We start from the raw sequence: 230,686 nt of genomic DNA on the forward strand, positions 1-230,686 counted from the left end.
GGAAGAAGAGGAAGAAACAGAAGAAGAGGAAGAGGAGGAAGAAGATACTACTGGTGATTGGGAAGAGGAAGAAGAAGGAGAAACAAACGGTGACTGGGAAGAAGAGGAAGAGGAAGGCACTTTTGAAGAAGATGAACAAGAGGAAGAAGGTGGAACTTTTGAAGAAGATGAGACTACTGAAGAAGGTGGAACTACAGGAGAAAATACTGAAGACGACGATACTTTAGGGGTTCTAGAACAAAACCTAGAGACAGATATCAATAGTATTACTGTCTTTTATAGCTCGCAACAACATATCATTACAATTACAAAAAGCGAGCTTAACAATGTAAATAATGCTACTCTATTCTCTATGCTAGGACAAGTAATAAAGCAATGGAAACCTATAACAGGAACTAATACATTAGAATTACCAGTCCCTAATATGAGTAAAGGTCCATATATACTCCGTCTTGAAACGGATAAAGGATTATTTACAAAAAAATTAATTATTCACTAACCGTTTAGTTAGCATAAATTGATAAAAAGCTTTTTTTATCTCTTGTATTTACTAAAACTAAAAAAGCGTTTAGAATTAACTCTAAACGCTTTTTTAATACTTATGGGATATATTTAAATCTTAAAGAGATTTAAATAAAGATTCCATTTTTTCTTGTTCTTCAGTTGCAAGTACGCTATCTACTAGAATACGACCACTATGTTCATCAGTAATGATTTTTTTGCGGCCAGCAATTTCAACTTGTACTTGTGGTGGAATTGTGAAAAAAGATCCTCCAGAAGCTCCACGTTCAATTGCTACAACAGCTAAACCATTTCTTACATTAGTTCGTATGCGTTTGTATGCCTTTACTAAGCGTTCATCAATTTCTTTTTCAAAATCATCACTCTTCTTGATTAGAGCCTTTTCTTCTTTTTCTGTTTCAGATAGGATGGCATCTAATTCACTTTTCTTGTGCTTAAGATGTTTCTCACGTTCTCCTAAACGTACTTTAGTAGTAGAAATAACTTCGTTCTTTTGCTCTATTTGAGCTTTAAATTCACGAATATTCTTTTCTGCAAGTTGAATTTCTAACTCTTGAAACTCAACTTCCTTGCTCAACGCATTAAACTCACGATTATTACGCACATTTTTTTGTTGTTCAGAATATTTTTTGATAGAAGCTTTTGAATCTTCTATTTGAATTTTTTTAGCTTTAATCTGATCTTCTATAAGCGATAGCTCATTATCCAGTTTCTCAATACGCTTATTGAGACCAGCAACCTCGTCTTCTAGATCTTCTACTTCTAAGGGTAATTCTCCTCTTACGTTGCGTATTTGATCTATTCTAGAATCTATAAGTTGTAAATCATACAATGCTCTTAGCTTCTCTTCGACAGTTGACTCCTTTTTCTTTGCCATACTTTATAAATAGTTGATGGGATTGGTATTTTCTTCCGATAAAATGACTGCAAAATTACGAATTTTTTCTGTAAGATAGTCAGCTATTATGTTTTTTGTAAAGCGTTCACTTTCAAAGTGACCAATATCTGCTAATAAAATTCGTTTTTCGGCTTTATAATAGTCGTGATATTTAAGATCTGCTGTTACATATGCATCTGCTCCTCTTCGTATTGCTTGTGATATTCCAAAGGCGCCACTTCCTCCTAAAACAGCTACTTTTTTAATGGGTTTATTAAGTATTTCAGAGTGTCTTACTCCACCAGTTTGAAAAGTATTTTTTATAAGATGTAGAAAATCAATTTGATCTAAAGGATCTTCAAGACTACCTATCATCCCCATCCCTATGTTTTTATGTGCATTTTGGAGAGCTGTAACCTCGTATGCAACTTCTTCATAGGGGTGATTTGCGAACAATGCTTTTAAGATACGCTGTTCTAAATGTTTCTCAAAAGTAACATGTATCTGTGTTTCTGGTTCTTGATGTTGTACATTTATTTTGCCTATAACTGGGGTTGCATTTTTGCTTGCGCGAAAAGTTCCTTCGCCTGAAGTGCTAAAACTACATTCATCATAATTTCCTATTGTCCCTGCTCCAGCTTTAAAAAGAGCTGTTTTAAGAGTATTTGCAGAGGCATGTGGAACATATGTTATTAGTTTGTAGATGTAATCTTGTTTGGGTATAAGTATTTCAGTATTTATAAGATTTATAGCTCTTGCCATCCCAAAATTCACTCCATAAGAGACATTGTCTAGTGCTGTGTGTATTGCATAAATTGCAATGTCATTTTTAATTGCTTTTAGGATTGACCTCTCAACATAATTAGATCCTGTTATTTTCTTTAATCCTGAAAATAGAATAGGATGGAAGCATACAATTAAATTACAATCTTTTTCAATAGCTTCTTGAACTACGTTTTCTAAAGCATCATGAGCGACTAGAATATTTGTGATTTTTGTTGATGAGTTGCCTACAAGTAATCCTACATTGTCAAAGTCTTCTGCATAAGATAAAGGAGCCCATTTTTCAAGTATATCGGAAATATCACGTATCGTCATAGTGTGTGTCTTAAAAAAGTAAAGATAAAAATTATACCTTCGCTCTTTATGAAACATCTACGTAAAATTTTATTTCCTTTTGCAGGGCTTTATTATATAATAACTTTATTAAGAAATAAGGCATACGATTGGAATATAAATACTCATAAGGAATATGAAATTCCTATTATTTGTGTGGGTAATCTAAATACAGGTGGGACAGGGAAAAGTCCAATGACTGAGTATCTAGTGCGATTGGTAAAAGGACGGTGTAAGACTGCAACGTTAAGTCGTGGGTATGGACGAAAAACAAAAGGATACCTCAATGTCACTGCAGATAGCCTAGCTGAAGAGGTAGGAGACGAGCCGTTACAATTTGCTAGAAAATTTGACGATATTAAAGTGGCTGTATGTGAAGACAGACAACGTGGTATTTCTACTCTTTTAAAATCAGAATTTTCTCCTGAACTTATAATTTTAGATGATGCTTATCAACATAGAAAAGTGAAAGCTGGCTTTCAGATAGTTTTAACAGCTTATGGCGATCTTTATGTAGATGATTATATATTGCCTGTAGGTAACCTTAGAGAAGCCCGAAAAGGTATTGCTAGAGCGCAAGTAATTGTAGTAACCAAGTGTCCTGATGGGTTTTCTAAAATAGAGAGAGAAACTATTATAGAGAGAATAAATCCTTTGCCGCATCAAGCCGTTTACTTTACAACGATTACCTATGGTGACGTGCTTATTAATGATGATACAGCATTAAGCTTCCCTGAGTTAAAAAATAAAGAAATTACACTTGTTACTGGAATAGCAAACCCTAAACCGTTAGTTAGTTATCTTAAAAATAATGGATTAGAGTTTGACCATAAAGTGTATGGAGATCATCATAATTTCGCTTTAAGCGAAATAAAAACTTTAGAGTCTTGCGGGTTAATTATAACTACAGAAAAGGATTACGTAAGGTTGCGCCCTTTATTGTCAAATAACACACTGTTTTACCTTCCTATTGAAGCAAAATTTATAGATAAAGAAGAGGTTTTTAATAAACAACTGTTAGAGTTTATTAATGACTTTTAATTAAACACTTTAGATTGTTTTAAGCCATTGTGTATTTTTTGAAAAAATTCTTCCACTTTGTATGGTTTCGGAATAATGTCATTAAATCCAGCTTCATGAAACTCATCGATGTTTTCATCAATGGTTACAGCGGTTAATGCTAGTATAGGAATCTCTTTGTCAAATAAACGTATTTGTTCGGTTGCTTCAATACCACTTATACCTGGCATATGAATATCCATTAAAATTAGATCAAAACTTTGATTTCGCGCTTTCTCTACAGCAATTTCGCCATTGTCGGCTACATCACATACCATTTTATTTTTTTCTAAGATTTTACGCGTAATCATTTGATTAATCTTATTGTCTTCGACCACTAATATTTTGCGATTTTCTAGAGCGACATAATCAATGTCATAAATTATATTATGAGGATTTGATTCTTCTCCAGCTTGCTTAACAAGATTGTATTTGATGTCAAAAGAAAAAGTAGATCCCTTACCTAATGTGCTTTCTAAAGTTACTTTACTTCCAAGAAGATCAAGCAAGTTTTTTACAATAGATAAACCTAAACCTGTCCCTCCAAATTTCCTATTTATAGCAACAGATCCTTGGGTGAAATTTTGGAAAATATTTTTTTGTTTCTTTTTTGAAATTCCTTCTCCAGTATCTTCTACTTCAAAGTGAAGATAAGCTTCTGTTTCGGTTTGTTTTATTTTTTGAACACGAACATCTACATCTCCATCACGCGTAAATTTTACTGCGTTCCCTACAAGATTAATTAAGATTTGAGAAATCATTAGTGGATCACCTAATACTTCTTCAGGGATGTCTTCATCAAATTCAAAATTGAGACTGTTTCCTTTGTCTTTTGCAGATTTCCCTAATGCAAATAAAACATCTTCAATACGTTTCTTTAAATTAAAAGCAGTTTGTTCTACCTCTACTTTATTTGCTTCTAATTTGTTGAGATCAAGTATATTGTTAATTAATGAAAGTAAATATTCTCCAGAAAATTTAAGAGAATCTAAATGTTTTTTCTGTTCAGGGGTAGGGTTCTCACTTAGTAATAAATGTGTTAGTCCTGTAACAGCGTACATTGGAGTACGCAATTCATGAGTTATAGTAGATAGGAATTGTGCTTTTACCATGGAGGCTTTTTCAGCATTATCTTTTGCTACAATAAGCTCTGTGTTTTTAGCTTGTAATAACTCATTTGCCTTTGCTCTAAGGTTGTTGTTTTTGTATAGAGATAGGATAAGTAAAGAGAGTATTGTAATCATGGCAATAAGTAGAACGGTTGTTACTTTATTTGCCATTAAAGAACGTTCTCTTTCTGTCTCTATATCCTTTTTTAATTGAGCGCTAAGCACGTGATCGTCTTGTAATTGATCTATGCTAAAATTAGATTCTGTTTTTTTGTTTCTGTTTTTTTCTAGATAGTCTTTATAAAGACTCATGTGTTCATATGCCTTGGAAATGTTATTTTGTTCTTTTGCAATATGACTACTTATTTTATATGACTCTGATAGTAATGTTGGGTAGTTTTCGGAAGTGCTTATTTGTTGCGCAATTTCTATAGCAATTTCAGCTTCATCGTATTTTTTTTGAATAGCTAGGGCTTCAGCTTTTTGTATATTACTTTTAGCAAGTACGAATTTATTCTCAGCATCATTAGCCTGAATAATTGCTAGATTAAATAGTTCTTCAGCGTTTTGAGTGTTGTTTTTTGTCAAAGCAATAGCTCCTTGATTACTATATACTTGAGCTAATAATTCAGGTCTTCTCCCATTTTTAAGAATTTCCTTTGCCTGTTCTAAATATTCAGAAGCTTCTGAATATCTTTTTTCTTGTTGAGCAATTTTTGCAGCTGTAATATAACTTTGACCACGATTTTCTTCGTTGTCATTATCTTGTTGCATTTTAATAGCACGCTCGTTTTCTTCCTTAGCTTTTTTTAGATTGCCAGTGAGTAAATAAAGACGAGAAAGAGCACTTGAGGCTAAACCTATTCGATTATTATTATTTGTTTGTTCAGCTAAAATCCTTGCTCTTGTCATAAGTAGCGCAGAGTTAGTATAGTCGTTATTTTCAATGGCAGTAGCTGCTACAGTTAATAAAGAGTCAATTTTCTGACTAGTAGCCTTTTGAGTAGCAGTATCTATTTCTTGTGCCACAGTGATTGTGGGAAGAGTAAATAGCATTGCGAGCATAAAACGAATGAAGAACGCGCTCATATATTAGGGTACATTAAACAGGTACGAATATATATTATTTCCTGTTAATGAATGATATTAATTCGATAATTCGACTAGAATATCCAATTTCATTGTCATACCAACCTATTATTTTTACCATTTTACCTATAACAGAGGTCATTTGTGAATCAAAGATGCAAGAATGTGTATTGCCTATTATATCTACTGAGACTAACGGTAGTTCTGTATATTCTAAAATACCTTTTAGATTAGTTTCAGAGGCTTCTTTTAAGGCATTGTTTATTTCTTCTATAGTCGTACTTTTTTTTACATTAAAAGTAATATCAGTAAGAGAGCCATTTGCAATAGGAACTCTGATTCCGCATCCTCCTATAACATCTGCTAGGTGTGGAAAAACTCTTGTTAGTGCTTTTGCAGCTCCTGTCGTTGTAGGAACAATGCTTTGACCTGCTGCTCTTGCCCTTCTAAGATCACGATGGGGTTGATCGTGTAAACTTTGGTCGGTAGTGTATGAATGAATGGTTGTTATATAGGCTTGCTCTACGCCGCAAATTTGATCAATAGTGCTAATCATAGGTGCTGCATTATTTGTAGTGCATGAAGCGTTTGAAATAATGGTTTCACTACCATCTAGGATGTGTTCATTTACTCCGAGAACTACCATCTTGATTTGATCATCTTGGGGTGGGACAGCCAAAATAACTTTTTGTGCCCCGTTAGAAATGTGATGCTCTAGTTCTGTCTTGATTTTATATTTCCCTGTACTTTCAACAACGATGTCTGGTTGTACAAGACTCCAAGGTATGTTTTCAATAGATGAAGAATTAAACAATGGAATTTCTACGTCATCTACAATGATATATGAGGAGGGTCCGCTTTCGCGAAAGCGAACATCTGCATCAAATATGCCGTGGATACTGTCAAATTTTAATAAATGACTTAATGTGTGAGCATCTGCCAAGTCATTTATGGCAACCACATCGATTTCAGGATGAGTATGAAGTAATTTAAAAAGATTACGCCCTATACGTCCAAAGCCATTTATTGCAACTTTGATATGACTCATAAATTGTTATGTAAGATGTTTTTGTGCTTTATATGAAGAACGTACAAGGGCTCCGCTTTCTACATGTCTAAAGCCCATTTTGAGGCCTATTTCTTCATATTTTTTAAATTGATCAGGAGTGATAAATTGCTTTACAGGAAGGTGTTTTTTGGAAGGTTGTAAATATTGACCTATTGTCACAATATCTAAGTTGACAGATCTTAAATCTTCCAGTGTTTGTATTACTTCACTTTCGGTTTCTCCAAGACCTAGCATTATACCTGATTTTGTACGGTTAATACCGTTTTCTTTAAGATACTTTAAAACCCCTAAACTGCGCTCATACTTTGCTTGTATGCGAACTTCGCGAGTAAGGCGCTTTACCGTTTCCATATTGTGAGATACTACCTCTGGATGTACGGCTATAATACGATCAAGTAAATCTTCTCGACCTTGAAAATCGGGAATTAATGTTTCAAGTGTTGTTTCTGGATTCATGCGTCTTATCGCTTTTACAGTTTCTCCCCATACGATAGTTCCCATATCTTTGAGATCATCTCTATCTACAGAAGTTATCACTGCATGTTTTATAGCCATAATTTTTATAGATCGAGCTACTTTTTCAGGTTCTTCCCAATCTACAGTTTCTGGACGTCCAGTCTTTACGCCACAAAAACCACAGGAACGTGTACAAATATTTCCTAATATCATAAATGTAGCAGTACCTTCGCTCCAGCATTCTCCCATATTAGGGCAACTTCCAGATGTACATATTGTATGTAGGTCATATTTATCTACTAGACCTCTTAATTCGGTATATTTTTTTCCAGTAGGAAGTTTAACTCGTAACCATTTAGGTTTAGGTTGACGCACAGGTGATGCTATTTTTTCTTCTTGCATAGCTTGTTTTCAAGGATAACAAAGATACGAATAAAAGAATCTTAAGTATGCAAAGTCGGAGGTGATAATATTGATTAGAAAAGTAATTCTAATTCTTTTAAATCATATTCATTTATGATATTATCTTCTTCTAATAAAATGAGTTTGCCTTGGTCAGTAACTCCTTGTATGATGCCAACAAATTGTTCTTGATTTGACCTTAAAAAAGTTGATGGTTTGTCTTTTCTAAAAAGATGCTCCTCGTAGTTTTTTTTAATAGCTTCGAGATTTCCGTCAAGAAGCATTTTGACATAATAATGAAATTGCTCAAGAAGCATATTTAGAATTTCTTGAAGGTCAAAATGTATCCCTGTTTGCGATTTTATAGAAGTAACTCTGGTGAGATCTTTCCATTCAGTTTGATTTACATTAAGTCCAACTCCAATAACCATGGCATTTAATTCTCCTTTTTTTATGACATTTTCGATAAGGATGCCACATATCTTTTGTTTGTCTGACAATATGTCGTTAGGCCATTTTACCCGTACATCTTTTATTAAAAGTTTCTTAAGTACATCTTTTACGGCAAGGGATGCTGCCATTAAGGGATAAAATTGTTGATTTATGGTAACTTGTTGAATTTTCCTAAAGACACTGAATGTGAGGTTTTTATTAGGTTCTGTAGACCATTTTGTGCCCATTTGTCCTCGCCCATTAGTTTGTTCTAGAGCCCAGACAACGGTGTCCTCTTCTAGACTTTCTTCTTTGGCTAATGACTTAAGATAGTCATTTGTCGAATCGGTGGTATAAAGTTTGACTATACGCATATACGTGATTATGTTATTTAAACTTATGTTAAGAAGGCTGATAAACGTAAATTTGTAATAACTTTGTGTAAATAAAAGGATTTAATGGCAAAAAAAGAAACGAGTGCAGATCAATTAATTGCAAAAATTATAGAAGGAATTGAAGAAGTTAAAGGGCAAGGTATTGATATTCTTGATTTAAGAGATATTGAAAACACAGTTTGTGATTATTTCATTATTTGTAATGGTACTTCAAATACGCAAGTAGCTGCAATAGTAAATTCTATTCAAAAAATTGCCAGTAAAGAATTAAAAGAAAAACCTTGGCATGTCGAAGGTTTAGATAATTCTGAATGGGTATTAATGGATTATGTCAATGTAGTAGTCCATGTGTTCCAAAAGCATATAAGGGAGTTTTATGATATAGAAAGCCTTTGGGGCGACGCAAAAATTACTTCAATAGCAACCAGTTATTAAAAAAGAGAGTTAATGTCTAAAGAAACAAAAAATAACCCTACGCCTAATAAGCCTAAATTTAGTAACTATTGGATCTACGGATTGATAGTGGTTATATTTATTGCTATTAGTATGTTTAGTGGGAATAGCGGCTTTAATGAACCAAAGAAAACATCATTATATAAATTTAATGAATACCTTAGAAATGGAGATATAGAGCGTATTGAAATTGTAAATAAAAATGTAGCAAAGGTATATCTTACCAAAGAAGCCGAAGCAAAAGACACACATAGTAATAGAGGTAGTTCTTTTCTAAAACCAGCACCTAGTGCTGCTGATTATAAATTTCAGTTTGGAGATTTACAGAATTTTGAAAATGAAATTAATACGGCTATAGCTGCCAATAATTTAAAGACAGAAGTTGGGTATGAAACCGAAGGTAACATTTGGGAGATGCTTATTAATTTCTTTCCTATCATTTTAATTATTGGGATATGGATATTTATTATGAGACGTATGTCTGCAGGTTCTGGAGGAGGGCCTGGAGGACAGATATTTAATATAGGGAAGTCAAAAGCAAAACTCTTTGATGAAAAATCAGATGTAAAAACATCATTTAAAGATGTAGCGGGTCTGGAAGGAGCAAAAGAAGAGGTACAAGAAATAGTAGACTTTCTTAAAAACCCTGAAAAATATACAAGCCTTGGGGGTAAAATACCAAAAGGAGCTTTATTGGTAGGTCAACCAGGAACAGGTAAAACATTACTAGCAAAGGCTGTTGCTGGAGAGGCTCAAGTTCCGTTCTTTTCTTTATCTGGATCTGATTTTGTTGAGATGTTTGTAGGAGTAGGAGCTTCACGTGTACGTGATTTGTTTAAACAAGCAAAAGAGAAATCTCCTGCAATTATTTTTATAGATGAGATAGATGCCATAGGAAGAGCACGTGGTAAAAATAATTTTTCAGGTTCTAATGATGAGCGCGAAAATACGCTTAATCAGTTATTAACTGAAATGGATGGTTTTGGAACCAATACAAATGTAATTGTACTTGCTGCAACAAACCGAGCAGATGTTCTTGATAAAGCATTAATGCGTGCAGGAAGATTTGATAGACAAATTTATGTTGATCTTCCAGATGTTAGAGAGCGTAAAGAGATTTTTGAAGTACACTTACGTCCATTAAAGAAAATAGATGAAGAATTAGATATTGACTTTTTGGCTAAGCAAACACCTGGTTTCTCAGGAGCAGATATTGCAAATGTTTGTAACGAGGCAGCTTTAATAGCGGCACGTAAAGGTCATAAAGCAGTTGGTAAACAAGATTTCTTAGATGCAGTAGATAGAATTGTAGGAGGTCTTGAAAAGAAAAATAAAATTATTACTCCGGATGAGAAAAAAGCAATTGCATATCACGAAGCTGGTCATGCAACTGTAAGTTGGATGTTAGAACATGCTGCACCTCTTGTAAAGGTGACAATTGTTCCTAGAGGACAATCTTTAGGAGCTGCTTGGTATCTTCCAGAAGAACGCCTTATTGTTCGTCCAGAACAAATGCTAGATGAGATGTGTGCTGCTTTAGGAGGTAGAGCTGCAGAAAAAGTTATTTTTGATAAGATATCTACAGGAGCACTTAGTGATTTGGAAAAAGTAACAAAGCAAGCTCGTATGATGGTTACTGTATATGGATTAAATGATAAAGTAGGTAATCTTACATATTATGATTCATCAGGGCAGTCTGAATATAACTTTAGTAAGCCGTATAGTGAAAAAACAGCTGAGTTAATAGATAAAGAAATATCTTCTATTATAGAAGAGCAATATCAGAGGGCTATTGATTTATTGGAAGCAAATAAGGATAAGTTAAGCCAGCTAGCAGATTTACTTTTAGATAAAGAAGTTATATTTAAAGATAACCTTTTAGAGATATTTGGGGATAGACCTTTTGGGAAAAAGGAAGATATTGCAACAACAGTTTAAGATATTTTAATTATTCTTTAGAATTAAAACTTGATTTAACTTATCGTTAAATCAAGTTTTTTTATATTTGAACAACTTGTACGCTCGAATCTAAATCTCATTATGAGTCTATTTAGAAAATTATTTAAAAAAGAATCTAAATCAGACAGCCCTCGCTCAGATAGAAATCAAGACGAGCGCAGTAAGTACATGCCTGATGTACATACCCCTGCTGACGAACGTTTCACGAAAAATTTCATACTAAATGGTGGAAAGTTTCTGTATGCAATTAATTTAGAAGAGCTTAAAGAAAATTTTGATGATATCCTTTTAGAGAATGATTGGTATGAACAACAAGTGTTTTGCTTTGATAAACATTTAGAAGATACATTTAAGGGGTTTAATCTTACATTTGGTCAAAAAGGGGAGTCTCCTTTTTTTCTAACTACCTGTGAAAGTCTTATTGCAGATAATGGTTCTATATTAGTGAGTTCTCATCAACTTAAAGAATTAAAATTACAGGAATTTCCTCAATGTATGATTGTATTTGCAACAACAAGCCAAATTGTAAATAGTATTGGAGAAGGGCTTCGCCTTATTAAAAATAAAAATAAAGGTAATATACCAAGTAATATTACAACCATTAAACATTTTGAAACAAACGAAGAGGAAAAAGACTTTATGTCTTATGGAAGCAGTACAAAAAATCTATATTTACTACTGTTAGAAGATTTGTAATATGCGAGAAGTTATTATTAGGGCACTTTCTGGGTTATTGTATGTCGCATTTTTGCTACTTGCAATATTCTCTCTTGAGAATATATATCTAATATTAATATTGATATTTGGAATCTTGTGTCTATATGAATTTTTGCGTCTTATAAATGTAAAATCTATAGTACCCTATTTCTTACTTGTTTTAGCAACTCTTGTTTTTTGTTATTTTAAATGGTACAATCAGGTGACTCTTGTTTTCTTGTCACTTACTATAATGACAAACCTATATCTTATTAAGAATCTTATACGCCCTTCAGAAAAATATATTACGATAGCTCAAAAATATATATACTTGCTATTTTATATTATTGGAGGTTTTGTCTTTACTATATTGTTACCATCATATCAAGGAGAGTACACCTCTTATCTAGTCGCCAGTGTGTTTGCGTTAATATGGATTAACGATACTTTTGCATTTATTGTAGGTAAAAGTATAGGTAAGCATAAATTACTTGAACGTATTTCTCCTAAGAAAACTGTAGAAGGTTTTATAGGTGGGCTTGTTTTTTCTTGTATTGCTAGTGTTTTTATTTATAAATTTACAGAACTTTTAAGTATCCAATTGTGGATCACTGTGGCTATTGTAACTTCTGTTTTTGGAACCCTAGGAGATTTAATACAATCACAGTTGAAAAGACAAGCAGGAGTTAAAGATAGTGGCCAATTAATGCCAGGTCACGGTGGGATATATGATAGATTAGATAGTATCATCTTTGCAAGTCCATTTATTTATTTATTTTTAATAGTGCTAGATTATGTTTCATAAAGAAGGGAGTAAGATTATTACAATTGCATTGGGTCTATTTACTATTGGATTACTCACTGCAAATAGGTTTTTAGAAAAAGATTGGCTGTTTTATTTAATAGTAACTACACTCGTAGTTCTTTTAATACTTATTCTTCAGTTTTTTAGAAACCCTAGCCGTATAGCTCCCAATAATGATGTTTCGATTGTATCTCCGGTAGATGGTAAAGTTGTTGTTATAGAAGAAGTATTTGAGAAAGAATACTTTAAAGATAAACGCTTGCAAGTATCTGTGTTTATGTCTCCGCTTAATGTTCATGTAACGCGATACCCAGGAGCGGGTAACGTTGTTTTTAGCAAGTATCATCCTGGTAAATATCTTGTAGCGTGGCATCCTAAGGCAAGTGAAGAAAACGAACGAACAACGGTTGTTGTAAAAACAGAGAAATTTGGAGAAGTAATGCATAGACAAATTGCAGGAGCACTTGCAAAACGTATAGTAAACTATGCAGAAGAAGGAGACGTAGTGTCTCAAGGAGGAGAAAGCGGTTTTATTAAATTTGGATCTCGTGTAGATATTTATCTTCCAATAGGAACTAATATTGCTGTAGCATTGAATCAAAAAGTAAAAGGAGCATCATCGATAATAGCAACAGCATAATGGAAAAAGAGGCGCTCAATACCGCTTTTTTGGACGCTTTTAAAAGGGTGAGTGAGGCAACACAAGAGTTTCCTCCAGATGTTTTATTGCAATTTTATGCACTTTATAAACAAGCAACTCAGGAAAATACATTTAGTCATCAAGAAGGAGAACATGAGCTTGTAAGTGCGTTTAAAATTAATGCACTATTACAAGTAAAAAGCATGTCAAGTGATGATGCAAAAAGAGAGTATATAGAAACAGCAAATAAATACGTAGAAAGATAAATACGTTTTGAAAATAAAATTAAAAAGCGCTTACTAACCAGTAAGCGCTTTTTAATTTTATAATATATCTATTTAGAATTAAGTAAGACTATTCAGTCTTTTTTCTAAAGCTTCTATCTTAGCTTTAGCATCAGTTTGTTTTTGTTTTTCCATAGCAACTACTTTTTCTGGTGCATTATTTACAAAACGCTCGTTACTTAGTTTTTTAGAAACTGATATTAAAAACCCTTTAGTATATTTTAGTTCTTCTTCTATTTTGATAATCTCAGCTTCAACATCAATTTCTTCTTCAAACGGAATAAAATATTCATTTGATTTTACTCTAAAAGAAAGTGCCCCTTCTATAAGTGTATCAGTAACTGTATAATTTGTTATGTTTCCTAAATTAAGAATGAGTGTATCTAGGTAACTAGGAACTTCTTCATTACTTATAGTGTGTAATTCTATAGATTCATGATTTGGAATGTTCTTGCTTTTTCGAGCTCTTCTAATGCCAGAAATAACTTGAGATACATATTCAAAATCCGTGATGATTTGTTCATTAAAAGGTAGCTGATTTGGCCAATTGTTTACAATAAGTGCTTCCTCTGGAGTTCGCTCTGATAATGTTTGCCATATCTCTTCTGATGCAAAAGGAATAAAAGGATGCAGGATGCGTAAATTATTTTCTAAAGCTTCAATAACGGCATTGTACGTCTTGGGATCTATAGGTTGTTTATAGGCTGGTTTTGCAATTTCTAATAACCATCCACAAAAATCATCTTTAACTAATTTGTAGGTAGCCATTAATGCATCACTAATACGGTACTTTGAAAAATGATCTTCTATCTCAACAAGTGTTTGGTTAAAACGAGCTGTATACCATTCTAATCCTTTCTTACTTGATTCGGGTTGATCTATAGTATCACTAATCTCCCATCCTTGTATAAGTCGAAAAGCATTCCATATCTTATTAACAAACCCTTTACCTTGGTTGCAAAGTTCTTCATCAAACATCAAATCATTACCAGCAGCACTACTTAGTAAAAGCCCTACACGTACCCCATCTGCTCCATAATCATCTATAAGCTTAAGAGCATCAGGAGAGTTTCCTAATGATTTAGACATTTTTCGACCTTGTTTGTCACGTACGAGCCCCGTTAAATAAACATTCTGAAAAGGACGCTGGTCCGTATATTCATACCCAGCAATGATCATACGTGCTACCCAGAAAAACAAAATATCTGGACCAGTTACAAGATCATTAGTAGGGTAGTAGTATTTAAATTCTTCATTATCTGGATTTCGTATTCCGTCAAAAACACTCATAGGCCATAGCCAAGAAGAGAACCAAGTATCCATAGCATCTTCATCTTGACGTAAATCAGAAATTTGTAGATTATCATTCTGAGTACGCTTTCGCGAAAGCGTTAACGCCTCCTCTATAGTTTCGGCTACAACAAAATCTTCTTTCCCATCTCCGTAGAAATAAGCAGGAATTTGCTGCCCCCACCATAATTGACGAGAGATATTCCAATCACGAATATTTTCCATCCAGTGACGGTAAGTGTTGTCAAACCTCTTATTAGGAAATAGTTTTACGTCACCCGTTTCTAATACTGCCTTAATAGCAGGCTTTACGAGATCTTCCATTTTAAGAAACCACTGATCAGAAAGACGAGGTTCTATAACAGCTTTTGTACGTTCTGAAGTTCCTACTTTGTTAATGTAGTTCTCCGTTTTTACAAGATGCCCTTTTTCTTCAAGTTCTTGCTTAATAGCTTTGCGTACCTTAAAACGATCTTGACCTTCATAATGTAATCCAAAACTATTAAGAGAGGCATCTTCATGAAAGATGTCAATAACTTCTAATTTGTGTTTGTCACCAAGAACTTTATCATTTTCGTCATGAGCAGGAGTCACTTTTAAGCAACCTGTTCCAAACTCTATATCTACATACTCATCTTCTATAATAGGAATAACACGACCACATATAGGAACAATCGCTTTTTTGCCTTTTAAGTGAGTAAAACGTTCGTCATTTGGATTTATACAAATAGCTGTATCGCCAAAAATAGTCTCTGGACGCGTTGTTGCAATTGTTAAGAAGTCTTCAGAACCTTCAATCTGATAGTTGAGATAATATAAGAGTCCTTGCTTTTCTATATGGATAACTTCTTCATCAGAAAGTGTTGTTTTTGCTTCAGGGTCCCAATTTACCATACGATACCCTCTATAAATTCTTCCTTTATTATAAAGATCTACAAAAGTTTTAATCACCGCTTCAGACATGTCGGGGTCCATGGTAAATTTAGTGCGTTCCCAATCACAAGAAGCACCTAGTTTTTTAAGTTGCTCTAGAATAACGCCCCCATACTCTTCCTTCCATTCCCATGCGTGTTTTAAAAACTCCTCACGAGTAAGGTCAGATTTCTTAATGCCTTGCTCTGCAAGTTTTGCAACTACCTTAGCTTCAGTAGCAATAGAGGCATGATCTGTCCCTGGTACCCAGCATGCATTAAGTCCTGTTAAACGAGCACGTCTTATTAAAACATCTTGTATTGTGTTATTAAGCATATGTCCCATATGTAATACTCCCGTGACATTAGGAGGAGGAATAACAATGGTGTATGGTTTCTTCTCATTGGGTGTAGAATGGAAATAATTATGTTCCATCCAGTACGTATACCACTTGTCTTCTACCTGTGAAGCGTCATATTTTGAAGCAATGCTCATAGTTTGGTCTGATTATTGAATAATAATGAGCAAAAGTACTGATAACGGTATGATTAATAAATATAGTCAGTAGAAATTTTTAATGATAAAAATTTGTTCAGTGTTATCATTGAATTGTTGATATCATTATTTGGTAGAGGGCTTATTTCTGACTATTTTTAACGTCCTCAAATATTGGAAATTATGAAAAAACTAATGTTATTGTTGTTTACTGGTCTTATGATGATGAGTGTAACAGCCCAAGAGAAAAAAGCAGCTATTACTTTTGAAAGTGATGTTGTAGATTATGGAGAGGTAGATTATGGAGCAGATGGAGTACGTGAATTTAATTTTACAAATACTGGTACAGACGTGCTTATTGTAGCTCGTGTATATTCAACGTGTGGATGTACAGTTCCTGAAAAACCGGAAGGTCCTATTAAACCAGGAGAAAGCGGTGTCATAAAGGTAAAATACGATACAAAACGTCCAGGCCCTATTAGAAAAACAATTACAGTGTATTCTAATGCATCTGAAGTCCCATACACCCTTAAGATTAAAGGGAGTGTTAAGCCAGAAGCTGGAAAGTAATACTCTTTAAAAATTATTTTTTAAAAGCCACTCATTGAGTGGCTTTTTTATTTAGTATAGATGCTGCTTTTTTTTGAGAACGAATCTATAAATACCAATATAAATTTGCATTTTTGTAAAGCAAAAAAAGAAAACAATTATGCCAGTAATTTCTAATAAGGGGCAAATTATGCCTCAATCTCCTATTCGTAAATTAGTGCCTTTTGCAGAAGCAGCAAAAGAAAGAGGAATACAAATACATCACCTTAATATAGGGCAACCAGATATAAAAACACCACAAGTAGCACTTGATGCTGTAAAGAATAATGCAATAGAAGTTTTGGCTTACTCGCATAGTGCAGGTTTTGCATCTTATAGAGATAAACTAGCGAGTTATTATAAAAAAAATGGAATTGATGTATCTTCTGAAGATGTTATTGTTACTACAGGAGGTTCTGAAGCATTGCTTTTTGCCATGGGTAGTATAACAGATCCAGGTGATCAAGTAATTATTCCTGAGCCTTTTTATGCAAACTATAATGGATTTGCTACAGCTAGTGGAGTGTCTGTGGTTCCTGTAATATCAAATCTTGATTCAGGTTTTGCATTACCTCCTATTGCAGATTTTGAAAAACTAATTACTTCAAAAACGAAAGCTATTGTTATATGTAATCCAGGAAACCCAACAGGATACCTGTATAGTGAAGATGAAATTAAACAACTAGCTGTGCTCGTAAAAAAGCATGACCTTTTCTTAATTGCAGATGAAGTATACAGAGAATTTGCGTATGATGGCTTAAAACATCATTCTGTGATGACACAACGTGATATAGATGCGCATACTATTATGATAGATTCTGTGTCAAAACGATATTCAATGTGTGGTGCACGTATAGGTTGTATCGTAAGTAGAAATAAAGAATTAATAAGTACAGCCATGAAGTTTGCTCAAGCTCGCTTGAGTCCACCTACATTTGCACAAGTGGCAAGTGAAGCTGCTTTGGAAACACCAGAATCATACTTTACAGATGTTATTGAAGATTATGTATCAAGGCGTAATACACTTATTGCGGGACTCGAAACTATTCCTGGTGTAAAAGTTGCAAAACCGAAAGGTGCTTTTTATTGTATTGCAGAACTTCCTGTAGAAAATGCAGATGCTTTTGCACAGTGGTTATTAGAATCTTTCCAACTAGATGGTAAAACGATTATGGTTGCACCAGCAGCAGGATTTTATTCTAGTAAAGGAGTTGGACTTAATCAAGTGAGAATTGCATATGTTTTAGAAGAAAACTTACTTAAAGAAGCTGTAGAAATTTTACGTGCAGCGTTAAAAGAGTATAAAGAGTAATATATGACATCTAGGAAAGCTTCTTTAAAAAAATACAATACGTTTGGCATCGATGTACACGCCCTTGAAATTTTATCTGTGACATCTGTATCAGATTTACAGCGTATTATAAAAGAAAAGCATCCTTCAGAACTATTTATTATTGGAGGTGGCAGTAATATGTTATTGACTAAGGATATTGATAAATATGTAGTTCATATTAATAATAAAGGCTATCATGTCCTTGATATGCCTTCTGACGAAAATGAAGTACTACTTAAGGTAGCTGGAGGTGAAAACTGGCATGATTTTGTTCTATATTGTATAGATCATAATTATGGGGGAGTTGAGAATTTGTCTCTTATTCCAGGTAATGTAGGTACAGCTCCTATTCAAAACATAGGAGCCTATGGAGTTGAGCTTAAAGATGTTTTTTATGAATGTGAAGCTGTCTCTAGAAAAGATGGGACTATAAAAATATTTTCACGTGATGAATGTAATTTTGGATATCGAGATTCTGTTTTTAAAACGGAATTAAAAGATCAATACGTAATTACATCTGTTACATTTAGATTGACATCAAAGAAACATACTATTACTACAGATTATGGAGCTATTTATGATACACTTATCGCAAAAGGCATTACAAAGCCAAACATAAAAGACGTGTCAGACGTAGTTGTAGAAATACGTCAATCTAAACTCCCAGATCCAGCAAAGATTGGGAATAGTGGAAGTTTTTTTAAAAACCCAGTAATATCTCAAGCTGTTTTTTCAGAATTACGTAAGAAGTTTCCGGAGATCCCCTATTACCCTATAGGATCAGATCAAATCAAAGTGCCAGCAGGATGGCTTATAGAGCAAGCAGGTTTTAAAGGGAAACGTTATGGGGATGCAGGTGTTCATGAAAAACAAGCATTAGTACTTGTTAATTATGATAAAGCAACAGGAACCGAAATATGGGAATTGGCTCTACGAATTCAAGAGGAAGTAAAAGCTAGATTTGGACTTACAATCACTCCAGAAGTTAACGTGTTTTAATGCTGAATGAATATATAAAAAATAGCCTTATTCTTTGAACAAGGCTATTTTTATACAAAAATAACGGCTATAATTATTTAGGTAATACAACGCTGTCTATTACATGAATGACTCCATTAGATGCTTTTAAATCTGTGGCAGTTATTATTGAAGTGCCTCCATTTGCATCTGTAAGAATCACTTGTTTTCCCTTAAGAGAAGCAATTAAAGTACCGCCATTTACAGTTTTAATAGCAAACTTTCCACCTCCTTTTTTGATAGCTGTAATCACATCTGCAGCTTTAAAGTTTCCAGCAATAACATGGTATGTCAAAATTGCAGCTAATTTACTTTTTGATTCAGGCTTTAGAAGTGATTCTAATGTCCCTTTAGGTAATGCATCAAATGCAGCGTTTGTAGGTGCAAAAATAGTAAATGGTCCCTCTCCTTTAAGTGTGTTTACTAAGTCTGCGGCTTTTACGGCAGCAACTAGACTAGTATGATCTTTTGAGGATAAAGCTACATCTACAACATCAGATTGGGCTATAGATAAAGTTGAGAAACAGAATGTTAACATGGCGAAGATTAAAATCGTCTTTTTCATAATAAAAATTGATTTGTTGAGTTAATAATTAAAAGTTGTTTTCATTTGTAATAGATACGCCGTAACTTTAAAGAGCAGATTTCTATGCATTCACAAACTTTTGTTAAATCAAAAACCAACCATTTTTGAAACCATTTATAGAACAACATATCGTTGAGCTACTAAAAGCTCAAGATGAACGTGCTATAGGATTATTATACGATCACTATGCAGATGCATTATTTGGTGTTGCTATAAAAGTGACCAAAGATGAAGTACTTGCACAAGATGTCTTGCAAGAATCTTTTGTAAAAATCTGGAAAAATGCAAGTCGTTATGACGCAAGTAAAGCACGGTTGTTTACGTGGCTATTCCGAGTTGTGCAAAATACAGCCATAGATGCTGTAAGAAGTAGACAACGCAAGACCGTAAAAGAAATCCAAATACAAGATTCTAACGTATATCATATACCAACGACAAAGTTTGCTATAGAACACCTTGATATAGCAGCTCATGCAAGTGGACTTGAAGATAAATATAGAGTCGTTATAGACGCTCTTTTTTTTCAAGGAATGACCCAACAAGAAGCAAGCGATGAGTTAGATATTCCTTTAGGGACTGTGAAATCAAGGTTGAAAATAGGATTAAGAGAATTGCGCAAGCTATTTGGTATAGTCATTGTATTTTTGTCATTATGAATGAGAGAGTAAAGATATTTTTAGAAGGCGATTTGCTAGAGCGCTACTTGATGGACACCACATCTCCTATGGAGTCTAAGGAAGTAGAGCATTATATAGAAAAGTATCCTGAAGTGAAGAAAACGTACATAGAGCTTCAAGAGAATTTAGAAGAATACGCAACATCTTATGCTGTAACTGCACCATCAGATCTTAAGGATAAGATTTTAAAACAAGTCACGACTCGTTCTAAACCAGCAATCCCGTTACTAGCTATTACGGCATGTGTTGCAACAATTCTTTTTGGAATTATGACATTTATGATCTGGCGCCAAAACCAAGAACTACTAGAAGATAGAAGACTTACAACACAACTTATAGGGAATCTTAATGATGATATTGTTTCTAACCGAGAAACACTTCAATCGGTAGAAGAGCAATTTATGATTCTTAATAACTCTGCTACAGAAAAGTATGTCTTAAGAGGTAATAGGCATGCCCGTAAACTAGAAACAGTAGCATATGTGAATATGCTTGAAAAAAAATCATACGTACATGTAGTAGCTCTTCCAGAATTACCAGATGAGCAGGTGTATCAAATGTGGGCAGATGTAGATGGACATATGGTACCATTGGATATTTTAAAAATAACCAAAGAAAACCTTGTAGAGATTCCATACGAAGAACGTATGGCAAGTCTTAATATTACCATAGAACCCAAAGGAGGCAGTAAAGAAGCTACGGTAGATAATCTTGTAGCCAATATTTCCTTCTAACTATTTTATGGGTTTTTGAGTAAGTGATTTTTTGAATTCTTCGTATATTTGCACAAAATATATACTATGAAATTACTCCTTCTTACACTAGCGCTTTTAGGTCTTGCCGTTGCAGGAATTGCAATAAAGTTATGGGCAAAAAAGGATGGTAAATTTGCAGGTACTTGTGCAAGCCAAAGCCCATTTCTTAATAAGGATGGAGAAGCTTGTGGTATGTGTGGTAAATTACCTTCGGAGATGGGAGACTGTAATAACGATCAGTAAGTACTGACGATATTGAAGATTCTACTCACTTACGTATTATATACTTTTATAGGAGTAGCAGCCATTAATAGCTGTTATTATCTTTTTTTCTTTGTATTCGCTTTCGCGAAAGCGAAACAAAAAACGTCCCCTTACTTACCTCCTGTATCCCTTATTATCTGCTCTAAGAATGAAGCCGAAAATTTACGAGAAAACATCCCTAAATGGTTGAAACAAAAGTACCAAGAATTTGAACTTGTACTTATAAATGATGCCTCCATAGATGAGACAAAAGATGTTATAGAAGAATTTGCCTCATTGCATACCAATATTGTTCAAGTACATGTAGAAAATAATGAAGCATTTTGGGGAAGTAAGAAATACGCACTTACATTAGGAATTAAAAAAGCAACCCATAAACATTTACTATTTACAGATGCCGATTGTCATCCTGAATCCCCTTATTGGATACAGGGCATGGCAAATCACTTTATAGGCAAAAAAGAACTCGTATTAGGATATGGAGCCTATGAAAAGATAAAAGGCTCATGGCTTAATAAATTAATTCGTTTTGAGACAGTACTTACTGCTATGCAATATTATAGTTATGCTATTGCTGGGAAACCCTATATGGGAGTAGGTCGTAACCTTGCCTACACGACACATCTATTTTATGAACAGCGAGGGTTTATAGATCATATGCAAGTGCAAAGTGGCGATGATGATCTTTTTGTAAATCAAGCGGGAACCAAAGAAAATGTTGCAGTAAATTACCAATCAAATAGTTTTACAATTTCAAAACCTAAGAAGACATTTTCCGATTGGTTTACTCAGAAGCGTAGGCATGTAAATGTAGCATCACATTATCGTTTTGCAGATAAGTTTTTTTTAGGACTATTTTATACAAGTCAATTACTGTTTTTTGCACTAGCATCCTTACTACTTACACTTTTGTTTCAATGGGAAATAGTGGTAATTGGTGTTGTTGCACGATATCTTATCTCATGGTTATCAATAGGAATGAGTGCTTATAAGCTCAAAGAAAAAGATGTGATATACTTATATCCTATTAATGAATTATTTTTATTATTTTTCCAATTGAGTATCTTTATCACAAATTTGATCTCAAAACCTAATCGTTGGAAATAAATCCCACTACCGTTTTTTCTGAAATCCAAAATGCAAAAGAAGGCAAACAAAGCGCCTATAATTTTTTGCTTAATACTTTTTGGAATGAAGTGTATAATTTTCAATTAAAACGTACTAAAAATGAATATGAAGCCGAAGAGATTACAATTCAAACATTCTCGAAAGCTTTTGATAAAATAAGCACTTATAAAGAAGAGTATAAGTTTAATACGTGGCTTATTACAATTTCTAAGAATATTCATATCGATATTTTAAGAAAACACGAATCGTCTATACGTTCTAAAATTACCAGAAAAGAAGAAGACGGTGTTTATAAAATTCCAGATGAAAACCCTACACCAGAAGATGCATTAATCAAGGAACAAAATCTTGCGCAACTCTTACGATATATTAAAATGTTAAAACCTCATTATCAAGAGATGATTAACTTGAGATATTTCCAAGAAATGAGTTATAAGGAGATGGAAAAAACATTAAATGAACCTATGAATAATGTAAAGGTTAAATTACTTAGAGCTAGAAGACTCTTGGCAGATATCATTCAAAAAGCAGAGAGATGAGCAGTATCTCTCTTAAGAAACTAGGTCCAGGTCTTCTATTTGCAGGAGCAGCTATTGGAGTATCTCACTTAGTACAAAGTACACGTGCTGGAGCCGATTTTGGTTTTGGTTTATTGTGGGCTTTAATTCTTATTAATATTATTAAGTACCCTTCATTTCAATTTGGACCACGATATGCAGCAGCGACAGAAAAAAGTTTACTAGAAGGATATTTAGGTTTAGGTAGAGGAGTTTTGATTACCTATTTTGTGCTTTCGCTGCTTACTATGTTTACGATACAAACTGCAGTAACCATTGTGACAGCTGGTCTGGCAGTACAACTTTTTGGGATATCAGAAAGTGTAGCAGTGTGGAGTGTTGTCATTACATTAGGTTGCTCACTTATTCTTGCCGTAGGACGCTATAAACTACTAGACAGTCTAATGAAGGCAATCATTATTATACTAACATTAAGTACGATGGTTGCGGTTCTTTTTGCTTTTCGCGAAAGCATACAAACAGATGGAATAGGATCATCGCAAGGACTCGTGCAATTATTACCTACTGATGCAGCTGGTCTGGCTTTTTTAATCGCTTTTATGGGATGGATGCCAGCACCATTAGATATTTCTATATTTCATTCTTTATGGACACTTGAGAAAGGTAAAACTCAGAAGAATGATGTCAAAACATCCTTATTTGATTTTAATATAGGATATTTTGGAACTGTAGTATTGGGAATTTGTTTTGTAACGTTGGGAGCGCTTATTATGTTTGGATCTGGTGAGACTTTTTCTAGTAAAGGAGGAGTGTTTGCAGGACAGTTGATTAATATGTATACGACAAGCTTAGGAGGTTGGGCAACTGTCTTGATAGGAGTTGCAGCTTTTACAACGATGTTTAGTACTACATTAACAACGCTGGATGCATCGCCAAGAGCTATGTCTACCGCTACAAATTTATTGGGTGCTAAAGGGATATTTAAAACATACTTATTCTGGCTAGTTGTCCTTATTCTAGGTACAAGTATTATTCTTTTTTTCTTTGTAAGTGAGATGGGAGTGTTAGTGAAAGCAGCAACGATTCTATCATTTCTGACAGCACCGTTTTATGCCATTTGTAATTTTCTGGTTTTTAGAGATCCAACGATACCTAAAAAAGAACGATTAAGTATGCCTATGAAGATTTATAGTATTGTGAGTATCTTGTTTTTGATTGTTTTTAGTCTCTGGTTTATAAGTACATTGCTTTAACTAGATTTTATCAAAAGCCCTATAGCACATCGTATTTATAAAAACTATCTTTGCGCCCTATGCAATTTGACCTTCTTACAACAGATCCTGCAAGTAAAGCAAGAGCAGGAAAGCTTACAACAGATCACGGAGTGATCGAGACTCCTATTTTTATGCCTGTTGGAACAGTGGCTTCTGTAAAAGGAGTACACCAACGTGAGTTGCGAGAAGATATCGATCCTGATATTATTTTAGGAAATACCTATCATTTGTATTTACGCCCAGGAACAGAGATTTTGCAAAAAGCAGGAGGTCTACATAAGTTTATGAGTTGGGATCGTCCTATTCTTACTGATAGTGGTGGTTTTCAAGTGTATTCTTTGTCTAATAGACGTAAGATTAAAGAAGAAGGAGTAAAGTTTAAATCTCATGTAGATGGATCTATGCATTTGTTTACGCCAGAAAATGTCATGGAGATCCAACGTAAGATTGGAGCAGATATCATTATGGCTTTTGATGAGTGTACGCCATATCCTTGTGATTATAGATATGCAAAGCGATCTATGCATATGACACACCGTTGGTTAGATAGATGTATTACACATTTTGAAAAAACACCTGCTCTATATGGATATGAGCAAGCGCTATTTCCTATTATACAAGGAAGTACATATAAAGATTTAAGAACACAATCTGCCGAGTATATTGCAAATTCTAATGCTTTTGGAAATGCGATAGGAGGATTATCTGTAGGAGAACCCGCCGAAGAGATGTATGCTATGACAGAAGTGGTGACGGCTGTATTACCAGAAGAGAAACCTAGATATTTAATGGGAGTAGGGACTCCAATTAATATTTTAGAAAACATAGCATTAGGTATCGATATGTTTGACTGTGTGATGCCTACTCGTAATGCTCGTAATGGGATGTTGTTTACTGCACATGGTACCATTAATATTAAGAACTTAAAATGGGAAGATGATTTTTCGCCTATAGACGAAATGGGAATTACTTGGGTAGATACAGAATATAGTAAAGCATATTTGCGCCATTTATTTAAATGCCATGAGTTATTAGGAATGCAAATAGCTACCATTCATAATTTAGGATTTTATATGTGGCTTGTACGAGAAGCTCGTAAACAAATTCTTGCAGGTACATTTGTTACTTGGAAAGAGATGATGGTAAAACAAATGGATAAGCGTCTGTAAGATGAAAATTTTAGATTGGTACATAGTAAAACGTTATCTCGGGACATTTCTCACGATGCTTCTGCTATTTATACCCATTGGGATTACAGTAAACTTAGCAGAGAAGATAGATAAAATTCTAGCAAATGATGTCCCTTTTGTTGAAGTTGCATTGTATTACTTGAACTTTACAATTTACTTTGCAAACTTACTTTTTCCATTATTTCTTTTCCTATCAGTTATTTGGTTTACTTCAAAACTAGCAAACAATACAGAAGTTATTGCATTTTTAAGTAGTGGGGTTTCTTTTTGGAGATTCTTGCGTCCATATATGATTGGAGCAACAATAGTCTGTCTAGGAGCATTTGTATTAGGGACATATCTAGCACCGAGAGCAAATAAAGGCTATAATGAGTTTATTTATGAGTATCTCAAAAGGCATAAGAAGGATAAAGAAACAAAAGATATTTATCGTCAGATAGCAGATAATGATTATATCTATGTAAGTAACTTTAGTACTAAATCAAAAACTGGACGTGATTTTACTTGGGAACATTTTGACGGAAACCAAATGACCTATAAAATCTCAGCAGCTCGACTTAAATTTAATCCAAAAGACACTACGTATACATTATTTAATTATAAGAAACGTACTATTGGAATAGATGGAGATATCCTAGAAGGGAAGCAAAAATTAGATACTATTTTGCCATTTGACTTAGATGACTTAACACCTGTAAAATATATAGCAGAGACTTTTACAACCTCTGAGCTTCGAAAATTTATCAAAAAAGAAAGAGCACGTGGATCTTCTTATATAAGTCGTTATGAGGTAACACTTCAAAAACGTTTCAGTTTACCAGTTGCTGCTTATATTCTTACCATTATTGCGGTTGCAGTATCTGCAATGAAGCGTAGAGGAGGTATGGGATCTAATCTTGCGTTTGGAATTATGCTAGCTTTTATATTTATCTTTTTTGATAAGATATTTGGAACATTAGCAGAACAGTCTGATTTTCCACCACTAGTTGCTGTGTGGCTTCCTAATATTCTGTTTGCTATTTTAGCAGTATATCTATTGCAAAATGCAAAACGCTAAACTACGTAGTTATCTACATTTTCATCTCATTGTATTTATATGGGGATTTACGGCTGTATTAGGCGCACTCATTAGTATAGATTCAGTGCCACTAGTTTGGTTTCGGATGGGGATGGCTTCTGTTTTTATTCTCTTGTATATTAAATGGAAAAAGATAGATATTTCGCTTTCGCCAAAAGCGCTTTTGTCCTTTTCTATAGCAGGTGTCATTATTGCATTACACTGGTTGACGTTTTTTGGTGCTATTAAAGTATCCAATGTTTCTATAACATTGGCTATGATGAGTACAGGTGCTTTTTTTACAGCATTGTTAGAACCTATCTTTTATAAACGTAAATTAATTTGGTATGAACTTTTATTTGGACTGATTGTCATAGGGGCACTTTATTTAATTTTTGAAGTACAACCAGAATATAGACTGGGTATAGGACTTGCACTGCTTTCTGCATTATTGGCTGCTATTTTTACATTAGTAAATGGCAAATTTGTACATAAACACAATCCCACGAAGATTTCGTTTTATGAATTATTAATAGGATCCTTTTTTATTACGCTGTATTTAGCTTTCGCGAAAGCGGATACCTTCTTTTCAATAAACTTTTTTGCATTGCCATATACAGATTGGATATATCTTTTGGTTCTTGCTACAATCTGTACAGCCTATGCTTTTATAGCTTCTGTAAAGGTGATGAAGCATTTGAGCCCTTATACACTTATGCTTACCATAAACCTTGAACCAGTATATGGTATTTTACTTGCATTTATGGTCCTTGGAGATAAAGAACAAATGAGTCCAGAGTTTTATTACGGAGCCATTGTGATACTTGTAGTGGTCATAGCAAATGGGATTCTAAAAAATAGAAATCTTTTACGTGCAAAAAAAGCAACAGGAGTAGATTAGAAACTAGTATATTTGTAAGATAAACCTAACAACCCCCTTTCGAGAAATCGAGAAAGGTAATAAACTGAAAATGGAATATTTAGATTTCGAATTACCCATTAAAGAGCTAGAAGAACAACTAGAAAAATGCGTTATTATAGGTGCAGAAAGCGATGTAGATGTAAGCCAAACCTGTAAACAAATTGAAAAAAAACTAGCGCAAACTAAAAAAGACATTTATAAAAACTTGACAGCATGGCAACGTGTACAATTGTCAAGACACCCTAATCGTCCTTATACATTGGACTATATAAATGCTATTTGTGGAAATACATTTTTAGAACTTCACGGAGATCGTAATGTTAAGGATGACAAAGCAATGATCGGTGGTCTTGGAAAGATCGGAGATCAAAGCTATATGTTTATTGGACAACAAAAAGGGTATAATACAAAGACACGACAATATCGCAATTTTGGGATGGCAAATCCTGAAGGGTATCGTAAAGCACTTAGACTAATGAAAAGTGCAGAGAAGTTTAATGTACCAGTTATTACCATTATAGATACACCAGGTGCATATCCAGGATTAGAAGCAGAAGAGCGAGGACAAGGAGAGGCAATTGCACGTAATATTCTTGAGATGACACGCCTTAAAGTACCTATCATTGTGTTAATTATAGGGGAAGGAGCTAGTGGAGGAGCCTTAGGTATAGGTGTAGGTAATAAAGTACTTATGCTTGAAAATGCTTGGTATTCTGTAATATCTCCAGAAAATTGTTCTTCTATACTATGGAGAAGCTGGGAGCAAAAAGAAATTGCAGCAGAGGCTTTAAAACTAACAGCAAAGGATAGTCTTAAACTTAAAGTAATCGATGAGATTATTAAAGAACCTCTAGGAGGAGCACACGCAAATAGAGCTCAAACATTTGAAACTGTAAAAGAGGCAATTGTTGCTTCTTTTGAAGAATTAAAAAACTTATCACCAGAAGAATTGGTAGATAATAGAATGAATAAATATTCAGAAATGGGAGTATTTAAAGGTTAAGACCCATTTTTTCACTTAACACCAAATCCGAGACCTTTTGAGTTTCGGATTTTTTTGTGACTATTAACAATAAAGTAAACTTATTAACAGTTCAATTGTTAATGAGGTGTTGACATTGAGCTTTTGCAAAAGAACCAACCCCTTTAACAATTTGTTTACATTCGTAACCATGGAAAAAATCAAGCCCACTCCAGCATATAATATCTCATCAGGACAAGTAATTTCATTAGAAAAAGGTAAAATACCACCACAAGCAGTTGATTTAGAGGTTGTTGTGATTGGCGCATTGATGATTGATAAAAAAGGAGTCGATGAAGTTATTGATATTCTTTCTCCAGATGTTTTTTATAAAGATCAACATAAACACATTTTTGAAGCTATTAGAATCCTCTTTGAAGAAGGGCAGCCAGTTGACTTATTAACTGTTTCTGAGCAGCTTAAGAAAATGGCAAAATTAGAGGCTGCAGGTGGTGATTTTTATTTGATTCAGTTAACCCAAAAAGTAGCATCATCTGCACATATAGAGTATCATGCACGTATCATATTACAGAAATTTATCCAACGATCTTTAATTAAGATTTCAAACGAAATCATCGAAGAAGCGTATGATGATACCACCGATGTTTTTGATTTACTAGATACTGCAGAGAGTAAACTATATGAAGTAACTCAAGGAAATGTAAAACGTAGTAGTGAGTCTGCTCAAAACTTAGTAATTCAAGCTAAGAAGAAGATTGAGGAAATGTCTAATAAAGAGGGAATGTCTGGAATTCCTACTGGATTTACAAAAGTAGATGCATTGACCTCGGGATGGCAACCTAGTGATTTAATTATTGTAGCTGCACGTCCAGGTATGGGTAAAACCGCGATGACCCTTACGATGGCACGTAATATGGCGGTAGATCAAAATATACCAGTTGCATTCTTCTCTCTGGAGATGTCATCAGTACAGTTGATTACACGTTTGATTTCATCAGAGACGGGACTTTCTTCTGAGAAATTACGTACCGGTAAATTAGAAAAACATGAATGGGAGCAACTTAACGTTAAAGTAAAAAGTTTAGAAAAAGCACCGCTTTTTATAGATGATACTCCATCACTTTCTATTTTTGATTTGAGGGCAAAAGCACGTCGTTTGGCATCTCAATTTGGAATAAAGATTATCATGATAGATTACCTTCAATTAATGACAGGTGGATCTGCACAAAAAGGAGGCGGAAATCGTGAGCAAGAAATCTCGATGATTTCTCGTAACCTAAAAGCATTGGCAAAAGAACTCTCTATACCAGTAATTGCCTTATCACAGTTATCTCGTGCTGTAGAGACACGTGGGGGAAGCAAACGACCTTTACTATCCGATCTTCGTGAATCTGGAGCGATTGAGCAAGATGCAGATATTGTATCTTTTATCTATCGTCCGGAATACTACAAGATTGAAGAATGGGATGATGAAGAGCGTAGCCCGACAGAAGGCCAAGGAGAATTTATTGTTGCAAAACACCGTAATGGAGGTTTAGATAACATCCGATTGAAGTTTATAGGCCACTTAGGTAAGTTTGATAACCTAGATGACTTTAGTACACCTTATGAATTCCACAGTAGTATGAATGCTGCTGCAAATGATGACACCTTTAAACCAGATAGTCTCCCATCACCAGATCAAGCTTTTGGAGGCGAAGATGATGGAGTGCCTTTTTAAGAAGACATTACCGTGTTGTGCCTACTTAAAATAACTGTTTTACAATAGTCAAAATGGATCGGACTTGTCAGAGATGTAATTTTAATAAATTAGATTCTGAATATATAGTTTGTCCCAAGTGTAAAGCACTAAATTTTAATTGGAATATTAAAAATACTGAGTGACTATTTGAAATTTTTCCTTCTTAGATAAAGTTGGTTTTTATATATTTTTTCTTGTCTCTTGATTCTTTAAGTGAAGCAATCTAGATTCTATTAATCATCGACTGTATAACTTCATACTGTTAACTAGATACTAATCCCTCACTCTGGCACCACTTTTGTCATAAGAAAACCGTATTTTTAAACGTTACAGACTATACCAGTTGATAGTCTGTGTTATTGCTTATGAAAAATTTTTTAATAGTATTTGTTTTTATCATGTTTGGTCAGTTTGCACAAGCATCTTATATACTTTTGCCCATGGACTTAGAAGGGCAGAAGGAACACCTTAAAGCTTACGGAATTACCTATTGGACCCTTGATCAGCAAATCAAAGTAAAGTGGTTACTTAATTATAGAGGCGGTTCTTTTTTATTGCCAGATACAGAAGAGATCAGAAGAGAGTGCACCATACGTGGGGTTTCTTACGAGGTATTATCTGATAGTAAAACCGAAGAATTACTTACTATGATAGGAAGCCCTTCTCAGAATATGGAAGCGGTTGTTCTTGAAAAAGCACCTAAAATTGCGGTATATACTCCAGATAGTAAAGTGCCTTGGGATGATGCCGTAACGATGGTGTTAACCTATGCAGAGATTCCTTATGAGACGATTTATGATGAGGAAGTGTTAAGTGATCAATTAATATTGTATGATTGGTTGCATTTACATCATGAAGATTTTACAGGACAGTTTGGTAAGTTTTATGGAGCCTACCGTTCAGCACCTTGGTATATAGAAGAAAAGAAAACAGCTGAGAACTTAGCTGCAAAACTGGGTTATGATAAAGTGTCTGAAGAGAAAAGAGATGTCTCTTTAAAAATAAGAGACTATGTTGTAGGTGGAGGTTTTATGTTTGCTATGTGTAGTGCTACCGATAGTTTTGATATTGCACTTGCCGCTGAAGGAGTAGATATTTGTGAACCCATGTTTGACGGTGATGCCTCAGAAGCAGGATATCAATCTAAAATAGACTTTGGGAAAACATTTGCGTTTAAAGACTTTACCTTAGAGCGTTCTCCTACAACGTATGAATTTTCTACCATAGATATGACGCGTAAACGTCGTATCCCTTTTGAAACAGATTATTTTACCCTTAAAGATTATAGCGCAAAATGGGATCCTATTCCTACAATGTTATGTCAAAATCATACAGCTTTAGTAAAAGGATTTATGGGGCAAACAACCTCATATGATGCAAATACTATAAAATCAAATGTCCTTGTTATGGGAGAAAACCTAACAAATGGGGAAGCGAGATACATACACGGAATCAAAGGAAAAGGCTTTTTTACATTTTATGGTGGTCATGACCCAGAAGATTATCGTCATAGAGTAGGAGATCCTAAAACAGAGTTGGAACTACACCCTAATTCTCCAGGATATCGTTTGATATTAAATAATGTTCTTTTTCCAGCAGCTCGCAAAAAGAAACAAAAGACCTGATATATGAATCGAAATAAAGTACTTGGGATTATTGGTTTGATCGTATTATGTTCATTTATGGTAGCTCCAGAACGTATTGCTTGGAAATCTGATGTAACATTGTCTTGGTCCGATTTTAAAGGAAAATCTAAAAGAGGGGATAAGTTTGTAGCTAGTACAAGTAGTGGCATGAGTCAATCATATGTAATAGATGCAAATGGAATCCTAGATAAGTCGGAGACGTATGTAACAGCTCATTTTTACCCTGAGTATTCTTGGTATAAGGCAAAAGATACAACAAGAGCTTTGTTAAAACATGAACAAACTCATTTTGATATTACAGAAGTACATGCGCGTATGCTCAATGCACGTATTAGATCCTATTCTTTTACTTCAAATTCTAAAGCAGAAGTAAAGGCACTTTATGATAGAATAGAAAATGAGCGACGTGAGATGCAAAAGAAATTTGACGAAGAAACAAATCATTCAATTAATAGGGAGGCTGAAAAAAAATGGGAAGCAAAAATTGCAAAGTTGCTTTTGCCTCAATAGATATTCTTTTCTTCAAAGAATAATTATTATAAATTATAAGAACTACGCAAAATCATTTCGTTGTTTGAATTTACTATTGCTATCTCAAATAATAGTAATTAAAACTGATGAATGATTTATACGATAGAAAAAGCAAATTTAATCACAGTACAATTACGGAAATTTACGACAGGATATTCACATCATGTAGTTGGGCAATTTGCCAATATTGACTTTTGGCTACAAGAAGTAATCGATGCTCAAAAAGTAATCGATGCCTACAGATATCGATTTACCAGTATGTGTGATACTCAAAAAGAATGGGTAGAAAAACATGATGTAAGGGTCTCTGATTATTGTCAAATTTGTAGAGGAAAATGTGAATTAAGTGATGGAAATCCACCACCACCATCACCACCTATGCGTATGCCAAGTTCAGAATTAGATACGACACGAAAAGAATTGGTAAATGCGATGTATTATTTCTTAGCACGTTGTTATAGAATAGGCCTTCTTAATGATGCAACATTGAAGCAAAAATGTGATATAATAGGGACTAGTATTGATCCAAGTGATTTGAATACATAAAAAAAGTCCTCCCATTGGGAGGACTTTTTTTATGTATTATATAGTATTTCTTAGTTGTAAAAAGGTACTTCAACACGTGTAGTTCCCCATCCCATAACAAGGTGATATCCTGCGTCTACTCCTTTAAATGCAATAGAGAAAGACTCCACTTCTTTTCCGCTAGCTACAGGAACTGTAATACGAGCAACATCGTTTGCTTCTTTATATGCATATGCACCCCAATCATCAAGATCTGAATTTAGAATGATTGTCCATTCTTTTTCTCCAGGTATTGTAAATAAAGAATATGTTCCAGCTTTTACTGTTTTACCTCCAAATTTATAATCTTTTGTCAGTTTGATCTCAGTAGCTTCATCTGCACCAGTACGCCATACTTTTCCGTAAGGAACTAATTTTCCAAAAAGTTCACGACCTTTTTTCTGTGGACGACTATAAACTACTTTCATTGTTGGCTTTGCGCGACGATCTGTTTTTGCATAAGAAATGTCTGTTGGGCTTTTTTGAAGACCAGCAAATTCATCTTGAGCATTAGCTGTAGGAGCAGCTATAAAAGCTATTACTACTAGAGCAATTGTAAATAATTTTTTCATTTTGAGTTTAATTTTGGTTAAAGATACAGTGGGTATCTATTATAGATTGTTAAATAAAACCTAAGATTTTTTCAGAATGTTCAGTCGTAATTTGTTGTAAAAACTTTCAAAATCTTGCGAGGTATGCTTTCGCGAAAGCAAAATTCTTTTGAATAATCATTATAAATCTATTTTTTGTTTCAATATGTAATTAATACTTGATTTATAGTTTTATTAATGAAAGTATAATTGCATTTTTGGCTTATCAATTTAAAATAAGATCATTATGTGCGGAATAGTATGCGCCTTTGAATTAAAGCAAGATGTGATGACATTACGTCCTCAGATATTAGAAATGTCTAAGAAAATTAGACACAGAGGTCCGGATTGGAATGGTGTATATCATGCAGAAAAAGCAATCTTAGCTCACGAACGTCTAGCTATTGTAGACCCAGCTTCTGGAAAACAACCATTATTTAATAAGGAAGCTACCTTAGTGCTTGCAGCCAATGGAGAAATTTATAACCATGAAGAGCTCAAAAAAAACCTTACAACAGACTACGAATTTCAAACGGCTTCAGATTGTGAGATCATCCTTGCACTATATGAAGAGAAAGGGGAGGATTTTGTAGATGATCTTAATGGAATTTTTGGTTTTGCTTTATATGATACCAAAACAGATACGTACTTTATTGCCCGTGATCATATGGGGATTATTCCTTTGTATATGGGATGGGATTTGCACGGAACATTTTATGTAGCTTCAGAACTAAAAGCATTAGAAGGCGTTTGTTCAAAAATTGAGCTATTCCCTCCAGGGCATTATATGTCTAGTAAAGATGGTAAACTAGTACAATGGTACAAGAGAGATTGGATGGAGTATGATGCTGTAAAAGATAACGAGACAAGTATTGATGATTTGCACGATGCATTGGCCGCTTCTGTAAAGAGGCAATTAATGAGTGATGTTCCTTATGGAGTGTTGCTTTCTGGAGGATTAGATTCTTCTATTACTAGTGCTGTAGCAAAGTTGTACTCAGAAAAACGTATTGAGTCTGGAGATAAACAAGGAGCTTGGTGGCCACAACTACATTCTTTTAGTATTGGACTAGAAGGTTCGCCAGATCTTGCTGCGGCTCAAATAGTGGCAGATCATATAGGGACTGTACATCACGAAATTAAATTTACAATTCAAGAAGGTCTAGATGCTATCCGAGATGTGATTTATCATTTAGAAACCTATGACATTACAACAATACGAGCGAGTACGCCTATGTATTTAATGGCACGAGTTATTAAATCTATGGGAGTAAAAATGGTCCTTTCTGGAGAAGGAGCCGATGAGATTTTTGGAGGATATTTATATTTTCATAAGGCTCCAACAGCAAAAGATTTTCATGAAGAGACTGTTCGTAAACTGGATAAATTACATATGTATGATTGTCTTCGTGCAAATAAATCACTAGCTGCTTGGGGAATTGAAGGGCGTGTTCCTTTTCTGGATAAAGAATTTATGGATGTTGCTATGCGTCTTAATCCAAAGGACAAAATGATTACAAAAGAACGTCGAGGAATGGAGAAATGGGTATTGCGTAAAGCTTTTGAAAAATACTTACCAGATAGTGTTGCTTGGAGGCAAAAAGAACAGTTTTCTGATGGGGTAGGCTATAGTTGGATAGATACACTTAAACAGGTGGTAGATAAGGCAGTGAGCGATGTGCAAATGGAGAATGCGCATCACCGTTTCCCAATCCATACACCGCAAAATAAAGAAGAACTTTATTATCGTACTATTTTTGAAGAGCATTTTCCAAGTGATGCTGCTGCGTTATGTGTTCCTTCTGTTCCTTCTGTAGCGTGTAGTACGCCTATTGCTTTAGAGTGGGATGAAGCTTTTAAAAATATGAATGATCCATCTGGAAGAGCCGTAGCCATGGTACATGAAGATGCTTATTGAAAACATGGATTATAATAGGTAAAAACGCTGGCTATATGCTAGCGTTTTTTGTTTGATAATATGTCATTCATAAATAAATTTGATTTTGTGAGGGTACGCTTTCGCGAAAGCGCATAAATACTATATCTCCCGAGTATTTTGTTTTTCACAAATTGTTGATAACTTCAAGGCTTTTGATGCTGTTTTTGACCTGTAGAAGATACCCTTTTTCTATATTTGTTAACCTTTGATTTTTAAGACAATTTAAGAAGACTACATATGAGCGAAGACGCTAACAAAAATCAGTATTCAGCAGATAGTATTCAGGCCCTTGAAGGGATGGAACATGTACGTATGCGACCATCGATGTATATCGGTGATGTAGGCGTAAGAGGATTACACCATTTGGTATATGAAGTTGTTGATAACTCCATCGATGAAGCGATGGCTGGACACTGTGATACGATCAATGTTACTATTAATGAAAATAACTCTATTACAACACGTGATAACGGTCGTGGTATTCCTGTAGGAATACACAAAAAAGAAGGAGTATCTGCTCTTGAGGTTGTTATGACTAAGATCGGAGCTGGAGGTAAATTTGACAAAGATTCATATAAAGTTTCTGGAGGACTTCACGGAGTTGGAGTTTCTTGTGTAAATGCACTTTCTGATCATCTAAGAGCAACGGTATATAAAGAAGGTAAAGTTTGGGAGCAAGAATATGAAAGAGGAAAGGCAATGTACCCTGTTAAGGCCATTGGGGAAACTGATTTTACAGGTACAGAAGTTACTTTTTTACCAGATACAAGCATCTTTACACAAACGGTAGAGTATAACTATGATACGCTTGCTTCTCGTTTAAGAGAACTGTCATATTTAAATAAAGGATTAACAATTACTCTTGAAGATAAACGTCAACCAAAAGAAGATGGAACATTTGAGGGAGAAACTTTTTATAGTGAGATTGGTCTTGCCGAGTTTGTACGTTTCTTAGATGGAACACGTCATGCCATCATAGGAGATGTAATCTCTATGGAAGGAGAAAAAAATGGTATTCCTGTAGAAGTAGCTATGATTTATAATGATAGTTATTCAGAAAATTTACACTCGTATGTAAATAATATTAATACCCACGAAGGAGGAACACATTTAGCTGGTTTCCGTCGTGGTCTTACAGGTTCTTTAAAGAAGTTTGCAGATAATTCTGGAATGCTAGATAAGCTTAAGTTTGATATTGCGGGAGATGATTTCCGTGAAGGATTAACAGCGATCATATCTGTAAAAGTAGGAGAGCCTCAGTTTGAAGGGCAAACCAAAACAAAATTAGGAAACCGTGAAGTAACATCGGCCGTTTCGCAAGCAGTTGCAGAAATGATCGAAATTTACATGGAAGAAAATCCTAACGATGCAAAGGTAATCGTACAAAAGGTAATTCTTGCGGCGCAAGCACGTCATGCGGCTAAAAAAGCACGTGAGATGGTGCAACGTAAGACCGTGATGAGTATCGGAGGTCTTCCTGGAAAATTATCTGATTGTTCTGAAACCGATCCAACATTATGTGAAGTATTTCTTGTAGAGGGAGATTCGGCAGGAGGAACGGCAAAACAAGGCCGTGATCGTGAGTTTCAAGCTATTTTGCCATTACGTGGTAAAATCTTGAATGTAGAAAAAGCGATGCAACATAAAGTTTTTGAAAACGAAGAAATCAGAAATATCTTTACTGCTCTTGGAGTTACCATAGGAACCGAAGAAGATAGTAAAGCTTTGAATCTTTCAAAATTACGTTATCATAAAGTAGTGATTATGTGTGATGCCGATGTCGATGGTAGTCATATATCAACACTGATATTAACGTTCTTCTTCCGTTATATGAAAGAACTTGTAGAAAACGGTTATGTATATATTGCAACACCGCCATTATATCTTGTAAAAAAAGGACAGAAAAAGCAATATGCTTGGGATGATGAACAACGTGATCAAATCGCAGAATCATATGGAGGTCAAGGCGTGTCTATACAACGTTATAAAGGTCTTGGAGAGATGAATGCTGAACAACTATGGGATACAACCATGAATCCTGAATTTAGAACATTAAGACAAGTAGCGATAGATAATGGAACCGAAGCAGATCGTATTTTCTCAATGCTTATGGGAGATGAGGTTCCACCTCGTCGTGAGTTTATAGAGAAAAACGCTGTGTATGCAAATATTGATGCTTAGTATAAAACGATATACAGTTTTGGATATTAAAAATTAATATATAAAATTACATTCTTAATTTAAAAAGCTGAACAACAATATGGTTGTTCAGCTTTTTATGTTTTTAATATTTGATAAAAGAATTACTCTAATTTTTTTAGAAGCTCTTTTGCCTCGTTATGTTTATAATAGGCTGAGTTATTAGAAATGATTTCTAGAGTTTGTATTGCCTTTTCCTTGTTTCCTTGTTTTAAGAAAGTTAGCACTTTGTACCAATGTCCTTTATGAGCATCTATAGAGTTACTCTGTAAAAGGGAATCAAATATCTTTAATGCCTTTTCATATTGATGTAACTCTAGATGAGAAACTCCTACAAATAGTATTGCTTGTTGGTCAAACTCATAAACTGAAGCATCTAAGGTATTGGCCTGTGTGATAACATTTTGATATTCTTTGGCATGAAAAAGTAACTCTAGTTCTTTATAGATATCACTATTACTATCTCCTTTTGAAACATAAGAAGGAAGTTCATCCCAATTATGATACTGCTCAAATAATGATGCTGGATCATAGTCTTTAGGGTAAAATATAAAAATGGCAATAATGATAACAGCAGCAACTGTACTAAGCAACTGTATATTAAATATCTTTTTCTTTTGTTTAGGATTTGTTGTGTTACGAAATTTTTTGAGACGTTCTGAAAATTCTAATGTTTCTTGTGATCTAAACAATGAGGCTTCTTTTTTTACGACGTCAGAATCTCCATTAAACTCAAACCAATCATCATTTTCAGGTATACTATATAGTGCTTTATATAGTGCAATTTGTTCTTTTAAATTAGGGTTTTCTTTTATGTTTTTTTCAAAAAGAGTCTGTTCTCCAGGCGTCATTTCCTTTCGGAGATAACGTTCTATAATGTCATGTTCTAACTCGTTCTCATTCATAATTTAAGGTTTAAGTCGTAGGTATCTAGAATCCTTTTTAATGAGCTTTGTTAAACGTGATTTGCATTTAAAAACACGTTGTCTTGCTACAGTTTCAGAGGCATAATTAAAGAACGTTACAATATCTTTATAGGCAATTTTTTTTAAACTCATCGTCAGTAGTTTTCTACAATTTTCAGATAACTCTTTAAATTTCTCTTGATATAATTCCCATTGTTTTTGCTCAATAGAGAATTTAGCTAAATCTACACTTTCATCAATAAGAGGAGTATTAGGGAGGTTTGTTACCCTATTTTGAGAGCATTCTCTTCGCCATAAGTTTTTACAGATTGTAAATAGATAGCTATTAAAAGATTTAATCTGCAATTCATCATTTTTTAATTTCACAAAAAGAGTAACCAATGCATTCTGAAAAATGTCTTCTGCAGCTTGCTTAGAGCCACTTCTGTTTACTATGTAGCGTTGTACTGCGGGAAAAGATTCGGTGTAAATCTTATTAAATGTATCTGGTTCTCCATTAAGAAAACCTACAATAAAAGGATCTGTTTTATTCATAGAACGAAATACATTGAAATGGCTCGATTAAATTACTTGAAAAATGTCGGCTAACAAAATATTTATAACAGCTCATACTATTGCTGGTTTTTTAAAGTCAGTGCCCGAGAAACTTGTAATAGGATAAGAAAGAAACTAATACAATTATGAAGGGAAATAACAATAGCTATTTTTATGAGCATTCAAGGTTACTTGCGTAAACGTTTTTTGAATAGTAAAAAGAGTATAATAAGTAGGATACTTAAAGAAAATATCCATAAATAAATAGTAGATGTTACTCCTAAGTCTATTGTGCTATCATGTCCTGTTAATGTAATGCCGCTCCAATAATAAGGAGATGTTTCGCTCGTATTAGCATGTTTTTTGAGATAGGAAAGTTTAGCATTTCTAAGGGCTTGCGATTTTTTCTTTCCAGATGCTATTTCTTTATAGAAACCCGTAATGATTTCCATATTGGCTTTTTCATTAACATCCCATAAGGTAGATATGACGCTTCTTGCACCAGCTTTAAAAAAACCTCTTTTAATGCTAAAAACTCCTTCCCCTTTTTTAATGTCACCTACATCAGTTTTACAAGCGCTTAAAACAACAAGTTCTTTTCTGTTTTTTGGAGAATAAAGTTCTTCTAGTCGAAGTTTGCTATCATAAAAAGCGAGCCAAGGCCCATCACTATCGGTTCCTCCGTGTGTAGAGATATGAATGATGGCATTATTGTCAAATTCAGTTAAAAATAATTCTTTAGAAGCCATTTCATGTGTATAGGTGTGATCTTGATAATAATTGCTTATTCCTTTTGCTTCTTTAGTGCTAAAAGGTAATGTTGTTAAATAACTATTTATAAAATCGGTAGGTAAGAAACTTATTGAGTTATTATTTGCAGGTCGTAATTGTGCTATGTGTTCGTCTAATGAATGAGAATATTTATAGGTAATTGTATAGGAAGAAATAAAGTATGTTTTTGGTATGTGTAATTCTTCAGATATTGTGAGTGCTTCAAAAGGGACTTTCTGAATCATCCCATCAGGAATAATGATTAAAGCTGTTTGTGGTCCGCTTTCGCGAAAGCGTTTAAAAGGAAGTAATACTTGAGATAAGTTTGTTGCTGCTTTTTTATAGTTTGCTATTTCTTGAGTATTCGTAAGAGGTTGGATTAAGGTGTTTTGAAATTCATCAATTTGTTGCCGAAGATCTGATAACGACGTTGGAATTTGTTTAAATTGAATGTCGTTTTTTGTAATCAACATCACGTATCCTAAACTGTCTCCAAGAGCATAGTCTATGACTTGCTCGTCTGCCTTTAGTGTTTTCTGAATATCTTTTAAAGAAGAAATGTTTAATTGTTTTTTAGTATTGACATATACGGGATATAAAACTTCAATAGAATCTATAAACTTTCGATACTTATTTTTTAAAGAAAACAAATCTTTTTTTACAATTTCTGTAGCTTCTGATTGCATTTCTGTAGACGAAATGTCTGTAAGTGAGTTTAGATGCTTCCTGATGTCAGATAAAATAACTTCTTCTTTTTCTAATATATATTGGGGGATATTAGCTCTTTGTTTTGCGAGTATTTCTGTAGTGTTTTCTAGTAAGAGAAGCCCTTTCTTTTTTTCCATATAGTATAAGGCAACTTCTGGTTTGTTGAGAAGGTAAGCAGTTTTGATAGCATCCATATATACATGAGATGCTTTTTTACGCCAATCTAGTTTTGATAATTCTTCTTGACTTTCGAGAAAAAGTTCATCTATAGTAGCATCTGCATATTTTAAAACCTTAAGTGCTTCTAGTAAGTATTCTTCTTTTTGATCTTTTTCATAATAGATTATCCATGCTTTTGATAAGTCATATAAATAACTAAAAAGCTGCTTTTTATCTGGTGAAATACTAATTTCTGTTTGGATAGGTAGCTGTCTTCTAGGTGATAGCGTGTCTCCTTTGCTTATTAAAGAAATTGCATCGTAATAATGTTCTAATGCTCTTTCATAATTTCCCATTTCGAGATCAAGACTCCCTAAATTATTTGAAATATTACTTAGTGGAACTTTTTTGTCTTCAGTATACGTATATGCTTGATTAAAATAATCTCTTGCTTTATTAAAATTATTTTTTTTAGTTTCAATAACTCCTAATAAAATTATAGAATTAAATATATTATTTGGGATACCTAAGCTTTTATAACTTTCAAAAGATTTGAGAGCATTTTTTTCTGCATCTTCTAGTAAACCTGCAACCAGATACATGGCGGCAGTATTATATATAATTTTAGCCTTGGTTGAACTAGAAATATCTGATTTGTTATAAGTTTCTATCTTTTTTTTAATTTGAATAAAATCATTTAAATACGTAGCGTCATTTAATTCTACATACATTGCTAAAATGTTATTGAGGACTTTGACCGCCTGATTATAGTATTTTTTCTCCCTAAGAATCTGTTCTGATAATAAAAAATGTTCAAGTGCGTTTTGAAAATCTCCCCATTTATCATAAACAAGACCTAACTCTCCATAGGCTCTGCCTAGTCTTACCTCATGATCTTTAGAAATGGATACCAAAGTATCATAATAGGCTTTTGATTTCCATGGTTTTGGGTTATCTGAATTATAATAAAAGTAACCAAGATTATATAAATTTCGTTTTGTTTTATCTGCTGTAGAGTCATGTTTTTTTAATCGTAAAACACGTTCCATTCTACCATATAACTGCCCTTTTTCATGATCTCCATTATAAAGGAAACACCATTTTGAATATTCATAATAGGCATCTTCTAAATAAGGAGTGTCCTCGGGTAGTGACGAGAAATAACGTTCTATTTGAAGTTCTTTTTGGTCATTGGTTATTTGTAGTGCTGTAATAGAATCGATATAGGTAGTTGGAGAATCTTGAGGCCAAATAGGAAGTGTAAACAAACATAAAAATGATATTAAAGGTATTTCTCTTACTCCTCTCATAAATAATGTTTTATAACGTAAATATATACTATTTTAGGGAAGGAGTTTTACCTCCTTCCCTAGTGGTCTAAACAATATAGTGTCTACCTAAACCTAATTATTCAAACCTGATTAGTAGTGTAAATATGAGTGATATTTGATTCTTTCTAAGTTGTTATTTACTGTACATACAGAAAGTATGTTTTGGATATGTTGTGATGGAGCTATATCAGGGACGTATAGTTGGCCAGCAACAGCAGATGTATATGCTGCCGAATAAGAAGTGCCCGAAAGCAAAATGTATTCATTCTGATCTAAGTAAAAAGGGATGTCTTCTCCAGGTGCTGCAATATCAACAGATTGTATTCCATAATTTGAAAACTTTGATAGATGTGGGTTATATATGTTTCCGTTCCATGAGGCTATAGAAAGTATATTATCGGTTTCATAAGAAGACGGGTAATGAGGAGTAATATCATTGTCATTTTTATAATTACCAGCAGAAGTTATAATAAGGACATCATCTTGCGTTTCTGTAATAAACTGTCTTAAGAGTCCGTAATCTATATTATACCAGCCAAAACTCATATTGATGATTTTTACATCACTATTATTAGTAGCATATTTAAAACCACAAAGGATATCAAAATAACGAGCATCACCATTCTCATCAAATACTTTTATAGGAAGTATCTGAAAATTAATATTTTGAGATGTTAGCCTTTCAAACATCATATAGATAGCTTCAGTTGCATGTCCATGATCATCAAAAGGGTCATAGTCACTATTTACAAAATCCCACCCAAAGTAATCGGTCATTCCATTTTCTGAACAGGTATTGGTATTTAATTGAGTATTGTATAGAAAAGGGGAGTCAAAACCAAAGTAGTTATAATCAATACCTGTATCTAAAACAGCGATTGTTACTCCATCATTAGAAGAAGTTAATAAATTAGTTGCGTTATTTATATCTTCAGGCCCAAAAGAGCTGTTTAATTTAGCACTTCTATGTTTTATAATCTCATTCATTTGAGATTCTTCTACTCCAAGTGTTTCTCTGGTACCATTAACAACGGTTTCTAAATCCAGACCACTCGAAGTTGTACCGTTATCGTCTATATCAAAAATCCATAATTCAAGAGTAGGGTCTGCACAAGTACAATTTTTATAATTTGTGACTTGGTATTGGTTTCTTATGACCTGTTTTTCTGCTTCATTAATGCCATCTTTATATTTGATTATAATCTCTCCTAAAGAGGATTGAGTATTTGCTACGTTATAGTCAGAAGTTATGTTTTCTGTATCTAGTTGTAAAGAATCATTTATACTGTCGTCTTTTTCGCACCCAGTGATCATACATAGAATGCATAGTGTTGTTAAAAAAAATAATTTTTTCATAATTTTTGAATTTAAATTAGGCTTAGGATTTTGCAATGCAATAAACAGTGTTTTTTAATTTGATTATCTGTTTATTAATGTATAATAAACATCCCAGACATATGGTATCGGGGTGTCTGTATAAAGTATAGAGTAAAGTATATCATTTTGTTACCCATAGTATATATTTTTAAATAGAAAAATGTACCACGATAAAACTCTCTTTTAACCCTTCCTTATGGATTAAATGTTAAAGAAGCCGTATTTTTGCGACTACATACTAAATAATTATAAATTCAAAAAAATAATTTTATGAAAGTTACCGTAGTAGGTGCAGGAGCTGTAGGAGCAAGTTGTGCCGAATATATCGCTATTAAAAATTTTGCAAGCGAAGTTGTATTATTAGATATTAAAGAAGGATATGCTGAAGGTAAAGCAATGGACTTAATGCAAACAGCATCCCTTAATGGCTTTGATACAAAGATTACTGGATCTACAAGTGATTATAGTAAAACAGCGGGAAGTGATATCGCGGTAATTACTTCTGGAATTCCTCGTAAACCAGGAATGACTCGTGAAGAACTTATAGGAATTAATGCAGGAATTGTAAAAACAGTATCAACAAATCTTGTTGAGCATTCTCCAAATGTGATTCTAATAGTTGTATCTAATCCTATGGATACAATGACCTATCTAACTCATAAAGTAACAGGACTTCCTAAAAACCGTATTATTGGTATGGGAGGAGCTTTAGATAGTGCTCGTTTTAAATACCGTCTTGCAGAAGCTCTAGGAGCTCCTATTTCAGATGTAGATGGTATGGTGATTGGTGGACATTCTGATAAAGGAATGGTTCCATTAACAAGACTTGCGACACGTAACAGTGTACCAGTATCAGAATATATAAGTGAAGAACGTTTACAACAAGTATTAGAAGATACTAAGGTTGGAGGTGCGACACTTACAAAACTTTTGGGAACTTCTGCTTGGTATGCACCAGGAGCAGCAGTATCAGGACTTGTTCAAGCAATCGCTTGTGATCAAAAGAAAATATTCCCTTGTTCTACATTACTAGAAGGAGAATACGGACTTTCAGATCTATGTATTGGAGTACCTGTAGTATTAGGTCGTAATGGAATTGAAAAAGTAGTAGAAATCAATTTAAGTGATGCAGAAAGAGCGCACTTAGAAGAAAGTGCTGCTGGAGTTAAGAAGACAAATGCGCTTTTAGACGCATAAGTAGTATAGTGTTTACGCTTTCGCGAAAGCGTACTCATAGTCATATAAGAAAGAGATCGTTGAAAAATGATCTCTTTCTTGTTTTACGACAATTTTTAGAAAACAATTTTACGAGTGTAAAAAATATTGGATACTCCTAATTGAAATCCTATATTTGTGCGTTTTGTAAAAATGATCGATTCATTTATACGATATAATTACAATCTTTGTTTTTTATATTTGACGCATGAAAAATAAGTGGTACATAAGTGCTTTAATTTTTGCCCTAGCTATTATTGGTATTAGCTTGGATAAAGCTTCTGTGCCTAATCAGGAAATTGTACTTCAATTTACTGATGTCGAAGTGACACCTACAGAAACTCAAGATGCAATAGCGCTTGTTAAGAGTCAATTACAAGCCGTATCTGTTGATAATATTAAAATACAAGAATCTGGAAACGGAATACTAAAGATCACCTATTATAGTGATGTTGATGTTGCCGAAATAAAAAAAATATTTTCAAAAGAAAGAAGTGTAACACTTGATCACGCTTCTTATGATTTTAATAAAGACAATACCGACTTTCCTTTTGAGAAGGATTTAAAAAAGTATCAACTAGAGGTATATGAAATTCAAGACATTCAAGATCTAGTAGGTTCTAGTGGAAATGTCCTGGAATTAAAATCAGAAGTTATTCGCTTTTTTACTCCAGATAGTTATGCTATCCTAAATAAGGTACAAAGCGAAGAAAAAAACAAAACTGAAAAATTAGCATACGTAGTACAAAGAAATATTGCAATTGCAATAGATAACTCTTCTTATAATATTCCTGAAGTTAGGGCTGGACCTATAGCTTAAAGGGATTTTCAAATACTTTTGGTTGTAATTAAATTATAGCACTTTAGATGGTGCCTTTTTACAATTTAAAAGTGGCTTTCTTCAAAATGTAAAGCCTAAAATTAAATTATCATTATTAAAATTAATTATCAAATGACACTAGAGGTTATCTAGGGTGCGCATTTGATTACAAAAAACACAAAAATGCAAAATAAAGGACTCATTAGATTATTTGCAATTGTTTTTGGTTTGGTATGTATATATCAATTATCATTTACATATTTAACAAATAAAACAGAGACAGTGGCAAAAGAATTTGCCATAAGTAAAGCAGGAGATGATGTAGATCAAAGAGATATTTTTGAAAAAGTATATCTAGACAGTGTAGGTAAGACACCAATTTATGCAGGAATTACCTATGATGAAGCAAAGGAAAAGGAACTTAATAAAGGACTTGACCTTAAAGGAGGAATTAATGTAATTCTTCAGATTTCTGTAAGAGATATCTTAGGAGGTCTAGCAAACGGGAAGAGAGACCCAGCGTTTATTACAGCCTTAGATGCGGCAGATGAAATACAAAAGAATAGTCAAAACACATATTTAGAAGATTTTTTAAGTGCGTTTGATACTCAGGAAGCTGTAAAACTTGCTTCACCAGATATATTTTCTAATGTAATTCTTGGAGACAAAATTGATCCAAAAATGAGCAATAACGATGTTGCTGCTGTTCTTACAAAAGAAGTTAAAGAAACCTTAGAATCTGCTTTTAAAACACTTCGTAATCGTATTGATAAATTTGGAGTGACACAACCTAATATCCAAAGTCTTGGAGATAACGGTCGTATTCTTGTAGAACTTCCAGGAGCAAAGGATATCCAACGTGCTGTACGATTTGTAACGGCAAAAGCACAATTAGAGTTTTATGAAACTCATTATGCTGGAGATGCCTTAAATTATTTAGGACTTGTAGATCAAACACTCGCAGCCGAAGTAAAGAATGAAGAGAAGAAAGAAGCTGTACAAGAAGAAGATACTACAGCTGTAGCAAATGCAGATAGCGCAGTAGATGAATTATTAAAGGATGCAGAAGAGAGTGCAGAAGAAGAAGAAGAAGTTACTCAGGTAAATCCATTATTTGAACTTCTATCGCCTAACCCAAGAGCTTTACAACTTGCAGAAACACCAACTATTGGATATGCTGCTGCAAAGGATACTGCTCAAATTAATGTATACTTAAGAACTCCATCTATTGTTCGTTTACGTCCAGCAAACTTACGTTTTGCAAAATTTACTTGGGGAGAAGTTGAGACATTAGGAGAAGGAGATACTGCTGTAGAAAGAATTGCTTTATATGCTTTAGAATCTAATCGTTCTGGAGAACCTTATATGAGTGGAGACGTTGTAAATGGTGCACGTCAACAATATACACAAACACAACTGCCTGCTGTAGGACTTGATTTTGAAGGACAAGGTGTAAATCAATGGGCAAAATTAACAGCTACTGTAGCTCAAAAAAGAAATGCAATTGCTATCGTTCTTGATAATACAGTACAATCTGCTGCAACAGCTAGACAAGAAATTAAAAATGGAAGTACAGAAATTTCTGGAAACTTTACAGTACAGTCTGCACAAGATCTTGCTACAGTATTAAACGCTGGTAAACTTCCTGCATCTGCAGATGTTATTGAAGCAGAAGAGATTGGAGCAACTTTAGGGAAAGAAGCTATTAATAGTGGTGTTATCTCATTTATAATTGCACTTGCATTAGTACTTGTATGGATGGTATTCTATTACGGGAAAGCTGGTCTGTTTGCAGATATTGCTTTGATTGTAAACATCTTATTTATCTTTGGAATACTTGCTAGTTTAGGAGCTGTATTAACACTTCCTGGTATTGCCGGTATTGTACTGACCATAGGTATGTCTGTGGATGCAAACGTACTTATCTTTGAACGAATTAAAGAAGAATTACGAAAAGGGAAATCTCAAAAAGATGCTATTAAAGATGGATTTAATAATGCATTATCATCAATCCTTGATGCAAACATTACTACATTCTTAACAGCATTAATCTTATTCTTATTTGGAACAGGACCTGTACAAGGATTTGCTACTACCTTAATGATCGGTATTGCAACATCTTTATTCTCTGCAATATTTATCACACGTCTTTTTATTGATAATTATGGGAAGAACGGAAAGTCATTAGCATTTGCTACAGAAATGACAAAGAACTTATTTGTAAATACTAAAATAGACTTCTTAGGAAAACGTAAAATGGCTTACGCAATCTCAGGAGTATTAGTAGCGGCGGGTATTTTCTCTTTAGTATCTGGAGGCTTAGATGCAGGGGTAGACTTTGTAGGAGGTCGTTCATATACTGTACGTTTTGAAAAAGCAATGAATTCTTCAGAAGTAGGAGAGCTTCTTGCTGGAGAAGATGTATTTGGAAGTGCTATTGTAAAAACATATGGAGCAGATAATCAATTAAAGATTACTACAAAATATAGAATTCAAGAGAGTGGATTAGAAGTAGATGAGGCAGTAGAACAAAAATTATTTACAGCACTTAAAAACTACTTACCAGCTAACTTAAACTTTGAAGATTTTAGTAGATCGTATGATGGCAAGGAGATTGGTAAGATGAGTTATAATAAAGTAGGGCCTACGATTGCAGATGATATTAAAAGAGGCGCTTTACTAGCCGTTATCGGATCACTTATCGTAGTATTCTTATACATCTTATTACGTTTCCGTAGATGGCAGTTCTCATTAGGAGCTGTAGCGGCAGTATTCCATGATGTATTAATCGTACTTGGAATCTTTGCTATCTTCAAAAACATTATGCCATTTGATATGGAGGTAGATCAAAACTTTATTGCAGCGATCCTGACAGTAATTGGGTACTCTCTGAATGATACCGTGGTTGTATTTGACCGTATTCGTGAGTATATCAAGGAGCATGGATCAACACGAGGATTTGGTAAACTAATCAATCAAGCATTAAATAGTACATTAAGCCGTACATTAAATACCTCTGTAACAACATTAATCGTGTTACTAGCGATCTTCTTCTTAGGAGCAGATTCTATTAGAGGATTAATGTTTGCATTAATTGTAGGGGTGATCGTAGGAACGTACTCGTCACTATTTATTGCAACACCAGTAATGTTTGATACAGTACAGAAAAAAGCATTAAAAGAAGAGAAAAAAGAAGAAGAGTCTGAAGAAGCTTAATCTCTTTTCTTAATTATATACAAAAACCCGTTATAGATATTATAACGGGTTTTGTTTTTATAAGTCAAAATAACCGTTTTTTAAGATAATTACGCTTTCGCGAAAGCATACACACCTGACATAATTGCATTCTCAGGAAAAGGCACTATTTTTGACATTCCAACGATGACATTCCACTAAAAAAGAAACATGAGTTTTTTCAAAAAAATATTTTCCAAAGAGAAAAAAGAAACCCTAGATAAAGGCCTTGAAAAATCAAAGACGAGCTTCTTTGAAAAAATGAGTAAAGCTGTTGCTGGAAAATCTAAGGTAGATGACGATGTTTTGGATAATCTAGAAGAAGTGTTGGTTACCAGTGATGTAGGTGTAAAAACAACATTAAAAGTGATCACACGAATAGAAGAACGTGTAGCCAAAGATAAATACTTAGGAACCGATGAACTTAATAAAATCTTACGAGAAGAAATTGCAGGATTGTTAAGTGAAACAAATGCTGGTAATGCTACAGAGTTTGATATTCCTGAAGGGACAAAACCTCATGTCATCATGGTGGTAGGTGTTAATGGAGTAGGGAAGACAACGACTATTGGGAAACTAGCTTATCAATTTAAGAAGCAAGGTAAGAAAGTTGTGTTAGGTGCTGGAGATACTTTTAGAGCAGCGGCAATTGATCAATTACAAGTTTGGGCAGATAGAGTAGATGTTCCTATTGTAAAACAACAAATGGGAAGTGATCCTGCATCTGTTGCCTTTGATGCTTTAGAGAGCGGTGTAAACCAAAATGCCGATGTTATTATTATAGATACCGCTGGACGTTTACATAATAAAGTAAACTTGATGAATGAGCTTACTAAAGTAAAACGAGTAATGCAAAAAGTAGTAGGAGATGCACCACACGATGTATTATTAGTCCTTGATGGATCTACAGGTCAAAATGCATTTGAACAAGCAAAACAGTTTACAGCTGCAACAGAGGTAACTTCACTAGCTGTTACAAAACTAGATGGAACTGCCAAAGGTGGTGTTGTGATAGGTATCTCTGATCAATTTCAAATTCCTGTAAAATATATTGGAGTAGGAGAAGGTATCGAAGACTTACAAGTCTTTAATAAAATAGAATTTGTAGATTCTTTCTTTAAATAAAGAGAATATATTATAATAAAAAGGGCTTTACGGTTTAACGTAAAGCCCTTTTTTTATACCTTGAATGCAAAAAAAAAACAATAAAGGCTTCCTTGTAGAAGCTTAAAGAGAAAAGCTATGAAAAAACATTTTTTAATTTGCCTGATTTTTATTTTAGGTTGTATTTCTTGTAAGCAAGAACACAAAGATGCAGCCGTTGTAAAAAATGATCCTATCGTTTGGCAATCCTATGATGAGACAGCAGATCTTGCCAGGACTCAAGAGTTACAAAATACCAGAATGCACTTAAAGTTAGTGAATTCTAAAGTGCGCGATAAAAATGATATCTGGAAGCCAATAGCTGGAGAATTAAATACGTTTTCTATACGTAGATATAAAGAATTGCTATCTCAAATCTTAGAAAAAGATATTCCAACATTACAGCAAAGTATAAAAGATGGAGCTTTTACCTATGAAGAACTTACCTTGTTTTATTTATATCGTATTGCAAATATAGAAAGCAATAATGAACGAGCGCTTAATGGAGTTATTTCCTTAAGTCCAGATGCTGTGTCTAGAGCACGTGAGTTGGATAAGAAAGATAAGAACAAGATCAATAATTACTCTGTGTTTGGAATGCCTATTCTGCTGAAAGATAATATAGGTGCTTCTGGAATGAAAACGACTGCAGGAGCAATCGCTTTACAAGATAACCATACTGGAGATGCATTTATAACACAACGACTAGAATCAGAAAATGCTATTATTTTAGGAAAGGCAAACCTCAGTGAATGGGCTTATTTTTTATGTACAGGATGTCCAGTAGGATATAGTGCTGTAGGCGGACAGACGATTAACCCATATGGAAGATTACAATTTGAATCTGGAGGATCAAGTTCTGGAAGTGGTGTCTCTGTAGCTGCAAATTATGCTGTAGGTGCTATAGGCACAGAAACAGCGGGATCTATTTTATCCCCTTCGAGTCAGAACTCAGTGGTGGGTCTTAAACCTACTATAGGCGCTTTGAGTAGAACAGGGATTGTTCCTATTTCTAGCACGCTAGATACACCTGGTCCTATGACCAAAAATAGTATTGATAATGCCATTCTTTTTAATGCATTGACAGGTAAAGATCTTGCCGATACAAAATCGGTTATGGTACCATTATTTGACCCAGAAATGATCACTAAGGGCACTGTAAAAGAAAAACGTTTTGGCGTAATAACATCTTTTCTAACAGATACACTCTATGCAAAAGCAATAGAAAAAATAAAAACAAATGGAGGAACTATTGTTGAGATAGAACCTGATCAAATAGGTCTTCCAGGGTTTCTAACGGTATTAAATATAGATATGAAAAATGACCTTCCTGATTATATTGAGAAGCATGCGGGGACGTCTGTTACTATTAAAAATATAGAAGATGCCGTTGCATTTAATAAGCTCGATACTTTGGTGCGTATTCCGTATGGACAACAACTTTTTGAAGGCATTGTTGCCGATGCAACTACAGAAGTAGCCCTTGAAGAAATTAAAAATAATCTGGAAACGATCTCTAGAGCTTATTTTGATGCGATGCTAGATGAGCACCAATTAGATGCTTTTCTATCGATCAATAATTATCATGCAGCTTATGCAGCCATGGCAAAATATCCAGCACTTACAATTCCTATGGGGTATACTACTTCTGGAGAACCAGAAGGATTAACATTTATAGGAAAACCATTTACAGAAACAACTCTTTTAGGATTGGGATATGGATATGAGCAAATTTCGAAAGAACGTAAATTGCCAGAAGGATATGAGGAATAGTAGTATAAAACCTATAAAAGTGACAAATCTGTCACTTTTATAGGTTTTATACATGTATGTTATAATTTATTTTTTTATAAACTTCCGTACTTGTTTTCCTTCTTTAGAAACAATACTTATAAAATAGATGCCGTTTTTTAATGTACTGATATCAAGTGTTAAGTTGGTTGTAGCATTTATAGACTTTTCTTGAATAATTTGTCCACTTAGTGAAATGATTTGTATCTCACCAGATGGAACATTTGTAGGAAAAGAAATTGTTATTTGATTACTTGCCGGATTAGGAAATATTGCAAGGCTATTTAATGTATTATTCTCTGTAGATAATACAACAACAGTGTTAACTTCAGCGTCAAGAAAGTCTGGAATACCATTATTGTTAATATCATCATCTATAGGAGTTCCATTTCCATTATGATCTTCATCTATAGAATTTGCAGCATCTCCATCGTCATCGTTATCAAGATAATTTTCTAGTCCATCATCATCAGTATCTATAAAAGTATACGTACTATCTGTAAAACCTGCACCTATACCGGTAACTTCATCTTGAGTATTTACTTGGTCATTATCATCATCAGGATCTAAATAGTTTGGAATACCATCATTATCAGTATCATCATTACTAAGAATACCATCATTATTTAAATCTTCATCTACGGTATCTACGCCATCGTTATCATTATCTATACAAGTAACTAATTGTAACGTTACATCAGAAACTGCAAATAGCCCATTTGTATCTTCAGCTCTAGCATAAATAACCTCTGGGTTTTGGGTATTTGTATATAAATTTGAAGAAAAGGGATTCAGATTGTCATTAGCATCAAGAAAAGTTGAGTGATAAGTTACCGCAACATTTGTTTGGTTTCCTATAACACTTGGTGTTGCAAAATTTAAGTCAAAGGTCTCTGTTTGGTCTCCGTCTTCATCACACATATCCAAACTTGTATTGTACGCTTCTGGAACAGTTCCTTGAAAAGCACTAAAACGCCATGCTTCATTAAAAGCTTCCCAACCCTCAAGATTTAGATCTCTATTGGGAGCTGCTACACCCATATCTCCTGTTTGATTAATAACCCCAATAACAGCTAAGCCATTATTCCAAGGAGAACATCTGAACCTTTCTCGTATATAAACTTCAATGATATTTGTAGTCTCGTACAAAACAATTTGAGAAGTAGAAATTAAATCATTACAACTAAACTGCGGGTTTTCATAAAAGTTTACTACAAATCGCCTATTAGGGGCAGTACCAAACTGTCCAAAATTAATAAATGCAACTTCAGGATCATCTGCAACTGAAACATCAACGTCGTGATAGGGACCAAAAATAGCATTAACTATAGGGAAATCAGTACTAGGAAAAGAGTCTGGATCCGTGTTCCAATTACAAAAACCGTTTGCATTACTACTATCAAAATTGATTACTACATTAGATCCTATCACTAATTGATCGTGATCTTCTCCATAAAAGTTAAATGTAAACCCTATGTCAATAACATCAGAATAAACATCATCCAAATTTACTAAAGAACTTTCCTGATTATAGGAATGTGGTGGATTATATCCAATTGATTCAACTCCGTAGTCCTGAGAATGAACAACTATATGAGTTAAAAAAAGAAAGAGAAAAGTAATGATTGGTTTCATAAGCAATATGTATAATATATTAAGCTTTCAAAGTACAAATAAATTTAGGATAGTCCGTTATTTGGCGTTTAAAATCAATGATTTACTGCTCTGTAGAATGACTCAGTTAATAAGGATAGTGGTATATTTTCTAAAATAAATTAGATAATAATACTATACGCTTTCGCGAAAGCGTATAAATCATTTTTAATCCTAAACTACTCTATAAGATCATTGATTTTTCCCCAAAGCTCATTATCAAACCCAGAAGGACCTAATGAACCCATTCCTGCGTCACTACCCATTCGTATGATAACGAGCCCTTTGCTAGGAATGATATAGAGTTTTTGATCATTTGCTCCTAGTCCTGCGATAAGATCATCGGGAGCGTTTACAATCAGACTGCCAGGAAATACAGTTGTTGTTCCAGGTAAGATATAATTGCTCTTACCATTGAGCCACCAAAGATATCCATAAGCAGGATTCAGACTTTGAGAAGTTGTAGTCATTTCATTAAAATAAGTTTCAGAAATAAGTTGATCTCCATTCCAATTACCTCGATTGAGATTAAGTAATCCAAAACGAGCCATACTTCGCGCAGTACTAAAATACGTACGATTAAACCCAAGGTTTATCCATGCCCCATTCATGCCGATTGTGTTTTTGAGTTTGGAATTAAAATAAGAATCAAACCCTTGTGGAATTGCATTCTCAAGTACAGGCTGTGTAAGGGTGTAAAAGGCATTATGGTAATACCAAGAAGTGTTTGGGGTATCTAAAAATAAAAGACATTCTGGGTCGGTACAAAAGGTGTCGGCAACCGTATAATCACCCCCAGAAGTCATCGTGAGTTGATTCTTAATGGTAATAGCTTGCTCTTGTTCTGGAGTCATAACTGTCCATTCTTCGCCTAAATAGGTAGAGGTAGGGTCGTTTATAGATAGAAAACTATCGTCTTGTGCCATCCCTACAGTAAAACTAGTAAGTGTTTTTCCAGCAGAAAACCATGGATTATTGTCACTCATCATGGCGCCATTATAATACTCTTCGATAGCTATTTTTCCATCTTTTAGAATGATAAAGGCTTTTGTGTTACTATCTATTAAGAACGTACGAAGTACCTCTAGAGCTGTTGTATCCCAACCTACTACCTCTGGTGATGTAGTTTCCCAAGAGTCATTATTAATGGGAGGGAAGTATAGCGTAGTGTTTGAGGTGTCCTCATCAGTTGGGATAGGTTCTTCCATCGTGATCTCTTGGGATGAGGTGTCGGCGTTATCATCAGGTGAAGAACAACTTATACCTATTAAAAAGACAATAAAACAGATGGATTTCATGGCTTGTGGTGTTTGGTTATTCCTTTGACCTTTAAAATGAAAGATCGTTTAATTAGGTATTAAAAAACGATAAGTAGAGTATAGAGTATTTGCTATGTTGTTTTTCTGCTTTCTTTATCACTCCTATTTTTTTAAACGTATCTTTGCACCCCGAATAAAATATAGGTATGAGAACGAAAACCCTCAAAAAGAATAAGATTAATGTAGTCACTCTTGGATGTTCTAAGAACGTGTATGACAGTGAAGTATTGATGGGGCAACTTAAGGCCAATGGCAAAGAGGTAGCCCATGAGGAAGAAGGAAATATTGTTGTAATTAATACCTGTGGCTTTATAGATAACGCAAAAGAAGAATCTGTAAATACGATTCTTGACTATGTAAAGCAAAAGGAAGAAGGAGATGTAGATAAAGTCTTTGTGACGGGGTGTTTATCTGAACGCTATAAGCCAGATTTACAGAAAGAAATCCCTGATGTCGATCAATACTTTGGAACAACAGAATTACCCGGTTTATTAAAAGCATTAGGAGCAGATTATAAGCATGAGTTAATAGGAGAACGTATTACAACGACGCCAAAAAATTATGCGTATCTTAAAATTGCAGAAGGCTGTGACCGTCCTTGCTCATTTTGTGCTATCCCATTAATGCGCGGGAAACATAAATCAAAACCCATTGAACACCTTGTTACTGAAGCACAAAAGCTAGCTGCAAATGGTGTTTCTGAACTTATTCTAATCGCACAAGATCTTACCTATTACGGACTTGATTTATATAAGAAACGTAATCTTGCTGAGTTGCTGGAAGCGCTTGTAAAAGTAGAAGGTATCGAGTGGATTCGTTTGCATTATGCATTTCCTACAGGATTTCCGATGGAAGTTCTAGAGGTAATGAATCGCGAACCTAAAGTGTGTAACTATATAGATATTCCTTTACAACATATTTCTGATCCTATTTTAAAGTCAATGAGACGAGGAACGACGATGGCAAAAACGAATGCATTGTTAGACCGCTTTCGCGAAAGCGTACCCAACATGACTATCCGTACGACCTTAATCGTTGGATATCCAGGAGAGACAGAAGAAGATTTCCAAATGCTGAAACAATGGGTGAAAGATCAGCGTTTTGAACGTTTAGGATGCTTTACCTATTCTCATGAAGAAAACACACACGCTTTCAAACTAGAAGATGATGTACCTGAGGAAGTAAAAATGGACCGAGCTAATCAAATCATGGAAATTCAATCTCAAATTTCTTGGGAACTCAATCAGCAAAAAATCGGACAAGAATTTAAAATTGTAGTTGACCGCAAAGAAGGAAATCACTTTGTAGGTCGAACAGAATTTGATAGCCCAGATGTAGATAATGAAGTGCTCATAGACGCCACAAAATATTACCTTAAAACTGGGGGTTACACAACTGTAAAAGTAATTGAAGCAGAAGATTTTGACCTATATGCAGAACCTCTAGAGATACTAGAAAGACCGAAACCTATGCATGCAAAATCTAAGGCTACTAAATAGTATATAGATCATGAGATACGTTATTCTTTTACTTGTCTGTTTTACTTTTTCGTGTAAACAAAAAGAAGAATCTCTTAAGGTAGAAGAAACACAAGAGATTTTATCAGAATCGCTATTTGAAAAAATAGAATCTCCAAGCAAAGGGAAAGCGCATTTACCAAAATTGGTTGCTCAAAATGGAACATTGCATATGAGTTGGGTGGAAGAAGAGGATTCTCTAGCAATTCTTAAATATGCGACCTATAAAAATGATGTTTGGACGAGTCCAAAAACAATCACATCAGGAACAGATTGGTTTGTAAACTGGGCAGATTTTCCAGCACTTGCTATCAATGGAGAAACAGTACTTACAAATATTCTTCAGAAGTCAGATCAAGGAATATATGATTATGATATAAAGTTAAATCTCTTATCAGGAGATGAAGTTGTAAAATCAAATTTCCTTTTAAATACAGACGGTGTTGCCGCTGAGCATGGATTTGTGTCTATGCGACCTTATGATGATGGGTTTTATGTGACGTGGCTTGATGGGCGTGACACAAAAAATGAAAAGAAAGAAGACAATCAGATGGCCTTACGAGCAGCTATTGTAGGTTTAGATGGGACAATTAGAGAAGATTCAGAAATAGATGCTAGAGTATGTGATTGTTGCAATACAGCCATTGCAATTACGTATAATGGGCCAGTGGTGGTATATCGCGATCGATCTGATACAGAGGAAGAAATACGAGATACATATATCGTACGATGGGTAGATGGTGCTTGGACAACTCCTAAAGCTGTATATAATGATCATTGGAAACTTAATGGATGCCCTGTAAATGGACCAGCAATAGATACACAAGAGGAGAATCTAGTGGTTACTTGGTTTACAGCGTCTGGAGATGATGCTAGAGTTCTTGTTATATTTTCTCAAGATAATGGAGCTACTTTTGGAATTCCTGTTCGTGTAGATGCTGGTAAAGCGATAGGTCGTGTAGATACTACTTTTTTACAAGATGGAAGCGCATTAGTAAGTTGGTTAGAACCAAGAGGAGAAGAAATTGTCTTGCAGGCTATGCGTGTATATAAAGATGGACATAGTGATGATCCTATAACGATAACAACTACGTCTGCACAACGTGCTAGTGGTTTTCCTCAATTAGAAGTGATTGGTTCTAAGGTATATGCAGCTTGGACAGATCTTCAAGGTGATCAATCTACCATAGAGGTTGTTTCTTTTGAGATATAATGTCTCTTGTTTATCCTTTAGTTATTACAGCGTTAGCCAGTCAAGTGTATTTCCTTTATATCCTACTTGGTTACTTTCTAATGTTTTTGTAGTGTAACGCTTTCGCGAAAGCGTATATAATATAGATTGCTTATATAATAGAGAACTTCTTTCTATAGACTATAATCACAATTAATACGGCAACAACAAGACCAATACCTATTTTAAATAACAATGAGTTATTAGATATTTTAAGCGGTCTATCATCTCCAGTTAGTGTGATAGATGCCCAAAAATAAGGAGACGTTTGCTCTAATTGATGTGTCTTTAAGTATCGTTTTTTTGCAGTATGTAATGCTGTAGATTTTGTTTTTCCTGCTTTAAGTTCTTTATAAAAAGTGTGTGTTATTTCATTGGTAGCGACTTCGTTTACATTCCAATGAGAGGCGATGACACTTTGTGTGCCACTATAAAAAAAACCTCTTGACAAGCTCATTATACCTTCTCCCATTTCTTGCGTTCCTTGTGCACTTTTACAAGCATCTAGTATGACTAGTTCGGTATTGTTTTCTATATCATACAGTTCATTAAGTGTTATTTTATCATCATATAACTCTAGCCAAGGAGTATTATCTTTTGTGTATCCTGCATGAGAATTTATATGAACAATGCTTGTGTTTTTTAAACTTAAAAGACATGCCTTTTTTGAAGCTTTCTCTCTTACATATAGAGACATAGGTAGAAAAGAAGTGTATGACTTCATTTCTTCTTCACTTCTTTCTAGATCGATTAATTGCTTGTTTTTAAAAAATGTAGGAGCAAAGCCAACAATCTCAGTAGTATTTTTTCTTGTTGTTTTGTGGATTTGTTGAAACACAGAAGCAGAATGTAGATAGACTGTTTCTGTATAATTTAATAAGTAATCAAGCTTAAATCCAGTATCAACGTCACTAACTGCAAGCGCAGAAAATGGAAGATTATGAAGCTCATAGTCAGGAACAATAGTTAGTTTTTTAAAACGAATTTCGTTTGCTTTTTCTATAAATGGAAATAATTTTTCATACACAGAAAATGATACACTTCTGTATTTTTGAAAAGCCTCTTTAGTAGTAAAAGGGGCACTTAATTCTTGCTTAAGGAATTGTATTTGCTGTAATAACTCTGGTACCTTTGGAATTTTAAAAAGTATTTTCCTGTCTTCAGTACAAAATATCCCATATCCAGCACCTTTATTTATAATGTACTCTATAAAGTAGGCATCTTTTGATACATGTTTTTCTATGCTTTCTTTAAGAGGTAAAATTGTTGGTTCATTCTTTTTGGTATAATAGGCTGGAAACTTCCCTTTAATAGAGTCTAGGAACATAGTATATTCATGATCTACTTTTACAAACTCTTTCTGAAGTTCAATGTTATTTTTAACTTCCAGTAAACTTCGTCTAAGTGCTATTCTTTTTTCAAGAAGTCCCTTTTCTTGTTTTAATATAATATCTGGAATGTCAAGTTTTTGTTGTTTGTATCGTTTATCTAAGTTTTCGAGCAAAAGCAAGGCTTTATTCTTTTCCATAAAATAAAAAGCCTCATCTGGCTCTTGTAATAGATAACATACTTCTACAGCAAGCATATAAGAATCTACACCACTGTTAATCCAAAAAAGTTTAGATTGATCAAGTTCACTATCCAACCGTATTAATGATACCAGTTTATCTACTAGATACAGTGTTTCTTTAGCATATAATAAATAGTCTTTGTTGTTTTCTTGATAATATGCTTCAATCCAAGCGTTTGCCTTATTGGTAAGATACTCTAATACATCAGGTTTGTATGTAAAGTTTTTAAAGGAATGTATAGTAGGTAATTGATGATTGTCACTACTGTTATATGTTTGATCTAATGCTGTATAAATTGCTTTTTGATAGAATTTAATCTTTTCCTTAGGATCATCTGTTTGGAGATAAAAACCAAGATTATAATAAACATCGGCTTTCTTTATGGAACTTTCATTTATTTCTAAGGCTTTTGCATAATAGGTTTTTGCGATTTCATACTCCTTTTTTTTAGAATGAATAACCCCTAGATTATTATAAAGTGTACCAATATTGTTAGAATCTTCGGCTTCAATATATAAAGAGAGTGCTTTGTTGTAATGTATAATAGCGTCCTCTTTTTTATTTGTTTTTTCAAAAACGGTGCCTAAGTTTGTATGCATATCGGCAACCTCTTTTGTTAAAATATAATCTTCTAGGGATTCTATCTGTTCTTTATGTAGATATACATTGTCTACATATTTATGAGGAGTACTCATTTTGCTATAAGCTTCGAGACAAGATAAGTGTCCTAACGCAAGTATTCTTTGATCTTTATATATATCAGACGATAATATTACAGGTTCCAAGTATTGAAGAGCTTTAAAATAATCTCCTTCTCGCATGCTTAATATAGCGAGCTCTATGAGTACTTTAAAATTAAATCTATCTGTTCCTTTGTTCTTAAGTACTTGTTCCAAAAAAAATTTACCTTTTTGAATCTTACCTAATGCTTTATGATAGATATATGTATTGTATAAACTATTGTTTAGATCTTTTGTGTTTATATCCTTTAGTATATTCCTTATCCGTATTGCTTTGAGTGTTTCTTGTATTGCTTTTTTGTAATTTTTATTTCGATTGTAGAGTAGTCCTAATTTGTGATAAACATATCCTAACTCGTAGGTGTTAAGTAATGTGTCTGTGTTTTTTAATAATAGATGAATACTATCCTCTTTTTGTTCAAAAGATAAAGAGGCATTATTATAATAAGAATCAAATTCTGTTTTTAATGCTTCTTGTGAGTGTACTTGAAAAGATAATGTGACCACTGCATAAAGAATACAATAATAGGCTGATCTATACATATATAATGGTTAGGAGAACTTAAAAATAGGTATAAAAAAAATCTTCGGTAATTTACTGAAGATTTTTTGTGCCTTTACTAGTTAAATGCCCCTTAATATAAGGGGGGAATGAACTTGTCATATTTTGTTTCCTTACTAAAGTTTACATGAATACCGTCCATATCTATTGCATTAATAATTTCCAATGGTGTATATGTCATCCCCGAATTATATAATATTCTTGCTGCAACTGCAGTAACGTGCGGAGCAGAAAAAGAAGTGCCAGAAACATATACAGGATCTCCTGCGCTATTGATAAATGGAATATTGGTTCCTATAGATAAGAAATCTACACTATAGATTCCATAATTTGTAAAATAAGATGTGTCTGTGTTTTCATGATTTGTAGCGCCTACACCAATGACATTGGATGTTGATGAAGAAAAGTTAGACGGGTAATGAGCAATATTTCCGTCATTGTTATTGTCACTATTTCCTGCCGATGTAACAACTAAGACATCTTCATATTCGTGTAGTAAATCTAAAAATATACTACTCGTATATGGGTTTGCTCCATTTGCATCATACCATCCTAGGCTTACTTGAAGAATATCTGCTTTAGGTAGTGAAAATAACATGCCGCATAGCATATCAAATATACTTACAATCCCATCTTCATTGGCCACTTTTACAGGGAGCAATTGAAACGGAATTTCTTCTTCATTAAGAGAATTATATATAAATGCACCTACGGTGGTTCCATGTACTTCATTATAATCATCATAACAATCGTGATTTTCATTTACATAATCCCATCCAGAAATTACATCAGGATTGCCATCATTTGTAGCATTATATAAAAATGGTCTAGCATCAAATGTCGGATAATTAACGTCTATGCCAGAATCTAAAACGGCAATGGTAACCCCTTCATTTTGCTCAACAATTTTTGATGCATAATTATGATTTCCTGATCCTCCAGTCATAGAAAAATAATCTGTTTCGGATTTAAAATCAAATTCTATCATAACATTTTGAATACTCTCGGCACCTCCACTACCTGAACTAACAGAGCCTAACTTGTTTTCTAAATCAATGCCAGGTCCAAAATCCCATTTTTCTATAACCTTATCACAATGAGTACAGATTTCATAATCTACTACCTGATATAGTTGTCGTAAAGCTGCTTTTTTTGAATTCCTTACATTGTCTTTAAACTGGACAATAATTTCTCTCTTAGAAAAATTGAGAGCATTATTTGATGATACCTGCGCTGTATAATTTGTTTCAATACGTATGTTTTCTTCTGTAATATCATCACTGTCAGAACATGATGTAATTAATAAACTTATGACTATTAAAAAACAACCAATTATTTTCTTCATCTTTATGGTTTTAAAAATTAATAAAAGAAGTTACTCTTACTTTATAGTATCAATCATTACGATTCATTACCCAATTAAGTTATTTTTGAATAGATATTTTAAAATCCTATCAAAATTATATGGAAGAAACTCAGAAGTATATGAATGGATTGTTGAATAATGACCGTGTTATAGTAGCATCAATTTATGATTCATTTTTTCCTAAAGTAAAATCCTTTATCCTAGATAATAAGGGAGAAGAAGAAGATGTGAAGGATGTTTTTCATGATGGACTTATGTATCTTATTGTAAAACACCAGGAAAGCCCTTTGCAGATTCGTTCTTTTGAAGCTTATTTTTTTACAATTTGTAAAAATATTTGGAGAAGAACCCTTAAAAATAAAAAAACAAGGGTAATGAATGATAATACATTGCACTATATAGATGAAGACACTGATCTTGGATTATTTATTCTAGAACAAAAAAGATTAGAGATATATCAAGAAAAGTTTCATTTGCTATCCCCAAATTGTAAAGAGGTTTTAGGTAGCTACTTTAATGGTATGTCTTATGAAGAGATCCTTAAAGAATTAGACTATACATCTATAAATACAGTGAGGCAACGTGTTTTTAAATGTAGAGCAAAGATTATTCAATTAATTAAAGAAGATCGTAGGTATCGTAAATTAAACAAATGAGTCAAACTTTCGAAAATAAGAGACAACAAGAGATCGATGCATATCTAGAAGGGAAGATGTCGCAAGACGAAGTGATTGCTTTTGAAGAAAAACTTGCAAAAGATTCAGTACTCAAAGAAGATGTTTTGTTACAGAGATCGTTACATCAATCTTTTAATGAAGATGATTGGAGTACAATTCCTAATGAAGCAGATAATGAAGAATTACAATCGATAAAATCTGCCTTGAGAAATGAAGATAATACAGCGATATCATCTACGATACGAAGTGTTGAGACTCATTATCTTGAGGTTAATACACCTTCAAAAAAGAAAGGAAATACTCGTTTTTACATGCGTGTAGCAATTGCAGCGATCGTACTTGCATTACTTACACTGCCATTCTTAATGCAAGTAAATACAACGAGTCATTATGTACAATACGCAAACTGGGAAGATTTACCATCATTGCGTACAAAAGGAGATACACAGGCTAAAATTATAGAAGGAGAGTCCTTATATCTTTCTCAAAAGTATAAAGAGACAATACAGTATCTTGAACATAATATAGCTGTTAATGACCCGTACTATTCATATGCCCTCATTTATACGGGAGCATCCTATTTCCAAACAGATAACTTAGAAAAAGCGCATGAGACCTATGATCTCTTGATCAATTCAAATACACTCCAGAGTTCATACGGTTATTGGTATAAGTTGTTATTATACCTTAAGATTGATGATACTCAAAAAGCAAAAGAAATATTGGAACTTATCTTGAGTAATCAGGATCATTATAACTATTCAGAAGCAAAAAAGTTGCAAAAAGAATTGGAAAAAGAATAAGTACGCTTTCGCGAAAGCGTATAAAAGCAATTGTATAACAAGCAATATGTATACTAGAAAAAGAGAGAGTTTAGTTCAGAAATATATTAGTTTTAAACCAAAAATTCTCTATAATTTGTAAAGAAAAAATTACAAATTATAGAGAACAGAGATTCGTTTATTCAAGAATGTAAATCGTTCTTACAGTCTAAACTTATTATTGTTTGTAAAGAAAAGAGCATTTGCAAAAAAAACAGCTATTCGTGTAAACGGAAAGTTCTTTAAAACTTGTAAAGAAAAAATTACAAATTTTAAAGAACAACCACCCACATTTTAGTAATGTTAGTATTTTATAATCTAAACTTATTATTGTTTGTAAAGAAAAGAGCATTTGCAAAAAACAGTTTCCCATTTTCCCAAAAAGCACGGAATAGGGGATCATCTACAAGATAGATAATACTACCACTTCCCATACGCTCTTCTCCGAAGACTAGTGATTTTCCCAGTTTTGACTTTGCAGCATCTCCTGCAAAACCAGCAACATTGGTCACATCATCAGTAATGTAAGCAACATTAAACCCTCTATCTAAATGCTTATAAGAACTACTTCCTAGTTTTAAACTATAATAGGTATCTCCATACCCAAATGCCATAGGGTGTGTAGGATCTACTTTAGTCTTAAAAATACTACCAGTGATAAAGTTTGTTACACTTTCTTCTTCACGATCAGCATATGGAGTTAAGTTCTCTTTTTTGTCTTTCTTCTTGTCATCGCTGTTTGATGTATTTCGTTTTAAGCTAAACCCACTTTTTCCAGCAAAGGTATTTACAGCACTACTGATGGCAATTATTTTACCACCACCTCGTACAAAGTTTTTTACTTTTTCTAGAGCACTATCATTAAGAGCACTTCTGTACCTACCACTTGGCATTATAATAATGTCAAAATTATTTAAGTTAATACTTCCAATACGACTTGCTTCTATAGATGTTGCAGGGTATCCTAACGTTTTTTCAAAATAATACCAAGTCGCTCCATAACTTAAAGAAGATGTGCCGTCCCCTTTCAGTAATGCTATTTTTGGAGGATTGATGAGCTTTACTTCTGGAGAACCAAAATCAGGTCCCGAACTAGAAAAACTAGAAGTAGATGGAGTTAACTGTCTTCCGTGGTCTGCAGCAATTTTATAAATGGTATTTATAAAATCTTTATTGTTTTTATTATCACTTTTTGTGATGATAAGAGATCCACGGTCAAATTTCTGACCACTGTTTACAAAAGGCTTCTCTGTAAAACGAGTCTTAATACCCGCTTTTAATAAACCAGCAAGAAACTGAGCATCCTTCATGCTATTCCAAGTAGCAATATATCCAGGGGCATCTATGCGTTGTGCATTTACTACTTGCGTAAAAGGATTTCCACTATTTGTAGCAACTTTGGTTGTACTAGCGATTGCATCTAGTCCGTATGCGTGTGGCAAACTCCAAGCTGTAATATCATAAGTAAGAGGTGTCGATAGTTTTGCATCAGGTTCAAGAAGTACTTTGACCATTTTTCCTTTAGGTTGATCTGTATTTACAACCATAGCAAGATCATAATTCATACTTCCTTGCCCATTTTTTGTATAGCTAAACCCAGTCGCTTTCCCATTGATTGCAAAACCATATGTAATCTCATGACGATCTAGTAATTCAGCAAGTGCCGCTAGGTGATCTTTGTTTCCAGAAAGCACATAGCTTTTGTATTTTAAATCACTGTTATTAAAAAACTTTGCAAACTCATCATTGATTTTTGAAACATTTTGTGATGAGATTTCTACAGTAGAAAGCCCTGTTGTTTTATGATGAGCAACACGATCAAAGAGTGTAAGTTCAAACCCTTCATCATTATGAATACCTAATCCTGCACGACCGTGACCTGCTTGTTCATAGGTCATTCCAATGGCTCCCATATACGTAGGATACGTATCTCCATAACTAGGATATAATAAATCAAAACGCTCACGAGTAAAGAATAACCATCCTTCTTGATCAAAGTAACGTGCATGATTTTGACCTATTTGTGTTTGGAAATCACGTTGCCAATCTGAGATAATCTCATGAAAAGGTTCTGCAGCAGGTGCAAAATAATAAGGCTCATTAATTCCTTGCTCATGAAAATCTACGTGTACGTGAGGTAACCATTTATTGTATACTTTTAAACGAGACTGACTCTCTACCTGAGTAGCCCATGCCCAATCGCGATTAAGGTCAAATAAGTAATGATTAGGACGACCTCCAGGCCATGGTTCGTTATGCTCTGATGCAACTTGTGTTGGATCATAAGGAGTAGAAGCTACTTGATTAAACCAGTTTGCATATCGATCACGTCCATCTGGATTGATACAAGGATCAATAATAACAACCGTATTTTCTAGCCAATTCTTTTTTGTAGTAATAAGCTCATATAAAGTTACCATCGATGCTTCTGTACTAGATGCCTCATTTCCGTGTACATTATAAGAAAGCCATACAATAGCTTTATCTCCAGAAGCTTGACTAGAAGAACCAATACCAGCCTGAGCAAGGTTTGCCGTTCTAATAGATTCTAAGTTAGTATGATTTCCTTTTGAAGTAATAATAGCATAGGTAAGCGGGCGACGCTCATTGGTGCGACCGTATTCTTGATAGGTAACCAGATCACTGTTTTGTGCTACATGCTCAAAGTAACGTACAACGTCCGAGTGACGTGAAAATTGAGACCCAATCTCATATCCTAAAAATTCTGAAGGAGATTGAACTTGAGCTTGAAGTATTCCTGTTAATAATAGTAGGAATAGAGAAAAATGACGCATAAAATTTTCTTTAAGATAAAGCCTTAAATATACTTAATATGCTAGGAAATATAATTGTTTTTAGACAATTTTATGCTTTGTAGGATGTCTCTTGAATTGCAATTTTATATTCCCCTGTTTTGTATATAAATTTCAACCCCTTTTTGGTGTCGTATAAAGAGTCATTTTAGATCAAAAAATCTGTTTTATAAGCAAACGTTAAAAGAGGTTATTTTTCATAATGTTAATTGTAATTTTACCCGATACATTCAGACAGACCATATTATGTAATCATCGCCAAAAGACCTATTTTTGGAAGGAAATCGTTATACTAAAATGCAGAAAGACACTCTTACGTATTCTGAAACAGGATATTTTTCAAAACTCATTTGTGATTATTTAGATCAAGATAAAAACGTACACCCTTTTTATCATAGATTTCCTTCATTAGAAAACTTTGGAGCACAGATAGAAGAAAAGAAGGCGAGTTTTACAGAAGCATCTAGAAAAGTACTTGTTGCATCTTTGCAAGCACAGTATCAACATATCACTATTTCCGAAACGACTCAGGATAATATAGAAAAGTTAGGAGATTCGACGAGTTTTACAATCACAACAGGACACCAACTTAATCTCTTTACAGGACCCCTATATTTCTTGTATAAGATTATACATACAATTACGCTTTCGCGAAAGCTAAAACAACAACACCCCACCTATGATTTTGTGCCTGTATATTGGATGGCAACAGAAGACCATGATTTTGACGAGATTAATTACTTCCGATTCAAAGGACAAAAAGTACAATGGAATCGAGAAGATGGAGGTGCTGTAGGAGAACTTTCAACAGAAGGGCTTGATGTTGTATTAGATTTGTTTAAAACACAATTAGGAAGCTCAAAAAATGCCATACAACTTGTTACTCTTTTTGAAGAGGCATATAACAAACATGACAACCTTGCAGATGCTACTCGCTATCTTGCAAATGAACTTTTTGCACCCTACGGACTTGTCATTGTAGATGGAAACGATAAAGATTTAAAAACAATGTTTGCACCTTATGTGCAACGCGAACTCTTTGAAGAGGTAGCTCATAAAGAAGTCACTGCTCAAACGGTAGGGTTAACGCAACTAGGATATCCAGAACAAGTACATCCTAGGGAGATTAATCTATTTTATATCATAAAAGGGATTCGTGAACGTATCATAAGAGACGGAGATGATTTTATCGTAAACGATACGGAGATCAGATTTAGTGAAGAAGAAATACAATCTGAACTTGCATCGCATCCAGAACGATTCTCACCTAATGCATTATTACGTCCATTATATCAAGAAGTCATTTTGCCGAATCTAACCTATATAGGAGGAGGAGGAGAATTGGCCTATTGGTTTCAATTAAAGACATGTTTTGAGGCAATGGAAGTGCCTTTCCCTATGTTATTGCTACGTAACTCTGCAATGATTAGAACAGAGAAACAAAAGGCAAAAGCAGGAGCCTTAGATGTATCTGACAAGCAACTTTTCTTAAAACAAAACGAATTGGTTAATCTAAAGATACGAGCCATTTCAAATATAGATATTGACTTTTCAGAACAGCGTACCTACCTTAAAGAACATTTTGAAGCGATGCATGCCATTGCTGCAGAGACAGACGCTTCTTTTATAGGAGCAGTAAGAGCACAGGAAAAAAAGCAGCTCAAAGGATTAGATAATTTAGAAAATAGATTATTGCGAGCTCAAAAACGTAAGTTGAAGGATCAAGTACAACGTCTCGTCGATTTACAGAATGCAGTTTTTCCATTACAAAGTTTGCAAGAACGTAATACTAATTTTGCAGAGTTTTATCTAGAGTTTGGAGAAGGTTTAATTCCAGCTTTGATGGATGGTCTAGATCCATTGAGCGGAGAGTTTACAATTGTTACTTTGTAGTATTGCTTACTTCGTCCAGATTTTAAATTCATTACGAATAATCTCAAGGAGTTCACAAACATATTTTGGTTCATCAATTTCTGGATAGAGTTCTCTGTATCTTTCTGGACTTCCGAATTCAAATTCGTTACTCTTATATGAATTTTTAACTTGAAAAGAATAACTCGTCCCATCAAGGGGCATTACATGTTTACTTAACATTTCATATTCTTTGGTTTTTTTGCCGCGTTTCATTCGTTCTACTTTCTTTATTACACCTCTTTTACCTAGTTTCCATTGTATGTCGTTTTGACTGGGTAAATCAAAAATGTAACTTCTAGATAGATTGAAATAAACATATTCGATGTCACTCTTTGAAGTCAAAATACTTTTTTTAGTTTCCAGTGTAGCAACACCATCAATTTTTGACCAATGCTCATAAAATTCAGCAGTCCAATTGCCAGCATTATCCTCATACATTCTGAAGAGAGAACTGTAGTTTGTTATTCCTCTGTCTTTATATATTCTAATTTCGGTAGGGTAGGTAAGTGTATCAACTATTTTTAAGTCCTTATTAATTACGCTCCAATTTTGGGCAGATATTCCAATAGAGTATAGTAGTATTAATAAAGTTAATTGATGTTTCATGTGTTGGTTGTTTTACCAAATGTAACATCAGAATTTCTGGAATAAAATTCAAAATGAGTGACTGAGGCTTTTAGTTTAGGGAAATCGTTTTTGAAAATAACATAACTCTATTATTCACTGGATTCTCATAATTTTAAGTTTAATTGTCTAATTCCTTCATACGCTACAATCCCGACTGCATTTGCAAGATTTAAACTCCTGATGTGTTCGCTAAACAATGGGATTTTATATAGTTGTTCAGGATACCTCTCAGTAACTTCGATAGGTAATCCTTTAGACTCTTTTCCAAAAACTAAGAATAATTCTTCTTCAAAAGGAATCTCATAATGTGACTTTGTACCGTGACTGGAGAGAAAGGCAAATTTCGCCCTTCGACCATGCTCAGGATGAACTCCAGCGTGTTGTTCAAAAAATTGGTCAATATTCTCGTAATATTGCACATCTAGATGTTTCCAATAATCCAATCCCGCCCGTTTAAGACGTGTGTCATCTATTTCAAAACCAAAAGGTTTTACAAGATGTAAACGGCATCCAGAACCAAGACATAATCTTCCTATGTTTCCTGTATTATTAGGTATTTCTGGGTGGATAAGAACAATATTAAGCATGTTTTTTTTGTTAGTCTGAGTTTGTAGAAGTTATTTTTATTGTATCAAATATAGTGAAGATTTTCACCCTTCGATAGGCTTAAAATGACAGTGAGATATGATTAATGCCATCCAAATAAAGTTCCCATAACGGCCTTAAATACTTCTTTGGGTGGAATATCTAATTCCTTAATTTTTATAGAAGTATTGATGGTTATAATTGTGTCGTTGTCTTTTAATAATTTAAAAGCAGTTTTGTTATTAAGCTCATAATCTTTTTGACTATGAATGATTTTGAGGCTATTCCCAAAATATGCTATTTCTGCCCTCTCCTTGATTTGACTCACGTCGATCTGAGAGTTAATATGTAATGTTTCTATTTGACTTACATTTACTTCAATTGCTTCTTTGAAAGTCTGTCTAAGTATCAGAAGAAGAATAGAGATTAATAGCATGGCTCCACCTGCAAACAAAAAAATAACAAAAACAGCTTCCATGATCTCGTTATTTGTAAACCAAAACGAAATAAGAGAGATAAGCATGAACAGACAGAAAATCAATAATGAAATGTTTAGAAACCTTGTTGTTTTTTTAAAATTATTGGTAACAATATTAATTTTCATAGTATTTGCGTCAAATGCAATTTAGGTTGGAGAAAAACTTTCTTCAATTGTGAATTAACTAGAACAATGTATAATGCCACGCATTAAGTAAGAAGATTTCCATGTTCATCCCAAGTAGCGAGGTCGCCACGCGTGTTTTGATCGATGCATTTTGCAATCCATTCTGGATCGTAAGCAACTCCATGTTGATCTAGTACATCTTGAGGGACGCCATCCCATACATTAGGTTGATTCCCTTTATATCCTAGATCTTTGATTCCCCATTCGGAAGTATAATAACCAGTCATAGTAAGATTACGCATCAAACTAAACCATTGAATCTCAAAAGGACGTTTGTTAGACGGAATTTCATGATCATAAAAAGCGATAGAGTCGAGAATTTGTTTTTGTTGTGCTAAGGCAAGCGATTTAAATGGAGTGTTAAATAACTCTAGAGATTGATTGTCTAACCAAAGTAAACCACCTAAGAGCGTGTTTTGCATTCTAGGCATATCCTTGCCAATAAACTCTATAAATTCAGGGACACCCGCTTCAAGAGGTCCACCTACTTCAGGTTTTGGAGGGAGTATAACTTCACTTAAAATAGCAATGGTTTCTAGTTCGTGCTCAGTAAAGAGTTGCTCTGCATTGAGCTTTTCAATTCGCTCTAGTTCTTCAGGAGTCCTTCCAAAAAAACCATCGGCACTCTCTACAATTTGTTGGTCAAGTTCTGGTGCTCCTTCTTCTACGCAACTGTGAAGTCCTAGACTGATAGCACCGGCACCTAGTAGCATGGTTTGTATACTTTTTCTTCTATCCATCACGCTATATGTTTTGTTGTTTTAATTGCTCGATAATATAATCTGACGCTCTCCAAGAAAGTGCCAGTATTGTCCACGTACAATTCTTATCTGCTTGTGAGACAAACGGGCCTGCATCTACGATAAAGACATTATCTACATCGTGTAGCTGATTAAATTTATTGGTTACAGACGTTTTTGGATCATTACCCATACGTGTCGTTCCTACTTCATGTATAATTTCTCCAGGTTTATTGAGCCCGTAGTCTAGATCTTTACCGGGTTTATCCCCTAGCGGTTCTCCTCCCATATTATGAAGTATTTCCTCAAAGGTATCTTGCATATGTTTGGCTTGTCTCTTTTCAAGATCACTCCATTTGTAGTTGAATTTTAATACAGGAATTCCAAATTGATCTACAGTAGTCTCATCGATCTCACAATAGTTATCTATGCGAGCAATACCCTCGCCACGACCCCCAAATCCTACAACCGATCCATAGTATTTTTTTACATCATCACGTAACACATCGCCATATCCGCCTACCTTAGTTCCAAAAAATTTATTGAATTCATTTGCATTAAAACCAAAACCATAATTAGGCATACCCATACCTCCCCAGACTTCTATGTGATATCCACGGGGGAAATCTAATTTTGAGTTATCTCCCCACCAAGGTGAGTATACGTGCATTCCACCTACGCCATCTTCATTATAAGAGGTTTTACGATTCATTAGTCCAGGAATAAAACCTGCACGACTTGCTCCGGTAGAATCATGGAGATATTTACCTACTAGATTGCTGCTATTTCCTAGTCCGTTAGGGTGTTGTTTACTTTTACTATTAAGAAGGATACGTGCAGAACTACATGCCGATGCTGCTAAGATGACAACTTTTGCTTTAAGTTTATATTCTCTACGATCATCTTTACTGATGTAAGAGACTCCAGTAGCTTTCCCTTCTTCGTTAGTGGTCACTTCACGTACCACACAGTTTACATAGAGTCTTACTTTACCACCGCTTTTTTGTGCTGGAAAAATCAAACAACTACCTGAAGAGAAATCTGCATAAGCAGAGCAGGAACGTGCGCACTGTCCGCAATAGAAACAGACACCACGATCATTATTGATTTTTTTTGTAAGCATAGAGAGTCGTCCTGGAATTACAGGGATTCCCGATTTTTTGGCGCCATTAATATAAAAAAGCTCGTGTAATCTTGGTTTTGGAGGTGGTAAGAAAAAACCATCAGGATCATTTACTAGACCTTCGTTGGTTCCAAAAACACCTATTAATTTATCAACCTTGTCATAGTATGGCTTTACATCTTCATAACCTATAGGCCAATCTTCTCCATGTCCATCACGGGTTTTTCCTTTAAAGTCCTTGGGTCCAAAACGTAACGAGATACGTCCCCAGTGATTGGTACGTCCTCCTAGCATATGCGATCTAAACCAGCGAAATTCGGTTCCAAGTTCATGAGTATAAGGCTCTCCTTCTATTTCCCAACCACCATAGGCCATATCAAATTCCCCAAATGCACGATCTGTTCCTGCACCACGACGAGGAGATTCATGTGGCCATTTCATCTGAGTCATTGTTTTGGGATCTGCTGGATCGAAAAAAGGACCCGCTTCTACAACTGCTACATTAAAACCTGCATCTGCAAGTTGTTTGGTCGCCATACCGCCACCAGCACCAGAGCCTACAATAATAACATCGTATACTTCTGAAGATTCTTTGATTTGCATATTATATCGATTGATAGACACACAAGGTAAAAAAAGTTATGGTATTTACACTATAGATATATATTGTAAAAAGGATACTAGTTTAATTAGAGATACTAAAATGTTTTTGCACTCAGAAAAAGTGCTATGCAAAGAACCAATAATCAGTGACTGGATGTTTACCCCATTGTCGTAATTCTTCTATAATTTCTCTTTTGCCATCAGGTGAAGAAACCACAATGAGTATTTGTGGATTATCTATGGTTGGAATCGCATCAAAAGACTGCATCCGTACATCATAAATATCTTTGCCTATCTGTTTTTGATTATTTGATACCCAATGGAAGGTGTCTTTATATGATTGTAAAATTTTTGCCATATCCTTTCCATTACGCCCAGCTCCCCAAAGTACAAGAGGTCTGTCATAATCTCTATCGATCTCATAAAAGAAACGCATTTTTAAATCAAAATAACGGTTGTCTTTATACTCGTCCCAAGTACGAGAAATCCTATTGGAACGATCACGCCAATGATGTAAAATAGAATCAATACCTATAATTTTTAATCCATGACGGTACATTCTAAAACATAGATCATAATCTTCAGGGTAAATGATAGGATCAAAAGCACCTACAGCATCAAGATCTTCTTTATGAATAAGCCAGCAATGTGATGGAATGACACATTCTTTATAAATCTGTTCATAATGTGTACTTGTTTTTGCGACTTCATTAAGCCATCGCTCATACCTTAAAAAACCATCTCCTACTTCTCCTTCGTCTACAAAATGTTCTGTGCCTCCTGCAATGACATGACCTTTGCCATACTTGAGCCATTCATCTACGAGTACTTGGATTTTATAGTCAGGCATTTTGTCATCAGAATCCATTCTGTTAATCAATGTTCCTTTGACTTCTCGATATCCCCTTTGTAGTGTAGGAATTAATTTAGGAACATCGCTATGGAATATACGTATTCTTGAATCTGCTTTCGCGAAAGCGTTTAAAATATCAGGCGTCTCATCTGTAGAGTGATCATTAACAGCAATTAATTCCCAATTTTGATACGTTTGTGCAATGATAGAGTTTATACAGTCATGTAGGTATGGTGCTGTATCTTTTACAGCCATAATAATGGTCACAAGTGGTTGGGTATTCATAGCTGTTATATTCTTTTTACAAAATGGTAATATAACAACAAAAGTCTACTTGCTAAAAAAACAAGAAGACTTTTGTGTCTCAATCAATCAATTAAGTTGGGGTGTTATTTTTTGATAAAGGTTTTGTACGTGGGAGTTGCGTTATGTATGTATTGTAATTTAAGAATATACATTCCTTTTGGTAGGTTATCAATAGGAATGCTATTATTGTTTAATAAACTGTTTTGAATATGTCTACCATCTATGGTGAATAGAGACGCCATTTTTACCTTTTGGTGTGGGGACAGGATAAAATGAAGCGTCTCTTTGGCAGGATTTGGGTACATAAGTAGGCCATCAAATCCTGTAGATTCTGTGATAGATAATAGGGTGTCACAGTTATTTATAAGTGCTTGTATGCTATTATTTACATTAAGTCTTCCTCCAGTAGTTGTAATACTTTCTAATGATGGATTGGGATCTACATAGTCTAGAATAAGGTCTCTTACAATTTGTGCAGCACGTTGCGGGTCTTGTATCGCTAGATCTGCAAGAGTTTGGCAGGGAACACTGTAAAGTAAGGATATGGCTCCTGTAACATGTGGTGTTGCTGCAGAAGTACCACCAAAGTGTCCATATCCTTCTGATTTTGTGGTATAAGTTTCTGTTCCTGGAGCACCTAGATCTATAGTCTCCAGTCCATACCCGGCTTCGGTTTCTTTTATATCATCTCTGGTTGTATTTGTAATAGAGAGTAGATATTCACTAGAACAACCCGTAGGGACATCTCCAATAATGTCTACATTGTAATCGCCATTAATGGTAGCACCACAACTTAAGATGCCATGTGCTCCTAAAGTGTCATACATAGCACACCATAAAGGGGAATCTTCTGGTTGTCCAAAATCAATCCCAAAAGAGGCGTTTGTGGCAACGACAAATGCGCCGCTTTCTCCTTGGGTTGCATTATAGAGCATTCTACTTTCTAGTATATATGAATAGGATTCTAATACATTTCCTTCTGCACTACTGCTACCACTTACAGTCATCACTTTAATATTCCAATTAACTCCAGAAACGCCAGTGCCATTATTTCCCTTTGCGCCTATAATACCAAACACAGATGAGCCGTGGTTAGATGGAACTATAATACCATTATTTGTATAGGCATTCCAACCGTTTGTGTCATCTATATAGCCATTTTGGTCATCATCTATATTGTTATTTGGTATCTCTTGTGTATTAACATATAGATTAGGTTGTAGGTCTGGATGCTGTATATTATAGCCAGTATCAACAGCTGCGGCGACAATGACATCTCCATTAATTGTCGTTCCTCCAGTGGTAATACTCCAAGCATCATTAGCATCGATATCCTGATCATTTTCTTGAAAGTATTGCCATTGTTGGTCAAAGAAATTATCGTCAGGATTTACAGATCTTATGGTTGTATAATGATTGAGTTGTGCAATAAGTACTTGTGAGTTTCGATACAGGAATGTTATAATTTCTTGTTCAGTTTCCTCCGTAATATCTACTGTAAGTTGATAGATGTTCAATGGTCTAGAGATTAGTTTTGAAGACAGTATGGTAACATCATTACGTTCTTGAATTACTTCTGAGATCGTATGATTTTTTTTAAGTTGTATAAGAATCTCGCCACTAACATAATTGGATTCTTGAGCAGTTAATAGTACTGTTATAAATACTATAACAATTGTCATTGTCTTCTTCATGTTCACGCACTTTTTTACAAGAAACCAAGGGGCTTGTAATTAAAAAGAGAAGATTTATTGCGTTATATAATCAATAATAGATTTGGGTAACTGATTCCTATTTAGATATCATCTATTTTTCTAAAAGTAGTTATAGATAATATCTACGGTAAAACCGTAAAACACTATTAATCAGTTATTTAAATATAATAAAAAAATAATTAAGATCAAAATAGATTGCAGTTGTTTCTGTTCTATCTTTAAAAAAGAGGTTGTGTTATTTCCAAGATGTGGGTAAATTTTTTGTAATCTCTATAGATTCAAAAACAGCACTTTCTCTAGCGCCGTGAATCTTAACCCATGTTACCATTTTTTGAATACCTTGAGAGAGTGATGTTTCAGAAACAGGATTAAAAAAAGTAGTGAATTTAGAATGATCAGAATAGGCATGCACAACTTCTTCTCGTTGTTCTAGATAGTCTATCTGAATATCAAATTTCATGACGTTTCCAATTTCTAGGGCTAGTTGGTGTACAGTAGTAGGGATGTCACTACCTATATTAAAGATTTGATTATACGCTTTCGCGAAAGCGGGAGCATTTGCAATATATGGCGCAACATCATCTATATAAGTAAAAGCGCGACTTTGGTTTCCGTCTCCAAAAATGGTTAACGGCGCTTTTTGTAAGATTTGATTCATAAAAATGCCGACCACATTCCTGTATTTATCGCCTATATTTTGATAGGGACCATATACATTATGAGGTCTAAAGATGATATAGTTAAGTCCAAATAGTTTATGAGCATTCTCCAAGTCAAGTTCTACTGCATATTTTGCAATTCCATATGGATCTTCTGGTTGTGGTTTTTGACTTTCTTTTAGAGGGAGCTCTTGATCTCCATATACCGCAATCGAAGAGGTGAAAACAAAGCATTTGATGTTATGGTTTACAGCAGCATTAATAAGGTTGATACTTCCTATAAGGTTATTTTGATAATTAAATCGTCTAATAAAATGACTAAGCCCTTCTGCTGCATAAGCGGCTAGGTGGTATATATAATCAAATTGAAATTCGTCAAAGATGGTATTTACAAAATCAGTGTCTGTAATAGATCCTTGTTTAAAAATAGCTTTGGGATGGATGTTCTCTATAAAACCGCCAGACAAATCATCTATTACTACGACAGTATGATTTTTTTCTATAAGATGTGTAACGACATGAGCTCCTATAAAACCTGCACCACCTGTAACTAGAGAAATATATTGCATAACGCAAAATTACGAATAAGTGGTGTAGTGCAAGCGTGGCATTTTGACAAAAAAAGAAGAATGATTTACGAGGCTATTTGATATGGAATAAATAATCTTTATCTTTATAATAATTTAAAAACCAATCAATTATGAAAAAATTACAATCAATTAAAGGAGCTTCAGTTTTAACGAATAAGCAACAAAAAGATATTGTCGGAGGAATAGGCGGAGGCTTAGGCGGAGGCAATGTTGACTTATCCTTATGTGGGTGTGACTGTGCTGGAAGTGTTACAGGGCCGTTTTATTGCGGATTTTATATTGCCTGTCCACACGTATACACGTGTAGCCATGATTCTTAAAAAGATGTAAAGACACATCATAAAAAAACCTGTAAAGAATTCTTTACAGGTTTTTTTATGATGTGTCTTTAGAGAACTACTTATTTTTTTCTTGAGTTCTAGCTTGTTTAAAATATTTTATAGGTGGAAATAGCATGCCAAAAGATTCTCCGTCTTCTTTACCTAAGTGTTTATGATGCATTTTATGTGCACGTCTTAGCGCTTTTCCATACCATCCATTTGCGTTTCTAAATAACTTAAAACGCTGGTGTATAAAAATGTCGTGTACTGTAAAATATGCAACGCCGTATGCAAAAATACCTAGTCCTATAGGAAAACCAGCCCAGAAATCTTTGTATTCCCATAATAAGAAACAACCTATGCTTACTAGTGCATAAAAAATAAAAAATAGATCATTGCGTTCCCACCAAGAACTATGGTCTTTGTGATGATGATCTTTGTGGACTGACCACATAAAGCCATGCATGACATATTTATGAGTAAACCATGCCATAAATTCCATGATACAAAAAGTGAGAAGAAAAATAAATATCCAAAGTAGGGTTTGCATTATAATAACTTAAATAAGGTTGAGACGATATTTGACATAACTACGAGCGAGTAAACTCACTTTTACGTGATCTGGGACACGTATTCTGCTATTTTTTATTTCAGATGATGGGATGCGTTTTAGTTTTGAGAGTAATTTTTTATAATATCTATAAGCGGCATACACCCCAAATTTTGCTTCGATGGGCAATTTATGAATCCCTGCAAGACCTTTTTCAAAATCTTCCTCTATATCTGCAATAATACGTTGCTTTGATGCTTCATCCAAGTCCTGAAGGTTTGTATTGGGAAAATAAGTTCTACTTAGCCCTTCATAATCTGCTTTGAGATCTCGTAAGAAATTTACTTTTTGAAATGCAGAACCTAGACTCATCGCACTTTCTTTAAGAATCTCATAATGTTCTCTATCTCCTTTTACAAAAACAGTAAGACACATAAGTCCTACAACGTCTGCAGAGCCATAGATGTATTCTTTATACTCTTCATCAGTAAGATAGTCAGACTTAGTAAGGTCAAGTCGCATACTTTTCATAAAAGAATCGATAAGGTGTCTTTCTATATTGTACTTATGAACAGTCTCTTGAAAAGCATTGAGAATAGGGTTTAAACTTATTTTGTCAAGAAGTGCGTTTTCCAAATCTTGTTCAAACCTCTTAAAAAGTACCGCTTTATCATAGTCGTGAAAAGAATCTACAATTTCATCTGCAAAGCGCACAAAACCATAGATGTTATAAATATCTTGTCTTATAATAGGTGATAGCATTTTTGTAGCACTAGAAAAAGAAGTACTGTACGACTTAGTAACTGTCTGAGCACACTTCCTGGATACAATGTCAAATAGTGATTTCATAGTTCTTAATTGTTTTTGGCTATTAATTGTGCCGTAAGTTTACCCGATATTAATGAGGGAGGTACGCCAGGTCCAGGAACAGTTAGCTGTCCTGTAAAATACAAATTTTCCACCTTTTTACTTTTAAGTTTTGGTCTTAAAAATGCAGTTTGTAATAGCGTATTTGCCATTCCGTATGCATTTCCTTTATAGGAATTGTAATCTTTTACAAAATCATTTACGCAAAAAGAGGACTTAAAGTTTACATGTGGTATCACTTTTTGATCGGTCACCGTTTCAAAACGATTCATAATAATATCAAAATACTGTTCTCTTAATTCTGGTGTGTCTTTAAGACCGGGGGCAAGCGGGATTAAAAATATACCCGCTTCTTTTCCTTCTGGGGCAGCGCTTTCATCGGTCATCGAAGGGAAGCTTGCATAGAATAATGGTTTTTCAGGCCATTTAGGGGTATCATAAATAGCTTCGGCATGTTGTGCAAAATCAACATCAAAGAAAAGCGTATGATGATCTACGTTTTTTAATTTTTTATCAAATCCTACATAAAATAGTAGGGATGAGGGCGCAAAAGTTTTGCGTTCCCAATACTTTTCAGAATACTGTCGTAAGTGCTGAGGTAATAAGGTTTCTGTATGATGGTAATCGGCTCCAGATAAGACTAAGTCCGCTTTCGCGAAAGCGTTATTAACTTCAATACCCGTAACCGTATTGTTTTCGGTTTGTATGGCCGTGACATCACTGTCTGTATGAATAATCACACCGAGCTCTTTTGCTAGTGCTGTCATCCCTTCTATGACAGAATACATACCATTTTTAGGATGGAATGTTCCGATACCAAAATCGGCATAGTTCATAAAACTATAGAAAGCTGGTGTATTACTGGGTTTTGCTCCTAAAAATAATACGGGAAATTCTAGAATAGCAACCAGTCTAGGGTTTTTAAATTCTTTGCGAACTTGCTTTGCAATCGTGCTAAAGAATTTACCAATGCGTGTCATCGTTTGTGGTGTGACCAATTCAAGTGGCGATACACCAGGACGATAGACAAGGTCTTTTATGGCAATGTTATAGTTATTTTGAGCATCATCCATAAATTTTTGAAGCTTTATAGCACTTCCTGGCTCTTCGGCTTCAAATACATTTTTTATTTTTTCTAACGTATCTCCGATGGTCAAGTAATCTTGTTTGCCAAAATACACACGATAGGCAGGACCTAATTTTATAAGCTTGTAATAATCTTCTGGTGTTTTTCCAAAATCAGAAAAAAAGCGTTCAAAGACATCAGGCATCCAGTACCAAGTAGGTCCTATGTCAAAAGTAAACCCTTCGTTTTTGTACTGTCTAGCACGACCTCCGACGGTTTTATTTTTTTCAAAAATTTCTACTTGATATCCATCCTTTGCTAAGTAACATGCAGCTGCAAGAGATGAAAATCCAGAACCTATAATGGCAATGTGTTTAGGCATATATTGGGGTGTGTTTAGCAATTAGATTTACAAATTCTCTCATACTCAGCATCACACGAACATTTGAAGGAATCTTAGACTCATCTATATCACCTGTCATATTTCCTAATACATACAGATGTAAATCTTGTTCTCCAAACATGTCATTAAAATCATTAAAGTAGCTTGGGATATCTTCTCTGGCAGGTTGTACCGTAAAATAGGACACAAACGAAAGATTAGGGTGATTTATAGAGAGGTATTTTAGGTTTTCTAGCATAATGCTTTGCCCTAAATAAATGGCTTTATACCCACGAGAAACAATCTCGTAGTTTAAAAACAAAAGCCCCAATTCATGAATCTCATTTTCTGGTAAATACAAAGCAAAAGTTCTGTCACTTTCTTGTGTTACTGTTTGTTGTTTCTTCTCTATATTGAGTAAGATCTTTTGTTTGATAAGGTTAAAAATAAAATGCTCGTGAGATGGATTAATGGTGTCTGTTTGCCATAGGAGCCCAATCTCATGTAATAAAGGGATAAAAGATTCGTAAAATACTTCTTCAAAAGATTTTACCTCAAGCAGTACATTATATGTTTTATGAAAAAGATGTTGATCAAAATTCATCATCGCAATTTTAAAGGAATTAATGGCATGATTTTGATTACTGATACTTTTTTCTGAAACAATTTGGGCTACAATAGCAGCAATTTCTTCGGAGGAGTATTGTCCTATCTTTGAAATTTTGTATTTGTTTTCTGTTAGAAAAACAACATTGAGCAATTTTTGGAGATCACTTAATGCGTATGTCCTTATATTGGTATGTGTGCGTTCAGGCTCTAAAAGATTATATCTTTTCTCCCAAATACGAATAGTGTGTGCCTTGATACCACTAAGACTCTCAAGGTCTTTAATACTGAATTTTGTTTTTACTACGTTATTCATAAGCAATTCTTAACATCTCAAATGTAATCAATAATTTTATATTTTGTTTAAGAAAATGTATTAAAATTTAAACAAAATGTAATTTAACGCTTTCCTAGATTAAAAAGAATATTTTAATAAACCCTTGGAGTCGTTACCTTTGTTTTGATACAAACCAATAATCAGATGAGTGTTTATCTGGTTAGAATTGCACGGTACTTGGAAGGAATACATTATAACATAACGAGTTTAATAGATATTTTAGGTCTTGTACAAGGTCTTTTCTTAGGCGCTATTCTTATTCTTGAAAGTAAAAAACAACGTCCTACCTTATTTCTTGGGCTCTTTTTACTAGCCTATAGCTTTGAATTACTGAATACTGTTTTGGAAGACCTCAATATTCTAAACCTTCGTCCCGGCTTCCTTTTTCTTCCGATAGATTTTTTATACGTAACCATGCCACTTTTCTATTTATATGTGAAGAGTATTACAAACAGTGTTATTACGCGTAAGAATGTGGTGTTGATCTTATTGCCAGGAATAATCGAATTTCTATTTTTTAGTGTCATATTCTTTTTGCCTGCGAGTCTAAAACTTGAAATATCAGAAACGTCAAATGCGCTAGGAATTATAGCACTTCTTATATTGGTTTTATCACTGCCGTATTCTCTATATTATGTGATTCGTATTATAAAGCATATTAATTCTCATAGAAAGAAAATAGAAAATTATTATTCTAATCTTGATGGTAAGTTATTAAACTGGGCAAAAGGGGTTGTTTTGTTTATGTTAATTTTCCACTTGTTTTGGATGATAGAAATTTTTCAAGAAGATCTTTTTTTTGAGACATATACCTATCCTATTTTATCTGCCATCAATGTTATTTTTATTTTTTGGATTGGAATTTCTGGACTCCGTCAATCTAAAGTTATTGGATCTAAAAATGAATCTTCTGATGAAGATATAGTGATAGAACCTCTTAATGATTTTCAAACAGAGATCGATGAAATTCCTGATGAGGATTTTCAAAGACTCGTTCATTTGATGGAAGAAGATGCGTACTATAAAGAACCTAATTTGTCTCTGGCAGATGTAGCCAAAACGTTACAAGTGCCACAACGTAAACTCTCCCAACTTATCAATACAAACGCTCATAAAAACTTTAATCAGTTTGTTAATTATTACCGTGTTGAAGAAGCAAAAAAACTACTGAAAGATAGCACATATACTAATTTGAATATGCTTGGGATTGCTTTTGACTCAGGATTTAATTCTAAAGCATCCTTTTTTAGTGTTTTCAAGAAATTTACGTCCGTTACCCCAAATGCCTATAAAAATCAGTCATAAAAGACTCTCTCAAAGAGTCCAAGATTCTGCATTTTAGTCCAGAATACTGTTTTCTAGACTCCTTCTACATCTTCTAAGACCGTTTCTGTTTCTTCCTGTCACACCTTTGTACCTATAAACTATAAATACTAAATATTATGAAAAAATTAATGGTTATAGGAATGTTATTGTATCTATCTATAGGTGCAGTACAAGCACAACAATATGAATATAAAGTTGTAACAAGTGTAGAGTCTATTGTTCCTAACGGATTAGGAAGATCACGTCTTATTTCTGCTTCAGAAGATAGAGATTATAAAGACTTTACATCTGAGAGAGCAGAGGAAGGTGATAGCAGAAATAAGTCTAAACGAAAAGACATTCGCGTGAAGAATTTTGAAGAAACAAAACTTCTTAACTTTTATAACCTAGGAGGAATTCGTTTTCAGAATATCGTTGCCAATGATGCGGTAATATCTTCAAAAATAAATACGATGGTAACAGAAGGATGGGATTTAGCTTTTGTTGTGAGCGGTGTCGAGAGCGATGCAGGTGATCAAGATGGACAGGGAATATATATCACACGTTATATTTTTAAAAAACTCATTAAGTAGTCTTATCTATTATGTGATTCAAAAATCATGAATCTCCTAAAGTATCGTCTGTAATAATAATACATGTGTATTAGATAGATGTTCTTGAGAAATACGCTTTCGCGAAAGCGTACTTAATAACATCCAGTACAGTATTGCTTTGCATCTTTTAGGGCTCATGATTCTATAAACAAATTCATTTTAAAAAGCACTTATGAAAAAAGCGGCCCTTCTGATTATTGTCTGGTTAATCTTTGTGATATGGGAGATAGAAGTTGCAAAATGGATACAGGAGGAAGCACAACATGTGTTTAGAATAGATCTAGTGATCATTCTTCCAGGTTTGGTATTGCTTACACTCTATACACTGAAAAATAATTTTAATAACATAAAATAATGATACATAAAACACATACAAAATACATAGTTATTGTATTGTTTCTTTCGATTGCGTTGAGCCCTTTTCAAAGTCATGCACAATCATTAAAGCAAGTACTTAAAACATATAAAAAAGATTCAAAAGTAGCCTGTGAGAAAAAAGGAGGTTACTGGTATCAAGGTAAATGTTGGGCCAATTTTTCTGAGTTTGATGATGGAATTTCTGTAGAGAATATTGATTCTGAAGTCGAGAAACAATTAGAAACGGCTGAGAAATATGGAATCTCTGTGGATGGTATAGACCACGAGATCGATTTCTTTTTTCCTGAAATAGATGAAGAGGAAGGAGAAATTCTGTTTATCACTTTATTTAAAGATGAAAACGGAGTCAAAACATTATTGCAAATTGCACCACTCAAAAAAGCTAAGAAAAAATCATTTGAGGCAAATGCGATCTTACTTAATGGAAACCTGCTAGAATTTACAGAAGAAGACCAGGTTGATGTTCCTTCGATGATTATTGCACAAGGAACGTCACAGGTTACAAGTCAAAAAGGAGATGCTGGAGATTTTCTTATAACAGGAAGTTTAACAGACGTTAAGGAGGGAAAAGATATTCCCTTTACCATGAATGCTGGAGAGATGCTTTCTGGAATGGGAGATACTACTCTTGAAATTAAAGGAGACGAGGTATTCCTTAATGGGACTTTAGGAACAAAAAGTTATAAGCAGTTTAAAGACCTTATTGCGCAATATCCAGAAGTAAAGACTATTGTCCTTCAGAATGTGCCAGGGTCTGTAAACGATGCTGTAAATATGCATACAGGTCGTATCATACGTGAAGCAGGCCTGACGACTAAAGTATTGGTAGATAGTCAGATTTCTTCTGGAGGCGTAGATCTTTTTTGTGCTGGTAAAGAACGTATTATTACACAAGGTGCACAATTAGGCATTCACTCTTGGGGAGGCGGAGGCTTATCTGCAGATGACTTTCCTAAAGATCATCCCGCACATCAATACCAAATTGCTTATTTCACCATGTGTCTAGGAGAAGAAATAGGTCCTGACTTTTACTTCAGAACGCTTGAAGCAGCTCCTGCTGGAGAGATGCACTGGATGGATTGGGAGGAAATAAAAAAATGGAGCATTGCTACACAATTAATAAAACATTAAAACAGATCTATGAAAACTATAAACAGATTTACTAGCAAGTTTTTTGCTATCATCCTACTTACATCATTCTTACTTACATCGTGTAACTCTGATGATGATACAAGTCAAGATTTTTCTTCGACATTTACGTTTGATATTTTTACAGTACAACCTGATGAACAGACGGTCATTATGAATGGTGAGATAAAGAGTAGAACGCTTCAGGATTTTACAAATATGTTACAAGGGCATCCTAATATACAACGTATCAATATGGGCACTGTACCAGGATCTAATGATGACGAGATTAATTTTCAAGTTGGAATTATGTTGCGTCAGAATAATATTAATACACATATTTTAGATAATGGAATTATAGCTTCAGGAGGCGTTGATCTTTTTCTAGCAGGTGTACAAAGAACTCGCGGAGAAAATACGATGATTGGAGTACACTCTTGGTCTGATGGTGATGGAAATCAAGCAACAGATTTTCCAGTAGATAGTGCAGAACATTTACCTAATATTCAATATTATGAAAACATAGGCTATAATTCACAATGGTCTAGAGCGTTTTATTTCTTTACAATTAATGCAGCTCCTGCAGAGGGGATACACTGGATGACAGAAGAAGAAATTACGCAGTTTGAGGTCATCTCTCAATAGAAATAAAGAAGATCATATAAGAATGAGATAACATCAAAGATTCGTTTGCTTTGGTGGTTTTATAAAATGCTAAGATGTTAATCTTAGCATTTTTTTTTACTTTTTTTGCTTTCGCGAACCTGCCTCGCCGGCAGGCAGGAGCGTACCCATAATCTTTTATGATATCATATCACTTGATCTTGACCTAGAGATATACGTGTATGCCAATGACCATATGCTACAAAGTATACCCTCTATTGGGTAGTGAGAACACCCATTTTCTGGCATATACTGCAACTCCTGAATATGTCGATTTTCCCATTTTTGCTTATTTCTAATATATCTGCATAATACTGGAGTGTCACTGGCGCTATTTTATATGTCATTCACGACATTTATTTCGGGAATACCAGTAAGGGCGGTATGTTTGAATAAGTCAAATAAAAGTTTTGGCGCGAATAGATAATCATTTAAAATGTAGTATTATGAAAAAACAAATTAAAAATGTTGTCTTTATTACCCTAATTATTTTTAGCGTATATGCCTTAAGTAGTTTTGTAGATATTAGAATTTCTAATGAGATTGCATTTACAAAATCTCTTGTGACACCTATAGCTAATTATGATCTAGATGAAAGTCAATTAAAGTGTATTACCAAATGCAATCCTAGAAGTCCTAATTATATAGGACAAGGAACAGGACGATTATTAGATATTAGATTTGATGAAGCAGATTGGAGTGGCGTGAGAAACACGTGTGGTAATTATGTGCCAGCAAATAGAAGAGGAGGCAATGGAAAAGCATTTACATTTCCCGATCCTAACCTATATCAATACCAGCTTGTTCTTTTTGAAGAAGGTCCAGGAGTACGTAATTATTTTACGATAGGATGTGAAGAAGGAGTTTCATATACCGTTTCGACAAAGAAAGGTTTTAAGTACTATGTATATACAAATGATACGAGTGGAGATCACGACAATAATTCTGGATATTTTTCAGTGTGTTATAACTTTAGATAAAATACAGCCATGATATCAAAAACAAGAAACCTTTTTGCAGTGCTGTTCCTTCTCTTTTTAGTATCCAGTTGCTGCTCATTACAGACAGAACCTTCCGATGAGGGAGATACTAATAGTAGTATGAAAAAGAAAGAAATAGATGATCAGAATGCTGAAAATTTTGACAAATTACTGGCATTACTTATAAAAGAAGGAAATTATAAAGGTCCCTTAAAGAAGAACCCATTTATAAAAGATCACGAGTTTGTAAAGGGAAATACTCGAATAGAAATAAGTAGTTACAATGCTAAATTTAAGATTGTAACTGATGAAAATAGTAAACCGAAAACAGGACAGTATGATCTTATAACAAATGACATAAATGCGTTTGTAGAATTACTAAACACAGCAGAGATTGGAGCGAACGAGATAAGTTACAAACCAAACTTTTTACTCTTAGAAGTAGGCTCAAAAAGAATGACGAATACAGAAATACATATTGATAATTTTCCGATAAAAGGAGATATCAATCATTCGCCAAAAATGACCAAGACACACGCTGAGCGATTAAAGGAACTTATTCTCAATGTTACAGAAATGAATGATTTGTATATCTTGGACAATAGCTCAGGTACTTCGGGATTATTTACTCCTACTGTTGCCATGCGTTTTTCAAAAGGTCAAGATGTATTAATCGCTTTAGGTATTCCTACAGTTATATTTTATGAAAATGGAGAAGCCTATAGAGGTATAAAAATGAACCCAAGCTCTGATGAGTTTATAGAGTTAAAAAAAATTATATCAACATATTACCCTACTATTAACCTTAAAAACGAGAACCCATGAAAAAGCTTTTAATAATACTTGTATTTTGTGTTTTTTCCATTCCTATGATGGGAAATTCTAACCCAGGAAGTGTTACACTTCATATGATCATTTTTGCCGATACAGAAGATGATAACATAGGAGAAAGTTGTGATGTTGATTATGGTAATATGGAAGGATTGGCCGAATTTATTTCTGACAATAGCGATATGGATTTAAAAACATATTACGTTAAGGCAGCTGCCAATAAAAAGAGAGAGATGGAAACCGTATTAGACAACCTACACGTAGGAACAAATGATGTCGTTTTCTTTTATTATTCTGGACACGGATACAGAACGACAGATTCACAATCTCCATATCCAAGAATGTATGTACTAGATGATGCATTTCATCAAAATGACCAAGGCGTTTCTGTAGAAGACGTAAGAACAAAGATAGCTGCCGCAAGTCCTAGATTGTCTATCATTATGGTAGATGCCTGTAATTCTATGCTGGATCTTAAAGAGCCAATAAGTGGAACTTCTGGAGAAGGAAATATCTCGGCACAACTAAGGCGTCTTTTTATAGACGCAGAAGGGGAGATTGTACTTTGTGGAAGCGAAGCTGGTGATGGTATCAACGATAGTGGAAACTATACAGGGTATTCTTGGTCAAATCCTATAGATGGAGGATACTTTACTTTAAACTTTAGAAAAGCTTTTGAAAAGTCATTGCTTTCAAATACGCCAGCAAATTGGAATACATTACTAGCAAATACGAAGCAAATGACTATCGATTATAGTGTTGTACGATTACAAGATCAATTACCTGGAAACAAAGTGCAAATACCAATTTATAAATACACAACATCAAAATAGATTATGTTAGTACGTCGAAACACCATCGTTTTTATTCTTGTTTTTATGGCATCTTTCTGTGCAACCTATGCTCAAAGTACGTTGCATGCCATCATTGTTGTAAAAACAGAAGATACTGCTAGAGAGTTTCCTAGTGACCCAAAACCAGCTTGGAAATTATCTATGCAGAAAATAGAAGATGAGCTTGATCGTGTAGAAGTTCATACTGATTTAAATATTCAAAAGCATTATTTTGTTGGAACCCATTTTGATAAAAGCGCATTGTTAGATGGAATTGATGATTTACAGATAGGAGAAGATGATGTGCTATGGTTTTATTTTGCAGGTCATGGATATGGAGATAGAGATTGTAAATATCCAAATATGGTTGTGAGTCGAAAAAAGGATGCTAATGGAAATAAACTTTATATCAGTTCTGAAGAAGCCCATGTTTCCCTTTCAAGTTGTGATATACAAGATGTACTTATACGTAAAAATGCTAGGTTAACAATAGGTTTGTATGAAACCTGTAATTACTATACTAAGGATTCTAAAGGAGACAGTGGTTATGTTATAAATGCACAGGCAGAAGAGAACTATAAAGTGTTGTTTGAAGAAGCAAAAGGGTATGTTTTTATTACAGCTTCTAAGAATGGACAATATGCTGGTTGGAATACCGAAGTAGGAGGGTACTTTACGCATTGGTTCTTAGAAAGATTACATTATTACTTACGTCAAGAAAGCATCAAACCTTGTGATTGGTATACTGTTGGAGCCTCAACGATAGGAAAGTTAAAAGCATATACTGCTGCTAGACCTGAAGAATTTGACAAACCTCAGATTTTATATGGAGCGGTCGAAATAGTAGATGAAAATGGAATCGAGATAGATTGTAGAAAAACTAAAAACTAAGAAAATGAATATAGAAATTAATAACAAAAGATATTACATCCTCATCCTATGTTTATTTTTAGGAGCAGTTACTAGTTATAGCCAAATGGAATGTGTGCATAAATTGGATGGCGATGAGATGAGTGCTGATAGTGAGTATCAAGAAGGAATACAATGGTTCCCATACGAAACTCAGAAAGCAATGCGTAATGTTCAGAATTTTTTTGATATCAATGTATCATATATCCTCGCAGAAGATTACGATGGGATTTGTCATGAGTTCAATAGCAGTAGAGGTTTGAAAAATGCAACAGTTACAATAGGACAAGATTTTCTAGATGCATATGAAGACGATCCTTTGTTTATAGAAATACTATTAGCTCATGAAGCAGCACATACCTTGCAATATATATATGGGGAAGACGCAGCAGATTATCTAGCATCTCTTTATGGAGGAAATGGTGTTTTAAAGGGTAAAAACAAAGAGTTACAAGCAGATGTCATTGCAGGGTTTTATACCTATTATGTAATTAGAAGAAAGTACGATAAAGCTTCTAGCAAAGAAGAAAAAAATGCTATAGATGCCAGATTAGAAAGATCGGTTGGGAAGTTTGAAGCTATTGCAGATTATCAATTTACACATGCAAATCATCACGGTAGATTTAATGAGAGAGTAGCCGCAGTAAGTAGCGGTGTAAATTTAGCTATGTATGGTTTTAGTGGAGTTCATATTGGAAGAAATGATTTTCAAGGCATCTATTATACTTCTTTAGGTGTAGTTAAAAAATGGAAATCGGCTCATAATCCTGGAGGATTTAAATTTTAAGTATGAAATCTAGTATGAAAATAGGGGTTCTGTTTGTGTTATTATTTTGTTCAAAAGGGATGCTTTCGCAAAACTGTATGAGAATAGATGGACAGGTACTGGAGGCTTCAGAAAAAGAATATGTAGAAGCGACATCAGACATTAGAGCCATATTCAATAAAGTACAAGATTGGTTTGATCGTAGTATTGTATTAAGAGTTGTAAAAGAATATGATGGTGCTTGTTATTATGATAAGAGTACAACGTTTTCTGATGGACTTGTAGAAATAGGGGCTGATGTTTTAGATAAATTTAAAGATAGACCGGATATTATAGAACTATTATTAGTACATGAGATAGCGCACTCCTATAATGTAAATTATAAAGAAAATAGGACGACCTATAACGAACTCTTAGCAGATATGATTACGGGTTATTATATAGGCATCGCTCACGATCAAAACAATTTTATATATGATATTAATAGTGAAGAATATGGAAACTACTTTGGAGACTATTATTTTGATATGAATAGCCATCATGGAAAGCCTAGTATAAGAAACAAAGCACTTCAATTAGGGTTCTTTTTGACACAATTAAAATCTGAAGAATACCATGGAACGATAGCTTGGGATTTATTTAAAATGAAAGAGCTGTATGTAGATGATATAAGTACATCAGAATATGACACAACTATTGTATTATTAAAATCAAACACTTTTTCGGCTTCTAGTGAAGCAAACCCTATCATACAAGGTACGAATATAAACCACTCGTTCCGAGCCTTTATGTATTGCAGTAGTCTTGTGCCAAACATACATTGGTGAAGAAAATTAATGAAATAAAAATAGCTACTTGAAAACAATTAAATCATAAACACCTAAACCATTATTATTATGAAAACATTACTACATATTTTATTCGTATTCGTTCTAATGACACCTCTTGTAAATGCTCAAGAATTAGAAGATCTAGGCTGTGAAACATCAGATTTGCCAGAAAGATTTACAGACCTAAATACATTTGCGCCATTAATGTATAATTTAAATGAAGATTGTCTATTTCAACCTTTGCATATAGAAATGGGAGAGATGGCTTCGTTTACTATTATAGGAAGATTTACTGGAGAAAAAATAAATGAAAATGTATTTGAACTAAGCCGACTTGAATTTGCTTTTTATGAAGCCGCTAAATTTCAAAAACCTATTATCGTAAAAAAGGCGTGGATTGATGAAGATGATGATAGCGATCAGATTGTTATCAATATTGAACTGGAAGATATATCTAAGTGTTATACATTAGATTGCAAAGGAATAAGCAATAGAAAAAAGCAAGGTGCTACAGACTTTGATTTAAAAACAGGTCGTTTAACAATTCTTAAAAATACTAAGATAGATTTCCATATTGTAAATCAAGAAGATATATTTGAAGTAAACCCTAAAGATGTATTTCCAAAAGGAAGACACTGTAATGGTTTTGTAATCTTTTAATAACTAATGAAATATCATATTAAAATACTAGTATGTATTGGCATTTTTCTGAGTGCGTCTTTAGTTCAACTAAAGGCGCAACAGTCAGATGATGTCCTTGACAGCATCCTTTTGGCTAGAAAAAGATATGATATTAAAAAAGCAGAAAAGTTTATTTCGAAACTTAAAAATCAAAAATTAAAAAACCTTTTTCTGGCGGATATCTATTTTCAGAAGATAGGCTTTGTTGTCGAAAATGATTATGAACTAGATGATGTCACATCTCCAAGAGAACATATAATTGCTACATATTTGCATGCCGATTTGTTACAAAAAAGAGAAATACATAAAGACTCGATCATTTATACCATGTATTTTGATGCTTTTAATCGTGCCACCTCATTACAAGATACCCTTATAGTTAATATTCTTCTTCCTAAGATTAATAGACATTTTCTTAGAAACGTAAGCACAAGCGCTTTAAAAACCTTTGATAAATATGTAAAACTTGCAAAAAAATCGGCAAAAGATAGTATTGATCTATATCATTACTATTATTACAAAGCAGGTTATGAGATGAGAGCAAATGAAGCTCAAATGAAAGATATTGATACAACACAATTTAATGTGTTGTTTAAAAATGGCTTAAAATATGCAACAACTCCTTTTTTTAAAGCATATATGCGTCAGTTTAAAGGTATTTATTTAGAAGCTTTTTTGCATAAACCACAACAAGCTATACATTATTATGACCTTGCCTTACAGACATATAAAAAGGATAGTTTGTATTATTCTTCAAAAGGAATCCCAAGTATTGCTTTTAATAAAGCGATTATATATTACGAATCTGGTGACTATAGGAAATCTATTAATTACTTTAAGATTCACCAAGAAAAAGAAAAAAATAAAGTCTATCGTATGTATGGATATGAATGGCTTTACAAAAATTATGATGCGCTTAAAATAAATGATAGTGCATTATATTATTTTAAAAAACTATACAAAGAAAAAGAAGATTCAAATTTATTGAGGCATGCTATTGATATTAAAGAGATTGATAGTAAATACGATTATGATGCTATAGAAAAAGAATTAAGTTCTACCATAAATGAAAACAAAGACCTGTCAGAAAAAGTAACCTATTCACTTCTTATTATAGGTGTGCTCGCTATTATAATATTTATCATATATCTTTTTTTAAAACGGTTTAAAAAACGAAGTGATAAGCTTGAAGATGAACAATCTGAGACCATAAAGCGATTAGAAGAATTAAAAAGTATTGTGACGAAAGACTATATTGTTTTAAAAGACAAAACAAAAGTATATATCTCTGATTTGACGTATATTAAATCAGAAGATCATTATTTACGGGTGTTTTTAAACAACGGCAAGCAGAACTTCGTAAGAGGGAAGTTATCCCAAATTAGTGATGAATTGCCTCCAAATTTTAAAAGATGTCATCGATCATATATCGTTAATGAAAACTATATAAAACAACGTACGATATCCTTTATCGTCATGAATGATAACACGCAAATTCCAGTGTCTAGAACCTATAAGAATAGTATCTAATTGATCGTAGAATAGAGATACACGTTGTATTCTTAATGAGTACGCTTTCGCGAAAGCGTATAAACAAACATTCCCATATCTTATATGGATTAAAAGCAAGTTATAGCAAGATATATAACTCATGGCAATTTGCTATCTTCGGACGAGATTGTATGTTTCTTCTAGAAAAATAGGCAATACATGATACAAAAAATAAGAGAACCAAATTCTAATAATTCTATAACTTGGATATAATTAAAACACTACTCCAGAAACTTTTTCCTTCGAACAGAAAACAAAATGAAGTTGTAAGAGAATTAAAAACCAATTCTAACTTTAAAACAAAGGACGAAACTGAAAAAGGTGAAAATAACCAAGGAGAAAATAAAATAACACCTATTCTACTTTCAGCATTTGGAAATTCAAAAGATTATAAAATAACTGCTTGGCACTTTAAAGTAGGAGATATAGTTCAAAAAGGAAATATTCTATGTGAGATAGAAAATAAAAAGCTCATGATAGAATTTGAAAGTATGATAAACGGAAGAATACGTTCTATATGTCCTGCCAATAAAATGATGCATGCTGGAGATGAGGTATGTAAAATAGAAGTGGTATAAAGCAATTATAGTACCTTGTAGATTATTAATACTTAATAAATGGGTGATTTAAATCAAAGTATAGAAAATCATTACCTTAAGGAAGGGCTTTATGAAGATATCATCCATCGACTTAAGGAACAGAATATTGCATTAGATACAGTAAAGAGATCAGACATCGCAGGAGTCGATGAGTTCCATGTCCGAGGAGCTGCCGTATCAAGAGAACTGGCTAATGGTATTGATCTACAAGGAGCATCTGTTCTGGATGTAGGATGTGGCTTAGGAGGACCTTGTAGGATGCTTGCAGATGAGTATGGTTGTCAAGTGACAGGAATAGATTTAAGTCATGAATATATAAGAACAGCTAGCAATCTATCTAAGCTTGTGCAGTTGGGTGATAAAACAACATTTACACAAGGAGATGCTACAGCACTTCCATTTGAAGACAATGCCTTTGATGTGGTCTGGACACAACATGTTCAAATGAATATTCCAGATAAGAAAAAGCTGTATTCAGAAATGCACAGAGTCTTAAAAACAGGTGGGCATTTTCTTTTTTATGATATCTTAAAAAAAGGAGATGAAGAAATAAGCTATCCGATGCCTTGGGCGAGTACTGTTTATCTTAGTTTTTTATTCAAGGCAGAAGAGATGGATCATCTCTTACAAGATCTTGGTATGATACATAAACAAACTATTGATCAAACTCAAGCAGGAATAGGTTTTTTTGATATTCTTGTTGCTAGACTCAAAGAATTTGGACCTCCTAAAATGGGATTAAATGTCCTTATGGGAGAAACGACAAAACCAAAATTAATGAACCTTTTAAGACATTTAAAAGAAGGAAAACTTGAACTGAAAAGTGGAGTTTATAAAAAAAGCTGAATAAGTAATCAATAAAGATTAAAACTAGGATATGAATTTAAATTTAGCAGTACTTATAGATGGAGATAATATACCATCTGCTCATGTAAAAGAGATGATGGAGGAAATTGCGAAATACGGAAACCCAACCATTAAAAGAATTTATGGAGATTGGACAAATCCTCATTTATCCAAATGGAAAAATTTACTCCTCCAGAATGCAATTACTCCTATTCAGCAATATGCCTATACTACAGGAAAAAATGCTACAGATTCGGCTATGATTATTGATGCCATGGATATTCTCTATTCAGAAAAAGTAAATGGTTTTTGTTTGGTATCAAGTGATAGTGATTTTACAAAACTAGCAACTAGATTAAGAGAGGCAGGAATGCAGGTTATTGGGATAGGAGAAAAAAAGACACCTACCCCTTTTATAGTCGCGTGTGATAAATTTATATATATAGAAATTCTTAGAAATCAATCCAATAAGAAAGAGGACGTTAACAAGAAAGATGACTTTGAAGAAAGTATTGATAGAATTACCCCCAAAGTAATTAAGTTATTGGCAGCAACTATCACAGATTCATCAGATGAGGATGGATGGGCATTTCTGGGTGATGTAGGAAGTTTGATTCAAAAAAAACAACCTAATTTTGATTCTAGGAATTATGGATTTGAAAAATTAACACCATTAATTAAATCTATAGGAAGTTTTGAAATTGAACAACGCGAGAATCCAAAGAGTAAACACAAACTCATCTTTGTAAAGAACAAAGAAAAACAGAAGAGTAGAAGATCATAACGATGTATAAAATACAACAACTCATCACTAAGGATTTAGGTTAATTAAATAAGCATATGAAATTTTCAAGATTTGAACTAGAGACAATTGATATAAAACCATTAGCCAATGCTATTTCTTCTCAAATGGATAGGAGTTATGTAAATGAGACAGATGAGATGATCATCATTGCATCCGAAACGTATAAACTGCGTACTAACTCGACGCAAATGAATATGGTCATTGTAAAAAAAGTAAACTCAAAATCTTATGTTGATATCATCGGAGCTGCTGGCGGGACAGGAATTTTGAATATTAGTCTTTGGGCAGAGTCAGGATTTGTTAGGAGTACTTTAAAGCAATTAGAAGAATACTGTTCTCTACATGGAATTAGATATACTAAGCAAGAAATGAAGGGCTATTAGTCATACGTTACATCATTAAGATACTTCTTATAGGGAATATAAAGTAGTACGCTTTCGCGAAAGAAATACCAACTTGAGAAAATTGTTTTATGAAATTACGAGAGTTTAAAAATTCTGATGCTTTACAACTTTCAATATTATTGAATAACAAGAAAATATGGGATAATTTAAGAAACCGTATACCATATCCGTATGCACTAGAAGATGCCAAGGAATTTATCCAATTTTGCCAGTCAGAGAACCCTCAAACAACGTTTATAATAGAAAAAGAAGGGACTGTAGTTGGAGTTATTGGCTTAATAGTCTTAACGGATGTTTACTGTAAAAGTGCTGAAATTGGATATTGGCTAGGAGAACCATTTTGGAATAAAGGAATCATGACAAAAGCAATTCAAAAAATAGTAACCTACGGTTTTGATGAATTAGATCTAGTTCGGATTTTTGCAGGAGTCTTTGAAAATAATAAGTCATCTCAAAAAGTCTTGGAAAAAGCTGGATTCAAATTTGAATGCATATTTGAAAAAGCAATATTTAAAAATGGTCAATTATTAAATGAATACCGATATTCAAAAATCAATACAAACATATAGTACAGATCATTCTGTTTGATAAGAAAATGGAACTGATTAATAGTTAACACAAAGATAAGCACACGAATGTGTGTAGTAGTCAGTGTCGTATAAAACAACCTAACCACAGTTAAGGTTTTTACTCATTTTAATATACATAATACTACAAAAACAAAAACCCTCGAATATCGAGGGCTTTTTAATTAATTAATCAAGACGTAGTTACTTAAATCGTCTTTTTAAATTCCATGTGATAGCTGGCGTATTACTAAAGACTTTTGTCTTTGTTCCAGTCTTACTTATAGTTGACATTCTTATATCTGTTGATTTCATATTAATATTTTTAAAATAATTTGATTTTGATACTTTATGTATGCATAGATAGACGGATAATAAAATTATATGTTACACATTAAAATGAGATTAACAGACAATTAACTAATATACTCTCAGTGTTTTACGTTCTTTCTTTTAAAATGAGTTATTGTAGGTTATTTTTAAGAAACGCTATTATAGATTCACCCTAGTTTAGACTATAAAAAATGAGGAATCATGTTTGATTAGTCATTGTAGTACCCGAGATGGGACTTTTCAGTGTCGTGACAGGCTGTTTTATAAAAACACCCTAACTATTTCTAGTTGCTAGTTTATGATATAAAAAAAGGAGGAATCATAGTTGATTAGCCATTGTAGTACCCGAGATGGGACTTTTCAGTATCGTAACAGTCTGTTTTGTAAAAACAGCCTAACTATTCCTAGTTGCTAGTTTATGATATAAAAAAATGACTAACCTAGTTGATTAGTCATTGTAGTACCCGAGATGGGACTTGAACCCACACGCAACTAGTGCACACGGCCCTCAACCGTGCCTGTCTACCAATTTCAGCACTCGGGTAGATAGGTGTATAAAAAGGAAAAAGTCGTGCATTATGCGACGACTTTTTGTGACCTGGCTGGGGCTCGAACCCAGGACCCTCTCCTTAAAAGGGAGATGCTCTACCAACTGAGCTACCAGGTCTTTTCCTGAATGCGGGTGCAAATATACACCCAATTAATTTATATATCAAAGCCTTTTTAAAATAAATTTTGCATTTTTTTCATCTTTTGCGAATACCTTTGTTTTTTGATAGAAAAAGAAAGTATGGATATTTATATAATGGGCTATATGGGCTCTGGGAAATCGACTATAGGACAGCTACTAGCAACACAATTAGGATATGATTTTATAGACTATGATCAATACATTAGTGAAAAAGAAGGAATGACGATTTCTGAAATTTTTGATAGAAAGGGGGAAATCTACTTCAGAAAAAAAGAAGCAGCCTACTTAAAAGAAGTATTACAAGAATCTACTACTAAGAAAATTGTTTCATTAGGTGGAGGAACACCTTGCTATGGTTCTAATCTTCAAGACATAAAAGAGAGCGGTGTCATGACTATTTATCTTAACGTTCCTGTACCAGAGCTCACAGAACGATTATGGGAAGCAAAAGATGAGAGACCTCTTGTCACAAGTCAAGAAACTAAAGAAGCATTAGAGGAATTTGTTAGAAAGCATCTTTTTGAAAGAGGTTTTTATTACAATCAAGCATCTAAAGTCATAAAAGTAAAAGAACAATCGGCACCAGAAATTGTAGAAGGAATTATTGCAACCTTATTCTAGAACTGCCATATCATTCCCTTTTCTAAATGTGACTTTTACAGACTCATTAAGAGATGTACTAAGAGAGATTCCTTTAAAGTCAGCCTTTACTGGATATTTTTTATGATTTCTATTTACCAGGACAGCTGTTTTAAAACGTTTTAAAGGTACGTTTAAAAAATGTTGCACTCCATATATCAACGTCGTTCCAGAGTTAAGTACGTCATCTATAAGTACGATTGACTTGTGTGCGTACTCTTCTTGGGTAAGACTTGTTTTGATAGTACCCAAAGGATTCTTTTTATTCATAGAGACTTTGCATAACGTTGTCTTAAAACTAGCTATCTCATTAAGAGCAACCTCTAGACGTTCAGCAAATTTATAACCGTTGTCTGCAATACCAGCAAGGATAACTTCTTCTTCATTTACATTACTCTCATATATCTGGTAAGCAATACGGAGAATCTTATGTTGGATCGCTTTATGGTCTAGTATTTTGTCAAGTTTTACTTTCATACTGTTTTAATTGTAATGATTGTGCTTATTCCTCTTCGTCATCGCTAAAGAAATCATCTTTCTCATAAATATCATCTATGTCTCTACGGTCTTTTTTTGTAGGTCTACCAGTTCCTTTCTTCCTATAATAATCTTTAGAAAATTTAAGGAGCTCTAGTTTTTCTAGATTTTCTTTTGGTGTTGTGTCTTTACGATATATATCTACAAGTTTTGCCCCAAGTCTACTTTCTGGAAGATCGAGCACTTCTAAGGTGTATTGAATCTGATTTTTACGTACACTAATTTTATCTGTAGGATATACATCTCTAGATGGCTTTACAACGACACCTTTTACACGAACTTGTCCTTTTTTACAGGCATTTGTAGCTATAGATCGTGTCTTAAAATAGCGTATACACCATAAATATTTATCAACTCTCATATAAAAATACTTAAAAGCACGTTAATCTATGTGTAAATTATGCTCAAAAATACGTCAAAATTGTATCTTGCGCATCTGAAAAAGAATTTTATGAGAATTAGAAATTATTTAGGTTTACTTCCGATCGTATTTTTGTTCGTTTCTTGCGGAAATGACGATGACGATACACCAGACGCAATCCCTTTTAGAGATAGAGGAGAGCAATCGGTTACTGATGATGCTTTTATCAGAGAATATTTAGAAACTCACTTTTATAATTATGAGGAGTTTGCAAATCCACCTGCAGATTTTGATTATGAGATCAGATTTGATACCATAGCAGGAGATAATGCAGATAAAACGCGAATGATAGATCAAGTTACAACAAAGACCTATGATCGTTTTGAAACAAGTAATACACTGTATATCCTTACAGCCCGTGAAGGAGTAGGAGCGATTCCTACCTATGCAGACTCTACACTTGTAACGTATAGAGGGTCTAATATTCTAAGTAATGTTTTTGATGGAGCGGCAAATCCAATCTGGTTTAATCTTCCAGCAACTATAGATGGCTTTGCAAACGGAATTGCTGGAGCAAAAGCTGGATCAGGATTTACAACAGCACCAGATGGGACTGTAGAATTTAATGACGATTATGGAATAGGAGCTGTATTTATCCCTAGTGGATTGGCGTATTTTGCACAGCCACCTAATAGTGATATTGGTATTTATTCTTCACTAGTATTTACATTCTCATTATTTGAGAGCAAAGTAACAGATCATGATGGAGATGGTATTATTACTATAAATGAAGATATAAATGGGAATGGATTCTTGTTTGATGATGAAGATAATACAGATGGTGATGCTCTAGCAGATTTTAGAGATGAAGATGATGATAATGATGGTGTTACCACGCGTCTAGAAACATTGAGAGATGATGATGGATTTGTAGCACTTATAGATACTGATAACGATGGTATAGCAGATCACCTAGATACGGATGATGATGGAGATGGTATCAATACCGTAGATGAGATTAATATAAACCTTGCAACAGGTGTTATTACGTATCCAGATTCTGATGATGATGGAACTCCTGATTATCTAGATGCAGATAGTTGATCGTCCGCTTTCGCGAAAGCGTATAAAACATATTAAAAAAGGCAACTCATATGAGTTGCCTTTTTTAATATCTAATATTTAAGTTATTATTTTTTGTTGCTTCCCTTAAGTTGATAGGATAAACTTAAAATCCATTGAGAGGGTCTAGAGTCAATAGCTGCGAATTGCTGATTATTAGCCGCCTCTGTTAAATCACTAGTTATAGTAGTATCATTTTCACTAAAAGCATTTTCATACCTTAAGTCAAGCCCTAGTCTTCCAAGTTGAACTCCAACACCTATTTGATATCCAATTGTAAATGTGTTTTCTGGATCATTTACAACATCAGAACCATTGACGTCAAGGTCGTTGTTCAACACAAGTTGAAAAGCAGGTCCTGCTTTTATAGATAACGGCCCTACAATGTCAATCCCTAAAAGTACTGGGATGTCAATCTTAGAGAATTTATAGTCTGCACTTCCATCGATAGACGATTTACCGTAGTCGGTGGTGAGTCGTGTATAGACTAATTCTGGTTGAATGAATATCCCTGCAAATTTTAATCGAGCAAAGGCTCCAAGGTGAAACCCTACTTCATTATCGCCGTCAAAGCTTTCATTAGTAATAGATGTAATGTCGCCCGTAGCTCCAAAATTAAGCCCTCCTTTTATTCCAAATGCTGCACTTTGTCCAAAAGCATGCATTGATGATACAAGTAGTACCAAAATGATTAGTTTTTTCATAATTGAGTTTGTTGTTTGAATGAATGACAAAAATAAAGGCAGAATGTTACAATCCTGCCTTACAATGTATTATAAAAACGTGAAATTAAGATCTTTATTTTCTATTGATCACTTTTTTAGATGCTTTTACAATGGCTTCGGCATTAAGTCCATACTTCTCCATAAGCTGTGCAGGAGTACCACTTTCTCCAAAGGTGTCATTTGTGGCAACAAATTCTTGAGGTGTAGGATGAGCTGTTGTAAGTGCTCTAGCAACACTTTCTCCTAATCCTCCTAGATGGTTGTGTTCTTCTGCAGTAACGATACATCCTGTCTTTTTTACAGAAGCTACGATTGCTTCTTCATCAAGAGGTTTGATCGTGTGTATATTAATTACTTCGGCAGAGATACCAGCTTCGTTTAATGTTTTGGCTGCTTCGAGTGCTTCCCAAACTAAGTGACCTGTAGCAATAATAGTAACGTCGTTTCCGTCTTGTAAATGAACGGCTTTCCCTATTTGGAAATCTTGATCTGCAGGCGTAAAGTTGGCTACTTTTGGACGTCCAAAACGTAAATATACAGGTCCGTTGTGGTCTGCAATAGCAATAGTAGCTGCTTTTGTTTGGTTATAATCACACGTATTGATAACCGTCATCCCTGGTAGCATTTTCATTAATCCTACATCTTCTAGGATTTGATGCGTTGCTCCATCTTCTCCAAGCGTTAACCCAGCGTGTGATGCACAGATTTTTACATTTTTACCAGAATAGGCAACACTCTGACGTATTTGATCATATACACGTCCTGTAGAGAAGTTTGCAAATGTTCCTGTAAATGGAATTTTGCCACCTATAGTCATTCCAGCTGCAAGACCAATCATATTTGCTTCGGCGATTCCTACTTGAAAGAAACGCTCTGGGTGATTTGCTTTAAAAGCATCCATTTTAAGAGAACCTGTAAGATCTGCACATAGTGCAACTACATTCTCGTTAGATTTTCCAAGTTCTTCTAGTCCTGCGCCAAAACCTGATCGAGTATCCTTACTTCCTGTGTTTTCGTATGTTTTCATTGAAATGTTGTTAATTCAGCTTTCGCGAAAGCTAAAACATTATATTTTTAATAGTCTCCTAAAGTTTCTGCGTTTTGAGCAAGACCTATAGCAAGTTGCTCATCGTTAGGTGCTTTTCCATGCCACGCATGTGTATGCATCATAAAGTCTACGCCGTTCCCCATAACCGTATGCATTAATACACAAACAGGTTTTCCGTTACCACTTAGCTTTTTTGCTTCTTTTAGACCTTCTATAACAGCTGCCATATCATTCCCTTGTTTGATGTCTAATACAATCCATCCAAAGGCTTCAAATTTTGCTCTCATACTTCCTAAGGCCAATACATCATCCGTACTACCATCAATCTGTTGCCCATTAAGATCTACTGTTGCAATAATGTTGTCTATCTTATTTGCAGCAGCATACATAATCGCTTCCCAGTTTTGACCTTCTTGTAATTCACCATCTCCCATTAATGTATAGATAGTGTGACCACAACCGTTTAGTTTTTTTGCTTCGGCAGCACCTAGAGCAACACTTAATCCTTGTCCTAAAGATCCTGATGCTACTCGAATACCAGGAAGACCTTCATGAGTCGTAGGGTGTCCTTGTAAACGAGAATTTAGCAATCTAAAAGTATTGAGTTCATCTACAGGGAAATATCCTGATCGAGCTAAAACACTATAGAAAACTGGTGAGATATGTCCGTTTGATAAGAAGAAAAGATCTTCTCCTAAACCATCCATATCAAAACCTTCTTTGCGATCCATAATTTCTTGATACAAGGCCACAAAAAATTCTGCACATCCTAAAGATCCTCCTGGATGACCAGAATTTACTTTATGTACTTGTCTTAAAATATCTCGTCGTACTTGTGTTACAAGGGCTTCGAGCTTCTGAATATCTGCCATTAGAGTTGTGTTATTTTGATGTTCAAAAATACTTTATTTGCCCCCGACAGCCTATATAGATACTGGGAGGTTATCAACTAAAATCAATAAATAATAAACAATTTTTAACTTATGCGATCCAAGTTTGTAGCAAGTGTCTCAATAAATTTTGTGATAGGGCCTTTGATCATCATAGACATCATAGCGTTAAACTCACCCTCAAATGATAACTGAACTTCACTTTTAGTATCTTCTACCTGAGTAATATTACCCGTAAGGGTAAAAGGTAATTTATCACTAGCAGCACCTAGAACAACTTTTGAATGTGGTACACCTTCTTTAAGATCGAGTACAATTTCTGGCATTCCTTTTAATGCAAAAAGAAAACGAGTATCATTGATCTTTTCAAATTTTGTGTTTTCTGGCATAAGTGTTTCAAAATTTTCGATATTCATCAAAAAATGGTACACTTCTTCTGCAGATTTGTCGACTGATTTTATTGGGCTTTCTAAGTTCATTTGATTTTTTTGTTTAATTCAGGTGATGGGTTATCCCCAGTTTGCTGGATCTTTGCGCCAGTTTTCTAGTGCATTTTGTTCTTCGTCTGTAATGTATTTTGTGTCTGCTGCTTGTTCTAAAAGATGTGCATAGTCACTTAAGGTGTTGAGTTGTACATTTGCTTCTTTAAAAGCGGTAACACTCTTTTCAAATCCATAAGTAAAAATAGCAAGCATTCCTTTTACAGTAGCTCCCGATTCTTTAAGAGCATCTACTGCTTTAAGACTACTCATTCCTGTGCTTATTAAATCTTCTATCACAACAACAGAACTTCCAGGTTCTAAATATCCTTCTATTTTATTTTGACGTCCGTGTTTTTTTGGTTCAGGTCGTATATATACAAAAGGAAGGTTTAAGTAGTCTGCAACAAGCATACCAATACCTATAGCACCCGTTGCAACACCTGCTATAGCGTCAGGTTTGCCATAAATAGTTTCTACTTGTTTTGCCATTTCTTGATGAAGATAGTTACGTATCGCAGGATAGGATAGCGTAATTCTATTGTCACAATAGATGGGAGATTTCCATCCTGATGCCCATGTAAAAGGGGCTTGTGGTTGTAATTTTATTGCATTAATTTGCAATAATAATTCGGCAGTTTTTTTTGCCGTTTCTTTGTCTAAAATCATACTGCAAATGTATAAAGTTTTTGTGAATGATATTCCTATAATTCTATCAACAGAAAAAGATATTGGGAATAACTATAAATCGATTCCGCTTAAGAAGGCAAAGCTGAAAAGAATTATAAGAAAAATAATAAATGGAGAGTTGTTTTATGTCAACTTATATCATGAAAACGAAGAGAAACTGCTCAAGTTCTTAAAAAAGAAACTTCCTGTTATTGTAGCGGGAGGTGGACTTGTGTATAATAAGAAGAAAGAAATTCTCTTTATTTACAGAAATGGAAAATGGGATTTACCTAAAGGTAAGATTGAGAAAGATGAAGATATTCAGACGTGTGCTGTTCGTGAAGTAGAAGAGGAAACGGGTGTTTCTGGGGTAGTGATTAAAAAATTTATTACAAAAACATATCACATTTTTAAACGCAATGAGAAGTTTCGATTAAAAGAAACGTATTGGTATGAGATGTATACAGATTATGATGGTGACTTAACGCCACAAGAAAATGAAGGTATTAAGAAAGCAAAATGGAAAGATTTTCAAAAAACGCAAAAAGCGTTAGAAAAATCTTATAATAATATCAAGCTTCTTTTTCCAGCAGCATATTTAACGAAGCATCCTAACGATAGGATATCGTAAATGAGCTTTTTCATAATTGGGAGATTTCTTATGAATCCAACTTAGTTGCGCATACCAGTTTTGAGCAAAAGCGGGTTCGGCTATTTTTTTTGCTTCAAAGGCAGTTTTGATATCTGGATTTGCATTTAGAAACTCCAAGGCTTTATCTTCCCAAACATATGGAGAGAATCCTTCTTTTTGCTGTAAGATAGTATCAAAGAAATTCCAATTAAAAAAACTATCATTTGCCTCTGGTTCTAAAGTTTCTAACAGATAACGCAAACCATCTTGATCTTCAGTTTTTACAAGATAACCACCTCTTTTTACGGTAACTTCTTCTTGACTTCTCTTAACTGTTGTGTTGTAATGAGGGTAATGCCCTTCATATGGATTTCTACTAGTTTGATAGGTGTCTATATGATATACTTCTGCCATAAAAGTAGTATCCTTTTTAAGTTGCTTAAAATAAATTTCATTGTCTTGTAACTTCAAAGCAATATCTCTCCATCCTCTAGGGATAACATAGGCTTTTGGGATGGTCACTTCTTTGGTTGGTTTAAAGTAATTATAATAGGTGACGTCTTTTGTAAAAGGCTGATCTCGGTCGTATTTTAATCTTGTTTTTTGGGTAACTTCACTTTCTAAAAAGGTTCCTTCATATCCTAGAAATTGCAACGTGGATGTCCTTGTACTATCTATAGAAAATGCAAGTGGGTAGGTTTCCGCTTTCGCGAAAGCGTTAAAAGCATCTTTACGCAATGCCTTGATCTTTTCTCCTTCTTGAGAAGTGATTTTTAAAGCACTTTTCATTAATTCATAAGTGCCTTCTACTCTTGGTTTATAGGGTTTAAGCATATGAGTCTCAACCATAAGGCCAATGGTGTTCCAAAGGGCAGTATATCCTGTTGAATATCGAGGGTGATCCATAAACTGGCTAAATCCTTGTTCTGGAGTTCTATTAAAAACATTTACATATGGCGTAATATCCCAATCTTTAGATTTTAAATCTTGCTCCAATTTTACTTGAAAGTCTTGATGCATATATTCTCCTAAGACACCACCTAACTTATCGTGCTGTGTAAAGAGGTGTGTAAGTGTGTATTGGTAATCTGCGCCATTACTTACATGGTTGTCTATAAAAACATCTGGACGTACAAGATGAAAAATCTCTGTAAACGAATCTGCATTTTTAGTATCGGTTTTTATAAAATCTCTATTGAGGTCGTAGTTTTTTGAATTCCCTCTAAATCCGTATGCTTCAGGACCATTTTGATTTGTTCTAGACGTACTATTACGATTAAGCGCGCCTCCTATATTATAGACAGCAATAGCACCTACCCAAGTGTTTGCGGGAGCTTCTATTTTTCCTTGTGCAAGATCACGCATAAGCATCATCGTAGCATCTATACCATCAGATTCTCCTGGGTGAATTCCATTATTGATAAGTACACGCCGTACATCTTTACTCTCTGAAAACTCACTGTCAAAAGTACGGTCTGGATTAAAGGTGATAAGTGTTAATGGTTTTCCTATATCGGTTGTTCCTACTTCGTATGTTTTTATAGAAACATAAGCATCATCTAAGTCCTTGTAAAAAGTAATGACTTCTTCATACGTAGGTGTTTGCGTACCGTTACTTGTTTCGAATAAAGTGGTAAAATCTTTGTTGTCAGGGTTGTCTACTGTTTCTGAACAAGAAAATAATAATGCAATTGAAAAAAGGAAAAATGCGTTTTTCATAAGAGATTGATTGATGTTGTGAAGATACGGAATGTCACGTAAAAGCACCAATTATAGACAAACTGAAAACGACTTGTTTTTAAATAAAATATCCCGAGACTTCAATAAGTTTCGGGATATACTTGGTTGGTAAATAGTCTCTTTATTGTTTTATAATACGCTTTACAGTACTTTCATTTGCAGTACTTATGCGAGCAAAATAAATTCCTGATGCATAGTTTTCTAAAGAGATTTGTGTTTCTATAGCTCCGTTTTGAACCGTACGTGTTTCAATAATACGTCCATTAATGTCAGAGATACTGATGTGCGATACTATTTTATTACTAGTGTTTGCTATTGTAATAATATCTCTAGTTGGATTAGGGTATAGACTAATGGTATTTTCTAGAGATTCTTCAGTTATACTTAATGATGATAATACCGTAATATCAAACACGCATAACGATGTGTTTCCAGACGCATCTACGGCAGTTAGTGTTACTGTTTGTACAGTAGCTTGATCTAGAGTTGTTCCTGCGATAGGTTCTTGTGTAATTGTTACTCCACTACAGTTGTCACTAGCAGAAACCAATGTTGTAAAATCATCTAATATTACTGTTGCATTTCCTTCTTGATTTACTTCAGAGTCTTCTGGACATCCTATAAAGAAAGGTTGTGTAGTGTCTAGTACTGTTACATCAAAAGAACAACTTAAAATAGATCCATCATTGCCCATCACTTCAAATGTGTTTGTCGTTGTTCCGGATGAGAAGAGTTCGCCACTTGCTAGTCCGGCTGTTTGTGTCGCTGTGTTTGAAGTGCCTGTTACTATAGGCATATCATAAGTAACCTCAGCGTCACAAGAAGTGCCTACAAAAGCAATCTCTGCAAAACCAGTGTCATCATCTCCATGATTACTAAGTACATCCATGCGTATAAATACAGCTTCTATGTCTGAAAAACCTTGTTGTTCAGGACCAATAGGGCCATTTGCAAGCACTTGAGCAAATTGAGTTGGAGCATCCGAAATGGGAGTAAAGTTAACTCCGTCAAGAGAAGATGAAAATAGAACTTCTCTAAGTCCTTCTTCTCCTAGATTACCTGGTCCACCAGCATTTTGATTCCATATAGAAACACCATTAAGTATAAAAGTACCTCCAAGGTCAAAATCAAAACTTCCAGTAACTTCATTCTCACTTACAAAAGAATTGCTAGGCGATGTGTCATCGTGTAATGCTACGACACTAGGAAACTCTGATAATCCAGAGCCATCGATTACACTTTCTGGAACTGTTGTAAAACCAGGAGTAAAAGTGGTCGTTACTCCCACAGGAATAATACTTGGGTTGTTTGCGATTTCTATATTTTCAGGACACATAATAGAAAATGAAACAAAGGACATACAGAAATTATTCAGTGTCCCTATGTCACTACTACTAAAAACATCGATGATGGTTAATGTCCAATCTCCATTGATTTGCTCTCCAGTAAAAGCTGCTGCAAAAGTACCTCCTTGCGGTTCAAAAATTCCTGTAAAAGGAGGAGATGCGGCATTAATAGGATCTCCTCCGTCTTGAAAAACAGTATCGATATAATCATTACCACTTCCACCATTTTCATTAGATAGGATTAATGTGGTTCCTTCTGGTGAAGTCAAGTTAATATCTAAATCTCCTGTAAATCTATGGGTGATATCTAACATGAGATTATCTATAGAAAATTCATTTCCTATAATTCCAGTTTCAGCAATTGTAATGACAGAAGTAATCGTATCGTCTGTGTTAGATGCATCTGGATCTATAATTTGCCCAGTAGGGCCACAAAGAGTAAAACTTTCATTGGGTAATGAAAACCGAATAGCACTTATTCCGTCTAGTGGAATAGGATCATTAAAAGCATATTGATAAACAGTTGTCTCACTTACAACTCCTATAGTGGCGCTTTGTCCATTATCAAAATCGGCATCATCAAATAAGACATCGTCATACACAAAAAGAATATCGTTTGTAGTTTCAAATAAAACCAGTTGGAATGTTGCGGGGTCGATTTCTGTATCTCCAGGGAAATGAGGTCTATCATCCCATTGTATAATCACACGTCTAGCGGGAGCTGTACCTAACACTTCCCAATACACATCTCCTGTCTCATCGTCAAAGTCATCCCAAAAAGGGACAATTCTAGGTGTTTGTCCATCCAAAGGTAAATTCCCAGCAAATAAATCACCCGTAGTAGTACCAAATAAAACACCGCCATTATTTCCAATTCTAATATTAGAAGAAACTTGACCATCTAAGTCAAAATCAAATGGAATTACAATGTTTTCTTCGCCATCATCTGCAAGACCTAAGGGAGTTCCTGTAGCACTTATGTCTTCAAAAGGGGTCATGTCTGCATCATCAATTATAAGTTGCCCATAGGAAACTATGCTTATACATAATGCAAAAAGAGAAAGTGTAATTTTTTTCATAGTAAAGTAGGTTTTAGTACTAGTAAAACTACTGAATATTTTGAAATAAGAGTGTTACAAAGCGCTAGAAGTATTGGTTTCGTATATAAAAAACAATTATTTATATAAATTTTTTAGAAAAAAGGAGTGTACTGTAAAACTCTATAATCTAGTGTTGTAAAACTTGGATTCTCGCTTTTGAGTTTCTTGTAAAGAGGGTGACTTCCTACTGCGCGATTTGCCGCGCCAGATGGTGCTGTAAGTGATATTGTTTTTATGGTACGACCTTCCCATAAAAAAGAATGGATACGAGGCACTTCACTAGATACTACTTCTAGTTTGATAGCTTGTTCTTTTGCCTTTCGGCGAAAAAAATATTCGGGGCCATTCTTGCTGTTGCCTCCCGTAAATAATAAAGTCTCAATATTTGGATGTTTAGAGAGGTACCCAAAAATATCTCTTAACTCAACATCTTGCATTCCAATGTCCGAAGCATCTATTTTTTCTCGTTGTGCAGAAGCAACGATATCACACACGCCTATTTTTCGCGAAAGCAAAAAATCGCTACGTTGTTTAATTGCTTTTGGAGAATTTTCATATACAAGTCCAAGGTTGAAAATACGATCTAGAATAGGCCATAATTGACCATTACTACTCCCGTAACAAAAATCGACATCTTTAGTATTTAATGCACCTACCGTAAATCGAGGAGGTGGGAGTGTGCCTACAATAATTTTTGTAGCATTTTCTAAATTATAAGGAGCGTATGGATGTGTATGATTAAATGTACTCATAGGTTATTCTGCGACGAGTTCATCGTGTAATTTTCGTATTTCTATAAACGTAGTTTTATATTTCTGTTTATTTGGCTTTGTCATATACGCTCCTTCAGAGAGTAAATCTTCTAATAATTCCTTAGCTTCTTCTTCCTTATTATTATCCTTTAAAAACTGAGCTAGAATAAAGCGTTCTTCATAATTAGAATATCGCTTATTTACCTTTTTTAGAATCTCTTCAGCTTCGTCATGATTTCCTACTTTTGATAAAGAAAGTCCATAAAGGAATTGTGCTTTTGATGATGAGAAATCAGGTTTGTCTTTAATGATTTGAGCCGTAGCAATAACTTCTGCATATTCATCAAATTTGTAATATGCTTTTACTAATTGCTCATTCCCATAATAATCTTTACTATGACTACCAGATAAGGCTTCTTTGTAGTGAGAAATAGCATTTCCAAAATCACTGATTTCTACATAGGCATCTGCAAGATCTAATCTGTTTTGGAAGGTATCTGAAAAAGCGACTTTGGCTTCTAGTTCTTTTATTCTTGCTGTAGGGTTTATTACTGCTGTAAGTTCTTTCTGTACTTTTTCTACATCTTTTTTTGTAAATACTTGGGTGACCAAATAAACAACAGATCCTAAGAGAGGCGCTAAAAAAATAATCAAATACCAGTATAATTTATTACGTGTTGTGTACGCGTGATATGCACAGTACAATTGCAAACCGATAATAAGATAGTATAACATGTCTCAAAAGTAGGCAAAGGAAAGGAATATGCAACTTAATAAGAATGTTATTAATAGTGGATTTTAATTCTCTTTATGGTATTCTCCAAGTCTGTAATATACAAATCGCTGTTATTTTGATTTTCTTGATTGATTTTTCTGGCCTCTGAAGGATCTTTAGTAAAGCACAAAATGTAACATTTTTTTTATTTCGTTTCTGTGAATTTTATTCAAATAACAATAGGTCTGGCTTCAAGAACTCTGTTTTTGCTTTTTCTGAACCAAAAATATCAAAACTGTAATGAGTGTTTATGAGTTCTTTAAAATCAGTTTTTAATTGTGAATATTCATCTATGAAGTCGGTAAAGTTATCTGACTTAGATTTTTGAAAAAAGTGGTTTACAATCTTAATTGCTACAATGGTTAAAGTTTTGTGATATTTATCTTTTGCGCCAATAATCTCAACAAACTTCTGTAATTGATCTTGAATTTGATGTTCTGCTTGTTTTAATCCAAATGTAGAAATGTATATCCAAGCCAAACGTAGATGAGCTTCATGATTAAATATTTCAGGATTTAGAGAACCATTTTTAAATTGTTCAGCAAAATCAGTATCTGTTAATTGAGTATGATGTAGATTATTTTTCATTATCTAGACGGTTTTTAATGTTGTTTATGTAACGTTGTACTGCTTTTACAAGAAACCCTTCTTCAACAAACATGCGTACTAAAGGAACCCCTTTTTCATATAATCCAGCATTGTGTTCTATCCAAGTTACAGCAGTTGAATTTTCTCTTTCCCCTTTTTTACAATAGATATCAATGCGTTGTATTTCAAAATCATCCCATACGACAAGGTATTGTATATGCCCTTTTTCTGAGTCATACTCGGTAACGGTAAGCATAACATCTAATTCGTCATACTTCGAGAATAAAACTTGTCCTTCTAATGTTCCGTTTTTTCCCTCTCGCAATAACGTTGGATTCCAATTGTCATAAAGCAATGTACGTCCTTGCGGTTCAAACAATGGAAATACGCGATTAATAGGAAATGAAATTATGTCTTTGTAGACTACTTTATATCCAACTGTTGGGAAACTTATAATGGTTTCAGATCCAACTTTATTTTCTTTTGACGCTGTGTTTTTTGCGCTATGAGAATCATGACTCTTTCCATGATGTTGCTGTCCGTTACATCCTGTAACCAATAGCATAGTTAAAATAAGTATTTGTGTAATTTTCATACTGCAAAGTAACAATGCAGTATTTTTATTCTCATTTACATTTGTTGATAAATTGCTTTCGTGCTCGACTTAATTGAGTGGGGGTTATACCTAAATAATTTGCAATATAATAGTGCGGTATTCGGTTTAGTAAACTTGGGTATTCATTTAAAAATAGTTCGTATTTTTCTAATGAATTTAAGTTGAGTAATGAAACTAATCTTGCTTGTAATTGGTTATTGAGCTTCTGGAATTGTTTGGTAATGATTTCTGTGATTTCTTTATCCTTATTTACATTTTCCATTACTTGTGAATAGTCTGCAACCGAAATTTCACAATCTTGTAACGCCTCAACTGTCATTGCGGCATTAGTTTTTGGAATATAACTACCTATTACCATATCATTTTCTTGATAAAAATGAGTGGTAATTTCGTTTCCATCATTGTCAAAAACAAAGCCTCGCATGATTCCTTTTTGTAACATTCCAATTTGGACACAAGGTTTCCCAATTTGAAGGAATAAATCCCCTTTTTTTAAGTGTTTGATTGAGTGTATGGATTCACTGATTCTTTTTTCGTTCATTTTTAGTTTAAATTATTGGAAACAGTTTGGGGATTAAAAGTAACAAGTTTTACTTAGAAAATATTTCAGATATACAAAAGATAATAAAAAAGCCCAAACCTAAAGGATTGGGCAAAACTACTATTCTTTATATAGGGTGTTACTTACAGTTATTTCTGTATCTATTTTAAATCATTCCATTATTGTGTGCCATAACTTCAGGAATTATTTGTGAGACAGCCCAATGTTCTATTATCAATCCATTGTCTAATCGGTATATGTCATAGAATACGAAATCTTCGTTATCTACAATAGCTTTTGATTGTGTTACTACAAAATTCCCTTGCCCAATTATTTTATGGACTTTCTGAATCTTTATTTTTTGATAATACTCTGCAATACCTTTTAATCCTTTATTCATTTTTGGATTGTGCTGAATTAAATCAGGAACTACAAAATTCTTTAATGTTTGAAAATTGCCTTCAATCAAAATTTGATTTGTAAAATCTTCGACTATTTTTTTGTTTTGGATCGTGGCTTTTTCATTTTCAATCAAAATCGGACCTTCTATTTCTGAATTACCGTTCAGGCTAATTTCAGATTTGTTTTGAATGGCGTCCCAGTGTTCTGCTATTAATCCATTTTCGATTCTAAACATATCGAGCACGATTTTTTTCTGTCCACCAAATTCAACATTTAAATGAACAATGACATATTCATTGTCTGCAATTATTCGCATAAAAGGTGTAGGTGTGTTTTTTTGTTTTGGCATTTGTTTCAAAAATGCGATAGCTTCTAAAAAACCAGCCTTTCCTGTTCTTACTTGTGGATTGTGTTGGATATAATCTTCCGTCACAATTCTTTTTGCATATTCAAGATCTTGTTCACCAATTACTTTTTTATAAAAATCGGTTACTATTAGCTTATTTATATATTGTTCCATTTTTGTATTTGTTTTGTTTCTCTGTTCGCAAGACACCATAAGAAATAGGCAAACAGATAGGTATATTGATTTCATATTCAATTACTTAATTAATAGTTGTGTTTTATATTTGAAGATAGACATCGCTATCCTTGCTTTAAAATATAGAGTTATCTAAAGCAATGTGATCCCTTTACATGAAGGGCGCCTTTTGGTAAGGCTTTAGTGGTATGTAATAAAAATTAACAGATGACTAAAGTAGCAAAATAATTTAGATTAGAATGGGTAGTGATTTTTTTTAATTGCTAGTAAAGTGTTTGTATGAAGTTTTTGCTAAAAGAACGCTAGAAATTGGTTATAAAGAGTAATGACATTTCAATTATAAACACCCAAATATCATTAAATTGAATATTTGAAATAATATTTTAATATTTACTTTTTTTAAAATCAATTCTAAACTTTACGTATCCATAAATTATTGCAATTGCTATAAGAGTAAACATTCCGATTTCTCCAATGTCTATTTTTGTATGTGTGATTTTTGAGAAAGCTTGTATTACAAACCAAATGGTTCCATAAACGCTAGAAAAATAAAGCCAAAATTTCTTCATGTTTTATGAATTTAGAGTTAAAAACTGTAACTGTGTCTGACGCTATTATATATGATTAACTATGTTGCAAAATACTTACTATTTCATTCTTTCTTATCACAACTTTACAACTTCAATACAGCCTCTATCTGCAATTGTTATATAGCATTCCTTATAATCATTACTAAATGTAATGTTTGTTGGTTTTTTACCTTTTAATTCTATTTCTTTTAATACTACTCCTGCCGAAGATAGCATCGCAATTGTTCCTTTTCCATATCGACATACATATAAGTTTCCATTTTCATCACAACGCATTCCATCTAATCCAAAATCTTTAAAAGAAAAGAATTCTTGCTTATTTCTTACTAAGCCATTTTCGACAATATCATAAACCCATATTTTTCGTTGAACTGATTCATTTACATATAATTTTTTGCCATCAGGACTTACTTCGATTCCGTTTGTCGTTCCCATTCCTTCTTCTAATAACTCAAACCCTTTTTCTTTTGTTATTTTCCAAAGTTTACCAGTGTTATTCGACCAGTCTGGATCACTTGCGTAGAGTGTTTTATTTGGAGAGATAGCTATGTCATTTGGTTGACTTGCTTTGGGTTCATTTGCAAATACTTCAACCTTTTTATTTCTCAAATCAATTTCTAAGATGTTATGATTTGTATAATCTGCAACAAACATTTGATTCTTTTCCCCAAATCGGATGCCATTTCCTATACTCCCATTAGGTAATTTTATAAACACAGAGCCTTCTCCATTTGATGTGATTTTTCCTATTGTTCCTTGTTCTTCAAAATTCACAGCATAAATATTTCCTGCATAATCTGTAGCAGGTCCTTCAACCCCATCTGTAAAGCTTCCTTCTTTTGTGAAATCACTACTTTGTAATTGTTGACCACACGAGATAATCAACATTGATAATAGAGTCAACATTATAATTCTTTTCATTTATTTTATGATTGTGTCTAACGGAAGTGTATATGGCATGTTGCTATATTTCTTAGTTCATTTTTTCAATCGAGACAGAGTTTTATATGTTAGGAATATTTTAAATAGCTAAAATTTGACAATGTGTTAAATGCGTTTTTGTAACACTTTTTTTGCTCTATCTAACTCCGGTCTTGTTTAGCAGATTCTTCTAGTTCGTCATCAATGTTAACGTCCCAATTCAGATTTTGTACTTGCCATATTTCATTTGGTTTATATAGTACAAAAGTAAAGCGAACAGGTTGTCGATCATACTTGAGCATATAGCTTATCAATTTTAAATTTTTTCCAATACTCTTTTCTGTTATCAATTCATAGCCATAATAATCACCAATCAATGGAAGTAAATCCTTAAATTTTGTTTTTAAACTTTCTATTCCATCTATGTTTCTTTGCATCCATTTATTGGTCGAAAATGCATAATCCATTGCTTTCATTGGTTCACTTTGGAATACTTTAAAAAATTCAGATGTAATTTCTTTTTCAGAAGATTGTGCATTTACTTTTGTGATAAACGCTATTGTTATACTAACTAATAATAATAGGGTGATTTTCTTTGTCATCGTTTCTCTTAAATGTATTATAACTACTCATTTAACCCAAATATACTTAAAACATACAGTTTAACTATTTGTTACTAGATGTTAGCACTATTTAGATGTCCGTAAGTGGCTCCATAAACTGGGCGTTGGTTTTAAATAACGCGATTTATCCATTTCGGCTTTCCATTTTTGAGAAATAAATGGACTTACTTGAATCCGAGAGTCTACTTGTTGAAATGTCGGATTGTTAATCCACATAGGTTGTGCAGACCAATTCACATTAATATAGCTAAAGGCTTTAATGACATCTTTGTTTTGGTTTATGGTCTTAATAAATGGGAGAAACCATTGTTGCCAAGCTCTTTTTGCTATTTTTTCCTTTTTTAAATCAGTATCAAAAAACAACCCGTCTGTTTGTAAAACAGGACTTGCTTCTGCGATGAAAACGGGTTTGTTATGCTTTCTAGCAAAGGTGAGCATTTCTGTATCTGGGTTTCCAAAGTAAGAATAAGCACACCAGTCTACGATATCATCTCCAGGATACCAATCTTCTAAAACTTCCTGATCAGATCCAGAACCTTTAGATTGCCATACATAGGCTAGATTGTCAACGCGCATCTCTGTAAAGATGGTATGGATACGTTTCCAAGCGTTTATATAATGCTTTTTCTTATAATGATTCCAACTCCAACCATCAAACTCGTAACCGATTCGAAGAAAAACAGGACGCTCAATAGACTTGATCCAACTGCCAAGTTCTCTTATTAAATCATCGTGCTCGCCTTTTGCCACTTTCTTCTCATGATTGACCATAGATAATCCTATAGCCAAAACACTATTTTTATAGGTAGCATCGTCTATATAATACTGTGCGGCGGAATCTCCAGCACCCCAATTTGCTTTGGTTTTAAGCCCATCAAGTCCTTTGTTATAATAGCCAAATGATTCATCACCAGGAGAAAGATTGGTATAGATGGTAATTCCTGAAGGAGTATCAAAAAAGTCAGCGTATCCAGAGGTATACTCGTCAAGTCCACCAGTAGCTGCTAAATCTTGTCCTATAAAGAGAAGACATTCTCCATCTGCAGGTTCAAATTTTGCAAGTGTATCTTTTGCCGAAGTACTGGACGTTTGCGCTTGCCCAAACACGAATGAAAAGCTTAAAAATAATCCTATACATAATTTTAAAACTTTCATATGGATATTATTATGTGTAGGAACTAGTTGTTACACTAGATCTCTTCTAAAACGGTGATCTATTCACTACCGGATAAATACCAACTCATTTTTGTCTAGATCAGAATGCTCTTCACTAAATCCGTATTCTTCATAATCAAATCCTTTCAAACCTTCTAGTGTTTGGATATCTTTATCGATGATGTAACGTACCATCAGACCTCTTGCTTTTTTGGCAAAAAACGAAATCACTTTCAACTTTCCATTTTTATAATCCTTAAAAATAGGTGTGATGACAGGTACTTTGAGTTGTTTAGGTTGTACAGATTTAAAATATTCAGTACTTGCTAGGTTGATGAATAACTCATCATCTTCTAGTTCGTTATTAAGATGATCTGTAAGTGTGCTTCCCCAATATTTATAGAGATTTTCTTTACGACCTACTTTTAATTTTGATCCCATTTCTAGACGATAGGCTTGCATAAGATCTAGTGGTTTTAAAATACCATACATCCCAGAAAGAATACGTAAACTGTCTTGTAATCGATCTAGTTTTTCTTCAGGAATTGAGTAAGCATCCAGCCCTGTATAGACATCTCCATCAAAAGTGTAGACCGCTTGTCTTGCATTGTCTGATGTAAATGGGGTATGAAAATCTAAGGTACGTTGCTTGTTAAGCGCTGCTAGATTATCGCTAATATGCATCAATTCTCCAATCGCTTTTTTTGATTTTCGCGAAAGCGCTTTGTTTAAAACACTCGCCTGTTCTACAAATGCAGGTTGCGTAGTACGCGTCGTAGGGATTTTGGATTCTAGATTTAGAGATTTAGCTGGAGAAACAACAATTTTCATAGGAATAATCTTTTATCCAAAAATAAGAAAACTCTACCTGAAAAAACAGGACAAAATATAGATTGTGCATACCTAGGTATAGAGGAATCTTATCATTTTAAAAGAGAAGAGATACAAGAATGCAGCATATGGAAAAGAGAAAAAAGAATATAGATTTATATTGGATGATAAACATTCAATTATAAATAATTTAAAAAGAAGTCATGTGCTTTTGCGACTAGCAAGAAAGCGTTTACAATTTACAATCTCTTTTCTTTGCTCTATTCTCTCTTTTCTTTAGAATTACTGTTGATGCGTTGCATACCCTTTCCATTTTGCGATACAAGCAGTCATATCTTCTGGGATAGGAGCTTCAAAACGCATAAATTCTCCTGTGGTTGGGTGTATAAAACCTAGTGTCTTTGCGTGTAATGCCTGACGGGGTAATATCTTAAAACAGTTATCTACAAATTGCTTGTATTTTGAAAAAGATGTTCCTTTAAGAATTGCATTCCCTCCATAGCGCTCATCATTAAATAAAGTATGACCGATGTACTTCATATGTACTCTAATCTGGTGGGTACGTCCCGTTTCTAGTTTACAAGAAACAAGGGTTACATACCCTAGACGTTCTATGAGTTTGTAATGCGTAACGGCGTGCTTCCCAAGATGTGCATCGTCATCTTTATAGACGGTGTTCTGCAATCTGTTTTTAGGATGACGCCCTATATTTCCTTCGATAGTGCCCTCATCATCGTTCATGTTTCCCCAGACCAATGCCACATATTCTCGCTCTGTAGTCTTATCAAAAAACTGTTTTGATAGATGTGTCATTGCCTGTTCTGTCTTTGCCACTACGAGTAGGCCACTTGTATCTTTATCGATACGATGTACAAGTCCTGGACGGTCGCTACTATTATTGGGAAGATTTTCAAAATGATAGATAAGCGCATTGATCAATGTTCCAGAATAATTTCCGTGACCAGGATGTACAACCATTCCTGCCGCTTTGTTTACGACAAGCAGATCATCATCTTCATATACAATATCTATCGGAAGATCTTGTGGAGTGAGTAAATATTCAAACGGTGGGTGTTCAAAAAGGACACGTATGTTATCGCCTCCTTTTACTTTATAATTTTGTTTGACTACGTTTCCGTTTACCTCAATACTACCGTTTTTAGCAGCTTTTTGAATTTTGTTACGGGTTGCATTTTCGATAAAATTCATTAAGAATTTATCTATACGTAAAGGTTCTTGCCCTTCACTAGCTGTAATGTTATGATGTTCATACAGCTCATCATCTTGTGGTTCGGGTCCAATAGGACTAGTTTCCTCCATCTTCATTTTCGTTTTGAGAATCAGTATCTCCTCCTATAGACTCTCTATAATTTCCTTTTCCATTACCTAATACAAGGTCTATGGTAGCCGTTTTTTGGAGTTGATCCCCAGGATTAAGGCGTTTTCCTTTATGATGCATCTCACGTACTTCATCTTTACCTATATAATCTATATAGGTAATTTTTCCTATTTTAAAACCAAGAGCTTTAAGCGTAGGCTCTGCTTGTCTTCTTGTTTTACTAATTACATTAGGAATGGAAAGCTTGCGAAACCCAGAAGGGTTTAATACCAGATAAATCTGCCTATTTTCTTTTACAAATTTACCAGCTGCAGGATTTTGTTCAATGACAGAATATCTAGGATAATCAGGATTGTAGTTGGCACTATCTATAATAAAATAACGCAAATCTGCATTGCTCAATTCTTGTTCTACAAGCTCAAGCGTCATTCCTTTAATATCTGGAACAGCAATTTTCTGATCATGATTTGTGGTACTTCCTAACCACCACTTTACAATAAAAATAAAAAGAACAAGTGCTAGTAAAGCAAAGGCAATTTGTTTAAGAAAAATCTTACTTATAAGAAAACGAAATATACTCATAGAATATTGGGTTAGCTGCGCAAAGATATAAAATTGACCGCCTTTTGGTAGCCTACTTATTATCTAGTATTTTTGATTTATCTAAATATGCTCAAAGCAGATAAGTTTTAGGAGTTTTAGAGGCGAGGTTTTTTTTCTTTATTTAGACAAAACTTTTAAGCATAGCAGTAGCTACGGTTATAAATTTTAACGAAGATAAAGAGAAAAAGAACATCTATAAAAACCGAAAAGCTATTTGCTTTGAGTATATAAACGTAAATAACTGATTTTTCTTTTAAAATCGTATCGATCTTAAGTCTTTTTTATGTCAAAAAATATTGCCGTCCTCATGGGAGGTTATAGCAGTGAGTATGAAATATCTATACAAAGTGGTACTACTGTTATACATGCCCTAGACCCAGAAAAGTATACTGCATATGCAGTACATATCTTAAAAGATAAATGGATATGTCTGTATGAAGGAGAAGAGTTTTATATGGATATGGGAGAATTTAGAGTATTACTTCCATTTGGGAATGTATATTTTGATGCCTGTTATAATACCATACATGGAACTCCAGGTGAAGATGGAGAGATTCAAGCATACCTTAAAACGATTGGAATCCCACAGACGAGTTGTGATTTTTATCAGAGTGCACTTACCTTTAATAAAAGAGATACCCTTAGTGTATTGCGTCCGTATGGAATCCCGATGGCACAATCTGTATATGTAAATAAGGGGGATGCTATTGATGCCGCTTTCGCGAAAGCAGTAAAAGAAAAAATAGATTTCCCTTGTTTTGTAAAGCCTAACCGAGCGGGATCTAGCTTTGGGATAAGCAAAGTGTATAATGAAGAAGGACTTGCACCTGCACTAGAAAAAGCCTTTCTAGAAGATGATGAAGTACTTGTCGAAGCTTTTTTAAGCGGTACCGAAGTGTCTGTAGGTGTTTGTGTGTATCAAGGCGGTGTAAAAGTTTTACCCGTATGTGAGATCGTGTCAGAAAACGACTTTTTTGACTATGAAGCAAAGTACAAAGGAAAATCTCAAGAAATTGTACCAGCAAGGTTAAGCGATAACCAAAGAGATAGCGTACAATCACTCACCATTGCTATTTATGAGCTGTTAAAACTAAAAGGGATTTGTAGAGCAGATTTTATTTTTCATAATGGGACTCCTCATTTTGTAGAGATAAACTCCAATCCAGGACTTTCTCCAGAGAGTATTATTCCTAGACAAGCCAAAGCAGCAGGAATTGCATTGTCTGATTTATTTGCGAGTGCTATAGAAGCGGTTCTAGAAGAATAATCAGGTAATTATACTCAGTTTTTCATAAGAATATATCCCTATTTTTAAGGCTGAATTCTCAACCTTAAAACATAACCTCCATGAAAAAAGGCACTCTTTTTCAGTTAGTAGACGATGTTACGCCTGCTAATTTAAAACAAGCCATGCAACAAGCAATCGAAATAGAGATTGCTACCATTCCAGTATATTTATATACGTATTACTCTATTACCAGAGTACCGGATCAAGGCGCTATTACAAAACAAATTTTAGCCGATTTCAAAGCACAAAATAAATGTGAAAAAACAGATGCCGAGCTAGAAGAAGCTGCTGAGAAACTAGGACTCGATATTATGGTATTTGCAAATAAGGCAGGTTCCTTAATCATGAGTGTTGCTGTAGAAGAGATGTTGCATATGTCTTTATCTTCTAATATAAAGAATGCATTAAAAAAATATGGAGGATTACCAGAACTAGTAGGGAAAACTCCAAAACATTGGCCTGCTTTTCTTCCTGGACACGAGCCACCTTTTCCTATCAATAGAGCAAAGCTAACACTAGATCAATTGTATACATTTCTTTTGATAGAGAGTCCGTTACCTGTAGTGCCAGACCCAAAGTCAAAAGCAAAAGCTATTCCTTATGATACTATTGGAGACTATTACCAGAAGATCATAGACTGTATGAATAAGTATCTTACCGATGATGATTTTGATGCAGATGCACCACAATTAATAAATAGTAAGTTTTACTCACAGAATAATGTAGATACGGTGTATTATGATGCAGATCATAAACCACAATTTAGCAATGAAGAAGATAGCGGTGGACTTGTACATGTAACAAGTGTAGCAACAGCAGTACATGCAATGGATGAGATTGTAGAGCAAGGAGAAGGAGCTACATCAAAAACAGGTAAAAAAGGAGACCACCTTACTCATGATGGAAAAGTAGTGTGTGCTACAAAAATAAATCCGTTATCCTATGATGATCCAAGTAAAGGAGAACTCTCTCACTTTGATAAATTTTTAGAAATCTATTGTACTATACAACGCACCAACCATGATTTAAATATGTTCTTAGGTACTGAAGATTTTGATTACACAAAATATTTTATAAAAGACTTGCCGACCAACCCAGCTACCACTGATTATCCAGAAGATATTCAAAAAGTATGTACACTTAATAATGCCATTTACACTTATCTATTTGTTATGGCAGAAGGTTGCTATAAGAAAAAAGGACATACTCAATTTGAAATATTTATGTTTGGAATCCATAAAACGATGATTTGGTTATTAAATACGATTTCAGATTCGATGGCTGGATTGACGTATACAGACCCAAAAGATAAGACTACAAAATGTGTGTCTGCTACTTTTGAAGATTATGATTTTAGTAAAAGCACCGCTTCTCCTAAAGAACAAGTAATTGCTCTTGGAGAGATTGCTATGAAGGTTAAGAATAGTATTATTAATCAAGGAGTCTTAGATATTATTCATGACTTGCCAGATGTAGAACTATAATAGTCTAGGTCTTTTAAGAATTGTATCATCAGTAAAATTAAACACATGGAAAATTTTAAATATAGTCAGAAAGCAAATGGATGTGGTAGCGGCGGTGGATCATCAAATAAAACAGATATACAAGTACCTATAGAACTTCATGCTTGTATGGGATTAAATGCCTGTAAAGGCCATGACCGTTATGGAGATAATGATTGTGCTGGAGCAGGATATTGTGCGACACAAGTACATTACTGTCATACGATGAATAACTGTAGAGGTCAAGGAGGATGTGGTCTTTATGGAGATACCGAAGAACAATGTACACCAGGAGCAAATGATTGTGCTTGGCAAGGCAGTTGCGGAACCCCAATTCCTGCAGAACGATTTATTACACAAGGAAAGAGTAAAGGAAGAAGTGTCTGGCAACTTGCTCGTAAGTTATTTGAAGATCGTATGGATAATGCCAATAGAAATGTCCAAGAAGCTCCTTTTAGATATGGACCACCTATTAAGTGGTTACAAGATAATGGAAGAGGAGAATCTTGTGGATATAGTGGTCATAAAAACTGCGCATTTATAATAAATGCAGAAGATCGATTAAAAGCACAAGAAAAAAGCTCTAGACAGTTTAGTCAGGAAAGTGCTAGACTACTAGATAATACCGTTGAGAATTGCAACAATTGTGATGAGGTAGAAAATGCATCTTTAAAAAAGAAATAATAATCTTTTATAGTATGTGACTTAGTGCGCTTTCGCGAAAGCGTATAAAAGAATATTTTTTAATTAATGTTATGCATTTGAAGAAAAAAGAACAATTCTTAATGTATTGCTTTTTTGACTTTCGAAAAATTTAGACTAGGTTTCGTCTGTCTAGACTTTTTTGTTTCTTTTTTTAGCAATGAAAAAAAGAAAAGAGACAAATCCAATGTACAGTTAATAAGATGTAGAGAATGACAAAAGACATATATAGCAATCAAGTAAAAGCACTTCCTAATTTAGGATTAGGATTAGGATTACGAGGAGAGCATTTTAATCATATTCTAGAACATACTCCTAAAGTAGATTGGTTTGAAATTATTTCAGAAAACTTTATGGATTCTGGTGGAAGACCTCGCTATGTACTTGATCAAATTGTAGAACAGTACCAAGTAGTTATGCACGGAGTTTCTATGTCTATCGGAAGCACAGATCCTCTTAATTTTGATTATTTAAAACGTTTAAAACAACTTGCAAAAGAAATCAATCCCGTTTGGATAAGTGATCACTTGTGTTGGACAGGTGTCCTAGGAGTAAACTCTCACGATTTATTGCCAGTTCCTTTAAATGAGGAAAGCTTGTGTCATATTACAAGTAGAATAACACAGGTTCAAGAATATTTAGAACGCCCACTTATTATAGAAAACCCAAGTACGTATCTTAGTTTTAAAGACTCTACAATTAAAGAGTGGGATTTTATGCGATATATGGTAGAAGAAACAGGTTGTGGTTTATTACTAGATGTAAATAATGTGTATGTATCTGCTTTTAATAATGAATTTGATCCAGTCACATATATAGAAGCATTGCCACACGAAAGTATTGTACAGATGCATCTTGCAGGACATCAGCATAATGGTGATCATATTATAGATACACACGATCGAGAAGTGGTAGATGAGGTTTGGGAACTCTTTAGATTAGCTTGGCAGAAAACAGGTGGTGTCTCCACATTATTAGAGTGGGATGGTAATATCCCAACGTTTGATGTGTGCCATGATGAATTACTAAAAGCAAAACAATACATGTCTGCATTAGAACAACCAACGGTCATCAAAAAAAGGAAAGAAGATCAAACGTCTCAAGAAGTGTCAAATCCAATTCATTTTATGGTACATAAAATGACAAAGGAATTTGTGAAATAATAGGGGAGATGTATATAGAAAAGAATACAACAGAGATAGATGGACAAGGAGCAAATTTACGTTCTATTCAATCTTGGTTGCAACAACAATTGTTACTGCCAGGACCCGATATGCGTATAGAAAATCATATTTGTAGTACGAGTAAATTATCTTCTAGACAACATCTTGCGATCTATCAACGTAGTTATATTATAAGATTACGAGAATGTATGGCACTGCAATTTCCAGCATTGGCATACGCTTTAGGAGAAGATTTGTTCCAAAATTTTACAGATGTTTTTTTAGGAGAACACCCATCTCATAGCTATACCTTAGCCGATTTAGGAAAGGGTTTTGCACAATTTCTAGAAGAAAGCAGACCCGATCAGGATGCTTATGTAAAAGAATCATGGCCAGATTTTATGATAGAGTTAGCTCGGTTTGAATACCAAATAAACACAGCCTTTGATGAACAAGTAATTCAAAAAGAAACACATTATTCTTCTCAAGATGACGATGATTTAATCTTGACACCTGTATTGCACTTGTTTAAACATCGATTTCCTATAAGTATTTATTATAAAGCTTATATAGGAGATCAAAAACCCTCACTACCTTTTGAACAAGAAAGTTATGCTGTATTGATACGAAGAGATTATAAGTTAGGTTTGTTTGAAATACACCCTTCCCAATATATTTTTTTAAAACATTTAAAAGAGCATGGGTCAGTCGAAATGGCAAAACACATGTTTGTAGAAGAATATTCGTTTTCTGAAGAAGAAATAGAAAAGTTCTGGAACCTATGGAAAACCAAATGGTTAGAAGAAGGTTTCTTTGATCTCTAAAATTCGTATTTTTAAGGCATGAGAAGAGCAGTTTTTCCAGGATCTTTTGATCCCATCACTATGGGGCATTATGATATTATCGAGCGAGGAGTTACATTATTTGATGAGGTGATTCTTGCGATAGGCGTTAACTCAGATAAAAAGTATATGTTCTCACTAGAGCAACGTATGAAATTCCTAGAAGAAACATTTGCAAATGAGCCTAAGATTAAGGTGATGAGCTACAAAGGGCTTACCGTAGATTTTTGTAGAGAACAAGATTGCGAATTTATTTTACGAGGACTACGTAATCCTGGAGATTTTGAGTTTGAAAAAGCTATTGCACATACCAATAGAAAACTGTCTGGAATAGAAACAGTATTCTTACTGACTTCTTCTGGTAAAAGCTATATCTCATCTTCTATTGTAAGAGATGTGATCCGTAACGGAGGTGATTGCTCAGACCTTGTTCCTGAAGTTGTACGACCGTGTGCAAATAATGCTTGGTTGAAAGAACATCAAGAAAAATAAAAAAAGTAGTACATCATGAAAAAAGTAAAATACTTTTTAAGTATTTCGTTTATATTTTTTCTTTTAACACCTTCTTATGCTCAAGATTGGCCAAACTTAAAACGTTATCAAGAAGAGAATGCTGCATTGGAAATTCTTAATCCAAATGAACATCGGATTGTATTTATGGGAAATTCAATTACAGAAGGTTGGTTAAACATACGACCAGAGTTTTTTGAAAATAAGCCATATGTAAATAGAGGTATTAGTGGTCAAACAACTCCTCAAATGCTATTGCGTTTTAGGCAAGACGTTATCAATCTAACACCATCTGCAGTAGTTATATTGGCAGGAATAAATGACATTGCAGAAAATACGGGTCCTTCAACAATTGAAATGATTGTAAATAACATTGTATCTATGGCAGAGTTGGCAAAAGCTAACAATATAAAAGTGATCCTATGCTCTATACTTCCAGCGTATGATTTTCCTTGGAAAACAGGATTAGAACCTGCTGGAAAAGTTGTAAAACTGAATGCACAATTAAAAGCATACGCTACTCAAAATAGCGTAATTTATGTAGATTACTTTACGCCTATGGTAAACACATCTAATGGTTTAAAAAAGGAACTTGGAAGTGATGGTATTCATCCTAATGTATCTGGATATTTGATTATGGAACCTCTTGTAGAAGAGGGAATCTCAAAAGCATTAATTCAAAATTAAATCTAATTGATTACGTAATACTAGATAATAAAAGTCCTAATGAATAGTATTCATCAGGACCTCTTAGTACGATATTATTTAAAACAAAGTATTCAGCTTTTTTAATTCTTCTTGTAGCTCTTCAATAGTATATCCTTTAAAATTCAAATCTAGCTCTTCAAGATTCTTTGTGTTGACATCCTTAATGGCTAGATGATACTGGTTGTCAACAATTTTTATAGCGATGAGTGTTATATCTTCCCCTTTAGGAATATCACCAAAATCAAAACTACCATCTACAGGTAATCCAGATAAAATAGAACGTGTATTTTTAAAAACGATTTTTACATCTGTTCTATCACTATCTTTAATCTTGACCTTATACCTGATTTTAAGCCCTTTATATCCTATAAAACGGTCACAGTTAATCCACCTTAAACGAGATGTTTTAAAAAGATAATATGTAGTATTTTGTCTGCGAGAAACTTGTCTATTATTTAGACTTCCAATAATTACATTATTTCCGTTTACTGTAGAATCTCTTCTTAAAGTAGAATCTCTTAGCGAAGATTTTCTAAATTGGACAGGTTTGCTAGGAATTTTTCTTATTGATTGTTTATTTGTGATTTGTGTACTATCCCATCGTTTTCTAATTACATTACCGCCTCTTGTGATAGAGTCTGTAGATAGTATTGAAAATCCCGAATCTGGATTTTCAAGGACTGCTTTACGTATAAAGACATAACGACTTCCATTTATTTTTTGATATCGTATCAGTCGTCTTTTCTTATAATCAATGAATCTATCTAAAAATACCTGATCTATAGTTATATCATTATTCTGCAGTACTTCTTTAAGCTCTCCAAGCGTTTCTTCTAGTTTCCTTGTTGGAATGCGTCCATCATAATAAATTGTATTATTAACTCCTGTAACTATTGTTGAGTCTTCTTGTGAAAATTTTATAGATGTAGGTATAGGGTCTAGTTGTGTTACTCTTCTATCACTATTATCAAAAGTATCGTCAAATTGAATAAATATAGGTAAAGAATACAATACATTTACTGCTTGACCTCTTTGTTCACCAGGTATTAGTTTAGGAACTAAAGCTAAGACTCTTTCTACTTCTTCTTGAATTCCAGGAAAAGATGGTCTTGTTGTAATATTTGTAATGTTCCCTGTTGTATCTATAGCAAATGAAGTAAAGATGCGCAACCTATTATTTGTACTAAAATCCTGAAAAATATCGGCATTAAATTTTCTATTAATAACACGTTGAAATACGACGGATACACATTCCTTCTTTTCTTCATTATTTTTTCCTTTACATTCAGGAAATGAAGGAATTTCTTCAACAATAGCAAAAGGGACATCTGTGATATCATGTATTAATGGATCTACAAGGGAAGAATTTTCTATGGTCCAATTGATGCTGTTCCCAGTCTCTTGACCTGTGAATAATTGCATGTCTGGCTTCTTGTTTTCAGTTGGAAACTCTATAGCCATCTTAGTATTGAGTTGTAAAGGAATCTTGTCGCTAAATGCTTCTATAAATAGCATTCCACCAGTTTCTAATTGTCTGTCATCTGATTTTGTAGTAAGATTCGCAAGAAGTATATCTGCTAATTCATAGTATTCTGTAATCTCTAGTTTAATCTTTCCCTTTACAGTTTGATCTGTTCCTTTATAATTAAAAGAGTTTGCTTTTATTGTAAGCACGGTGCCTTCTTTACATGTGATAATAGTATCTTTTTCTGTGTTTATATGGAATGTTTGTGGAACCTTTTTTACAGTAGTATAGAATTGATTTAAATCTGTTTCTTTACTATTATGTATTGGCACGTCAAAGTTTTCTTGATCAAGAACAGTACTATCACTTAGTTGTTCTATCTGTAAATCTGTATTACGATCATTACTTTCTACTAATATTCCTTTAGGAGATGATACTTCTTTTTGAGTGTTACTTTGTACTTGAATTGTTGTGCTAGGGGTAGAAGTTTGTGTAGTGCCCTCTTTAGATATCGCACTATATGTCAGTACAGAAAGACCAATAATACCCATTGCAATAGCAATGTATTTGATCCATTTTGCTTTTAAATATCCTTTACGTGCAGCTTGAATTTCTTGTTTTAATTGGATACGACCCAAACCTCCTAAAAATGTAAGATGCTCTTCGTATATTTCTTTAAAGCCACTATCTGTTGTTAATTGTAGATGAAATGCTTGTTTTTCTTTTTCAGATAAGACGTTGTTTATATATTGATTGATGCGTTCTATGTCTTGTATATACTTTTCCATAATATTTCGAATTAAGATTGAACCGTTTTGTACTTGGTTTTAAAGATGTCTTTTGCTTTTTGTAAGCACTTGTACTTCTGGTTTTTTGCAACCTTTTCAGAGGCAAATTGCATCATTTCTGCAATGACTTTAAATGACATTGCTTTGTGATAAAACAGTTGTAACAATTGTTGACATCGCTCTCCTAATTCGAGAAACGCTTTTTCAGCATATTGATATTTCTTTTCTTCTAATACATTGTGGAAAATAGATACTTCCTCTTCTTTTAAATTATGTAGTTCTTGTTTTGAATATTGTTTTTGAGTGTCTTTCCAGATAAATCGAGAGACAGCATAGATATAAGTGTAAAAAGAAGACGTTAGTTTAAAATCTGATTTTTCAAGATTTTTACTTAAGATAATTAATGCCTCTTGAAATACATCTTGTGCATCATTTTTAGACCCTCCTTTTGAAAGAATTAATTTTTCAATCCTTGGGAACAGACTATATAGTTGTCGAAATGCTTTGTCTCTCTGACCATTTTTAAAAAGAGCCATTATTTTTTGATCACTCATAAAAGTATGTTTTACTTATTAATGGTCATTTTGTGAAAAGGTCTCCTCAATTTTATGAAATATTTTTAAAATAGCATACTAACAATAGCCATACCATTTACTCCTCAAAAGAAATAATCACAGGACTATGATCACTTAGTGCTGTCCAATCTTTATGATTTCCTACGGATACATTTTTTAGTTTTTTAAGAAGATTTTGAGATGTAAAACAATAATCCAAATGATAAGGACGTCCTATCTGTTTATAGAGATAAAAGGTAGGGTCTTTCTCCTTCCCTTGTACTTGGTTATAAAAATAATGATAGGCGCTTTCTATGCCTAATTTAGATAGATAAGAAACAACATTAGAATGATTAGATACTCGATTGGGTTTGTCCCAAAATGTATTGCTATTAAAATCTCCGATAAGAAGTAAATTGTCTAATGATAGTAGATCAGTATAATAGCTTATCGCATTCCAGATGTGAATGCCATAATTATCATTGGTATCTGGTTTTTGAGCCCAGATAGCAAGAAGAGTATAAGTGTTTTTTGCATTAGAAACTTGTAAAGGAGCTACAAAACGAAAATCTGTATTGTGATCTGGAAGAGGAGAAATTGTATAATTCCCATAGGTGAAAACACCTAATCCTTTATGAGGATTATCTCCATACCAATAGGAATCATTATACTCTTTTATAGCATCTTTAAAGATGAGTTTATCAAGGCGTTCGCACTCCTGAATAATAAGAATATCTGGGTTTTCGGAAAGGAGAGCCTGTGCCTTTTTCCGAAATGCCATATTACAATTCCAGGTAATGATCTTCACTGTTATGGATTAAAACGGTCAATAAAATCGGCAAAGGATTTGATAAAATGTGGTCTCGGTGTTTCCATAAACGCAGCATGATCACCACCAGATATAACTACCCAACTTTTGTCTTTTGTTTTTAATTGGGTAAAGAGTGTCGCTTGACGATCTGTTGGTCCAATAGGATCTTCGGCTCCTTGTATTATTAATACAGGTGTTGTAATAGTGGAAGGATCTATCAGGTTATACTCATTCAGATGTTTCCAATCTGCTCGAATCGGGTCTGCGGCTAGCGCGGCTTTCACGTAAGTGTCAATAGCATTTTTACTAATACTTCCAGGGATAATAAAATCACTGGCAGCAGCTTGGGCAGTGTTTACTCTTTTTTCTAACGCAACATCAGCAGGGCTTTCAGGAATTGTTGTGTTGAGGTCTAACCAAAACTCAAACAGGGTTAAACTTTCAATATGTGTATCGTCTTTTTGAGTAGCTAATAAAGATAGAGTAGATCCCATAGACCAACCAAATAAGTGTACTTTTTGATGATTGTTTTGAGCAGAGATCCATTGTAATACGTTATTGATATCCTGAGCTGCTTTATTTGGAGTGTTCCACTCACTAGCATCTCTTGGCGTAGCTCCATATCCTCGTAAATCAATAGCATATGTAGTATATCCTTGTTCGACTAGACCATCCATTAAGGATAGATCTTCTCCTTCTACTTGTAAATCAAAATCTGGGACACCGCTCCAAGTACGACCATGCACAAAAAGGATAATTCCTTTAGAGTTGAGTGTTTTTTTCTCCCACACTGCCATAGGGTGTCCTTCAGAAAGAACTGTGTGTTGTATAAGTGAGTCTTTTACAATCGTTGTTGTCTCTACAACGTCAATAGGAGTTCCTTCTTTTTTGCATGCAATAGTGACGAATGCGCAGATAAGAAGTGTAATTTTAAATATAGATTTCATAGCAAGTATATTTTCAAATGTTAACTGGCAATACCTTCTAGTGCTTTTACCAAATAATCAATATCCTTTTTGGTAATAAAAATGGCAAAAGAAATACGAACGCCATTGAGACCAAATGTAGTCATAGGACGTGTGTCAATTCCGTAGGTATCTGAGAGCTGTTTTTTGACATCAGAAACATGCTTACCAACCACTTCCAACGTTTGTATTGCACAAGATAGTGCATCATTTTCTGGAGTCTTAAACTTGAATGCTGGATTGCCTTTGATCTTTGATCTAAAATAGTTTTTGAGTTCATACGATCGTTGTGCTATTTTTTCTTTTCCGATATTGTTATGAAAATCTACAGCAACACCTAATCCTAAAAACTCAGGTAAATTTCTGGTGTTGTAGTTTTCAAGACGTCGTATACTTGTATCATCATATCCATAAGCAACAATAAGGGGTTTTAAATAGTGTTGACTCTCTTGTTTTGCATAAAACATGCTGATACCTTTCGGCGAAAAAAGCCACTTGTGGGCACTCGCTGTGTAGAAATCACAACCTAAATCATGAAGATCTATATCAAACATACCAGAACCTTGAGCGCCATCTACAGCCACTAGGATTCCTTTTTCATGTGCCATTTCTGAAATTTCCTTTACCGGTAAGATCATGCCATTTGTATTTACAATATGACACATAGAAATCACTTTCGTTTTTGACGTAATGGCATTTCTATAGACAGTTACGATGTCTTCAACAGTTTCTGGAAGTATAGGTAATATAGGACGTACTAGTTTGACTCCCTTTGTTTCTTGCCAAGCTTTCCAAGGAATGGTACCGCTATGATGCTCATGATCTGCAAGAATGACTTCATCATCGGGTTGTAAATCAAAGCTACGTGCGATAAGATTCATCCCTTCAGTGGTGTTATGCGTAATGGCAATTTCTTCATTGGAGACAGAAAATAAATCGGCTACTTTTTGACGTACAATTTCTTTCTCTTCGCTCCATCCTCCCCACATATATTTTGAAGGAAATCCATCTAAGGTTTCTCTATACGTCGTTGTAGCTGCTTGTACAGGAATAGGAGAGGGGCCTAGAGATGCATTATTGAAATAATGAAGTCCTTTTGGAAATTTAAATTGTAGCTTAACACCTTCCCAAAATGCTTCTGATGTATCATCAGTATCTAAAGAGGGAAGCCGATGTGTATTGTTTGTAGCTGTGGCAGTAAACGAAGGAGCTAAAAGAGCACCAGTAGTACCAGCAAGTAATTTCTTTACAAAAGACCTACGACGATTATTTTTCATACGTATGAATGGGTTAATTCTTAATCGTAGGTAAGATACGCAGAAACCATCCAATAATTGTTTTATCGGTTAGTAGAGACTTGATTTCTCCAACCTCTTTTTTCAAGACTTCTCACATTGTGTGTATTTTTTATACTATGAAGGTATTCTGAGAGTGCTTGTAATTCTTTGTCGTTTTGATTTCCTTCAAATGCGTTGATGTATATCGCATTGCCATAATTATCTCTTGTCTTTTCAGGGGAGTCATCTATGATAAGCATACGTTCTAACGTAAAGCCTAGCTTTTTTGCTTTTTTGAGACGTTTTTCATGAACATACCTATCTAGATCATAATCTCGTCTTGTTGTGCAACGCGTTCGTCCCCATACAAATTCAAATGTTATTGTCGAAGGTTTAATCTTGTCGACTATTTCTTGTACATACATATCGTCTGCAGAGGACCAAATAGCCAAATTAAAGTGTAGACTAATTGTTTCTAGAAATTCCTTGAGATAGGGTCTCTCATAAATAAAATAATTAGTATACCTAAAATTATGAGGAACTTCTAATTGAGTTCCTGTGGCATGAATTAAGGTCTCATCGAGATCTAATATGAGTAATATGTTATCTGGATTTTTCAGGAATTGATAGAGTGATATTTGTTTTTTGAGGAAAATTAAGAATAATAATCGTCATCTTCTTCTTTATTCTTTCGAAAAAGAATTTCAGCATCAATACCAAATATTTTGGCTCCTTTTGGAAAGAAATAAGCGAGTACTACTAATCCAATAAATACAATTATAAATATAAAAGTTGCCATATACGATAAGTATATGATATTATAGAAATGTTACATAGTAGCTCTGACTTGTTTTGAATACAATGTCTATATGATTTGGTGTCTGCTCAAAAAATAAGAACAGAAATACTTGGGGCGTATATTTCTGTTCTTGTTGTTGATTTGGGGAAAAAAAGGTAATACAACTGTAATTAATATAAAACTGCAAAGGTATTTGTTGTATTCGTTTCTATGCTTGTTGCATACATACGAATACTTCTCAAGTTGGGTAGTGTATTAATTTCTGTAGGTAAAAATCCTGTAAAATCATTTGAGTATATATACAGATATTCAAGACTTTTTATTTTTGATATTTCTTCAGGTACGTTTCCTTGGAGTGTATTTAGAGATATATTAAGACTTATTAATTTGCCTAAGTTTCCAATAGATGTAGGAATGTTTCCTTGTATGGTATTGTTATGAAGATTTAAAACCTTTAGGTTTACAAGGTTTCCTATAGATGCTGGAAGTTCTCCATTGAGATTGTTATTTGTAAGTTTTAATGCCACTACTTTATTATCAATAATAGTGACTCCTTTCCAGTGTTCTACAGATGCATTTAAGTCCCAAGACTCAGTCCAATTATCTCCATTTGTAGCATAATACAAATCGATTAACGCTTGTTTTTCTAAAGATGGTAATGTAGTTGCTCCTATAGTGAAAGAAAAAAGAGATACTACTAAAATAATAACTGTTTTCATAATCTTGAGTTCTGTGAATACAAAAATATGAGGAGTTCAGTCTATCCTTTATTTTTTAAGACAAAACATCGACTAAACGTCGAAATACACAAAAACATCGATATAATACACAATTTTTATGATAATTTACTATGCGTGCATTATTTTTTTACAAAAACAATGTAGCTTTAAAACATTTAGAAATGATAGTTTGGATGATTTTGAAAACACATGTTCACATGTTTTTTAATTAAATGTTACACTAACATTTATCGAATTGTCTTCACAAATGTGTCTACACTATCTGCACCATGTGTAGTGATATGTTTTATAAAAGCACTTCCGATGATGGCACCTTTCGCGTAAGCGGTAGCTGCATTAAATGTATTTGCATTACTAATTCCAAACCCTACAATTTGTGGGTTTTTAAGCTTCATAGAAGCAATACGTTCAAAATATTCAGATTGTGTATTTCCAAAACCACTTTGTGCTCCCGTCGTACTTGTACTACTTACCATATATATAAATCCATCACTCGCAGCATCTATCTGCCTGATACGATCATCACTGGTTTGTGGCGTAATCAAAAAGACATTAATAAGCCCATATTTCTCAAAAATAGCTTTGTATTCAGCTTCATATTCGGCAAGTGGTAAGTCTGGCATAATGATTCCATCAATTCCTATTTCTGCACAAGTCGCACAAAATTTCTCAACACCATATTGTAACATCGGATTAAAATAACCCATCAAGATAAGCGGGATATCAATCGTCTTACGTACATCTTTAAGTTGGTCAAATAACAATTGCGTAGTCATCCCATTGTGAAGCGCGGTAGTACTACTTGCTTGAATGGTTGGGCCATCGGCTAGCGGATCAGAAAAAGGAAGTCCTATTTCAACCATATCAACACCGCTATCTTGTAATTGTTGTAGGATAGGCATTGTGTCATTAATAGCTGGATATCCAGCTGTAAAATAGAGACTAAGTAACTTTTTATCTTCTTGTAATCTTTGTTGTATTCTGTTCATTTTATTCTCACGTAGGCAGAAATATCTTCGAGCATACGACTTTATTATATATTATGTAGCGTTTTTTTTGCTTTCGCGAAAGCGGAAATAAAAATTAAACTATAGCTTAAAATAATCGATATATGTATTTAAATCTTTATCTCCACGACCAGATAAATTAACTACGACTACATCATCTGGCTTGAATGTTCTAGTTTCAAAAATAGCAAGGGCATGACTGGTTTCTATAGCAGGAATAATCCCTTCTAGTTTACTCAGTGCGAGTCCTGCTTGCATAGCGTCATCATCGGTAATAGAGATAAACTCACCACGACCTGTTCTAAATAAATGCGCATGCATCGGTCCAACACCAGGATAATCCAATCCTGCCGAGATAGAATAAGGTTCTGTAATCTGTCCGTCTGGAGTTTGCATCAATAATGTCTTACTACCGTGTATAATGCCTTCACGACCCAGTGCAGATGTTGCTGCACTTTCTCCCGTATCTATTCCTTTTCCAGCAGCTTCAACAGCGATAATACCCACCTCTGGCTGATCTAGATAATGATAAAATAATCCAGCAGCATTACTACCACCACCTACACAAGCCACTACATAATCTGGATTTTCACGACCTTCGACTTCTTGCAGTTGCTTTTTTGTCTCAGCAGAAATCACCGATTGAAAGCGAGCCACCATATCTGGATACGGATGAGGTCCCACCACAGATCCGATAATGTAATGTGTGTCTACAGGATTATTAATCCAATCTCGTATCGCTTCATTTGTTGCATCCTTCAGTGTTTTACTTCCCGACATGGCTGGACGCACTGTAGCACCTAGCATTTTCATACGAGCTACATTAGGCGCTTGTCTCTCTATATCAATAGCACCCATATATACAATACATTCTAGTCCCATTAAAGCACAAACAGTTGCTGTTGCAACGCCATGCTGTCCTGCACCAGTCTCAGCAATAACACGTGTTTTGCCTAATCGTTTTGCCATCAATATCTGACCAATCGTATTGTTTACTTTATGAGCTCCAGTATGGCATAAATCTTCACGTTTTAGGTATACTTTTGTATTGTATTTTTTGCTAAAACGTTCAGCATAGTACAAAGGTGTAGGACGACCTACATAATCTTTAAGTAAGGCATTAAATTCCTTTTGGAATGAAGGCTCTTGCATAATTTGCACATATTGAGAGCGCAATTCTTCTACATTGGGATAGAGCATTTCTGGAATAAATGCACCCCCAAAATCACCGTAATATCCTCGATCGTCTGCTTGGTAACTAGTATGTGGTTCTGTAATCATAGTATTCATTTAATTTCCGCGAAGGCGGAAATCTCATCCACCCTAGCTTATTATTAGTTTCCCGTCTCCACGGGAAGTATTTTATTTTTTGGAGCATCCAACTTAAATCATCCCAATTTGGATTCATATCGTTGATTAAATTTTCTTTCCATTCTCGATTCCATTTCTTTATTTGACGTTCTCTTTTTCTTGCTTCCGATACCGTTTTAAACGTTTCAAAATAGATGAGTTTGTCAAGGTTATATTTGCTTGTAAAACTCTTTTTGTAAACTTCGTCTTTTTAAGTTAACAGTAAATACTGTATATAAAACTTTGTTATGCGTATTTGTTGTCATATAAAAGTAAAATTACTCTTCTGAGAATTCCATTTTACTTTACGTTTAATTTGATGAGTCTTCCGCCTTCGCAGAAGCGTCTTGAACTTTATTGAAGTCTAGTCCATTTATAAATTGTTTTAGACTTTCTATATTTTTTTGTCCAGGTGTATCTTCAAACTTGCTATTTATATCTAGTGCAAGAATGGGAAGATGAGTTCCTAGAATTTCTTTTATGTTATCTATTTCTTCTAGTCCAATACCGCCACTTAAAATAAAGGGTGTTTGAGTCGAATATTTTTTTAGAACACTCCAATCAAAGGTATATCCATTACCACCTTTTGCTTTTCCTTTGGTGTCAAAAAGGAAGGCATCAACAAGAGATTCATAAGGAATAAGTCTGTCAAAATCAAAGATGTCTTTGATCCCAAAAACTTTCCATATTTCTAGTGTACTCTTTGAATCTTCGGTAAACTCAGATTGACATGCAGTTTTTAATTCTTGAATATACTCAGGAGATTCGTTTCCGTGTAATTGGATGATGTCTAGTTGGTATTTTTCTATGTTCGCTTTCGCGAAAGCAATATCAGCATCTACAAATACACCTACTTTTTTTATGCCTTCTGGAAGTTGTGGTATTTCCCCATTAAAATTGCGCGGACTTTTTTCATAAAATATAAACCCAAGATAGTCTGGTTGCAATGCAGCGACTTCTTGTGTATTATATTTCATTCCGCAAATTTTGAGTTTCATATTACAGCTTCTTAATAAACTCGTTAGCACTTGCTCCAGGGTTATCAGTTTTCATAAAATTTTCTCCTATCAGAAAACCTTCAAAACCATAAGGTTTCAACTCTTTAATTGCATCTACAGAACTGATTCCGCTTTCGGATACTTTGACAAAATTGTCTGGTATCAAGGAGACTAAGTCTTTACTCGTCTGGATACTTACATCAAAGGTCTTTAAATTTCTATTATTTATTCCTAACATATCTACGGTCGGAACAATAGATTTGAGAAGTTCTTCTTTATTATGTGATTCGCAAAGGACGTCTAGGTGTAACGCTTTCGCGAAAGCGGAAAAATCTTCAATCTCCTTTCTTGTAAGTGAGGCAGCAATTAATAGAATAGCATCGGCACCATGGGCTTTTGCTTCTAGAATCTGATACTCATCTACAATAAATTCTTTGCGTAATAACGGAAACTGAGTGGCTGCTCTAGCTAGTAATAAATCATCAAGCGATCCTCCAAAATATTTACCATCTGTCAAAACAGACATGCCACTAGCACCTGCTATTTCATATCCTAAAGCGACATCTTGAACACTTAAACTGTTATTTATTACAGATTTACTAGGAGACCTTCGTTTGTGCTCTGCGATAACCCCAGATCCGTGTTGTAAAGTAGTTGCTAGAGATTGTGTTTCTCGTTCAAATAAGGCAGATTGCTCTAATTGGGAGATAGGAATAAGTTGTTTTTTAAGAGCAACTTCTTTATGTTTATCTGCAATTATTTTTTCTAGTATTGTCATAGTATGTCACCTCATCCTAACTTTCTCCTCAAGGAGAAGGAATAGATGTATTATTTACTGAGTTGTTGTAATTTCTTTAATTTTTCTAATGCTTTTCCAGACAGCAAACTTTCTCTAGCTTGTTCAAAGCCTTCTTTTGGGGTGAGTCCTTTTACGGTAGCAATTGCCATTCCTGCATTTGCACAGACCACATTATTTTGTGGCTCCGTGCCTTTGCCAGAAATAACATCTACAAAAATATTTGCAGATGCCTCAACACTATCACCTCCATAGATATCTTGTTGTGTGTGTGCTATTACGCCAAAATCTGATGGAGTAAGTATGGTTTCTGTGCGGTTTGTAATTGTTTTTGTAGGACCTGTTAATGAGATTTCATCATACCCATCCAGCGCATGAAGGATGGTAAAGTTTTTATCTCCTTTTTGATAGAGGTATCCATACATTCTTGCAAGTTCAAGGTTAAAAACACCTACAAGCTGATTTTTTGGAAATGCTGGATTTACCATAGGACCTAGCATATTAAAAAAGGTTTTGACTCCAAGTTCTCGCCGTATAGGAGCTACGTTTTTCATTGCTGGGTGAAATAACGGCGCATGTAATACACACATTCCAACTTCATCCATAGATCGTTTTAGGAAATCACTATCATTACTAAACTTGATGCCTAAGTATTCCATCACATTACTACTACCACTTACCGAAGAGACTCCATAATTACCGTGTTTAGTCACATGTACTCCAGCACCGGCAGTAACAAAACTAGATAGTGTAGAAATATTAAAGGTGTCTTTTCCGTCTCCTCCAGTACCACATAAATCAATGGTGTTATACTCAGAAAGGTCGATGGAAAGGCACAAATCTAATAATGCATCTCTAAATCCTTCGAGCTCTTCTACTGTGATGCTACGCATCATATAGACCGTTAAAAATGACGCTATCTGACTAGGGTTGTATTTCCCTTCTGATATATTGACTAAAATTTCACGTGATTCTTGCTTAGAAAGAACATCGTGTTGTATAAGTCTATTAAGTATCTTTTTCATAGTTATTTTTCATGAAGACGGAACCTTTATTTTAGTCACGTCTGTCTTTGTCATTTATAGTATTCAGAACTATTGATTATTGATGTGTATAATTTCTAGCTCTTTTTTATCTGCAGCAATATTTTTAATCCCTTTCTTTTCTATTCTTGATGATTTTGGAGCTCTTCTCCCAAAGGCTCCTCGTTCTATATAATTATAAATACCCGTAGGAGTCGAAGCAATCCATCCTTTTGCAAAATTTGATTTCTCCACAAAGATGATATCTCCGTCATGAGCTGAGAGGATTTTTTTTGCTGCCCTTACAGCATCTTTTTCGGCGGTATTATTAGGAAAAACGAGATAGGTGCCATTTTTAAATAATACCCAGTTTTTCTTACCAGGATTAATCCCTAGTTGTACATTAAAAATTAAAGACTTATAATCTTCTCTTTTTTTTGTGACTACTTTTTTCTTAACAGGAGGAGGGGTCTTTTTTATAACTTCAGGAACTGGTGGTGGTTCAGGAATAGAGTCTGCTTCTGGAGCTGGTGGTGTTTCAGGCACTTCAACAACTGCAGGAGTGGCAGGCAGTTCAGGTGGTGCTGGCTTGTCCTTTATACAAGAAACAACCAAACAACTCAATGATAGGTATAAAAAAGCTTTTTTCATGGTATTAAAATTAATTTAGGTTAGTTATTAATCCAATTCTTAATCATTGCTTTCCCATCGGGTGTAAGTACACTTTCTGGATGGAATTGTACGCCTCTCACATCAAATATTTTGTGACGTAATCCCATAATTTGACCATTACCATCTACAGCAGTTATTTCTAAACTTTCAGGAAAGCCTTCATTGGCAACTACCCAAGAATGATATCTACCTACAGGAATATGTTGATCTAATCCTTTGAAAAGGATAGTATCTTCCTTTGTAATGTCAATCTGTGTAGCTACTCCATGAAATACTTGATCTAGGTTGATAAGTGTTCCTCCAAAAACTTCACCTATGGCTTGTTGCCCTAAGCATACTCCTAAAATACTTTTTGTAGCAGCATATTTCTTAATAACTTCTTTAAGTAATCCAGCTTCTTCTGGGATTCCAGGGCCTGGTGATAATAATATTTTTGAATATTCTTCACAATCATCAATATGAAATTGATCATTACGCTTTACAACAACAGTGCAATCTAATTCTTCAAGATAGTGTACAAGATTGTACACAAAACTATCATAGTTATCTATTACGAGTACTTTTTTCATCTTTTCTAAATTAAATTTCTTCGGCAATTTCTAATGCCATTGTTAATGCACCTAGTTTATTATATACTTCTTGTAGCTCTTTTGCGGGATCACTGCCCGAAACAATTCCGGCTCCTGCTTGGTAATGTAATGCATGATTCTTACTTAAGAACGAACGAATAATGATTGCATGATTAAAATTGCCATTAAAATCCATAAATCCTATGGCACCACCATAAAATGTGCGATTTCTATTTTCGTATTTTTCTAGTAATTGCATTGCCATATGCTTAGGCGCGCCACTTAGAGTTCCTGCAGGAAATGTATCTGCAACTACTTGTAATGTACTAGATGACGTGTGTTTATGAGCAGTTACTTTGCTTACAAGATGAATTACATGTGAGAAGAATTGTACTTCTCTATAGGTTTCGACTTGAACCCCATGTCCATTTCTAGAAAGATCATTACGCGCAAGATCTACGAGCATAACATGCTCGCTATTTTCTTTTTCATCTATGGCAAGTTCTTTGGCAAGTTGTGCATCTTGTTCATCATTTCCTGTACGTTTAAACGTACCAGCGATGGGATGAATTTCGGCTTTTCCATCACTTACAATGAGTTGCGCTTCTGGTGATGAACCAAAAATTTTAAAATCTCCATAGTCAAAGTAAAATAAATAAGGGGATGGATTTACACTACGCAATGCTCGATATACATTAAACTCATCTCCTTTAAATTGTTGAGAGAATCGTTTGCTAGGTACTATTTGAAAGACATCACCTCGTTGACAATGCTTTTTGCATGTTTCTACTAAAGATTTATAGTCATCATCAGAAATATTAGTTTCTGGAGTGCCTTCTCTATTAAAATTATACTCTGCAAAGTTTTTAACTTTAAGTAGTTGTTCTATTTGCGAAATATTATTTTCACCTGATGTGGTATGACAAAATATATAGGCTTCATTATTAAAATGATTGATCGCAATGATATTTTGATACACAGCATAATAGATATCTGGGATAGCAAGATCGTGCTCTTTTTTTGTGACCTCTATATCTTCAAAATAATGAACAGCATCGTATGATAGGTATCCAAAGAGGCCATTATTTATGAATTTAAAGTCTGATGATTCTGATGTGAACGCTTTCGCGAAAGCGTCTAAAATTCCTACAACATCGGTCTCTGGAGTATTACTGTCTGTAATTGTCTTACCGTCAGGGAATTGTTGTGTAATCTCATTGCGATCTACTTTAATAGAGGCAATGGGATTGCAACAGATATAACTAAAACTATTGTCATTTGCGTGGTAATCGCTACTTTCTAATAATAAACTATTAGGAAAACGATCACGTAGTCGCAAGTACACGGATACGGGTGTAATCGTATCTGCAAGCAGTTTTTTGGAATGTGTTTTTAATACGTATGTCATTAGCATATTCTTTTTTATAGTCCTATTGTCTATAGAAATGAAAAAAGCCTGTCGTAAGACAGGCTTTTTATATGATTTAATACATAGGGGCTTCTTACGACAACTGTTGTTTCGTTTTCCACCACCAAGTATGTACTGTGTTGTTTTTCATTTAGGGTATAAAGATAGGAAGCCCATTTAAATAAAAAAAACGCAATAACTAAATTTTATAAAAATTGTTAGTACGTTTTTTTGTGAAGGGTCTTTACTTTAGAATTTTAAACTCACAGCAAGATCAAAATTATCACTAATAGCTTTGTCTTTTAAGTTATCAAAGAAAGATGAAGATCCGTACTTGATACCGTATTTTGTACGATCTACAGATAATGTAGTAGATGCTGTATTCCCATTCATATCCATATGAATTTTCATGTTTTGTGTGACTCCCTTGATTGTCATATCACCTACAACGCTATATCCATTACCACTTTTTACAGACTTTGTAATTGTAAAAGTAGCAGATGGAAAGTTATCGACTCCAAAAAACTGGTCCGTTTTTAAGTGGCCTTCTAGTTTTTCTTTTCCTTTTCCAGCCTCTAGGTCGGTTACTTGTATAGAAGTCATATCAATAGTAAAACTTCCACCTACAAGTGTATTCCCTTCCATAATAAGAGTACCCTCTTTTAAGTTAATAGAACCTGTATGTGAACCTGTTACTTTTTTTCCAGTCCAAGTAATGGTAGCTTCTTTTACTTTTACTTCTTTTTTTATTGGGTTTGTTGTGGCAAATGCTCCTGTTACTATAAGTGCTAAAACTGCTGTAAAAATTCTTGTTTTCATTGTTTCTGTTTAAATATATTTATTGTCTAAGTTTATTGAGTAGTTTATTGAGCAACTCAAGCTCATCTTCATTTAGTTGTTGTGTGACTCTATTTTCGGCATCATTTACAACGATGTCCATTTTTTCTAAAAGTAAAAGTCCTTTTTTTGTGATTGTGATTTCTACTTTTCTTCTGTTTGAAGGACACACAGTACGTTCTGTATATCCTTTCAAAATTAATTTATCTACAAGTCTTGTTGTATTACTCATCTTAGAGACCATTCTAGAATTAATGGTAGATAGGTTTGCAGGTTTGTTTTTCTGCCCTCTTAAAATTCGTAATACATTAAATTGTTGTAATGATACATCAAATGGTTTTATAGCTTCAGTGATGATATCATTAGCCCAGCTTGCTGAGTACAAAACATTTATCGTTAGTTTTCGCGAAAGCGGTAATGTTTTTGTTTTTATGATATCTTCAATTGTCATTACAATATTTGTATATACAAATGTAATATGTTTGAACTTAAATTTGGAATATTTAACAATTTTTTAAAAATTTGATGATTTTCTAAGAAGAGTGCAACAATTTTTTAACGTATAAATCCCAAAGTTTGTTAATAGAACCTATAGAACAAAAACCATATTATACATTTGTAATGATGAAATACTATATACTCGTAGGTGTATTGATCTTGATGGGTTGTAAAGGAGGAAAGGAAGAAGTCATTACGTCAACCAAAATGTCTTCCCAAGTATCTTTTGAAACAGTTGATTACGAAGGATTAGAGGAATATCTAGAAACGTCCAATGCAACAGTTCAAGTGGTTAACTTTTGGGCAACTTGGTGTCAACCTTGTGTCAAAGAATTACCTTATTTTGAGAAGGTAAATACATTGTATGCAGATCAGGATGTAGATGTAATTTTGGTAAGTCTTGATTTTCCAGATCATATAGAACGCTTAAGTCGTTTTATAGAAAAGCATAATATTCAATCAGAAGTAGTATTTTTAGACGATGGGGATGCAAATAATTGGATACCTAAAGTAGATGTTTCATGGTCGGGAGCAATTCCAGCCACTATTATATATACTAAAGAAAAACGTTCTTTTTATGAAAGATCATTTACATATGATGAATTAGAAAAAGAGCTTAAATTATTTTTATGAAAACATTAAAAATCTTAACCGCCCTTGCTGTCGTAGTGATTTTATCTGCGTTTGTAGTAAAGTCTATGGGACCTAAAGGAATAGGGAGTAATGGATATGGTGTAGGAGATATGGCAGATGATATTCATCTTAAAAATATAGATGGACAATTTGTTTCTTTTTCAGATTATACAAGCGCAAAAGGATTTATTGTGATTTTTACCTGTAATACGTGTCCATTTTCTGTAGCAAATGAAGATAGGATTATAGCACTTGATACAAAATATAAGAATTTAGGTTATCCTGTAATTGCTATAAACCCTAATAATCCAGATGTAAAACCTGGAGATAGTTTTGAAGCTATGAAAGTAAGAGCAAAAGAAAAAGGGTTTACATTTCCATATCTTTTTGATGAAGGTCAACAGGTATATCCAAAGTATGGAGCGACAAAAACACCACATGTATATTTACTTCAGAAAACTGATAAAGGGAATGAAGTAAAATATATAGGTGCTATTGATGATAATTCTAGAAGCGCAAATGCTGTAAAAGTAAGATACTTGGAAAATGCAGTAGATGCACTATTATCTGGTAAGTCAGTAGAGGTAACAGAGACCAAAGCTATAGGTTGTTCTATTAAGGCATAGTCTAAGCTTATGAAAATATAGAAAATCGAAATCGACTGATTTCGATTTTTTTGTTTACCCCTATTTTATTTGCTTAAATTTGTACTCAAACTACACATACGTTATGATCTTAGAACAAATGTATACAAAGTGCCTAGCCCAAGGAGCTTATTTTATAAGTTCGCAAGGTGAGGCTGTTATTATAGATCCATTAAGAGAGGTACAACCTTATCTTGATCTTGCCAAAGAACACGAGAGTGTTATTAAGTATGTTTTTTTAACTCATTTTCATGCTGATTTTGTAAGTGGACAAGTAGACTTAGCAAAGGCTACAGGAGCGACGGTGGTATTAGGACCTAATGCAAAAGCTGGCTATGATTATCATGGAGCAAAAGATGGAGAAGTTTTTACATTGGGAGCACTTACTATAGAAGTGATCCATACGCCTGGTCATACTATGGAATCTACGTGTTATTTGCTGCGAAATGAAAAAGGGGAGGAGCAAGCGTTATTTACAGGAGACACTTTATTTATAGGAGATGTAGGACGTCCAGATCTTGCAGCAAAATCAAACCTGACCAAAGAAGATCTAGCAGGGCATCTCTATGATAGTTTACATAATCGCATTATGCCATTATCTGATGATATTATCGTTTATCCAGCACATGGTGCAGGATCTGCTTGTGGTAAAAACATGAGTAGTCAGACTAGTGATACATTAGGAAATCAAAAGGAGACAAATTATGCTTTTAAACTTTCTAAAGCAGATTTTATAAAAGAACTTATTACAGGACTTCAAGCGCCTCCTAGTTATTTTCCTGAGAATGTCGCTATGAATAAGCGTGTGAATATAGATTTTGATACAATTATAAAAAGAGGAACAACACCACTTTCGGTTGAAGAGTTTGAGACAATAGCCTCGCAGGATGATGTATTAATACTAGATACAAGAGCTATTTTTGCTTTCGCGAAAGCGTCCTTACCACATGCTTGGTTTATAGGTCTTAGCGGTCAGTTTGCTCCGTGGGTAGGATCTGTAGTGCAAGATATCAATCAAAAAATAATATTTATAGCCGAAGAAGGGAAGGAAGAAGAAGTGGCAACACGTCTTTCTAGAGTAGGATATGATCATAGTTTAGGATATCTTAAAGGAGGTGTAGAGGCATGGGTAGCTGCTGGAAAAGAAACTGTAGCAATACAAGAAGTAACGGCACAAGAATTTGTAGACGGAATTACAAACGGTAGTATTACAAACCCTCTTGATGTGCGTAAGCCTGGAGAGTATGCTACAAGTCATATAGATGGAGTATCTCACGCCTCGCTAGACGAAGTACATACAAATAGCAAAAACTTAGATCCCTCAAAAACATACCATATACATTGTGCAGGAGGCTATAGATCATTAATTTATGCTTCTATTGCAAGATCACAAGGGATCGACAATGTGGTAAATGTATTAGGAGGATATGGAGCCATAAAGAAAACAGAATTAGGACAACTCAAATTAACATAATGAAAGATATAACAGTAGATGAGTGGAAATCACTTATAGCAACAGACGAAAATGCAGTAATTCTAGATGTACGAACAGATGATGAAGTAGAAGAAGGAATGCTAGATAATGCACAGCATATAGATATATATCTAGGGCAAGGTTTTATAGATGAGGTAAAGAAATTAGACCCAGCAAAAAATTACTATGTGTATTGTCGTTCTGGTAATCGTAGTGGTCAAGCTTGTGCTATTATGGGACAACTTGGTTTTGAAACAACTTATAATATGCTAGGTGGGTATACTGCTTGGGTAGATCAAGAAGGTTAATTAAAAAATGATGAGATACGTCATTCCTTTGTGTATTGTTTTATCAATAGTTTCTTGTAAAGAGGTAGCTACAGAACCTCGTGTTGAAGTGATTTCTGTACAAGAGATGGAAGAAGTACTTCGTGCGGAATCTGTACAGTTAATAGATGTTCGCACAAGAAACGAATTTGCTTCTAATCACATAAAGAATGCAAAAAACATCGTATATCAAGGTGATGATTGGGCAGCACAGATATCAGAACTTGATAAAGATAAACCAGTATACGTGTATTGCCAGAAAGGAGGCAGAAGTGCAAAATGTGCTGCTTTGCTAGAAGAAGCTGGTTTTGAAAAAATATACGACTTGGAAGGAGGAATTTCTCAATGGACTGCTGAAGGTAAAGAAGTAGAGTAATTTCTTTGATCGAGAGTGTAAAAAAAATGCGTGCCAAATGGCACGCATTTTTTATGTACTTATTTTAGAAGTAAATAGATCCTTATTTCTTTAAGAACTGTTGTACGTATGATTTGTTTTCTTGATAAATACGCATAAAGTAATTTCCTGTTGCAAGATTACTTACATCAACAGCATTTGTATCAAGTTTTCCATTAAGAACACGCTTACCATCTATTGTAAATACAGTATAAATAGCATTGTTTAATTGGAATGATGTTTCTAGATTTATGAAATCTTCTGCAGGGTTAGGGAATAGTTTAAGATCATTTGCAGTAATATCATCTATTCCTAATGCTTCATTTTCATGTATAACAAGTGTTTCATTAATATCTGGATTATCAATTGTAGTAATAATACCTGAAGGCCAATAAACAGTTACGACCTCAATAGCATCATCTTGACCTAAACCAAAATGAGTATTTAAAGAACTCATGTATCTAAAACCTTCTCCACTTCGTACATCTCTTATCTGAGTTCCTAATCCAGAAGATGTAATCTCTACACGAGCTCCAATACCATTTCTATTACTTTGATCTCCTATAGTTACTATTTTGATCCAGTTATTATCGTTTGCATTGTTTAAGAAAAGTCCATTACTGAAAATATCTAAGAAACCATCATCATTAGCATCTCCAATAGCTCCGCTTTGAGGAACTGTTTGGCTAAGGACTGTAAAAGAAAGTCCATCACCTCCGTTTAAAAGAATTCTACCATTTGAGAATATATCAAGGTGACCATCATTATTAAAGTCTCCCGGTGCATTTTCGATCCCTAATGGTGTTCCAGAAAGGTCTACAGAACCAGAAATGTCTGTAAAAGTTCCATCTCCATTATTACGCATATATTTTGTAGGTCCGTCTGAAGTAGAACTCGCTCCAATGTACCCATCCATATCTCCGTCATTATCATAATCTCCCCAAGCTGAAGACCAAGTCTGAACAGCATCGGCAAGATTTACGCCCGTATCTCCAGCGATATTAGTATAGGTGTTGTCACCATTATTTCTATGAAGTTGATTGATTTTTGCTTCAGTTTGACCTCCTCTACATTTTGCGATAAAAAGATCCATATCATGATCATTGTCAAAATCAATCCATACAGTACCGTAGTTACCTCCGTTTGAAACTAGACCTAAACCAGATGGGATTCCATCAGGATCTGCTCCTTGGTAGAATGTAAGATTCCCATCACCATCATTAATATAGTATACATTAGGTTGTACATCGTGACATACAAAAGCGTCTAAGTTACCATCGTTATTAAGATCTACAAAATTAGAACGTTGCGAGAAAACATATTCCGGTCCTGAAACTTCTGTAAATCCTGTGCCATCATCATTTGCATACATAAAAGTAACACCACTACCTCCACCATAAAGTAAGTCGTTATAACCATTCCCATCTATATCTCCAGCAGCAAGACTCCAAGAAGGAGTATAGTTTGCAGGAGTCGTTGTGATGTCTACAGTATTAAAACCGCCACCTTCAAGTTGGTAATTAATATTTACGTTTGTGTTAGATACAGATACTAAATCGTCAAGGAAGTCTCCATTCATATCAACCATGGCAAGTCTAGAACCATTAGTTGTAACTCCTTGAGCTGTAAATGTAAGTTGTCCTGGAGGTGGAGCATCTGCTTCACTAATTTCAAAATCAAAACCGTTAGAAGACCAATTGTTGTCCCAAGCGATATAATAAGATGTGCCAGCCGTTGCTTGAAAAGAAGCAACAGATAAGTATCCATTTCCAATATTACCGCCGTCATCATCTCCGATAACACAGTTTAAATTTCCACAATCTCCACTATAAATCTGTAGACGTGTATCCCCTCCAGAATTTACTTGAAGATCTGATGTTACAGTAACAAAAACATCATCTGCTGCAGTATACAGGTACCATTCTCCATTGTTAGCAGGGTTTGTAGTTGAAGTTGTACAGACAGGTGTAGGAGCTTCACCGTCTATGGTGTCTACAGTATATGTTCCTGCACTTACTGAAATTGCATTTGCGCAATCTTGTTGAGCTAGTAATGCAAAAGGCATACATAGTAATAAAGTGTAAAGTAATTTTTTCATGATTGGTGTAGTTTAGTTATTCACATTCAGTTTCTAGTTGGTTTATAAATTCTTCTATAAGTGTAATAGCCTCATCGTGTATAAGAGTTCTTCCTAAAAGAGGCATACGAACTTCTTCGGCTGTGGTATTTAGTCTAAAAAATAAAGTTGATCTTCCTATATTTCCTGGCTTGATAATATGAGAAAGCCCTCCTCCTAAATCTTCATCTGGTTCAACACAAATTCCAATGTTTTCATCTAATATAGATGATGCGTAATCTAATCGTATAGGTCTATAAGAGCAATGTCCTTCATCTATATGACAATGAGCACAGTTAACCTCAGCATAACTACGTACTCTATCTTTAATAGGGGCACTCGTGTCTTCCCAGTCTACTAAAGTATTTATGCTATTAGGAAATGATTGTAAGTATCCTGCATCTAGCCATTTTTGAAGTTGATTTTCTGTAGTTCCATCAGAATAGGTAAATGATTTGTTAAGATTTTGAGGTTTAGGTCCAATAGGAATAGAAGTGTCACCCGTTTTATGACATGTCTGACATTCTGCAATATTAGGAATTCTATAATTTACAGATCTAGTTTCACCATTGAGTTCCCACATAATATCTACATTACTACCATCTAAATCTAGCGTAGCTTCTGTTTGTGCTTCATTCCATACATAATTGGCAAATTCCCAACCATCAGCAGTACGTATAAGCATACGAGTTTCTAGAATACGTCTAGAGTTTGCAGGAAGAACATTATCGTAAAAGAAGTTTTTGACTATTATAGTGCCAATTGGAAAAATAAGTAATTTATTATCACTATCGTATGTAGAGGTTACTCCTTCTGGCATCCATATAAAACGTTTTTTTATTGAGTAATCAGAAAAGAGTTTATTAATTAATGAGTATTCAAGTACTCCTTGATTAGGAATAAGGTCTGCTAGATTTCCATCAAAAAAGCCATATTCAGATAATGAAGTAAAAGGAACTGCAGTTAAGTCAACAGTTACATTCATATCATCTACAGTACCTTGATCATCTGTCATGATTGGGTCGTCATCAGTTTCATTTACAGGAATATAATTATCATCATTACCACAGGATAATAATAAAGCAAATAAGAAAGTCAACAGGGTTAAATAATATTTACTCATGTAGTGTAGTTTTTTTGAAAAATACGGTTTTTATTTTATATTTTAATTGAGCTTGTTCATATAGAGACCTATGTGTTGGCTAATTACACGTTATCCTTTGTTTATATGAGCATATTAGTCTTACATAAATACTAACGTCATGTCAGTATTTAAGTATGTTTGATTGAAAAGGTATAATTGACTTGATGCTATTGCCTACTAAAATAACAACTGAATGTCAAAAATTCCTACCGTATGTTGTTAAAAATAACACAAAGCTAATGTTTCCTGCTGAATCAGTGTATTTTATAAATGTGTATGATGTCAAAAACTCCTCATTTGTAATTTTGATTTGTTAAGCGAAGTTTGGGTTGACATATGTCAAAAATTCTTATTTAATACTTAATGGAAGTACTATGGTTCTCTAACTATTTTGTGCTATTAATTTATGTGTTATTAGGTTTATTTTTTTTAAATTTAAAGAGCTAAAAAAAATACTATGAATACTTCCAAAAGGCTTGAGGACGCTATTACAAAATTATATACTGCTTTTCATAGTGATTTATTACATCCTGAATGTTGTAAATCATGTGCTGTAGGAAATATTCTAGACAACACAGAAGCTTGGAAATATCTTTCTGATGATCATGGTGCTATTGTTTTGAATTATATTGGAAAAGTACATCAAGGATTGGGACGAACGTTTAATGGATATACGCCTCAAGAATTATTGCAAATCGAAGCTGTTTTTTTAGAGGCTTGTGGATATTCTTTACCTATACGATATTATGGACAAAAACCTATTAACCCGAAAGATAAAGAAGTGTTGTTTAATAGTCTTTGTGTAACAGTCTCTTATTTATGTAAACTTGATGGAGTTTCTAATGTAATGGATTACTCTAAGTTATTTGAGTTTGAGAATGATGGGGCTGTATATGAATTGGCTTTTTAACTTAATATGTAAAAGATTTAATCTGTTATGTGCGATAAATAAAAAATCCCCTGAAAACTCAGAGGATTTTTTATTTTCATATATTTTTGAGATTAACTAGTTGCTCGCGCATTAAGAGCAAGTCCTGTTAAAGTTGTAAATAGTGCAAGATGTATCATAATATTCATCCAATTACCTGAAGGAATATGTACTAGTACTAATGCCATTAACATGATAAATGCTAAAAAAACATATGCCAGAAAAGTCTTTTTGTTAATGATAAGAAGTATACCAGCAATGAGTTCTAGAGCTGCTAATAAAGCTCCTAGTGCGTATGTTCCTGAATCTCCTAAAAATGAAAGACCACTACTTTTAAGAAAAGCAGCCATATTGTCAAGACCTACACCGCCTAAAAATCCTTCAATAAATTTTTCTACGCCACCCCAAATAAATAAGAGTCCAAAGCCTAATCTGATAATTAAATTTCCAGTGTTCATATAAAATGTGTTTTAATGGTTACTTATGATATTTAACAAATGTATGCTGATTTAAAGTTAATTAAAAGGTCAGTATTTCCCAAATACTTATATATCTTTCATTTTTTTTGAAAGATATATTTTAAAACAAATTGTCTTCAATTGTTCTTGTATGCTCTATATTCTTTAATATAGTTTTGTAATGTTTCTCCATCGACGACTTTACTCCATAAATCAAGATCTTTTTCTATTACAGTGGGATTGTAAGAAGCGTTTATATACTTCTTTATAGACGTTATATAACGTTTGTCATTCATTGGTATTTTAATGATAGATTGCCTTCCAGTAATGGCATAATCACCTTCATATGAGACACAAAAAACTAAAACTTGATTCCCTTTTTTAAGAGATGTGCCATCAAAACAATCAGTTTCTAGATGACGTATTGTATTCATATCTCTATTGTGTGATTTTGAATCGTATATGATTTCTTGAATGGTAATACGACCTTCTACAGATGTATATAATGCATCTTCAGATGGTGTAGATGGAGGTTCTAATTTAGTAACAGTTCCTAAGACAATAAGAGAATAGCGAGAACCAAATCCAAACGGAGTGAAGTCATTTGCCCAATACATATAACCAAGATCAAGACTTTCCTTTTTTACTTCTACCTCTTTAATCGCATGATTAGATTTGCATGCACTTGCAAAAAATAGTGTTAGTAATAGAATAAGTAATGTACATGGATTTTTCATAGTACTATAACTAGTCTAAAAATACAAATAATTAAATAAAAAGAGTAAAATCATATTTTTTTCATATGACTTTGTACTGCGGTTATCTTGTCTGAAATATAATTGCAAAGAGACAAGTTTTTGCTCTTTACATTGATTTCTACTTTAATATTTTCTTTACAATTATTTATTCTCCTTATACAAAATTTCCCGAAAGGGAAGAACACTTGTAAATCATTTTCTTCATCTTGTAGATATAAATCAAACTCTCCGCTAATCCAATTTAAAAACGTGTCATAAACGTCATTATTTGCAAATGATTCTTTTCGAATAACTTCATAATATGATTTGTTTGTTTGCATTCTTAAGTTTGTTGATATATGAGTCAGTCTTTAAGTTCTATAATCTTGAGGTAGTTATTTTTATTAAGAATAATAAAACAGGTTTTATCATTAATGATTATCTTTTTTATTGATCTAGCTTCATTATTATTTAAGTAGCTGGTGTCGGTGCTAAATTTAAATGTACCTTCTTCATTTCCTAGTAAGATGTATCCTTTTGAAGAATCATAACGAATAGTTTCTACTTCGGATTCAAATACATTGCCTATCCCAAAAATATCTACATATCCATCATTGTTAATGTCATGACTTTCTATACTTAAAGTAGGACTAAATTGTGCCTGATTTGGTAACCTTTGTGTTTTAAATTGACCATTCCCTTTATTGACCAAAACAAAGGATGCAAAGTTGTGAGCCTGGTAATGAGTTGCTTTGTTTAGTTTGTCATCCCCATAAATTTTAAACATTGTAGAAGATGCAAATTCTTTATAATTTTTAATAGTATTATTTATAAAAGGTGTTTGTTGGGAAGAACACTCTCTTCCTCGTACAGGGATTAAATCTCCTGTTTTAGATACTTTACTAAGTGCTATATCAAAAGTTGTATTATCATCAAAATAATCTGCATATATATGTAATGGTTTTGTTTCTGTAGGATGAAACTTGTTGTTAGTACCCCAATTTCCTATAACATAGTCAGGCTTACCATCATTATTTATATCAGTTTCTTTAATTGCTTGATACCAACCGTTAATACTATCTAATGTAGAATCTTCTTTTTTAATGAATTGTTGATCTCTATTTTCAAAAATTGTAATAGGCATCCATTCTCCTACTACTATTAAATCATCATCTCCATCATTGTCATAATCAGAAAAGATGGCATCATTTACCATGCGTAATGTAGAGATATCATTAATTTTTTCAGAAGTAACATTTTCATACTTTTGACCCTTATTTTCAAGTAAATATGAATGATCAGATAAAGGATATTTCCCAGATTTAACCCTACTGCCTATAAAAATATCTTTATCACCATCATTATCAAAATCTGTAGCAGTAATCCCTTTAGAATTTATAAATATAAGAGGTAACATATCACTTTCGTGAAAAAAGCCCTCCCCATCATTTATATATAAACGATCTTGTAATAATGGACTATTATCCTCTACTTCATAGCCTCCTGAGGTTACATATAAATCATAATCATTATCATTGTCAATGTCAATAAATTTTGCATCCGTGTCTTCATAAAGAAGATCTTTCTGAAATAATTTTTGATTGCTTTCTATAAAAGCGCCATCTCTTTTTTGAATATATAAAGATGATGCAGCTCCTCTAGCATTTCCAACAAAAAAATCGTCTAGTCCATCATTGTTGACATCAGCCACTGCTAATACAGAACTTATTTCTGATTGTTTTTGAGGTAATAGAAGTTGTATGTCAAAATCATTAAATTGATTTTCTTTTTGAAGATAATTAATACCTAAACTTGATGGGTCAATATTTTTAAATAAAGAAGGAATGACTTCTTTATGTTTTGTGGAAGACGAATCTTTTTTGGTAAAATCTAATTCTAATACTTGATTAACCTCTACATCAGTTAAAAACTGATTAGACCCATCTGGCCATTCAACCTTGATGCTATCAATAATAGTTGTATTTCCTAATCCAAAATGTAATTTATTAGTCACTGAAGATTGATAGCCTCTACTTACAAATAATGTTTTTGATTGTTGTAAGTCTTTAGCATATAATTGTACTTTACTACCTATCGCATTCTTATTTTGACTTGGGCCTTTAAGTGAAAAAGTGATAAAATTTTGATTAGAGTTATTAGCGTATACAGAAGCTTCATCTGCTTGATTATTGATAACTAAATCTAAATCTCCATCATTATCTAAATCACTATATACAGCACCATTAGAATTCACTTTTTCCTGAATACCCCAAGTTTTTGATGCTTTTGTAAATGTTAGATCTCCATTATTTTTATATACGTAATTCTGTAATTTATTAGAAGGCATCATAGCAATAGCTTGTTCTAAACTTACCTTTTTTCTATTCATGATATTTTGACGCATTTGGTCTCTAAAATCTTGATTAGAAAGATCATGATGTATTCCATTAGTAATAAAAATATCTTTTAGTCCATCATTGTCAAAATCAGCAATTAATGGAGCCCAAGACCAATCAGTATTACCAATACCAGCTAATTGGGCAATTTCACTAAAAGTATTATTGCCATTATTTAGTTGAAAAACATTAGACATATATTGATGGTGGTAATTTGCATTTACCATCATATTAAAACTATTAATATTCATGGATGCCATATTCTCTTTACCTCTTATATGATCTTCGGCAAGCATGTCTAATACAATTAAATCTGATTTAAAATCATTATTGAGATCTTCAAAATCAGAACCCATACTATTATTTGATATATGCTTAAAAGTGTTTAACGCATTATCTGAGAATGTGCCATTTTTATTATTGAGATATAAATAGTCTGGATGAAAAAAATCATTAGCAACAAAAACATCTAACCAACCATCATCATTAAAATCACCTATAGATGCAGATAATCCCCAAGCCTTATTTGCTATACCAGAACTATTAGTAATATTTATAAAGCGCCCATTCTCATTTTTAAATAATTGATCAGATCCGTAATCTTCAATTTTTTCATCCCTCTGTATGTCAATAGTGATATTATTCCTAAAATCTACCCTATGATTTACTAAATACATATCCAAATCTCCATCATTATCCATATCAAAAAAATAAGATTGGATAGAAAACCCATAAAAATCAATCCCGTATTGAGTAGCACTCTCTTTAAAAGTATTGTTTTTTTGATTTATAAAAAGCTTGTTTTTACGAGCTTCGTTATTTTGTAAAGTTCCGGATTTGCATACATAAATATCTAACCAACCATCATTGTTAATATCTACCATTGTTACTCCGGTGGTCCAACCTTCTTCATCAGAAACACTAGCACTTTCTGTTATGTCTTCAAACTTAAAATCCCCATTGTTTACATATAATTTGTTAGATTTTTGATTGGAAGTAAAATATAAATCTTCTAATCCATCATTGTTAATATCACCAGTAGCAACGCCACCTCCATTATATACATATGGATAATTTAAAAAGTTGAAATACAAATCTTCTTCTACTATATTGGTAAAATGAATATTAGTATGGTCGTTATTTACTAAACTAAAAAGTGTTTTGTTTTTTGTTATTTCTTCAGATTTATTACAAGAAGTAAATAGGAACAAGAATAGAAACAAATAATATATTATTAATTGAATATGTCCTTTAATAGTTTTCATTTATTTCTATTAAGTATATGTGAGTTTGATCTTTTTATTATTAAGCACTTAAATGAGTATGGTTAATCTTTAAAAGTAACTCTTTTACAGAATCTTGACCAATTTTAAAGCCTCTCTCTTTATAAATGTCATTTGCCTTTTTTTGCTTATTTATGTAAATAACGGGTATTCCTTTTTTAATGAAGTTTTTTATATGATTTTCTGCTTTTGAGAGAATAACTTTTTGTGTTGAAGAAAAAATAAGTCCATCTATAATATTACTATCAAATAATAATTTAGAATATTCTATTTCTTTATTATAATCATTACAAGATTGATAGACCATGATCTTATAATCATTTTTATAAGATTCTTCAGTAATACCATTTAAAGAGTCTAAAAAAAAACTATCCTTAAGGTCAGGAAGTATAACTCCTAATATTAAACTATGACGATTATTCCTTAATGCAGATGCATGAATATTTGGTCTATAATTAAGTAGTTTAGCTATATCTTTTACTTTCTTTTTAGTTTCCTTGCTTATTTGAGAACTATTACTAAGAGCTTTAGATACTGTAGAAATAGAAACCCCTAAAATTGATGCCAAATCTTTTAATGTAATATTATTAGCTTTCATATTCTTTCACTTAATTAAATAGTTAATCTCACAAAATTTAATTATTCGTTCTAGTGAATCTACTATTGCTAATTCAACATCGATAATAGCCTCTTCTAAAATATGTAAGGATGCCTTTAATTCATTAAGATCATTTTGTGTAATCTTTTTTGTATTAATTGCTTTAAGTAATATCTTAGAAGTATTAGATAAATTTTGGGATAAGGCTCTTAGAGGAGCAACATTGGGATTATGAAGTATAGGTTGTAGATTTCTATAGTTATTTGACCAAATTTCAAGATGTTTTTTAATTTCTATAATAGAACTTTCTTCTTCTAATTTGTTTGTAATGTTATTAAATCTCATTGCATCTGGAGCATCTGCGGTACAAGCATCAGCAAATAGGGTAAAGGGGGAGTAGGTTTTGTATTCAGTACCTCCTTTATTTCTGGAATACACTTTTAATGGTTCACATAGATTAGACAACGATTGAAGAGCTTCGTTGTCTTTATGATTACTAATATTTCTTAAAATAACTTCTTTATTTCTTATATGCGTAATCCCTAATTCTTCTAATTTATTAGAAACATCTTCAAGCCGAATTAACATATTATCAATATCATTAATTTCTTTTTCTGACCAAAATCTTTCTGCTATAGCAGCTGTTCTTGGCCAAATTCGAGAATCAATCGTAAGAGGAGTTACTAATTCACTCCACATTGTTGCTTCTCCTCCTAATATACGCTTTCGTTCATCTGTTGTTAATTGAACATCTCCTATTGGATCTACAGTATAATGATGCTTTACAGACAACATTCTATCAATATAATAACCATTAGAAAGTACCGTTTGATACCCTTTCTTTGCAGCACTAATTAACGAACCTCCTTTGGACATTCCTTCATTTTCACCTCTCCAAGAATGTATCACAGCTGTTGTTGGCATATTTGGAGTCATTATTTCATCCCAACCCATTAACTTCTTTCCTAAATTACTTAAGATTTCTTCAAGTTTAATATTAAAATAAGTTTGTAAATCATGATTTGTTTTTAAATCATGCTGTTTTTTGAACTTTTGAATAGCTAGGTTTTTATCCCAATGTTTTCCTTCATTCTCATCTCCTCCAATATGAAAATATTCATCTGGAAATAAAGGTGCGATTTCTGTAAATAAATTCTTTAAAAAAAGATATGTCTTGTCATTAGTAGGGTCTAAAGTAGGATCAAAAACACCTGCATATCTCTCAATAGCATATGCATATTCTTTTTTGCTTCCTAATTCTGGATAAGCAGTTAATATAGCAGAAGCATGACCAGGAACATCAAACTCTGGAATAACCCTTATACCTATACTAGATGCATAATTGACAACCTCTTTTATTTGTTCTTGAGTATAGTACAATCCATCAGATGATAACTCTTGAAGTTTAGGATATACTTTAGATTCTACTCTGAACCCTTGATCGTCTGTTAAATGCCAATGAAAAACATTAAGCTTCACAGAAGCCATGGCGTCTAAATTTCGTTTAATAACATGCACTGGCTGAAAATGCCTAGCAACATCAATCATTAAACCACGCCAAACAAAACGAGGGGTATCATTTATATTTAATCCATGAAAATAATAATTGTTACTGTCATAATCGGTTAATTGTAACAATGTTTGTAACGCATATAACGCACCAATATCTGTTGGAGCAGATATTAAAATTTTCTTTTCTTTAATAGATAAAGAATAAGATTCATCATCTTGTAAAGATAATGTTGAGATACGATCAAATTTTATTTGAATAGAAGCTTCTTTGTCATTTATTAATGGAAACCCCTCATTAATAAAGATTCCAGTTCTATTGGTCAATCGTCTAAGAAAATTAATAGAAGCGTTATAAACTCTTCCTTTTTTTTTTGTTCCCTGTATTGAAATTTTGATATCAGGATTTATTATAAAAGCAGCATCGATTTCAATAACTTCTTTTGGCCATGGCATTAAATTATAGTTCTCTTGTAAGTCGTTTTGAGAAAACAATGTTAAGCTTATAAAACAAAATAAGATTAGATGTAATGTTAAGCGCTTCTTCATATTTTAAAAGTGATATCTCTTAAATGCTTCTATAGCTGCATAATCAGCTAGTCCAAGATCATTGTATTTTTTTGCAGTTAACCTGTTTCTATCTTCAACTCTAACCCAGAATTCTCTAGAATCATCGCCTTGAAACATGACACCATCTTTTTGTGATTGATGATAAAATATTGCGTGTCTCTTTTTGAGAACTTGATCTGGACTCATGGGTACTGCCATATCTATTTCGTAAGATTCCCATTCATGCCAAGCTCCTCTGTATAACCAAACCCAACAATCTTGCATATATGGTTTTTCTTTTAAGAAATTAATAGATGAAAATAAAATATCTAGACACGCCTTATGAGTTCCATGTGGATCTGCTAAATCTCCTGCTGCAAATATTTGATTAGGTTGGATTTTATTTATTAATTCATTGACAATAGAGATGTCTTCTTGAGTGATATTCCCTTTTTTGATAGTTCCAGTTTCATAAAAGGGGAGATTTAAAAAATGTACATTAGTGTCTGATATTCCTAGATATCGTGTCGCAGCCAATGATTCACTTTTTCGGATAGACCCTTTAAGCCTCCTAACAGAAAGCGGATCTATGGTGTCATTATCCTTTTCATTTTTTATAAAGTCAATAATGTTGTTTACCTCTTTAGAATCTGAATTAATAGTTTTTGCAATCTCTGCAAATTTTAATGCTTCTTCATTAGACACAGCTATATTTCCAGATGTTTGATATGCAATATGAACTTCATGTCCTTGTTCTACTAATCGATCAAAAGTTCCTCCCATAGATATGACATCATCATCTGGATGAGGACTAAATATGATAACCTTTTTTTTAGTAGGAATAGCTCTTTCGGGCCTATTAGAATCGTCTGAATTAGGTTTTCCTCCAGGCCAACCAGTAATTGTATGTTGAAGCCTATTGAACATCTTAATGTTTAAATCATATGCAGTCCCTTCTTCTGATAAAAGATCAGACATCCCATTGTCATTATAGTCTTTGTCTGTTAATTTTAGAATAGGTTTTTTTAATAATTCACTTAACCAGACTACGGCCTTTAGTTTAAGAGAAGCTGTCCATAGACATGATTTGACAAGCCATGGCGTTTTTACTCGAGTTAACTCAGAAGAAGCTTCTTCATCTATTACAAAAGTTGCATTTTTATGATGCTGCAAATATGTTGCAGGAACATTAGAACTGATATCACCTTCAATAGTTTTCTTTATAATAGTATTCTTATTGAGACCCCAAGCTAAAAGAACAATTCTTTTTGCATTACATACGGTGCCAATTCCCATAGTAATTGCTTTTTTTGGTACATTGTCAATACCTAAAAAAGCAGGAGCTGCATCTATTCTTGTTATATGATCTAGGGTTATAATTCTAGTACTTGAATTAAAATGTGAACCAGGTTCATTAAAACCAATATGCCCTGTTCTACCGATTCCTAAAAGTTGAAAATCAATCCCTCCAACTTCTTTAATCTTTATTTCATAATCTATACAATATTGATATAAATCTTCACTTTTTATGACCCCATTGGGAATATTGATATTTTCTGGTAAGATGTCAATATGATTAAACAAATGCTCGTGCATAAAGTAGTGATAGCTTTGGATATTACTACTATCCATAGGGTAATACTCATCAAGGTTAAAAGTGATCACGTTTGAAAAACTTAAGCCTTCCTCTTTATGCATTCTTACTAATTCCTCATATACTTTAATAGGGGATGAGCCAGTAGCTAACCCTAGAACACAATGAGAATTAGACTGTGTCTTTTCTTTAATTAAAGCGGCTATTTCTCTTGCGACTAAAATAGAAGCTTCATTGGAAGTTTTAAAAAGGACATTATGAATTTTTTCATAACGAGTTTCTTCAAATCTCCCAGCTTTAGAATAGGTAAGTGTTTTGTAATTTTCTAAATCTAATATCATAAGCATTATTCTATACAAAATTTCTAAGTACAGAGCAACATGAATGGCGCTGTTTTAGAATCCTAAATTTATAGTTGTTTGTTACGCTTTCGCGAAAGCGTACTAATCCCGATTCACAATATTTAATGATCTTTATAAGTGTAAAGCAACGGGGTATTATTTCCCCGTTGCTAAAGCTTAATTCAAACTAATATTCAAACAGAATTATTTTTAAAAGTTAGGACCTCCTGTATCCCACCATACTCTTGTGCCAGCATTATCAGGACCACCCAAAAGATTGACAGCAGCAGCTACTCCTGTAGCATTTGTAGATAATTCACTATCTACAAAAGGAATCCTTCGTATCTGTATATCTGTATCTACAACTCCTCCACTTTGATTACTCACTACAGGAAATATTCTTGGATAACCTGTACGTCTATATTCGGTCCATGCTTCTTGACCTTCAGGGAACATAGCTATCCATTTTTGAGTGATAACCTTTTCTAACTTCATTTCATTAGAGTCACCAACATTCCAAGCTATGGTAGCGTCACTAAGAGCCGCTATATTATTAGCTGGCGTTACAGGATCTACATAATCTGCGGGTGTTGAAGTATTATCAATAATATAACTAGAGGCACCACTTGCTCCTCGTTGTTGAAAAGAGATTGCAATACCTTGTTCATAATTTGTTTGTGCATCTCCAGCTCCAGTCCAATTGCGTAATGACGCTTCAGCTCTTAAAAAATAAACTTCTGATGCTGTCATTAATTGAACTATTGGCGTGTGAATATCATCATTTAATACTGCAAAATTGATGTAATCAGCTTTTTGAGCAAGTTCATCGGCAAATCCAGAAAGTAATGGCAATCCACCACGAACTCCTTTTAATTCCCCAGGAACAACAGGGACTGTTTCTGCATCTCCTGGATTTACTTCAGAAAAATAAGAATTTATTCTTGGATCATTATATCCCGATAATATTGACTCCATAGAAGCATTCATACGGATATCACCCCATGAATTATCTATGGTAGCGAGAGGGTGATCTATATTACTGTTTACAAAAAAGCCATCTTCATTTGATTCTATTACACCTATAGGGTGATTTAATGCTTTTTCTCCTTCAGTTTGTGCCTTTGCTGGATCTACTTTTGAAATATGAATAGCCAAGCGTAAACGTAATGAGTTTGCAAATCTGACCCATTTCGTATAATTTCCTCCGTATGATAAATCAAAAGCAGTAAATCTCGCGTTGTCAATATCTGCGGTTAAGCTTGCTACCGCAATATCTAAGTCGGCAAAAAATGCATTATAGGCTTCTTGTTGAGAATCATAAACCCCCGCATTTTCTAAATCACCAAAATTAGTATACACTATAGGTCCAAAAACATCAGAAACACGATGCATAGCCTCAACTCTTAGAATTAAAGCGACGGCATTTAATGTTGGAAAATCAGTCTCTGTTAATCTGTTAATAGTTGCTACATTATTCATTACATTAGAATAAGGTACCGTCCAAATAAAATCATTCCACCCACTAACCAAATTATATGTTGTGTTGTTTGCTCCTGCTACAAACGGGCGAGGATTGGTCATATATCCTGAATATACATCTGCATTTAAATTTTGTTGTAATTGATAAGACCATGCAGGTGCATATTGATAAATATTTTCAAAAATAGGTCTGTAATTTGAACCTACAATCTGAAAATCTACTTCCAGTTGTTCTTCTGTAATGTTTCTGGGATTAACATTTACATCGTCAATATCACTACAGGAAATTGTAATTAATCCAAAAATAATTAGAATTAATAATAGCTTACTTATTTGTTTCATAGTCATTTTTTTAAAATGTTAAGTTAACGTTAAGTCCAATGCTTCTCGTAGATGGAAGACCAAAAACATCTACACCTTGTAATGCATTACCTGTACTTAACGAAATATTTGGATCATGGGGAGCATCTTTGTAAAAGAAAAATAAATTACTCGCAACTAAAGAAGCCTTGATATTTGAGAAAAATGAATCATTAGATAAATTGAAGTTATGACCAAGTGCAAATTCTGCAAGTCTTACATTTGTTGCACTATACACATACTCTCCTGTAAATCCATTTCTACCACCAGCTGCACTATAATATTGTTGAGCAGTAATTGTAGAAACGACTCCTTCTGAACTAACGATTTGTACAGGCGCATTTGCAGTTTCTCTTGCAGAGTTATTACTTATACCTTCAACAATAGCTTCTGTCAAACTCACCGTTTCGCCACCAAACTTTCCATCAATTAAAAAGTCTAATGTAAAACTTTTGTACTCAAAAGAGTTGTTCCAACCAAGTGTAAAGTCTGGATTTGCGTTACCCACTAATTCTAATCCAGGAACTCTGTCGTCGTCGTCTTGCTGTTGAATAATAATAGATCCAGCTTCATCTATATCTACTATAGGTAAACCATTTTCGTTTCTGGCAACTACTTGTGCATAGATATCCCCAAAAGATCCTCCTTGTACTAAAAATGATCCAAAAGTATTTACACCAGGGGGTGAAATAGCAACGTTCGATAGTGAATTTATTCCATCTATATCAGTGTTTACCACTTTCTCAATTTCATTATCGTTAGTTGCAAAATTTAAATTTGTGTGCCATTTAAAATCATCAGTATCTATTGGCTTAGCAAATACAGTAACTTCGACCCCTTTATTTAAAATATCTCCAGAATTTATCAATGCAAAAGGAGCTCCTTCTGGTGTTGCGGTTGTTGAAATAGGGACTGTAAATAATTGATTTATCGTGTTTGTTCTGTAGTAACCTATATCAATTCCATAGCGGTTATTGTCAAAACGCCATTCTGTACCTATTTCGAAAGAACGCTGTCTTTCTGGCTCAGGAGTAGTTCCTGGAAAAGGATTTATTGGTTGGGTAGAACTAATTCCTCCGCCACCAAATACAATAGATCTATTACGTGCTAATAAATCTGCGCCAAAACCATTTCCAACTTCGGCATAGGAAACACGAAGTTTTGCAAAAGAAACTTTATCTCCAAGATCAAACAACTCGCTTAATACTCCAGTAGCTCCTATAGAAGGATAGAAGAAAGAATTATCTGAAGATGGAAGTGTAGAGTCCCAATCGTTTCTTGCTGTTAGATCTACATATAATTTGTCTTGATATCCTAAGGTAATGCTTGTAAATACAGAATACCCTAAAGTTTCAAATGAGTTCTGAGTAAAGTTTACTTGTGGATTTCCTTCAAAATTTTGGAACGAAAATACGTTTGCAAACTGTAAACCTCCATTAGTTCCAGAATCTCCTGTAAAAGACTCAGTTGTGTTACGAGTAATACTAGTTCCTACAATGGCATTTAATGAATAATCATCATTAATTGTTGGTGTTATCGTGGCTATAACATCTCCAAAAAGACGTGTAAAATCATTTTCAGTGACAATATAACGCCCATTTAAAGGAGCTAAAGTAGCTTCGGTAGTTGCAAATACTCTCTTTTCATAATCTAGAATTGACTTGTCATACGTACCTCTGGCTTGAAGAGTTATTAAGTCATTAAATTTATAGTTCAAATTTAATGATGCTAATAATTTATTGTTAGTGTCTTCTGCTGGGTTACGATTCAAAATCCAATATGGGTTTTGTTCGATATCTGATGTTGGTCTAAACCAGCGTTGCGCTTGAATATTTCTAGAAGGATCAAACTCTTCAAAATTACTATACTCAGAAAGGTTTTCTGTATCCGATTGAAAATTATATGCTCCTATTAATGGGTTAAAATACAAACCTGAAACGGCTCTATTTCTAATTTTTTGAGTAGAAGCAAGTACACTTGCATTAACCTTAAGTTTGCCATCAAATAATTGAGCAGTCTCTCTGATGTTAAATGTATGTTGTTTTATATTGTTTGTTTCTAATACACCTGACCCAAAAGTATTACTATATGAAAAATATGTTTGTGCCGTTTCTGATCCTCCAGATATATTAAGAGAGTTTATGTTTGTTACTCCGGTACTTAGAAAATCATCAACGTTGTCTTCGGTTTCATTATTAAAATCTAAATGATAAGCGGCACTTTCTACAGTTAAATTAGAAGAATAGTTTACTTTAAATCCACCAGATCTACCACGTTTTGTAGTAATTAAGATAACCCCATTTAAACCAGCGCTACCATATAGTGCAGATGCTGAGGCCCCTTTTAAAACCGTTAAAGATTCGATGTCATCTGGATTAAGTAGTGCTAATGCATCACCACCATCTCTATTACCACCATTAATATCACCAAATGTATCAGATGGTTGTCCTGCTGTTGGATTAGATAATGGCACACCATCTACCACATATAATGGTTGATTACTACCCAGAGAAGAATTACCTCTTAAAACAACTTTTACAGAACCTCCAGATCCCGAAGCACTTCGTGTAATGGATACTCCAGATATTTTACCAGATAAACTGTTAATAGGATTTGTCTGTTTAGTTCTGCTTAATTCATCAGCATTAATATCTTGAGCAGCATACGTTATAGATTTACGTGTTTTTTTGATTCCGAGTGCAGTGACAATAACTTCATCAAGACTCTCTAAGTCTTCTTCAAGTTCAATGTTAATAACTGTAGCATCCTGAACAGTAACCTGTGTAGTTTTCATTCCTAGATAGGAAAAACTCAATATGTCACCTGTCGATGCCGTAATGACATAATTACCATCAAAATCTGTTTGAGCACCTTTTGTTGTACCTTCAATTAAGACGTTAACCCCTACAATAGGAGTCCCATCGATTTTTAAAGTCACTTTTCCTGTAATTTCTTTTTCTTGAGCAAAAGTCACTTGACTCGTGAGCAGTAAAAATGAAAATAAGAAAAATAATCTTAAGCTTTGTTTCATAATTTTGGTTATTTAATTTGCGTTAAATCTATCAGTTTAGGGAGTATTAAAAAAAAAAATAATGCAGACAACGTAGTTTTGCATACGAACAACACTAAATTGTCGACAAAGAATATTGACATTAAAAGAATTCCTAATTTTATTGCTAATTAATTATTATATCGTTAAAATTGTTGCCTAATTAATAATATTTTGGCAATAAAAAAGAGGATTAAAAATACCATTCCAATTAAATACCATATCCTATTTTGGTTAGGTTATTTTTCATTTAATGTAATTCGTTGGGGTAGTTATTTTGATGATTTTTGGTATTCGTTTAAATCAAATCTTGTCGAGTTTCCTATTCATATTATTGTGATATACATTAATGTGTATTACCTTATCCCTAAGTATATTCTAAATAAAAAATATAGAAAATACTTATTGTATCTGTCATTAATATTGGTGTTAGTTTATTTGATTCGAACAGGATTGAATTATCTGCTAGTAACAAAAGAAATTTGGCCAGAGGCAGAAGATTCTGGGAAATTTTTAGAATTAAATCACATCATTGCTGTAATTCTCGGAGAACTTTATGTGGTAGGATTTGTATCTGCAATTAAGTTAGTTATTGATTGGTCTATTGAGAAACGAAAAAATGAAGATTTGGCTATTTTGCAGACAAGTACTGAACTTAAATATTTGAGAACTCAAATACAGCCACATTTCTTTTTTAATACATTAAATAATTTATATGCCTTAACATTACAAAAATCAGATAATGCCCCTAGACTAGTTATTAAATTATCAGAAATGATGCAATATGTATTATATGAAGTTAATACGTCTAAGGCAGATTTAATAGAAGAAATAAGTCATATCAATAACTTTATAGATATAGAAAAATTACGTTTTGGAGATCGTGTTGAATCTGTTATGAGTATATCTGGCAATATAGAAGAAGTTAGCGTACCTCCGTTGCTCATCCTTTCATTTGTAGAAAATTGTTTTAAACATGGACTTAAAGAAAATGATAGCGTAAAAATTAATATGGACTTTAAAATAATAGATAAAGATTATTTAGAATTTACACTTAGTAATAATTTCAATCCTGATTCCAATACAAATGATAAAGAAGGTTTTGGAATTGGAATTGCCAATGCAAAACGAAGATTATATTTATTGTTTTATAACAACTTTACTTTAGAAACTAATGTTAAAGAAAATATATATAGTCTCTCTCTAAAGATTCCAGTGAAATGAAAATTAAATGCATAATCATTGATGATGAACAACTGGCAATTAATGTCATAGAGAGTCATTTGAAAAAATTTACTGATGTTGAAATTATAAACACATTTAATCAACCCTTAAAGGCATATAGTAGTCTTGAGAAAGAAAAAATAGATGTTCTTTTCATAGACATTAACATGCCTCAAATGAATGGACTTACGTTTATAGAAAACTTAAACTATAAACCTCTAATTGTTATAACAACAGCCTATAGAGAATACGCTGTAAGGAGTTATGAACTAAATATTTTAGACTATTTAGTAAAACCAATCCCTTTTAATAGATTCCTAAAAACAATGAATAAAATATACCAACAGGTTTATTTGAATTCAGAAAATCAACATACTCATTTACGCCAAGAACCTCATATTTTCTTAAAAGTAAATAAGAAACTAATTAAGATTAACCTTAATGATATCTTATATATAGAAAGCCTGAAGGACTATATTAAGCTTATTACAAATGTCGGTGATCATCTCGTTCATAAATCTTTAACAGCAATAACTGATGAACTTCCTGAATCAAGTTTTATAAGAATACACCGCTCATATACGATCTCTATAAATAAAATAGAAGCTATAGAAGGAAATACTGTAGAAATAGCAAGTAGAAAGATTCCTATAGGAAGAAATTATTTAAAAATAACGAGAGATCGAATACTTAATACCCCAGAAGAAGAAAATTAACAATGAATGATGCCCTTAAAGTATTACCCCAAAAAAGTACATTAATTCCAATTCTTATTATAGCCGGATTGTTTTTTATTGTTGGATTCATTACTTGGATTAATGGAGCCTTAATTCCATTTATGAAAACAATAAATGAATTAACAGATTCCCAATCATATATAGTAGTATCTGCGTCATACATTTCTTTTGTCTTTATGGCTTTGCCTGCTTCGTATATTATCAATAAAATTGGCTATAAAAAGGGAATGTCATTAGGTTTAATTATCATGGCAATAGGAGCATTAATATTTATACCTGCAGCTCGAGCGAGAACGTATTGGATATTTTTAATTGGAATTTTTGTACAAGGAGCTGGAATGACATTGTTGCAAACAGCCTCAAATCCATATATAACTATTTTAGGTCCATTAAAGAGTGCTGCAAAACGTATAGCTATTATGGGAATTGCAAATAAAGTTGCAGGAGCACTTGGATCGGTGATTTTTGGAGCCATATTATTATCAGGAATAGATGAAATAAAAAACAAGTTAAGTTTAGTCGATACTATAGAAAAAAATCAACTGTTGAATACTATGGCTGACAGTGTTATAGCTCCATACATTATTATGGCAGTTGTATTGCTTTTTTTAGGTTTTTTAATAAGAAAAGCACCACTTCCTAATGTAGAAGCTGCACCCATTAAAGAAATAAAAGAAGGAGCATCTATTAAAAAAAATATTTTTCAATTCCCACATTTATGGTTTGGTGTTCTAGCATTGTTTGTATACGTCGGAGTAGAAGTTATAGCGGGTGATACTATTATATCCTATGGAATTTCTTTAAATATCCCGATAGAGCAAGCAAAGTTTTTTACACTATTTACATTAATGGCAATGGTAGGAACTTATATTTTAGGAGTATTTCTTATTCCAAAATATATCCGTCAAGAAACAGCATTAAAAGTAAGTGCTATACTTGGTATAATACTATCAGTTTGTATTATAATGACAAACGGATTTTCTTCAGTTCTTTTTGTTTCTGCATTGGGAATTGCAAATGCATTAGTTTGGCCTGCAATATGGCCATTGGCTTTAAATGGATTAGGGAAATTTACAAAAACGGCTTCAGCATTACTTATCATGGCAATTTCTGGTGGGGCTATTATGCCCATAGTATATGGGGCTATAGTAGATTATAGAAAAGAAGAACTAATTACAGTAGGGGTAGAAGAAGTTATAGCAAGTTCTGAAGCTTCTACTTCAGGATATTGGATTTTATTACCTTGTTATGTCATCATTTTGCTTTATGCTTTTTGGGGACATAAGATAGGCTTGAGAAAGGAATCCATTTCTTCTTCAAGTTTGGATTAACTAATGTTAGAAGATATTAAAAGCATAAAAAAGATCGTATAGTTTTATCTATACGATCTTAATTTTATAGTCAGTAATGACTAGCAGTATACACAAACGCGAGGTCATGCATATGGATGACCACTATAATCACAAAAAGTAACATGATCACAGTTTAGATCACGGCACTCTTCATCAATTCCTTTTTGCCATTTTTACTTAAGATTTCCCCTAAATTCAGTAACTTTTTCATAATCAAAATTTTTATGATTACTAAAAACCTTAATTATGTAATGACATTCTTAAAGGATGTATTAAAGAAGGTGATACCTCATTAACAATAAGGCAATTAATTGCTTGTGTTTTAATGTGTTTATTAACAAGTGCATACGCCTCCTAGGTATGCTATAGTCCCATTAGGAAGAGTATGGGGATGTGTACCTGCACAATAATGGTCTAAATCTGGGCAATCAGCACCATTACCATAAGGGTTACAAGAACCTCCTGTATTACATTCACCATCAGAAAAACCGACAAGTCTTCTTCCTCCTTTAATTTCTTTTTGTTGTGTGCGAGTTAATTCTTCTCCTAAGATCAATAAATTTTTCATGTTTAAATTTTTTATGATTATTAAAAACCTTGATCATTTAAAGACATTCAAGATGTACGTCTATATTCTAAAAATTGTGTAGTTACTTACACTTTAATTACGATTAGTTACAAGTGCATATTCCAGCTGTAAATACTTCTCTAGGTCTTTGAAAACCTATAATTGTAGTTGTAGTACCTACACAATAGTGATCTAAGTCTGGACAATCACTACCATTTCCATAAGGATCACAAGACCCTCCTGTTGTACACTCTCCATCTGATATACCAAAATCCCCACCTTTGATCTCTTTTTGTTGCGCGCGAGTTAATGCTTCTCCTAGTTTTAATAGTTTTTTCATGATTATAATTTTAAGTAATGTATAAATCCTCGATCATTTAAAGACATTCAAGGTATCTGTCTATTTCTCTTTGATAGTCTTAAAGGATATATTAAAAAGACAATACTTTATTGTTGAAATAGTTTATTCAATTTAAAGGAAACAATGTGGTGTATTTGTTTTATAACTCGATACTCAAACTTCAGTGTTTCTAGGGGTTAACACAAGAAACATGTGCGAAAATTCACGGAATTGGAACACTCAAATTTGTTTGTAAATGACTGTTTGTGAGATGTCTATTTCATTTTAAAGTAAAATAAAATATAAGAAGTATATAAGCGTCGGTACGATAGTATAATACTAGTTTCTATATGAAGAATGTGACATTGTTTCTTCATATTGATCGGTAACAACTAAGTAGTATTGGACAGAAAGAGATGTATGGTAAGTACGCTTTCGCGAAAGCGTATAAAGAAGATGTACAATTATTTTCTAAACCATTTCTTAACCGTAGCTTCTGTTGCTTTATTATTAGGAGTAAAAGCCGTATTCTCTGCGCCACGGTATTCTAGATAACTAGGGAATTTCCACCATAGGATTCCTGCACACCACGGCTCATTCTGAATGCCTTTAAAAATGACTTCATAACAGCGCCTTTGGTGATCCTCATTAAAGGGAGTATCTCCATCGGCATGTGGGTTTTTCCATGGAGCTTCAATACTTCTAAAACCAATTTCAGTAAAGACAATAGGTTTCTTGTATTTCTGATACACATCTTTGATTTTGGTTTTTACTTCCTCAAAGCTAGCTTTTAATTGAGCATCTGTAGGATTATCTTCTTTACTTAGTGGGTAGTATGAGTTTAAGCCTATAAAATCGAGTTCGTTCCAGAAATCAACATTTTCAAATTCTTCTCCCCAATTTGCTGCATAAGTCATATTGCCTTGATATAATCCTCTAGCTTTTTGAAACATGTGTTTCCATTGTTCTCCATGACTCAACGTTGCTTTTGCAAACTCAACGCCCATGCATAGTGCATCTATTTGGTGTATTTCTGCAAGGAAGGTATAATGACGAATCCATCTGTAATAATAGTCAAAAAAGGCATTCCAATCTTTTTCGTTATCATATTCGAGAGCTCCTGGCCAGCTATTACCAAAGAATACTTGTGGTTTTAATACTGATTGCATGCCTCGTTGTTTTGCTTCATAGGCAGAGTGTACAACGCCTTGGTCGTTTTCTGATCCTGCTCTACTTCCTATAGAGAGATAGGTAGGAGCATTTTGACCTCGTATGTAGCTATATGGAACAATAGCAATAGCATTGCCTCCCATATCATGTTGCTTCTCTATCGCTTCTGTAGCTTTTCTAGACAGGTATCCATTATAAATGCTATATCCTTCGTGAGCAAAATTAAATCCTTTGAGGTATCCTACGTCTGGTTTTTCTCTTTTCTTTTTAGGGTATTTACGTGCCTCTCTAGCAAGATATTGTTGCCATTCTTTTTCTAATGCCTGTATTTCTTTTTGAGATGGAATCCAGTTGGTGTATTTTTTTAAGAATGCTTCTTTTCCCAGATCCTCTATTAAAAAAGAAACAAGTGAAGCAGACATACATGCGGTGAGCAAGGGAGATTCTTTCTCAATCAACTCATTATCAAAAAGTTCTTTTAAGCTTAAAGCGTTTCCGGATTCATATAAACGTGCAGACCAATATGGATATCCCTCTCTTTGCCATTGATCTGAAAAATAAACACCAAAACCTTGTGAGAATGTCTTAGAAGAGGCATCTCCTAAGATATGCTGAAGTAACAATGTATTTTCTTTTTCTATATAATTGTCGAGGTACTTATCATTTATAATAGTGTGTACCGCATTATTATCTATATCGATATGTGCTTGTTGTGTGTTACCTACCATAAGCCCTTTATCTTCGGCAGTAGGATACAGATGGTATTTTATTTTTGCAATGGATGTGGTACTTCCTGTAAAATCAATAATCTGTTGGTATGTATTCTCTAGATCGATTACCAATGCTGTTACAGCATCTTGTGATATCTTATGTTGATGTGAGATAACATCAAAATGTGCAGATTGTGCAATTGTCTCATTGCCTTCAGAATAATCAAAATAGGTAGTAGGATCTATTTTCCATTGTGAATTAAAATTACCCATCGTAATCCTGTCAGTGGTACGATAGATTTCATAATCCATATTTTGCCAGAAAAAAGACGCGCCTGTTTGTGTGACTCTATGATTAAAGAATTCAAAAAGAGCAGTCGCATCATTACCTGTTAAAAAAGAAAAAGGAAACGTATTATTCTCTGGATTTGGAAAAAATGCAACCGATAAAATATCGGAAGTTGTCGTATATGATTTTGAGTTAAAAGTAATCTTATTGTTAGAAAAGGAAACAGGGATGTTTTTGGTGAGTTTTTGTAATAACGGATTGTCCTGAGGTGTGCCTATTAAAAAGAGAATGTTTTCTTGGATATCTGTTTCTGTTAATTCGGTTACTTGTTTGTAACGAATAGTCGCATTTCTTCTTCTTCCAGTTTGAGGTAGTTCAGTAACCTTTTGTAATAGCGTTTTATAGTTTTGAATCAGCGTAGGATTTTCGGCTCCAAAAACAACAAGTACTTCTCGTTTGTTAAAGAAGCTACGTCGGAGTTGCCGACGTGTCGGTAAAGAGACCGTATCTTGTTCTAGCATCACCATGTCTTGAAGCAATGCTGTGTCCTGAGAAGGCGCATTACTTAGAAGAAAAACTCCAGAAATAAGTAAAATGACTACAATTACCCCAATGCCTATACGTTTCATGATATGGTCTAATTATTATGTATTAAATGTAATCTAAATACAGGTATGTAATATCTAAATATTTATTAAAAAATGAATGTGATGATTTCTGTAGAATACTCGAGAGGTATTAAGTGGTTGTATAAATGCTTTAAGGTTCGTAAGGACTTTATAATTTAGACTACTATTACAGTGATTTTAATAGTACCTTGTGTACTTATAAAAATAGTAAGCAAACTCTTTACTTGAGACTCCATAGATACATATTTTTAACGCTTCTTGTTGTCATGGCTCATACAATTCAAGCACAACAACTTCGAGCAGATGGAGGCCTTTTATTAAAAGCAGAAATTACTCTAGGAAATCAAAATCAATGGCTTAAGATAGGTGCTTTCGGGTTTGGGACTTTAAATTATGGAGATATTTCTTTAGAGAGTGGTGTTTCTTTTGCATCCTATCAATTCTTAAAAAGACATACCAAGAAAAGATCGGGGTTGGCATATTCATATGAGTTTTTTGCTCTTGGCGGAATAGGAAAAAACACCAATCTTTTAGGGTCTTCAGTATCAGAATTAAATAGCGCTATTATTTTTAATCCATATGGAGAAGGAGGTTTTAATGGCCTCGGTTTTGGTTTTGGAAAAGATTATTTACCTAAAGATTTACAGAGTTATGGTATAAAAAGAGGGCAATTTATTATGCGTTTCAGTAATGCAAATCATAGTGTGCATAGTGTTTTTTCAAACGACTTTAAATTTGGAAATATTTTTAATGGAGAGCGTACAGATTATGCAACTACAGGATCTCTTACGATAGGAGTAACCGATATACGTGATATTCATCGAGTATATCAAGCAGGAATTGCGGTTGAATTATTTACGCCACAACCAGATTACTCAAGATCTCCAAGGAACCCTATAAATTCTGATGATGGTCGTAAGAATGTTTGGTTTACACTACCGCCTTTTAAAGAGTTGTTTTATTCAAATTTATATGCTTTTGGAACCTATCAAAATGAGCACTATGAACTACATTCAAAAATAGGAGTCAATAGCAAATGGATAGGTGCTTTTGTACAAAACACATTGCATGATGGATTTGGGCTAAACCCTCGATTCCCTTGGAATGTAGAAGAAAAAGATACCTTGTTTTATGAAATTACAGGAAGTGCTATTTACACCTTAGGAGCAGACCATGAATAGAACAGTTTTTATATCATGTATACTACTCGTCTTACTCTCTAGTTGTGGAACCTATACTACGTTTTATGGAGAAACAGTACAAGACACAACGGTTGATGAGCATACAAGACGATTGGACTTGAGTTATCAAAACCTCACGGAACTTCCGTTGGCATATGACACATTACACAGTTTGCGAATGCTAGACCTTTCTGGTAATGTAGATTTGGATATCTCTCACGTATTGGCATCTATTACATACCCAGAAGAGATAGACGTACTCATATTAGATAGTTTAAATCTTAAAGAAATTCCTCCAGAACTAAAGAGATACACACACCTCAAACAATTGTCGTTAGGATATAATCCAAGATTAGATATAGAGAAAACAATTGCTAGTCTCGAGGGGACTTCGTTAGAGTTTTTAAATTTAAGAGGGAATGAGATTATAGAGATACCTCAAAATATTGAGACTTTACAAACGCTTAAGGATCTTAATCTTTCATATAACCATATTCATGATGAGGCGAGTTATCAATATTTAGGAGCATTGCCAAAATTGTTTTCCTTATGGATTGACCATAATGAGTTAACAGTATTGCCTACGACAATAGGAGGGTTGTCTCAGCTTCGTTACTTTTATATAGATCATAATAAACTGACCACTTTACCCAGCGAAATTTCTGGAATGGAAAGAGTCTGGACGATACACGCAGGACATAACCGATTTACGGAATTACCAATAGAATTAATGGGTGTGCCCAAATTAATACTGGTACATATGAATAACAATAGGATCGCTTCTATTTCTAGGAACTATGGAGAAAAGAAATACTCTATGAAGGCATTATTGTTAGATCATAACCCACTTCCAAAAGAGGAACGTTTATGGGCAGAAAAGGCATTTAAGAATTTCTTTTTACTGTCTTTTAAACAAACATTTTAAGGTGTTATTTTCTGTTATTTTGATAAGAAAACTGTACATTAGATCCTTGTAAACTACCTATGCAACCAGACCAACTTATCGTAAGATTTCAACAAAAGGACGAGCGTGCTTTTGCAGAACTCTATGCGTTATATAAGGAGAGTATTCTGGGGGTTATTTATAGTGTAGTACATGATCAAGAACTCTCAGAAGAAGTATTGCAAGATGTATTTGTAAAAGCATGGAATAATGCAAGTTCTTATAGTTCAGAAAAAGGACGTTTCTTTACCTGGCTATTAAATATAGCTCGTAATGCAGCGATCGATAAAACGCGTTCTAAAGCATTTAAAAATAGTAAGCAAAACCAGAATGCTGCGTATTACGTAGATATTCTCGAGGAAAAAAGTAATTTTTCTTCCAAGGTGGATGCAATAGGCATAAAAAAGTATATTGAGATATTAGAACCTATATGTAAAAAGGTAATACAATTACTCTTCTTTAAGGGATATACACAAAAAGAAACAGCCGAAGCGTTAGATATCCCACTAGGGACTGTAAAGACCCGTAATAGGATTTGTATTAAAAAATTAAGAGAAGTATTAGGAGAAACGTGATAGATATTCAAGCATATATCGATTCGGGAGTTTTAGAACTCTATATCTACGGGACACTTTCTGAAGCAGAAAATCTCGAGGTTTCTCGTCTTGTTGCATTACACCCTGAACTCAAGGTTGAGGTAGAGCGTATCGAGACAGCATTACAAGAACTCTCAAGTGCCGTAGCTCCAGATACATCTTCTAATTTTGAAGCGATTCAGAAAAGAATTCAGATGCAAGAAGGGGATGGCGTGATTCCGCTTTCGCGAAAGCAAACTTCACCAGAAAATAAACGTGTCCCTATTGCTGCTTATTTAGGTTGGGCAGCAGCTGTATTATTACTTGTGGCTGTAGGATATCAGTACACTGAAAATCAAAAACTAGAAGATCGTATTGTAAATACAGAACGTGAGCAAATTCTTCGAGATGCAAGAGTGCAAATGGCCGAAGAAGAATTGCAAATAACAACGCAATTGCTAGATGTATTACGCAATAAAGATATCATCTCGGTGCCATTAGGAGCACAAGCTATCGCACCTGAAGCTTATGCATCTGTGTATTGGGATAAAGAAACTGGGAAGGCATATGTTGATGTACGTGGATTGCCTACACCACCAGAAGGAAAAGTGTACCAACTATGGTCACTTACATTAGATCCTCTTACACCTACAAATATGGGGATACTTGATCAATACGATCCAGAAGGAACACAGCTCTTTGCTGTTGATAATCCAAATGCTTCTCAAGCCTTTGGAATTACCTTAGAACCAGCAGGAGGTAGTGATACACCTACGCTAGAGCAACTCTATGCTCTAGGCGTTGTTGAGCCATAGTAAGGAAGTGCTAAATATCAGGCTTATAAAGAGTATAATATAAGCAGTTCTTTTTAAAGGATTCCATTCCTGATTCTCTTTTAAAATTACTGTTCTCATACTAGGAGAAAAGATCATCATTAGCGAAGAGAAGAATAGTAAGATAAAAGCAATCAACCTACCGTTTGTAGATGATGCGCTTTCTGCAAAACCGTTTAAGAAAAGTGGAATAATATCGTATAAAAACAATCCATTCCATACAATAAAACCACCAATGGCGTATGAATTTTTAAATGGAATAGAGAAGAACTTCTTCTTTTCTGGTGGCGTCATGATGTATTTATATACACCTAAATTAAACCATATTTACAAATAAAAAACGCCCTATTCCAGTAACCAGAAAGAATAGGACGCTATACCCAAAAGATGTGGGTATACTAAACAAATCAAAAAACAAATCTAGTCGTTGGTATTTTTTGCGTAATTATAAATTTTTAATAGCTCTTGTGGTTATAGGACCTAGTTCGTAACTAGCTTCTAGTAATTCTTTTTTTATAGGAGCTACACGATCATGTAAGCCATTTGCTTTATAAATTTCGGCAAGATGATATTGCGCTACGGGTTCGTGTGTTTTATTTGCCACATGGGCTTCAGCGATGGCTAAGGCTTTTTTATACTCTCCTTTTTGTTGGTAGGTATAGGCAAGTAAATCATACGATTGTGGGGTTGGTCTATTCTCAATTTCTTTTTGTGCAATCTGTATAGCAGTATCATATGCTTTGCCTTCACTAAGAAGGGTTTCGGCAGTATAGGTATTGTACATATCTCCATATGCTGGATTTTGAATTGCTTCAAAATAGCTGTCTAGATATTCTTCTTTGAGATTTGGCTTGTTTTGGTATTCAGCTATTTCGGCTTTAAGTAAGAAGTAATCTGGACTTTGATGTTGTTTTTGAATCGCTGCTAGGATACGTAAGGCTTCCTCTGGATTCTTCTCATGAGAGTAGGTGATCCAGGCGATCCCTTTTTTCGCGTAAGCGTTATTAGGATCCATCTTTAATGACTTGAGGTAATATGTATACGAATCTTTGATACGTCCTGCGTGGCCATAATAATCGGCAAGATTGGTGTAACTCCAGATTTGCAATGGTTTATTTGAACTACGGTCTACAATGGCCATAGCTTGTTCCATATAATGAATGGTTGCATCTAGGTCACCTTTGTAATCTTTCCATTTTGCTAAACGAATAAGGTAATTAAAGTCAGAAAAATCAACAACGCGTTGTAAATAAAGTTCTGCAGCTACGTAATCTCCTAATTCCATGGCAACATCATATTGCATTAAATGGGTTTCTCTTTTGTTAGGAAGAAAATCTTCTGCTTCTTGTAATGCTTGAGCAGCTTCTTTAAATCGATGTTGAGAAATAAGATTATGAGCTAATGATCTTAGGTAGTTTTCTTTTCCTATGTAGGCTTTATCTGCCACTTTTCTAATAGTAGATTCGGCTTTTTTTAATGAATTTATATTACCAGTGATTTGAAAAAGGGTAGTGTATGCTTGCGCGCTTTTTCCTAAAGGAATGATCTGGATACTATCCTGTTTTATTCTAGGATTCCAAAATTTTAAATCACGGAATGCTTCGTTTTTTACGGCAACGTCTTGTGATTCTAAGTAGGTGTTATAATCTTGTATGTCTGTAATTTGTTGTTCTTGACATGCAAAAAGAAAACAGATACAGGCTATTAAATATATAGGTTTCATGTTGATATTGTTTTTGATAGCAAGGATATTAAAAATTGACTTTTATAGAAGGAGCTTGTTTTTATGGACAAGCTCCTTTTTTTCTTTCAGGTTTAGTTATGTGGCGCTTCTAGGTATGGAAATGTACTAGATGGCGTTTCGCCAGATGCGCTTACACCATCAGATACTAGGATAGGAAGATCAGGAGTTCCGTCACCATCTGTGTCTTGTCCATTAAAACGATCTCCGTTTACACCTCCAAAAAATAGAATAAGAGAGATGTCTATCACATCATCTGTTAATGTTCTTCCTGTTAAAACATTGGTTCCATCAAAATACGATGTCGGATTGTCTGGTGCTACTTGTAATACATCAGATGCAAGGATTGTTGTTAATGTCACGGCATCAAGTCCTAAAATATTTGTTTCATATTCTACTCCAAATGCGGCATGTAAATCTATAGCACGTTGTAAGAATGTAGGCTGAAATGCTGCTCCTTGCTCAGAAGGAATGGTCACATTAAAAGCGTTTTCTGTAGCATTATCAGGACTTAATACGGTGTTGATTCCTGGGCGTCCCATTTGATCTTCTTGTGTAAATGTGCCACTAAAATCTAATGTTATTCCTCCATCATCATCGGTTGGTAGCGTTGTATCATCGTCATCACTACAACTTAGGATACCAACCATTGTAAATAGTACGATTAGTGTTTTTAAATGAATACGTTTCATAATATGTTTTTTTGAAAATTGTTTATTGTTGTCTTTTTGCTTCTAACCAAGTATTAAATACTTGTACGCCTGTTCCAGCTGGATGTGGAAAGGTGTCTCCTAAAAATGTATTAGGAACTTCGATCACTATTGATAAGATATTGGTTCCATCAAAGTCATCATTTCCAGGGTTATTAAATCCATTGGGAGCCATACCGCCTACCACTGCATTAAATTGAGTAAAATCAAAGAAAAATGGATCTTCGCGTAAACCTGCAAAGTAAGAGATGCCATTTGCGTTTGAAGTGGTTGCATTTGCTCCTGTAGAAATAGCAACTTCTCCTCGATACAGAGCGTCTTCATTAATGGTACTGTTAAGACCTGTTGCATCTGGAGCATACGGTCCAAAAAAGTACATGATTCCGTCTCTTGGAATGGCTTGTATAATAAGATCTTCTACTAGATCTCCATCATTATCAATGTTGATTTCTATAAGAACATTCTCGTCAAATTGAGCGGTACTTCCAGGGATGAGTAAACCTTGAACACCAGCTACAAAAACAGTATTGTTTGGATTTGCACCTTCAAAGGCATAGAGGTCTGTAATGTCTGCTGTTGATCCTATGACACCTGGCGCTTCAGCATGATCGGCTGCAATGAGAGCAAGTGCAATGGCAATAAAGCCACCTAGGATGAATAAACTTGTTTTTTTCATAATAGTTGTTTTAAAAAAATGTTTTACAGCGAGACATACGTAGTGATACAAATCGTGGTTTCCTTATGAATGTTAAAATTTTCTTAACATCTAAAATGAATTGTTTTCTTAGATGGATTTAAAATTTCTTTTTTGATAGAAAAGACCTACTTTAGTTCACCATCAAAAACGTGATATTGTGGGGAAAAATGAACCTAAATTAGACCTTCTTATTCCAAAGGCATTAATCTTATTATACTTGATAATTGGTCTTGTACCTAGATTTAAAGCGGTAGATCCTATTGGTTCTCAGTGGTTTTATTTCTCTATAATTAATTTATTTGGACTTTTTTATATCTATGCTAATAGGGTAGAACTTGCTTTTTTTAATAAGCAACGGCATGTCATGGTGTTTTTTAGCAGTTATATTTTATTTTTTCTTTTTGGGATTATTTCGCTGTTTGGAGCTCTTAACTTTCCTGAAGGGATTAAAGATTTAGCAAGAATTGTCACATGTCTAGTTGCAGTAATGAATTTATTTTTGATTTTTAAAATAGCCCCAAAACAATTATTTGAATTTATTGTAAAAGTGAGCCATATTATTGTAATGCTTATTGCTGTTCAAGTAATTTGGGTGTTTTTAGATGCAGATACCTCAAGGAATAGTACTTTGTTAAAGGAGACTGCTTTATCAACTTATGGAACTCAAAATGCGGCAGCAGCAACGCTTGCGATTCAACTTCCTTTTGTATTATGGGGATTAATAAGGCATACTAGTAAGTGGAGGATTTTTAGTGTTATTAATTTATTATTTGGAATTTCGGCATTACTTCTTATAGGTGCCAGAACTGCAGTTTTAAGCGCTATTTTTTATGTAGCTATTTTTCTAGGATATGTTATTATTGATAGTATTCAGAAAAAAACAATAGCTACTTCTTTTAAAACAATACTACTTCCTTTTATAGGAATCCTAGCTGTATCATATTTATTTGCAACAAATATCAATCGAATTGAAGCTACAAAAGCAAATACTTTTAATGATCTATTATTTGCTCCAGTTTTAAGTCCTGATAGAGTAGCTGAGGAGTATACAAAGAATCAAAAGGGTTTTGTAAGTTATGATAGTGGACGTATCGTGTATTATGAAATGGCTTATGATGATTTTAAATCTAGTCCATTAATAGGAGTAGGTGTTGGAAATTGGAAACTTACCAATAAGGATAAATATTTTGCGGCTACAAAGAGAGATAAATTTATATATCCATTACGTGTACATAGTGATTTTTTACAAGTGTTGGCAGAAGTAGGGGCTCTAGGTTTTATAACATATCTTGCTATTTTTATGGTACTTATCATTTGTATTTTAAAACTGTTTTTTACAAATCAAAGTAAGGACGATCGATGGATGTATGCTGTTATTATTTTTGCTTTTTTAGGATATGGATTTGATGCTTTAATTAACTTCCCTTTGGAGAGAGCTCCTATTCAAGGACATTTTGTAATACTGGCGTCTTTAATCCTAGCATTATTTTATAACTCTCGAGAAAAGATAGATACTAAAAAAGTCGTTGTAGGAATGCCAGTATTGGTGACCTTAGCAATCTTAGCTTTAGGGTCTTCTGTTATTTCTTATGTACGGTATAAGTCCTATGTAACACATAACTATATACTCGCAGATACGACGGGGAAGAACTTAATGAAGGATTCTTATGTGTATTCTTATGAAAAAATTGTAAAAGATCTTTCTGGGTACTTTACACTGTCTGGAATAGGTAGGCCTAATGAACATGTAAAAGGGATGTATGCGATGAGTGAAGGACGTATAGATAAATCATTAGCACACTTAGACAAGTCTATAGCACAAGCGCCAAATCACTATGAATCAAGAATGCTAAAGGCCATTATCTTTGGACAACGTAAGGTAAATAATGACAGTGCCATTTATTATGCAAAACAAGGTTTTGAAAAATATCCTGCGATAAAAAATAACTATATTATACTTCTTAATGCGTATAGAGCAAAAGGAGATACCATCAATTATTTTAAAACAATAGATAAGCGATTAGAAGATAATCTTTGGGATGTCAGTCAGTGGCAACTTAAGAGCCAACGTATTATGGATTTTTATAAAGATGCAGATAGAGCGATGGCTGTTCTAGATGAAGCGCTTGAGCATAACCCTGGAAATGTTGATTTAATTAAGCATAAAGAAAGATATACTGTAAAGAATAGTGCGACAGACATTAAGGCCTGGTATGCAAATGCCTTTGATCTTATTAAAGAAAAAAAATATAAAGAAGCTAAAGTGGAATTCTTGAAAATTCTTGAAATAACACCTTCCAATAATCCTACATTATTAAATCTTGGTATTATTGAAATAAAGATGAAGCAGTATGAAGAAACAATTAAACATCTTACTAAGGTAATAGATTCAAAGAAGTATAAAGATGGGCGAGCAGAATATAATAGGGGACTGGCTTATGAAAGATTAGGACAAAAAGATAAGGCAGCCATAGATTATAGAAAAAGTAAAAAATTAGGATATAGATTAGCATTAAAGCTAAGTGAAAATAAGTTAAAATAAATGCAGAAAATTTTAGGAATAGGATCACGTATAGATCACCCTACTCACGGAGTTGGAGTAGTTACAAATGTAACATCAGAATTGTATTGGGTTACTTTTATAAAAGACGGACTAGAAACAATTACAATAGATGACACTTTTGAAGTCATTGATGCTGTAGAAGATGAGGTTGATACTGTAAGCTTTTACGAAGTAGAAAAAAACCTTAAAGATATTCTTAAGCGGTATAGCGATATTTCAGAGGTGATTCCTATTGCAGATAAATGGAAAGGAGGCACCATGACATTGAGTCCTAAGGATAAAAGCCTTAGCTCTAAAGATATCCCTATAGATACGTTTTTTCATAAAATTGTCATGGTACGTGACCGCATCCGCGTGATGGAACAAAAAATAAACGCGAGTAAAACCCTTGACGACCAAGATAAAATAGACTTACAACAATATATTACTAGGATATATGGAAGTCTAACTACCTTTAATGTTTTGTTTAAAAATGCAAGCCAAAACTTTAAAGGAGAGAGTTCTAAGAAATAGATGTCATTTTTATACGTTGTGATGCTATGCTTATAGTTCAAGGATATGTCAAAGAATACGATTGGTTAATTCCATATATCATGGGGGCATTAGCTATTTGGATACTTTATGTAATCTTTAGGATGTATGAGAATTGGTATGCAAATAAGTATGACCGTTTGATATTTAGAGATATATGGGTGTATAGAAAGCTTTCGCGAAAGCAAAAACAGATACTTTCTACAGAGTTGCATTTTTATCAATTACTAACGACTAAGCAAAAACGTAGTTTTGAACATAGAGTAGCTAGTTTTATAAAAAAGAAACAGTTTATAGGTCGAGATGATCTTGTTGTCACCGATCGTATGAAGGTGCTTGTTGCAGGAGTAGGATGTATGCTTACTTTTGGGAGAAAACATTATATCTATAAATACATTGATTTTGTATTAATTTATCCTGAGGCATTTTATAGTGCATCAAATGATAATTACCATAAAGGGGAGTTTAATCCAAGGGGGAAGACACTTGTACTTTCGTGGAAAGATTTTGAGATTGGATACCGTATTACGGATGATAATCTTAATCTAGGTATTCATGAGTTTATGCATGCATTACAGGTAGAAGCAAAACAAAATGATGATATAGACTCGTTACGTTTTGAACGTCAATTCCAGAAGATCCTTCGTAGACTTACAGATCAAGACTTAAAAGATAAACTTGATGAGGTACGATATTTTAGAGCGTATGCTTTTACAAATGAGTTTGAGTTTATGGCAGTTCTTGCCGAGTATTTTATGGAATCTCCAGAAGAATTTAAAATAAATTTCCCAAAACTATATGCATATCAGAAATGCTTGCTTAATTTTAACTTTGCAAACTATTAAATAATTAAAAGAAAATGGAATATTCAGAATATCCTCAAATAAGCCCAGTAAGTAGTCTTACCGATGAACGTCGTGTTGCTTTTTATCGTAAAACATATACGCATGTAGCGCTTGCAGTATTGCTGTTTATAGTGGTTGAGATATTATTTTTTCAATCCCCTGCTATTGTAAATTTTGCAGCATCTTTAATAGGCGGTTGGAGTTGGTTACTTCTCTTAGGAGCTTTTATGTTTGTCACAAATTATGCAGAAAATCTCGCCTTAAAATCACAAGATAAGAATACGCATTATATCGCTTTGGGGATATATGTGGTGGCAGAAGCTTTTATTTTTATTCCCATGTTATTATTTGCATTACAGGCAGTTGATGGGGTACAAATGCTACAACAAGCAGCTGTGATGACGATTGCTTTATTTGCTGGACTTTCTACAATAGTGTTTGTTACTAAGAAGGATTTTTCTTTTTTAAAGTCAATATTAGCGATAGGGTTCTTTGCTGCATTGGGACTTATTGTTGCAGGTACGCTATTTGGATTTGACTTAGGGCTTTGGTTTAGTGTAGCAATGGTTTTGCTAGCGGCAGGTTCTATATTATACTCAACATCAAATATGATTCATAAATATGAAGAAGAGCAATATGTTGCCGCTGCATTAGGATTGTTTGCTTCTTTGATGTTATTGTTTTGGTATATTTTAAGAATATTTATGTCTAGAGATTAAGTAAATTCATAGTATTATATAATTACAAAAGCGACTATTTCTATAAAGAGATAGTCGCTTTTTTAGGGAATAAAGCGTGTGGTGCATTTATTCTTTTTTTACAATAACTTTTTGTGTTTGTTGTGATCCATCTATTCCTATTGTTTTCATAAAATAGATCCCTTCTGCATATTCCTGAGCATTCCATTGTATACTAGTGTTATTAAGATCTAATGTTGTTGTAAGTTGGCCTAGTACATTGTAGATTTTAATACTATCGAGTTTTGATGTATCTTCAATATCAACCGTAAATAAAGTTCCAATAGTAGGGGTGACAATACTATTGCTAGCAAAAGCATCTTCTATAGATAATGGAATTTCTCTACGTACAATCGCATTGGGGGTCAGTAAATCTCCAGCGTTACTTTCTATAAACACCTCTATGAAGGTGCCATTACTACTATAACGATTTACAGCACTATTATTTCCATCACCTATTAAAATGTCACCATTTGGAAAAAAATCAAAACCTTCGGCAAAACTAATTCCGTCAATAAATACTCCTAAGAAGTTTCCGTCGCTATCGAATCTTTTTACGGATCCTCCATTATAATCTATGACAATTAAGTCACCATTATCTTCAAACCAAATATTTGTAGGGCCTACTAAATTGGAGTCTATAAAAGTTTCTATGAATACACCATTGGAGTCAAATTTTTCTACAGAATCTCCTGAGAATGATGCTACATATAAATTTCCATCTGTATCCCAATCTATCCCTATACTTTGAGGAACTCCTGTGTCTGTAAACTCATCTACAAAAGTACCATCTAGTTCGTATCTAAATACATTTCCATTGCCTTGCCATTGTAGTACATATAATAAATTGTCCGATCCTATTTTCATTCGGGTAGGCCCTCCAATGTCAGAGGCAAAATTTTCAATAAATACACCTGTTGTTGCATTGTGCCTTGTAATTAAACCACTGTTGAGACTTGAAATAAGAACCGTATTGTCATCATCAAGAAAAACGATGTCTTGTGGCCAAGCAATATGCCCGTCATCATCGTCTATAAATACTTCAGGGTTTTCTCCGTTTTGATCAAACTTGAGAATTTGCCATGGAGGATTATTAAAATTTCCTGCGTCACTTACATAGATGGCTACTTCTGGTTCTTGAGCGGTTGTAATCCCTATAAAAGTAATAAGGAATAATACACAAAGTAATTTTGTAATTTTCATAATGTCAGAGTTTTAAGATTATAAAAACTAATTTCTGACTTATTTCATAAGAAGTTGTCCAAAATTATAAACCTTACCTCTTCACGACAAAGTGTTACTTTTAAAAGATTCTCTATATTCAATAGGAGTACAGTTGTATTTCCCTTTAAAGACATTATAAAAAGTGGTTCTGCTATTAAATCCTAAATCGTAGCACATTGTGTATATAGAAATATCTTTATTGTTCTTGAGAAGAACCTCGGCATCCTTTAAACGATATTCATTTATAAACTGGTTGAAGTTTTTATGTGATTTTTCATTAATAAGCTGTGATACGATATGAATAGGTAATCCAATTTCTGTTGCAATATCAATGAGGCGGAGTTCATTATTTAAGTATGGTTTTGAAGTCTCCACATATTGAGTAAGTGTATTATAAAACTCTTCTTTTGTTTCTGCACTTAATTTGCCCTTCTCCTTCTTTGGAGATTGAAAAAGATGAGTGTATAATTCGCCATTAAATATTTTAGGTTCCATATAGACAATATATCCTATTCCATAGACTCCAATAGCCATTGTAAAGCTTATAGCATAATCCCATAATGGGTTGAAAAACGAGAATTTTACTAAGATGTAATAACTTATATAGGCTATTACAAATAGTGAGAATAATAGTACTAAAAAACGAATCCATCGAGTGCGTAGATGTGTGGCTTCATTTTCTTTTTCAGGAGTGTATATCTTTATAAAATCAACAGACGCTATAATATAAATGATAAGTATTCCAATAGCGACCCAAGGAGATTTTAAAGACCAATACAAAGTAAATAGTACTTCTCCTTTAACATCTTCAAATTCCGTATGCCCTTTTGTTTTAATAAAATATATGATAGATAATATTCCAAAAGCGATAGGAATTATAAAATGGATGAAATTTACTTTGTACTTCTTTACATAAAACTTAAGAATGTAGATATAGAAAAGAGGGCCAAATAAGAAATACCAAACATTATCAAAAAAATAGACATAAGGATATCTAGCTCTATAGTTTGTCCAGATAAGAACATACTGCACAAGAACCAAAGAAAACCCTAAAATAATAAGTGCTATTGGCCAATTATTTTTTCGTCCATTTTTATCTGTAAAAAGAAGTATTGATAGGAAGGATCCTATAGCACTTACTATTAAAAATAAAGATGTCCAAGTATTAAATGACGCTTCTGGCATATCGTATCATATATACCATGTAATATACTCAATAAATTAATTTACGAGGGCTTTGAGATCTTTTACTGTTGTAATGGGATCAGAAGATTTAAAAACATAACTTCCAGCTACAAGTACATCTGCACCAGCCTCTACAAGTTGTTTTGCATTTTTGTTTGTAACACCTCCATCTATTTCGATACGTGTAGCTGCATTTTTGCGAGTAATCATTTCTTTAAGAGCACGTACTTTTGTATACGTGTTTTCTATAAAACTTTGTCCTCCAAATCCAGGGTTTACACTCATAATACATACCATATCTAAATCTTGAATGACATCTTCTAGTACCTGTACGCTCGTATGTGGATTAAGAGCTACTCCTGCTTTCATCCCAGCTGCTTTAATAGCTTGAATCGTACGGTGAAGATGTGTACACGCTTCGTAATGTACCGTAAGAATATCACTGCCTAAATCTGCAAATGTCTGAATATATCTATCCGGATCTACAATCATAAGGTGTACGTCTATTGTTTTTGTAGCGTGTTTTACAATATCACGTAATACAGGCATTCCAAAAGAAATATTAGGAACAAAAACACCATCCATAATATCTATATGAAACCAGTCTGCTTGACTTGTGTTAATCATTTCTACATCACGTTGTAAATTTGCAAAGTCTGCTGCAAGTACAGATGGGGCAATCAGTTTTTCTGACATTAAAGAGGGTTTATATTTTTTGTAAAACTACATCTTTTTTAAGAATTGTACTCTGCTCTTAAAAAAGAATTGACCGTATTAGAAAGCATTTTCATTTCAGTAGAATCTAGATACTTAAGTAATTTTAGATATGATCTTAAGTTTTTAATTTGATTCTTTTCTATTATAGAAGTAAATCCAGCTTCATACCCTGTGAAGTATTGGGCATTAATTTCTCTTTCAAAAAGTGTGATAATATTTTTATGTCGGGGATCTTTTTTTATTTTGTTGGTATAGAGTTCTTGTATGTCTTCTTTATTACCTTCAAAGTATTGTAAAAAATTACCAGAATTATGAAGTAAAACACCGCTTATACCTTCAGTAATGTTTTTAGTGGCACAAAACTCAAATAATAATTTAAGTTCTTGAGCGCTTAAAGGCTTATTTAAAGTGCTTACATAGCATATACCATAAAGCATAGATGAAATGGGGTTATATATTATTGATAATCAAGGTACAAAAAAATCCCCGGTAATCAGCCGAGGATTCATTCATCAATCAAAAAACGAACAGTTATGATAAACTGTTGTTACCGTAATTAGGAATTATTTATCCTAAATAAGTTTTTAATATTTTACTACGAGACGTATGTTTAAGTCTACGTATTGCTTTTTCTTTAATCTGACGTACACGCTCACGAGTAAGATCAAAAGTTTCTCCTATTTCTTCTAGTGTCATAGGATGTTGATCTCCTAGCCCAAAATATAAGCGAATCACATCTGCCTCACGAGGCGTTAATGTTTCTAATGCACGCTCAATTTCAGTACGTAATGATTCGTGTAATAATTCACGATCAGGATTTGGTGACTCACCAGAACGTAATACATCATATAAGTTTGAATCTTCCCCTTCTACAAGTGGAGCATCCATACTTACGTGACGTCCAGAATTCTTCATAGACTCTTTTACGTCATTGATAGTCATATCAAGTTCTTTTGCAATTTCTTCGGCACTTGGCGGACGCTCGTGTGCTTGCTCAAGAAATGCATAGGTCTTGTTTATTTTATTAATAGATCCAATCTTATTAAGCGGTAAACGCACAATACGAGATTGCTCTGCTAATGCTTGAAGGATAGATTGACGAATCCACCATACAGCATATGATATAAATTTAAATCCACGAGTTTCATCAAAACGTTGAGCCGCTTTAATTAATCCAAGATTTCCTTCGTTAATTAAATCTGGTAATGTTAATCCTTGGTTTTGGTATTGCTTTGCCACAGATACTACAAAACGTAAGTTTGCTTTGGTTAACTTCTCTAAAGCTCGTTGATCACCAGCTTTAATACGCTGTGCTAATTCTACTTCTTCATCAGCAGTAATTAAATCTACTTTTCCAATTTCTTGTAGGTATTTATCAAGGGAAGCAGTCTCACGATTCGTTACCTGCTTGGTAATTTTGAGTTGTCTCATGTAAAAATCAACATTTGTGTTTGAGTGTGTTGTACCTATTATACGTATTAAAGTCGCAAAATGTTACAAAAACTTTATTTTAATTTTAAATTTTCTCTAGATAATAGTGATATACGCTTTCGCGAAAGCGTATAAAATAAAAAATTAAATTGTATTTATATGATTGATTAATAGTTTGTTAGTTGGTATTAGTGCTCCTTCTGGTACGTTGTTTTCTTTTTAAGAATTAATAATAAAATTTATGTAAAAATTTCTGGCTAAAGAGGAATCTTATGGTATGTTTCATACACAAAAGTGAACAGGTATATTGTATTTAAGAATTAAAACTTATATGACATTCCAAATTGTAGTCCAAAATAATAAGGTTTAAAATTACCTATATTATCAGAATATGGATTGAGTTGGTATTTAAAAGCTGGCTCAATATCAAATCTCCATTTTTTTGAAAAATTGTAATGAGTTCCAAGTCCTAAATTAAAGGCAAGGCTTAAATCCTTAAGACTTGTTTCTCGACCTATAAAAATACTTTGACCACTTTCTGCAGTCGCAAAAACTTCATTGTTTGTAAGTACAAATAAACTTAATCCTGTATTAAAACTTACAGAAACACGCTTATTTAAAAGACGATATTGATAGTCTATAGGTACTTCTATATACGATATGTCTTGTTCTATACTTACGACATCATTCATGTTAAAAAAGGAAAGCGCTTGCGGACTTGTCTCAATACCTCCTCCTTGTCCTTGTCCAAGGTTTTGAGGGTTGATGCCAGATAATTGAAAGATATTTATATTATTATCACCTGTGATGAGTACTTGAAAATCACTTGTTCTGTATTGTAAAGGTGCAAGACCTATTCCAAAACGAACACTTGATCTTTCAGAAAGTTTATAATCTGCACGTATACCATATCCTATAGTCCCAATAGCATCTCTAGGATTGTTTACAAGTCTATCGTCTATAGATGATCCTTTGGTAAGAGAACCATAACTTAAAATGCTCGTGTACGGAGATATTGCAAGTTTATAATCTACAGATTCTTTGCGGTCTTTTTCTCGTTCTTCTTTTGTTTTAGGAAGTTTAGGAAGTTTTTCTTCCTTTGCTGTTTCTACAGTTTTCACTGCCAACTCTGCTTTTTTAATAGCCTCTAGATTTGCTATAGAGTCAAACCATTTTTGTGATGCAATCTTACTCTCCTCTTTTTGAAGTGTAATAGCTTGGGCAAGTTCATTTTTTATTTTTGTTTGATATGTTTCTCTTGCTTCTAATTCTTTTTGCTTTCTAGCTTTTTGAGTAGCACTCTCCATTGTGCGAAGCACTTCTAGTATAGAAGCCGTTTTTTGATTGGTATATACTTGACTAGATGTTTGGGAGGTAGTATTAGACAGTGATGTATTATTTGTATATGAATTTGATGTAGATTGTGTTTTAGAGCTACTATTATTTGTTGCTATTGTTGGTTGTGTCTGATCTGAGTTTTGAACATTTAAAGATGAGTCAGACGTATTACTGCTATTATTTATTAGTGTAGTGTTGTTTGTTGTATTATGATCTTCATTATTGGTTATAGAAGACTGTGTGGTTATGGTTGTTTTAGTACCAGTGGTATTGTTAGAAGAAAGTGTTTCTTGTGTGTTTGTGTTTTCTAGAGCATCAGTAGTAGTACCTTCTTTTGAGGTGTTATTTTCTAGTGTGTCGTTATTTACAATAGTTTGTTGTTCTTGTAAAGATGGAAGTTCAGAAGTAGTATTCCAGGGTTGCCAAAACCATAGCCCTGCGAGCATCCCTACAAGTACTAATCCGCCAAAATAAAACCAAAAAGGCGCTATTTTTCGATCAGATTCCTGATCTAGTTCGGAAGCAATATTATTCCATAAGTTAGCATCTGGTGCTTGTTCAAAATCTTTGAACCGCTCATTAAATAATTTGCCTATGTCTTTTCTATTACCCATTTGCAATTGAATTTTTTTGGGTGACTATATACAATGATGTTATTTTTTCTTTAAGAATCAATTTTGCTCTGTGCAAATTTGATTTTGAAGTGCCTACACTAATTCCTAAAATTTTACTTATTTCTATATGTGTATGATTATCTAGTTCATATAAGTTAAAGACTAATCTATATCTGCTAGGAAGCTCTTGTATGAGTGCTAACATTTCTTGTAAATTCACAGGAGCTTCATCTACATCTATAGAAATGTCTTCTTTTAAATGTTGATCTGTAATAGGTTCTATAAATGGTTCTTTCTTATATCGATCTATAGCTCTATTTATAGTGATACGTTTCATCCAGCCTTCAAATGATCCTTTACCATTATATGCCTTCATGTTTTGAAATATTTTTATAAAAGAATCTTGTAGATTGTCTTCTGCTTCTGCACGATTCTTACAGTATTTTAGACAAAGCGCAAAGAGTTTGTCCTTATACATTTTGTATAAGATTTGCTGTGACTGTCGATCACCTTTTTTACACTTCTCTATGATTTGGACTAGATCCAATATTTTGGCTGCTTTTTAGAATAGACTCTATAATTACAAATGGTTGCGTCAATACGTAAAAATATATGAATATTTTTAAAAGCTTTTTCTTTTGGTTTGTACCTAGTTAATTAATAGACTTAAAAAAAAGAAAAGGTTGCGTATTTGTTATAAATAAAAAGGCTGTCCTTTCAGACAGCCTTTTTATTTATGCATTTATTATTATTGTTTAGTAAACCTATATGTTGTTATTTCTGGCGAAGCACAATCTGATTGTACATCGTTTTCAAATGTAACAAAGAATACAGTATCATCATTTGCGTCATAATTTGCAGGAGCATCTGTAGGCCCAAAATAGTCTGCACCACTACTACAAGAACAGTTACTCTCTTGTATAGGGACTACAATTTCTCCACATACAAATAAGAAATTAAAATCATTTGGAGTTGAGCAATAATCTGGGTAGTTTGGTGTGAAGAATAAACGTTCTGTATCGGTACTTCCTATAAGGACTTCAACTACAGATCCATCTGCAAATGTTGGTCCATCTACATAAGGAGTAATTTCTTCTATTAAATATTCACCTACAAATGAATCTGTGCTTAGATTACATACTACAGGTGTACTATATTGGAAAGGAGAATTAAAGAAACCTCCTGTAACAATTCCTCCAGCATTATCTGTCGAGAATACACGACCGTCTGTAAGGTTTAAAGCAAGTCTTGTTGTAAATGTATCTCCTCCAAAAAGTGCATCTGGAGTAAGATTTACAGCACTAATTAACTCAGAAGCTTGTATTTCAAATGATGTTCTTGGTAAACCAAAAGGACCCGTCTCAAATAAATCAAGAGGAATAGTACCTAGAAAAACTTCATCTGTAATAGCCGCAGTAGTATCACCAGTATCTGGAGAACCGTCAGTAAAGATAGTATATACATCTACACTTTGTAGTAACGCACCTTGTTGCTCATCTTGTTCTTCTATTATAATAGATAACATGGCAGAATCGGCGATCGTAGTTTGTCCATTTTCAATAGCAATAGGAATAGAGTTTTCTATAATTTCTATAGTTCTAAGAATTGCTCCAGTTTCTACAGTATCTTGCACAACCGTGGTTACTTTATCGTCTTCGTCACACGAAAATAAAAGGCATCCTGCAAGTAAAGGGAAGAGTAATTTTTTGAATTTCATATATTAGATTGTTTAGTTTAGTTAATAAAAATGTTTTAAAATTATGCGTTATCTAATAGTGTCAAAAATAAAGATAATTCTTTTTATTATGACAACAGTCTATATAATAGACTTTGAAAAATAAAAATGGTTGCGTGCATATAAAAATAAAGTAACCTTATATAAGGTTACTTTATGTATTTACAGAAAAAATGATTGACTAATCTATCTTTAAAGAATCTTGTTTAGGTTCATTTGCTTGCCTGATAGAGTCTATAACTCGTTTGTCCATACTACTCATTTCTTGTCCATTTTTACTATTATAGTAATAATATACTTTTTTTGAAGTATGAGTTACAGGAACATCATTTCTATTTACAATAGAATCTCTAGTGATGTTATTCTCAGAAACTTTGTTACGAAGATTTATTGCTGTTTTCTCTGTTTGAACACCAGATTCATCAGTAGAAACCACTTTGTCAATAGAAGTGTCTTTTACAGTTGTTGCCATCTCATCCTTTGGTGTTGTTTCTTTCGTATTTGGAGTTGAGACTTCAATTTTTGGAGTACTATTTTCTTCTTGAGAATGCGGGTCGTTCTTAGTATCCATATCTTGAGTAATAGCACCTTCTTCTTCTAAAGAATTAAGCGTACTTGTCTCAGTATTCAAATACGTATTTGTTTCTATAACTTTGGTATGAATATCTTCGGTTTTTGAAGCGTTTGTTATACTAGTATCCTGTGTTTGAGATGGCGTTACCTGTTTTGTGTTAGAGGTATCAATGTTATTATTTAGTATAAGAAAACCAATGATCGAAAGTAAAGCAATACCAGATCCCCAGCGTAAGAAAAATACAAATCTTTTCTTTTTCTTACGTTCCTTTAAAGAGGATTGTATTCTATCCCAAGTTTCTTCATTAGAAGGCTTTTCTGTAGATTGGAGCTTTGTTTTAATAAAGCTTCCTATGTCTTCTTGTGGTTTCATAGGTTATAGATTCAATAATGTTTTACCAGAAAATTCTAGTATTTTATCTTTTAAAATTTGTTTGGCGCGATGCAAATTTGATTTTGATGTACCAATAGAAATTGATAACATATGTGCAATTTCTTTATGAGAATAATCATCTAGTTGGTATAGATTAAAAACAAGACGATATTTATTAGGCAATTCTTGTATTGCTTTAAAAATATAATCAATAGGAACATCTGCCTTGTCAGGGTCTATGGTAACTTCTCTAGAATCACTTTCTATTTGGTATGGTAAATCAGTCGTTTTCTTTTGTCTAAACTTATCTACAGCCTTATGTATTGCTATACGTCTTATCCACCCTTCAAAAGATCCTTTGTTTTTATACTTATGAATAGTTTCAAAAATGACAATAAAGACATCATGCACGTTATCTTCTGCCTCTGCTTCATTTCCACAGTATTTTAAGGAAGTTGTGTATACAAGATCCTTATACTTAAGAAATAACATCTTCTGTGCTACTAGATCATTTTTTTTGCATCCAGCAATGAGTTGTAACTTTTCCAATAATGTGTTTCCGTTTATAGCTATTAAACTTACCTTAATAGTCTAGTAAGTTATAAAAGGTTGCGTCAGTAACGTTAAAAATATTATTAATTACGCTTTCGCGAAAGCGTATACTTCGTAATCCCTATTCAAAATCTAGTGCTTCTGAAGCACTTATGAGATATTCTAAGGCATGTATTTTCTTATGTATTTTATTGAAAAATGCATTTCTCTCCTTCTCGCCAGCTGTGTTCAATAATTTGGAATGCTGTAATTGCTTGTCAAGATACGCCTTTGCATGATTACACGTAATACGGTCTGATGTACGGTAATATGAAAGGAGTGTAAATGGAATATATAATGATTGTTGATCATCTATCTCTGCATAAATGTTATTATTCATTAAGAGTAACTCGTTATAATAAAATGTATATGTAGGATCTGTTATGACTCGTTGTGAGATTGCAGTAATGTTTTCTGAAAGACTAGCAGTGATCGTTAAGGCATCTTTTTCTGTAAGATGACCTGCTTTAAAATAAAAATGAATTTGTTTTAATGTACCATTAATGGTTGTTAAGTCCCATATTTCTGTAATAGGTAGGTCTTCATATAAATTACCTAAACGCTTAGCGATTTGTTGAACACTTAAACTAGGAGTAAAATGCGTATAACTTATAGAGTGAAAATTTGGATCTAATAATTTTAACCATACATATATTTTAAAGCGCATCATAATGTCGCTTTTTAAATCATAAAAAATAGGAATATCCTTTGCCGAATATATAAGCTTGCATCCTTTTTTACCGAGTAAAGGATATAAGTTATTATAAGAGTTTTCAAAATAAACCTTTAGCTCTTCTTCATTATGTATGGCAGCTGTTTTCTCAACAGAAACCCAATTACTTTTTGTGGCTGTAAATAATCTATCTAGAGATAAGTTAAATCGTTTTGCGAGCATAACGCTTTCTGGTAAGGAAAGTTTGCTCTTTAAATTTGTCCTCCTATGTGCGGCATCATAACTTATATCTAAAGCATCTGCAACAGCATCTATAAGAGAAGTGTTAGGAGGTAATACGTTTTTAATTTCGGTTAAGAAGAGTGCCTGTTCCATAGTATAAAGATACTTTTTTTGCGATAATCACAAAAAATAAACAAAAACCTTGTATTTATAACTTAATAATATGCGAATAACACAATAGTTTTGGATTGAATTTAAAAATCAAACGATGCGTTTTTCCATAGAGTACTTTTTAAAATTATTAAAGACCAATCTTAATAGATCATTATATCTATTTGTTCCAAGCTTTATACTTCTTATAACAACAAGTGGCTGTGCTTCCTTTTCAAAGAAGGAATTTTCTAGAGAATATGTACGTCTTGAGAAGAATAGTATATCCAAGTTAGATGGTCAATATCGTTTCTACCCAAAAAAATGTTTTGGAGATTATTACAAAGATGTGCCTTCGGATTCTTTGAAATACAAAAACCTATTTCAGAATATAGTCTATGAAGAAAGAGAAGAAAGAGAAAGATGGGATTCATTAACAGCTCCTAAGAAAGATCTATCTGTTGTATTAAAACTTAATGGTAATACTGAGTTAAGCATTACAGTATTCGAGAATAAAAAAATAGTAAGAGATACTGTCTTGACAGGAAAATTAAGACAAGGCATGTTCTATCTGGATGATAAATATCTAAAAATTAGAGGTATTCCTTTTCTTTTTGGAGGGTATAATAGTAATAAAAGAAGAATAGGAATCTCTAAAAATGATGGACTCATCGTTAACGAAGCTTATGGGAATGAAGGCGGTATATTGATCATTTTGGGTTCTGGGTATACAAGTAATGCATCCTATGAATATGAAAGAATAGATGACTAATCGGCGCTATTTTACAATGAACTCATATTTGAATGTAGTATGTGGGTAGAGATAAGAATATAATTATTATAAAATATTTACTTATGAAATTTAGAAAGTTTAAAACATCAGAAAAGGAGAAGGAATTCTTTACAACTCTCAGGAAGAGGGTTTATAAAAAATTAGATAATAATTACACTAAATATGGAGGTTTTAATTTTTGGTTTAAAGGTTTTTTTTGGATTATAATATCATACGTGTCTTTTGTATCTCTGTTAAATATAAATGCCCATTTCCTTTTTTGGGTACTGTATTTTGTTTTTCAGATTTCAGGGTTATTAATAGGTTTTAGTTTAGGGCATGATGCCTCGCATAATACTGCTTTTAAGAGTAAATCTGCAAATCAAATATTACATTTTTTTAGTTTCTTAACCGTAGGAATAGACCCATTGTTATGGGGGTTGAGACATGTTCGTTCTCATCATTTATATGCCAATGTAGAAGGGAGTGATATTGATATTGATAAAAATCCATTTCTTAGACTTGCGCCATCACATCCTTGGTCAAAAAAGCATGCATATCAACATCTATATGCTCCTTTTGTATATATGCTAGCATTATTACATTCTGTATTTGTAGGGGATTGGATTTATTTGTTTTCCAAAGAATACTCTTGGATGAGAGAAGGTGTTGCGAAAAACCAACTGTATATCCGATACTTTTTATTTAAAATCCTTTATTTCAATTTGGTGCTTATTATTCCCATTTTGTTTTCACAATTTTCTATTGGGTTTGTAATCTTTACGTACATCACTACGTCGGCTTTTACTTCTTTGGTATTTGTTGTAATGCTTGTAGGGACTCATTTTTTTGATGAAGCATCATATTATCAGCCTCTTACAGATGAGTTAGAGTCTTCTTGGGCAATTCATCAATTAAAAACAAGTTGCGATTGGAATCCTAATAATACGTTTGCACGTTTTTTAAGTGGTGGTTCAAATTGTCATGCAGCGCATCATCTATTTCCAAATATTTGTCACACAAACTATGATCAGATAAATGATGTCATTGAAGAAACAACAAGTGAGTTTAATGTCACATACCATAAGAAAACATTACCCAACATGATGAGGTCTCACTTTAAGCATTTAAAAAACATGGGGAAAATGAACTCTTGAAAACATGTGTATTTGATACGGAAGTAGCATTTTTTAAACGAAACTCTTATGCAACTTAAATATAGAAATCAAATGGGAAAAATAGTTTTGAATAATAATAGGCAATGGAAGGTATGCGTATTCGTATTAGTTATCATGTGTTTTACTTCTTGTGTCACTACATATAGAATTAAAGAGTCAGAGTTTGATCTTGTTCCATATAAAGGAAATGAGATTCTGGTGTTTGAATCTAATCAAGGGAACATTGATACGATAACTTTAAAAAAGTATAAAGGGTGGAGTAGAACAGAAAAAGCCCCTTATCGAATTTTTCATAATAGATATGAAAAATATGGGATTCAATTAATACATACTAATCGATCTGTAGCAGATTCTACTTCAAGTTTTTTAATAGAAATTTGTGCTTTTAATTGGAAAGGTTTACGAATAGATGTACGTGCTCAATCTAATTACTATGAATACATAAATATGACTCGATTTACGAAGGAAGAGTTTGATAGTATATCGTCTCAAGAAATAAGAATTGGAAAAAAAATATATTCAGATGTAAAAATTACCCCAGGAGATACACTAAAAAATAATTTTAGAGAACCAAATTTAAAAAATCAAGTACTCCAATTTTATTGGAGTAAAAAGAAAGGCTTGCTAGGATGGGATAGTAAGAATGCTATCTGGAGACTGAGAAAAAAATACATGCTATAAAAATGTTTATCCCTAGATAAGGTTTCGTTTTAAATCTCTAAAAAGAAATATTTTTTTAAACAAAACCCATATGTTAACTAATACAGTAATAAAATGAAGAAAATAATTTTGAAGACTACCTATGGAGCTCAATGGAAGGTATATATTTTGGTGCTGGTTACTGTTTGCTTGACTTCATGTGCTAGTAGAAAAAGACAAGAAGATACAGTGAAAGTTGAGGTAGGTTTTAATGCAACTGTTGTAAATGAACCTTATGAAACCAAGAATAGTGACTTGTCTACTTTTAATAGATACAACTTACTACATATGTTAAATATATATGATAAGGATATAGATACCATTATGATGAATTTTAAAAACAAGAACGAACTCATCATTACGTATGTTGAAGAAATAGGAAGTATTCATAAAACGGAGTCGGCTATTTTTAAAGGAAAATTTAAAAAAGATGGTAGTTTTCAAATTTTTCTTGAAAAACGAAGACTTCAAGTTCCTCCCGTTATTCCTGTTTTATATAACCAAGTGCATATAGATAAAGTAATGATGTCAATGACTAAAGACGGTAATTTACTATTAGAAAATTATTATAAGAGAGAAGGAAGTGTTCTTATAATAGGAGGGGGTAATACATTTAAGTATAGTCAAAAATTTAAAATCATTGATTGACATAATATAAAGTACATTATAAATATTGTGATTTTTCAAAAAGTACTATATATATAGTTTTTAATAAAGGCTTTGTGGTGCGAGCTTTTATTTTCTTAACTATTTTAAATGATAAAAGCGGTTACGTAATTATGTAACCGCTTTTATGTATTATGCGTTTATAGTTTTATTGTACTGTTGTGATAATATTAAAATCACTAGTAAGTCCGCCATTATCACCAGTGTTATTTACAGAAAATACACGACCATCTGTAAGTACTAATTCAAATCGCACAATATATTCATCTCCCGATGCAATACCATCTAGTGTGTTATTTGTAATCGTTAAGAAATCTTGTGTTGTAATGATAAGATTATGTCTAGGAAAACCATCTTGACCTAAAGTAAATTCAGTAGGTTCTACAGTTCTTAAAAGAACTTCTTCTCTTACAAGAGCATTTGTGCTATCTCCCGTATTGTCACTATTGTCTAAGAAAGTGATATATATGTTGAAATCATCAAGTAAGCTTCCACTTTCTGAATCTCTATACTCTACAATGGTGTCTAATAAACCATCTAGATTATTATTAAATATAATGTTGTCTGCTGTAGTTACAATTTCGACAAGAGCTCCGTTGTCAAGATCATTTATTGATGGAATATCATTTCCATCATCACTGCTACAACTAGCGAGTGTAATAATAAAGATAAGGAGTAAGAGTAATTTTTGAATTTTCATAGTCATGTATTTGATGTTTATGTAGCCAAAGTACTAAAGAAAAAGATTGATTTTTGAAAAAAGAGCGATAACTATTATCGGCGATTCCTTTTTTGACTAGTTTGTATAAAAAAAGAGGCTACTTTTTTTAAAGTAGCCTCTTTGTATTATATCGATATTAGAAATTAATCTTTGTTTCTATCACGATTACGATTATCACGACCTCTATTGTCGCGGTTTCTATTATCTCTTCCGCCACGATCATTGTTTTCTCTTGGTGGACGAGGTACATATCCTTCTGGCTTATCCATTAATGCTTTACGAGATACTTTCTCTTTACGAGTACGTTTGTCTATGCCAAAGTATTTAACTTCTAGTTCTTCTCCCATAGAGAGTACATCAGAAGCATTTTCTGTGCGTTCCCAAGCGATTTCAGAAACATGAAGTAATACTTCGTTTCCTGGAGCATCTAGGTATTCTACTACGGCACCAAAATCAAGCATCTTAATTACCTTCACTTTATATGTGTTACCTACAGTAGGCTTAAAGGTAATAGAATCTATCTTAGCAAGAACAGCATTAATACCATCTTGTCCAGTTCCTAGAATTTCAACAATTCCTTCTTCTGTAACAGGATCTTCGTTAATAACGATTGTACATCCAGTTTCTTTCTGAAGTTCTTGTATCACTTTTCCACCAGGTCCAATTAATGCACCGATGTAATCATTTGCAATACGCGTAGTCACCATTTTAGGAGCGTAGTCTTTTACGTCTTCACGTGGTGTTGCGATTGTTTCTGTAAGTTTATCAAGAATATGAAGACGACCAGCACGTGCTTGTTGTAAAGCATTTACAAGAATTTCATAAGAAAGTCCTTTTACTTTAATATCCATTTGACACGCTGTGATACCGTCTGCTGTACCTGTAACCTTAAAGTCCATATCTCCTAAGTGATCTTCATCACCAAGAATATCAGAAAGTACTGCGTACTTTCCAGAATCTGCATCAGATATAAGTCCCATTGCAATACCAGAAACTGGTTTTGTCATTTGGATACCTGCATCCATCATTGCCATTGTTCCAGCACAAACAGTTGCCATAGAAGAAGAACCGTTAGATTCTAATACTTCAGATACTACACGTACTGTGTAAGGGCAATCATCTGGTACCATTCCTTTAAGGCCACGTTGAGCAAGATTACCATGTCCTACTTCACGACGTGAAGTACCACGGATAGGTCTTGCTTCTCCAGTACAGAAAGGAGGGAAGTTATAGTGAAGGTAGAAAGTCTCTTCTCCTTCGTATGATGGCATATCTATTTTGTTTGCCTCTCTAGAAGTTCCTAGTGTTACTGTTGCAAGTGCTTGAGTTTCTCCACGGGTGAAGATAGCAGAACCGTGTACAGATGGTAAATAATCTGTCTCACACCAGATAGGACGAATATCTACAGTCTGACGACCATCAAGACGAAGTCCCTCGTTTAGAGTGAGATCACGTATGGCAGCTTTTTCTGCTGCACGATAATACTTAGATACAAGATCTCCAAAATCTTCAAGCTCTTCCTCAGAAAAGGTTGCTTTGACTTCTTCTTTAATCTCACTAAAAGCCATTCCGCGTTCCTTCTTAGAAGAACCTGCTTTTGCGATAGCATATACTTTATCGTATGCCATAGCATGTACTTTCTCTTTAAGATCTGCATCTTCTCTTTCGGCTGGGTACTCACGTACTTCTTTCTTTCCGAAAGCCTCAGCAAGACGTAATTGAGCAGCACACTGAACCTTAATAGCTTCGTGAGCAAACTTGATAGCGTCTGCCATTTCTTCTTCAGAGATTTCATCCATCTCACCTTCTACCATCATTACAGAATCTGCAGAAGCTCCAATCATCATATCGATGTCAGATTCTTCAAGTTGTGCTCTGGTTGGGTTGATTATAAATTCACCATTTACACGTCCTACTCTCGCTTCAGAGATAGCACATTCAAAAGGAAAATCAGAAAGCTGGATTGCTGCAGATGCTGCAAGGCCTGCCATTGCATCTGGCATAACATCTTCGTCATGAGACATTAATTGGATCATTACCTGAGTTTCAGAGTGATAATCTTTTGGAAAAAGTGGACGTAATACACGATCCACAAGACGCATTGTTAATACTTCACCGTCAGATGGACGTGCTTCTCTTTTAAAGAAACCACCTGGGTAACGACCAGCTGCTGCAAACTTCTCACGGTAATCTACTGTAAGAGGAAGAAAGTCTAAGTCTTTTTGTTCGTAATTAGAAACTACGGTACAAAGCAACATACACTTTCCAGACTGTACTACGACAGATCCGTGTGCTTGCTTTGCAAGTTTCCCTGTTTCGATAGAAATCTCTCTACCGTCTCCGAGGTCGATAACCTCTTTGTAAACCTTTGGAATCATATATTAAGTTTTTCATTTTCGTCTGTTCATCAGACGGATTCATAGATCTGATTAACCTAGTGTTATGTACGTTGGTTAACCATGTGTTGTTGTGTTGTAGTTGTAGTTGTGGTGACCAATGAAAAACTAGCTGTTTAGCTTTCTCTGCCTCTTGTCTCGGAGGACTTAGTGTGTGTTCGCTTTCGCGAAAGCGTAAAAAAGAAGGGGGCACAAAGCCCCCTCAAAAATTCTTTATTTTCTAATACCTAATTCTTTAATAATAGCACGGTATCTTAAAACGTCTTTCTTGATTAAATAATCAAGAAGGGAACGACGCTTACCTACTAGCTTTACTAATGAACGCTCTGTATTATAATCTTTACGATTATCCTTTAAGTGTCCAGTTAGGTGATTAATACGGTGTGTAAACAATGCGATTTGCCCTTCAGCAGATCCTGTATCGTTTTTTCCTTTACCGTGTTTTTCGAAAATTTCTTCTTTAACTTCTTTTGTTAAATACATTCCAATATTATTTAAATGATTTTTATGTATATGATAGACTGTCTATCAGCGTGCAAAAGTAATGAAAATATCAATTATAACAGATGAATACCTATTATTTTATAGCGTTTTGCCCTTTAAGAACTCGTCAATTCCATAAATAACCCTTCCAAACTTGCATTTTTCTGATTAAGTTGTAAAATCTTAAGTCCATTATCGTGTGCAAAATCAAAAACTTTTGAACGCATATCTTCCTTACCTTTAAATACAATTTCATAGATAAAATCGTGTGTGTTTTTTACAGAAACAGCTTGGTCTAATCTTTCTAAGGCAACGGTTTCTACTCGGTAATCAAACTCTACAATGACTGTTTGTTGTTGACCTTCTCTTAACTCTTGTAGTTTGCGATCTGCAACAACCTCTCCTTTATTAATGATAATCACTCGGTCGCAGATAGCTTCTACCTCTTGCATAATGTGTGTGCTCATTAATATTGTTTTCTCCTTTCCTATAGATGTAATAAGATTGCGTATTTCTAATAACTGATTAGGATCGAGTCCTGTTGTAGGCTCATCGAGAATTAATACTTCAGGATCATGTAATAAGGCATTGGCGAGGCCAACACGCTGACGATATCCTTTAGAAAGTTGCCCTATTTTTTTATGCGCTTCTGGAGTTAGTCCTGTAAGCGCAATGACTTCGGCAACACGTTCTTTAGGAGTATTATGAATATTTGCATTAAATGTGAGGTACTCTCGTACATACATTTCTAAATACAAGGGATTGTGTTCAGGAAGATATCCTACAGATTTACGTACGTTTTGCGTTTCTGTTTGAGTGTCATAATCATTTACAGATGCAGTTCCTTCAGAAGGAGTAAGATAGGTTGTGAGGATTTTCATCATGGTACTCTTTCCGGCGCCATTTGGACCTAAGAAACCAACAATCTCTCCTTTCTTTAATGTAAAGGAAACGGTGTCTAATGCTTTTTGAGCATTGTACATTTTTGTAATGTTCTTGACAACAATAGACATGGGTAAGACTTTTTACAAATCTAACGAATAAGAACAATACATATTTTATATTATACAGGTAGATTTTTTATTCATTTATGATTTTTTTATGTAAAAACTGAACTTACTGAAAAAATGAAGAAAAAATAAATCTATAATGTTGGTTACCTTACTTTTTTTTCTACATTTACGTCTAAGACAAATTCATAATGTTTATAAATATTTATTACTGGAACAACTATTTCTTTTTCTTCTTCTTCGGAAAGAAGGACTCGGGACGTTGATTGTAATAAATAACACTCAAAAACTATTTAAAGTCCTGATATCATTATCAGGACTTTTTGTTTTTTATAGCATAGAGTATTAAAAAATAGTATAAAATAAATTCATGAAAGTAGCAATTCAAGGAGTGCAAGGATCTTTTCATCATAAAGTAGCTCAGGAGTTTTTTATTCCAGAGGTGCCTGTTGCAGAGTGTATGTCTTTTCCTGTATTAGTAGATCAACTTATTACAGGACAAGTTACAGCTGCTGTGATGGCTATAGAAAACTCTATAGCAGGAGCTATTCTGCCTAATTATGCATTGGTAAATCAATATGACCTTACTATAGATGGAGAATATTATCTAGATGTACAACACAATCTTATGGGGTTGCCAGGACAAACAATAGCAGATATTAAAGAGGTATGGTCTCATCCTATGGCGCATATACAATGCCGTCAATTTTTTCAAAACTACCCAGATATAAAACTAGTAGAAGATACAGATACTGCAGGTGTTGCGCGCCAAATCCAAAAAGAAGGTCTTAAAGGAATTGGAGCGATTGCAAGTGTGGCTGCTTCTCAAATATATAACCTAGATATTATTGCTTCTCAAATACAAACGATAAAAAATAATGAGACACGTTTTTTTATTTTAAATACGCAAGAAAAGCAAATAGGTGACGATTGTGATAAAGCATCCTTATGTTTTACAACAGATCACAAAAGAGGAAGTCTTGCTACTATATTAAATGTGATGAGTGATTGTAAACTTAATCTAACGAAGATACAATCTATGCCAATTATAGAAACTCCTTGGAAGTATGCATTTTTTGTAGACATCACTTTTGATGTATATACAGATTATGAAAAGGCAAAAAAGATCTTACAGATTATGGCTACAGATTTTAAAGTATTAGGAGAATATAAAAATCGTAAAAAATGATACATCCTGCACATAGATTACAAGATACAAAGGAGTATTACTTTTCGCGTAAGCTTAAAGAAGTGCGAGCCCTTGCGGCTGAGGGCCATCCTATTATAAATATGGGAATTGGGAGTCCAGATATGCCCGCTCCAGAAGCTGTAGTTCAAGCATTAGAAAGTGGGTTAAAAGATGCAAAAGCGCATCAATATCAGAGTTACACAGGAATCCCTGAGTTGCGAACAGCTATGGCACGTTTTTATAAAAAACATTATACAGTTACCCTAGATCCAGAGACAGAAGTATTGCCCTTAATGGGGTCTAAAGAAGGAATCATGCATATTAGTATGGCTTTTCTTAATCCTGGAGATGAGGTTTTAATTCCTAACCCTGGGTATCCTACCTATAGTGCAGTGACCAAACTCGTAGAGGCAGTTCCTGTAGCCTATGATTTGGACGCGACAAATAGTTGGTTGCCAGATCTTGATGCATTAGCACAGCAGGATCTTAGCCGTGTAAAAATGATGTGGGTAAATTATCCTCATATGCCTACTGGTACAAAAGCGAGAGATGTTTTTTTTGAAAAATTAATCACTTTTGCAAAGGCACATGCTATACTTATTATAAATGATAATCCGTATAGTTTTATTCTTAATGATCATCCAAAATCAATTTTAGATATTGAAGGTGCAAAAGATGTGGCATTAGAGCTTAACTCATTGAGTAAGACTTTTAATATGGCAGGTTGGCGTGTTGGAATGGTCGCGGGAAATGCTACGTATATAAATCATATCCTTAAGGTGAAATCAAATATGGATAGTGGGATGTTTTATGGGATCCAAAAAGGAGCTATTGCTGCTTTGGAGTTGGAATCTTCCTGGTTTGATACTATTAATGAGGTGTATGCAAAACGACGACAACTTATATATAATCTGGTAGAGAAATTGGGTTGTACTTATGATTCTAATAGTGTTGGACTGTTTGTGTGGGCAAAACTTCCTGAAGGAGTAGATGCCGAAAATTTTATAGACACTGTATTACAAGAAAAATACATTTTTATAACACCAGGAACCATATTTGGAACACAAGGAGAGGGGTATATCCGTTTTAGTTTATGTGTGACAGAAGAAGAAATTAAAAAAGCAATTAAAAGATTTTAAGTACGCTTTCGCGAAAGCGTATACAATAAAAAAGAAGAGCATTTGGAAAAGATATACATCATAGGAGTAGGGCTTATAGGAGGTTCTCTAGCAAAGGATTTACGAGGACAATATCCTGAAGCGTACATTTTTGGAATAGATACGACTCCTGCTCATATAACAGAGGCAATAGCTACTGGATTAATCGATGACGAAGGACATCTAGATGCCATAAGTGAAGCAGATCTTGTTGTGCTTTCTATTCCTGTGGATATTGCTGTTGAGGTATTACCTACAGTGTTAGATCAAGTTGGAGATCATACGTTAGTTATCGATATGGGATCGACTAAGGCGGCTATTTGTAAAAGTGTGGCAACTCATGAGAAACGAAGAAATTTTTTAGCCTGTCATCCTATTGCAGGTACAGAGTTTTCTGGGCCAAGTGCAGCTATAGAAGGTTTGTATAAAAGCAAAACTAATATCATATGTGAAGTAGAAAAAACAAGTTTTAAATTACAGGAAAAAGCGCTAGAATTATTTAGATCTATAGGGATGCGTATTCGATATATGGACCCTATATCTCATGATAAACACATTGCTTATGTTTCACATCTATCACATATAAGTTCTTTTATGTTAGGAAAGACGATCATAGATAAAGAAAAAAATGAACGTGATATTTTTGATATGGCAGGAAGTGGATTTGCTTCTACCGTGAGACTTGCAAAAAGTAATCCTACAACTTGGACCTCTATATTTAAAGAAAACAAAGAAAATATATTAGAAACATTAGAAGAATATATAGCAAACCTTGAGCATTTTAGAGAGTTAATGAGGCAAGAAGACTTTATTGGAGTGCATCAAGAAATGAAGAATACAAATCATATTAAAGAAATATTAAAAGGAATAGAATAAGCTTAATAGGCATAAAATAGTACCGTCATGGAAAATAAAAAAGAACTTAGAAATTGGTTAGATGCTTTTAATTTAGATCACCCTCTTGTAATTGCAGGACCTTGTAGTGCTGAAACGGAAGCACAAGTATTAAAAATCGCACATCAACTTAAAGATACAGATGCAACCGTATTACGTGCTGGTATCTGGAAACCACGTACCCGCCCTGGTAATTTTGAAGGCGTTGGGGCATTGGGATTGAAATGGTTGCAGAAAGCAAAAGAAGAAACAGGAATGCTTACTACAACAGAAGTTGCAAATGCTAATCATGTAGATCTTGCATTACAACACGATGTAGATATTCTTTGGATTGGAGCACGTACAACAGTATCTCCTTTTATCGTTCAAGATATTGCAGATGCACTTAAGGGAACAGATAAAACAGTACTTATTAAAAATCCGGTAAATCCAGATTTATCTCTTTGGCTGGGAGCTGTAGAACGTTTTCATACAGCAGATATACAAAACTTAGGAGTGATACATAGAGGTTTTTCTACCTATGAAAAAACACGTTATAGAAACAATCCTGAATGGCAAATAGCGATTGACCTTCAAAATCGTTTTCCAGACCTTCCGTTAATTCTTGATCCATCGCATATAGCTGGACGTCGTGATATTATTCATGATTTAAGTCAGACAGCTTTAGACCTGAATTATGATGGACTTATGGTAGAGACGCACTATGATCCTGATAATGCTTGGAGTGATGCTGCGCAGCAAATTACACCAGAGACATTGATCCAGATGATGATTGATCTTAAAATCAGAAAGGTAGAAGGGAGTGAAGTAGAGTATAATAATAAAATCAATACACTACGTACACAAATAGACGTTGTTGATCATCAACTTATTGAGTCATTAGGAAAGCGTATGAAAGTTGCAGATGAAATAGGCCGCCTTAAAAAAGATAATAATGTAGCTATACTTCAAACAAGACGTTGGAACGAAATTTTAGGGAAAATGATTCTTGAAGGAGAACAACATAATTTAAGTGAGGAGTTCATATTGAGAGTGTTTAAAGCTGTGCATCAGGAATCAATTAATCATCAACAAAAGATAGCTCAGAAAGAATAACTAATGTTATCTTTTTGTATAGATACAACCCAATAACATTTATAAGAGGTTATTGGGTTTTTTATGTGCAGTTAATTGCGTTTACAATAGTTCTGTGGCGTAATAGCTTTTCTACTGTATAATCTGGGTTTAGGTAAGTTGCTAGATAAAAAGTACCTATTTTTGCTATAACTATTTATTATGACAGGAACCGTTTATAAATCTACAGGAAGTTGGTATACCGTAAAAGCGGAGAATGGACAATGGTACGAATGTCGTATAAAGGGGAAGTTCCGTATAAAAGGAATAAAAAGCACAAATCCTGTAGCTGTAGGTGATCTAGTAGATTTTGATCTTGATACAAAAAGTGATGTAGAGACAGGTGTTATCACAAACATTCATGAGCGTGATAATTATATCATAAGAAAGTCTGTAAATTTATCTAAGCAAACCCATATTATCGCATCAAATATTGATCAAGTGTTTTTGCTAGTTACATTAAATAATCCTCCCACATTTACAGCATTTATAGATCGTTTCTTAATTACAGCAGAGGCATATGATATTAAAGCAGTGCTACTTTTTAATAAGATAGATACTTATACAGAAGATGAGTTACTAGAGATTAAATTTCTGGCAGCAATGTACAGAGAAGTCGGGTATGAGTGTATGGGAATTTCTGCCTTAAAACAAACAAATGTAGATGCTGTTAAGCAAGCTATGGAAGGTAAAGTAAATATGTTTACGGGACATAGTGGTGTGGGGAAATCAACATTAGTAAACGCTATAGAGTCTGATCTAGATATTAAAACTAAAGAAATCAGTGAACAGCATATGCAAGGGCAGCATACCACCACCTTTGCCGAAATGTATGATTTAAGTTTTGATGCAAAAATAATAGATACTCCAGGGATAAAAGGGTTTGGGATTGTAGATATGGAGAAGGAAGAAATTGGAGATTATTTCCCTGAATTTTTTGCCTTAAAAAGTGAATGTAAATTTAATAATTGTTTGCATCTAGAAGAACCGAAATGTGCTGTTAAGGATGCTTTAGATAATGATGAACTCCACTGGTCACGTTATAAGAGTTATGTTCAGATTATGGAAGGAGATGATGAGCAATATCGTAAAGATCAATATGCAATATAGTTAGTTATGAGAGTTATTATTCAGCGAGTTTCTGAAGCATCTGTTACTATAGATACCCATATAAAATCTAGTATAGCACATGGATTTCTTATTTTATTAGGTATCACACATCAAGATACTCAAGAAGATATAGATTGGTTGACTAATAAGATTATAGGATTGCGTGTTTTTAGTGATGAGAATGGTGCTATGAATTTATCTGTAAAAGATGTAGACGGTAATCTTTTAGTCATAAGTCAGTTTACATTACATGCAAGTACAAAAAAAGGAAATCGACCATCATTTCTAGAAGCTGCAAAACCAGATATTGCCATTCCTTTGTATGAAAATTTTGTAAGTACGCTTTCGCGAAAGCATACTAAGGAAATATTTACAGGAGAATTTGGGGCAGATATGAAAGTAAAACTACTCAATGATGGCCCTGTTACTATTACAATAGATTCAAAAAACAGAGAATAATCTTTTGCTATTTCTAGAAGTAGTTCTATATTTCCAAAAAAAGTTAATGCGTTTATTTCTTTTGTGTTACCTCTTGGTACAGTCTACAATATTGTTTGCACAAGACCCTATCGAATTACAAGCTCTTATGTTACCTGATGACCTTAAAGAGAATGCAAATAGTGTCATACGTAATGAACGTATAACTGTTCATATTCCTAATCAACGTACCATCGAATATTCTACATATAGAATAGTAACGGTACTTAATAAAAAAGGACTTAGTGATGTAGGTGCTTATGTTCATTATGATGATGATTCACGAGTTAAGAAACTAGAAGCTGTTATTTATGATCAGTTAGGTAAAGAAATTAAACGTATTAAGAAAGGAGATTTTAAAGATGTAAGTTCGGTAAGTAATGGTAGTCTTTTTGAAGACTCTAGAGTGAAGTACCTGAATTACACCCCAGTTTCATATCCTTTTACTGTTGTGTTTACATCTTCATGGGTAAGTAGTGATACCGCATTTATATATCCTTGGGTTCCTAATAATAGTTATCAAAGCAGTACAGGGAAGAGTTCATGTACAATAACACATACGCCAGATCTTGAATTGAAGTATAAATTATTAAATCCTAATGATCAAATAGTCATAAACCAATCCCCTGGTAAAATAGAGGTGTCTACAGAAAATTATAAAGCATTAGTGCGAGAGGCATACAGTCCAAGTTTTCAAAATATAGTTCCTACCGTAATCTTTGCTCTAAATAAGTTTCATCTATCTGGAGTAGATGGAACCGCAGAAGATTGGACAAGTTATGGTAAATGGATGGAAGATTATCTTTTGAAAGAGACTCGGCAATTACCAGAAGAAACAAAAATAGAAATATTAGAGCTTGTTAAAGGAGAGACCGATAATATAGAGAAAGCACGTAAAATATATCAGTATGTACAAGATAAAACAAGGTATATAAGTGTACAAGTTGGTATAGGAGGATGGAAGCCTATGTTGGCTTCAGAGGTAGATGCGTTAGGATATGGAGACTGTAAAGCATTGACTAATTATACAAAATCACTACTAGAGGTGGCAGAAATCCCTTCATATTATACAATTTTATATGGAGGAAATAGTAAAAGAGATATTCAACCAGATTTTGTTTCTATGCAAGGGAATCATGCAATTTTAAGTATTCCAAATGGAGATGATTATATATGGTTAGAATGCACAAGCCAAGAAGTTCCGTTTGGTTTTATAGCTGGTTTTACAGATGATAGAGATGTAGTAATTATTACACCAGAAGGGGGTAAAATAGTGCATACTGATGTTTATAATCATTTAGAAAATTCACAATATTTAAAAGGCTCTTATCAAATTACTCCTGATGGAATGATAGATGCGCAGGTTTCTATAAAATCTAAAGGGGTGCAATATAATGATCGCTATTTTGTAGAGAATCAAATAGAAAGCGATCAAAAGAAGCATTACTATAGTTTTTGGGAACATATCAATAATATGAAAATTGATACCATTGATGTAAAGAGTAATAAAAGAGATGCAGTCATACATGAGAAAATCACTTTTACAGCAGATAGTTATGCCTCTTTTGCAGGAGAAGAAATGCTTGTCTCTTTAAATGCATTTAATAGATATACAAGGGTTCCGCAAAGATATAAAGTAAGAAATTTTGATTTACAAATTAGTAGAGGTTTTGTAGATGAGGATGAAGTAATGATTACAATTCCTGACACTTATACATTACCAGATGCTTTTGAAGATATTCATGTAGAGAATGAGTTTGGGATGTATAATCTTTCTTATAATCGTATAGATGATACTTCCATACAGTATACTAGAAAATTCTCTCTCTATGATGGGACATTTTCAAAAGAAAAATATAAAGCTTTTAGATCATTTGTGAGGAAAGTGGCTCGTTACGACAATCAAAAGATCGCATTAACAAAAAAATAATAGACAACTATGATTAAATTTTTACTAACGACTATAAGTATCGTTTTTTTAAGTCAGTGCGTAGATGCTCAAAATTACAAATTTGGAAAAGTGTCTAAAGAAGAACTTGCGCAAACTGCTCATGCATCAGACCCGGAAGCAAGTGCAGCGGTATTATATAGAAAAACTAGTACGAAGTTTACGTATAGTGAAGATGATGGATTTGTAGTAGTAACGGATCATCATGAGAGAATTAAGATATATAATAAAGATGGATATGATCTTGCTAACCAGCAAATAGGAATGTATCTAGGTTCAAGTGATAAAGAAAGTGTAGCGTCATTAAAGGCGGTGACTTATAACTTAGTAGACGGTAGTGTTAAGGGGAGTAAGCTTCAAAGTAACGGAGTGTTTGATGAAGAGCGTAGTAAAACGTTAAGGATTAAAAAATTTACGATGCCAGATATACAAGATGGTTGTATCATTGAGTTTAAGTATACATTTACATCTCCTTTTATCTCTACTATAGATGAATTTCGTTTTCAAGAAGAAATTCCAGTAGATAAAGTAGAAATGCGATTCTTTGCACCAGAATATTTAATCTATAGAACTCATGGAAAAGGTTCTATTCCTTTGGGGCTACAAACTACAAAAAAAGCACGTACACTTAGATTTAGATATGAACGACAAGCTCTGGCAAGAGCTACAGAGGTAGAAAGAGGTACTAGAGAGGTAGAGCTTACGGAGAATGGATACATTGTAAATCTTGAAAACATACCGGCACTTAAAGAGGAACCTTTTGCAGGAAATATAAATAATTATATGTCGGCATTACAATTTGAATTATCATATACAAAATACCCTAATTCTCTAGTGCGTAATTATGCGACAACTTGGGAAGATGTAGCAAAGAAGATATATAAATCAGATGGTTTTGGAAAAGAGTTAGAGCAAACAAAATATTTTAGAAAAGATATCGACGTGCTTATTGCAGGAATTTCAGATCCGAAAGAAAAAATGATGAAAGTGTACGATTATGTCAAGACAAAAATGAATTGGAATAAGTACTATGGCGTATATGTAGATAAAGGAAGTAAAAAAGCATATTCAGAAGGAGTTGGTAATGTGGCAGATATAAATCTAATGTTAATAGCTATGCTTAACTATGCAGGGATAGAAACTAACCCTATTTTGTTGAGTACCAAAGCAAATGGGATACCATTTTTTCCTACAAGAACTGGGTTTAATTATGTGATTGCTGGCGCTATCTTGGATAATAGATTATTCCTTCTTGATGGTGTTGATAAAACAAGTTCTCCTAGTATCTTAAAAACTAATCTTTTAAATTGGAAAGGAAGAATGGTGAAAGCAGATGGTAGTTCATTATTAGTAGATTTACTTCCGGCCAAACCAGCAGTTCATACAAGCCTTATAAATCTAGAAATAAATGAAGACCTTGTGATTATTGGAAATTCTAAAAATAGATTTACAGGTCATTATGCAAAAGGACAAAGAGCTCGATATAAAAGTTTAAATGAAGATGAACAATCTAAAAAAATGGAAGAGAACTTCGAATCTGTTCAAATGATTGATCATACATTTAAGGAAATGGATAATAGTAATAAACCATTAACGTTAGAATATAATTTTGAAAATGAAGAGGCTGTTGAGGCTATAGGGAATAAAATGTATATCTCTCCATTGCTTCATTTGGCAACAAAAGAAAACTATTTTAAAGCAGAAACGAGATCGTACCCTATAGATTATCTATACCCTAGATCAGATAAGTATAATATCTCTATAAAGATTCCAGAAGGATATATGGTAGAATCACTGCCAGAACCTTTATCAATTAATCTTACAGATAATATGGGGTCTTTTAGGTATGGAGTTTCTGAAAATGGAGGAAAAGTAACAATAACACTCCTGAATGCTATTAAAACACCAGTGATGGGTGCAGAGTTCTATAAGGATTTACAAGAGTATTATAAAATGATTTTAGAAAAAGAAGCAGAAAAGATAGTTTTTGTAAAATCATAATTTAACCTGTTATCAAGGTAATATGCTATTCCTAAGAATAAATGCATTGATTCTATTCATTTCGATGATCAAAAAAATACTCTAAAAAAAATAAATAACTAGTTATGATTAAATTTTTACTAACGATTATAAGTATCGTTTTTTTAGGTGAATATGTAAATGCTCAAAACTACAAATTTGGAAAGGTGTCTCAAGAAGAACTTGCAGAAGAACTACACAGATTAGATCCAGAAGCAGGTGCGGCGGTACTATATAGAAAAACAAATACAAGTTTTAAGTATAATCAGAATAGTAGTTCTTTTCAGGCAATAATTAAAGTTCATGAACGTGTCAAAATATATTCAAAAGAAAATGGAGGTGAAGTCGCAACCATTCAATTACCATTATATAAAGGGTATGGCGCTTCTGATGATAAAATAATTAATCTTAAAGGAAGTACGTATACATTAGAAGATGGAGGGATTAATGAAGTAAAACTTACTTCTAATGGGATTTTTCTTGAAGAATACACAGATTATTTAGACATTAAAAAATTTACAATGCCAAATATTACTGATGGTGCTGTTATTGAATATAAGTATACAATTATAACTCCTTATATAGGAAATTTATCTCCTTATCATTTTCAAGAAACAATCCCTGTTGATAAGGTTGAGATGAATTTTTGGGCACCAGAATATATGATTTTTAAAATCCATAATAAAGGCTGGTATTCGTTTGATATTAAAAGAGAAAAACGAAGAGATAAAATCAAACTTAAATACAAAGTAGAGTCTAGTAGATTGGTAGGTGGTAGTCGTAATAGAATAGAAGAAATAGAATTAGAATCTAATGGATATGAAGTTGTTTTAAGTGATGTTCCAGCTTTAAAAAAAGAAGATTTTACTTCAAATATAGAAAACTATAGAAGCGGAATAGAATTCGAGTTGAATTATACGAAGTTTCCTAATTCACCTATTAATACATATTCAACAAGTTGGGATGCAGTAGCTAAGGATATAAATGATTCTAAAAAATTTGGAGATCAATTAAGTGAATCTAAATTTTTTAAAAAAGTACTGGCAAATGTTGTAGATGATTCAAGTTCTAAGGAAGAAAAAATTGTTCAAATTTTTGAATTCGTTCGTTCTAATATTATATGGAATGGACAAAAAGGGATCTATGCTAGTAAAGGAGTTAGAAAAGCTTTTGATGAGAAAAATGGAAATAGTGCAGATATAAATTTGTTATTAGTTGGACTTTTAAGAGAGGCAGGGATAGATAGTAATCCTGTTTTAATAAGCTCAAAAAGCAATGGAATTCCTTTGTTTCCTACTCGTAATGGATTTGATTTTGTCGTTGCAGCTGTAGGAGGTGATGGAAACCCTTTGTTGTTGGATGCATCACATAAACTTAGTGCGCCACAGATTTTAAATACAGAGCTTATTAACTGGAATGGCCGTATGATTAGAGCTAATGGTACTTCTAGTGCAGTAAATCTGAATGCTCCAAAAATTGCAGTTCATAATAGTTTTGTTTCTGCTAGTATTGATGCAGATTTAGTATTAAAAGGAAATTCAAAAAATCGGTTTACAGGTCATTATGGTATGGAAGCTAGAGAAGCATATGTTGGTCTTAATAAAGAAGAACAACTTAGTAAAATAGAGCAAAAAAATAAATCATGGGAGATAGAAAAAGCTAGCTTTAAAGAGATGGAGAATATATATAAACCATTAGTGTTAGAATATGATTTTATTTCTGAAAGTACAGTAGAAGAAATAGGAGGTAAGTTATACATATCCCCTCTTTTAAATATGATACCAAATCAAAACTATTTTAAGTCAGAAAACCGCCTTTATCCGATAGATTTTGAATTTGCAAAAGAAGATAAATATAATATTACCATAAAAATACCAGAAGGATATAAAGTAGAATCTTTACCAGAAAAACTTGCCATAAACTTAAAAGGCGGCATGGGTACTTTTAGATTTGATATATCAGAATCTAATGGTGTAATTACAGTAGTAGAACAGAAATCAATAAACAGATCACGATTTGGTGCAGAAACATACAAAGACTTGCAACAATATTTTAAAATGATAACAAAGAAGGAAAATGAAAAAATTGTTTTAATAAAGTTATGATGGTAAAATATAGGTTACTTATGTTCTTGGTTTTATTTATGAGTACTGTCGTAACCGCTCAAGAATATAAAGTAGGGAAAATAAAAAAGCAACATTTTGAGATTGCTTTAAATGATGAACAAAAAGCGGCTCCAGCTGTTTATTTAAATAAATATAGAAGAACACATTTTGAGTACCGTGATGAACTAGATGGATGGGTGTTATTTACAACAGTGCATGACGTCATAAAAATCAATAGTATTTCTGGATTTTCATATGGAACAAAAAAAATGCAATTGTATCATGATGGTAGAGAAGTAGAAAATATAAAAAAGATAGAAGCATACACCTATAATCTTGAAGATGGCAAAGTAAAGCGTATTAAAATGGGTAAGGAAAGCATCATAAAAAATCGACTTACAGATAATGTCGATGAGGTGTCTATTGCAATACCAGCCATAAGACAAGGGTCTATTATAGAATACCAATATGTTATAGAATCTACCTATTGGGCAATTGATGATGTGATTTTTCAAGAAGATATTCCAGTGAAAAATGCTTTTGCAAAAATCGAGGTTCCACAGTTTTTTGATTATAATAAATTTGTGAAAGGCTATTTAGATATAGATCCAAAATTATATGTAGAAAGTCGAAATGAAAATTTTAGTATAGAACAAAAAAATCCTTTTGGAGGACGTACAAGTAGAACCCTTACTAGTAATATACAGTATAAAGAAGCTGTTTCAGAATATAGTCTCAAGGATATTCCTGCATTAAAAAAAGAAGCTTTTGTAAATAATATGGATAATTACCGAGTGTCTATTGTATATGAATTGGCTGCGGTAGAATTTAGAGAAGGTAAAAAACAAACCAGAGCAAAAAGCTGGGAAGAAGTTGCTCAGTTTTTAAATAGTGATGATCGTATTGCAGGTCAAATTAAAAGAACTAATTTTTTAAATGATGTAAGTACTGAGTTAAAGTCAAAATCTGTTGCGACTCTGGATAGAGTTCATATGGCATATAAATATATCCAGAATAAAATGACTTGGGATAGAAGTGCAAATAAATATAGAGTACAAAACTTACGTAAAGCCTATAATGATAATGCTGGCACGGCATATGAGATAAATGTATTATTAGTGGCATTACTTAAGAAAATGGGACTTAAAGCCGCTCCAGTAATGGCGAGTACTAAGGGACATGGAATTCCAATATACCCTACGATCAATGGCTTTGATTATGTAGTAGCTGCAGTATATTATAATAATGAATGGATACTTATGGATGCAACAGGAAAAAATTTATATCCAGGATTATTGCCAGAACGAGTAATGAATTGGGAAGGAAGACTCATAAAAGAAAATGGGCAGTCTATAGCAATTCCTTTATTTTCAAAAGAGTATTCAAGTAATAGATCTTTAATGATAGCAACGATAGATGAGAAAGGAGCTATTTCTGGAAAGTGTAGACGTAACTTTTCAAATAGTGAAGGCATCTATATTAGAAATACATACAAAGGAATTTCTAAAGATCGTCAAGAAGAGATATTAAAAGAACAAATAAACTTAGATGAAGTGTCAGATATTTCTTTTAATCTTGATCACTTGTTTAAACCAGCGACCATTTCTTTTAGCTTTAATACAGTAGATTTTACAGAAATAATAGGTGATAAGATGTATCTCTCTCCTCAATTGTTTTTAATAAAATCACAAAACCCCTTTAAATCATCAGATAGAGTCTTGCCTATAGATTTTCGCTACCCAAGAACAGTAGAGAATACGATAACATTTACGATTCCTGAGGACTATAAAGTAGTGAGTATTCCAGCAAACTTAGAAGTAAATATTTCTGAAGGATTGGGTTCTTACAAAATTAAATTTAAGCAAATAAATGAAACGAGTATACAAATTTCTAGCTCTTTTAGAAATAATAGTACACTGGTAGAGGCTGATGCTTACAATGAGATTAAAGATTTTTACACACAAATTGTTACCAAAGAAAAAGAAAAGGTAGTTTTGATAAAAAAATAATCATGGATATTTCAAACGCTCAACAAGCCGTAGATGAATGGATCAAAAATCACGGAGTCCGTTATTTTAATGAACTTACCAACATGGCACAGCTTACCGAAGAAGTAGGTGAAGTGGCACGTATTATCGCAAGACGATATGGAGAACAAAGCGAGAAGGAGAGTGATAAAAATAAAGACCTAGGAGAAGAACTGGCAGATGTGTTATTTGTGGTACTCTGTTTAGCAAATCAAACAGGAATAGACTTACAAGAAGCTTTTGATAAGAAATTAGATATTAAGACAAAAAGAGATCATGATCGTCATCACAATAACGAGAAGCTCAAATAAATAAAAAGAATGCTTCTTAGAACAGAAAATACCAAAAATCACCTTAAAAGTGATATTAGAATTACAGGCTCAAAAAGTGAGACTAATCGTCTATTACTTCTACAAGCTCTTTTTGAAGGACTTATTATAGAAAACACGTCAAATAGTGATGATGGGATGCTTATGCAAAAAGCATTAAAAAGCGAAGATGAGGTTATAGATATAAGTCATGCTGGAACAGCAATGCGTTTTCTTACTGCCTATTTTGCTATTCAGAAAGATCGTAAAACAATACTAACAGGAAGTAAACGTATGCAAGAACGTCCTATAGGAATACTTGTAGATGCGTTACGATCATTAGGAGCAGATATAGAATATCAAAAAAATGAAGGATATCCACCTCTATGTATTAAAGGGACTACATTATTAAAAAATAAAGTAACCCTACAAGCAAATGTAAGTAGTCAGTACATCTCTGCATTAATGCTTATCGGAGCAGCTTTGCCAGAAGGAATTGTAATAAACTTAGATGGAAAGATAACCTCTGTTCCTTACATTAAAATGACTCTAGAATTATTACATCAATTAGGGATTACGGCACACTTTGAAGGACAATCTATACAAATTAAACCATTCAAGGAGACAAGTAACATTAAAACAATTGTCGTAGAGTCAGATTGGAGTAGTGCCTCGTATTATTATAGTTTAGTAGCGATGATGCATACCCGTTCTAAGAGTGATGCCATCACACAAATAACAATCTCTAGCTATAGAAAGAATAGCTTGCAAGGAGATGCAGTACTAGCAGAGATATATAAACAATTGGGAGTTGTGTCACATTTTGAAGACCATAAATTGCATCTGCAATTAGACGCTGCGATACAATTGCCAGAAATATTACAACTAGACCTTAGTAATAGTCCTGACATAGCGCAGACTATAGCAGTGAGTTGTTTAGGTTTAGGAATAGGTTGTGAGTTAACAGGATTGCATACCTTAAAAATCAAAGAAACAGACAGATTAGAAGCGCTGTATGCAGAAATCACAAAACTAGGAGGTACTATTAAAGTAACAGATACATCGCTTTACCTAGAAAAAAGAACAACACCTTTAAAGGAAGATATTACGATAGCTACCTATCATGACCATAGAATGGCTATGGCCTTTGCACCACTTGGGTTATGTGTTCCAATAATGATAGAAGATGCAGGCGTTGTATCAAAATCATACCCTGATTTTTGGGAAGATTTGAAAACTTTGGGTTTTAAACAAGAGATAATTGATTAATTACTTGACAACCCCTATCCCGAGATTGTATATTTGCCACTTTGCAAAAATAAACGTGTTTTATATACGCTTTCGCGAAAACAACTATTTATACCTAAACTAAAAATAATTCCAACGGATGAAATTATCACATTTCAACTTTAATTTACCAGAAGAACTTCTTGCTGAACGTCCAGCCGAAAATCGTGACGAATCACGATTAATGGTACTTAATCGAAAAGAGCAAACGATAGAACATAAAATGTTCAAAGATATTATCGATTATTTTGAGCCTGAAGATGTGATGGTTCTTAATAATACAAAAGTATTTCCTGCTCGTTTATATGGAAATAAAGAAAAAACAGGAGCACGTATAGAAGTGTTTCTTCTTAGAGAATTAAATCCTGAAACACGTCTTTGGGATGTTTTAGTAGATCCTGCTCGTAAAATTAGAATTGGTAACAAATTATACTTTGGTGATGACGAAAGCCTAGTAGCAGAAGTTATTGATAATACAACCTCACGTGGACGTACCCTTCGTTTTTTATATGATGGATCATACGAAGAGTTTAGAAGAAAATTGACAGATTTAGGAGAAACACCACTTCCTAAATATATCAAAAGAGATGTAGAGCCAGAAGATAAAGATCGGTATCAAACAATATATGCAAAAGAAGAAGGAGCCGTTGCAGCTCCTACAGCAGGAATGCATTTTTCTAGACATTTATTAAAACGTCTTGAGATAAAAGGAATTCATTATGCAGAGGTTACTTTACATGTTGGATTAGGAACGTTTAGTCCAGTAGAAGTAGAAGATCTGTCTAAACATAAAATGGATAGTGAAGAAGCATATATCCATAAACCAGCTACAGAAATTATAAACAGAGCGATTAAGGAAAAACGCAGAGTATGTGCCGTAGGTACTACAGCGATGAGAGCTTTAGAAAGTGCAGTATCTAGTGCAAATACATTAAATGAGTTTGGAGGATGGACAAATAAATTTATTTTCCCTCCATATGAGTTTAGTATAGCAAACTGTATGATCACAAACTTCCATACACCAAAATCTACATTATTAATGATGGTATCTGCTTTTGCAGGACATGATTTAATGAAGAAGGCGTATGAAGAAGCAATAGAAGAGAAATACAATTTCTACTCTTACGGTGATGCGATGTTAATTATCTAATTTTCGCGAAAGCAAAAATTCTATAGATATAAAATCTAAAAAACTCAAGCACATTGCTTGAGTTTTTTTATGTCTTCATCTAGGTTTATGTTCCTTATGAAAAACCTAACTTTGCATCGTGATTACAAATAAAAAAGATATACGCAAACTCTCTAAAGAAGAACTCCGAGACTTTTTTGTTTCAGAAGGAGATAAGGCTTTTAGAGGAAACCAAGTATATGAGTGGTTGTGGCAGAAAGGAGCTCATAATTTTGACGACATGACTAATGTCTCAAAAGCAACTCGTGTATTATTAGACACTCATTTTGTGATCAATCACATTAAGGTAGATCAAATGCAACGTAGCAGTGATGGTACGATTAAAAATGCAGTACAATTACACGATGGGCTTATTGTAGAATCTGTTCTTATACCTACAGCGACACGTACAACAGCATGTGTGTCTTCACAAGTAGGATGTAGTTTAAATTGTAAATTTTGTGCTACAGCGCGTTTAAAACGAATGCGTAATCTAAATCCTGATGAAATCGTAGATCAAGTTGTCGTCATAGATCAACAGAGTAAACTCTATCACAATAGACCATTGTCTAATATTGTGTTTATGGGAATGGGAGAGCCTCTAATGAACTATAATAATGTTCTTAAGGCCATTGATAAGATTACATCTCCAGAAGGATTAGGAATGTCTTCTAAGCGTATTACAGTATCTACATCTGGAGTGCCTAAGATTATAAAGAAAATGGCAGATGAAAATGTAAAGTTTAACCTAGCAGTGTCTTTACATTCAGCTATACATGAAGTGCGTACAGAGATTATGCCATTTAATGAGCAAATGCCATTACAAGAACTCAAAGAAGCATTGCAATATTGGTATCTAAAAACTAAAAAACGGATCACCTATGAATACGTAGTTTGGGACGGAATTAATGATAGAAAAGTAGATGTTCATGCATTACTAGATTTCTGTAAAGCAGTACCTAGTAAAGTAAACCTTATAGAATATAACCCTATAGATGATGGACAATTTCAGCAAGCTTCTCCAGAAGCAATAGATATGTATGTCTCTATATTAGAGTCACAGGGGGTTACTGTCACAGTAAGACGCTCTAGAGGTAAAGATATTGATGCTGCTTGTGGGCAACTAGCAAATAAACAATAGTAGGGTGTCTATGCACCGACCATTTTCTTATATTTGATTCTAGATGAAAGTTGTAGCACAAATCAAAGAACCTATATCCTATGAAATGGAACTTTTTGAAGAAAAGTTTGCACTTTCTATGCGTTCTAAAGTAGCACTTCTTAATCGTATCACACATTATATTGTAAACAGAAAGGGAAAGCAAATGCGACCTATGTTTGTATTTCTAGTTGCAAAAATGCTAGGAAAAGGTCAAGTAAATGATCGTACATATCGAGGTGCTTCTGTTATCGAGCTAATTCATACAGCGAGTCTTGTACATGATGATGTTGTGGATGATAGTAATACAAGAAGAGGTTTTTTCTCTCTTAATGCTCTATGGAAAAATAAAATAGCAGTACTCGTTGGAGATTTCTTATTCTCAAAAGGATTGCTACTTTCTATTGATAATGAAGATTTTGATTTATTGCAAATTATTTCTGTTGCTGTTAGAGAAATTAGTGAAGGAGAACTATTACAATTAGAGAAATCTAGAAAACTAGACATTACAGAAGATATTTATTACGAGATCATACGTCAGAAAACGGCAACACTTATAGCTGCTTGTTGTGCACTTGGTGCTTGTGCTGTGCATGCCAATAAAGAAGAAGTAGAAAAAATGAGACACTTTGGAGAGCTTATAGGAACTGCTTTTCAAATAAAAGATGACCTCTTTGATTATGGAGATGATAAAATAGGAAAACCTACAGGTATCGATATCAAAGAGCAAAAAATGACACTACCTCTTATACATGTATTGAATAATGTTGAGGTCAAGGAGAAAAATTGGCTTATTAATAGCATTAAAAATCACAATACAGATAAGAAAAGAGTAAAGGAAGTGATCACTTTTGTAAAAGACAAAGGAGGACTTGAATATGCGACTTCTCAAATGAAAAAAATACAACAAGAAGCTTTAGAAATACTACACACCTATCCTGTATCCCAATATAGAGATTCGCTGGAACTTATGGTGAATTATGTGATAGATCGTAAAAAATAATAAAAAAGATACTGAGTGCGCTTTCGCGAAAGCGTATAAATAAACCATACCATAAACTAACTTGTAGTGATGATGAAATCTTATTTACATACCGCAATATGTGCAGCAATTGACGGAGGAAAAGCAATCATGGAAGTGTATGCTACAGATTTTGATGTGGTTATTAAAGAAGACGAATCTCCATTGACAATTGCAGATAAGAATGCAAATGCAATTATTAATACATACTTAGAGAAAACAGATATTCCTATTATTAGTGAGGAAAATAAACAAGCCGAATATTCAGAACGTAAAGATTGGGAGCGCTGTTGGATTGTAGATCCATTAGACGGGACAAAAGAATTTATAAAACGTAATGGAGAGTTTACAGTAAATATTGCATTGATAAAAGATGGAGTCCCATTTTTAGGAGTGATTTATGTTCCAGTTACAAAAACACTATATTTTACCTCAGACGATGGAGAAGCTTCTTATAAATTTGTGGTAGAAAACGACATTATTGTCAATGCCGAAGACATTGTCAAAAAAGCAATAAAAATTGCTCCAGCATTAAAAACCGAACCTGTAAAAGTAGTAGGAAGTCGTTCGCATTTTAATGAAGATACCAAGGCATTTATCTCAGAGATCGAAAAAGAAAAAGAAGTAAATATAGTATCAAAAGGGAGCTCCTTAAAATTTTGTGTTGTTGCAGAAGGCGGTGCTCATGTTTATCCACGTTTTGCACCAACTATGGAGTGGGACACTGCTGCAGGGCATGCTATTTGTAAAGCAGTAGGTGTCGCAGTAATTGATCAAGAAACTCAAAAACCACTCAGATATAATAAAGAAGACTTATTAAACCCTCATTTTCTAGTTAGCTATTAAGATGACTCAGTATAAAGAGGAATCACATACGAGAAGTTTATTAAAAGGAATTGTATGGCGCATTATTGCCACACTAGACACTATCCTTTTAGTACTTGTGTTTACCTGTTTATATGATCAATGTAGTACAGAAAATGCGTTTACAATTGCAACAATAGATTTTGTTATAAAATTAGTACTCTACTATATACACGAACGTTTATGGCAAAGACGAAGAAAAGCAACTGTGTCAAAAAGAGAAACTCTTTATAAATCTATTTCTTGGCGTATAATAGCTACTGGAATATTGTTTGTTATTTCTGGAGTTGTTTTAGAAGGTTATAGTGGGATTGCTCTTTTTATTGCATTGGCAGAGTTAATCACTAAATTTGTTTTGTATTATTTTCATGAGCGATTATGGCTACGTTTACCATTAGGTTACATCCGTAATCGTATATTTAAGAAATTTTAAAACAAACATGCAGGAAAATATCATTCCACATAATTTTAGTGTCGATCTTGAACAACTCAAAGCTATAAAGAATCATAATGCTTTTTTAATTTGGTTTACTGGGTTGTCTGGTTCTGGAAAATCTACAATAGCAAATGCATTAAACCAATCTTTATTAGAGAAGAAAGTGCATACTTGTATCTTAGATGGCGATAGTGTTAGAAAAGGACTGAATAACGATTTGACTTTTTCTCCAGATGATAGAAGAGAAAATATTCGCCGTATTGGAGAAGTCGCAAATCTGATGATTACACATGCAGGCTTAGTTGTTTTAGGAGCATTTATTTCTCCGTACGAGAGAGATAGATCACGTATTAAAGAAATTGTAGGAGAGGATAAGTTTGTAGAGGTATATGTAAGTACTCCTATTGAGGTATGTGAAAAGCAAGATGTAAAAGGATTGTATAAAAAAGCGAGAGCTGGAGAGATAAAAGACTTTACAGGGATTGATGCGCCTTATGAAGTGCCTTTAACTCCTGCTATAGAAATTGATGCAACAAAACATTCTATAAAGGAAGCAGCATCATTAGTGTTAACGTATATAGAAAGTAAACTGAATAATAATGGGTAAGTATTATTTAAATTATTTAGATGAATTAGAATCTGAAGCTATTTATATCTTAAGGGAAGTAGCAGCACAGTTTGAGAATCCTGTTATTCTTTTCTCGGGAGGGAAGGATTCTATTTTGGTAACCCATTTAGCCAAGAAGGCTTTTTACCCTTCAAAAATCCCTTTTCCGTTAGTTCATGTAGATACAGGGCATAATTTCCCGGAAGCAATTCAATTTAGAGACTGCTTGGTAAAAGAATTAGGAGTACAGTTAATTGTAGGCTCTGTGCAAGAATCTATTGATACGGGTCGTGTAGCCGAAGAAAAAGGACAGCACGCAACACGTAATGCGTTACAAATAACAACCTTACTGGATACAATAGAAGCAAACCATATAGATTGTGCTATAGGAGGAGGAAGACGTGATGAAGAAAAAGCAAGAGCAAAAGAACGATTCTTCTCGCATCGAGATGATTTTGGATCTTGGGATCCAAAAAATCAACGACCAGAATTATGGAACATCTTAAATGGAAAGCATTTTGAAGGAGAACATTTTAGAGCTTTTCCAATAAGTAATTGGACAGAGATGGATGTTTGGAATTATATTCTTCGAGAAAACATACAAGTTCCTTCATTGTATTTTGCACATCAACGAGATGTTGTTTGGAGGAATGATTCTTGGATCCCTGTTTCTGAATATTTAAATAAGAGAGAAGGGGAAGCGATACATTCTAAAAAAGTGCGTTTTAGAACGTTGGGAGATATCACAATCACTGGCGGACTAGAAAGTGATGCAGATACGCTGGATAAAATTGTAGCAGAAGTTGCTATGATGAAGCAAACCGAAAGAGGAAATCGTTCCGATGATAAACGTAGTGAGTCTGCAATGGAAGATAGGAAAAAGCAAGGGTATTTTTAAGCTTTCGCGAAAGCGTATTTAGGAAAAACTACAATATCATACCAGCAGCTACAGTCTCGTTAGTGTTATCATCTACTAAGACAAAACTTCCTGTAATACGGTTGTCTCTATATTCATCTATCATTAATGGACGTGTCGTTCTTACTTTTATACGAGCAATGTCATTCATCAGTAAATCTTTATTCTGTTCTTCTCTTTTATAGGTGTCAATGTCAATCTTATAAATGACTTCCTTGATCATTGCTTTTTGTTCATTAGACGTATGAAGAATCGTGTACTTTGTTCTAGGGCGAGCTGTATTTGTATGTAACCAGCAAATCATAGCGTCAAACTCTTGAGTAGGAGTAGGAGTGTTATTTGTTTTTACAATCATATCACCACGACTAATATCAATATCATCTTCTAAGGTGATAGATACAGACATGGGGGCGTATGCTTCTTTAAGAGATTCGTTTATAGTGTCTATGGTTTTGATAGTAGATGTAAAGCCTGATGGGTATATTGTTACCTTATCATTAGGTCTGAAAATTCCGCTAGCGACACGACCAGCATACCCTCTGTAATCAAGAAAATCTTTGCTTTGTGGTCTTAATACTGTCTGAACAGGAAAACGAGCATCTATTTTATTGATATCACTACTTATATGCATATGTTCCAAGGTATGAAGTAATGGTGCATCCTGAAACCAAGGCATATTTTGAGATCTATTTACAACATTATCACCATCTAGAGCGCTTATAGGAATGAATCGAATGTCCTTTACATGTAGTTTTGAAGAAAACTCTTCAAAATGAGAACGTATGTCTTCATAAACCTTTTCTGAATAATCTACCAAATCCATTTTGTTTACACATACAATGATGTGAGGAATTTGAAGTAACGAAGCAATAAACGCATGTCTTTTAGTTTGTTCTATAATTCCATGACGAGCATCTATTAAAATAAGAGCAACGTTTGCAGTAGATGCACCAGTAACCATATTACGAGTATACTGAATATGACCAGGTGTATCTGCAATGATAAATTTACGTTTTGGAGTTGTAAAATAGCGATATGCTACATCAATAGTAATTCCTTGAGCTCTTTCATCTCGAAGCCCATCTGTAAATAAAGCTAAGTCTATTTGTTCGTGACCCTTACGTTTACTTATGGATGAAACAGACTCTAATTGATCTTCAAAAATAGCTTTGGAGTCATATAAAAGTCGTCCAATGAGCGTACTTTTTCCGTCATCCACACTGCCAGCAGTTGTAAAACGTAATAATTGATTGTTGTCTATTATCATGAATTGGAATTATTGGGTGAATATAATAAATATGATAATGATGGTGAAGAAGACTTTGTAATTATGTTGTATAAAAAAAGCGATCCGAAGACCGCTTTTTTTATATTAATATAGATAAGGTAATTATTTTACAAACTTGATAGCAGTTTCTGTACCTTCTATAGATACTGTTGCAATATATACACCAGTACTTAATCCATTAAGATCAATAGTCTCAATTGTATTAGATAATTTCTGTGAAATTACTTCTTGACCAGAAATACTAAAAACAGAAATTGTTTCTATTGGAGTTCTAGCGTTTAAAGTAAGTACATTGTCAGAAACATATGATGAAAACCCTTCGATAGTGTTATCTTCTATAGAAAGAGTCTGTCCAGCCATAATTTGTGCATCTGCAACTGAGTTGTAAGCGTAGTCCTTAAGAGTCATTGTACCAGAATTTGCATCAGGAACGTTAACGTCTACACGAGCCCACCCATAATGAGTGTTACCGTTTAGTTGGAAAACTAAACCTACGTATGCATCAACTAGGTCACCACAAAACTGGCTACTACTGTATGCACATCCGTAAAAGTTATTATCTGCTCTTCTTAGAGGATCAGTTGTAGGTGATGTAGCATCAATGATATCTCCAGCGGCTAAATTAGAACCGTAAAAGAAGTTACCGTTAGCAAAACCAACAAATACATTGTCAGTAGAACCCATACCGCCACCTTGGTCAACACCTGGGAAACCAACAAAACCAAAACCTCCTGTGAAGTTTGGTAAATCTAAAGAAAAGTCTATATCTCCATTTTGATCAAGATCAACAGAAGTAGTAGAGCCTAGGGTATTAATGGTAACGTCATCTATGTCTGTATAGACGATCTGACCGCTAACATTTGCTACTCCTAAAATAGCAGCAGACATAGCCCCGTAATTAAGTAATTTTTTTGAAGTAATTTTTTTCATAAATTAAATTGTTTATGTTCGTAATGTAATTGCTATTTTACAGCAGTAAAACTCAATAATAGCTCACAAATTAGAGATAATTTTTAAGGTGGACAATATTTAACCAGAATATATTTTAAATGGAAAGAAAAAAAAAGGATAAAAAAATAAAAATAGACCTGTCTAATGTGCCTGTAGATAGCTCATTAGGATTGCTTGCAGTAGGGGATATTGCATTTGTAGAATGGAGGAAAGTTAAAAAGGCTCATAATATTGTAAAAGGAGTTAAGGTTATAGAAAATAATACAGATGAGTAAGAAAAAACTTTTATTAATAGGATGGGATGCTGCAGATTGGAAAATAATTGGACCTTTGCTTGCTAAAGGGCAGATGCCAGCTCTAAAAAAAATGATAGATAATGGTGTTTATGGTAATATGAGTACTATGAATCCACCTTTTTCGCCTATGTTATGGTCTTCAGTAGCCACTGGTAAAACAGCAGATAAACATGGTGTTTTAGGGTTTATAGAAATTATGCCAGATTTAGAAGGCGTGAGACCTGTTACTACAAACTCTAGAAAAACTAGAGCCATTTGGAATATTTTACATAATAAAGGATATAAAAGTAATTTAGTAGGTTGGTGGCCTAGCTATCCTGTAGAGCCTATTAATGGAGTCGTTATCTCTGATAAATTTCAGAAAGTTAACATAGATCCTAATAAACCTAGTCCACTAGCAAAGGGTACCATACATCCAAAAAGTGCATATGATGATTTCTTAGATTTAAGAATGTTTCCATATGAAATTACTAAAGAGCATATTCTTCCATTTATTCCTAGAGCAAATGAGATAAACCAAGAGGAGGAAAAAACGTTAACAGCATTTGCTCAGATGATGGCGCAAAATGTCTCAGTACATAACGCAACTACAAAATTATTGCGTACTACAGAGTGGGATTTTATGGGAGTTTATTACGACCTTATTGATCATTTCTGTCACACATTTATGAGATTTCATCCTCCTTTATTACCAGGAGTTGATAAAGAAAAACATGATATATATAAGGAAGCTGTGATTGGTGCATATCGCTTCCAAGACATGATGTTAGGACGTACTTTGGATTTAATTGATGATGATACGACAGTTATGGTGATGTCTGATCATGGGTATGAATCTGGTAATAAGAGAATTTTAAAAGAAAACATGCCTAAAGTACAAGCAGCTCCAGCATTAGAGCATAGAGAATTTGGCATGTTTGTCGCCATGGGACCTAATATTAAGAAAAATGAAAGCGTTTTTGGATTAAACCTTTTAGATATAACTCCAACTATATTACATCATTTTGGACTGCCTGTAGGAGAAGATATGGATGGTAAGGTAATACTAGAGATGTTTAAAGAGCAGAAACAACCTGAATTTATAAAAAGTTGGGAAGATGTAGAAGGTGATTTTGGAGAAATAGACAAAGACGAGAAGCCTGATGCATTATCTGATTATGAAGCAATGGAACAGCTTATTGAATTAGGGTATATAGATAGGCCTGATGAAAAAAAAGAAGTTGCTATACATAAAGTGAGATGTGATCTAAAACACAACCTAGTAACTGTGCATCTAGGGAGGAAAAACTATGTAGAGGCAAAACGATTATTGCTGGAATTAATAGAAGAACCAGATCCTATAGATATAGCTCCTTATTATAAAGATTTAGTTACGATAAGTGTAACTAATAAGAATTATAAAGAAGCATCCGAATATTTAAATAAACTTAAGAGAACAGATACCAAAATTAAATATAATCTGTTTTTTCTAGAGGTAGATATTCATGAAGGATTAGGAGAAACTCGAAGAGCACTTAAGATTTTAGAAGATGCATCAGAAGTACGAGGGCATTTAGGAGAAATATGGTACAGGATTGGGACGTTAAAATATAAAATGAGTGACTATGAACCTGCAAAAATAGCTTTTGAGAAAGCAATAAGTATCGAGTCTGATAAGGCAAAATACCATAGAGGAATGGCAGAGGTGATGCTAAGTCTAAAAGAATATGAAGAAGCTGTAGAGTATGCTTTGACAAGTATTGAATTGGTAAGGAATTTTCCTCAAGCTCATTTTGTATTAGGACAGGCTTTAGAAAAATTAGGAGATTTAGAGAATGCTAAAATAGCTTTTGAAATGGCTTCTAAACTTAAACCTATCATAGCCCAAAAAGATATTAAAGCTTTAGAAAATATAGAAGAGAAACTTGAGACACCTATAGAGCTTAGAGATAAAAATACATTTAAATATCGTAAAGATCAGATCGTTGTGGTTTCAGGATTGCCAAGATCAGGGACATCGCTTATGATGCAAATGCTTGATAAAGGGGGGATGCCTATACTTACAGATAATAAAAGGAAAGCAGATGAGTCTAATCCAAAAGGATACTATGAGCTTGAATCTGTGATGTCTATCCACAAAGATAATTCTTGGTTAGATCAATCTAAAGATAAAGCTGTCAAAGTAGTAGGGCCTCTCTTAAAACATTTAGATCCACAATTTAGATATAAGATTATTTTTATGAAGAGAGATTTATTTGAAATCATTAAATCACAACGTAAAATGATAGGTAAAGATCCAAGTGTATTACCTGTTAAGTTAATGGATTCTTATAAAAAACTTTTAGAAAATATAGAAAATTGGAAGGAGAAGGAACCAGGAGTAGAGCTTGTCTATATAGATTATAAAGAAACTTTAAGTGATCCTCAGACATCTTTGAATAAAATTGAAGAATTTTTAGGAGTTGATTTAGATAAAGAAGAAATGGAAAAATGTATTGATGTTTCTCTTTATAGAAATAGAGGAAAAGAAAGTAAATAAGAAAATGATCTTAAACTTAAAAAGGAGTTACCATTCGGTAACTCCTTTTTTTTATAATCTATGTTTTGTTAGCTGTTAAGCTCTTACGGCTCTATTTAAAATTAAATCTAAATATAGATTGAGCTTGTCCTTAAGTTCTTGTCTCGGTGTAATAAAATCTAAGAAACCATGTTCTTGAAGAAACTCTGCAGTTTGAAATCCTTCTGGTAATTCTTTTCCTGTAGTATCTCTTACGATACGAGGTCCTGCAAACCCGATAAGTGCTCCAGGTTCAGAAATATTAATGTCACCTAGCATGGCAAAAGAAGCAGTTGTTCCTCCCGTAGTTGGATCAGTACATAATGAAATGTAAGGAATACCAGCATCGGCAAGTTGTGCTAATTTTGCAGATGTTTTTGCAAGTTGCATTAATGATAATGCAGCTTCCATCATACGTGCACCTCCAGATTTTGAAATAATCATAAAAGGAATGTTATTTTTAAGGGAATAATCTGCTGCACGAGCAATTTTTTCTCCTACAACGCTACCCATAGATCCACCTATAAAACGAAAATCCATACAGGCAATAACAAGATCTTCTCCTTTAGATTTTCCTACAGCCGTACGTACAGCATCTTTAAGACCTGTTTTCTCCTGCGCTTCTTTTAATCTATCGGTATACTTCTTTTTATCTTCAAATTTTAAAGGATCTTTAGAGGTAAGATTCTTGTCTAACTCTTTGAACGTATTGTCATCAAAAAGAATTTCAAAGTATTCTTTACTTCCAATACGTACGTGGTAACCGTCTTCTGGACTGATATAGAAATTCTTTTCTAATTCTTCTGTATCAACGATTTTACCAGTAGGCGATTTATACCACAGTCCTTTAGGAGTGTCTTTTTTTTCTTCGGTAGGAGTTTGTATTCCTTTATCTTTTCTCTTAAACCAAGCCATAATATGAGGGAGTATTTATGAGTATATGTTTATGCTTTCGCGAAAGCGTACTATAATGTATTTACATTATTTAAATCTTCAAAAGCTTTTTCTAATCGAGCACGCATAGTGCCTTCTGCCTTACGTAGCCAAACACGCGGGTCGTAATATTTTTTGTTTGGTGAATCATCACCCGTTGGATTACCGATTTGAGATTTAAGATAGTCAGTATTCTCATTAAAATAATCACGTATTCCTTCTGCGGTTGCATATTGAAGATCTGTATCAATATTCATTTTAATAACACCATAACTTATCCCTTCTCTGATCTCTTCTAGTGTAGATCCACTTCCTCCGTGAAAAACAAAATCAATATGATTATGCTCAACACCGTATTTTTGAGTAATGTGTTCTTGAGAATTTTTAAGAATCTTTGGAGTTAACTTCACATTGCCTGGTTTATAAACTCCGTGTACATTTCCAAATGCAGCGGCAATTGTAAACTGATCACTTACTTTAGAAAGTTCTTCATATGCATAAGCTACCTCTTCAGGCTGTGTGTATAATTTTGAATCATCTACATCAGTATTATCTACACCGTCTTCTTCACCTCCTGTAATACCTAACTCTATTTCTAAAGTCATGTCCATTTTCTCCATACGTTCAAGATACCCTTTACATATTTCGATATTCTCTTCTATAGGCTCTTCACTTAAATCAATCATATGAGAACTAAATAATGAATGCCCATGTTCTTTATAGTAAGCTTCACTAGCATCTAGCATTCCGTCCATCCAAGGCAATAATTTTTTTGCACAATGGTCTGTATGAAGTATTACGGTTGCTCCGTATGCTTTTGCAAGTTCATGTACGTGTTTTGCTCCAGCAACAGCTCCAGCAACAGCTGCTTTTTGATTCTCATTATTTAACCCTTTTCCAGCATTAAATTGAGCTCCTCCATTACTGAATTGTATAATCACGGGAGCATTAAGTGCAGCAGCCGTTTCTAATACAGTATTGATACTATTTGATCCAATAACATTTACAGCAGGAAGTGCAAATCCTTTTTCTTTTGCATAATTAAAAATCTTTTGCACTTGATAACCAGTAGCAACTCCTGGTTTAATAGAATGAGCCATATTTTTGATTTATGTTTAAGGTGGTAAAAATAAGAAATAATATAGTAAAACAGTCTAGGATTGTAAGGGAAACTAAAAGGAATTGCGATAACGTTTGAGAAGAAGGTAAACCCTTTTAGAAAGGGTAGTTTATCCCAATATTATAAACAGCATTCGAAAAATTATATTCTCTAAACCATCTATTTCCTGTTTCTAAAGAGGGATCATATGTCTTAAAACCAACATCAAATCGAAAAAGGAAAAAATCAAAATCCAATCGTAATCCAAAACCAGAACCTACAGCAAGATCACTTAAACTTGAAAACCCTCTGAATTGAGAATTTTGATCTTCTACATTATCAAAAACGTTCCAAATATTACCAGCATCTACAAATAAGGCACCTTCAAAGAAACCTAATAAATCAAAACGATGCTCAACATTAAAGGCAAGTTTCATATTTGCTTCATTAAATTCATTTGGGGCACCACTGCTTCCTGGCCCTAACTCATAAGCTCTCCAAGCACGATTGTCATTGGATCCTCCTGCAAAAAAACTACGCGTAAAGGGAACACTGTTTGCATTACCATACGGCACTGCAAGACCTCCAAAAGCTCTAATAGCAATAATATTGTCGTTTCTTAATTTCCAATGTTTTGTATAGTCGATCTCCGTTTTTGCATATTGAGAAAAAACAACACCAAAAATACGAGAGTTGTCATTTTCATCTTTAGGAGCATTTGCAATATTTGCTGCCGCAGACAAGACATTACCTGCGAGTTCAAGACGAGTTCTAAATCTAGAATACGTATCGTCATACAAATTATCTCTATTGTTATATGTGTATGTGAAATTAAGTGCAAAAATAAGGTTGTCCTCAGTTAGTCGATCTTGTCGTTCACGTATAGCATTAACTTCAGAAACCTCGTCATCATTAAAACCAGAAACAGTCCCGTTTGTGACATCATTAATAAAACTATTTGCTCCATTAGGAATAGAAAGCGTAGGCGTAGTTGCATCTGCCTGAAAGTAATCAGGGTTTATATTGTCAATATTTGATGTAGCTAATGTGTTAAGATCGTCAAAACTATTTCTGTAAATATTAAAATAATTATTAGAGTTGATGTTACGAACATATTGTGCGTCGATAAGATCAAATGTAAAAGTATTTGTTTTAGATGGTGTCCAGTTATAGGATAATCCTCCAGCAAAACTTTGCTTATCTAGTCCTATGTTTTGTTGTACACTTAATCCTAAATTAAGACGTGTACTAGGTTGCCATTGAGCAGGAATAAGTTTTGTCGTATTAATAGGAAAAAATATTCTTGGAAAAAGAATACTGGCATCTATTCCTATTTCTGAAATATTAAAAAAGCTATCATCATCATTGGCCGCGTCATCAGAAGCTCCTAAGCTACCTCTTCCAGAAATTTCTAATGTTTCTGCACCTTTGAAGATATTACGTATGAGTAGAGAACCAAATCCTGCAATACCAATATCTTGAATGTTTGATGTAGATACATCAAAATCTGCTCTAAGTTTATACTTGTCAAGAGGTGTAAGTCGGATACTTGCAATTAAATCTGATCCTGTAGAATCTGCAGGATCTTGCTGATAAATAATACTAGGGTATTTAAATGTGTTCAGTCTACTTAAACGTGTTAATGTTTGCGTTTTGTCTATATCTCGATATATCGCTCCAGGTTTAAGAGGAATAATGTCGGTAATAGCATTAGTCCTGTATTTTATTCTATCGTATGCATAAAA

Annotated in this window: 217 protein-coding genes and 2 tRNA genes (1 of these 219 cut by a window edge); 108 read left to right on the forward strand and 111 right to left on the reverse strand. The window is 33.7% G+C overall.

Annotated features, from left to right (window positions below; genetic code table 11):
- Positions 1-499, forward strand: a 499-nt coding sequence (locus ABJD27_RS08855) for a T9SS type A sorting domain-containing protein (protein WP_348202033.1), incomplete at its 5' end; no start/stop codon positions are given.
- Between the two features lie 120 nt (positions 500-619).
- Here ABJD27_RS08855 and ABJD27_RS08860 read toward each other — a convergent pair.
- Together ABJD27_RS08860 and ABJD27_RS08865 are read right to left on the reverse strand one after the other, a co-directional pair.
- A complete protein-coding gene (locus ABJD27_RS08860; protein ID WP_348163425.1) occupies positions 620-1,399 on the reverse strand; it encodes a C4-type zinc ribbon domain-containing protein in 780 nt (259 codons plus the stop codon).
- Between the two features lie 3 nt (positions 1,400-1,402).
- A complete protein-coding gene (locus ABJD27_RS08865) occupies positions 1,403-2,497 on the reverse strand; it encodes a Nif3-like dinuclear metal center hexameric protein (protein ID WP_348163422.1) in 1,095 nt (364 codons plus the stop codon).
- Positions 2,498-2,545: 48 nt separating this feature from the next.
- Here ABJD27_RS08865 and lpxK point away from each other — a divergent pair, with 48 nt between their 5' ends.
- Positions 2,546-3,556, forward strand: a complete 1,011-nt coding sequence (lpxK, locus tag ABJD27_RS08870) for a tetraacyldisaccharide 4'-kinase (protein WP_348163420.1) — start codon at positions 2,546-2,548, stop codon at positions 3,554-3,556.
- Here lpxK and ABJD27_RS08875 read toward each other — a convergent pair.
- From ABJD27_RS08875 to ABJD27_RS08890, 4 genes are all read right to left on the reverse strand, one after another.
- On the reverse strand, positions 3,553-5,772 hold the full coding sequence (locus ABJD27_RS08875; RefSeq protein ID WP_348163417.1) for a response regulator: 2,220 nt from the start codon (positions 5,770-5,772) through the stop codon (positions 3,553-3,555). The genes lpxK and ABJD27_RS08875 overlap by 4 nt on opposite strands.
- A 34-nt stretch (positions 5,773-5,806) precedes the next feature.
- Positions 5,807-6,820 (reverse strand): type I glyceraldehyde-3-phosphate dehydrogenase, encoded by a 1,014-nt coding sequence (gap, locus tag ABJD27_RS08880; RefSeq protein ID WP_348163414.1) that lies wholly within the window; start codon positions 6,818-6,820, stop codon positions 5,807-5,809.
- A 6-nt stretch (positions 6,821-6,826) separates the two neighbouring features.
- The gene (gene lipA / locus ABJD27_RS08885; protein ID WP_348163411.1) at positions 6,827-7,699 is read right to left on the reverse strand and encodes a lipoyl synthase; all 873 of its coding nucleotides are present in this window, start codon (positions 7,697-7,699) and stop codon (positions 6,827-6,829) included.
- A gap of 74 nt (positions 7,700-7,773) precedes the next feature.
- Positions 7,774-8,505 (reverse strand): biotin--[acetyl-CoA-carboxylase] ligase, encoded by a 732-nt coding sequence (locus tag ABJD27_RS08890; RefSeq protein ID WP_348163408.1) that lies wholly within the window; start codon positions 8,503-8,505, stop codon positions 7,774-7,776.
- Positions 8,506-8,589: 84 nt separating this feature from the next.
- Between ABJD27_RS08890 and rsfS the strand changes: the two genes are divergently transcribed.
- The 6 genes from rsfS to ABJD27_RS08920 all read left to right on the forward strand — a co-directional run bounded on the left by rsfS (position 8,590) and on the right by ABJD27_RS08920 (position 13,345).
- Positions 8,590-8,961 (forward strand): ribosome silencing factor, encoded by a 372-nt coding sequence (gene rsfS / locus ABJD27_RS08895; RefSeq protein WP_348163406.1) that lies wholly within the window; start codon positions 8,590-8,592, stop codon positions 8,959-8,961.
- A 12-nt stretch (positions 8,962-8,973) separates the two neighbouring features.
- Positions 8,974-10,917, forward strand: coding sequence for an ATP-dependent zinc metalloprotease FtsH (gene ftsH / locus ABJD27_RS08900; protein WP_348163403.1), 1,944 nt, complete (start codon positions 8,974-8,976; stop codon positions 10,915-10,917).
- A 102-nt stretch (positions 10,918-11,019) separates the two neighbouring features.
- On the forward strand, positions 11,020-11,634 hold the full coding sequence (locus ABJD27_RS08905) for an LUD domain-containing protein (RefSeq protein WP_348163400.1): 615 nt from the start codon (positions 11,020-11,022) through the stop codon (positions 11,632-11,634).
- Between the two features lies 1 nt (position 11,635).
- The gene (locus tag ABJD27_RS08910) at positions 11,636-12,439 is read left to right on the forward strand and encodes a phosphatidate cytidylyltransferase (RefSeq protein ID WP_348163397.1); all 804 of its coding nucleotides are present in this window, start codon (positions 11,636-11,638) and stop codon (positions 12,437-12,439) included.
- Positions 12,429-13,079 (forward strand): phosphatidylserine decarboxylase family protein, encoded by a 651-nt coding sequence (locus ABJD27_RS08915; protein ID WP_348163394.1) that lies wholly within the window; start codon positions 12,429-12,431, stop codon positions 13,077-13,079. The genes ABJD27_RS08910 and ABJD27_RS08915 overlap by 11 nt, the downstream gene beginning before the upstream one ends.
- Positions 13,079-13,345, forward strand: coding sequence for an acyl-CoA-binding protein (locus ABJD27_RS08920; protein ID WP_348163391.1), 267 nt, complete (start codon positions 13,079-13,081; stop codon positions 13,343-13,345). Before ABJD27_RS08915 ends, ABJD27_RS08920 begins: the two co-directional genes overlap by 1 nt.
- Before the next feature lie 78 nt (positions 13,346-13,423).
- Here the strand turns inward: ABJD27_RS08920 and ABJD27_RS08925 are convergent, their stop codons facing one another.
- Entirely contained in the window at positions 13,424-16,060 is a 2,637-nt protein-coding gene (locus ABJD27_RS08925) for a valine--tRNA ligase (protein ID WP_348163388.1), read from the reverse strand.
- A 183-nt stretch (positions 16,061-16,243) separates the two neighbouring features.
- Here ABJD27_RS08925 and ABJD27_RS08930 point away from each other — a divergent pair, with 183 nt between their 5' ends.
- The 3 genes from ABJD27_RS08930 (at position 16,244) to murB (ending at position 18,980) form a co-directional block, all read left to right on the forward strand.
- Positions 16,244-16,630, forward strand: coding sequence for a DUF1573 domain-containing protein (locus ABJD27_RS08930; protein WP_348163385.1), 387 nt, complete (start codon positions 16,244-16,246; stop codon positions 16,628-16,630).
- Positions 16,631-16,769: 139 nt separating this feature from the next.
- A complete protein-coding gene (locus ABJD27_RS08935) occupies positions 16,770-17,960 on the forward strand; it encodes a pyridoxal phosphate-dependent aminotransferase (RefSeq protein WP_348163382.1) in 1,191 nt (396 codons plus the stop codon).
- Positions 17,961-17,963: 3 nt separating this feature from the next.
- Positions 17,964-18,980 (forward strand): UDP-N-acetylmuramate dehydrogenase, encoded by a 1,017-nt coding sequence (murB, locus tag ABJD27_RS08940; protein WP_348163379.1) that lies wholly within the window; start codon positions 17,964-17,966, stop codon positions 18,978-18,980.
- 73 nt (positions 18,981-19,053) lie between these two features.
- Here murB and ABJD27_RS08945 read toward each other — a convergent pair whose 3' ends face one another.
- Entirely contained in the window at positions 19,054-19,536 is a 483-nt protein-coding gene (locus ABJD27_RS08945; protein WP_348163445.1) for a fasciclin domain-containing protein, read from the reverse strand.
- Positions 19,537-19,688: 152 nt separating this feature from the next.
- On the opposite strand from ABJD27_RS08945, the gene ABJD27_RS08950 reads away from it, so the two are divergent.
- The 14 genes from ABJD27_RS08950 to ABJD27_RS09015 all read left to right on the forward strand — a co-directional run bounded on the left by ABJD27_RS08950 (position 19,689) and on the right by ABJD27_RS09015 (position 32,815).
- A complete protein-coding gene (locus tag ABJD27_RS08950) occupies positions 19,689-20,240 on the forward strand; it encodes a sigma-70 family RNA polymerase sigma factor (protein WP_348163376.1) in 552 nt (183 codons plus the stop codon).
- Positions 20,237-20,995 carry an anti-sigma factor gene (locus tag ABJD27_RS08955; RefSeq protein ID WP_348163373.1) on the forward strand — a complete coding sequence of 253 codons (759 nt, stop codon included), beginning with the start codon at positions 20,237-20,239 and terminating at the stop codon, positions 20,993-20,995. The genes ABJD27_RS08950 and ABJD27_RS08955 overlap by 4 nt, the downstream gene beginning before the upstream one ends.
- 66 nt (positions 20,996-21,061) lie before the next feature.
- Positions 21,062-21,259, forward strand: coding sequence for a membrane or secreted protein (locus tag ABJD27_RS08960; RefSeq protein WP_348163370.1), 198 nt, complete (start codon positions 21,062-21,064; stop codon positions 21,257-21,259).
- A gap of 12 nt (positions 21,260-21,271) precedes the next feature.
- Positions 21,272-22,387 (forward strand): glycosyltransferase, encoded by a 1,116-nt coding sequence (locus tag ABJD27_RS08965; protein WP_348163367.1) that lies wholly within the window; start codon positions 21,272-21,274, stop codon positions 22,385-22,387.
- Positions 22,378-22,947 (forward strand): sigma-70 family RNA polymerase sigma factor, encoded by a 570-nt coding sequence (locus tag ABJD27_RS08970; protein ID WP_348163364.1) that lies wholly within the window; start codon positions 22,378-22,380, stop codon positions 22,945-22,947. Before ABJD27_RS08965 ends, ABJD27_RS08970 begins: the two co-directional genes overlap by 10 nt.
- Positions 22,944-24,179: a divalent metal cation transporter gene (locus ABJD27_RS08975; RefSeq protein ID WP_348163361.1), complete on the forward strand. Its 1,236-nt coding sequence runs from the start codon at positions 22,944-22,946 to the stop codon at positions 24,177-24,179. The genes ABJD27_RS08970 and ABJD27_RS08975 overlap by 4 nt, the downstream gene beginning before the upstream one ends.
- A gap of 59 nt (positions 24,180-24,238) precedes the next feature.
- Positions 24,239-25,369 carry a tRNA guanosine(34) transglycosylase Tgt gene (tgt, locus tag ABJD27_RS08980; RefSeq protein ID WP_348163358.1) on the forward strand — a complete coding sequence of 377 codons (1,131 nt, stop codon included), beginning with the start codon at positions 24,239-24,241 and terminating at the stop codon, positions 25,367-25,369.
- Between the two features lies 1 nt (position 25,370).
- Positions 25,371-26,447, forward strand: coding sequence for an LptF/LptG family permease (locus ABJD27_RS08985; protein WP_348163357.1), 1,077 nt, complete (start codon positions 25,371-25,373; stop codon positions 26,445-26,447).
- Complete coding sequence (locus tag ABJD27_RS08990) at positions 26,434-27,348, forward strand: DMT family transporter (protein WP_348163354.1); 915 nt, start codon at positions 26,434-26,436, stop codon at positions 27,346-27,348. The genes ABJD27_RS08985 and ABJD27_RS08990 overlap by 14 nt, the downstream gene beginning before the upstream one ends.
- A gap of 70 nt (positions 27,349-27,418) precedes the next feature.
- Positions 27,419-28,372: an acetyl-CoA carboxylase carboxyltransferase subunit alpha gene (locus ABJD27_RS08995; protein WP_348163352.1), complete on the forward strand. Its 954-nt coding sequence runs from the start codon at positions 27,419-27,421 to the stop codon at positions 28,370-28,372.
- Between the two features lie 169 nt (positions 28,373-28,541).
- Complete coding sequence (gene dnaB / locus ABJD27_RS09000; RefSeq protein ID WP_348163350.1) at positions 28,542-30,071, forward strand: replicative DNA helicase; 1,530 nt, start codon at positions 28,542-28,544, stop codon at positions 30,069-30,071.
- A 386-nt stretch (positions 30,072-30,457) separates the two neighbouring features.
- Positions 30,458-31,717 (forward strand): asparagine synthetase B, encoded by a 1,260-nt coding sequence (locus tag ABJD27_RS09005; protein ID WP_348163347.1) that lies wholly within the window; start codon positions 30,458-30,460, stop codon positions 31,715-31,717.
- A gap of 3 nt (positions 31,718-31,720) precedes the next feature.
- Positions 31,721-32,248, forward strand: a complete 528-nt coding sequence (locus ABJD27_RS09010; RefSeq protein WP_348163344.1) for a DUF922 domain-containing protein — start codon at positions 31,721-31,723, stop codon at positions 32,246-32,248.
- Between the two features lie 111 nt (positions 32,249-32,359).
- Positions 32,360-32,815: a hypothetical protein gene (locus ABJD27_RS09015; RefSeq protein ID WP_348163341.1), complete on the forward strand. Its 456-nt coding sequence runs from the start codon at positions 32,360-32,362 to the stop codon at positions 32,813-32,815.
- 50 nt (positions 32,816-32,865) lie between these two features.
- On the opposite strand, the gene ABJD27_RS09020 is transcribed toward ABJD27_RS09015, so the two are convergent.
- Positions 32,866-33,405 carry a DUF2911 domain-containing protein gene (locus ABJD27_RS09020; protein ID WP_348163338.1) on the reverse strand — a complete coding sequence of 180 codons (540 nt, stop codon included), beginning with the start codon at positions 33,403-33,405 and terminating at the stop codon, positions 32,866-32,868.
- Positions 33,406-33,670: 265 nt separating this feature from the next.
- On the opposite strand from ABJD27_RS09020, the gene asnB reads away from it, so the two are divergent.
- Positions 33,671-35,341 carry an asparagine synthase B gene (gene asnB, locus ABJD27_RS09025; RefSeq protein WP_348163335.1) on the forward strand — a complete coding sequence of 557 codons (1,671 nt, stop codon included), beginning with the start codon at positions 33,671-33,673 and terminating at the stop codon, positions 35,339-35,341.
- A gap of 258 nt (positions 35,342-35,599) precedes the next feature.
- Positions 35,600-37,543: a DNA topoisomerase (ATP-hydrolyzing) subunit B gene (gene gyrB, locus ABJD27_RS09030; protein ID WP_348163332.1), complete on the forward strand. Its 1,944-nt coding sequence runs from the start codon at positions 35,600-35,602 to the stop codon at positions 37,541-37,543.
- Positions 37,544-37,665: 122 nt separating this feature from the next.
- Here the strand turns inward: gyrB and ABJD27_RS09035 are convergent, their stop codons facing one another.
- From ABJD27_RS09035 to ABJD27_RS09050, 4 genes are all read right to left on the reverse strand, one after another.
- A complete protein-coding gene (locus ABJD27_RS09035) occupies positions 37,666-38,466 on the reverse strand; it encodes a hypothetical protein (RefSeq protein ID WP_348163329.1) in 801 nt (266 codons plus the stop codon).
- Positions 38,467-38,469: 3 nt separating this feature from the next.
- Entirely contained in the window at positions 38,470-39,021 is a 552-nt protein-coding gene (locus tag ABJD27_RS09040) for an RNA polymerase sigma factor (RefSeq protein ID WP_348163326.1), read from the reverse strand.
- Between the two features lie 188 nt (positions 39,022-39,209).
- On the reverse strand, positions 39,210-41,969 hold the full coding sequence (locus ABJD27_RS09045; protein ID WP_348163323.1) for a CHAT domain-containing tetratricopeptide repeat protein: 2,760 nt from the start codon (positions 41,967-41,969) through the stop codon (positions 39,210-39,212).
- A 111-nt stretch (positions 41,970-42,080) separates the two neighbouring features.
- Entirely contained in the window at positions 42,081-43,346 is a 1,266-nt protein-coding gene (locus ABJD27_RS09050; RefSeq protein WP_348163320.1) for a S8 family serine peptidase, read from the reverse strand.
- A gap of 291 nt (positions 43,347-43,637) precedes the next feature.
- On the opposite strand from ABJD27_RS09050, the gene mdh reads away from it, so the two are divergent.
- From mdh to ABJD27_RS09075, 5 genes are all read left to right on the forward strand, one after another.
- On the forward strand, positions 43,638-44,564 hold the full coding sequence (mdh, locus tag ABJD27_RS09055) for a malate dehydrogenase (RefSeq protein ID WP_348163317.1): 927 nt from the start codon (positions 43,638-43,640) through the stop codon (positions 44,562-44,564).
- 226 nt (positions 44,565-44,790) lie between these two features.
- Positions 44,791-45,402, forward strand: coding sequence for a hypothetical protein (locus ABJD27_RS09060; RefSeq protein WP_348163314.1), 612 nt, complete (start codon positions 44,791-44,793; stop codon positions 45,400-45,402).
- A 183-nt stretch (positions 45,403-45,585) separates the two neighbouring features.
- On the forward strand, positions 45,586-48,618 hold the full coding sequence (secDF, locus tag ABJD27_RS09065; RefSeq protein ID WP_348163311.1) for a protein translocase subunit SecDF: 3,033 nt from the start codon (positions 45,586-45,588) through the stop codon (positions 48,616-48,618).
- Positions 48,619-48,807: 189 nt separating this feature from the next.
- Positions 48,808-49,761, forward strand: coding sequence for a signal recognition particle-docking protein FtsY (gene ftsY, locus ABJD27_RS09070; RefSeq protein WP_348163308.1), 954 nt, complete (start codon positions 48,808-48,810; stop codon positions 49,759-49,761).
- A 117-nt stretch (positions 49,762-49,878) separates the two neighbouring features.
- Positions 49,879-51,552 (forward strand): amidase family protein, encoded by a 1,674-nt coding sequence (locus ABJD27_RS09075; RefSeq protein WP_348163305.1) that lies wholly within the window; start codon positions 49,879-49,881, stop codon positions 51,550-51,552.
- 66 nt (positions 51,553-51,618) lie between these two features.
- On the opposite strand, the gene ABJD27_RS09080 is transcribed toward ABJD27_RS09075, so the two are convergent.
- Positions 51,619-53,205: a T9SS type A sorting domain-containing protein gene (locus ABJD27_RS09080; protein ID WP_348163303.1), complete on the reverse strand. Its 1,587-nt coding sequence runs from the start codon at positions 53,203-53,205 to the stop codon at positions 51,619-51,621.
- 197 nt (positions 53,206-53,402) lie between these two features.
- Positions 53,403-54,521 carry a serine hydrolase gene (locus tag ABJD27_RS09085; protein WP_348163301.1) on the reverse strand — a complete coding sequence of 373 codons (1,119 nt, stop codon included), beginning with the start codon at positions 54,519-54,521 and terminating at the stop codon, positions 53,403-53,405.
- A gap of 167 nt (positions 54,522-54,688) precedes the next feature.
- Here ABJD27_RS09085 and rimO point away from each other — a divergent pair, with 167 nt between their 5' ends.
- Positions 54,689-56,041, forward strand: a complete 1,353-nt coding sequence (gene rimO, locus ABJD27_RS09090; protein WP_348163299.1) for a 30S ribosomal protein S12 methylthiotransferase RimO — start codon at positions 54,689-54,691, stop codon at positions 56,039-56,041.
- Between the two features lie 10 nt (positions 56,042-56,051).
- On the forward strand, positions 56,052-57,272 hold the full coding sequence (locus tag ABJD27_RS09095) for a hypothetical protein (RefSeq protein ID WP_348163296.1): 1,221 nt from the start codon (positions 56,052-56,054) through the stop codon (positions 57,270-57,272).
- 130 nt (positions 57,273-57,402) lie between these two features.
- Here ABJD27_RS09095 and ABJD27_RS09100 read toward each other — a convergent pair whose 3' ends face one another.
- A complete protein-coding gene (locus tag ABJD27_RS09100; RefSeq protein WP_348163293.1) occupies positions 57,403-60,144 on the reverse strand; it encodes a CHAT domain-containing tetratricopeptide repeat protein in 2,742 nt (913 codons plus the stop codon).
- A gap of 92 nt (positions 60,145-60,236) precedes the next feature.
- Positions 60,237-61,508: a S8/S53 family peptidase gene (locus ABJD27_RS09105; RefSeq protein WP_348163290.1), complete on the reverse strand. Its 1,272-nt coding sequence runs from the start codon at positions 61,506-61,508 to the stop codon at positions 60,237-60,239.
- A 119-nt stretch (positions 61,509-61,627) separates the two neighbouring features.
- Between ABJD27_RS09105 and ABJD27_RS09110 the strand changes: the two genes are divergently transcribed.
- Both ABJD27_RS09110 and ABJD27_RS09115 read left to right on the forward strand, forming a co-directional pair.
- Complete coding sequence (locus ABJD27_RS09110; RefSeq protein WP_348163287.1) at positions 61,628-62,185, forward strand: sigma-70 family RNA polymerase sigma factor; 558 nt, start codon at positions 61,628-61,630, stop codon at positions 62,183-62,185.
- Positions 62,182-63,009, forward strand: coding sequence for a hypothetical protein (locus tag ABJD27_RS09115; RefSeq protein ID WP_348163284.1), 828 nt, complete (start codon positions 62,182-62,184; stop codon positions 63,007-63,009). Before ABJD27_RS09110 ends, ABJD27_RS09115 begins: the two co-directional genes overlap by 4 nt.
- Positions 63,010-63,338: 329 nt before the next feature.
- Here the strand turns inward: ABJD27_RS09115 and ABJD27_RS09120 are convergent, their stop codons facing one another.
- Positions 63,339-65,822: a M14 family metallopeptidase gene (locus tag ABJD27_RS09120; RefSeq protein ID WP_348163282.1), complete on the reverse strand. Its 2,484-nt coding sequence runs from the start codon at positions 65,820-65,822 to the stop codon at positions 63,339-63,341.
- A gap of 315 nt (positions 65,823-66,137) precedes the next feature.
- On the opposite strand from ABJD27_RS09120, the gene bshC reads away from it, so the two are divergent.
- Positions 66,138-67,733 carry a bacillithiol biosynthesis cysteine-adding enzyme BshC gene (gene bshC / locus ABJD27_RS09125; protein WP_348163442.1) on the forward strand — a complete coding sequence of 532 codons (1,596 nt, stop codon included), beginning with the start codon at positions 66,138-66,140 and terminating at the stop codon, positions 67,731-67,733.
- Between the two features lie 6 nt (positions 67,734-67,739).
- Here bshC and ABJD27_RS09130 read toward each other — a convergent pair whose 3' ends face one another.
- From ABJD27_RS09130 to ABJD27_RS09165, 8 genes are all read right to left on the reverse strand, one after another.
- Entirely contained in the window at positions 67,740-68,360 is a 621-nt protein-coding gene (locus ABJD27_RS09130; RefSeq protein WP_348163279.1) for a hypothetical protein, read from the reverse strand.
- Between the two features lie 125 nt (positions 68,361-68,485).
- Positions 68,486-68,968, reverse strand: a complete 483-nt coding sequence (locus ABJD27_RS09135; protein ID WP_348163276.1) for a tRNA (cytidine(34)-2'-O)-methyltransferase — start codon at positions 68,966-68,968, stop codon at positions 68,486-68,488.
- A gap of 101 nt (positions 68,969-69,069) precedes the next feature.
- Positions 69,070-69,570 (reverse strand): hypothetical protein, encoded by a 501-nt coding sequence (locus tag ABJD27_RS09140; RefSeq protein ID WP_348163273.1) that lies wholly within the window; start codon positions 69,568-69,570, stop codon positions 69,070-69,072.
- 83 nt (positions 69,571-69,653) lie between these two features.
- Positions 69,654-70,370 (reverse strand): gluconate 2-dehydrogenase subunit 3 family protein, encoded by a 717-nt coding sequence (locus ABJD27_RS09145; RefSeq protein WP_348163270.1) that lies wholly within the window; start codon positions 70,368-70,370, stop codon positions 69,654-69,656.
- Positions 70,371-70,374: 4 nt separating this feature from the next.
- Positions 70,375-72,096: a GMC family oxidoreductase gene (locus ABJD27_RS09150; RefSeq protein ID WP_348163267.1), complete on the reverse strand. Its 1,722-nt coding sequence runs from the start codon at positions 72,094-72,096 to the stop codon at positions 70,375-70,377.
- Positions 72,097-72,220: 124 nt separating this feature from the next.
- On the reverse strand, positions 72,221-73,234 hold the full coding sequence (locus ABJD27_RS09155; RefSeq protein ID WP_348163264.1) for a glycosyltransferase family 2 protein: 1,014 nt from the start codon (positions 73,232-73,234) through the stop codon (positions 72,221-72,223).
- Positions 73,235-73,338: 104 nt separating this feature from the next.
- The gene (locus ABJD27_RS09160) at positions 73,339-74,949 is read right to left on the reverse strand and encodes a S8 family peptidase (protein ID WP_348163261.1); all 1,611 of its coding nucleotides are present in this window, start codon (positions 74,947-74,949) and stop codon (positions 73,339-73,341) included.
- 256 nt (positions 74,950-75,205) lie between these two features.
- Positions 75,206-76,198, reverse strand: coding sequence for an NAD-dependent epimerase/dehydratase family protein (locus ABJD27_RS09165; protein WP_348163258.1), 993 nt, complete (start codon positions 76,196-76,198; stop codon positions 75,206-75,208).
- 131 nt (positions 76,199-76,329) lie between these two features.
- Between ABJD27_RS09165 and ABJD27_RS09170 the strand changes: the two genes are divergently transcribed.
- On the forward strand, positions 76,330-76,539 hold the full coding sequence (locus tag ABJD27_RS09170; protein ID WP_348163255.1) for a hypothetical protein: 210 nt from the start codon (positions 76,330-76,332) through the stop codon (positions 76,537-76,539).
- A 76-nt stretch (positions 76,540-76,615) separates the two neighbouring features.
- Here the strand turns inward: ABJD27_RS09170 and ABJD27_RS09175 are convergent, their stop codons facing one another.
- From ABJD27_RS09175 to ABJD27_RS09190, 4 genes are read right to left on the reverse strand one after another with little or no spacing between them, the layout of a single operon-like run.
- Complete coding sequence (locus ABJD27_RS09175) at positions 76,616-77,089, reverse strand: beta-carotene hydroxylase (protein WP_348163252.1); 474 nt, start codon at positions 77,087-77,089, stop codon at positions 76,616-76,618.
- A gap of 9 nt (positions 77,090-77,098) precedes the next feature.
- Positions 77,099-77,938, reverse strand: a complete 840-nt coding sequence (locus ABJD27_RS09180; protein ID WP_348163249.1) for a phytoene/squalene synthase family protein — start codon at positions 77,936-77,938, stop codon at positions 77,099-77,101.
- Between the two features lie 5 nt (positions 77,939-77,943).
- Complete coding sequence (locus tag ABJD27_RS09185; protein WP_348163246.1) at positions 77,944-79,404, reverse strand: oleate hydratase; 1,461 nt, start codon at positions 79,402-79,404, stop codon at positions 77,944-77,946.
- The gene (locus tag ABJD27_RS09190) at positions 79,397-80,326 is read right to left on the reverse strand and encodes a MerR family transcriptional regulator (protein ID WP_348163243.1); all 930 of its coding nucleotides are present in this window, start codon (positions 80,324-80,326) and stop codon (positions 79,397-79,399) included. Before ABJD27_RS09190 ends, ABJD27_RS09185 begins: the two co-directional genes overlap by 8 nt.
- Before the next feature lie 165 nt (positions 80,327-80,491).
- Here ABJD27_RS09190 and ABJD27_RS09195 point away from each other — a divergent pair, with 165 nt between their 5' ends.
- Together ABJD27_RS09195 and ABJD27_RS09200 are read left to right on the forward strand one after the other, a co-directional pair.
- A complete protein-coding gene (locus ABJD27_RS09195) occupies positions 80,492-81,652 on the forward strand; it encodes a helix-turn-helix domain-containing protein (protein WP_348163240.1) in 1,161 nt (386 codons plus the stop codon).
- A 137-nt stretch (positions 81,653-81,789) separates the two neighbouring features.
- Positions 81,790-82,245 carry a hypothetical protein gene (locus ABJD27_RS09200; RefSeq protein ID WP_348163237.1) on the forward strand — a complete coding sequence of 152 codons (456 nt, stop codon included), beginning with the start codon at positions 81,790-81,792 and terminating at the stop codon, positions 82,243-82,245.
- 36 nt (positions 82,246-82,281) lie between these two features.
- On the opposite strand, the gene ABJD27_RS09205 is transcribed toward ABJD27_RS09200, so the two are convergent.
- Positions 82,282-82,404 (reverse strand): hypothetical protein, encoded by a 123-nt coding sequence (locus ABJD27_RS09205; protein ID WP_348163234.1) that lies wholly within the window; start codon positions 82,402-82,404, stop codon positions 82,282-82,284.
- A 34-nt stretch (positions 82,405-82,438) separates the two neighbouring features.
- Here ABJD27_RS09205 and ABJD27_RS09210 point away from each other — a divergent pair, with 34 nt between their 5' ends.
- The 16 genes from ABJD27_RS09210 (at position 82,439) to ABJD27_RS09285 (ending at position 95,039) form a co-directional block, all read left to right on the forward strand.
- The gene (locus ABJD27_RS09210) at positions 82,439-82,621 is read left to right on the forward strand and encodes a hypothetical protein (RefSeq protein WP_348163231.1); all 183 of its coding nucleotides are present in this window, start codon (positions 82,439-82,441) and stop codon (positions 82,619-82,621) included.
- Positions 82,621-83,775 carry a hypothetical protein gene (locus tag ABJD27_RS09215; RefSeq protein ID WP_348163228.1) on the forward strand — a complete coding sequence of 385 codons (1,155 nt, stop codon included), beginning with the start codon at positions 82,621-82,623 and terminating at the stop codon, positions 83,773-83,775. Before ABJD27_RS09210 ends, ABJD27_RS09215 begins: the two co-directional genes overlap by 1 nt.
- A gap of 9 nt (positions 83,776-83,784) precedes the next feature.
- Entirely contained in the window at positions 83,785-84,417 is a 633-nt protein-coding gene (locus ABJD27_RS09220) for a hypothetical protein (RefSeq protein WP_348163225.1), read from the forward strand.
- Between the two features lie 464 nt (positions 84,418-84,881).
- Positions 84,882-85,415: a hypothetical protein gene (locus ABJD27_RS09225; RefSeq protein WP_348163222.1), complete on the forward strand. Its 534-nt coding sequence runs from the start codon at positions 84,882-84,884 to the stop codon at positions 85,413-85,415.
- 9 nt (positions 85,416-85,424) lie between these two features.
- The gene (locus ABJD27_RS09230; protein ID WP_348163219.1) at positions 85,425-86,240 is read left to right on the forward strand and encodes a hypothetical protein; all 816 of its coding nucleotides are present in this window, start codon (positions 85,425-85,427) and stop codon (positions 86,238-86,240) included.
- Positions 86,237-87,079, forward strand: a complete 843-nt coding sequence (locus ABJD27_RS09235; protein ID WP_348163216.1) for a caspase family protein — start codon at positions 86,237-86,239, stop codon at positions 87,077-87,079. The genes ABJD27_RS09230 and ABJD27_RS09235 overlap by 4 nt, the downstream gene beginning before the upstream one ends.
- Before the next feature lie 3 nt (positions 87,080-87,082).
- Positions 87,083-87,970, forward strand: coding sequence for a hypothetical protein (locus tag ABJD27_RS09240; protein WP_348163213.1), 888 nt, complete (start codon positions 87,083-87,085; stop codon positions 87,968-87,970).
- Positions 87,971-87,974: 4 nt separating this feature from the next.
- Entirely contained in the window at positions 87,975-88,775 is an 801-nt protein-coding gene (locus ABJD27_RS09245) for a hypothetical protein (RefSeq protein WP_348163210.1), read from the forward strand.
- Between the two features lie 2 nt (positions 88,776-88,777).
- Positions 88,778-89,581 (forward strand): hypothetical protein, encoded by an 804-nt coding sequence (locus ABJD27_RS09250; RefSeq protein WP_348163207.1) that lies wholly within the window; start codon positions 88,778-88,780, stop codon positions 89,579-89,581.
- A 69-nt stretch (positions 89,582-89,650) separates the two neighbouring features.
- Entirely contained in the window at positions 89,651-90,244 is a 594-nt protein-coding gene (locus ABJD27_RS09255; RefSeq protein WP_348163204.1) for a hypothetical protein, read from the forward strand.
- 6 nt (positions 90,245-90,250) lie between these two features.
- Positions 90,251-91,795, forward strand: coding sequence for a LytTR family DNA-binding domain-containing protein (locus tag ABJD27_RS09260; RefSeq protein WP_348163201.1), 1,545 nt, complete (start codon positions 90,251-90,253; stop codon positions 91,793-91,795).
- A 224-nt stretch (positions 91,796-92,019) separates the two neighbouring features.
- Positions 92,020-92,394 carry a lipoyl domain-containing protein gene (locus ABJD27_RS09265; RefSeq protein WP_348163198.1) on the forward strand — a complete coding sequence of 125 codons (375 nt, stop codon included), beginning with the start codon at positions 92,020-92,022 and terminating at the stop codon, positions 92,392-92,394.
- 39 nt (positions 92,395-92,433) lie between these two features.
- Positions 92,434-93,261 carry a methyltransferase domain-containing protein gene (locus tag ABJD27_RS09270; RefSeq protein WP_348163195.1) on the forward strand — a complete coding sequence of 276 codons (828 nt, stop codon included), beginning with the start codon at positions 92,434-92,436 and terminating at the stop codon, positions 93,259-93,261.
- A 31-nt stretch (positions 93,262-93,292) separates the two neighbouring features.
- On the forward strand, positions 93,293-94,045 hold the full coding sequence (locus tag ABJD27_RS09275) for an NYN domain-containing protein (protein WP_348163192.1): 753 nt from the start codon (positions 93,293-93,295) through the stop codon (positions 94,043-94,045).
- Between the two features lie 56 nt (positions 94,046-94,101).
- A complete protein-coding gene (locus ABJD27_RS09280) occupies positions 94,102-94,449 on the forward strand; it encodes a DUF6054 family protein (RefSeq protein WP_348163189.1) in 348 nt (115 codons plus the stop codon).
- Positions 94,450-94,538: 89 nt separating this feature from the next.
- On the forward strand, positions 94,539-95,039 hold the full coding sequence (locus tag ABJD27_RS09285) for a GNAT family N-acetyltransferase (protein WP_348163186.1): 501 nt from the start codon (positions 94,539-94,541) through the stop codon (positions 95,037-95,039).
- Between the two features lie 791 nt (positions 95,040-95,830).
- Here the strand turns inward: ABJD27_RS09285 and ABJD27_RS09290 are convergent.
- Both ABJD27_RS09290 and ABJD27_RS09295 read right to left on the reverse strand, forming a co-directional pair.
- A tRNA-Leu gene (locus tag ABJD27_RS09290) sits at positions 95,831-95,913 on the reverse strand.
- Positions 95,914-95,963: 50 nt separating this feature from the next.
- Positions 95,964-96,036: transfer RNA gene (locus tag ABJD27_RS09295), tRNA-Lys, on the reverse strand.
- Between the two features lie 123 nt (positions 96,037-96,159).
- On the opposite strand from ABJD27_RS09295, the gene ABJD27_RS09300 reads away from it, so the two are divergent.
- A complete protein-coding gene (locus tag ABJD27_RS09300; RefSeq protein WP_348163183.1) occupies positions 96,160-96,681 on the forward strand; it encodes a shikimate kinase in 522 nt (173 codons plus the stop codon).
- On the opposite strand, the gene ABJD27_RS09305 is transcribed toward ABJD27_RS09300, so the two are convergent.
- The gene (locus tag ABJD27_RS09305; RefSeq protein ID WP_348163180.1) at positions 96,673-97,176 is read right to left on the reverse strand and encodes a phosphoribosyltransferase family protein; all 504 of its coding nucleotides are present in this window, start codon (positions 97,174-97,176) and stop codon (positions 96,673-96,675) included. The two genes, ABJD27_RS09300 and ABJD27_RS09305, sit on opposite strands and share 9 nt — an antisense overlap.
- Positions 97,177-97,201: 25 nt before the next feature.
- Positions 97,202-97,597 (reverse strand): RNA-binding S4 domain-containing protein, encoded by a 396-nt coding sequence (locus ABJD27_RS09310; RefSeq protein WP_348163177.1) that lies wholly within the window; start codon positions 97,595-97,597, stop codon positions 97,202-97,204.
- 90 nt (positions 97,598-97,687) lie between these two features.
- Here ABJD27_RS09310 and ABJD27_RS09315 point away from each other — a divergent pair, with 90 nt between their 5' ends.
- The gene (locus ABJD27_RS09315; protein WP_348163174.1) at positions 97,688-98,701 is read left to right on the forward strand and encodes a hypothetical protein; all 1,014 of its coding nucleotides are present in this window, start codon (positions 97,688-97,690) and stop codon (positions 98,699-98,701) included.
- 86 nt (positions 98,702-98,787) lie between these two features.
- On the opposite strand, the gene ABJD27_RS09320 is transcribed toward ABJD27_RS09315, so the two are convergent.
- From ABJD27_RS09320 to pyrE, 5 genes are all read right to left on the reverse strand, one after another.
- Positions 98,788-99,423, reverse strand: coding sequence for a porin family protein (locus ABJD27_RS09320; protein ID WP_348163171.1), 636 nt, complete (start codon positions 99,421-99,423; stop codon positions 98,788-98,790).
- Positions 99,424-99,517: 94 nt separating this feature from the next.
- Positions 99,518-100,471, reverse strand: a complete 954-nt coding sequence (locus tag ABJD27_RS09325) for a transketolase C-terminal domain-containing protein (protein WP_348163168.1) — start codon at positions 100,469-100,471, stop codon at positions 99,518-99,520.
- A 47-nt stretch (positions 100,472-100,518) separates the two neighbouring features.
- A complete protein-coding gene (locus ABJD27_RS09330; RefSeq protein ID WP_348163165.1) occupies positions 100,519-101,364 on the reverse strand; it encodes a transketolase in 846 nt (281 codons plus the stop codon).
- A gap of 104 nt (positions 101,365-101,468) precedes the next feature.
- Complete coding sequence (locus tag ABJD27_RS09335; RefSeq protein WP_348163162.1) at positions 101,469-101,861, reverse strand: SRPBCC family protein; 393 nt, start codon at positions 101,859-101,861, stop codon at positions 101,469-101,471.
- Between the two features lie 30 nt (positions 101,862-101,891).
- A complete protein-coding gene (gene pyrE / locus ABJD27_RS09340; RefSeq protein ID WP_348163159.1) occupies positions 101,892-102,530 on the reverse strand; it encodes an orotate phosphoribosyltransferase in 639 nt (212 codons plus the stop codon).
- A gap of 7 nt (positions 102,531-102,537) precedes the next feature.
- On the opposite strand from pyrE, the gene ABJD27_RS09345 reads away from it, so the two are divergent.
- The gene (locus ABJD27_RS09345; RefSeq protein ID WP_348163156.1) at positions 102,538-103,161 is read left to right on the forward strand and encodes an NUDIX domain-containing protein; all 624 of its coding nucleotides are present in this window, start codon (positions 102,538-102,540) and stop codon (positions 103,159-103,161) included.
- Here ABJD27_RS09345 and ABJD27_RS09350 read toward each other — a convergent pair.
- From ABJD27_RS09350 to ABJD27_RS09420, 15 genes are all read right to left on the reverse strand, one after another.
- On the reverse strand, positions 103,129-104,880 hold the full coding sequence (locus tag ABJD27_RS09350; protein WP_348163153.1) for a M14 family metallopeptidase: 1,752 nt from the start codon (positions 104,878-104,880) through the stop codon (positions 103,129-103,131). The two genes, ABJD27_RS09345 and ABJD27_RS09350, sit on opposite strands and share 33 nt — an antisense overlap.
- Before the next feature lie 142 nt (positions 104,881-105,022).
- The gene (locus ABJD27_RS09355) at positions 105,023-107,326 is read right to left on the reverse strand and encodes a T9SS type A sorting domain-containing protein (protein WP_348163150.1); all 2,304 of its coding nucleotides are present in this window, start codon (positions 107,324-107,326) and stop codon (positions 105,023-105,025) included.
- Between the two features lie 113 nt (positions 107,327-107,439).
- Positions 107,440-108,099: a uracil-DNA glycosylase family protein gene (locus ABJD27_RS09360; protein WP_348163147.1), complete on the reverse strand. Its 660-nt coding sequence runs from the start codon at positions 108,097-108,099 to the stop codon at positions 107,440-107,442.
- Positions 108,100-108,102: 3 nt separating this feature from the next.
- Positions 108,103-108,753 carry a hypothetical protein gene (locus ABJD27_RS09365; protein WP_348163144.1) on the reverse strand — a complete coding sequence of 217 codons (651 nt, stop codon included), beginning with the start codon at positions 108,751-108,753 and terminating at the stop codon, positions 108,103-108,105.
- 286 nt (positions 108,754-109,039) lie between these two features.
- Positions 109,040-109,462: a hypothetical protein gene (locus ABJD27_RS09370; RefSeq protein WP_348163141.1), complete on the reverse strand. Its 423-nt coding sequence runs from the start codon at positions 109,460-109,462 to the stop codon at positions 109,040-109,042.
- Positions 109,452-110,057, reverse strand: a complete 606-nt coding sequence (locus ABJD27_RS09375; protein ID WP_348163138.1) for a hypothetical protein — start codon at positions 110,055-110,057, stop codon at positions 109,452-109,454. The genes ABJD27_RS09370 and ABJD27_RS09375 overlap by 11 nt, the downstream gene beginning before the upstream one ends.
- A gap of 31 nt (positions 110,058-110,088) precedes the next feature.
- Positions 110,089-110,619 (reverse strand): Crp/Fnr family transcriptional regulator, encoded by a 531-nt coding sequence (locus ABJD27_RS09380; RefSeq protein WP_348163135.1) that lies wholly within the window; start codon positions 110,617-110,619, stop codon positions 110,089-110,091.
- Between the two features lie 166 nt (positions 110,620-110,785).
- Entirely contained in the window at positions 110,786-111,541 is a 756-nt protein-coding gene (locus tag ABJD27_RS09385) for a nuclear transport factor 2 family protein (RefSeq protein WP_348163132.1), read from the reverse strand.
- A gap of 404 nt (positions 111,542-111,945) precedes the next feature.
- Entirely contained in the window at positions 111,946-112,131 is a 186-nt protein-coding gene (locus ABJD27_RS09390; protein ID WP_348163129.1) for a hypothetical protein, read from the reverse strand.
- A gap of 96 nt (positions 112,132-112,227) precedes the next feature.
- Positions 112,228-113,073, reverse strand: coding sequence for an SMP-30/gluconolactonase/LRE family protein (locus tag ABJD27_RS09395; RefSeq protein ID WP_348163127.1), 846 nt, complete (start codon positions 113,071-113,073; stop codon positions 112,228-112,230).
- Positions 113,074-113,234: 161 nt separating this feature from the next.
- Positions 113,235-113,675, reverse strand: a complete 441-nt coding sequence (locus ABJD27_RS09400; RefSeq protein WP_348163124.1) for a hypothetical protein — start codon at positions 113,673-113,675, stop codon at positions 113,235-113,237.
- A gap of 87 nt (positions 113,676-113,762) precedes the next feature.
- On the reverse strand, positions 113,763-114,851 hold the full coding sequence (locus ABJD27_RS09405; RefSeq protein ID WP_348163121.1) for a 1,4-beta-xylanase: 1,089 nt from the start codon (positions 114,849-114,851) through the stop codon (positions 113,763-113,765).
- 66 nt (positions 114,852-114,917) lie between these two features.
- Positions 114,918-115,682 carry a peroxide stress protein YaaA gene (gene yaaA / locus ABJD27_RS09410; RefSeq protein WP_348163119.1) on the reverse strand — a complete coding sequence of 255 codons (765 nt, stop codon included), beginning with the start codon at positions 115,680-115,682 and terminating at the stop codon, positions 114,918-114,920.
- A gap of 282 nt (positions 115,683-115,964) precedes the next feature.
- The gene (locus tag ABJD27_RS09415) at positions 115,965-117,002 is read right to left on the reverse strand and encodes an RluA family pseudouridine synthase (RefSeq protein ID WP_348163116.1); all 1,038 of its coding nucleotides are present in this window, start codon (positions 117,000-117,002) and stop codon (positions 115,965-115,967) included.
- Positions 116,989-117,603 carry a PASTA domain-containing protein gene (locus ABJD27_RS09420; RefSeq protein ID WP_348163113.1) on the reverse strand — a complete coding sequence of 205 codons (615 nt, stop codon included), beginning with the start codon at positions 117,601-117,603 and terminating at the stop codon, positions 116,989-116,991. The genes ABJD27_RS09415 and ABJD27_RS09420 overlap by 14 nt, the downstream gene beginning before the upstream one ends.
- 304 nt (positions 117,604-117,907) lie before the next feature.
- Between ABJD27_RS09420 and ABJD27_RS09425 the strand changes: the two genes are divergently transcribed.
- From ABJD27_RS09425 to ABJD27_RS09455, 7 genes are all read left to right on the forward strand, one after another.
- Complete coding sequence (locus tag ABJD27_RS09425) at positions 117,908-118,891, forward strand: D-alanine--D-alanine ligase (protein ID WP_348163110.1); 984 nt, start codon at positions 117,908-117,910, stop codon at positions 118,889-118,891.
- An 80-nt stretch (positions 118,892-118,971) separates the two neighbouring features.
- The gene (locus ABJD27_RS09430) at positions 118,972-120,396 is read left to right on the forward strand and encodes a ferritin-like domain-containing protein (protein ID WP_348163107.1); all 1,425 of its coding nucleotides are present in this window, start codon (positions 118,972-118,974) and stop codon (positions 120,394-120,396) included.
- Positions 120,397-120,441: 45 nt separating this feature from the next.
- Positions 120,442-121,098, forward strand: a complete 657-nt coding sequence (locus ABJD27_RS09435) for a hypothetical protein (protein WP_348163104.1) — start codon at positions 120,442-120,444, stop codon at positions 121,096-121,098.
- A gap of 230 nt (positions 121,099-121,328) precedes the next feature.
- On the forward strand, positions 121,329-122,279 hold the full coding sequence (locus ABJD27_RS09440) for a DUF692 domain-containing protein (protein ID WP_348163101.1): 951 nt from the start codon (positions 121,329-121,331) through the stop codon (positions 122,277-122,279).
- Between the two features lie 8 nt (positions 122,280-122,287).
- The gene (locus ABJD27_RS09445; protein WP_348163098.1) at positions 122,288-123,103 is read left to right on the forward strand and encodes a DNA-binding domain-containing protein; all 816 of its coding nucleotides are present in this window, start codon (positions 122,288-122,290) and stop codon (positions 123,101-123,103) included.
- 18 nt (positions 123,104-123,121) lie between these two features.
- Positions 123,122-123,613, forward strand: a complete 492-nt coding sequence (coaD, locus tag ABJD27_RS09450) for a pantetheine-phosphate adenylyltransferase (protein ID WP_348163095.1) — start codon at positions 123,122-123,124, stop codon at positions 123,611-123,613.
- Positions 123,614-123,628: 15 nt separating this feature from the next.
- Positions 123,629-124,318 (forward strand): SGNH/GDSL hydrolase family protein, encoded by a 690-nt coding sequence (locus ABJD27_RS09455; protein ID WP_348163092.1) that lies wholly within the window; start codon positions 123,629-123,631, stop codon positions 124,316-124,318.
- A gap of 78 nt (positions 124,319-124,396) precedes the next feature.
- On the opposite strand, the gene ABJD27_RS09460 is transcribed toward ABJD27_RS09455, so the two are convergent.
- The 18 genes from ABJD27_RS09460 to ABJD27_RS09545 all read right to left on the reverse strand — a co-directional run bounded on the left by ABJD27_RS09460 (position 124,397) and on the right by ABJD27_RS09545 (position 140,848).
- Entirely contained in the window at positions 124,397-126,592 is a 2,196-nt protein-coding gene (locus ABJD27_RS09460) for a hypothetical protein (RefSeq protein WP_348163089.1), read from the reverse strand.
- An 11-nt stretch (positions 126,593-126,603) separates the two neighbouring features.
- Complete coding sequence (locus tag ABJD27_RS09465) at positions 126,604-127,146, reverse strand: sigma-70 family RNA polymerase sigma factor (RefSeq protein WP_348163087.1); 543 nt, start codon at positions 127,144-127,146, stop codon at positions 126,604-126,606.
- Positions 127,147-127,243: 97 nt separating this feature from the next.
- Positions 127,244-127,954, reverse strand: a complete 711-nt coding sequence (locus ABJD27_RS09470; RefSeq protein ID WP_348163084.1) for an endonuclease/exonuclease/phosphatase family protein — start codon at positions 127,952-127,954, stop codon at positions 127,244-127,246.
- Between the two features lie 2 nt (positions 127,955-127,956).
- The gene (locus ABJD27_RS09475) at positions 127,957-128,904 is read right to left on the reverse strand and encodes an alpha/beta hydrolase (RefSeq protein ID WP_348163081.1); all 948 of its coding nucleotides are present in this window, start codon (positions 128,902-128,904) and stop codon (positions 127,957-127,959) included.
- 20 nt (positions 128,905-128,924) lie between these two features.
- Positions 128,925-130,199: an aminotransferase class V-fold PLP-dependent enzyme gene (locus ABJD27_RS09480; RefSeq protein WP_348163078.1), complete on the reverse strand. Its 1,275-nt coding sequence runs from the start codon at positions 130,197-130,199 to the stop codon at positions 128,925-128,927.
- A gap of 62 nt (positions 130,200-130,261) precedes the next feature.
- A complete protein-coding gene (locus tag ABJD27_RS09485) occupies positions 130,262-130,855 on the reverse strand; it encodes an HAD family hydrolase (protein WP_348202036.1) in 594 nt (197 codons plus the stop codon).
- On the reverse strand, positions 130,855-130,998 hold the full coding sequence (locus ABJD27_RS09490; protein WP_348163074.1) for a hypothetical protein: 144 nt from the start codon (positions 130,996-130,998) through the stop codon (positions 130,855-130,857). The genes ABJD27_RS09485 and ABJD27_RS09490 overlap by 1 nt, the downstream gene beginning before the upstream one ends.
- 170 nt (positions 130,999-131,168) lie before the next feature.
- The gene (locus ABJD27_RS09495; RefSeq protein WP_348163071.1) at positions 131,169-131,717 is read right to left on the reverse strand and encodes a hypothetical protein; all 549 of its coding nucleotides are present in this window, start codon (positions 131,715-131,717) and stop codon (positions 131,169-131,171) included.
- A gap of 248 nt (positions 131,718-131,965) precedes the next feature.
- Complete coding sequence (trpA, locus tag ABJD27_RS09500) at positions 131,966-132,727, reverse strand: tryptophan synthase subunit alpha (protein WP_348163068.1); 762 nt, start codon at positions 132,725-132,727, stop codon at positions 131,966-131,968.
- A 99-nt stretch (positions 132,728-132,826) separates the two neighbouring features.
- Complete coding sequence (gene trpB, locus ABJD27_RS09505) at positions 132,827-134,035, reverse strand: tryptophan synthase subunit beta (RefSeq protein ID WP_348163065.1); 1,209 nt, start codon at positions 134,033-134,035, stop codon at positions 132,827-132,829.
- 371 nt (positions 134,036-134,406) lie between these two features.
- Positions 134,407-135,093 carry a phosphoribosylanthranilate isomerase gene (locus tag ABJD27_RS09510; protein WP_348163062.1) on the reverse strand — a complete coding sequence of 229 codons (687 nt, stop codon included), beginning with the start codon at positions 135,091-135,093 and terminating at the stop codon, positions 134,407-134,409.
- Position 135,094: 1 nt separating this feature from the next.
- On the reverse strand, positions 135,095-135,871 hold the full coding sequence (gene trpC, locus ABJD27_RS09515; protein ID WP_348163059.1) for an indole-3-glycerol phosphate synthase TrpC: 777 nt from the start codon (positions 135,869-135,871) through the stop codon (positions 135,095-135,097).
- 50 nt (positions 135,872-135,921) lie between these two features.
- The gene (gene trpD / locus ABJD27_RS09520; RefSeq protein WP_348163056.1) at positions 135,922-136,914 is read right to left on the reverse strand and encodes an anthranilate phosphoribosyltransferase; all 993 of its coding nucleotides are present in this window, start codon (positions 136,912-136,914) and stop codon (positions 135,922-135,924) included.
- Between the two features lie 69 nt (positions 136,915-136,983).
- Positions 136,984-137,562, reverse strand: a complete 579-nt coding sequence (locus tag ABJD27_RS09525; protein ID WP_348163053.1) for a hypothetical protein — start codon at positions 137,560-137,562, stop codon at positions 136,984-136,986.
- A 20-nt stretch (positions 137,563-137,582) separates the two neighbouring features.
- Positions 137,583-138,152 carry an aminodeoxychorismate/anthranilate synthase component II gene (locus tag ABJD27_RS09530; protein ID WP_348163050.1) on the reverse strand — a complete coding sequence of 190 codons (570 nt, stop codon included), beginning with the start codon at positions 138,150-138,152 and terminating at the stop codon, positions 137,583-137,585.
- A gap of 10 nt (positions 138,153-138,162) precedes the next feature.
- Complete coding sequence (locus ABJD27_RS09535) at positions 138,163-139,560, reverse strand: anthranilate synthase component I family protein (RefSeq protein WP_348163047.1); 1,398 nt, start codon at positions 139,558-139,560, stop codon at positions 138,163-138,165.
- A gap of 249 nt (positions 139,561-139,809) precedes the next feature.
- Entirely contained in the window at positions 139,810-140,379 is a 570-nt protein-coding gene (locus ABJD27_RS09540) for a YceI family protein (protein ID WP_348163044.1), read from the reverse strand.
- A gap of 19 nt (positions 140,380-140,398) precedes the next feature.
- Complete coding sequence (locus ABJD27_RS09545) at positions 140,399-140,848, reverse strand: MarR family transcriptional regulator (protein WP_348163041.1); 450 nt, start codon at positions 140,846-140,848, stop codon at positions 140,399-140,401.
- 170 nt (positions 140,849-141,018) lie between these two features.
- Between ABJD27_RS09545 and ABJD27_RS09550 the strand changes: the two genes are divergently transcribed.
- The 5 genes from ABJD27_RS09550 to ABJD27_RS09570 all read left to right on the forward strand — a co-directional run bounded on the left by ABJD27_RS09550 (position 141,019) and on the right by ABJD27_RS09570 (position 144,348).
- Positions 141,019-141,528: a TlpA disulfide reductase family protein gene (locus ABJD27_RS09550; protein ID WP_348163038.1), complete on the forward strand. Its 510-nt coding sequence runs from the start codon at positions 141,019-141,021 to the stop codon at positions 141,526-141,528.
- The gene (locus ABJD27_RS09555) at positions 141,525-142,154 is read left to right on the forward strand and encodes a thioredoxin family protein (protein WP_348163036.1); all 630 of its coding nucleotides are present in this window, start codon (positions 141,525-141,527) and stop codon (positions 142,152-142,154) included. Before ABJD27_RS09550 ends, ABJD27_RS09555 begins: the two co-directional genes overlap by 4 nt.
- A 103-nt stretch (positions 142,155-142,257) precedes the next feature.
- Entirely contained in the window at positions 142,258-143,646 is a 1,389-nt protein-coding gene (locus tag ABJD27_RS09560) for an MBL fold metallo-hydrolase (RefSeq protein WP_348163033.1), read from the forward strand.
- The gene (locus ABJD27_RS09565) at positions 143,646-143,954 is read left to right on the forward strand and encodes a rhodanese-like domain-containing protein (protein ID WP_348163030.1); all 309 of its coding nucleotides are present in this window, start codon (positions 143,646-143,648) and stop codon (positions 143,952-143,954) included. Before ABJD27_RS09560 ends, ABJD27_RS09565 begins: the two co-directional genes overlap by 1 nt.
- A 7-nt stretch (positions 143,955-143,961) precedes the next feature.
- Complete coding sequence (locus tag ABJD27_RS09570; protein ID WP_348163027.1) at positions 143,962-144,348, forward strand: rhodanese-like domain-containing protein; 387 nt, start codon at positions 143,962-143,964, stop codon at positions 144,346-144,348.
- An 82-nt stretch (positions 144,349-144,430) separates the two neighbouring features.
- Here the strand turns inward: ABJD27_RS09570 and ABJD27_RS09575 are convergent, their stop codons facing one another.
- Together ABJD27_RS09575 and ABJD27_RS09580 are read right to left on the reverse strand one after the other, a co-directional pair.
- The gene (locus tag ABJD27_RS09575; RefSeq protein WP_348163024.1) at positions 144,431-146,464 is read right to left on the reverse strand and encodes an FG-GAP-like repeat-containing protein; all 2,034 of its coding nucleotides are present in this window, start codon (positions 146,462-146,464) and stop codon (positions 144,431-144,433) included.
- A 16-nt stretch (positions 146,465-146,480) separates the two neighbouring features.
- Positions 146,481-147,605 carry a hypothetical protein gene (locus tag ABJD27_RS09580; protein ID WP_348163021.1) on the reverse strand — a complete coding sequence of 375 codons (1,125 nt, stop codon included), beginning with the start codon at positions 147,603-147,605 and terminating at the stop codon, positions 146,481-146,483.
- Between the two features lie 478 nt (positions 147,606-148,083).
- On the opposite strand from ABJD27_RS09580, the gene ABJD27_RS09585 reads away from it, so the two are divergent.
- Positions 148,084-148,536: a Na(+)-translocating NADH-quinone reductase subunit F gene (locus ABJD27_RS09585; RefSeq protein ID WP_348163018.1), complete on the forward strand. Its 453-nt coding sequence runs from the start codon at positions 148,084-148,086 to the stop codon at positions 148,534-148,536.
- A gap of 92 nt (positions 148,537-148,628) precedes the next feature.
- On the opposite strand, the gene ABJD27_RS09590 is transcribed toward ABJD27_RS09585, so the two are convergent.
- The 9 genes from ABJD27_RS09590 to ABJD27_RS09630 all read right to left on the reverse strand — a co-directional run bounded on the left by ABJD27_RS09590 (position 148,629) and on the right by ABJD27_RS09630 (position 162,889).
- The gene (locus ABJD27_RS09590; RefSeq protein ID WP_348163015.1) at positions 148,629-149,012 is read right to left on the reverse strand and encodes a DoxX family membrane protein; all 384 of its coding nucleotides are present in this window, start codon (positions 149,010-149,012) and stop codon (positions 148,629-148,631) included.
- 137 nt (positions 149,013-149,149) lie between these two features.
- Positions 149,150-149,749, reverse strand: coding sequence for a hypothetical protein (locus ABJD27_RS09595; protein ID WP_348163012.1), 600 nt, complete (start codon positions 149,747-149,749; stop codon positions 149,150-149,152).
- Between the two features lie 50 nt (positions 149,750-149,799).
- The gene (locus ABJD27_RS09600) at positions 149,800-150,090 is read right to left on the reverse strand and encodes a hypothetical protein (protein ID WP_348163009.1); all 291 of its coding nucleotides are present in this window, start codon (positions 150,088-150,090) and stop codon (positions 149,800-149,802) included.
- Between the two features lie 23 nt (positions 150,091-150,113).
- Positions 150,114-153,410: a CRTAC1 family protein gene (locus ABJD27_RS09605; protein WP_348163006.1), complete on the reverse strand. Its 3,297-nt coding sequence runs from the start codon at positions 153,408-153,410 to the stop codon at positions 150,114-150,116.
- Positions 153,411-153,450: 40 nt separating this feature from the next.
- On the reverse strand, positions 153,451-154,026 hold the full coding sequence (locus ABJD27_RS09610; protein ID WP_348163003.1) for a LacI family DNA-binding transcriptional regulator: 576 nt from the start codon (positions 154,024-154,026) through the stop codon (positions 153,451-153,453).
- Positions 154,027-154,032: 6 nt separating this feature from the next.
- A complete protein-coding gene (locus ABJD27_RS09615; RefSeq protein WP_348163000.1) occupies positions 154,033-156,084 on the reverse strand; it encodes a family 20 glycosylhydrolase in 2,052 nt (683 codons plus the stop codon).
- 3 nt (positions 156,085-156,087) lie between these two features.
- Complete coding sequence (gene nagB, locus ABJD27_RS09620; RefSeq protein ID WP_348162998.1) at positions 156,088-158,019, reverse strand: glucosamine-6-phosphate deaminase; 1,932 nt, start codon at positions 158,017-158,019, stop codon at positions 156,088-156,090.
- Between the two features lie 210 nt (positions 158,020-158,229).
- Positions 158,230-159,840: a RagB/SusD family nutrient uptake outer membrane protein gene (locus ABJD27_RS09625; protein ID WP_348162995.1), complete on the reverse strand. Its 1,611-nt coding sequence runs from the start codon at positions 159,838-159,840 to the stop codon at positions 158,230-158,232.
- Positions 159,841-159,850: 10 nt separating this feature from the next.
- Complete coding sequence (locus ABJD27_RS09630; protein WP_348162992.1) at positions 159,851-162,889, reverse strand: TonB-dependent receptor plug domain-containing protein; 3,039 nt, start codon at positions 162,887-162,889, stop codon at positions 159,851-159,853.
- A 192-nt stretch (positions 162,890-163,081) separates the two neighbouring features.
- Here ABJD27_RS09630 and ABJD27_RS09635 point away from each other — a divergent pair, with 192 nt between their 5' ends.
- The 3 genes from ABJD27_RS09635 to ABJD27_RS09645 are packed head-to-tail and all read left to right on the forward strand — an operon-like array spanning position 163,082 to position 166,199.
- On the forward strand, positions 163,082-164,131 hold the full coding sequence (locus tag ABJD27_RS09635; RefSeq protein WP_348162989.1) for a histidine kinase: 1,050 nt from the start codon (positions 163,082-163,084) through the stop codon (positions 164,129-164,131).
- Entirely contained in the window at positions 164,128-164,847 is a 720-nt protein-coding gene (locus ABJD27_RS09640) for a LytTR family DNA-binding domain-containing protein (RefSeq protein ID WP_348162986.1), read from the forward strand. The genes ABJD27_RS09635 and ABJD27_RS09640 overlap by 4 nt, the downstream gene beginning before the upstream one ends.
- A 2-nt stretch (positions 164,848-164,849) precedes the next feature.
- On the forward strand, positions 164,850-166,199 hold the full coding sequence (locus tag ABJD27_RS09645) for a sugar MFS transporter (protein WP_348162983.1): 1,350 nt from the start codon (positions 164,850-164,852) through the stop codon (positions 166,197-166,199).
- Positions 166,200-166,554: 355 nt separating this feature from the next.
- On the opposite strand, the gene ABJD27_RS09650 is transcribed toward ABJD27_RS09645, so the two are convergent.
- The 3 genes from ABJD27_RS09650 to ABJD27_RS09660 all read right to left on the reverse strand — a co-directional run bounded on the left by ABJD27_RS09650 (position 166,555) and on the right by ABJD27_RS09660 (position 169,926).
- Positions 166,555-166,788, reverse strand: coding sequence for a hypothetical protein (locus ABJD27_RS09650; RefSeq protein WP_348162980.1), 234 nt, complete (start codon positions 166,786-166,788; stop codon positions 166,555-166,557).
- A 103-nt stretch (positions 166,789-166,891) separates the two neighbouring features.
- Positions 166,892-167,128: a hypothetical protein gene (locus ABJD27_RS09655; RefSeq protein WP_348162977.1), complete on the reverse strand. Its 237-nt coding sequence runs from the start codon at positions 167,126-167,128 to the stop codon at positions 166,892-166,894.
- Between the two features lie 464 nt (positions 167,129-167,592).
- A complete protein-coding gene (locus ABJD27_RS09660) occupies positions 167,593-169,926 on the reverse strand; it encodes a hypothetical protein (protein ID WP_348162975.1) in 2,334 nt (777 codons plus the stop codon).
- 266 nt (positions 169,927-170,192) lie between these two features.
- Here ABJD27_RS09660 and ABJD27_RS09665 point away from each other — a divergent pair, with 266 nt between their 5' ends.
- From ABJD27_RS09665 to ABJD27_RS09680, 4 genes are read left to right on the forward strand one after another with little or no spacing between them, the layout of a single operon-like run.
- Positions 170,193-171,107 carry a hypothetical protein gene (locus ABJD27_RS09665; protein WP_348162972.1) on the forward strand — a complete coding sequence of 305 codons (915 nt, stop codon included), beginning with the start codon at positions 170,193-170,195 and terminating at the stop codon, positions 171,105-171,107.
- Positions 171,100-172,032 (forward strand): leucine-rich repeat domain-containing protein, encoded by a 933-nt coding sequence (locus tag ABJD27_RS09670; protein WP_348162969.1) that lies wholly within the window; start codon positions 171,100-171,102, stop codon positions 172,030-172,032. Before ABJD27_RS09665 ends, ABJD27_RS09670 begins: the two co-directional genes overlap by 8 nt.
- Before the next feature lie 59 nt (positions 172,033-172,091).
- Entirely contained in the window at positions 172,092-172,625 is a 534-nt protein-coding gene (locus ABJD27_RS09675) for a sigma-70 family RNA polymerase sigma factor (RefSeq protein WP_348162966.1), read from the forward strand.
- Positions 172,622-173,440 (forward strand): anti-sigma factor, encoded by an 819-nt coding sequence (locus ABJD27_RS09680; RefSeq protein WP_348162963.1) that lies wholly within the window; start codon positions 172,622-172,624, stop codon positions 173,438-173,440. The genes ABJD27_RS09675 and ABJD27_RS09680 overlap by 4 nt, the downstream gene beginning before the upstream one ends.
- Here the strand turns inward: ABJD27_RS09680 and ABJD27_RS09685 are convergent.
- The 4 genes from ABJD27_RS09685 to ABJD27_RS09700 form a co-directional block, all read right to left on the reverse strand.
- Positions 173,420-173,752 (reverse strand): hypothetical protein, encoded by a 333-nt coding sequence (locus tag ABJD27_RS09685; RefSeq protein WP_348162960.1) that lies wholly within the window; start codon positions 173,750-173,752, stop codon positions 173,420-173,422. The genes ABJD27_RS09680 and ABJD27_RS09685 overlap by 21 nt on opposite strands.
- A 151-nt stretch (positions 173,753-173,903) precedes the next feature.
- Positions 173,904-175,181: a hypothetical protein gene (locus ABJD27_RS09690; protein WP_348162957.1), complete on the reverse strand. Its 1,278-nt coding sequence runs from the start codon at positions 175,179-175,181 to the stop codon at positions 173,904-173,906.
- 92 nt (positions 175,182-175,273) lie between these two features.
- Complete coding sequence (locus ABJD27_RS09695) at positions 175,274-175,891, reverse strand: DUF4331 family protein (RefSeq protein WP_348162954.1); 618 nt, start codon at positions 175,889-175,891, stop codon at positions 175,274-175,276.
- Between the two features lie 22 nt (positions 175,892-175,913).
- Positions 175,914-176,585 (reverse strand): DUF4331 family protein, encoded by a 672-nt coding sequence (locus ABJD27_RS09700; RefSeq protein WP_348162952.1) that lies wholly within the window; start codon positions 176,583-176,585, stop codon positions 175,914-175,916.
- 178 nt (positions 176,586-176,763) lie between these two features.
- Here ABJD27_RS09700 and ABJD27_RS09705 point away from each other — a divergent pair, with 178 nt between their 5' ends.
- Genes ABJD27_RS09705 through ABJD27_RS09720 form a run of 4 tightly spaced genes read left to right on the forward strand, consistent with a single transcriptional unit; the run spans position 176,764 to position 181,264 of the window.
- Positions 176,764-179,148, forward strand: coding sequence for an O-antigen ligase family protein (locus ABJD27_RS09705; protein WP_348162950.1), 2,385 nt, complete (start codon positions 176,764-176,766; stop codon positions 179,146-179,148).
- A complete protein-coding gene (locus tag ABJD27_RS09710) occupies positions 179,149-179,682 on the forward strand; it encodes a hypothetical protein (RefSeq protein WP_348162947.1) in 534 nt (177 codons plus the stop codon).
- Positions 179,683-179,708: 26 nt separating this feature from the next.
- A complete protein-coding gene (locus ABJD27_RS09715) occupies positions 179,709-180,545 on the forward strand; it encodes a zinc-dependent peptidase (RefSeq protein WP_348162944.1) in 837 nt (278 codons plus the stop codon).
- Positions 180,546-180,559: 14 nt separating this feature from the next.
- On the forward strand, positions 180,560-181,264 hold the full coding sequence (locus tag ABJD27_RS09720; RefSeq protein WP_348162942.1) for a Bax inhibitor-1 family protein: 705 nt from the start codon (positions 180,560-180,562) through the stop codon (positions 181,262-181,264).
- A gap of 87 nt (positions 181,265-181,351) precedes the next feature.
- Here the strand turns inward: ABJD27_RS09720 and ABJD27_RS09725 are convergent, their stop codons facing one another.
- The 11 genes from ABJD27_RS09725 to ABJD27_RS09775 form a co-directional block, all read right to left on the reverse strand.
- Complete coding sequence (locus ABJD27_RS09725; protein ID WP_348162939.1) at positions 181,352-182,485, reverse strand: T9SS type A sorting domain-containing protein; 1,134 nt, start codon at positions 182,483-182,485, stop codon at positions 181,352-181,354.
- A gap of 81 nt (positions 182,486-182,566) precedes the next feature.
- On the reverse strand, positions 182,567-183,691 hold the full coding sequence (locus ABJD27_RS09730; protein WP_348162936.1) for an AraC family transcriptional regulator: 1,125 nt from the start codon (positions 183,689-183,691) through the stop codon (positions 182,567-182,569).
- 36 nt (positions 183,692-183,727) lie between these two features.
- Positions 183,728-184,387: a ribulose-phosphate 3-epimerase gene (gene rpe / locus ABJD27_RS09735; protein WP_348162933.1), complete on the reverse strand. Its 660-nt coding sequence runs from the start codon at positions 184,385-184,387 to the stop codon at positions 183,728-183,730.
- A 38-nt stretch (positions 184,388-184,425) separates the two neighbouring features.
- A complete protein-coding gene (locus tag ABJD27_RS09740; RefSeq protein ID WP_348162930.1) occupies positions 184,426-184,845 on the reverse strand; it encodes a BLUF domain-containing protein in 420 nt (139 codons plus the stop codon).
- Between the two features lie 130 nt (positions 184,846-184,975).
- The gene (locus ABJD27_RS09745) at positions 184,976-185,839 is read right to left on the reverse strand and encodes a sigma-70 family RNA polymerase sigma factor (protein ID WP_089373128.1); all 864 of its coding nucleotides are present in this window, start codon (positions 185,837-185,839) and stop codon (positions 184,976-184,978) included.
- A 320-nt stretch (positions 185,840-186,159) separates the two neighbouring features.
- Positions 186,160-187,791 carry a hypothetical protein gene (locus tag ABJD27_RS09750; RefSeq protein ID WP_348162925.1) on the reverse strand — a complete coding sequence of 544 codons (1,632 nt, stop codon included), beginning with the start codon at positions 187,789-187,791 and terminating at the stop codon, positions 186,160-186,162.
- Positions 187,784-188,269: an RNA polymerase sigma factor gene (locus tag ABJD27_RS09755; protein WP_348162922.1), complete on the reverse strand. Its 486-nt coding sequence runs from the start codon at positions 188,267-188,269 to the stop codon at positions 187,784-187,786. Before ABJD27_RS09755 ends, ABJD27_RS09750 begins: the two co-directional genes overlap by 8 nt.
- A 270-nt stretch (positions 188,270-188,539) precedes the next feature.
- On the reverse strand, positions 188,540-189,508 hold the full coding sequence (locus tag ABJD27_RS09760) for a hypothetical protein (RefSeq protein ID WP_348162919.1): 969 nt from the start codon (positions 189,506-189,508) through the stop codon (positions 188,540-188,542).
- Positions 189,509-189,707: 199 nt separating this feature from the next.
- Positions 189,708-190,472 (reverse strand): hypothetical protein, encoded by a 765-nt coding sequence (locus ABJD27_RS09765; RefSeq protein ID WP_348162916.1) that lies wholly within the window; start codon positions 190,470-190,472, stop codon positions 189,708-189,710.
- 3 nt (positions 190,473-190,475) lie between these two features.
- Positions 190,476-191,021, reverse strand: a complete 546-nt coding sequence (locus ABJD27_RS09770; protein ID WP_348162913.1) for a sigma-70 family RNA polymerase sigma factor — start codon at positions 191,019-191,021, stop codon at positions 190,476-190,478.
- Positions 191,022-191,145: 124 nt separating this feature from the next.
- A complete protein-coding gene (locus ABJD27_RS09775) occupies positions 191,146-192,111 on the reverse strand; it encodes a hypothetical protein (RefSeq protein WP_348162910.1) in 966 nt (321 codons plus the stop codon).
- Positions 192,112-192,226: 115 nt separating this feature from the next.
- On the opposite strand from ABJD27_RS09775, the gene ABJD27_RS09780 reads away from it, so the two are divergent.
- The 4 genes from ABJD27_RS09780 (at position 192,227) to ABJD27_RS09795 (ending at position 195,405) form a co-directional block, all read left to right on the forward strand.
- Entirely contained in the window at positions 192,227-192,880 is a 654-nt protein-coding gene (locus ABJD27_RS09780) for a hypothetical protein (protein ID WP_348162907.1), read from the forward strand.
- An 83-nt stretch (positions 192,881-192,963) separates the two neighbouring features.
- Positions 192,964-194,037, forward strand: coding sequence for a fatty acid desaturase (locus ABJD27_RS09785; protein ID WP_348162904.1), 1,074 nt, complete (start codon positions 192,964-192,966; stop codon positions 194,035-194,037).
- Between the two features lie 48 nt (positions 194,038-194,085).
- Positions 194,086-194,739, forward strand: a complete 654-nt coding sequence (locus tag ABJD27_RS09790) for a hypothetical protein (protein WP_348162901.1) — start codon at positions 194,086-194,088, stop codon at positions 194,737-194,739.
- Between the two features lie 93 nt (positions 194,740-194,832).
- Entirely contained in the window at positions 194,833-195,405 is a 573-nt protein-coding gene (locus ABJD27_RS09795; protein ID WP_348162898.1) for a hypothetical protein, read from the forward strand.
- A gap of 166 nt (positions 195,406-195,571) precedes the next feature.
- Here ABJD27_RS09795 and ABJD27_RS09800 read toward each other — a convergent pair whose 3' ends face one another.
- The 4 genes from ABJD27_RS09800 to gldA all read right to left on the reverse strand — a co-directional run bounded on the left by ABJD27_RS09800 (position 195,572) and on the right by gldA (position 200,036).
- Entirely contained in the window at positions 195,572-196,123 is a 552-nt protein-coding gene (locus ABJD27_RS09800; RefSeq protein WP_348162895.1) for a hypothetical protein, read from the reverse strand.
- Positions 196,124-196,287: 164 nt separating this feature from the next.
- Positions 196,288-198,522 (reverse strand): polyribonucleotide nucleotidyltransferase, encoded by a 2,235-nt coding sequence (locus ABJD27_RS09805; RefSeq protein ID WP_348162892.1) that lies wholly within the window; start codon positions 198,520-198,522, stop codon positions 196,288-196,290.
- 231 nt (positions 198,523-198,753) lie between these two features.
- The gene (rpsO, locus tag ABJD27_RS09810; protein ID WP_348162889.1) at positions 198,754-199,023 is read right to left on the reverse strand and encodes a 30S ribosomal protein S15; all 270 of its coding nucleotides are present in this window, start codon (positions 199,021-199,023) and stop codon (positions 198,754-198,756) included.
- A 116-nt stretch (positions 199,024-199,139) separates the two neighbouring features.
- A complete protein-coding gene (gldA, locus tag ABJD27_RS09815; RefSeq protein WP_348162886.1) occupies positions 199,140-200,036 on the reverse strand; it encodes a gliding motility-associated ABC transporter ATP-binding subunit GldA in 897 nt (298 codons plus the stop codon).
- Between the two features lie 367 nt (positions 200,037-200,403).
- On the opposite strand from gldA, the gene ABJD27_RS09820 reads away from it, so the two are divergent.
- The 19 genes from ABJD27_RS09820 (at position 200,404) to cysD (ending at position 221,820) form a co-directional block, all read left to right on the forward strand.
- Positions 200,404-201,222, forward strand: a complete 819-nt coding sequence (locus tag ABJD27_RS09820) for a prephenate dehydratase (protein WP_348162883.1) — start codon at positions 200,404-200,406, stop codon at positions 201,220-201,222.
- The gene (locus tag ABJD27_RS09825) at positions 201,219-202,361 is read left to right on the forward strand and encodes an aminotransferase class I/II-fold pyridoxal phosphate-dependent enzyme (RefSeq protein WP_348162880.1); all 1,143 of its coding nucleotides are present in this window, start codon (positions 201,219-201,221) and stop codon (positions 202,359-202,361) included. The genes ABJD27_RS09820 and ABJD27_RS09825 overlap by 4 nt, the downstream gene beginning before the upstream one ends.
- 42 nt (positions 202,362-202,403) lie before the next feature.
- A complete protein-coding gene (locus tag ABJD27_RS09830; RefSeq protein WP_348162877.1) occupies positions 202,404-203,255 on the forward strand; it encodes a prephenate dehydrogenase in 852 nt (283 codons plus the stop codon).
- A 27-nt stretch (positions 203,256-203,282) separates the two neighbouring features.
- The gene (locus ABJD27_RS09835) at positions 203,283-204,368 is read left to right on the forward strand and encodes a bifunctional 3-deoxy-7-phosphoheptulonate synthase/chorismate mutase type II (RefSeq protein WP_348162874.1); all 1,086 of its coding nucleotides are present in this window, start codon (positions 203,283-203,285) and stop codon (positions 204,366-204,368) included.
- Between the two features lie 180 nt (positions 204,369-204,548).
- Positions 204,549-205,496 (forward strand): ribosome small subunit-dependent GTPase A, encoded by a 948-nt coding sequence (gene rsgA / locus ABJD27_RS09840; protein WP_348162871.1) that lies wholly within the window; start codon positions 204,549-204,551, stop codon positions 205,494-205,496.
- 6 nt (positions 205,497-205,502) lie between these two features.
- Positions 205,503-205,955 (forward strand): D-aminoacyl-tRNA deacylase, encoded by a 453-nt coding sequence (gene dtd, locus ABJD27_RS09845; protein ID WP_348162868.1) that lies wholly within the window; start codon positions 205,503-205,505, stop codon positions 205,953-205,955.
- 46 nt (positions 205,956-206,001) lie between these two features.
- Positions 206,002-207,903, forward strand: a complete 1,902-nt coding sequence (locus tag ABJD27_RS09850; RefSeq protein ID WP_348162865.1) for a DUF3857 domain-containing protein — start codon at positions 206,002-206,004, stop codon at positions 207,901-207,903.
- 9 nt (positions 207,904-207,912) lie between these two features.
- Positions 207,913-209,922 carry a DUF3857 domain-containing protein gene (locus ABJD27_RS09855; protein WP_348162862.1) on the forward strand — a complete coding sequence of 670 codons (2,010 nt, stop codon included), beginning with the start codon at positions 207,913-207,915 and terminating at the stop codon, positions 209,920-209,922.
- Positions 209,923-210,026: 104 nt separating this feature from the next.
- Entirely contained in the window at positions 210,027-212,045 is a 2,019-nt protein-coding gene (locus tag ABJD27_RS09860; RefSeq protein ID WP_348162859.1) for a transglutaminase domain-containing protein, read from the forward strand.
- The gene (locus ABJD27_RS09865; RefSeq protein ID WP_348162856.1) at positions 212,042-214,054 is read left to right on the forward strand and encodes a transglutaminase domain-containing protein; all 2,013 of its coding nucleotides are present in this window, start codon (positions 212,042-212,044) and stop codon (positions 214,052-214,054) included. Before ABJD27_RS09860 ends, ABJD27_RS09865 begins: the two co-directional genes overlap by 4 nt.
- 2 nt (positions 214,055-214,056) lie before the next feature.
- Complete coding sequence (locus tag ABJD27_RS09870; RefSeq protein ID WP_348162853.1) at positions 214,057-214,383, forward strand: nucleotide pyrophosphohydrolase; 327 nt, start codon at positions 214,057-214,059, stop codon at positions 214,381-214,383.
- Positions 214,384-214,392: 9 nt separating this feature from the next.
- A complete protein-coding gene (locus tag ABJD27_RS09875; RefSeq protein ID WP_348162850.1) occupies positions 214,393-215,649 on the forward strand; it encodes a 3-phosphoshikimate 1-carboxyvinyltransferase in 1,257 nt (418 codons plus the stop codon).
- Between the two features lie 118 nt (positions 215,650-215,767).
- A complete protein-coding gene (queA, locus tag ABJD27_RS09880; RefSeq protein WP_348162847.1) occupies positions 215,768-216,817 on the forward strand; it encodes a tRNA preQ1(34) S-adenosylmethionine ribosyltransferase-isomerase QueA in 1,050 nt (349 codons plus the stop codon).
- A 118-nt stretch (positions 216,818-216,935) separates the two neighbouring features.
- Positions 216,936-217,976, forward strand: coding sequence for a 23S rRNA (adenine(2503)-C(2))-methyltransferase RlmN (gene rlmN, locus ABJD27_RS09885; RefSeq protein WP_348162844.1), 1,041 nt, complete (start codon positions 216,936-216,938; stop codon positions 217,974-217,976).
- A gap of 43 nt (positions 217,977-218,019) precedes the next feature.
- Positions 218,020-218,997: a polyprenyl synthetase family protein gene (locus ABJD27_RS09890; protein WP_348162841.1), complete on the forward strand. Its 978-nt coding sequence runs from the start codon at positions 218,020-218,022 to the stop codon at positions 218,995-218,997.
- 69 nt (positions 218,998-219,066) lie between these two features.
- On the forward strand, positions 219,067-219,861 hold the full coding sequence (gene cysQ / locus ABJD27_RS09895; protein WP_348162838.1) for a 3'(2'),5'-bisphosphate nucleotidase CysQ: 795 nt from the start codon (positions 219,067-219,069) through the stop codon (positions 219,859-219,861).
- Between the two features lies 1 nt (position 219,862).
- Positions 219,863-220,312 (forward strand): DUF2061 domain-containing protein, encoded by a 450-nt coding sequence (locus ABJD27_RS09900; protein ID WP_348162835.1) that lies wholly within the window; start codon positions 219,863-219,865, stop codon positions 220,310-220,312.
- A 7-nt stretch (positions 220,313-220,319) separates the two neighbouring features.
- Entirely contained in the window at positions 220,320-220,922 is a 603-nt protein-coding gene (gene cysC / locus ABJD27_RS09905) for an adenylyl-sulfate kinase (protein WP_348162832.1), read from the forward strand.
- The gene (gene cysD, locus ABJD27_RS09910; RefSeq protein ID WP_348162830.1) at positions 220,915-221,820 is read left to right on the forward strand and encodes a sulfate adenylyltransferase subunit CysD; all 906 of its coding nucleotides are present in this window, start codon (positions 220,915-220,917) and stop codon (positions 221,818-221,820) included. The genes cysC and cysD overlap by 8 nt, the downstream gene beginning before the upstream one ends.
- A gap of 28 nt (positions 221,821-221,848) precedes the next feature.
- Here the strand turns inward: cysD and ABJD27_RS09915 are convergent, their stop codons facing one another.
- The gene (locus ABJD27_RS09915) at positions 221,849-223,105 is read right to left on the reverse strand and encodes a GTP-binding protein (RefSeq protein WP_348162827.1); all 1,257 of its coding nucleotides are present in this window, start codon (positions 223,103-223,105) and stop codon (positions 221,849-221,851) included.
- Positions 223,106-223,228: 123 nt separating this feature from the next.
- The gene (locus tag ABJD27_RS09920) at positions 223,229-224,056 is read right to left on the reverse strand and encodes a T9SS type A sorting domain-containing protein (RefSeq protein WP_348162824.1); all 828 of its coding nucleotides are present in this window, start codon (positions 224,054-224,056) and stop codon (positions 223,229-223,231) included.
- Positions 224,057-224,175: 119 nt separating this feature from the next.
- Between ABJD27_RS09920 and ABJD27_RS09925 the strand changes: the two genes are divergently transcribed.
- Positions 224,176-224,352: a hypothetical protein gene (locus tag ABJD27_RS09925; protein ID WP_348162821.1), complete on the forward strand. Its 177-nt coding sequence runs from the start codon at positions 224,176-224,178 to the stop codon at positions 224,350-224,352.
- Entirely contained in the window at positions 224,345-226,891 is a 2,547-nt protein-coding gene (locus ABJD27_RS09930; protein ID WP_348162818.1) for an alkaline phosphatase family protein, read from the forward strand. The genes ABJD27_RS09925 and ABJD27_RS09930 overlap by 8 nt, the downstream gene beginning before the upstream one ends.
- A 75-nt stretch (positions 226,892-226,966) precedes the next feature.
- Here ABJD27_RS09930 and accD read toward each other — a convergent pair whose 3' ends face one another.
- The 3 genes from accD to ABJD27_RS09945 all read right to left on the reverse strand — a co-directional run.
- Positions 226,967-227,824, reverse strand: coding sequence for an acetyl-CoA carboxylase, carboxyltransferase subunit beta (gene accD, locus ABJD27_RS09935; protein WP_348162815.1), 858 nt, complete (start codon positions 227,822-227,824; stop codon positions 226,967-226,969).
- 50 nt (positions 227,825-227,874) lie between these two features.
- Positions 227,875-228,942 carry a class II fructose-bisphosphate aldolase gene (gene fbaA / locus ABJD27_RS09940; protein WP_348162812.1) on the reverse strand — a complete coding sequence of 356 codons (1,068 nt, stop codon included), beginning with the start codon at positions 228,940-228,942 and terminating at the stop codon, positions 227,875-227,877.
- A 115-nt stretch (positions 228,943-229,057) separates the two neighbouring features.
- Positions 229,058-230,686, reverse strand: the 3' portion of a protein-coding gene (locus tag ABJD27_RS09945) for a BamA/TamA family outer membrane protein (protein WP_348162809.1). Its footprint extends 933 nt past the window's final position; only the last 1,629 of its 2,562 coding nucleotides appear in the window; its start codon lies beyond the right edge, outside the window — the gene reads right to left on this strand; the stop codon is at positions 229,058-229,060.

Source organism: Dokdonia sp. (assembly GCF_039945015.1).
Classification (GTDB): domain Bacteria; phylum Bacteroidota; class Bacteroidia; order Flavobacteriales; family Flavobacteriaceae; genus Dokdonia.

Coding starts and splice junctions, on each gene's coding strand:
- ABJD27_RS08915 (WP_348163394.1), top strand. CDS start 12,429: ATGTTTCATAAAGAAGGGAGTAAGATTATTACAATTGCATTGGGTCTA.
- ABJD27_RS09800 (WP_348162895.1), bottom strand. CDS start 196,123: ATGAAAATTCAAAAATTACTCTTACTCCTTATCTTTATTATTACACTC.
- ABJD27_RS09730 (WP_348162936.1), bottom strand. CDS start 183,691: ATGCCAGAAGCGTCATTTAATACTTGGACATCTTTATTTTTAATAGTA.
- ABJD27_RS09765 (WP_348162916.1), bottom strand. CDS start 190,472: ATGAAACCACAAGAAGACATAGGAAGCTTTATTAAAACAAAGCTCCAA.
- ABJD27_RS09565 (WP_348163030.1), top strand. CDS start 143,646: ATGAAAGATATAACAGTAGATGAGTGGAAATCACTTATAGCAACAGAC.
- ABJD27_RS09375 (WP_348163138.1), bottom strand. CDS start 110,057: ATGAAAATTACACAAATACTTATTTTAACTATGCTATTGGTTACAGGA.
- ABJD27_RS09165 (WP_348163258.1), bottom strand. CDS start 76,198: ATGCAATATATTTCTCTAGTTACAGGTGGTGCAGGTTTTATAGGAGCT.
- ABJD27_RS09280 (WP_348163189.1), top strand. CDS start 94,102: ATGAAATTTTCAAGATTTGAACTAGAGACAATTGATATAAAACCATTA.
- ABJD27_RS09140 (WP_348163273.1), bottom strand. CDS start 69,570: ATGAAAATTAATATTGTTACCAATAATTTTAAAAAAACAACAAGGTTT.
- ABJD27_RS09240 (WP_348163213.1), top strand. CDS start 87,083: ATGTTAGTACGTCGAAACACCATCGTTTTTATTCTTGTTTTTATGGCA.
- ABJD27_RS09170 (WP_348163255.1), top strand. CDS start 76,330: ATGAAAAAATTACAATCAATTAAAGGAGCTTCAGTTTTAACGAATAAG.
- ABJD27_RS09700 (WP_348162952.1), bottom strand. CDS start 176,585: ATGAAAAAAACAAGTTTATTCATCCTAGGTGGCTTTATTGCCATTGCA.
- coaD (WP_348163095.1), top strand. CDS start 123,122: ATGAGAAGAGCAGTTTTTCCAGGATCTTTTGATCCCATCACTATGGGG.
- mdh (WP_348163317.1), top strand. CDS start 43,638: ATGAAAGTTACCGTAGTAGGTGCAGGAGCTGTAGGAGCAAGTTGTGCC.
- ftsY (WP_348163308.1), top strand. CDS start 48,808: ATGAGTTTTTTCAAAAAAATATTTTCCAAAGAGAAAAAAGAAACCCTA.
- rimO (WP_348163299.1), top strand. CDS start 54,689: ATGAGAACGAAAACCCTCAAAAAGAATAAGATTAATGTAGTCACTCTT.
- ABJD27_RS09400 (WP_348163124.1), bottom strand. CDS start 113,675: ATGACAAAGAAAATCACCCTATTATTATTAGTTAGTATAACAATAGCG.
- ABJD27_RS09490 (WP_348163074.1), bottom strand. CDS start 130,998: ATGGCAACTTTTATATTTATAATTGTATTTATTGGATTAGTAGTACTC.
- trpD (WP_348163056.1), bottom strand. CDS start 136,914: ATGAAAAAGATACTTAATAGACTTATACAACACGATGTTCTTTCTAAG.
- ABJD27_RS09050 (WP_348163320.1), bottom strand. CDS start 43,346: ATGAAAAAATTATTTTTTTTAACAACACTATGCATTCTATGTATGATC.
- ABJD27_RS09210 (WP_348163231.1), top strand. CDS start 82,439: ATGAAAAAAGCGGCCCTTCTGATTATTGTCTGGTTAATCTTTGTGATA.
- ABJD27_RS09460 (WP_348163089.1), bottom strand. CDS start 126,592: ATGGAAAAGTATATACAAGACATAGAACGCATCAATCAATATATAAAC.
- ABJD27_RS09205 (WP_348163234.1), bottom strand. CDS start 82,404: ATGAGCCCTAAAAGATGCAAAGCAATACTGTACTGGATGTTATTAAGT.
- ABJD27_RS09100 (WP_348163293.1), bottom strand. CDS start 60,144: ATGTATAGATCAGCCTATTATTGTATTCTTTATGCAGTGGTCACATTA.
- dtd (WP_348162868.1), top strand. CDS start 205,503: ATGAGAGTTATTATTCAGCGAGTTTCTGAAGCATCTGTTACTATAGAT.
- queA (WP_348162847.1), top strand. CDS start 215,768: ATGAAATTATCACATTTCAACTTTAATTTACCAGAAGAACTTCTTGCT.
- ABJD27_RS09580 (WP_348163021.1), bottom strand. CDS start 147,605: ATGAGTAAATATTATTTAACCCTGTTGACTTTCTTATTTGCTTTATTA.
- ABJD27_RS09610 (WP_348163003.1), bottom strand. CDS start 154,026: ATGAAAGCTAATAATATTACATTAAAAGATTTGGCATCAATTTTAGGG.
- ABJD27_RS09510 (WP_348163062.1), bottom strand. CDS start 135,093: ATGAAACTCAAAATTTGCGGAATGAAATATAATACACAAGAAGTCGCT.
- ABJD27_RS09040 (WP_348163326.1), bottom strand. CDS start 39,021: ATGAATAAAACAGATCCTTTTATTGTAGGTTTTCTTAATGGAGAACCA.
- ABJD27_RS08905 (WP_348163400.1), top strand. CDS start 11,020: ATGAGTCTATTTAGAAAATTATTTAAAAAAGAATCTAAATCAGACAGC.
- ABJD27_RS09285 (WP_348163186.1), top strand. CDS start 94,539: ATGAAATTACGAGAGTTTAAAAATTCTGATGCTTTACAACTTTCAATA.
- ABJD27_RS09825 (WP_348162880.1), top strand. CDS start 201,219: ATGATACATCCTGCACATAGATTACAAGATACAAAGGAGTATTACTTT.
- ABJD27_RS09695 (WP_348162954.1), bottom strand. CDS start 175,891: ATGAAACGTATTCATTTAAAAACACTAATCGTACTATTTACAATGGTT.
- ABJD27_RS09900 (WP_348162835.1), top strand. CDS start 219,863: ATGACTCAGTATAAAGAGGAATCACATACGAGAAGTTTATTAAAAGGA.
- ABJD27_RS09650 (WP_348162980.1), bottom strand. CDS start 166,788: ATGAAAAATTTATTGATCTTAGGAGAAGAATTAACTCGCACACAACAA.
- ABJD27_RS09235 (WP_348163216.1), top strand. CDS start 86,237: ATGAAAAAGCTTTTAATAATACTTGTATTTTGTGTTTTTTCCATTCCT.
- ABJD27_RS09755 (WP_348162922.1), bottom strand. CDS start 188,269: ATGTATAAGGACAAACTCTTTGCGCTTTGTCTAAAATACTGTAAGAAT.
- asnB (WP_348163335.1), top strand. CDS start 33,671: ATGTGCGGAATAGTATGCGCCTTTGAATTAAAGCAAGATGTGATGACA.
- ABJD27_RS09465 (WP_348163087.1), bottom strand. CDS start 127,146: ATGAGTGATCAAAAAATAATGGCTCTTTTTAAAAATGGTCAGAGAGAC.
- ABJD27_RS09195 (WP_348163240.1), top strand. CDS start 80,492: ATGAGTGTTTATCTGGTTAGAATTGCACGGTACTTGGAAGGAATACAT.
- ABJD27_RS09325 (WP_348163168.1), bottom strand. CDS start 100,471: ATGAAAACATACGAAAACACAGGAAGTAAGGATACTCGATCAGGTTTT.
- ABJD27_RS09345 (WP_348163156.1), top strand. CDS start 102,538: ATGTATAAAGTTTTTGTGAATGATATTCCTATAATTCTATCAACAGAA.
- ABJD27_RS09645 (WP_348162983.1), top strand. CDS start 164,850: ATGAATGATGCCCTTAAAGTATTACCCCAAAAAAGTACATTAATTCCA.
- ABJD27_RS08985 (WP_348163357.1), top strand. CDS start 25,371: ATGAAAATTTTAGATTGGTACATAGTAAAACGTTATCTCGGGACATTT.
- ABJD27_RS09675 (WP_348162966.1), top strand. CDS start 172,092: ATGCAACCAGACCAACTTATCGTAAGATTTCAACAAAAGGACGAGCGT.
- ABJD27_RS09430 (WP_348163107.1), top strand. CDS start 118,972: ATGAAAAAAGGCACTCTTTTTCAGTTAGTAGACGATGTTACGCCTGCT.
- nagB (WP_348162998.1), bottom strand. CDS start 158,019: ATGATATTAGATTTAGAAAATTACAAAACACTTACCTATTCTAAAGCT.
- ABJD27_RS09920 (WP_348162824.1), bottom strand. CDS start 224,056: ATGAAAAAAATTACTTCAAAAAAATTACTTAATTACGGGGCTATGTCT.
- ABJD27_RS09270 (WP_348163195.1), top strand. CDS start 92,434: ATGGGTGATTTAAATCAAAGTATAGAAAATCATTACCTTAAGGAAGGG.
- ABJD27_RS09115 (WP_348163284.1), top strand. CDS start 62,182: ATGAGTCAAACTTTCGAAAATAAGAGACAACAAGAGATCGATGCATAT.
- gap (WP_348163414.1), bottom strand. CDS start 6,820: ATGAGTCATATCAAAGTTGCAATAAATGGCTTTGGACGTATAGGGCGT.
- ABJD27_RS09930 (WP_348162818.1), top strand. CDS start 224,345: ATGAGTAAGAAAAAACTTTTATTAATAGGATGGGATGCTGCAGATTGG.
- ABJD27_RS09850 (WP_348162865.1), top strand. CDS start 206,002: ATGCGTTTATTTCTTTTGTGTTACCTCTTGGTACAGTCTACAATATTG.
- ABJD27_RS09835 (WP_348162874.1), top strand. CDS start 203,283: ATGGAAAATAAAAAAGAACTTAGAAATTGGTTAGATGCTTTTAATTTA.
- trpC (WP_348163059.1), bottom strand. CDS start 135,871: ATGACAATACTAGAAAAAATAATTGCAGATAAACATAAAGAAGTTGCT.
- ABJD27_RS09435 (WP_348163104.1), top strand. CDS start 120,442: ATGGAAAATTTTAAATATAGTCAGAAAGCAAATGGATGTGGTAGCGGC.
- fbaA (WP_348162812.1), bottom strand. CDS start 228,942: ATGGCTCATTCTATTAAACCAGGAGTTGCTACTGGTTATCAAGTGCAA.
- gldA (WP_348162886.1), bottom strand. CDS start 200,036: ATGTCTATTGTTGTCAAGAACATTACAAAAATGTACAATGCTCAAAAA.
- ABJD27_RS08935 (WP_348163382.1), top strand. CDS start 16,770: ATGCCAGTAATTTCTAATAAGGGGCAAATTATGCCTCAATCTCCTATT.
- cysQ (WP_348162838.1), top strand. CDS start 219,067: ATGATGAAATCTTATTTACATACCGCAATATGTGCAGCAATTGACGGA.
- ftsH (WP_348163403.1), top strand. CDS start 8,974: ATGTCTAAAGAAACAAAAAATAACCCTACGCCTAATAAGCCTAAATTT.
- rsgA (WP_348162871.1), top strand. CDS start 204,549: ATGACAGGAACCGTTTATAAATCTACAGGAAGTTGGTATACCGTAAAA.
- lpxK (WP_348163420.1), top strand. CDS start 2,546: ATGAAACATCTACGTAAAATTTTATTTCCTTTTGCAGGGCTTTATTAT.
- ABJD27_RS09670 (WP_348162969.1), top strand. CDS start 171,100: ATGAATAGAACAGTTTTTATATCATGTATACTACTCGTCTTACTCTCT.
- ABJD27_RS09480 (WP_348163078.1), bottom strand. CDS start 130,199: ATGAAAAATAATCGTCGTAGGTCTTTTGTAAAGAAATTACTTGCTGGT.
- ABJD27_RS09530 (WP_348163050.1), bottom strand. CDS start 138,152: ATGAAAAAAGTACTCGTAATAGATAACTATGATAGTTTTGTGTACAAT.
- ABJD27_RS09780 (WP_348162907.1), top strand. CDS start 192,227: ATGCGTTTTTCCATAGAGTACTTTTTAAAATTATTAAAGACCAATCTT.
- ABJD27_RS09020 (WP_348163338.1), bottom strand. CDS start 33,405: ATGAAAAAATTATTTACAATTGCTCTAGTAGTAATAGCTTTTATAGCT.
- ABJD27_RS09740 (WP_348162930.1), bottom strand. CDS start 184,845: ATGCTTTATGGTATATGCTATGTAAGCACTTTAAATAAGCCTTTAAGC.
- ABJD27_RS09545 (WP_348163041.1), bottom strand. CDS start 140,848: ATGACAATTGAAGATATCATAAAAACAAAAACATTACCGCTTTCGCGA.
- ABJD27_RS09350 (WP_348163153.1), bottom strand. CDS start 104,880: ATGAAAAACGCATTTTTCCTTTTTTCAATTGCATTATTATTTTCTTGT.
- ABJD27_RS08930 (WP_348163385.1), top strand. CDS start 16,244: ATGAAAAAACTAATGTTATTGTTGTTTACTGGTCTTATGATGATGAGT.
- yaaA (WP_348163119.1), bottom strand. CDS start 115,682: ATGAAAATTGTTGTTTCTCCAGCTAAATCTCTAAATCTAGAATCCAAA.
- ABJD27_RS09225 (WP_348163222.1), top strand. CDS start 84,882: ATGAAAAAACAAATTAAAAATGTTGTCTTTATTACCCTAATTATTTTT.
- ABJD27_RS09575 (WP_348163024.1), bottom strand. CDS start 146,464: ATGAAAAAATTACTTTACACTTTATTACTATGTATGCCTTTTGCATTA.
- ABJD27_RS09180 (WP_348163249.1), bottom strand. CDS start 77,938: ATGAAATCACTATTTGACATTGTATCCAGGAAGTGTGCTCAGACAGTT.
- ABJD27_RS09245 (WP_348163210.1), top strand. CDS start 87,975: ATGAATATAGAAATTAATAACAAAAGATATTACATCCTCATCCTATGT.
- ABJD27_RS09555 (WP_348163036.1), top strand. CDS start 141,525: ATGAAAACATTAAAAATCTTAACCGCCCTTGCTGTCGTAGTGATTTTA.
- ABJD27_RS08925 (WP_348163388.1), bottom strand. CDS start 16,060: ATGAGCATTGCTTCAAAATATGACGCTTCACAGGTAGAAGACAAGTGG.
- ABJD27_RS09335 (WP_348163162.1), bottom strand. CDS start 101,861: ATGAACTTAGAAAGCCCAATAAAATCAGTCGACAAATCTGCAGAAGAA.
- ABJD27_RS08995 (WP_348163352.1), top strand. CDS start 27,419: ATGGAATATTTAGATTTCGAATTACCCATTAAAGAGCTAGAAGAACAA.
- ABJD27_RS09775 (WP_348162910.1), bottom strand. CDS start 192,111: ATGGAACAGGCACTCTTCTTAACCGAAATTAAAAACGTATTACCTCCT.
- ABJD27_RS09605 (WP_348163006.1), bottom strand. CDS start 153,410: ATGAAAACTATTAAAGGACATATTCAATTAATAATATATTATTTGTTT.
- ABJD27_RS09760 (WP_348162919.1), bottom strand. CDS start 189,508: ATGAAATTCAAAAAATTACTCTTCCCTTTACTTGCAGGATGCCTTTTA.
- ABJD27_RS08990 (WP_348163354.1), top strand. CDS start 26,434: ATGCAAAACGCTAAACTACGTAGTTATCTACATTTTCATCTCATTGTA.
- dnaB (WP_348163350.1), top strand. CDS start 28,542: ATGGAAAAAATCAAGCCCACTCCAGCATATAATATCTCATCAGGACAA.
- ABJD27_RS09160 (WP_348163261.1), bottom strand. CDS start 74,949: ATGAAGAAGACAATGACAATTGTTATAGTATTTATAACAGTACTATTA.
- murB (WP_348163379.1), top strand. CDS start 17,964: ATGACATCTAGGAAAGCTTCTTTAAAAAAATACAATACGTTTGGCATC.
- ABJD27_RS09715 (WP_348162944.1), top strand. CDS start 179,709: ATGCTTATAGTTCAAGGATATGTCAAAGAATACGATTGGTTAATTCCA.
- ABJD27_RS09135 (WP_348163276.1), bottom strand. CDS start 68,968: ATGCTTAATATTGTTCTTATCCACCCAGAAATACCTAATAATACAGGA.
- ABJD27_RS09535 (WP_348163047.1), bottom strand. CDS start 139,560: ATGACATACGTATTAAAAACACATTCCAAAAAACTGCTTGCAGATACG.
- ABJD27_RS09600 (WP_348163009.1), bottom strand. CDS start 150,090: ATGCAAACAAACAAATCATATTATGAAGTTATTCGAAAAGAATCATTT.
- ABJD27_RS09305 (WP_348163180.1), bottom strand. CDS start 97,176: ATGAAAGTAAAACTTGACAAAATACTAGACCATAAAGCGATCCAACAT.
- ABJD27_RS09110 (WP_348163287.1), top strand. CDS start 61,628: ATGGAAGAAACTCAGAAGTATATGAATGGATTGTTGAATAATGACCGT.
- ABJD27_RS09855 (WP_348162862.1), top strand. CDS start 207,913: ATGATTAAATTTTTACTAACGACTATAAGTATCGTTTTTTTAAGTCAG.
- ABJD27_RS09440 (WP_348163101.1), top strand. CDS start 121,329: ATGACAAAAGACATATATAGCAATCAAGTAAAAGCACTTCCTAATTTA.
- ABJD27_RS09445 (WP_348163098.1), top strand. CDS start 122,288: ATGTATATAGAAAAGAATACAACAGAGATAGATGGACAAGGAGCAAAT.
- ABJD27_RS09655 (WP_348162977.1), bottom strand. CDS start 167,128: ATGAAAAAACTATTAAAACTAGGAGAAGCATTAACTCGCGCGCAACAA.
- trpB (WP_348163065.1), bottom strand. CDS start 134,035: ATGAATACTATGATTACAGAACCACATACTAGTTACCAAGCAGACGAT.
- ABJD27_RS09415 (WP_348163116.1), bottom strand. CDS start 117,002: ATGGAGGAAACTAGTCCTATTGGACCCGAACCACAAGATGATGAGCTG.
- ABJD27_RS08865 (WP_348163422.1), bottom strand. CDS start 2,497: ATGACGATACGTGATATTTCCGATATACTTGAAAAATGGGCTCCTTTA.
- ABJD27_RS08910 (WP_348163397.1), top strand. CDS start 11,636: ATGCGAGAAGTTATTATTAGGGCACTTTCTGGGTTATTGTATGTCGCA.
- ABJD27_RS09720 (WP_348162942.1), top strand. CDS start 180,560: ATGGAATATTCAGAATATCCTCAAATAAGCCCAGTAAGTAGTCTTACC.
- ABJD27_RS08920 (WP_348163391.1), top strand. CDS start 13,079: ATGGAAAAAGAGGCGCTCAATACCGCTTTTTTGGACGCTTTTAAAAGG.
- ABJD27_RS09080 (WP_348163303.1), bottom strand. CDS start 53,205: ATGAAACCAATCATTACTTTTCTCTTTCTTTTTTTAACTCATATAGTT.
- ABJD27_RS09690 (WP_348162957.1), bottom strand. CDS start 175,181: ATGAAACCTATATATTTAATAGCCTGTATCTGTTTTCTTTTTGCATGT.
- ABJD27_RS09750 (WP_348162925.1), bottom strand. CDS start 187,791: ATGGGTAATAGAAAAGACATAGGCAAATTATTTAATGAGCGGTTCAAA.
- ABJD27_RS09625 (WP_348162995.1), bottom strand. CDS start 159,840: ATGAAACAAATAAGTAAGCTATTATTAATTCTAATTATTTTTGGATTA.
- ABJD27_RS09425 (WP_348163110.1), top strand. CDS start 117,908: ATGTCAAAAAATATTGCCGTCCTCATGGGAGGTTATAGCAGTGAGTAT.
- ABJD27_RS09315 (WP_348163174.1), top strand. CDS start 97,688: ATGAGAATTAGAAATTATTTAGGTTTACTTCCGATCGTATTTTTGTTC.
- ABJD27_RS09540 (WP_348163044.1), bottom strand. CDS start 140,379: ATGAAAACAAGAATTTTTACAGCAGTTTTAGCACTTATAGTAACAGGA.
- ABJD27_RS09370 (WP_348163141.1), bottom strand. CDS start 109,462: ATGAAAAATAATCTACATCATACTCAATTAACAGATACTGATTTTGCT.
- ABJD27_RS09380 (WP_348163135.1), bottom strand. CDS start 110,619: ATGAACGAAAAAAGAATCAGTGAATCCATACACTCAATCAAACACTTA.
- ABJD27_RS08875 (WP_348163417.1), bottom strand. CDS start 5,772: ATGAGCGCGTTCTTCATTCGTTTTATGCTCGCAATGCTATTTACTCTT.
- ABJD27_RS08860 (WP_348163425.1), bottom strand. CDS start 1,399: ATGGCAAAGAAAAAGGAGTCAACTGTCGAAGAGAAGCTAAGAGCATTG.
- ABJD27_RS09405 (WP_348163121.1), bottom strand. CDS start 114,851: ATGAAAGTTTTAAAATTATGTATAGGATTATTTTTAAGCTTTTCATTC.
- ABJD27_RS09420 (WP_348163113.1), bottom strand. CDS start 117,603: ATGAGTATATTTCGTTTTCTTATAAGTAAGATTTTTCTTAAACAAATT.
- ABJD27_RS09060 (WP_348163314.1), top strand. CDS start 44,791: ATGAAAAATAAGTGGTACATAAGTGCTTTAATTTTTGCCCTAGCTATT.
- ABJD27_RS09525 (WP_348163053.1), bottom strand. CDS start 137,562: ATGAAAAAAGCTTTTTTATACCTATCATTGAGTTGTTTGGTTGTTTCT.
- ABJD27_RS09805 (WP_348162892.1), bottom strand. CDS start 198,522: ATGATTCCAAAGGTTTACAAAGAGGTTATCGACCTCGGAGACGGTAGA.
- ABJD27_RS09145 (WP_348163270.1), bottom strand. CDS start 70,370: ATGGATAGAAGAAAAAGTATACAAACCATGCTACTAGGTGCCGGTGCT.
- ABJD27_RS09390 (WP_348163129.1), bottom strand. CDS start 112,131: ATGAAGAAATTTTGGCTTTATTTTTCTAGCGTTTATGGAACCATTTGG.
- ABJD27_RS09915 (WP_348162827.1), bottom strand. CDS start 223,105: ATGATAATAGACAACAATCAATTATTACGTTTTACAACTGCTGGCAGT.
- ABJD27_RS09255 (WP_348163204.1), top strand. CDS start 89,651: ATGAAAACATTACTACATATTTTATTCGTATTCGTTCTAATGACACCT.
- ABJD27_RS09010 (WP_348163344.1), top strand. CDS start 31,721: ATGAATCGAAATAAAGTACTTGGGATTATTGGTTTGATCGTATTATGT.
- lipA (WP_348163411.1), bottom strand. CDS start 7,699: ATGCAAGAAGAAAAAATAGCATCACCTGTGCGTCAACCTAAACCTAAA.
- ABJD27_RS09045 (WP_348163323.1), bottom strand. CDS start 41,969: ATGAGAGGAGTAAGAGAAATACCTTTAATATCATTTTTATGTTTGTTT.
- ABJD27_RS09385 (WP_348163132.1), bottom strand. CDS start 111,541: ATGGAACAATATATAAATAAGCTAATAGTAACCGATTTTTATAAAAAA.
- ABJD27_RS09330 (WP_348163165.1), bottom strand. CDS start 101,364: ATGGCAGATATTCAGAAGCTCGAAGCCCTTGTAACACAAGTACGACGA.
- ABJD27_RS09220 (WP_348163225.1), top strand. CDS start 83,785: ATGAAAACTATAAACAGATTTACTAGCAAGTTTTTTGCTATCATCCTA.
- ABJD27_RS09455 (WP_348163092.1), top strand. CDS start 123,629: ATGAAAAAAGTAAAATACTTTTTAAGTATTTCGTTTATATTTTTTCTT.
- ABJD27_RS09300 (WP_348163183.1), top strand. CDS start 96,160: ATGGATATTTATATAATGGGCTATATGGGCTCTGGGAAATCGACTATA.
- ABJD27_RS09890 (WP_348162841.1), top strand. CDS start 218,020: ATGAAAGTTGTAGCACAAATCAAAGAACCTATATCCTATGAAATGGAA.
- secDF (WP_348163311.1), top strand. CDS start 45,586: ATGCAAAATAAAGGACTCATTAGATTATTTGCAATTGTTTTTGGTTTG.
- ABJD27_RS09795 (WP_348162898.1), top strand. CDS start 194,833: ATGAAGAAAATAATTTTGAAGACTACCTATGGAGCTCAATGGAAGGTA.
- rsfS (WP_348163406.1), top strand. CDS start 8,590: ATGGCAAAAAAAGAAACGAGTGCAGATCAATTAATTGCAAAAATTATA.
- ABJD27_RS09130 (WP_348163279.1), bottom strand. CDS start 68,360: ATGAAACATCAATTAACTTTATTAATACTACTATACTCTATTGGAATA.
- ABJD27_RS09560 (WP_348163033.1), top strand. CDS start 142,258: ATGATCTTAGAACAAATGTATACAAAGTGCCTAGCCCAAGGAGCTTAT.
- ABJD27_RS09685 (WP_348162960.1), bottom strand. CDS start 173,752: ATGACGCCACCAGAAAAGAAGAAGTTCTTCTCTATTCCATTTAAAAAT.
- ABJD27_RS09725 (WP_348162939.1), bottom strand. CDS start 182,485: ATGAAAATTACAAAATTACTTTGTGTATTATTCCTTATTACTTTTATA.
- ABJD27_RS08975 (WP_348163361.1), top strand. CDS start 22,944: ATGAGCAGTATCTCTCTTAAGAAACTAGGTCCAGGTCTTCTATTTGCA.
- ABJD27_RS09260 (WP_348163201.1), top strand. CDS start 90,251: ATGAAATATCATATTAAAATACTAGTATGTATTGGCATTTTTCTGAGT.
- ABJD27_RS09185 (WP_348163246.1), bottom strand. CDS start 79,404: ATGCCTAAACACATTGCCATTATAGGTTCTGGATTTTCATCTCTTGCA.
- ABJD27_RS09495 (WP_348163071.1), bottom strand. CDS start 131,717: ATGAAAACAGTTATTATTTTAGTAGTATCTCTTTTTTCTTTCACTATA.
- ABJD27_RS09360 (WP_348163147.1), bottom strand. CDS start 108,099: ATGAGTACATTTAATCATACACATCCATACGCTCCTTATAATTTAGAA.
- ABJD27_RS08960 (WP_348163370.1), top strand. CDS start 21,062: ATGAAATTACTCCTTCTTACACTAGCGCTTTTAGGTCTTGCCGTTGCA.
- cysC (WP_348162832.1), top strand. CDS start 220,320: ATGCAGGAAAATATCATTCCACATAATTTTAGTGTCGATCTTGAACAA.
- ABJD27_RS09200 (WP_348163237.1), top strand. CDS start 81,790: ATGAAAAAATTAATGGTTATAGGAATGTTATTGTATCTATCTATAGGT.
- ABJD27_RS08945 (WP_348163445.1), bottom strand. CDS start 19,536: ATGTTAACATTCTGTTTCTCAACTTTATCTATAGCCCAATCTGATGTT.
- ABJD27_RS09085 (WP_348163301.1), bottom strand. CDS start 54,521: ATGAAATCCATCTGTTTTATTGTCTTTTTAATAGGTATAAGTTGTTCT.
- ABJD27_RS09875 (WP_348162850.1), top strand. CDS start 214,393: ATGCTTCTTAGAACAGAAAATACCAAAAATCACCTTAAAAGTGATATT.
- ABJD27_RS09250 (WP_348163207.1), top strand. CDS start 88,778: ATGAAATCTAGTATGAAAATAGGGGTTCTGTTTGTGTTATTATTTTGT.
- ABJD27_RS09155 (WP_348163264.1), bottom strand. CDS start 73,234: ATGAATACCCAACCACTTGTGACCATTATTATGGCTGTAAAAGATACA.
- pyrE (WP_348163159.1), bottom strand. CDS start 102,530: ATGATTTTAGACAAAGAAACGGCAAAAAAAACTGCCGAATTATTATTG.
- ABJD27_RS09175 (WP_348163252.1), bottom strand. CDS start 77,089: ATGCAAACCCTACTTTGGATATTTATTTTTCTTCTCACTTTTTGTATC.
- ABJD27_RS09190 (WP_348163243.1), bottom strand. CDS start 80,326: ATGAATAACGTAGTAAAAACAAAATTCAGTATTAAAGACCTTGAGAGT.
- ABJD27_RS09075 (WP_348163305.1), top strand. CDS start 49,879: ATGAAAAAACATTTTTTAATTTGCCTGATTTTTATTTTAGGTTGTATT.
- ABJD27_RS09105 (WP_348163290.1), bottom strand. CDS start 61,508: ATGAAGAAAATAATTGGTTGTTTTTTAATAGTCATAAGTTTATTAATT.
- tgt (WP_348163358.1), top strand. CDS start 24,239: ATGCAATTTGACCTTCTTACAACAGATCCTGCAAGTAAAGCAAGAGCA.
- ABJD27_RS09785 (WP_348162904.1), top strand. CDS start 192,964: ATGAAATTTAGAAAGTTTAAAACATCAGAAAAGGAGAAGGAATTCTTT.
- ABJD27_RS09745 (WP_089373128.1), bottom strand. CDS start 185,839: ATGAGACAACTCAAAATTACCAAGCAGGTAACGAATCGTGAGACTGCT.
- cysD (WP_348162830.1), top strand. CDS start 220,915: ATGGGTAAGTATTATTTAAATTATTTAGATGAATTAGAATCTGAAGCT.
- trpA (WP_348163068.1), bottom strand. CDS start 132,727: ATGAACAGAATACAACAAAGATTACAAGAAGATAAAAAGTTACTTAGT.
- ABJD27_RS09660 (WP_348162975.1), bottom strand. CDS start 169,926: ATGAAACGTATAGGCATTGGGGTAATTGTAGTCATTTTACTTATTTCT.
- ABJD27_RS09870 (WP_348162853.1), top strand. CDS start 214,057: ATGGATATTTCAAACGCTCAACAAGCCGTAGATGAATGGATCAAAAAT.
- rpe (WP_348162933.1), bottom strand. CDS start 184,387: ATGTCAGAAAAACTGATTGCCCCATCTGTACTTGCAGCAGACTTTGCA.
- ABJD27_RS09215 (WP_348163228.1), top strand. CDS start 82,621: ATGATACATAAAACACATACAAAATACATAGTTATTGTATTGTTTCTT.
- ABJD27_RS09615 (WP_348163000.1), bottom strand. CDS start 156,084: ATGAAGAAGCGCTTAACATTACATCTAATCTTATTTTGTTTTATAAGC.
- ABJD27_RS09865 (WP_348162856.1), top strand. CDS start 212,042: ATGATGGTAAAATATAGGTTACTTATGTTCTTGGTTTTATTTATGAGT.
- ABJD27_RS08955 (WP_348163373.1), top strand. CDS start 20,237: ATGAATGAGAGAGTAAAGATATTTTTAGAAGGCGATTTGCTAGAGCGC.
- ABJD27_RS09275 (WP_348163192.1), top strand. CDS start 93,293: ATGAATTTAAATTTAGCAGTACTTATAGATGGAGATAATATACCATCT.
- ABJD27_RS09640 (WP_348162986.1), top strand. CDS start 164,128: ATGAAAATTAAATGCATAATCATTGATGATGAACAACTGGCAATTAAT.
- ABJD27_RS09120 (WP_348163282.1), bottom strand. CDS start 65,822: ATGCGTCATTTTTCTCTATTCCTACTATTATTAACAGGAATACTTCAA.
- ABJD27_RS09355 (WP_348163150.1), bottom strand. CDS start 107,326: ATGAAAAAAATTACACTTTCTCTTTTTGCATTATGTATAAGCATAGTT.
- ABJD27_RS09590 (WP_348163015.1), bottom strand. CDS start 149,012: ATGAACACTGGAAATTTAATTATCAGATTAGGCTTTGGACTCTTATTT.
- ABJD27_RS09820 (WP_348162883.1), top strand. CDS start 200,404: ATGAAAGTAGCAATTCAAGGAGTGCAAGGATCTTTTCATCATAAAGTA.
- ABJD27_RS09570 (WP_348163027.1), top strand. CDS start 143,962: ATGATGAGATACGTCATTCCTTTGTGTATTGTTTTATCAATAGTTTCT.
- ABJD27_RS09310 (WP_348163177.1), bottom strand. CDS start 97,597: ATGAGAGTTGATAAATATTTATGGTGTATACGCTATTTTAAGACACGA.
- ABJD27_RS09095 (WP_348163296.1), top strand. CDS start 56,052: ATGAGATACGTTATTCTTTTACTTGTCTGTTTTACTTTTTCGTGTAAA.
- ABJD27_RS09015 (WP_348163341.1), top strand. CDS start 32,360: ATGATTTATACGATAGAAAAAGCAAATTTAATCACAGTACAATTACGG.
- ABJD27_RS09630 (WP_348162992.1), bottom strand. CDS start 162,889: ATGAAACAAAGCTTAAGATTATTTTTCTTATTTTCATTTTTACTGCTC.
- ABJD27_RS09585 (WP_348163018.1), top strand. CDS start 148,084: ATGAATACTTCCAAAAGGCTTGAGGACGCTATTACAAAATTATATACT.
- ABJD27_RS09925 (WP_348162821.1), top strand. CDS start 224,176: ATGGAAAGAAAAAAAAAGGATAAAAAAATAAAAATAGACCTGTCTAAT.
- ABJD27_RS09320 (WP_348163171.1), bottom strand. CDS start 99,423: ATGAAAAAACTAATCATTTTGGTACTACTTGTATCATCAATGCATGCT.
- ABJD27_RS09710 (WP_348162947.1), top strand. CDS start 179,149: ATGCAGAAAATTTTAGGAATAGGATCACGTATAGATCACCCTACTCAC.
- ABJD27_RS09595 (WP_348163012.1), bottom strand. CDS start 149,749: ATGAAAAATCCATGTACATTACTTATTCTATTACTAACACTATTTTTT.
- ABJD27_RS09790 (WP_348162901.1), top strand. CDS start 194,086: ATGCAACTTAAATATAGAAATCAAATGGGAAAAATAGTTTTGAATAAT.
- ABJD27_RS09230 (WP_348163219.1), top strand. CDS start 85,425: ATGATATCAAAAACAAGAAACCTTTTTGCAGTGCTGTTCCTTCTCTTT.
- gyrB (WP_348163332.1), top strand. CDS start 35,600: ATGAGCGAAGACGCTAACAAAAATCAGTATTCAGCAGATAGTATTCAG.
- ABJD27_RS09860 (WP_348162859.1), top strand. CDS start 210,027: ATGATTAAATTTTTACTAACGATTATAAGTATCGTTTTTTTAGGTGAA.
- ABJD27_RS09035 (WP_348163329.1), bottom strand. CDS start 38,466: ATGAATGAGAACGAGTTAGAACATGACATTATAGAACGTTATCTCCGA.
- ABJD27_RS09005 (WP_348163347.1), top strand. CDS start 30,458: ATGAAAAATTTTTTAATAGTATTTGTTTTTATCATGTTTGGTCAGTTT.
- ABJD27_RS09395 (WP_348163127.1), bottom strand. CDS start 113,073: ATGAAAAGAATTATAATGTTGACTCTATTATCAATGTTGATTATCTCG.
- bshC (WP_348163442.1), top strand. CDS start 66,138: ATGCAGAAAGACACTCTTACGTATTCTGAAACAGGATATTTTTCAAAA.
- ABJD27_RS09150 (WP_348163267.1), bottom strand. CDS start 72,096: ATGCAAATCAAAGAATCTTCAGAAGTATACGATGTTATTATTGTAGGC.
- ABJD27_RS09665 (WP_348162972.1), top strand. CDS start 170,193: ATGGCTCATACAATTCAAGCACAACAACTTCGAGCAGATGGAGGCCTT.
- ABJD27_RS09550 (WP_348163038.1), top strand. CDS start 141,019: ATGATGAAATACTATATACTCGTAGGTGTATTGATCTTGATGGGTTGT.
- rpsO (WP_348162889.1), bottom strand. CDS start 199,023: ATGTATTTAACAAAAGAAGTTAAAGAAGAAATTTTCGAAAAACACGGT.
- ABJD27_RS09475 (WP_348163081.1), bottom strand. CDS start 128,904: ATGAAATCTATATTTAAAATTACACTTCTTATCTGCGCATTCGTCACT.
- accD (WP_348162815.1), bottom strand. CDS start 227,824: ATGGCTTGGTTTAAGAGAAAAGATAAAGGAATACAAACTCCTACCGAA.
- ABJD27_RS08890 (WP_348163408.1), bottom strand. CDS start 8,505: ATGCGTATAGTCAAACTTTATACCACCGATTCGACAAATGACTATCTT.